The sequence below is a fragment of the Acidovorax sp. 59 genome, assembly GCF_002754175.1.
Taxonomy (GTDB): Bacteria; Pseudomonadota; Gammaproteobacteria; order Burkholderiales; family Burkholderiaceae_C; genus Acidovorax; species Acidovorax delafieldii.
On the sequence record NZ_PEET01000001.1, the window covers coordinates 3,411,695 to 3,637,050 of the forward strand.

At 62.8% G+C, this 225,356-nt stretch carries 224 protein-coding genes and 5 tRNA genes (2 of these 229 running past the window's edge); 86 read left to right on the forward strand and 143 right to left on the reverse strand.

The annotated features are described in order from the left end of the window. Both CLU87_RS15475 and gpmA read right to left on the reverse strand, forming a co-directional pair. Positions 1-1,097: the 5' portion of a S41 family peptidase gene (locus tag CLU87_RS15475; protein ID WP_056065928.1), read on the reverse strand. It extends 340 nt beyond the left edge of the window; only the first 1,097 of its 1,437 coding nucleotides appear in the window; the start codon lies at positions 1,095-1,097; its stop codon lies off the left edge, out of view. A gap of 122 nt (positions 1,098-1,219) precedes the next feature. After that, positions 1,220-1,963 carry a 2,3-diphosphoglycerate-dependent phosphoglycerate mutase gene (gene gpmA / locus CLU87_RS15480; protein WP_015015479.1) on the reverse strand — a complete coding sequence of 248 codons (744 nt, stop codon included), beginning with the start codon at positions 1,961-1,963 and terminating at the stop codon, positions 1,220-1,222. 87 nt (positions 1,964-2,050) lie between these two features. Here gpmA and CLU87_RS15485 point away from each other — a divergent pair, with 87 nt between their 5' ends. From CLU87_RS15485 to CLU87_RS15500, 4 genes are all read left to right on the forward strand, one after another. Next, on the forward strand, positions 2,051-2,458 hold the full coding sequence (locus CLU87_RS15485) for a rhodanese-like domain-containing protein (protein WP_060985050.1): 408 nt from the start codon (positions 2,051-2,053) through the stop codon (positions 2,456-2,458). A gap of 78 nt (positions 2,459-2,536) precedes the next feature. Further along, positions 2,537-2,794: a glutaredoxin 3 gene (gene grxC / locus CLU87_RS15490; RefSeq protein ID WP_015015481.1), complete on the forward strand. Its 258-nt coding sequence runs from the start codon at positions 2,537-2,539 to the stop codon at positions 2,792-2,794. Between the two features lie 108 nt (positions 2,795-2,902). Continuing rightward, positions 2,903-3,361 carry a protein-export chaperone SecB gene (gene secB, locus CLU87_RS15495; protein WP_056746795.1) on the forward strand — a complete coding sequence of 153 codons (459 nt, stop codon included), beginning with the start codon at positions 2,903-2,905 and terminating at the stop codon, positions 3,359-3,361. Positions 3,362-3,413: 52 nt separating this feature from the next. Further along, entirely contained in the window at positions 3,414-4,427 is a 1,014-nt protein-coding gene (locus tag CLU87_RS15500; RefSeq protein ID WP_056065937.1) for an NAD(P)H-dependent glycerol-3-phosphate dehydrogenase, read from the forward strand. Between the two features lie 329 nt (positions 4,428-4,756). Here CLU87_RS15500 and lysA read toward each other — a convergent pair whose 3' ends face one another. Beyond that, entirely contained in the window at positions 4,757-6,001 is a 1,245-nt protein-coding gene (gene lysA / locus CLU87_RS15505; protein WP_056065940.1) for a diaminopimelate decarboxylase, read from the reverse strand. A 113-nt stretch (positions 6,002-6,114) separates the two neighbouring features. On the opposite strand from lysA, the gene CLU87_RS15510 reads away from it, so the two are divergent. Beyond that, entirely contained in the window at positions 6,115-7,062 is a 948-nt protein-coding gene (locus CLU87_RS15510; protein WP_099731024.1) for a LysR family transcriptional regulator, read from the forward strand. A gap of 112 nt (positions 7,063-7,174) precedes the next feature. On the opposite strand, the gene coaD is transcribed toward CLU87_RS15510, so the two are convergent. From coaD to CLU87_RS15530, 4 genes are all read right to left on the reverse strand, one after another. Continuing rightward, a complete protein-coding gene (coaD, locus tag CLU87_RS15515) occupies positions 7,175-7,681 on the reverse strand; it encodes a pantetheine-phosphate adenylyltransferase (protein WP_056065946.1) in 507 nt (168 codons plus the stop codon). Positions 7,682-7,801: 120 nt separating this feature from the next. Next, positions 7,802-8,509 carry a 16S rRNA (guanine(966)-N(2))-methyltransferase RsmD gene (rsmD, locus tag CLU87_RS15520; protein ID WP_099731025.1) on the reverse strand — a complete coding sequence of 236 codons (708 nt, stop codon included), beginning with the start codon at positions 8,507-8,509 and terminating at the stop codon, positions 7,802-7,804. Further along, a complete protein-coding gene (locus CLU87_RS15525; protein ID WP_099731026.1) occupies positions 8,506-9,864 on the reverse strand; it encodes a pitrilysin family protein in 1,359 nt (452 codons plus the stop codon). Before CLU87_RS15525 ends, rsmD begins: the two co-directional genes overlap by 4 nt. A gap of 22 nt (positions 9,865-9,886) precedes the next feature. Further along, entirely contained in the window at positions 9,887-11,320 is a 1,434-nt protein-coding gene (locus CLU87_RS15530) for a pitrilysin family protein (RefSeq protein WP_099731027.1), read from the reverse strand. A 28-nt stretch (positions 11,321-11,348) separates the two neighbouring features. Between CLU87_RS15530 and ftsY the strand changes: the two genes are divergently transcribed. The 5 genes from ftsY to CLU87_RS15555 all read left to right on the forward strand — a co-directional run bounded on the left by ftsY (position 11,349) and on the right by CLU87_RS15555 (position 19,042). Further along, a complete protein-coding gene (ftsY, locus tag CLU87_RS15535) occupies positions 11,349-12,776 on the forward strand; it encodes a signal recognition particle-docking protein FtsY (protein ID WP_099731028.1) in 1,428 nt (475 codons plus the stop codon). A gap of 117 nt (positions 12,777-12,893) precedes the next feature. Then, the gene (locus CLU87_RS15540; protein WP_099731029.1) at positions 12,894-15,542 is read left to right on the forward strand and encodes an EAL domain-containing protein; all 2,649 of its coding nucleotides are present in this window, start codon (positions 12,894-12,896) and stop codon (positions 15,540-15,542) included. Between the two features lie 133 nt (positions 15,543-15,675). After that, the gene (locus tag CLU87_RS15545; RefSeq protein WP_099731030.1) at positions 15,676-16,758 is read left to right on the forward strand and encodes a hypothetical protein; all 1,083 of its coding nucleotides are present in this window, start codon (positions 15,676-15,678) and stop codon (positions 16,756-16,758) included. Positions 16,759-16,944: 186 nt separating this feature from the next. Further along, positions 16,945-17,886 carry an RNA polymerase sigma factor RpoH gene (gene rpoH / locus CLU87_RS15550; protein ID WP_099731031.1) on the forward strand — a complete coding sequence of 314 codons (942 nt, stop codon included), beginning with the start codon at positions 16,945-16,947 and terminating at the stop codon, positions 17,884-17,886. A 115-nt stretch (positions 17,887-18,001) separates the two neighbouring features. Next, positions 18,002-19,042 carry a tripartite tricarboxylate transporter substrate binding protein gene (locus CLU87_RS15555; RefSeq protein WP_099731032.1) on the forward strand — a complete coding sequence of 347 codons (1,041 nt, stop codon included), beginning with the start codon at positions 18,002-18,004 and terminating at the stop codon, positions 19,040-19,042. Between the two features lie 90 nt (positions 19,043-19,132). On the opposite strand, the gene CLU87_RS15560 is transcribed toward CLU87_RS15555, so the two are convergent. From CLU87_RS15560 to CLU87_RS15580, 5 genes are read right to left on the reverse strand one after another with little or no spacing between them, the layout of a single operon-like run. Next, entirely contained in the window at positions 19,133-19,747 is a 615-nt protein-coding gene (locus CLU87_RS15560; RefSeq protein WP_143227282.1) for an SCO family protein, read from the reverse strand. A gap of 8 nt (positions 19,748-19,755) precedes the next feature. Further along, positions 19,756-20,658, reverse strand: coding sequence for a heme o synthase (gene cyoE / locus CLU87_RS15565; protein ID WP_056746806.1), 903 nt, complete (start codon positions 20,656-20,658; stop codon positions 19,756-19,758). Beyond that, on the reverse strand, positions 20,655-21,836 hold the full coding sequence (locus CLU87_RS15570; RefSeq protein ID WP_056746807.1) for a heme A synthase: 1,182 nt from the start codon (positions 21,834-21,836) through the stop codon (positions 20,655-20,657). Before CLU87_RS15570 ends, cyoE begins: the two co-directional genes overlap by 4 nt. Continuing rightward, positions 21,833-22,576, reverse strand: a complete 744-nt coding sequence (locus CLU87_RS15575; protein ID WP_099731033.1) for a hypothetical protein — start codon at positions 22,574-22,576, stop codon at positions 21,833-21,835. Before CLU87_RS15575 ends, CLU87_RS15570 begins: the two co-directional genes overlap by 4 nt. Beyond that, the gene (locus CLU87_RS15580; RefSeq protein ID WP_099731034.1) at positions 22,518-23,306 is read right to left on the reverse strand and encodes an SURF1 family protein; all 789 of its coding nucleotides are present in this window, start codon (positions 23,304-23,306) and stop codon (positions 22,518-22,520) included. The genes CLU87_RS15575 and CLU87_RS15580 overlap by 59 nt, the downstream gene beginning before the upstream one ends. 15 nt (positions 23,307-23,321) lie before the next feature. On the opposite strand from CLU87_RS15580, the gene CLU87_RS15585 reads away from it, so the two are divergent. Further along, on the forward strand, positions 23,322-23,543 hold the full coding sequence (locus tag CLU87_RS15585; RefSeq protein ID WP_099731035.1) for a twin transmembrane helix small protein: 222 nt from the start codon (positions 23,322-23,324) through the stop codon (positions 23,541-23,543). A gap of 124 nt (positions 23,544-23,667) precedes the next feature. Here the strand turns inward: CLU87_RS15585 and CLU87_RS15590 are convergent, their stop codons facing one another. The 8 genes from CLU87_RS15590 to CLU87_RS15620 form a co-directional block, all read right to left on the reverse strand. After that, positions 23,668-24,549, reverse strand: a complete 882-nt coding sequence (locus CLU87_RS15590; protein WP_056065990.1) for a cytochrome c oxidase subunit 3 — start codon at positions 24,547-24,549, stop codon at positions 23,668-23,670. Positions 24,550-24,614: 65 nt separating this feature from the next. Then, positions 24,615-24,842, reverse strand: coding sequence for a DUF2970 domain-containing protein (locus CLU87_RS15595; RefSeq protein WP_099731036.1), 228 nt, complete (start codon positions 24,840-24,842; stop codon positions 24,615-24,617). Further along, positions 24,839-25,474 (reverse strand): cytochrome c oxidase assembly protein, encoded by a 636-nt coding sequence (locus CLU87_RS15600; protein WP_099731037.1) that lies wholly within the window; start codon positions 25,472-25,474, stop codon positions 24,839-24,841. The genes CLU87_RS15595 and CLU87_RS15600 overlap by 4 nt, the downstream gene beginning before the upstream one ends. 17 nt (positions 25,475-25,491) lie before the next feature. After that, positions 25,492-25,602: a cytochrome oxidase small assembly protein gene (locus CLU87_RS23535; protein ID WP_233193877.1), complete on the reverse strand. Its 111-nt coding sequence runs from the start codon at positions 25,600-25,602 to the stop codon at positions 25,492-25,494. Between the two features lie 11 nt (positions 25,603-25,613). After that, positions 25,614-27,245, reverse strand: coding sequence for a cytochrome c oxidase subunit I (gene ctaD, locus CLU87_RS15605; RefSeq protein WP_099731038.1), 1,632 nt, complete (start codon positions 27,243-27,245; stop codon positions 25,614-25,616). Positions 27,246-27,275: 30 nt separating this feature from the next. Further along, on the reverse strand, positions 27,276-28,445 hold the full coding sequence (gene coxB / locus CLU87_RS15610; protein ID WP_056746812.1) for a cytochrome c oxidase subunit II: 1,170 nt from the start codon (positions 28,443-28,445) through the stop codon (positions 27,276-27,278). A 59-nt stretch (positions 28,446-28,504) separates the two neighbouring features. Next, positions 28,505-28,981 (reverse strand): DUF2244 domain-containing protein, encoded by a 477-nt coding sequence (locus tag CLU87_RS15615; RefSeq protein ID WP_056066007.1) that lies wholly within the window; start codon positions 28,979-28,981, stop codon positions 28,505-28,507. 152 nt (positions 28,982-29,133) lie between these two features. Further along, entirely contained in the window at positions 29,134-30,036 is a 903-nt protein-coding gene (locus tag CLU87_RS15620) for a methyltransferase domain-containing protein (protein WP_099731039.1), read from the reverse strand. A 35-nt stretch (positions 30,037-30,071) separates the two neighbouring features. Here CLU87_RS15620 and CLU87_RS15625 point away from each other — a divergent pair, with 35 nt between their 5' ends. Both CLU87_RS15625 and CLU87_RS15630 read left to right on the forward strand, forming a co-directional pair. Beyond that, complete coding sequence (locus CLU87_RS15625; RefSeq protein ID WP_099731040.1) at positions 30,072-30,794, forward strand: ComF family protein; 723 nt, start codon at positions 30,072-30,074, stop codon at positions 30,792-30,794. Between the two features lie 116 nt (positions 30,795-30,910). Further along, positions 30,911-31,438: a tRNA (cytidine(34)-2'-O)-methyltransferase gene (locus CLU87_RS15630; protein ID WP_056066014.1), complete on the forward strand. Its 528-nt coding sequence runs from the start codon at positions 30,911-30,913 to the stop codon at positions 31,436-31,438. On the opposite strand, the gene CLU87_RS15635 is transcribed toward CLU87_RS15630, so the two are convergent. The 4 genes from CLU87_RS15635 to CLU87_RS15650 all read right to left on the reverse strand — a co-directional run bounded on the left by CLU87_RS15635 (position 31,431) and on the right by CLU87_RS15650 (position 34,351). After that, complete coding sequence (locus tag CLU87_RS15635; protein ID WP_056746814.1) at positions 31,431-32,372, reverse strand: LysR family transcriptional regulator; 942 nt, start codon at positions 32,370-32,372, stop codon at positions 31,431-31,433. The genes CLU87_RS15630 and CLU87_RS15635 overlap by 8 nt on opposite strands. Positions 32,373-32,404: 32 nt before the next feature. Next, entirely contained in the window at positions 32,405-32,869 is a 465-nt protein-coding gene (locus tag CLU87_RS15640) for a MaoC family dehydratase (protein WP_056066019.1), read from the reverse strand. A 96-nt stretch (positions 32,870-32,965) separates the two neighbouring features. Then, entirely contained in the window at positions 32,966-33,583 is a 618-nt protein-coding gene (locus CLU87_RS15645; protein WP_056066024.1) for a ParA family protein, read from the reverse strand. Positions 33,584-33,712: 129 nt separating this feature from the next. Beyond that, positions 33,713-34,351 (reverse strand): LysE family translocator, encoded by a 639-nt coding sequence (locus tag CLU87_RS15650; RefSeq protein WP_056066027.1) that lies wholly within the window; start codon positions 34,349-34,351, stop codon positions 33,713-33,715. 257 nt (positions 34,352-34,608) lie between these two features. Between CLU87_RS15650 and kefC the strand changes: the two genes are divergently transcribed. Further along, positions 34,609-36,507 (forward strand): glutathione-regulated potassium-efflux system protein KefC, encoded by a 1,899-nt coding sequence (kefC, locus tag CLU87_RS15655; protein WP_099731041.1) that lies wholly within the window; start codon positions 34,609-34,611, stop codon positions 36,505-36,507. A 180-nt stretch (positions 36,508-36,687) separates the two neighbouring features. On the opposite strand, the gene CLU87_RS15660 is transcribed toward kefC, so the two are convergent. Then, positions 36,688-37,026, reverse strand: a complete 339-nt coding sequence (locus tag CLU87_RS15660) for a hypothetical protein (RefSeq protein WP_143227283.1) — start codon at positions 37,024-37,026, stop codon at positions 36,688-36,690. Between the two features lie 300 nt (positions 37,027-37,326). On the opposite strand from CLU87_RS15660, the gene CLU87_RS15665 reads away from it, so the two are divergent. Further along, the gene (locus CLU87_RS15665) at positions 37,327-37,830 is read left to right on the forward strand and encodes a hypothetical protein (RefSeq protein ID WP_233193800.1); all 504 of its coding nucleotides are present in this window, start codon (positions 37,327-37,329) and stop codon (positions 37,828-37,830) included. Positions 37,831-37,882: 52 nt separating this feature from the next. On the opposite strand, the gene CLU87_RS23355 is transcribed toward CLU87_RS15665, so the two are convergent. Then, positions 37,883-38,056: a hypothetical protein gene (locus tag CLU87_RS23355; protein WP_165836546.1), complete on the reverse strand. Its 174-nt coding sequence runs from the start codon at positions 38,054-38,056 to the stop codon at positions 37,883-37,885. A gap of 339 nt (positions 38,057-38,395) precedes the next feature. Continuing rightward, positions 38,396-40,147 carry a GGDEF domain-containing protein gene (locus CLU87_RS15670; RefSeq protein ID WP_099731043.1) on the reverse strand — a complete coding sequence of 584 codons (1,752 nt, stop codon included), beginning with the start codon at positions 40,145-40,147 and terminating at the stop codon, positions 38,396-38,398. Positions 40,148-40,502: 355 nt separating this feature from the next. Between CLU87_RS15670 and CLU87_RS15675 the strand changes: the two genes are divergently transcribed. Beyond that, positions 40,503-40,844: an I78 family peptidase inhibitor gene (locus tag CLU87_RS15675; RefSeq protein ID WP_099731044.1), complete on the forward strand. Its 342-nt coding sequence runs from the start codon at positions 40,503-40,505 to the stop codon at positions 40,842-40,844. A gap of 44 nt (positions 40,845-40,888) precedes the next feature. Here CLU87_RS15675 and hemW read toward each other — a convergent pair whose 3' ends face one another. From hemW to CLU87_RS15700, 5 genes are all read right to left on the reverse strand, one after another. Next, the gene (gene hemW / locus CLU87_RS15680) at positions 40,889-42,136 is read right to left on the reverse strand and encodes a radical SAM family heme chaperone HemW (RefSeq protein WP_099731045.1); all 1,248 of its coding nucleotides are present in this window, start codon (positions 42,134-42,136) and stop codon (positions 40,889-40,891) included. A gap of 13 nt (positions 42,137-42,149) precedes the next feature. Continuing rightward, a complete protein-coding gene (rdgB, locus tag CLU87_RS15685; RefSeq protein ID WP_056641312.1) occupies positions 42,150-42,749 on the reverse strand; it encodes an RdgB/HAM1 family non-canonical purine NTP pyrophosphatase in 600 nt (199 codons plus the stop codon). 49 nt (positions 42,750-42,798) lie between these two features. Then, complete coding sequence (gene rph, locus CLU87_RS15690) at positions 42,799-43,533, reverse strand: ribonuclease PH (RefSeq protein ID WP_099732206.1); 735 nt, start codon at positions 43,531-43,533, stop codon at positions 42,799-42,801. 125 nt (positions 43,534-43,658) lie between these two features. Next, on the reverse strand, positions 43,659-44,561 hold the full coding sequence (locus tag CLU87_RS15695) for a PP2C family serine/threonine-protein phosphatase (RefSeq protein ID WP_056747320.1): 903 nt from the start codon (positions 44,559-44,561) through the stop codon (positions 43,659-43,661). An 82-nt stretch (positions 44,562-44,643) separates the two neighbouring features. Beyond that, positions 44,644-45,660, reverse strand: a complete 1,017-nt coding sequence (locus CLU87_RS15700) for a serine/threonine-protein kinase (RefSeq protein WP_015012787.1) — start codon at positions 45,658-45,660, stop codon at positions 44,644-44,646. A 90-nt stretch (positions 45,661-45,750) separates the two neighbouring features. On the opposite strand from CLU87_RS15700, the gene CLU87_RS15705 reads away from it, so the two are divergent. From CLU87_RS15705 to CLU87_RS15720, 4 genes are all read left to right on the forward strand, one after another. Next, positions 45,751-46,653, forward strand: coding sequence for a YicC/YloC family endoribonuclease (locus CLU87_RS15705; RefSeq protein ID WP_099731046.1), 903 nt, complete (start codon positions 45,751-45,753; stop codon positions 46,651-46,653). Between the two features lie 36 nt (positions 46,654-46,689). Further along, a complete protein-coding gene (gene gmk, locus CLU87_RS15710; protein ID WP_056060545.1) occupies positions 46,690-47,310 on the forward strand; it encodes a guanylate kinase in 621 nt (206 codons plus the stop codon). 16 nt (positions 47,311-47,326) lie between these two features. Beyond that, positions 47,327-47,530: a DNA-directed RNA polymerase subunit omega gene (gene rpoZ / locus CLU87_RS15715; RefSeq protein ID WP_005794722.1), complete on the forward strand. Its 204-nt coding sequence runs from the start codon at positions 47,327-47,329 to the stop codon at positions 47,528-47,530. Between the two features lie 97 nt (positions 47,531-47,627). Continuing rightward, positions 47,628-49,907, forward strand: a complete 2,280-nt coding sequence (locus CLU87_RS15720) for a bifunctional (p)ppGpp synthetase/guanosine-3',5'-bis(diphosphate) 3'-pyrophosphohydrolase (protein WP_056060542.1) — start codon at positions 47,628-47,630, stop codon at positions 49,905-49,907. A gap of 71 nt (positions 49,908-49,978) precedes the next feature. Here the strand turns inward: CLU87_RS15720 and greB are convergent, their stop codons facing one another. Beyond that, positions 49,979-50,545, reverse strand: a complete 567-nt coding sequence (gene greB, locus CLU87_RS15725; RefSeq protein ID WP_099731047.1) for a transcription elongation factor GreB — start codon at positions 50,543-50,545, stop codon at positions 49,979-49,981. 79 nt (positions 50,546-50,624) lie between these two features. After that, positions 50,625-50,701, reverse strand: a tRNA-Arg gene (locus CLU87_RS15730). Between the two features lie 384 nt (positions 50,702-51,085). Between CLU87_RS15730 and CLU87_RS15735 the strand changes: the two genes are divergently transcribed. The 9 genes from CLU87_RS15735 (at position 51,086) to CLU87_RS15770 (ending at position 57,441) form a co-directional block, all read left to right on the forward strand. Beyond that, positions 51,086-51,502: a helix-turn-helix transcriptional regulator gene (locus tag CLU87_RS15735; RefSeq protein ID WP_099731048.1), complete on the forward strand. Its 417-nt coding sequence runs from the start codon at positions 51,086-51,088 to the stop codon at positions 51,500-51,502. Positions 51,503-51,610: 108 nt separating this feature from the next. Continuing rightward, positions 51,611-52,402 (forward strand): helix-turn-helix transcriptional regulator, encoded by a 792-nt coding sequence (locus tag CLU87_RS15740; protein WP_099731049.1) that lies wholly within the window; start codon positions 51,611-51,613, stop codon positions 52,400-52,402. A gap of 400 nt (positions 52,403-52,802) precedes the next feature. After that, on the forward strand, positions 52,803-52,964 hold the full coding sequence (locus CLU87_RS23265; RefSeq protein WP_158236081.1) for a hypothetical protein: 162 nt from the start codon (positions 52,803-52,805) through the stop codon (positions 52,962-52,964). Between the two features lie 204 nt (positions 52,965-53,168). Continuing rightward, a complete protein-coding gene (locus CLU87_RS15745) occupies positions 53,169-54,401 on the forward strand; it encodes a phage/plasmid replication protein, II/X family (RefSeq protein ID WP_158236082.1) in 1,233 nt (410 codons plus the stop codon). A gap of 25 nt (positions 54,402-54,426) precedes the next feature. Next, the gene (locus CLU87_RS15750; protein WP_099731051.1) at positions 54,427-54,735 is read left to right on the forward strand and encodes a hypothetical protein; all 309 of its coding nucleotides are present in this window, start codon (positions 54,427-54,429) and stop codon (positions 54,733-54,735) included. A gap of 117 nt (positions 54,736-54,852) precedes the next feature. Further along, entirely contained in the window at positions 54,853-55,365 is a 513-nt protein-coding gene (locus CLU87_RS15755; protein WP_099731052.1) for a hypothetical protein, read from the forward strand. Positions 55,366-55,374: 9 nt separating this feature from the next. Continuing rightward, positions 55,375-55,599 carry a DUF4224 domain-containing protein gene (locus CLU87_RS15760; RefSeq protein ID WP_099731053.1) on the forward strand — a complete coding sequence of 75 codons (225 nt, stop codon included), beginning with the start codon at positions 55,375-55,377 and terminating at the stop codon, positions 55,597-55,599. Then, positions 55,599-56,576: a tyrosine-type recombinase/integrase gene (locus CLU87_RS23540; RefSeq protein WP_099731054.1), complete on the forward strand. Its 978-nt coding sequence runs from the start codon at positions 55,599-55,601 to the stop codon at positions 56,574-56,576. Before CLU87_RS15760 ends, CLU87_RS23540 begins: the two co-directional genes overlap by 1 nt. Before the next feature lies 1 nt (position 56,577). After that, entirely contained in the window at positions 56,578-57,441 is an 864-nt protein-coding gene (locus CLU87_RS15770; RefSeq protein ID WP_099731055.1) for a DUF4344 domain-containing metallopeptidase, read from the forward strand. Between the two features lie 84 nt (positions 57,442-57,525). Here CLU87_RS15770 and CLU87_RS15775 read toward each other — a convergent pair. Continuing rightward, a tRNA-Ile gene (locus tag CLU87_RS15775) sits at positions 57,526-57,602 on the reverse strand. A 50-nt stretch (positions 57,603-57,652) separates the two neighbouring features. Then, positions 57,653-58,657, reverse strand: a complete 1,005-nt coding sequence (gene hrcA, locus CLU87_RS15780) for a heat-inducible transcriptional repressor HrcA (RefSeq protein ID WP_056060538.1) — start codon at positions 58,655-58,657, stop codon at positions 57,653-57,655. 28 nt (positions 58,658-58,685) lie between these two features. Here hrcA and CLU87_RS15785 point away from each other — a divergent pair, with 28 nt between their 5' ends. The 3 genes from CLU87_RS15785 to rapZ are packed head-to-tail and all read left to right on the forward strand — an operon-like array spanning position 58,686 to position 62,157. Then, positions 58,686-59,582, forward strand: coding sequence for an NAD kinase (locus tag CLU87_RS15785; RefSeq protein ID WP_056060503.1), 897 nt, complete (start codon positions 58,686-58,688; stop codon positions 59,580-59,582). Between the two features lie 2 nt (positions 59,583-59,584). After that, positions 59,585-61,294 (forward strand): DNA repair protein RecN, encoded by a 1,710-nt coding sequence (recN, locus tag CLU87_RS15790; RefSeq protein WP_099732207.1) that lies wholly within the window; start codon positions 59,585-59,587, stop codon positions 61,292-61,294. After that, the gene (gene rapZ, locus CLU87_RS15795) at positions 61,294-62,157 is read left to right on the forward strand and encodes an RNase adapter RapZ (RefSeq protein WP_056060499.1); all 864 of its coding nucleotides are present in this window, start codon (positions 61,294-61,296) and stop codon (positions 62,155-62,157) included. Before recN ends, rapZ begins: the two co-directional genes overlap by 1 nt. 110 nt (positions 62,158-62,267) lie before the next feature. Here rapZ and mutY read toward each other — a convergent pair whose 3' ends face one another. From mutY to mutM, 3 genes are all read right to left on the reverse strand, one after another. Then, a complete protein-coding gene (mutY, locus tag CLU87_RS15800) occupies positions 62,268-63,338 on the reverse strand; it encodes an A/G-specific adenine glycosylase (RefSeq protein ID WP_099731056.1) in 1,071 nt (356 codons plus the stop codon). Then, positions 63,335-65,296 carry a dynamin family protein gene (locus CLU87_RS15805; protein WP_099731057.1) on the reverse strand — a complete coding sequence of 654 codons (1,962 nt, stop codon included), beginning with the start codon at positions 65,294-65,296 and terminating at the stop codon, positions 63,335-63,337. Before CLU87_RS15805 ends, mutY begins: the two co-directional genes overlap by 4 nt. Before the next feature lie 102 nt (positions 65,297-65,398). After that, the gene (gene mutM / locus CLU87_RS15810; RefSeq protein WP_099731058.1) at positions 65,399-66,214 is read right to left on the reverse strand and encodes a bifunctional DNA-formamidopyrimidine glycosylase/DNA-(apurinic or apyrimidinic site) lyase; all 816 of its coding nucleotides are present in this window, start codon (positions 66,212-66,214) and stop codon (positions 65,399-65,401) included. Between the two features lie 29 nt (positions 66,215-66,243). Here mutM and CLU87_RS15815 point away from each other — a divergent pair, with 29 nt between their 5' ends. The 7 genes from CLU87_RS15815 (at position 66,244) to pth (ending at position 72,212) form a co-directional block, all read left to right on the forward strand. After that, positions 66,244-68,022 carry a tetratricopeptide repeat protein gene (locus CLU87_RS15815; RefSeq protein ID WP_099731059.1) on the forward strand — a complete coding sequence of 593 codons (1,779 nt, stop codon included), beginning with the start codon at positions 66,244-66,246 and terminating at the stop codon, positions 68,020-68,022. A gap of 110 nt (positions 68,023-68,132) precedes the next feature. Further along, the gene (locus tag CLU87_RS15820; RefSeq protein WP_233193801.1) at positions 68,133-68,549 is read left to right on the forward strand and encodes a lipoprotein insertase outer membrane protein LolB; all 417 of its coding nucleotides are present in this window, start codon (positions 68,133-68,135) and stop codon (positions 68,547-68,549) included. Between the two features lie 70 nt (positions 68,550-68,619). After that, positions 68,620-69,477, forward strand: a complete 858-nt coding sequence (gene ispE / locus CLU87_RS15825; RefSeq protein ID WP_099731060.1) for a 4-(cytidine 5'-diphospho)-2-C-methyl-D-erythritol kinase — start codon at positions 68,620-68,622, stop codon at positions 69,475-69,477. Between the two features lie 30 nt (positions 69,478-69,507). Then, positions 69,508-69,584 (forward strand) — tRNA-Gln (locus CLU87_RS15830). 46 nt (positions 69,585-69,630) lie between these two features. Continuing rightward, positions 69,631-70,605, forward strand: a complete 975-nt coding sequence (locus CLU87_RS15835) for a ribose-phosphate pyrophosphokinase (RefSeq protein ID WP_056060480.1) — start codon at positions 69,631-69,633, stop codon at positions 70,603-70,605. Positions 70,606-70,765: 160 nt separating this feature from the next. Then, entirely contained in the window at positions 70,766-71,401 is a 636-nt protein-coding gene (locus CLU87_RS15840) for a 50S ribosomal protein L25/general stress protein Ctc (RefSeq protein ID WP_056060476.1), read from the forward strand. Between the two features lie 202 nt (positions 71,402-71,603). Continuing rightward, on the forward strand, positions 71,604-72,212 hold the full coding sequence (gene pth, locus CLU87_RS15845) for an aminoacyl-tRNA hydrolase (protein ID WP_056747313.1): 609 nt from the start codon (positions 71,604-71,606) through the stop codon (positions 72,210-72,212). A 101-nt stretch (positions 72,213-72,313) separates the two neighbouring features. On the opposite strand, the gene CLU87_RS15850 is transcribed toward pth, so the two are convergent. Then, positions 72,314-72,571, reverse strand: a complete 258-nt coding sequence (locus tag CLU87_RS15850; protein ID WP_099731061.1) for a YfhL family 4Fe-4S dicluster ferredoxin — start codon at positions 72,569-72,571, stop codon at positions 72,314-72,316. 208 nt (positions 72,572-72,779) lie between these two features. Between CLU87_RS15850 and CLU87_RS15855 the strand changes: the two genes are divergently transcribed. The 9 genes from CLU87_RS15855 (at position 72,780) to CLU87_RS15895 (ending at position 82,564) form a co-directional block, all read left to right on the forward strand. After that, positions 72,780-73,742 (forward strand): ABC transporter permease, encoded by a 963-nt coding sequence (locus tag CLU87_RS15855; RefSeq protein ID WP_056060468.1) that lies wholly within the window; start codon positions 72,780-72,782, stop codon positions 73,740-73,742. 5 nt (positions 73,743-73,747) lie between these two features. After that, positions 73,748-74,626 carry an ABC transporter permease gene (locus CLU87_RS15860; protein WP_099731062.1) on the forward strand — a complete coding sequence of 293 codons (879 nt, stop codon included), beginning with the start codon at positions 73,748-73,750 and terminating at the stop codon, positions 74,624-74,626. A gap of 33 nt (positions 74,627-74,659) precedes the next feature. Next, positions 74,660-75,697, forward strand: a complete 1,038-nt coding sequence (locus CLU87_RS15865) for an ABC transporter ATP-binding protein (RefSeq protein ID WP_099731063.1) — start codon at positions 74,660-74,662, stop codon at positions 75,695-75,697. Further along, positions 75,694-76,587 (forward strand): ATP-binding cassette domain-containing protein, encoded by an 894-nt coding sequence (locus CLU87_RS15870; RefSeq protein ID WP_099731064.1) that lies wholly within the window; start codon positions 75,694-75,696, stop codon positions 76,585-76,587. The genes CLU87_RS15865 and CLU87_RS15870 overlap by 4 nt, the downstream gene beginning before the upstream one ends. A gap of 105 nt (positions 76,588-76,692) precedes the next feature. Beyond that, the gene (locus tag CLU87_RS15875) at positions 76,693-78,183 is read left to right on the forward strand and encodes an ABC transporter substrate-binding protein (RefSeq protein WP_099731065.1); all 1,491 of its coding nucleotides are present in this window, start codon (positions 76,693-76,695) and stop codon (positions 78,181-78,183) included. A gap of 129 nt (positions 78,184-78,312) precedes the next feature. Continuing rightward, positions 78,313-79,716, forward strand: a complete 1,404-nt coding sequence (locus tag CLU87_RS15880) for an amidase (RefSeq protein WP_099731066.1) — start codon at positions 78,313-78,315, stop codon at positions 79,714-79,716. Between the two features lie 107 nt (positions 79,717-79,823). After that, complete coding sequence (locus CLU87_RS15885; RefSeq protein ID WP_099731067.1) at positions 79,824-80,432, forward strand: hypothetical protein; 609 nt, start codon at positions 79,824-79,826, stop codon at positions 80,430-80,432. Between the two features lie 23 nt (positions 80,433-80,455). After that, the gene (locus CLU87_RS15890) at positions 80,456-81,802 is read left to right on the forward strand and encodes a tetratricopeptide repeat protein (protein ID WP_099731068.1); all 1,347 of its coding nucleotides are present in this window, start codon (positions 80,456-80,458) and stop codon (positions 81,800-81,802) included. A gap of 57 nt (positions 81,803-81,859) precedes the next feature. After that, complete coding sequence (locus CLU87_RS15895; protein WP_199170840.1) at positions 81,860-82,564, forward strand: HNH endonuclease; 705 nt, start codon at positions 81,860-81,862, stop codon at positions 82,562-82,564. Here the strand turns inward: CLU87_RS15895 and CLU87_RS15900 are convergent. From CLU87_RS15900 to CLU87_RS15935, 8 genes are all read right to left on the reverse strand, one after another. Then, positions 82,561-83,232, reverse strand: a complete 672-nt coding sequence (locus tag CLU87_RS15900; protein WP_099731070.1) for a histidine phosphatase family protein — start codon at positions 83,230-83,232, stop codon at positions 82,561-82,563. The genes CLU87_RS15895 and CLU87_RS15900 overlap by 4 nt on opposite strands. A gap of 390 nt (positions 83,233-83,622) precedes the next feature. After that, positions 83,623-83,841 (reverse strand): hypothetical protein, encoded by a 219-nt coding sequence (locus CLU87_RS15905; RefSeq protein WP_099732209.1) that lies wholly within the window; start codon positions 83,839-83,841, stop codon positions 83,623-83,625. 84 nt (positions 83,842-83,925) lie between these two features. Beyond that, entirely contained in the window at positions 83,926-84,780 is an 855-nt protein-coding gene (locus CLU87_RS15910; protein ID WP_099731071.1) for a DUF429 domain-containing protein, read from the reverse strand. Then, positions 84,777-85,658, reverse strand: a complete 882-nt coding sequence (locus CLU87_RS15915; protein ID WP_056060430.1) for a DMT family transporter — start codon at positions 85,656-85,658, stop codon at positions 84,777-84,779. The genes CLU87_RS15910 and CLU87_RS15915 overlap by 4 nt, the downstream gene beginning before the upstream one ends. Before the next feature lie 206 nt (positions 85,659-85,864). Continuing rightward, positions 85,865-86,287, reverse strand: a complete 423-nt coding sequence (locus CLU87_RS15920) for a BLUF domain-containing protein (RefSeq protein WP_056060427.1) — start codon at positions 86,285-86,287, stop codon at positions 85,865-85,867. 2 nt (positions 86,288-86,289) lie between these two features. Beyond that, positions 86,290-87,015 (reverse strand): GTP cyclohydrolase I, encoded by a 726-nt coding sequence (gene folE / locus CLU87_RS15925; RefSeq protein ID WP_056060424.1) that lies wholly within the window; start codon positions 87,013-87,015, stop codon positions 86,290-86,292. Positions 87,016-87,132: 117 nt separating this feature from the next. Next, positions 87,133-88,377, reverse strand: coding sequence for a cardiolipin synthase ClsB (gene clsB, locus CLU87_RS15930; RefSeq protein ID WP_099731072.1), 1,245 nt, complete (start codon positions 88,375-88,377; stop codon positions 87,133-87,135). 37 nt (positions 88,378-88,414) lie between these two features. Continuing rightward, on the reverse strand, positions 88,415-89,152 hold the full coding sequence (locus CLU87_RS15935) for an endonuclease/exonuclease/phosphatase family protein (RefSeq protein WP_099731073.1): 738 nt from the start codon (positions 89,150-89,152) through the stop codon (positions 88,415-88,417). A 356-nt stretch (positions 89,153-89,508) separates the two neighbouring features. On the opposite strand from CLU87_RS15935, the gene CLU87_RS15940 reads away from it, so the two are divergent. Then, positions 89,509-91,275, forward strand: coding sequence for a tetratricopeptide repeat protein (locus tag CLU87_RS15940; protein ID WP_099731074.1), 1,767 nt, complete (start codon positions 89,509-89,511; stop codon positions 91,273-91,275). A 52-nt stretch (positions 91,276-91,327) separates the two neighbouring features. On the opposite strand, the gene nudB is transcribed toward CLU87_RS15940, so the two are convergent. The 14 genes from nudB to serA form a co-directional block, all read right to left on the reverse strand. Then, positions 91,328-91,804 carry a dihydroneopterin triphosphate diphosphatase gene (gene nudB, locus CLU87_RS15945; RefSeq protein WP_099731075.1) on the reverse strand — a complete coding sequence of 159 codons (477 nt, stop codon included), beginning with the start codon at positions 91,802-91,804 and terminating at the stop codon, positions 91,328-91,330. Positions 91,805-91,815: 11 nt separating this feature from the next. Then, positions 91,816-92,643, reverse strand: coding sequence for a CsgG/HfaB family protein (locus CLU87_RS15950; protein ID WP_056060409.1), 828 nt, complete (start codon positions 92,641-92,643; stop codon positions 91,816-91,818). A gap of 138 nt (positions 92,644-92,781) precedes the next feature. Next, a complete protein-coding gene (gene aspS, locus CLU87_RS15955; protein ID WP_056060406.1) occupies positions 92,782-94,599 on the reverse strand; it encodes an aspartate--tRNA ligase in 1,818 nt (605 codons plus the stop codon). 53 nt (positions 94,600-94,652) lie between these two features. Further along, a complete protein-coding gene (locus CLU87_RS15960) occupies positions 94,653-95,273 on the reverse strand; it encodes a DUF502 domain-containing protein (protein WP_056747297.1) in 621 nt (206 codons plus the stop codon). Positions 95,274-95,281: 8 nt separating this feature from the next. Then, a complete protein-coding gene (locus CLU87_RS15965; protein WP_099731076.1) occupies positions 95,282-95,632 on the reverse strand; it encodes an FmdB family zinc ribbon protein in 351 nt (116 codons plus the stop codon). 66 nt (positions 95,633-95,698) lie between these two features. Then, a complete protein-coding gene (locus CLU87_RS15970; protein WP_056060397.1) occupies positions 95,699-97,144 on the reverse strand; it encodes a sodium:solute symporter family protein in 1,446 nt (481 codons plus the stop codon). A gap of 99 nt (positions 97,145-97,243) precedes the next feature. After that, complete coding sequence (ubiB, locus tag CLU87_RS15975) at positions 97,244-98,809, reverse strand: ubiquinone biosynthesis regulatory protein kinase UbiB (protein ID WP_099731077.1); 1,566 nt, start codon at positions 98,807-98,809, stop codon at positions 97,244-97,246. Continuing rightward, entirely contained in the window at positions 98,806-99,444 is a 639-nt protein-coding gene (locus CLU87_RS15980) for a hypothetical protein (RefSeq protein WP_099731078.1), read from the reverse strand. Before CLU87_RS15980 ends, ubiB begins: the two co-directional genes overlap by 4 nt. A 61-nt stretch (positions 99,445-99,505) precedes the next feature. Further along, positions 99,506-100,543 (reverse strand): Tim44 domain-containing protein, encoded by a 1,038-nt coding sequence (locus tag CLU87_RS15985; protein ID WP_056060388.1) that lies wholly within the window; start codon positions 100,541-100,543, stop codon positions 99,506-99,508. Positions 100,544-100,579: 36 nt separating this feature from the next. Beyond that, positions 100,580-101,311, reverse strand: coding sequence for a bifunctional demethylmenaquinone methyltransferase/2-methoxy-6-polyprenyl-1,4-benzoquinol methylase UbiE (ubiE, locus tag CLU87_RS15990; RefSeq protein WP_056060384.1), 732 nt, complete (start codon positions 101,309-101,311; stop codon positions 100,580-100,582). A 214-nt stretch (positions 101,312-101,525) separates the two neighbouring features. Beyond that, entirely contained in the window at positions 101,526-101,948 is a 423-nt protein-coding gene (locus tag CLU87_RS15995) for a gamma-butyrobetaine hydroxylase-like domain-containing protein (RefSeq protein WP_099731079.1), read from the reverse strand. A gap of 79 nt (positions 101,949-102,027) precedes the next feature. Continuing rightward, complete coding sequence (locus CLU87_RS16000; RefSeq protein ID WP_099731080.1) at positions 102,028-102,459, reverse strand: HIT family protein; 432 nt, start codon at positions 102,457-102,459, stop codon at positions 102,028-102,030. Then, a complete protein-coding gene (locus tag CLU87_RS16005) occupies positions 102,459-106,373 on the reverse strand; it encodes an FAD/FMN-binding oxidoreductase (RefSeq protein WP_099731081.1) in 3,915 nt (1,304 codons plus the stop codon). Before CLU87_RS16005 ends, CLU87_RS16000 begins: the two co-directional genes overlap by 1 nt. A 99-nt stretch (positions 106,374-106,472) precedes the next feature. Then, positions 106,473-107,702 carry a phosphoglycerate dehydrogenase gene (gene serA, locus CLU87_RS16010; protein WP_099731082.1) on the reverse strand — a complete coding sequence of 410 codons (1,230 nt, stop codon included), beginning with the start codon at positions 107,700-107,702 and terminating at the stop codon, positions 106,473-106,475. Between the two features lie 300 nt (positions 107,703-108,002). On the opposite strand from serA, the gene ugpB reads away from it, so the two are divergent. The 6 genes from ugpB (at position 108,003) to ugpQ (ending at position 113,375) form a co-directional block, all read left to right on the forward strand. After that, a complete protein-coding gene (gene ugpB, locus CLU87_RS16015; protein WP_056060369.1) occupies positions 108,003-109,316 on the forward strand; it encodes a sn-glycerol-3-phosphate ABC transporter substrate-binding protein UgpB in 1,314 nt (437 codons plus the stop codon). Positions 109,317-109,436: 120 nt separating this feature from the next. Beyond that, entirely contained in the window at positions 109,437-110,318 is an 882-nt protein-coding gene (gene ugpA, locus CLU87_RS16020; protein WP_015012736.1) for a sn-glycerol-3-phosphate ABC transporter permease UgpA, read from the forward strand. A gap of 2 nt (positions 110,319-110,320) precedes the next feature. Continuing rightward, complete coding sequence (gene ugpE / locus CLU87_RS16025; RefSeq protein WP_056060366.1) at positions 110,321-111,172, forward strand: sn-glycerol-3-phosphate ABC transporter permease UgpE; 852 nt, start codon at positions 110,321-110,323, stop codon at positions 111,170-111,172. A 61-nt stretch (positions 111,173-111,233) separates the two neighbouring features. Then, the gene (locus tag CLU87_RS16030; RefSeq protein ID WP_056060362.1) at positions 111,234-112,244 is read left to right on the forward strand and encodes a sn-glycerol-3-phosphate import ATP-binding protein UgpC; all 1,011 of its coding nucleotides are present in this window, start codon (positions 111,234-111,236) and stop codon (positions 112,242-112,244) included. A 4-nt stretch (positions 112,245-112,248) separates the two neighbouring features. Then, positions 112,249-112,617 carry a VOC family protein gene (locus CLU87_RS16035; protein WP_099731083.1) on the forward strand — a complete coding sequence of 123 codons (369 nt, stop codon included), beginning with the start codon at positions 112,249-112,251 and terminating at the stop codon, positions 112,615-112,617. After that, positions 112,614-113,375: a glycerophosphodiester phosphodiesterase gene (ugpQ, locus tag CLU87_RS16040; RefSeq protein WP_099731084.1), complete on the forward strand. Its 762-nt coding sequence runs from the start codon at positions 112,614-112,616 to the stop codon at positions 113,373-113,375. The genes CLU87_RS16035 and ugpQ overlap by 4 nt, the downstream gene beginning before the upstream one ends. 109 nt (positions 113,376-113,484) lie before the next feature. On the opposite strand, the gene CLU87_RS16045 is transcribed toward ugpQ, so the two are convergent. Together CLU87_RS16045 and CLU87_RS16050 are read right to left on the reverse strand one after the other, a co-directional pair. Then, on the reverse strand, positions 113,485-114,453 hold the full coding sequence (locus tag CLU87_RS16045) for a tripartite tricarboxylate transporter substrate binding protein (protein WP_056060354.1): 969 nt from the start codon (positions 114,451-114,453) through the stop codon (positions 113,485-113,487). Between the two features lie 173 nt (positions 114,454-114,626). Beyond that, a complete protein-coding gene (locus CLU87_RS16050) occupies positions 114,627-114,905 on the reverse strand; it encodes a hypothetical protein (RefSeq protein WP_056060351.1) in 279 nt (92 codons plus the stop codon). A gap of 72 nt (positions 114,906-114,977) precedes the next feature. Between CLU87_RS16050 and hemA the strand changes: the two genes are divergently transcribed. From hemA to CLU87_RS16080, 6 genes are all read left to right on the forward strand, one after another. Further along, positions 114,978-116,309, forward strand: a complete 1,332-nt coding sequence (gene hemA / locus CLU87_RS16055) for a glutamyl-tRNA reductase (protein ID WP_099731085.1) — start codon at positions 114,978-114,980, stop codon at positions 116,307-116,309. A 113-nt stretch (positions 116,310-116,422) separates the two neighbouring features. Beyond that, positions 116,423-117,511: a peptide chain release factor 1 gene (gene prfA / locus CLU87_RS16060; RefSeq protein ID WP_099731086.1), complete on the forward strand. Its 1,089-nt coding sequence runs from the start codon at positions 116,423-116,425 to the stop codon at positions 117,509-117,511. Positions 117,512-117,583: 72 nt separating this feature from the next. Continuing rightward, complete coding sequence (gene prmC / locus CLU87_RS16065) at positions 117,584-118,429, forward strand: peptide chain release factor N(5)-glutamine methyltransferase (RefSeq protein ID WP_099731087.1); 846 nt, start codon at positions 117,584-117,586, stop codon at positions 118,427-118,429. A 60-nt stretch (positions 118,430-118,489) separates the two neighbouring features. Further along, complete coding sequence (gene grxD, locus CLU87_RS16070) at positions 118,490-118,813, forward strand: Grx4 family monothiol glutaredoxin (RefSeq protein ID WP_056060339.1); 324 nt, start codon at positions 118,490-118,492, stop codon at positions 118,811-118,813. Between the two features lie 156 nt (positions 118,814-118,969). Beyond that, a complete protein-coding gene (locus CLU87_RS16075; protein WP_099731088.1) occupies positions 118,970-119,977 on the forward strand; it encodes an AAA family ATPase in 1,008 nt (335 codons plus the stop codon). A 172-nt stretch (positions 119,978-120,149) separates the two neighbouring features. Then, positions 120,150-121,493, forward strand: coding sequence for a hemolysin family protein (locus CLU87_RS16080; RefSeq protein ID WP_099731089.1), 1,344 nt, complete (start codon positions 120,150-120,152; stop codon positions 121,491-121,493). 37 nt (positions 121,494-121,530) lie between these two features. Here CLU87_RS16080 and CLU87_RS16085 read toward each other — a convergent pair whose 3' ends face one another. Together CLU87_RS16085 and CLU87_RS16090 are read right to left on the reverse strand one after the other, a co-directional pair. Then, on the reverse strand, positions 121,531-122,238 hold the full coding sequence (locus tag CLU87_RS16085; RefSeq protein WP_099731090.1) for a lytic transglycosylase domain-containing protein: 708 nt from the start codon (positions 122,236-122,238) through the stop codon (positions 121,531-121,533). Then, positions 122,235-123,977 carry a proline--tRNA ligase gene (locus tag CLU87_RS16090; protein WP_099731091.1) on the reverse strand — a complete coding sequence of 581 codons (1,743 nt, stop codon included), beginning with the start codon at positions 123,975-123,977 and terminating at the stop codon, positions 122,235-122,237. Before CLU87_RS16090 ends, CLU87_RS16085 begins: the two co-directional genes overlap by 4 nt. Positions 123,978-124,070: 93 nt before the next feature. Here CLU87_RS16090 and CLU87_RS16095 point away from each other — a divergent pair, with 93 nt between their 5' ends. Next, positions 124,071-124,748: an RNA pyrophosphohydrolase gene (locus CLU87_RS16095; RefSeq protein ID WP_099731092.1), complete on the forward strand. Its 678-nt coding sequence runs from the start codon at positions 124,071-124,073 to the stop codon at positions 124,746-124,748. Positions 124,749-124,854: 106 nt separating this feature from the next. On the opposite strand, the gene proB is transcribed toward CLU87_RS16095, so the two are convergent. The 4 genes from proB to rplU form a co-directional block, all read right to left on the reverse strand. Beyond that, on the reverse strand, positions 124,855-125,997 hold the full coding sequence (gene proB / locus CLU87_RS16100) for a glutamate 5-kinase (RefSeq protein ID WP_056060322.1): 1,143 nt from the start codon (positions 125,995-125,997) through the stop codon (positions 124,855-124,857). Between the two features lie 90 nt (positions 125,998-126,087). Then, complete coding sequence (cgtA, locus tag CLU87_RS16105) at positions 126,088-127,158, reverse strand: Obg family GTPase CgtA (protein ID WP_056747278.1); 1,071 nt, start codon at positions 127,156-127,158, stop codon at positions 126,088-126,090. A gap of 170 nt (positions 127,159-127,328) precedes the next feature. After that, on the reverse strand, positions 127,329-127,586 hold the full coding sequence (gene rpmA / locus CLU87_RS16110; protein WP_005794180.1) for a 50S ribosomal protein L27: 258 nt from the start codon (positions 127,584-127,586) through the stop codon (positions 127,329-127,331). A 15-nt stretch (positions 127,587-127,601) separates the two neighbouring features. After that, the gene (rplU, locus tag CLU87_RS16115) at positions 127,602-127,913 is read right to left on the reverse strand and encodes a 50S ribosomal protein L21 (RefSeq protein WP_005794184.1); all 312 of its coding nucleotides are present in this window, start codon (positions 127,911-127,913) and stop codon (positions 127,602-127,604) included. Between the two features lie 235 nt (positions 127,914-128,148). Here rplU and CLU87_RS16120 point away from each other — a divergent pair, with 235 nt between their 5' ends. From CLU87_RS16120 to CLU87_RS16155, 8 genes are all read left to right on the forward strand, one after another. After that, the gene (locus tag CLU87_RS16120; protein ID WP_233193802.1) at positions 128,149-129,078 is read left to right on the forward strand and encodes a polyprenyl synthetase family protein; all 930 of its coding nucleotides are present in this window, start codon (positions 128,149-128,151) and stop codon (positions 129,076-129,078) included. A gap of 39 nt (positions 129,079-129,117) precedes the next feature. Next, positions 129,118-129,194, forward strand: a tRNA-Pro gene (locus CLU87_RS16125). 135 nt (positions 129,195-129,329) lie between these two features. Next, positions 129,330-131,069 (forward strand): type IV-A pilus assembly ATPase PilB, encoded by a 1,740-nt coding sequence (gene pilB / locus CLU87_RS16130; RefSeq protein WP_099731094.1) that lies wholly within the window; start codon positions 129,330-129,332, stop codon positions 131,067-131,069. Positions 131,070-131,089: 20 nt separating this feature from the next. Beyond that, the gene (locus tag CLU87_RS16135; RefSeq protein ID WP_099731095.1) at positions 131,090-132,310 is read left to right on the forward strand and encodes a type II secretion system F family protein; all 1,221 of its coding nucleotides are present in this window, start codon (positions 131,090-131,092) and stop codon (positions 132,308-132,310) included. After that, positions 132,310-133,182, forward strand: a complete 873-nt coding sequence (locus tag CLU87_RS16140; protein ID WP_099731096.1) for an A24 family peptidase — start codon at positions 132,310-132,312, stop codon at positions 133,180-133,182. Before CLU87_RS16135 ends, CLU87_RS16140 begins: the two co-directional genes overlap by 1 nt. A 9-nt stretch (positions 133,183-133,191) precedes the next feature. Beyond that, positions 133,192-133,812 carry a dephospho-CoA kinase gene (gene coaE, locus CLU87_RS16145; RefSeq protein WP_099731097.1) on the forward strand — a complete coding sequence of 207 codons (621 nt, stop codon included), beginning with the start codon at positions 133,192-133,194 and terminating at the stop codon, positions 133,810-133,812. An 85-nt stretch (positions 133,813-133,897) separates the two neighbouring features. Then, a complete protein-coding gene (zapD, locus tag CLU87_RS16150) occupies positions 133,898-134,653 on the forward strand; it encodes a cell division protein ZapD (RefSeq protein WP_056060302.1) in 756 nt (251 codons plus the stop codon). Between the two features lie 89 nt (positions 134,654-134,742). Continuing rightward, positions 134,743-134,961: a DNA gyrase inhibitor YacG gene (locus CLU87_RS16155; protein WP_082522383.1), complete on the forward strand. Its 219-nt coding sequence runs from the start codon at positions 134,743-134,745 to the stop codon at positions 134,959-134,961. 117 nt (positions 134,962-135,078) lie between these two features. Here CLU87_RS16155 and CLU87_RS16160 read toward each other — a convergent pair whose 3' ends face one another. The 5 genes from CLU87_RS16160 to CLU87_RS16180 form a co-directional block, all read right to left on the reverse strand. Next, positions 135,079-135,537, reverse strand: coding sequence for an NUDIX domain-containing protein (locus CLU87_RS16160; protein ID WP_099732210.1), 459 nt, complete (start codon positions 135,535-135,537; stop codon positions 135,079-135,081). Further along, the gene (locus CLU87_RS16165; protein ID WP_099731098.1) at positions 135,527-136,399 is read right to left on the reverse strand and encodes an ATP-binding protein; all 873 of its coding nucleotides are present in this window, start codon (positions 136,397-136,399) and stop codon (positions 135,527-135,529) included. The genes CLU87_RS16160 and CLU87_RS16165 overlap by 11 nt, the downstream gene beginning before the upstream one ends. Positions 136,400-136,461: 62 nt before the next feature. Next, positions 136,462-137,691, reverse strand: a complete 1,230-nt coding sequence (argJ, locus tag CLU87_RS16170; RefSeq protein WP_099731099.1) for a bifunctional glutamate N-acetyltransferase/amino-acid acetyltransferase ArgJ — start codon at positions 137,689-137,691, stop codon at positions 136,462-136,464. 96 nt (positions 137,692-137,787) lie between these two features. Further along, the gene (secA, locus tag CLU87_RS16175; RefSeq protein ID WP_056747269.1) at positions 137,788-140,544 is read right to left on the reverse strand and encodes a preprotein translocase subunit SecA; all 2,757 of its coding nucleotides are present in this window, start codon (positions 140,542-140,544) and stop codon (positions 137,788-137,790) included. A gap of 137 nt (positions 140,545-140,681) precedes the next feature. Beyond that, on the reverse strand, positions 140,682-141,665 hold the full coding sequence (locus tag CLU87_RS16180) for a M23 family metallopeptidase (protein WP_099731100.1): 984 nt from the start codon (positions 141,663-141,665) through the stop codon (positions 140,682-140,684). A 32-nt stretch (positions 141,666-141,697) separates the two neighbouring features. Here CLU87_RS16180 and CLU87_RS16185 point away from each other — a divergent pair, with 32 nt between their 5' ends. Beyond that, positions 141,698-141,997, forward strand: coding sequence for a hypothetical protein (locus CLU87_RS16185; protein ID WP_056060290.1), 300 nt, complete (start codon positions 141,698-141,700; stop codon positions 141,995-141,997). Between the two features lie 43 nt (positions 141,998-142,040). Here CLU87_RS16185 and CLU87_RS16190 read toward each other — a convergent pair. The 6 genes from CLU87_RS16190 to petA all read right to left on the reverse strand — a co-directional run bounded on the left by CLU87_RS16190 (position 142,041) and on the right by petA (position 146,276). Then, positions 142,041-142,116, reverse strand: a tRNA-Thr gene (locus CLU87_RS16190). 49 nt (positions 142,117-142,165) lie between these two features. Beyond that, positions 142,166-142,705, reverse strand: a complete 540-nt coding sequence (locus CLU87_RS16195) for a ClpXP protease specificity-enhancing factor (protein ID WP_099731101.1) — start codon at positions 142,703-142,705, stop codon at positions 142,166-142,168. A 52-nt stretch (positions 142,706-142,757) separates the two neighbouring features. Next, on the reverse strand, positions 142,758-143,369 hold the full coding sequence (locus tag CLU87_RS16200) for a glutathione S-transferase N-terminal domain-containing protein (protein ID WP_005794209.1): 612 nt from the start codon (positions 143,367-143,369) through the stop codon (positions 142,758-142,760). 101 nt (positions 143,370-143,470) lie between these two features. Beyond that, positions 143,471-144,232, reverse strand: coding sequence for a cytochrome c1 (locus CLU87_RS16205; protein ID WP_099731102.1), 762 nt, complete (start codon positions 144,230-144,232; stop codon positions 143,471-143,473). Positions 144,233-144,249: 17 nt separating this feature from the next. Further along, the gene (locus tag CLU87_RS16210; RefSeq protein ID WP_056747267.1) at positions 144,250-145,665 is read right to left on the reverse strand and encodes a cytochrome bc complex cytochrome b subunit; all 1,416 of its coding nucleotides are present in this window, start codon (positions 145,663-145,665) and stop codon (positions 144,250-144,252) included. A gap of 11 nt (positions 145,666-145,676) precedes the next feature. After that, positions 145,677-146,276, reverse strand: a complete 600-nt coding sequence (gene petA, locus CLU87_RS16215) for a ubiquinol-cytochrome c reductase iron-sulfur subunit (protein WP_056060279.1) — start codon at positions 146,274-146,276, stop codon at positions 145,677-145,679. Between the two features lie 145 nt (positions 146,277-146,421). Between petA and mscL the strand changes: the two genes are divergently transcribed. Further along, the gene (mscL, locus tag CLU87_RS16220) at positions 146,422-146,850 is read left to right on the forward strand and encodes a large conductance mechanosensitive channel protein MscL (RefSeq protein WP_056641077.1); all 429 of its coding nucleotides are present in this window, start codon (positions 146,422-146,424) and stop codon (positions 146,848-146,850) included. A gap of 184 nt (positions 146,851-147,034) precedes the next feature. Here the strand turns inward: mscL and pdxA are convergent, their stop codons facing one another. Both pdxA and CLU87_RS16230 read right to left on the reverse strand, forming a co-directional pair. Next, positions 147,035-148,063: a 4-hydroxythreonine-4-phosphate dehydrogenase PdxA gene (pdxA, locus tag CLU87_RS16225; protein ID WP_099731103.1), complete on the reverse strand. Its 1,029-nt coding sequence runs from the start codon at positions 148,061-148,063 to the stop codon at positions 147,035-147,037. A 124-nt stretch (positions 148,064-148,187) separates the two neighbouring features. After that, complete coding sequence (locus CLU87_RS16230) at positions 148,188-148,961, reverse strand: Nif3-like dinuclear metal center hexameric protein (protein ID WP_099731104.1); 774 nt, start codon at positions 148,959-148,961, stop codon at positions 148,188-148,190. A 140-nt stretch (positions 148,962-149,101) separates the two neighbouring features. On the opposite strand from CLU87_RS16230, the gene CLU87_RS16235 reads away from it, so the two are divergent. Next, positions 149,102-150,250 carry a trypsin-like peptidase domain-containing protein gene (locus tag CLU87_RS16235; protein WP_056060267.1) on the forward strand — a complete coding sequence of 383 codons (1,149 nt, stop codon included), beginning with the start codon at positions 149,102-149,104 and terminating at the stop codon, positions 150,248-150,250. A 355-nt stretch (positions 150,251-150,605) separates the two neighbouring features. Here CLU87_RS16235 and tatC read toward each other — a convergent pair whose 3' ends face one another. The 16 genes from tatC to CLU87_RS16315 form a co-directional block, all read right to left on the reverse strand. After that, positions 150,606-151,400, reverse strand: a complete 795-nt coding sequence (tatC, locus tag CLU87_RS16240) for a twin-arginine translocase subunit TatC (protein WP_056060263.1) — start codon at positions 151,398-151,400, stop codon at positions 150,606-150,608. Between the two features lie 58 nt (positions 151,401-151,458). Continuing rightward, on the reverse strand, positions 151,459-151,923 hold the full coding sequence (tatB, locus tag CLU87_RS16245) for a Sec-independent protein translocase protein TatB (protein WP_056060260.1): 465 nt from the start codon (positions 151,921-151,923) through the stop codon (positions 151,459-151,461). Between the two features lie 52 nt (positions 151,924-151,975). After that, the gene (tatA, locus tag CLU87_RS16250; protein ID WP_056060256.1) at positions 151,976-152,218 is read right to left on the reverse strand and encodes a Sec-independent protein translocase subunit TatA; all 243 of its coding nucleotides are present in this window, start codon (positions 152,216-152,218) and stop codon (positions 151,976-151,978) included. A 106-nt stretch (positions 152,219-152,324) separates the two neighbouring features. After that, on the reverse strand, positions 152,325-152,681 hold the full coding sequence (locus CLU87_RS16255; RefSeq protein WP_099731105.1) for a histidine triad nucleotide-binding protein: 357 nt from the start codon (positions 152,679-152,681) through the stop codon (positions 152,325-152,327). Positions 152,682-152,916: 235 nt separating this feature from the next. Continuing rightward, a complete protein-coding gene (locus CLU87_RS16260) occupies positions 152,917-153,954 on the reverse strand; it encodes a patatin-like phospholipase family protein (RefSeq protein ID WP_099731106.1) in 1,038 nt (345 codons plus the stop codon). Next, a complete protein-coding gene (locus CLU87_RS16265; protein ID WP_099731107.1) occupies positions 153,947-154,333 on the reverse strand; it encodes a hypothetical protein in 387 nt (128 codons plus the stop codon). Before CLU87_RS16265 ends, CLU87_RS16260 begins: the two co-directional genes overlap by 8 nt. Beyond that, entirely contained in the window at positions 154,330-154,704 is a 375-nt protein-coding gene (locus CLU87_RS16270) for a phosphoribosyl-ATP diphosphatase (protein ID WP_043566048.1), read from the reverse strand. Before CLU87_RS16270 ends, CLU87_RS16265 begins: the two co-directional genes overlap by 4 nt. A 20-nt stretch (positions 154,705-154,724) precedes the next feature. Beyond that, positions 154,725-155,114, reverse strand: a complete 390-nt coding sequence (gene hisI / locus CLU87_RS16275) for a phosphoribosyl-AMP cyclohydrolase (RefSeq protein ID WP_008905178.1) — start codon at positions 155,112-155,114, stop codon at positions 154,725-154,727. Positions 155,115-155,247: 133 nt separating this feature from the next. Next, complete coding sequence (gene hisF / locus CLU87_RS16280) at positions 155,248-156,048, reverse strand: imidazole glycerol phosphate synthase subunit HisF (protein WP_099731108.1); 801 nt, start codon at positions 156,046-156,048, stop codon at positions 155,248-155,250. A 7-nt stretch (positions 156,049-156,055) separates the two neighbouring features. Further along, on the reverse strand, positions 156,056-156,796 hold the full coding sequence (gene hisA, locus CLU87_RS16285; RefSeq protein WP_056060243.1) for a 1-(5-phosphoribosyl)-5-[(5-phosphoribosylamino)methylideneamino]imidazole-4-carboxamide isomerase: 741 nt from the start codon (positions 156,794-156,796) through the stop codon (positions 156,056-156,058). Positions 156,797-156,861: 65 nt separating this feature from the next. After that, positions 156,862-157,539, reverse strand: a complete 678-nt coding sequence (hisH, locus tag CLU87_RS16290; RefSeq protein WP_099731109.1) for an imidazole glycerol phosphate synthase subunit HisH — start codon at positions 157,537-157,539, stop codon at positions 156,862-156,864. Positions 157,540-157,590: 51 nt separating this feature from the next. Continuing rightward, complete coding sequence (gene hisB, locus CLU87_RS16295; protein WP_056747259.1) at positions 157,591-158,229, reverse strand: imidazoleglycerol-phosphate dehydratase HisB; 639 nt, start codon at positions 158,227-158,229, stop codon at positions 157,591-157,593. Continuing rightward, positions 158,226-159,347 carry a histidinol-phosphate transaminase gene (gene hisC, locus CLU87_RS16300; protein ID WP_099731110.1) on the reverse strand — a complete coding sequence of 374 codons (1,122 nt, stop codon included), beginning with the start codon at positions 159,345-159,347 and terminating at the stop codon, positions 158,226-158,228. The genes hisB and hisC overlap by 4 nt, the downstream gene beginning before the upstream one ends. After that, entirely contained in the window at positions 159,344-159,796 is a 453-nt protein-coding gene (locus CLU87_RS16305) for a PIN domain-containing protein (RefSeq protein ID WP_056060234.1), read from the reverse strand. The genes hisC and CLU87_RS16305 overlap by 4 nt, the downstream gene beginning before the upstream one ends. Positions 159,797-159,810: 14 nt before the next feature. Further along, positions 159,811-160,035, reverse strand: a complete 225-nt coding sequence (locus CLU87_RS16310) for a hypothetical protein (RefSeq protein WP_015012682.1) — start codon at positions 160,033-160,035, stop codon at positions 159,811-159,813. Positions 160,036-160,095: 60 nt separating this feature from the next. Then, on the reverse strand, positions 160,096-161,550 hold the full coding sequence (locus CLU87_RS16315; RefSeq protein ID WP_099731111.1) for a PLP-dependent aminotransferase family protein: 1,455 nt from the start codon (positions 161,548-161,550) through the stop codon (positions 160,096-160,098). 151 nt (positions 161,551-161,701) lie between these two features. On the opposite strand from CLU87_RS16315, the gene CLU87_RS16320 reads away from it, so the two are divergent. Next, positions 161,702-162,133, forward strand: a complete 432-nt coding sequence (locus tag CLU87_RS16320) for a DUF2917 domain-containing protein (RefSeq protein WP_099732211.1) — start codon at positions 161,702-161,704, stop codon at positions 162,131-162,133. Here CLU87_RS16320 and hisD read toward each other — a convergent pair. The 25 genes from hisD to CLU87_RS16440 form a co-directional block, all read right to left on the reverse strand. Further along, complete coding sequence (gene hisD / locus CLU87_RS16325) at positions 162,120-163,502, reverse strand: histidinol dehydrogenase (RefSeq protein WP_056060229.1); 1,383 nt, start codon at positions 163,500-163,502, stop codon at positions 162,120-162,122. The genes CLU87_RS16320 and hisD overlap by 14 nt on opposite strands. A gap of 22 nt (positions 163,503-163,524) precedes the next feature. Beyond that, complete coding sequence (gene hisG / locus CLU87_RS16330; RefSeq protein ID WP_056641761.1) at positions 163,525-164,172, reverse strand: ATP phosphoribosyltransferase; 648 nt, start codon at positions 164,170-164,172, stop codon at positions 163,525-163,527. Positions 164,173-164,174: 2 nt separating this feature from the next. Continuing rightward, positions 164,175-165,449 (reverse strand): UDP-N-acetylglucosamine 1-carboxyvinyltransferase, encoded by a 1,275-nt coding sequence (gene murA, locus CLU87_RS16335; protein ID WP_099731113.1) that lies wholly within the window; start codon positions 165,447-165,449, stop codon positions 164,175-164,177. Positions 165,450-165,545: 96 nt separating this feature from the next. Next, entirely contained in the window at positions 165,546-165,788 is a 243-nt protein-coding gene (locus tag CLU87_RS16340) for a BolA family protein (protein ID WP_099731114.1), read from the reverse strand. 104 nt (positions 165,789-165,892) lie between these two features. Next, positions 165,893-166,648, reverse strand: coding sequence for an ABC transporter permease (locus tag CLU87_RS16345; RefSeq protein WP_056060224.1), 756 nt, complete (start codon positions 166,646-166,648; stop codon positions 165,893-165,895). After that, positions 166,645-167,583: an ABC transporter ATP-binding protein gene (locus CLU87_RS16350; protein WP_015012675.1), complete on the reverse strand. Its 939-nt coding sequence runs from the start codon at positions 167,581-167,583 to the stop codon at positions 166,645-166,647. Before CLU87_RS16350 ends, CLU87_RS16345 begins: the two co-directional genes overlap by 4 nt. 133 nt (positions 167,584-167,716) lie before the next feature. Beyond that, a complete protein-coding gene (locus CLU87_RS16355; protein WP_099731115.1) occupies positions 167,717-167,989 on the reverse strand; it encodes an STAS domain-containing protein in 273 nt (90 codons plus the stop codon). 13 nt (positions 167,990-168,002) lie between these two features. After that, positions 168,003-168,650, reverse strand: coding sequence for a phospholipid-binding protein MlaC (locus CLU87_RS16360; protein WP_056747251.1), 648 nt, complete (start codon positions 168,648-168,650; stop codon positions 168,003-168,005). A 156-nt stretch (positions 168,651-168,806) separates the two neighbouring features. Further along, entirely contained in the window at positions 168,807-169,553 is a 747-nt protein-coding gene (locus CLU87_RS16365; RefSeq protein ID WP_056060218.1) for a VacJ family lipoprotein, read from the reverse strand. Between the two features lie 50 nt (positions 169,554-169,603). Next, complete coding sequence (mlaD, locus tag CLU87_RS16370; protein ID WP_099731117.1) at positions 169,604-170,092, reverse strand: outer membrane lipid asymmetry maintenance protein MlaD; 489 nt, start codon at positions 170,090-170,092, stop codon at positions 169,604-169,606. Between the two features lie 35 nt (positions 170,093-170,127). Continuing rightward, positions 170,128-170,910 (reverse strand): lipid asymmetry maintenance ABC transporter permease subunit MlaE, encoded by a 783-nt coding sequence (gene mlaE / locus CLU87_RS16375; protein WP_099731118.1) that lies wholly within the window; start codon positions 170,908-170,910, stop codon positions 170,128-170,130. After that, positions 170,907-171,725: an ABC transporter ATP-binding protein gene (locus CLU87_RS16380; RefSeq protein WP_056060210.1), complete on the reverse strand. Its 819-nt coding sequence runs from the start codon at positions 171,723-171,725 to the stop codon at positions 170,907-170,909. Before CLU87_RS16380 ends, mlaE begins: the two co-directional genes overlap by 4 nt. Before the next feature lie 299 nt (positions 171,726-172,024). After that, positions 172,025-173,503, reverse strand: a complete 1,479-nt coding sequence (locus tag CLU87_RS16385; RefSeq protein WP_056060207.1) for a glutamate synthase subunit beta — start codon at positions 173,501-173,503, stop codon at positions 172,025-172,027. Between the two features lie 47 nt (positions 173,504-173,550). Further along, positions 173,551-178,284, reverse strand: coding sequence for a glutamate synthase-related protein (locus CLU87_RS16390; RefSeq protein WP_099731119.1), 4,734 nt, complete (start codon positions 178,282-178,284; stop codon positions 173,551-173,553). Between the two features lie 161 nt (positions 178,285-178,445). Beyond that, entirely contained in the window at positions 178,446-179,162 is a 717-nt protein-coding gene (locus tag CLU87_RS16395; RefSeq protein ID WP_099731120.1) for a transposase, read from the reverse strand. A gap of 148 nt (positions 179,163-179,310) precedes the next feature. Then, positions 179,311-180,246 (reverse strand): SAM-dependent methyltransferase, encoded by a 936-nt coding sequence (locus CLU87_RS16400; RefSeq protein ID WP_233193803.1) that lies wholly within the window; start codon positions 180,244-180,246, stop codon positions 179,311-179,313. Then, on the reverse strand, positions 180,243-180,905 hold the full coding sequence (locus CLU87_RS16405; RefSeq protein WP_099731121.1) for a DUF1415 domain-containing protein: 663 nt from the start codon (positions 180,903-180,905) through the stop codon (positions 180,243-180,245). The genes CLU87_RS16400 and CLU87_RS16405 overlap by 4 nt, the downstream gene beginning before the upstream one ends. Before the next feature lie 272 nt (positions 180,906-181,177). Then, complete coding sequence (locus tag CLU87_RS16410; RefSeq protein WP_233193879.1) at positions 181,178-182,353, reverse strand: deoxyguanosinetriphosphate triphosphohydrolase; 1,176 nt, start codon at positions 182,351-182,353, stop codon at positions 181,178-181,180. Between the two features lie 67 nt (positions 182,354-182,420). Next, on the reverse strand, positions 182,421-183,512 hold the full coding sequence (aroB, locus tag CLU87_RS16415) for a 3-dehydroquinate synthase (RefSeq protein WP_099731122.1): 1,092 nt from the start codon (positions 183,510-183,512) through the stop codon (positions 182,421-182,423). A gap of 84 nt (positions 183,513-183,596) precedes the next feature. Beyond that, complete coding sequence (locus CLU87_RS23170) at positions 183,597-184,733, reverse strand: hypothetical protein (RefSeq protein WP_143227285.1); 1,137 nt, start codon at positions 184,731-184,733, stop codon at positions 183,597-183,599. 20 nt (positions 184,734-184,753) lie between these two features. Continuing rightward, positions 184,754-186,889 carry a type IV pilus secretin PilQ gene (gene pilQ, locus CLU87_RS16420; protein ID WP_099731123.1) on the reverse strand — a complete coding sequence of 712 codons (2,136 nt, stop codon included), beginning with the start codon at positions 186,887-186,889 and terminating at the stop codon, positions 184,754-184,756. Next, positions 186,886-187,428: a pilus assembly protein PilP gene (locus tag CLU87_RS16425; RefSeq protein ID WP_099731124.1), complete on the reverse strand. Its 543-nt coding sequence runs from the start codon at positions 187,426-187,428 to the stop codon at positions 186,886-186,888. The genes pilQ and CLU87_RS16425 overlap by 4 nt, the downstream gene beginning before the upstream one ends. Continuing rightward, entirely contained in the window at positions 187,428-188,090 is a 663-nt protein-coding gene (locus CLU87_RS16430) for a type 4a pilus biogenesis protein PilO (RefSeq protein ID WP_099731125.1), read from the reverse strand. The genes CLU87_RS16425 and CLU87_RS16430 overlap by 1 nt, the downstream gene beginning before the upstream one ends. Before the next feature lies 1 nt (position 188,091). Then, positions 188,092-188,712, reverse strand: coding sequence for a PilN domain-containing protein (locus CLU87_RS16435; RefSeq protein ID WP_099731126.1), 621 nt, complete (start codon positions 188,710-188,712; stop codon positions 188,092-188,094). Continuing rightward, positions 188,709-189,788: a pilus assembly protein PilM gene (locus CLU87_RS16440; protein WP_015012658.1), complete on the reverse strand. Its 1,080-nt coding sequence runs from the start codon at positions 189,786-189,788 to the stop codon at positions 188,709-188,711. Before CLU87_RS16440 ends, CLU87_RS16435 begins: the two co-directional genes overlap by 4 nt. A 267-nt stretch (positions 189,789-190,055) precedes the next feature. Here CLU87_RS16440 and CLU87_RS16445 point away from each other — a divergent pair, with 267 nt between their 5' ends. Further along, a complete protein-coding gene (locus CLU87_RS16445) occupies positions 190,056-192,449 on the forward strand; it encodes a penicillin-binding protein 1A (RefSeq protein WP_099731127.1) in 2,394 nt (797 codons plus the stop codon). A gap of 51 nt (positions 192,450-192,500) precedes the next feature. On the opposite strand, the gene cyaY is transcribed toward CLU87_RS16445, so the two are convergent. After that, complete coding sequence (gene cyaY, locus CLU87_RS16450) at positions 192,501-192,830, reverse strand: iron donor protein CyaY (RefSeq protein ID WP_056060182.1); 330 nt, start codon at positions 192,828-192,830, stop codon at positions 192,501-192,503. Positions 192,831-192,842: 12 nt separating this feature from the next. Here cyaY and CLU87_RS16455 point away from each other — a divergent pair, with 12 nt between their 5' ends. Then, on the forward strand, positions 192,843-193,049 hold the full coding sequence (locus tag CLU87_RS16455) for a lipoprotein (protein WP_099731128.1): 207 nt from the start codon (positions 192,843-192,845) through the stop codon (positions 193,047-193,049). Positions 193,050-193,164: 115 nt separating this feature from the next. Next, positions 193,165-193,992: an MBL fold metallo-hydrolase gene (locus CLU87_RS16460; protein WP_056062016.1), complete on the forward strand. Its 828-nt coding sequence runs from the start codon at positions 193,165-193,167 to the stop codon at positions 193,990-193,992. A gap of 71 nt (positions 193,993-194,063) precedes the next feature. Here CLU87_RS16460 and CLU87_RS16465 read toward each other — a convergent pair whose 3' ends face one another. The 5 genes from CLU87_RS16465 to CLU87_RS16485 all read right to left on the reverse strand — a co-directional run bounded on the left by CLU87_RS16465 (position 194,064) and on the right by CLU87_RS16485 (position 200,238). Further along, positions 194,064-194,714 (reverse strand): sulfite oxidase heme-binding subunit YedZ, encoded by a 651-nt coding sequence (locus CLU87_RS16465; protein WP_099731129.1) that lies wholly within the window; start codon positions 194,712-194,714, stop codon positions 194,064-194,066. A gap of 61 nt (positions 194,715-194,775) precedes the next feature. Continuing rightward, entirely contained in the window at positions 194,776-195,780 is a 1,005-nt protein-coding gene (gene msrP, locus CLU87_RS16470) for a protein-methionine-sulfoxide reductase catalytic subunit MsrP (RefSeq protein WP_099732214.1), read from the reverse strand. Positions 195,781-195,962: 182 nt separating this feature from the next. Then, positions 195,963-197,312 (reverse strand): c-type cytochrome biogenesis protein CcsB, encoded by a 1,350-nt coding sequence (gene ccsB, locus CLU87_RS16475; RefSeq protein ID WP_056060142.1) that lies wholly within the window; start codon positions 197,310-197,312, stop codon positions 195,963-195,965. Then, positions 197,309-199,462, reverse strand: a complete 2,154-nt coding sequence (locus tag CLU87_RS16480; protein ID WP_056060139.1) for a cytochrome c biogenesis protein ResB — start codon at positions 199,460-199,462, stop codon at positions 197,309-197,311. The genes ccsB and CLU87_RS16480 overlap by 4 nt, the downstream gene beginning before the upstream one ends. Positions 199,463-199,608: 146 nt before the next feature. Further along, positions 199,609-200,238 (reverse strand): cytochrome c, encoded by a 630-nt coding sequence (locus CLU87_RS16485; RefSeq protein WP_015012649.1) that lies wholly within the window; start codon positions 200,236-200,238, stop codon positions 199,609-199,611. 72 nt (positions 200,239-200,310) lie between these two features. Here CLU87_RS16485 and yihA point away from each other — a divergent pair, with 72 nt between their 5' ends. Further along, a complete protein-coding gene (yihA, locus tag CLU87_RS16490) occupies positions 200,311-201,066 on the forward strand; it encodes a ribosome biogenesis GTP-binding protein YihA/YsxC (RefSeq protein WP_099731130.1) in 756 nt (251 codons plus the stop codon). A 50-nt stretch (positions 201,067-201,116) separates the two neighbouring features. After that, entirely contained in the window at positions 201,117-202,025 is a 909-nt protein-coding gene (locus CLU87_RS16495; RefSeq protein WP_099731131.1) for an alpha/beta fold hydrolase, read from the forward strand. A 48-nt stretch (positions 202,026-202,073) separates the two neighbouring features. Here CLU87_RS16495 and CLU87_RS16500 read toward each other — a convergent pair whose 3' ends face one another. After that, complete coding sequence (locus CLU87_RS16500; RefSeq protein ID WP_056060133.1) at positions 202,074-202,955, reverse strand: lysophospholipid acyltransferase family protein; 882 nt, start codon at positions 202,953-202,955, stop codon at positions 202,074-202,076. Then, entirely contained in the window at positions 202,952-203,815 is an 864-nt protein-coding gene (locus tag CLU87_RS16505; RefSeq protein ID WP_099731132.1) for a lysophospholipid acyltransferase family protein, read from the reverse strand. The genes CLU87_RS16500 and CLU87_RS16505 overlap by 4 nt, the downstream gene beginning before the upstream one ends. Positions 203,816-203,947: 132 nt before the next feature. On the opposite strand from CLU87_RS16505, the gene metK reads away from it, so the two are divergent. From metK to CLU87_RS16520, 3 genes are all read left to right on the forward strand, one after another. Next, positions 203,948-205,129, forward strand: a complete 1,182-nt coding sequence (gene metK, locus CLU87_RS16510; RefSeq protein WP_056060126.1) for a methionine adenosyltransferase — start codon at positions 203,948-203,950, stop codon at positions 205,127-205,129. Positions 205,130-205,414: 285 nt separating this feature from the next. After that, the gene (locus CLU87_RS16515) at positions 205,415-205,600 is read left to right on the forward strand and encodes a DUF1328 domain-containing protein (protein ID WP_055399302.1); all 186 of its coding nucleotides are present in this window, start codon (positions 205,415-205,417) and stop codon (positions 205,598-205,600) included. 47 nt (positions 205,601-205,647) lie between these two features. Continuing rightward, a complete protein-coding gene (locus CLU87_RS16520) occupies positions 205,648-206,106 on the forward strand; it encodes a hemerythrin domain-containing protein (protein WP_099731133.1) in 459 nt (152 codons plus the stop codon). Between the two features lie 34 nt (positions 206,107-206,140). On the opposite strand, the gene CLU87_RS16525 is transcribed toward CLU87_RS16520, so the two are convergent. Beyond that, positions 206,141-207,382 carry a diguanylate cyclase gene (locus tag CLU87_RS16525; RefSeq protein WP_099731134.1) on the reverse strand — a complete coding sequence of 414 codons (1,242 nt, stop codon included), beginning with the start codon at positions 207,380-207,382 and terminating at the stop codon, positions 206,141-206,143. A 560-nt stretch (positions 207,383-207,942) separates the two neighbouring features. Here CLU87_RS16525 and CLU87_RS16530 point away from each other — a divergent pair. After that, a complete protein-coding gene (locus CLU87_RS16530; RefSeq protein ID WP_099731135.1) occupies positions 207,943-208,980 on the forward strand; it encodes a bifunctional nicotinamide-nucleotide adenylyltransferase/Nudix hydroxylase in 1,038 nt (345 codons plus the stop codon). Between the two features lie 79 nt (positions 208,981-209,059). On the opposite strand, the gene CLU87_RS16535 is transcribed toward CLU87_RS16530, so the two are convergent. The 6 genes from CLU87_RS16535 to CLU87_RS23270 form a co-directional block, all read right to left on the reverse strand. Continuing rightward, positions 209,060-210,316, reverse strand: a complete 1,257-nt coding sequence (locus CLU87_RS16535) for a Zn-dependent hydrolase (RefSeq protein WP_099729271.1) — start codon at positions 210,314-210,316, stop codon at positions 209,060-209,062. Positions 210,317-210,342: 26 nt separating this feature from the next. Next, positions 210,343-211,794, reverse strand: coding sequence for a dihydropyrimidinase (gene hydA, locus CLU87_RS16540; protein WP_099731136.1), 1,452 nt, complete (start codon positions 211,792-211,794; stop codon positions 210,343-210,345). A gap of 80 nt (positions 211,795-211,874) precedes the next feature. After that, positions 211,875-213,332, reverse strand: a complete 1,458-nt coding sequence (locus CLU87_RS16545) for an NCS1 family nucleobase:cation symporter-1 (protein WP_099731137.1) — start codon at positions 213,330-213,332, stop codon at positions 211,875-211,877. A gap of 221 nt (positions 213,333-213,553) precedes the next feature. Continuing rightward, complete coding sequence (gene preA, locus CLU87_RS16550; protein WP_099731138.1) at positions 213,554-214,867, reverse strand: NAD-dependent dihydropyrimidine dehydrogenase subunit PreA; 1,314 nt, start codon at positions 214,865-214,867, stop codon at positions 213,554-213,556. Between the two features lie 33 nt (positions 214,868-214,900). Further along, positions 214,901-216,250 (reverse strand): NAD(P)-dependent oxidoreductase, encoded by a 1,350-nt coding sequence (locus CLU87_RS16555; protein WP_056058527.1) that lies wholly within the window; start codon positions 216,248-216,250, stop codon positions 214,901-214,903. Then, the gene (locus CLU87_RS23270) at positions 216,250-216,399 is read right to left on the reverse strand and encodes a hypothetical protein (RefSeq protein ID WP_158236083.1); all 150 of its coding nucleotides are present in this window, start codon (positions 216,397-216,399) and stop codon (positions 216,250-216,252) included. Before CLU87_RS23270 ends, CLU87_RS16555 begins: the two co-directional genes overlap by 1 nt. A gap of 161 nt (positions 216,400-216,560) precedes the next feature. Here CLU87_RS23270 and CLU87_RS16560 point away from each other — a divergent pair, with 161 nt between their 5' ends. The 3 genes from CLU87_RS16560 to CLU87_RS16570 all read left to right on the forward strand — a co-directional run bounded on the left by CLU87_RS16560 (position 216,561) and on the right by CLU87_RS16570 (position 221,311). Continuing rightward, on the forward strand, positions 216,561-217,268 hold the full coding sequence (locus tag CLU87_RS16560) for a TetR family transcriptional regulator C-terminal domain-containing protein (protein WP_099731139.1): 708 nt from the start codon (positions 216,561-216,563) through the stop codon (positions 217,266-217,268). Positions 217,269-217,421: 153 nt separating this feature from the next. Continuing rightward, a complete protein-coding gene (locus CLU87_RS16565) occupies positions 217,422-219,443 on the forward strand; it encodes a tetratricopeptide repeat protein (RefSeq protein WP_099731140.1) in 2,022 nt (673 codons plus the stop codon). A gap of 11 nt (positions 219,444-219,454) precedes the next feature. Then, positions 219,455-221,311, forward strand: a complete 1,857-nt coding sequence (locus CLU87_RS16570) for a glycosyltransferase (RefSeq protein ID WP_099731141.1) — start codon at positions 219,455-219,457, stop codon at positions 221,309-221,311. A 218-nt stretch (positions 221,312-221,529) separates the two neighbouring features. On the opposite strand, the gene CLU87_RS16575 is transcribed toward CLU87_RS16570, so the two are convergent. The 4 genes in view from CLU87_RS16575 to asnB are tightly spaced (at most 8 nt apart) and all read right to left on the reverse strand, a layout consistent with a single transcriptional unit that may run on beyond the window. After that, entirely contained in the window at positions 221,530-222,624 is a 1,095-nt protein-coding gene (locus CLU87_RS16575) for a glycosyltransferase (protein ID WP_099731142.1), read from the reverse strand. Continuing rightward, a complete protein-coding gene (locus CLU87_RS16580; protein WP_099732215.1) occupies positions 222,621-223,784 on the reverse strand; it encodes a hypothetical protein in 1,164 nt (387 codons plus the stop codon). The genes CLU87_RS16575 and CLU87_RS16580 overlap by 4 nt, the downstream gene beginning before the upstream one ends. Before the next feature lies 1 nt (position 223,785). Continuing rightward, the gene (locus CLU87_RS16585; RefSeq protein WP_099731143.1) at positions 223,786-224,961 is read right to left on the reverse strand and encodes a glycosyltransferase; all 1,176 of its coding nucleotides are present in this window, start codon (positions 224,959-224,961) and stop codon (positions 223,786-223,788) included. Between the two features lie 8 nt (positions 224,962-224,969). Next, on the reverse strand, positions 224,970-225,356 hold the final stretch of the coding sequence (asnB, locus tag CLU87_RS16590; protein WP_099731144.1) for an asparagine synthase (glutamine-hydrolyzing). It continues 1,506 nt past the right edge of the window; only the last 387 of its 1,893 coding nucleotides appear in the window; the start codon falls outside the window, past its right edge — the gene reads right to left on this strand; its stop codon occupies positions 224,970-224,972.

Here is a 225,356-nt window from a genome sequence, read left to right on the forward strand (position 1 = left end):
TTGCCACTCGGCGTGTAATAGCGGGCGGTGGTCAGCTTGATGCCCGTGTCAGGCCCCAGCGGACGCACGGTCTGCACCGAGCCCTTGCCGAAGGTCTGGCTGCCCATGATGGTGGCGCGCTTGTGGTCCTGCAGCGCGCCAGCCACGATCTCGCTGGCGGAGGCAGAGCCTTCGTTGACCAGCACCACCAGCGGCACCGCCTTGAGGGACGCGGGAAGGCGTTTGAGCGGATCACCGCCGCCCCGGCGCTGGTAGTAGTCGGGGGCAGCCTTGTAGGTGGCCTTGCTGTCGGCCAGCTGGCCATTGGTGGTGACCACCGTCACGTTCTCGGGCAGGAAAGCCGCAGAAATTGCCACGGCTGCATCCAGCAGGCCACCGGGGTCGTTGCGCAGGTCCAGCACCAGGCCCTTGAGGTTGGGCTCCTGCTTGTAGACCTCTTCCACCTTGCGCACAAAGTCATCCACCGTGCGCTCCTGGAATTGCGACAGGCGGATCCAGGCGTAACCGGGCTCGATCACCTTGCCCTTGACGGACTGGGTCTTGATCTCTTCGCGCGTGATGGTGACAGGGAACGTGCGGTTCTCGTCCTTGCGGAAGATGGTGAGGGTGACCTTGGTACTGGGCTCGCCGCGCATGCGCTTGACGGCGTCATTCAGCGCCAGGCCCTTAACGGCGGTTTCGTCAATTTTGGTGATCAGGTCGTTGGTCTTGAGGCCGGCGCGGAAGGCCGGCGAGCCTTCGATGGGCGACACGATCTTGATCAGGCCGTCTTCCTGCGTGATCTCGATGCCCACGCCCACGAAGCGGCCGGAAGTGCCCTCGCGGAATTCCTTGAAGGACTTCTTGTCGAAGTACTGCGAGTGCGGATCCAGGCTGGACACCATGCCCGAGATGGCGTCGGTGATGAGCTTCTTGTCATCGACCGGCTCGACGTAATCGGTCTTGACCAGGCCGAACACGGCGGACAACTGCTGGATTTCTTCGAGCGGCAACGGCGTCATGGCGCCACGCGCCACCGTTTGCAGTGACACCGTGGTGAGCGCACCCGCCACCACGCCTACCGATACCCATCCTGCAATCTTGAGTTTGTGGCCCATACAACACCTTTTACCGCTTCGAAACCAATATACACCTTGGAAGGGCCAAACCCGCCGCAGTTCCGCATGGATGCTCACTTTGGCGGGGATAAGCGGGGTTTTCCCCGCTCTTTACCTGCGATTTACGCTTTGCCCTGCGATGCCACGGCGGCTGCGGCCTTGGCCGCCGCTTCGGCATCTCCCAGATAGTAGTGACGGATGGGCTTGAGGTCGGCGTCGAGCTCGTATACCAGTGGAATCCCGTTGGGAATGTTCAGACCCACGATGTCGGTCTCGGAGATGTTGTCCAGGTACTTCACCAGCGCGCGGATGGAGTTGCCATGCGCAGCCACCACCACCCGCTTGCCCGAGCGGATGGCGGGCGCCATGGCCTCGTTCCAGAACGGCAGCACGCGGGCCACGGTGTCTTTCAGGCACTCGGTCAGGGGCACATTCTCGGCAGCCACCCCAGCGTAGCGGCGGTCACCACGCTCGCTGCGGGGGTCGGTGGCTTCCAGCGCTGGCGGGGGCGTGTCATAGCTGCGGCGCCATACGAGCACCTGCTCGTCGCCATACTGCTTGGCCATGTCGGCCTTGTTCAGGCCCTGCAGGGCGCCGTAGTGGCGCTCGTTCAAGCGCCAGTCCTTGACCACGGGCAGCCAGGTGCAGTCCATTTCGTCCAGCGTGTACCAGAGGGTGTGGATGGCGCGCTTGAGCACGCTGGTGAACGCCAGATCGAACTCGTAGCCCTCGGCCTTGAGCAGCTTGCCGGCCGACATGGCCTGGGAGACACCGGTGGGCGTGAGGTCCACATCGGTCCAGCCGGTAAAGCGGTTTTCAAGGTTCCAGGTGGATTCGCCGTGGCGGATCAGAACGAGCTTGTACATGGTTTCCCCAGGAAAGGCAGGTCAAAAAAATGCGGGCCAAAACCCAGCATTCTAGAATTACGCTGTTCGCCAACCCAAGGAAGCTTCGTGAAATTCATTATTGATAACTGGTATCTGTTCCTCGTTGCACTGGCTTCGGGCAGCATGTTGCTGTGGCCGGTCCTCAAGAACGCCAGTGGCGGTTCGCTGACGCCAGCACGCGCCGTGCAGCTCATCAACCGCGAAAAAGCGGTGGTCATCGACGTGTGCGAAGCCGAGGAATTCGCCACCGGCCACGTGACTGGCGCCAAGAACGTGCCCGTGTCCCAGCTCGAAGAGCGCCTGCCCGCCGTGGTCAAGAACAAGGCCCTGCCCGTGGTGCTGGTGTGCGCGAGCGGCGCACGCGCCAACCGCGCCGTCGCCATTGCCAAAAAACTGGGCTACGACAACGCCCAGGCACTCGCTGGTGGCATGAAGGCCTGGCGCGAAGCCAGCCTGCCTGTGGAAAAAGCCTGATCCGCCCCCAGTTATTCGGTCAGCGCTAGTCTTGCGACTGGTTTTTCAGTCCCACAGGAAGAAAGAGGAAGGTTCGCCATGCAACCCGTGAAGATGTACACCACCGCCGTCTGCCCCTATTGCATCCGGGCCAAGCAGATCCTCAAGTCCAAGGGCGTGGAGCAGATCGAGGAGATCCGCATCGACACAGACCCCGCCGCGCGCAGCCACATGATGGAAATCACCGGCCGCCGCACGGTGCCGCAGATCTACATCGGCGACACCCATGTGGGTGGCCACGACGATCTGGTGGCGCTGGACAGCCGTGGCGAGCTGATGCCCTTGCTCGGCGCCTGACCCCCTGTCTGGGCGCTGCATAATGCAGCCCCATGTGCCCGCTGCGGGAGCTGCTCCCCGGCGGGTTTTGTTTTGCTAGCAATTTCGTAAGAGCAAAGAGACTTCACCATGGCCGACCAAGAAAACCCCGTGTTCCAGATCCAGCGCGTCTACCTCAAGGACCTGTCGCTGGAGCAGCCCAACTCCCCCGCCATCCTGCTCGAACAAGAGCAACCCAGCGTGGACATCCAGCTGGGCGTGGAAGCCACCCCCGTGGCCGAAGGCATCTTTGAAGTGGCTGTGACCGCCACCGTGCAGACCAAGATCAAGGACAAGACTGTGTTCCTGGTCGAAGCCAAGCAAGCCGGCATCTTCGAAATCCGCAACGTGCCCGAAGACCAGATGGGCCCCATCATGGGCATCGCCTGCCCGCAGATCGTGTACCCCTACCTGCGCGGCAATGTGGCCGACGTGATCAACCGCGCTGGCTTCCCGCCCGTGCACCTGGCCGAAATCAACTTCCAGGCCATGTACGAGCAACAGCAAGCCCAGGCCGCCGGCCAGGCATCGCCCATCATCACGCAGTAAGCATTTACAGGCATTTTTGCCTGTAGTGCTGGATGAATAAGCGCATACAGCTATGAAAATCATAGTATTGGGCGCTGGAGCCTGGGGGACAGCGGTGGCCATGAGTGCCGCCCAGCACCCCGCAGGCCATGCCGTCACCTTGTGGGCGCGCGATGCCGCCCAGGCGGCCCAGATGCAGACGCAGCGGCAGAACGCGCGTTACCTGCCCGGCATCACCCTCCCCCCCTCCCTCACGCTGGCCCATGGCGACTTTGCTGCGCTGTGGACCGGGGCCGACCTCGTCATCGTGGCCACGCCCATGGCGGCTTTGCGCGGCATGCTGCAGGCCTTGCATGGCTGCGCTGCCCCTGTGGCCTGGCTGTGCAAGGGCTTTGAGGCTGCAACCGCTGGCAATTCCACGTCTTTTGGGCTGCTGGCGCACGAAGTACAAGCCCTGGTAGCTCCTGAACTGATAGCAGGCGTGTTTAGCGGCCCCAGCTTTGCGCAAGAAGTGGCGCTGGGCCAGCCCACCGCCCTGGTGGCTGCCAGCCCCCATGCGCAGGTGCGCGATGCGCTGGTCAGCGCCTTCCACAGCCCGAGCGTGCGCGTGTATGCCAACGAGGACATCGTGGGCGTGGAGGTGGGTGGCGCGGTGAAGAACGTGTTGGCCATTGCCACCGGTCTGTGCGACGGGCTGGCGCTGGGGCTGAACGCCCGCGCCGCGCTCATCACGCGCGGCCTGGCCGAGATGACGCGGCTGGGCCTGGCGCTGGGCGCGCGGCCCGACACCTTCATGGGCCTGTCGGGCCTGGGGGACCTGGTGCTGACCGCCACGGGCGACTTGTCGCGCAACCGGCGCGTTGGCATGCTGCTGGCCGAGGGCAAAACCCTGCCGCAGGCCGTCGAGTCGCTGGGCCATGTGGCCGAGGGCGTTTACAGCGCCCGCACCGTGGCGCAGCGGGCGGCCCAGCTGGGGGTGGACATGCCCATCACCCGCGCGGTGGTGGCGCTGCTGGATGGCCAGCTCACGCCGGCCGATGCGGTCGTCACGCTGATGGGGCGCGGGCCCGCGTCCGAGTTGATGTGACCCCAATAGTGATGCCCAAAACAAAAGGCCTCTGCGGAATTCCACAGGGGTCTTTTGTTTGGTGGCGCTGATGCCATGCGCTCCGCGGGTGGATTCAAAACACCCCAAACAGCATCAGCAGCAGCACAACCGACAGCGGGACGCCAAGTAGCCAGGCAATGAGAGGCATGGGGATCTCCTTGAAAGGTGAGAAGTTCAGGTGGTTTCACTGTATTTCTCACCCCGGCTGGTGCTTGTCCGGCTTTGCACCCCAAACCCGTAGGCCCTCACCTACCCGCACCTCTTGCCGGCTCGGCCCGCGGCGCCCCTGAGCAGCGCTGCGGCCTGGCTTACAGCCCCAACTCCAGCGCCAGCAGCTCGTCCACCGTCTGGCGGCGGCGGATCAGGCGGGCCTGGCCGCCATCCACGAGCACCTCGGCAATCAAAGGCCGCGTGTTGTAGTTGGAGGACATGCTGGCGCCGTACGCCCCGGTGTCGTGGATCACCAGCAGATCACCCACCTGCGCGGCGGGCAGGTCGCGCGGCAGCACCACGCCGCCGTCGCCCTGGGTGAACACGTCGCCCGACTCGCACAGCGGGCCCGCCACCACCGTGGGGTGTTCGGCCGCCGTGGAGCCATCACGCCGCAGCACGCTCATGGCGTGGTAGCTGCCGTACATGGACGGGCGCATGAGTTCGTTGAAGCCGGTATCAACCAGCACAAAGTGGTTGTTGCCCGCGTTCTTGGTGGCGCGCACCTGGCCCAGCAGCACGCCCGATTCGGCAACCAGGAAGCGGCCGGGCTCGATCTCCAGGCCGAGCTTGTGGCCCACGATGGCCTCGGCCTGCTGGCGCGCGGCGTCCCACAGGCCGTGGTAATGCTGCGTGTCGACCACGGGGTCGCCGCTGCGGTAGGGGATGGACAGGCCACCACCGGCGGAGATGGCGTGCAGGTCATGCCCTGCCGCATGCGCCGTGCGCACCAGGTTGACCATGGCGCCACACACTTCCTGCAGGTGGCTGTAATCCACACCCGAGCCAATGTGCATGTGCAGGCCCACCAGCTTCAGGCCATGCTGCTTGATCGCATCCAGCGCCGCAGGCAGGTCGGTGTGCCAGATGCCGTGTTTGCTGTGCTCGCCACCCGTGTTCGTCTTGTTGCTGTGGCCGTGGCCAAAGCCGGGGTTGATGCGCAGCCACACCGCATGGCCGGGCGAACGCGCGCCCAGCTGGTGCAGCATGTCGATGGAGCCTGCGTTCACGGGCACGCCGTGCTCCACCACGCAGTCCAACGTGGCGGCGTCGAACAGGTCGGCGGTGAAGACGATCTCCGAAGGCTCGCCACCCGCCACATAGCCCGCCGCCAGCGCACGCAGGATCTCGCCGCGCGAAACGGCATCCACCTTCACGCCCTGCTCGCGCATGAGCTTCAGGATATGGATGTTGGAGCAGGCCTTTTGCGCAAAACGGATGGTCTCGAAATTGGACACCTGCGCAATGCGCTGGCGGATGGTGGCCGCGTCATACACCCATAGCGGGGTGCCGAACTGGTCGGCCAGGGCCCAGAGCTGGGCGGGGGAGAAAGGGTTGGACATGGGGAAGCTCCAAAGGCACAAGGCGAGAACGATGCGCGGATGATGCCGCCATCCATGTATTCAGTCGAATGCTTTGATTTACGCCATCCATTCAATATGGATATGCTCCATGCATGACCGGACCGACCGACACGCCCCTGGCCCACCGCATCACCCACCGCCACATCGAGGTCTTTCGGGCCGTGATGACCGCTGGCAGCGCCACGGGTGCGGCCGACCTGCTGCACAGCTCGCAGCCCACCGTGAGCCGCGAGCTGGCGCGGCTCGAATCGCTGCTGGGCTATGCCCTGTTCGAGCGCGTGCAGGGCCGACTGCGCCCCAACGCCCGGGCGCTGGCGCTGTGGGACGAGGTGCAGCGCTCGTGGCAGGGGCTGGAGCGTGTGGTGGACCGGGCCGTGGCCCTGGGCCGGTCGGGGGCCGTGCAACTGTCGGTGCTTTGCCTGCCCGCGCTGGCCCATGCACTGCTGCCGGGTGCGGCGGCACGGCTGATGCAGGCGCACACCGAGGCACGCTTGTCCGTCACACCGCAGGAATCGCCCCTGCTCGAAGAATGGATGAGTGCCCAGCGGTTTGATCTGGGCCTGTGCGAACAGACCACCGCCCCGCCGGGCACACGGGCCGAGGTGCTGCTGACCCTGGACGAGGTGGCTGTGCTGCCCGCCCACCACGCTTTGGCACGCAAGCCGGTGCTGCAACTCGGCGACTTTGCCGGTGAATTCTTTGTAAGCCTCTCGGCCGACGACCCCTACCGCCGCCTGATCGACGCCCGGTTTGCCGAGGCGGGCGTAGAGCGCACGCTGCGCGTGGAAACCCACAGCGCCGCTGCGGTGTGCGCCATGGTCGAGCAGGGCCTGGGCATCGCCATCGTCAACCCGGTCACCGCCCTGGCCGCCGCCAGCGAGCGGCTGGTGCTGCGGCGGCTGGCGTTTTCCATCCCGTTCAGCGTGACGGCGCTGCTGCCGCTGTACCGCCCGCCCCTGCCCGAGGTGGTGCCCATGCTGGAGGCCCTGCGCGCCCAGGCCCAGGCCATTGCAACGCGGCTGCCGCCCGCCATGGACTGATGCTACAGAATCTACAAACTATGATTTTGATAGCAGCAAAGGCATATTGCACTAACGCTATCGGCACAAAGGAGCCACAACCGGGGCTCCTTGTGCGTTCCGGACAGTGTCCTCAGCCGCCCGGCGCCGCCAGGCTGCGCACCTTGACCGCCAGCCGCTCTTCGACCGAGGGCGACACGAACTTGGTCACCTCACCACCCAGCACCGCAATCTCGCGCACAAAGGTGCTGCTGATGAACTGGTACTTGTCGCTGGGGGTCAGGAACACGGTCTCCACCTGCGGCATCAGGCTGCGGTTCATGCCCGCCAGCTGGAACTCGTAGTCAAAGTCGGTCACGGCACGCAGGCCACGCACCATGGCCTTGCCGCCGCGCGACACCACAAAGTCGCGCAGCAGGCCCGAGAAGGGCTCGACCTGCACCTGGGGATACATCTTCACGGCCTCGCGCACCATCTCGATGCGCTCTTCCAGCGAGAACAGGGTCTTCTTGTGGTGGCCCGCCGCCACGGCCACGATCACACGTTCAAACAACTGGGTGGCCCTGCGCACCACGTCTTCATGGCCCAGCGTGATGGGGTCAAAGGTTCCGGGGTACACGGCGAGCACGTTCTGGGCCATGGCTGGTTGTCTCCTGTCTGGCGATTGACGTTGGCCCCGGCCCCCGGGGCGCTCCCCGCAGGGCCCGCCGGGCCGCGTGCGCGCATTATGCAGTGCAGTGCAACATGAACCGGCGTTGGCTCATTCTGTGGTGGCTGCCACAGGGCGCAGCAGGTGCGCATGCACGGCGCCAGCCTTCAGATGCCGGTACACGGCCAGGCCGCTCCCGGCCAGTTCCTCGTCCGTCCAGGCGCGGGGCGCTTCGAGGTAAATAAAGCCCTGGGCGGCCACAGCCTTGGCTGCGGCTTGCAGAGCGGGCGCAAACAGGTCGCCGTCAAAGGGCGGATCGAGCAGCACCAGGTCCACACTGGCAGGTGCGGCCTGCTTGAGGGCGGCTACGCCGTCGCCGCGCTGCACGCGCACAGCGCTGGCCTGCAGCTTCGCTTGCAGCACCTGCAGCTGGGCCACCAGTGCAGCGTCACTCTCCACCAGTTGTACCGACGCGGCGCCGCGCGAAGCGGCTTCCAGCCCCAGCGCACCGGTGCCCGCAAAAGCGTCCAGGCAGCGCCAGCCACTCAAGTCTTGGCCCAGCCAGTTGAAGAGCGTTTCCCGCACGCGGTCGGGCGTGGGACGCAGGCCGGGGCGCTGGGCCACGGGCAGGCGGGTGCGCTTCCATTGCCCACCGATGATGCGGATTTCGCCCGCGCCCTTGGGGGCGGCAGCCGCCGCAGCTTTGTCCTTGGCGTTTTTCTTGATGGTCTTGGCGTCCACAGGGGCCACAGCGGCTGCGGCCTGGGCCTTGCGGATTTCGGCGGTGATGGCGCTGCCGCGCAGGGTCGATCGGCTCATGGCTGCTTGCCTCCCACCACCACGGTCACCATGCGGCCGGGTTGCAGCTTTTGGGCCATGACAGTGCGCACATCGGCCACCGTCAGGGCCTCGACCTTTTTGGCCCACTGGTCCAGGTAGTCCAGGGGCAGGTCGTTCCAGGCGATGTTGGCCACGTTGCCCAGCAGCTTCTTGTTGCTGTCGATGCGCAGCGCAAAGCCGCCGATGAGGTTGTCCTTGGCGGCGCGCAGCTCGGCCTCGGTGGGGCCTTCGGCCACAAAGCGGGCGATCACGTCGCGCGAGACCTGCACTGCCTGGGCGGCCTGGTCGGGGCGCGTCTGCAAGCCCACGGTGAAGGCCCCGGCGTGCAGGCCGGGGGCAAAGTAGCTGTATACGCTGTAGGAGAGGCCGCGCTTTTCGCGCACCTCGTGGGTCAGTCGCGAGACAAAGCCACCGCCGCCCAGGATGTGGTTGCCCACCAGCAGCGCGAGGAAGTCCGGGTCGCGGCGCTGGAAGCCCGGCTGGCCGATCAGCACGTGGGCCTGGGCCGAGGCAAACGGAATGGCCTTCTCGGCAGGTGCCGTCAGCGCCGCCACTTCGCCCACGGGCGGCAGCGGTGCGCAGCCCGCACTGGCAGGCAGGCGCGACAGCAGCGTAGCCACCAGCGTCTGCGCCTGGGCGCGCGATACGGCGCCCACGATGCTGACCTTGGCGCGGCAGGCGGCCACGTACTGCGCGTGAAAGGCCTGCATGTCGGCCACGCCAATGCGCGCCAACGTCTCTTCGGTGGTGCGCACGCCATAGGGGTGGCTGCCATACACCGCAGCGGCAAACGCATGGTTGGCCACGGTGGCGGGGCGCGTGTTGGCTTCTTTCAGGCTGGCGCTCCAGCGGGCGCGGTCGCGTTGCCAGACGTCGTCAGTCGTCGTGGGCTCGGCAATCTGGCGGGCTGCCAGCCGTGCAGCGCGCTCCAGCAGCGGCGGGTCGGTCAGCGAGCGCAGCACGTAGTGCAGCGTGTCGTTGTCGGCATTGGCTTCAAAGCTGGCGCCCAGATCGGCCCAGGCCTCACCCAGGCCGTTTTCGTCCAGCGCGGGCTCGGCGCTGGCGTCGCGCCCGGCCTTCACGCCCTTGCTGGCCATGGCGGCGACGGCGTTGGCCAGGCCGGACTGGCCCGCCGGGTCGCGGCGCGTGCCAGCGTCAAAGTCGATTTGCACGTCCACCATGGGGATGACCGGGCTTTCGACCAGATAGACCTTGGCGCCGCCCGGCTCCGTCCAGTGCTGAATGGGCAGCAGCGCCCAGGCCGAATTGGAGGAAAAAAGGGCGATAGCGCTAGTGCATAAAGCACGGACAGCTATGTTTTTGATAGTAATCATGGGCAGTTTCCGCAGGGCGGGTTCAGCGGATGGCAGCGCCCGGGGGCAGCTGGGGACGGGCGCGTGGGGCGTCCAGGGGCTGGGGCAGCAGCGTGGCCACGGTGAGCTGGTCGTCGCCAAAATACTTGGCAGCCACGGCCTGCACCTGCGCCGGGGTCACGGTGCGCAGCAGGGCCAGCAGGCGCTCGTTGGCGTCCAGCGGAAAGCCCTGGATCCAGTTGCCGCCCAGCTCTTGCGCCTGGCTCATCACCGAGTCGCGCTCGTACACGGTAGAGGCGATCCATTGCGTCTTGACGCGGTTCAGCTCGGCCTCACTCACCCCATCCTTGGCCACACGGGTCACCTCGGCGCGCAGCGCGTCTTCGACCTGTTGGGCGGTCTTGCCCGCAGCGGGCACGCCGCTGAGCATGAACAGACTGGGTCCGCGCCCGGTGACCATGGCGGAGCTGCTGGCGCTATCGGCCACGCGGTTGGGCCCCTGGGTCAGTGCGCGGTCCAGCCGGGCACCGTCATAGCCATTGAACACGGCCGACAGCACCATCAGCGCGAGGGCGTCGCGGTCTTCGTCGGTGAGGTTGTCCACGCGGTCCAGGCTGGGCGCGCGGAAGGCCAGGGCCACATAGGCCTGCTCTGCCGGGGCCTTGACGGCGATGCGGCGCAGGCCCTTTTGCTCGGGCTCGGTGCGCGGTTTGCGCGCGGGCAGCGCGTGCACGGGCAGGCTGCCGTAATACTTTTCGGCCAGCGCACGCACCTGGGCCACATCCACATCGCCCGCCACCACCACGGCGGCGTTGGTGGGGGTGTACCACTGGCGGTGGAAGGCGCGCACGTCATCGGGCGTCATCGCGTCCAGGTCGCTCATCCAGCCCACGATGGGGCGGCGGTAGGGCGACGCATTGAAGGTGGCGGCAAACAATTGTTCGGCCAGCACGGCCCGGGGCTGGTCTTCGGTGCGCAGCCGTCGCTCTTCCTTGACGACCTCGATCTCTTTCTTGAACTCCTCGTCGGGCCAGTGGTTGTTGGCAAACCGGTCCGATTCGAGCTTCATCACGTCCTCCAGCCGGTTGGACGGGATCTGCTGGTAGTAGCCGGTGTAGTCGCGGCTGGTGAATGCGTTCTCCCGCCCGCCCAGCGCCGCCACGCGGCGCGAGAACTCGCCCGGCGGCAGGGTCTTGGTGCCCTTGAACATCATGTGCTCCAGCGCATGGGCCACGCCCGAGGTGCCGTCCACCTCATCCATCGAGCCCACACGCACCCAGACCATGTGCACCGCCGTCGGGGCGCGGCGGTCGGGCTGCACGATGAGCTGCATGCCGTTTTTGAGCGTGAACTGCTGCGCGCCAGAGGCCGTGGCGGACGGCGTGGTGGAGGGTTGAGACACCGGGGTGGTTGCCGCAAAGGCAGCCCCGGACCAGAGGCAGGCCAGCAGGCCCAGTAGGGTGAAAGCGCGTTTCATAGAATGGGGTGATTCTAAGAACCCGCCAATGTTCAGTTTTTTCAAGAAAAAGCCCGCTCCTTCGCCTGCCCCCACCGATGTGCCCGCCCCGGCCCAGCCGGTAGGCGCACCGGCGCCCACCGTGGTTGCGCCCGTAGCGCCCCCCCTGCCCTCCACGCCGCCCGTGGCTACCCTCAACCCGCCAGCGCCCGCTACACCGGCTCCCGTGGCGGCGCCCGCCCCGGCAGGCTTTGGCTGGCTGCGCAACCCGTTTGGCAACAAAGCCCCTGAGCCCGCTGCGCCGCCCCCCGCAGCACCAGCGCCCGTCACTGTGACCCCGCCAGCGCCCGTGGCGATGCCTCCGGTGGCACCGGCCGTCACACCACCGCCCCCTGCGGCACCGGCAGCCACGGCGCCCGCCGCTGCTCCGGTGGTTGCAAGCCCTGCATTGCCCCCCGTGGCGCCCCCGATTTCCGTTGCTGCACCTGCGCCGGTTGCGCCACCCACGCCCGCTACACCACCGGCTGCGCCAGTGGCAGCATCTGCAACCTCGGCTGCGCCCCCTGCCCAGGCGCCTGAGCGCAAAGGCTGGCTGGACCGCCTCAAGGCGGGCCTGCGCAAGACCGGCAGCAGCATTGCCACCGTCTTCACCGGCACGCAGATTGACGACGCGCTGTATGAGGAGCTGGAAGAGGCCCTGCTGATGGCCGACACCGGCGTGAAAGCCACCACGCACCTGCTGACGGACCTCAAGCGCCGCGTGAAGGACAGCAAGACCACCGACCCTGCTGCAGTCAAGGGCCTGCTGGCCGACGCGCTGGCCGACCTGCTGCGCCCGCTCGAAAAAGCCCTGGTGATTGGCGAGCACACCCCCACCGTGATCATGGTGGCCGGCGTGAACGGCGCGGGCAAGACCACCTCCATCGGCAAGCTCACCAAGCACCTGGCGGGTGAAGGCGCCGCCGTGCTGTTGGCCGCCGCCGACACCTTCCGCGCCGCTGCCCGCGAGCAGCTGGGCGTGTGGGCCGACCGCAACACGGTCGAGATCGTGAGCCAGGAAGGCGGCGACCCTGCCGCCGTGAGCTTTGATGCCGTAACCGCCGGCAAGGCGCGCGGCAAGGATGTGGTGCTGGTGGACACCGCCGGCCGCCTGCCCACACAGCTGCACCTGATGGAGGAGCTGAAAAAGATCCGCCGCGTGGTCACCAAGGCCGACGCCACGGCCCCGCACGAGGTGCTGCTGGTGATCGACGGCAACACCGGCCAGAACGCACTGGCCCAGGTGCGTGCGTTTGACGATGCGCTGCAGCTCACCGGCCTGATCGTCACCAAACTGGACGGCACGGCCAAGGGCGGCGTGCTGGCCGCCATCGCGCAGGAACGACCCATCCCGGTGTATTTCATCGGTGTGGGCGAAAAGCTCGAAGACCTGGAAACCTTCAATGCCCGCGAATTTGCCCAGGCCTTGCTGAGCTGAGCCTCACGATCTGCGTTCAACCATGGTGTGAAATGGCCCCATCCGGGGCCATTTACACGTTTACGGATCGCAGCGTTTCCTCCATCATGGGTTTCCCCTTGGAAAGCACGGAGGCCCATGTTCATTGAGCTGGTCAAAGGCGTTGCGCTGCTGCTGGCGCTGTGCTTTCTGCATGGGTTCAACATCCGGGTCTGGCGCCAGCACCCGTGGGTGGGCCAGGTTTTTTCGGGGCTGATCTTCGGCGGGATCTGCGTGGTGGGCATGCTCACCCCGGTGGTGCTGATGCCGGGCGTGATCTTTGACGCGCGCTCGGTGGTGCTGAGCATGGCCGGCCTGTTTGGCGGCCCGCTGGTGGCGGGCATTGCGGCGCTGATGGCGGCCACCGGGCGCCTGTGGCTGGGGGGCGCGGGTGCCGAGGTGGGGCTGATGGTGATCGCGCTGTGCACGGCCATGGGGCTGGTGTACCGCGAGGGCCGCGCCCGGGGGCGGCTGGGGGTGGAGCCCGTCCCCCTCGCGCTGTTCGGGCTGCTGCTGCACACGGCGGTGATCGCACTGTTTCAGCTGCTGCCCGCCGAGGCCGTGCAGCGCATCAACCAGACGCTGGCCCTGCCCTATCTGCTGACCTTCACCCCAGCCACTGTGGTGCTGGGCCTGCTGCTGCACGATGTGGAGCAACGCATGGCCACCGAGCGTGCACTCACTGGCACGGCAGCCCGCCTGCATGCCATCACGCAGGCCATCCCCGATGTGCTGCTGGTGCTGGATGCCCAGGGCCGGTATGTGGAGGTACTGTCCCCCAACGACGCCACCCTGGTCGCCAGCGCCCCCGAGCTGGTAGGTAAACGGCTGCACGATGTGCTGCCCGCCGAGCAGGCAGAACGGTTCATGGCGCTCATCCAGGACACGCTGCAGTCTGGCCAGACCCACAGCGTGGAATACGAGCTGCAGACCCTGTCAGGGCTGCGCCAGTTTGAAGGGCGCACCCAGCCCCTGGGCGTGCAGGTGGGTGGCCAGGCGGCTGTGGTGTTCCTCGCCCGCGACATCACCAAGCGCAAGCAGGCTGAAAGTGCGCTGCGCGAGTCCGAGCTGCGTTTTCGCTCACTGCTGCGCAACATCCCGTCCATCTCGGTGCAAGGCTACCTGCAGGACGGCACCACCAGCTACTGGAACCAGGCGTCCGAGCAGCTGTACGGCTACACGGCCGAAGAAGCCCTGGGCGGCAACCTGCTCGACCTCATCATCCCGCCGCCCATGCGCGACGGCGTGCGAGCACACATGCAGCACATGTTCGCCACCGGCGAGGTGATCCCGGCGGGCGAGCTGCAACTGCAGCGCAAGGACGGCACGCCGGTGCATGTGTTCTCCAGCCACGCCTACATCCAGGTGCCGGGCCACCCGCCCGAGATGTTCTGCATCGACATCGACATCTCGGGCCGCAAGGCCGCCGAGGACGAGGCACGCTACCTGGCGTTCTACGACGCACTCACGCAGCTGCCCAACCGACGCCTGCTGGTGGACCGGCTGCAGCAGGTGCTGGTCAACGGTGCGCGCTCGGGCCTCACCACGGCCGTGCTGTTTGTGGACCTGGACAACTTCAAGACCCTGAACGACACCCGGGGCCATGAGGTGGGCGACCTGCTGCTCAAGGACGTTGCCCAGCGCCTGCGCAGCTGCGTGCGCGAGCAGGACACCGTGGCCCGCCTCGGAGGTGACGAGTTTGTGGTGGTGCTGCAGAACCTGAGCAGCGACGCCCCCGAGGCCGCCGCACAGGCGCGCACGCTGGGCGAGCTGATCCTGGCGCAATTGCGCCAGCCCTACGAACTGGCGGGGCACGAACACCACTTCACCGCCAGCATCGGCGTGACCCTGCTCAATCACCAGCGCGACTCGGTGGACGAGGTGCTCAAACAGGCCGACATGGCCATGTACCGTGCCAAGGACGCCGGGCGCAACACACTGCGCTTTTTTGACCCCGACATGCAGCAGGCCGTGAACCGCCGCGCCCTGCTGGAAACCGAGCTGCACAACGGCCTGCGGCGCGCGCAGTTCCTGCTGCTGTACCAGCCGCAAGTGGACAGCCAGGGGCGCGTGACCGGCGCAGAGGCCCTGGTGCGCTGGCAGCATCCGGTCCAGGGCATGGTGCCGCCGTCGGAGTTCATTCCGCTGGCGGAAGAATCGGGCCTCATCCTGCCACTGGGCCACTGGGTCATGGAAACCGCCCTGCGCCAGCAGGCCCGCTGGCAACAAGACCCGCAGTTTGCGCAGCTGAGCCTTGCCATCAACGTGAGCGCACGCCAGTTTCTGCAAGACGACTTTGTGGCCCAGGTGCTGGCGCTGGTGCAGCAGACCGGCGCCAACCCCGCACAGATCAAGCTAGAGCTGACCGAAAGCCTGCTGCTGGACAACGTGGACAGCGTGATCGCCACCATGCGCGCCCTCAAGGCCCATGGCCTGGGGTTTTCGCTGGACGACTTTGGCACGGGCTACTCGTCGCTCAGCTACCTCAAGCGCCTGCCACTGGACCAGATCAAGATCGACCAGGGCTTTGTGCGCGACGTGCTGCTGGACGCCAGCGACGCGGCCATCGCCCGCTCCATCATCGCGCTGGCTGGCAGCCTGGGCCTGTCCGTGATCGCCGAGGGGGTGGAGACCACCGCCCACTACCAGTTTCTTTTGGCCCATGGCTGCCAGGCTTTCCAGGGCTACCTGTTTGGCCGCCCACTGACGCTCGAAGACTTTGAAAGCCGGGTGCGGCAAGAGATATAGCGGGGGGCGCAGACTGCCACCACGCCAGCCATCGGGTACCCGGCAAAAAGGAAACCAGAAAAAGGGCAAGGCAACATTCAAGTTCTTTTTCCGTGGCGTCGATATCTCTGTGTGGAAGCCCTGGAGGTGTCCCATGAAGATTGAATCGTCCGCCCTGCAGATGCGGGCCCAGCACGTTGCCAGCCGCGTGCACACCCAAAACAGCCGCTTTGAAGCCTGGGTCGGCGATCGCCGCCCCACCAGTGCCCCTGGCCTTACCCGAGCGGCACCGGCCGTACAAATTTCTAGCACAGCACGCCTGGCCCGCGCCGCCCAGGAGGCCATCGACCCCACCCATGCCGCAGATGCCGCGCCCGGCAGCAGCCCCAGCGACGGCCTGACACCCCAGCTGGCCATGATCCGCGACCTGATTGCCCGCATGACGGGCGTGCAGGTGCGGGTGTACACCGGCCAGACGGAACCCGCACCCTCCCCACCCGCCACACCCGCCAGCCGCCTCGACACGACGCCGACCGCCGATGCAGGCCGTCCCCGTGCCGGGTGGGGCCTGCTGGTGGAGCAGCGCGAGGTGGTCGTAGAAACCGAAAGCACCCAGTTCGCCGCCCAGGGCACCGTGCGCACCGCCGACGGGCGGGAAGTCCGCTTCAGCCTGCAGCTGGATATGCATCGCAGCTACCGCCAGGAATCATCGTTTAGCCTGCGCCTGGGCGACGCTGTGGCGGTAGACCCGCTGGTCATCAACTTCGACGGCTCGGCCGCGCAGTTGCAGGACGTGCGCTTTGCGTTCGACCTGGACAGCGACGGCCAGACCGACAACGTGCCCCTGCTCTCAGGCAACCGGGGCTACCTGGCCCTGGACCTGAACCACAACAACCGCATCGACAACGGCCGGGAGCTGTTCGGCCCCAGCACCGGCAACGGCTTTGGCGAACTGGCCGCCTATGACAGCGACGGCAACGGCTGGATTGACGAGGCGGACCCGGTCTTTCAGCAGCTGCAGGTATGGACCCCGTCGGCGGATGGCGCCGAGGGCGCCGGCAGCCTGCGCACCTTGGCCGACGTGGGCGTGGGCGCACTCTCCACCAACGCCATCGCCACCCCTTTTGCCCTGCGCACCGCCGACAACGCCAGCCTGGGCACCGTGCGCTCCACCAGCGCCTACCTGCGGGAAAACGGCAGCGTGGGCACAGTGCAGCAGGTGGATCTGACCGTCTGACGATATTGCAGCGCCAGCCCGTTACTATAATTTTTATAGCTTCACAGGCATGAAACACTAGCGCTTGATGGCAATTTGACTCAAAAAATTCCAACGGTATCAATGAGCAACCCGACGGGAACTCCGGACTTAGCACTCAATCATAGAGAGTGCTAGTATCATGGCTTAGAGGAAAGGATTCCCGGAATGAACATTCAATCTGGAACCGCGACGATGACTCTGGCGCCCGCCAATCCCTGGGCGCTGGTGCCCCCCTTGGGCAATCTGGACGCCTACATTTCGGCCGTCAACCGCCTGCCCCTGCTCACGCACGAAGAAGAGCAGACTTACGCACGCCAGCTCAAGGACAATAACGATCTGGACGCCGCCGGCCGGCTGGTGATGTCGCACCTGCGCCTCGTGGTTTCGATTGCACGCCAGTACCTGGGCTACGGACTGCCCCATGGCGACCTGATCCAGGAAGGCAATGTGGGCCTGATGAAGGCCGTCAAGCGCTTCGACCCCGACCAGGGCGTGCGCCTGGTGAGCTACGCCATGCACTGGATCAAGGCCGAGATCCACGAATACATCCTGAAGAACTGGCGCATGGTCAAGGTGGCGACCACCAAGGCGCAGCGCAAGCTGTTCTTCAACCTGCGCTCCATGAAGCAGGGTTTCAAGGCCGATGCATCGGCCGCCGATGCCGCCACGCACCGCGACACCCTGTCGGACCATGAGATCGACGCCGTGGCCGCGCAGCTCAATGTGAAGCGCGAAGAAGTCATCGAAATGGAAACCCGCATGGCGGGTGGCGACGTATTGCTGGACCCGGCCCCCGCCGACGATGGCGAGCAGGCGTTTGGCCCCATTGCCTACCTGGCCGATGCATCGCACGAGCCCACGGCCATGATCGAGTCGCGCCAACGCGACGCCCTGGCTACCGACGGCATTGCCAACGCACTGGCCAGCCTGGACGACCGCAGCCGCCGCATCGTGGAAGAGCGCTGGCTCAAGGTCAATGACGACGGCAGCGGCGGCATGACGCTGCACGACTTGGCGGCGGTGTACGGCGTGAGCGCCGAGCGCATTCGCCAGATCGAAGTGGCTGCCATGAAGAAGATGAAAAAGGCCCTGGCCGAATACGCCTGACCGGTCCGGGCAGCGGGGTTAATATCCCCTGCTGCAGAAGTTGCCTCGCGGGGCCCCAGTTCTGGGGCCCCGCGTCGTTTGGGCCCCCGAATATTCTTCAAGGAGATTGCACCCCATGCCCTCACGTCCCGCCTTTCCTGGCCGTGTTTCCCGCCGTGCTTCGCTGTTGATCGCGCTGGCTGCCGCATCCCCCTGGGCCCTGGCGCAAAGCGCCGGCAAGGCTGCTGCCACTACGCCCGCGCCGCTGGCCTGGCCCACCAAGCCGCTGAAGATCATCGTGGGCTTTCCTGCGGGCTCGTCGCCAGACCTGACGGCACGCACGTTCTCGGAGCCCCTGTCCAAGGCCCTGGGCCAGCCCGTGATTGTGGACAACAAGGTGGGCGCAGGCGGCAACATTGGCGCCGACGCAGTGGCCAAGGCCCGTGACGATCACACCATCGGGCTGATGATCAACGGCAACATGACGATTGCCAAGCTGCTGAACCCGGCGGTTCCGTATGACCCGATCAAGGACCTGGCACCGCTGAGCCTGATCGGCACCTCACCGCTGATTCTGACTGCACCCGTCAACCAGCCCGGCGTGGCCGCCAACAGCAGTGCCCGCGACTTCTTCGTGGCAGCACGCAATGGTGGTGACAAGTGGAGCTACGGCACGCCAGGCGTGGGCACGGTGGGCCACATCGGCACCGAGCTGCTCAAGGCGCGCAGCAACATCAACCCCGTGCATGTGCCCTACCCTGGCTATCCGCAGGTGGCCAACGCGATGCTGGGCGGCCAGCTGCAGATGGCGCTGCTGCCCCCGGCGCTGGCGCAGGCCCAGGTGCGTGCGGGCAAGCTGCGCGCGATCGGCGTGACCTCCTCCGGGCGCAGCCCGCTGGCACCTGAGGTGCCGAGCCTGGCCGAGGCAGGCATCAGCAACTTCAACCTGGAGATCTGGAACGCCTTCGCAGCGCCTTCCACCATGCCCAAGCCCATCCAGGCCAAGCTGGCCGCTCTGATCAGCGAGATCGCCCGCAGCGAAGACGTGCGCAGCAAGCTATTTCAGCAGGGGTGGCAGACGGTGGGCTCGTCTCCCGAAGGCCTGGCCAACCGCATCAAGGCCGACACCAATCTGCTGGGCGGCGTGATTGCGATGCGGGGCATCAAGGCCGAATAAGGCCCAAGAGCATCAGCTCATGCGGGGCAGCACGGTGCCTCGCATAACGGCGGCCTGGCACAGGCCCCGGGTCACTCAGGGGCTGGGGGCTCAGCCCCCGGCCTCGGCCAACAACACCTTCACATCGGCCGCCAGGGCCTGTGCGCCGCTGCCATAGCGGTTGTAGACCCGCAGGCGCCCTGAGGGGTCGTATACGTAGCTACCTGCAGAGTGGTCCATGGTGTAGCTGGTGGGCGTCTTGCCATCGACTTTCTTGTAATAGATCTTGAAGTCCTTGGCGACGGCGGCCAGCTGCTCGGGTGTGCCGTACAGCGCCAGGAAGCTCGGGTCGAAGTTGGCCATGTAGGCCTTGAGCACTTCGGGCGTGTCGCGCTCCGGGTCCACCGTCACAAAAATGCCCTGCAGACGGCCTGCGTCCTTGCCCAGCATCTGCTTGACCTCGGCCAGCTCCTGCATCGACGTGGGACACACGTCGGGGCACTGTGTGTAGCCGAAGAACACCACCACCACCTTGCCGGCAAAGTCCTTGATGTGGCGTGGCTGGCCGTTGTGGTCGGTCAGTGGAATGTCGCGGGCGTACTCAGCGCCGGTGACGTCCACGCCGCGGAATTCGGCCTTTTTCTCGGAACATGCACTCAGGAGGCCTGTAGCGCATATGGATATTGCACCAGCCGCTATCAATTGAAGAGCGTTTCGTTTCTGCATGGAGATCATCACAGCACATAGTGGTCCACCAGCAGTGCAGCAAACAGCACGCTCAGGTGGATAAGGGAGAAGCGGAAGGTCTTGCGGGCCAGAGCGTCCGAATAATTGCGCCACAGCGCGAACGCGTACCCGCAGAAACCCAGACTGAGGAGCACGGCGGCAACCAGATAAATCCAGGAACTCATGCCGTAGATGAAGGGCATCATGCACCCGGCCAGCAGGATCAGCGTGTACAAGAACACCTGCAACCGCGTGAACTCGTTGCCGTGCGTGACCGGCAGCATGGGCAGGCCAGACTTGCGGTAGTCCTCCACCCGGTACAGGGCCAACGCCCAGAAATGCGGTGGCGTCCACAAAAAGATGATGAGGAAGAGGATAAGCGCCTCGGGCCCTACATCGTTGGTCATGGCCGCCCAACCCAGCACCGGCGGCATGGCCCCCGAGGCGCCGCCAATGACGATGTTCTGGGGCGTCAAGGGCTTGAGGATCACGGTGTAGACCACCGCGTAACCCACAAAGGTGGCAAAGGTGAGCCACATGGTCAGCGGGTTGATCCAGACATACAGCAGCACGGAGCCTGCGGCACAGAGTACGGCCGAGAACAGCAGGGTCTGCGCGTTGGACAGCTCGCCCTTGGCCGTGGGCCGCCAGGCGGTACGCTTCATCTTGGCGTCAATGCCTTGCTCGACGATGCAATTGAACGCGGCTGCAGCACCCGCCACCAGCCACACGCCCAGGCAGGCCAGCGCCATGTGGCCCAGTTGCGCAGCGTTGGGCAGGCCGGGCACGGCCAGCACCATGCCGATCAGCGCACAAAAGACGATGAGCTGTACCACGCGGGGCTTGGTCAGCGCATAAAACTGCTGGAACCGCGAGGGCGGCACAGCAACGGCGGAGGGGGCAACACTCATGCAGATACTCTCGATGCGCCCGTGGGCGCGGAAAACTCTCGGGGCGCGGGCGCTGCGCGGCTGGACACCAGGGCCCAGGTCAATACCACCACCAAAGCTGCGGCACCGCCGGTATGCAGCACCGCCGCCACCAGGGGCCAGTCCAGCACCACGTTGGACAAACCCGTCACCAGTTGCAGCAAGGTCAGCCCGCCGATCCACCGCGCCTGCGTGGGCAACACGCCACTGCGGTGAAAGCGCCAGGCCACCAAGCCCAGCGCCAGTAACACCACATAGGCCATCAGGCGGTGCACGTAGTGAATGGCGGTGAGCGCTGCAAAGCTGATGTGGCTGCCGTCTTGCAACAGGCCCAGCTTGCGCCAGATCTGGAAGCCCTGCGCAAAGTCCATGGCGGGCCACCAGCTGCCCTGGCAGGTGGGGAAGGTAGTGCATGCCAGCACCGCGTAGTTGGTGCTGACCCAGCCCCCCAGCACCACCTGAAGGGCGAGCAGCAGTGCCGTCAGTACCAGCCCCCCGCGCAGCGCGGGGGACAGGGTTACCGGTGAGCGCCCCTGGGCACTGTGGGTGTGTCGTACCGCCTGCACACACAACAGGGCCAGCAGCACCAGTCCACCGATCAGGTGCAGGGTGACGATGGCGGGAAAGAGCTTCATGGTCACCGTGAGCGCGCCAAACGCACCCTGCAGGCACACCCACAACAAGGTCACTGTAGGCCACCAGGGACTGAGCGGAGGCGCCTGCCCGCCATCACGCTGGGCGCGCCGCAGCTGCACCCACGAGGAGACAGTGATGACAATGATCAGCACCCCCACCCCCGTGGCGAGATACCGGTGGATCATCTCGATCCAGGCCTTGCCGTGGGTCACCGGGCCGGTGGGCATGGCCTGCTGGGCGGCTGAAATCTCGGCGCGGGCGCCCACCGGGCTGGCACTGCCATAGCAGCCGGGCCAGTCGGGACAACCGAGGCCCGAGTCGGTCAGGCGCGTGAAAGCGCCAAACAGCACCAGATCAAACGTGAGGAACAGCGTGAGCACCGTGAGCGCCTGCAGGCGCCGCACGGGAGAGCTGCGGCGGTTACGCGCCCACACCCAGACCAGCGGCCCCAGCGCGATCACCAGGCCGAGCAGCATCAGCTCGAGCACTGGGGCCAGGTCGTACAACGGTTGGGTATCGGTCATGGCTTGACCGGCCGCCCCGGCTCGTCCCACGAAGAAGAAGCGCGCAGCAGGCGCTCCAGGTCCCGCTTGGCCTTGGCGGCACCGCTGGTGTCCATGGCTGCCGGAAAACGCATCATCCAGTTGCCCATCGGGTCCACCACGTAGAGGTGGTCTGCCAACTGCTGGCCTTGGGCGGGCTCCAGCCAGGCCTTGACGGCACTGGGCTCGACCCGCAACACAGTGGCTTGCTGCAGGGCGGGCGTGAGAGCGGCGGGTGGCAGGGCGTTGTCGTTGATCAGCCAGACCCAGTCCACCCGGTCTTTTTCCTTACCCAAGCTCTCGCGCAGCTGGCGCTGCAGGTACAGGTGCTTCTGGCAGGCCGGATCGCAATCGCCTCCGGCCACGCTCACCAGCAACCATTGGCCTTTGAGGGACTCCAGCCGCTTGGCCCCGCCATCGAGCGTGGAGGCGGTGAGCGCTGGCACGGTGCGCTGGGGGTTGATCAGCTCGCCGTAAACGCGCCGCCCCTCCGGGCGGATCACGTAGTAGGTGAAGTACGAGGCGACCACCGGCGCGGCGCAGATCAGCAGCACGCCCAGCATCTTCCAGCGCCCATGGCGCGCACGCTGTGCGGTGGCGACCGCCTCCCCCGCCTCGGGCAAGGTGTGTACGGTCAACCCCAGCGGGTGCTCCGAACGCGCCTCAGGCGGCAGGCTGGCTGCGCGGGCGAATGAACCGTCGGACGATTTGGAACCAGACATAAAGGAGTGCTATCAGGCCGCAGAGCCCGAACCATTGAAATGCGTAACCGTAGTGTTTTTCGACACCTGCGCCGACAACAGGCCAGTCGCGTTGCAGGCCATCGCCCGCGTCGCCTGCCGGGCCTGTCTGCAACACCGTAAGGGGGGCGAACGCCAGACCGGTTTCGGTACGGAACGCTGCCAAGTCGAGATTTTGCCGGATGCGGGAAGACCCCTGTGCGCTATCGCCCCCTTGGAACTCATACAGCCGCGAGGGCGCCAGGGCCACGCGGCCTTGAATGCGCACCTCGGTATCAGCCGGCGTGGTTACGGAAGGCAGCTGGGTGCGGTCCTGAAAATTGCGCCCCGCCCATCCGCGCTGCACCAGCACCACCCCAGCACCCCCGGCAGAAAGCTGCAGTGGCGTGAGCACAAAAAACCCAGGGCGCCCCTGCATCTGCCGGTTGTCCAGATACACCGTGTGCTCAGGCAGCCAGCGCCCCTGCAGCACCACAGCACGGTGTATGAGGGCCTGTTGGGCCTCGGGCGCCGTATTGGCAGGGTTTGTCAGCGTGCGTCCATCAATGGCCGGCTGGCTGGCGCGCGCATCCAGCATCGCCTGCAGCGACTCTTTCTGGGCGGCTCGCGACAATTGCCAACGCCCCAAAGAGGCGGTGACCAGCATGCCCACCACGGCAGCCAGGGTAATGAGCCAAAAACGCAGGCCCGCAGGACGGCGAAGGGGTGTCACAGGATAATGCGCTCCATGAAATACCTCGTAGTGCTGGCGTTCATCGCCATTTTGGCCAGCCTGGCATCCGCGCTGTTCTTCATGATGCGCAACGGACGAGACGACAAGAGCAAGGGCAACCACATGGCCAAGGCGCTGGCGGTGCGTGTGGGGCTGTCCATCGTGCTGTTTTTGTGTATTCTGCTGGCCTGGCAGCTGGGATATATCCAGCCCACCGGCCTGCCCGCCACCCGTTGACCTGAGGGCTTGGTCCGCAGCCTGGGAGGCTTGGGCCCATCACAGGCCAACACTGGCCAGCACGCAGAGGGTGGAACAAAAAAAGCGCCGCGAGGCGCTTTTTTTGATGGCGTCAGGGTCTGACTTACATCCAGTAGACCAGCACGTACAGACCCAGCCACACCACGTCCACAAAGTGCCAGTACCAGGCCGCGCCTTCAAAGCCAAAATGCTTGTCAGCCGTGAAGTGGCCCTTTTGCAGGCGCAGCGTAATCACCAGCAGCATCAGCATGCCCAGGAACACGTGGAAGCCGTGGAACCCGGTGAGCATGAAGAACGTGGAGCCGAACACACCCGAGCTGAGCTTGAGGTTCAGGTCGGTGTACAGGTGGTAGTACTCATAACCTTGCACCAACAGGAACACGAAACCCAGCAGCACCGTGGCCCACATGAAGCCGATGGTCTTGCCACGCTGGTTTTCACGCAGGGCGTGGTGGGCAATGGTCAGCGTCACGCCCGAGGTCAGCAGCAGTGCGGTGTTGATGGTGGGCAACCAGAAGGGGCCCACGGTCTGGAAGGGCTCGATGATGCCCGCAGGCGAAGCGGTGGCGCCAGCGGCGAGGCTGGGCCAGACGGCCTTGAAATCGGGCCAGAGCAGCGCATTGTCCAGGCTGCCCAATGCAGGCACCGAGTGCGAGCGTGCCCACCACAGGGCTGTGAAGAACGCGCCGAAGAACATCACCTCGGAGAAGATGAACCAGCTCATGCTCCAGCGGTACGACAGATCGATCTTGTGACCATACAGGCCACCTTCGCTCTCACGCACCGCGTCGCCGAACCACTGGTACAGCGTGAACAGCCACCACACCAGCCCCACGGCCAGAGAATATTTACCCCAGTCGTGGCCATTGATCCACTGGCCTGCGCCGAGGATCACAAAGAACAGACCGGCCGCGGCCATCACCGGGTGGCGGGACTCGGCAGGCACATAGTAGTACGGGGTTCCGCCGTGGGTTGATGCACTCATTTCAGCTCCTGATTCTCAAAATCTTTGTTTTCAGTATTTGTTCGCACGAACCAGCCAACACACACTCACACGATCCAGTTCACCAGCCCGATCAGGCCAATGACGAGCAAGAAAACCGCGATCAATCCCACCACGATGATGTGAATCGGATTGAGCTTTTCGACATCTTGCTGGTACTCGCTGCCTTTGCGCAAGCCAATCAGCGACCATGCCACTGCGCGCACCGTGCGCAGCAACGATACCTTGCGGTGCAGGGGCTTGACGTCTGCCGACGGCTCCAGTGGCGCACTCATGACCCGGACCCTTGCAAACCTGCAGAGCCGGGCGCGGGCAACACGATCGCCGCCGTCGATTCGGGCGCTGCCGGTGTCTTGCCGCCCACCTCGAAAAAGGTGTACGACAGCGTGATGGTGGTGACGTCTTTGGACAATTTCGGATCGATCACAAACGCCACGGGCCAAGTTTTCTTTTCACCAGGCTCCAGCGTGTACTGGTTGAAGCAAAAACATTCCAGCTTGTTGAAGTGCGCTGCGGCCTGGCGGGGTGCGTAACTAGGGATGGCCTGGGCGGCCATGCGGCGGTTTTGTACGTTCTGAAACTCGTACATCACCGTCGTCAATTCCCCCGGATGCACCTGCACGGAACGCTGCGCTGGCTTGAAGTCCCACGGACCGCGCGAGTTCGCGTCAAACTCCACCGTGATGGTGCGCGACTTGTCCACCTGCGTGTTGGCGGGCACCCGCACGTCCTTGCCTGCCACGCCATTGCCTGGCACCTGCCGCTCGGACAGCGACAGGATGTTGATGCCCGTCATCTCACAGATGTGCTTGTAGATCGGGATCAGCACGTAGCCGAAGGCGAACATGCCAGCCGCAATCACGACCAGCTTGCCGACCATCTTGGCGTTTTCGCGGTGCAGGCTCATGGTGTTGGCCGGTGGCTTCAGCGGGACAGCAACACCACCTTGACCATGAACCCGACAAAGAACACCACCGCCACGGACGCCAGGATCAGCGCCAGCCGCAGGTTGCTCTTTTTTTGCTCGGTGGTCATGGACATGGTGTTCAGCCAATCACGCGGGTTGCGGTAGCGTCCAGCTTGGGAGGATTCTCAAACGTGTGGAAAGGCGCAGGGGATGGGACTTCCCACTCCAGGCCTTCGGCGCCATCCCATGGCTTGGCCGTGGCCTTTGCACCCTTGCCACGCATGGCAGGGATGATGACTGCCACAAAGAAATACACCTGCGCCAGACCGAAACCAAACGCACCCACCGACGCGATGGCGTTGAAGTCGGCGAACTGCATGGGGTAGTCGGCATAGCGACGTGGCATACCTGCCAGGCCCAGGAAGTGCATCGGGAAGAAGGTGATATTGAAGAAGATCAGCGACGACCAGAAGTGAATCTGACCACGCGTTTCGGAATACATCACCCCCGTCCACTTGGGCAGCCAGTAGTACACGCCTGCAAACATGGAGAACAGCGAACCGGCCACCAACACGTAGTGGAAGTGGGCCACCACGTAGTAGGTGTCTTGCAGCTGAATATCGATGGGGGCCATGGCCAGGATCAGGCCGGTAAAACCACCCATGGTGAACACGAAGATGAAACCCACGGCAAACAGCATGGGGGTTTCAAACGTCATGGAGCCGCGCCACATGGTGGCAATCCAGTTGAAGATCTTCACGGCCGTAGGCACGGAGATCAGCATGGTGGCATACATGAAGAACAACTGGCCGGTCACGGGCATGCCGGTCGTGAACATGTGGTGGGCCCACACGATGAACGACAGGATCGCGATGGACGAGGTGGCGTACACCATGGAGGCATAGCCAAACAGCTTCTTGCGGCTGAACGCGGGCACGATCTGGCTGATGATGCCGAAGGCCGGCAAGATCATGATGTACACCTCGGGGTGACCGAAGAACCAGAAGATGTGCTGGTACATCACCGGGTCACCGCCACCGGCGGGGTTGAAGAAGCTGGTACCGAAGTGGCGGTCCGTCAGCGTCATGGTGATCGCGCCAGCCAGCACAGGCATCACGGCGATGAGCAGGTAGGCAGTGATCAGCCAGGTCCAGGCGAACATCGGCATCTTCATCAAAGTCATGCCGGGAGCGCGCATGTTGAGGATGGTCACGATGATGTTGATCGAGCCCATGATGGACGAGGCACCCAGGATGTGCATCGCGAAGATGCCCGCATCCATGGAAGGGCCCATCTGCAGCGTCAGCGGTGCATACAGCGTCCAGCCTGCAGCGGGAGCACCGCCAGGCATGAAGAACGAACTGACCAGCATGAGTGCCGCAGGAATCATCAGCCAGAAGCTGAAGTTGTTCATGCGTGCAAAGGCCATGTCGGATGCGCCAATTTGCAGAGGGATCATCCAGTTCGCAAAACCCACGAAGGCCGGCATGATCGCGCCGAACACCATGATCAGGCCGTGCATGGTAGTGAGCTGGTTGAACAGCTCGGGGTTCACCAGTTGCAGGCCGGGCTGGAACAGCTCGGCGCGGATCAGCAGGGCCAGGATGCCGCCGACCATCAGCATGGTGAAGGAGAACAGCAGGTACAGCGTACCGATGTCTTTGTGGTTGGTGGCAAACACCCAGCGGCGCCAGCCGGTGGGGCCATGGTGGTCGTGGCCGTCGTGTGCGTGGTCGCCAGCGTGCCCGTGGTTGTCGAGTACTGCGCTCATGGTGAATTCCTCAATACGATGGGGCGATGATTACTTGCCACGCTGGGCCACAACTTCAGCTGGCTGCACCAGCTGGCCGGTCTTGTTGGACCAGTTGTTCTTGGTATAGGTGACCACGGCGGCGATGTCGGTGTCGCTCAGCTGTGCCCATGCAGGCATGGCGCCGTTGTTCTGCCCCTTGAGCAGCACCTGGATCTGCTTTGCATGATCGGCATCCAGCACCACGGCAGCGCCATCGAGTGGCTTGATGGGGCCAGCGCCCTTGCCATTGGCCTGGTGGCAGGCGGCACAGTTGGCCGCATACACCTTCTCGCCGCGCTTGAGGATGTCGTCCAGCGCCCACACCTTCGTGGGGTCGTCCAGCTTGGCTGCGGCCTTCTTCTTTTGTTCGGCCACCCAGGCGGTGTAGTCCTCGGCGGACACCACCTTCACGTGGATGGGCATGTAGGCGTGTTCTTTGCCGCACAGCTCGGCGCACTGGCCGTAGTAGTCGCCAATCTTCTCGGCGCGGAACCAGGTGTCACGCACGAAACCAGGGATCGCGTCCTGCTTGATACCGAAGGCAGGCACCATGAAGGCGTGAATCACGTCGTTGGCCGTAGTGATGATGCGGATCTTCTTATTGACCGGCACCACCATGGGGTTGTCCACCTTGAGCAGGTAGTTGGCGGGAGCGTCCTTGACATTGCCGCTGTCGGACATCACGCGGTGGCTGCTGTCCAGCGTGGAGATGAACGCCAGGCCTTCGCCTTCGCCCGTGATGTAGTCATAGCCCCACTTCCACTGGTAGCCCGTGGTCTTGATGGTGAGGTCGGCGTTGGTGGTGTCTTTTTGGGCCACCAGCACCTTGGTGGCGGGCAAGGCCATCAGGATCACGATGATGAACGGAACAATGGTCCACACCACTTCAACCGTCACCGACTCGTGGAAGTTGGCAGCCTTCGCGCCTTTGGAGCGGCGATGCTTCCAGATCGAGTAGAACATCACGGAGAACACTGCAACAAAGATCACCGTGCAGATGATCAGCATCATCCAGTGCAGAAAGTGCTGCTCTTCTGCGATCTTGGTGACGGGCGGCGCCAGGTTCAGCTGGTTGACTGCAGGGCCGCCAGGCAGGTCCTGAACGGCATGGGCTGCGGAGCCCACCCATGCACCGGCAATCAGCAGCAGAGAAGCCAGCTTGTTGGAAATGCTCTTCATAGTTCTCACTTACTTCTAAGCCTCAATTTAACCAATCCCTTTCGCGCGCCTGCGTGGGGTCAGGCAGCGCGCAAGGCCATGCGGATCTCCGATGCCAAGGCCGGTCGGAGCTCTGGGCGCACATAGCGCCCCACCTCCACCGAACGGCCCTGCGCAGACAGCGTGATCAGCGAATGGTCTCCCGTCTTGGGCTCTACGCGAACCCGGCTCCGGTCAAACTCCGCGCGCTCCAGCCTGCCTGCTGTCTCCAGCTCCACCACAAGGCGCGAGCCCTGCAATGAAATCCTCTCGCCATCCGCCGCATGGCGACCGTACATGGCGAATGCAATCCCTACTGCCACAATTTCGAGCCAGGCGAAGGGCATCACTAGGTGGGCGCCGAGCATCCAGAAGAATGTCGCGATCCCCAGGGACACCACACACAGCGACAGGTACATCCAGCCCAATTGCGTCGGCGTGACCGAACAATTGCGAACCAGACGCCAGTCAATGCGCTGACCCGACACCGTGGCAAAACGAAAAACCAAGCCCGTCACCGTGAGTGCTCACAAGACTGCCGGCTGCAGCACACGTTGCGCCTTGGGCACAACAGGCACAGCCTGCCAAATTGCGCGGGAAGATGCCCGAAATCTCAATAACCAAGAATTGTAGCGTGCCTTGTTCCAAGTCATTGACACGCCGTTACAGGTTAGTTCTCAGTGCCGCCCTTGCGCAACATGGCGCGCATGTCCTGCAGCGACACCGCACTGCTGGAACTGACGCGCACCCGAGGTGCAGGCTTGAAGGCATGGCCATAGATGATTTCAAAAGTCAGTGCCAACTGACCATCCTGGCCCGAATCGGCCAGACGCTCAGACAGCACTTCGTAGAGCTTGTCGCGCCAGCGCCGTCCGCGCAATGAGGGAAAGCGATCAGGGTGCAAATTGACACCCAGCTCGCGCAGCTCCTGAACCAGCCGCTCGGGAGTGGCAAATGTGAGCGTGATGCGCTCCATGTCCATCACCGGCTCTGCAAAACCCGCGTGCACCAGCATGTCGCCCCAGTCGTGCATGTCGGTAAAGGCATGGCCCGCAGGCGGCCAGCCCAAGGCGGCGTACACGCCATGCAGTTCGCGCAGCGTGTCCGGTCCGAGACACGAGAACATCAGATAACCGTCCACCGCCAGGGCGCGGTGCCAGCGGCCAATCAGGTCTTGCGGGTCGGCCGCCATGTGCAGCGCCATGTTGGACCACAACATCTGCACACTGGCATCGGCCGGAGGCCCCATTTGCAGGGCCCCAGCACCCCAGCGGGCGGGGTTCCACCAGGGCTTGGCCAATGCCTGCCTCGCAACGGGTTCGCAATGCGCGCTGGTTTCGTACACCTGGCAGCGCGCCTGCGGGTAGCGAGCACTCACCAGGGCATGCGCCTGCAGACCGCCACGCACTGGGTCCCAGTGGCACCAGGACTCTGGGGCCTGGCGAATCCACTGCAGTCGGTCCTCCATGCGGCGTGCCACTTCTTCGTGCAGCCAGGGGGACGCAGCCGGGGCTGCGGCATGCCAGCGGGCGGCGGCAACAGGATCAATGGTGGGGGGACGCTCGGAGGACATGGGCGGTGCAGAAGGACGCGCGAGTATATTGATTCATGCTCTTTTTGGGTTTGCCAGGGATTTCACGCCGCCTCCACGCCTGGGTGGACAAAGTGCCCAGCCAGTGCGCCGTGTGCCACGCATGGCCATCGCAGCGTGTCTGCAACGCCTGCGTGATGCGGTTCGCCCAGCCGGCCACGCGTTGCCGGCGATGTGCACTTCGGGTGCCCGCAGGGGTTGACGTTTGTGGCGCCTGCCTGCAGAACCCGCCCAGCTTCGACGCCTGCATTGCCGCCGTGGACTACGCCTACCCCTGGGCCGACGCCCTGGCGCAGTTCAAGTTTCGCGGCGATCCGGGGTGGACCAGGGCGTTGGCCACCCTCATGCGCAGCACACCCTGGATGGAGCCGGCGCTGGACGCGGCCGACCGGGTACTGGCGGTTCCCCTGTCCACCGAGCGCCTGCGCGAGCGGGGCTTCAACCAGGCGGCCCTGCTGGCGAGGCAGCTGGCTGGTGCCAAGGCAGACTGCCACACGCTGTTGCGCCTGCACGCCACCGAGGCACAAAGCGGCCTGCCCCGGGCGCAGCGGCTGCGCAACCTGCGTGGCGCCTTCGCCGTTGAACCCGCCCACGCAGCCAGCCTGCGCGGCCAGCGGGTGGTACTGATCGACGACGTGATGACCACGGGCGCCACCCTGCATGCTGCTACGTTGGCACTGCGCGAGGCGGGTGTCGCGCACGTCACAGCCGCTGTGCTGGCGCGCACGGAGCTGAACTGAAAAGCGCCAGACAGGTAGCGAACAGGAACCGAGGAGGTAGTGCACACCTATCAAAGGGATACTTTTGATTACGAGCGGTTGCTCAACTCACAGGTCCAACGATGACAATGGCGGTCATGTTCCATATCGTCCTCGTCGAACCCGAGATTCCGCCCAACACCGGCAATGTGATTCGCCTGGCGGCCAACACCGGGTGCTCGCTGCACTTGATCGAGCCCCTGGGGTTTTCGATGGAAGACCGCCAGATGCGTCGTGCAGGGCTGGACTACCACGAATACGCCAGCGTGCAGGTCCATGCAGGCTGGACGGCCTTTCTGCGAGACACCCAGCCGGACCCGACCCGCATGTTTGCGATGACCACGCATGGCTCACAACCCGTGCACTCCACGTGCTTCCTGCCCGGCGACTGGATGGTGTTTGGCGCTGAAACGCGGGGACTCCCCCCCGAGTTGCGCGAGAGCTTCCCGCCGGCGCAGCGCCTGCGCCTGCCCATGGTGCCGGGTCAGCGCAGCCTCAATTTGTCCAACGCGGTGGCGGTGACCGTGTTCGAGGCCTGGCGCCAGAACAGCTTTGCCATGCCCGACGGGCAGGTCATGGTCGAGCCCGAGGGCACGATCATCAGCGGGTTCGCGCAACTCAACTGAGCTGGCCGGACTTTTCCGCCATGGCGCGGGGCACATGTTCGGTCAGGAAGTCCAGAAACACCCGCGTGCGCGCGGGCAGCATGCGGCCCGAGGGCAGCGCCGCATAGATCGTGTAACGCGAAAAGATCCAGCCGGGCAGGATGTGGACCAGTTCGCCGCGGGCCAGGTGCTCCTCGGCCAGCAGGCGCGACGTGACAGCCACGCCCGCCCCGTCCACAGCAGCACGCATCAGCAGCTCGGTGCTGACGGACTGCAACACCGCCGGTGCGTCCACTTCTTCATCCGGCACGTCTGCCCGCAGCGACTGCAGGCGCAGCTTGCGGCCGGGCCCTGACTGCAGGCGCACGGGCGCGCTCGAATCGCGCAGGTAGTCGTGGTGAATCAGGTCTTGTGGCTCACGGGGAATGCCCCGGCGCTCCAGGTAGTCGGGGGACGCCACCACGATCGCCTCCCCCTGCACCAGGGGGCGCGCGACGATGTTGGCGTCAAAGTCCTCGCCCGCCACCATGATGGTCACATCGAACTCATCCACTCGGCTGGAGGCATAGGCGTCCATGCTGATGTCCAGCATGAGCTTGGGGTAGTAGGCATGCCACACCGCCACCATGGGTGCCAGAAAGTTGGTGGCGAGCACTGGTGCCGCCACGATGCGGATGGTGCCGCGCAGATCACGCGTGCTGGCAGCGGCAGCGGCCTCGGCATCATCGATCTCGTGCAGGATGGCGCGCACCCGCTGCAGGTACGACTCTCCCGCGTCGGTCAGCGCCAGCTTGCGGGTGGTGCGTTGCAGCAGGCGCGTGCCCAGGTGCTGCTCCAGCTCGGCCACCATGCGGGTGACCACGGGGGGTGACATGTCCATGGCGCGGGCAGCGGCGGCAAAGCCGCCCTCTTCCACCACGCGCTCGAAAATTTTCATGGCTTGCAGGCGGTCCATGGTTCAGACCTCCTGCCCGATGGCGAACCGGCTCAGGCCGGAGCGCCGAAGTTGCGCGCGAGGGATTCGGCCACGCACACCGGCTTGTCGCTGCCCTCGCGCTCCACGGTCACCAGCCAAGTCATCTGCATGCCATCGGGCGCCACGGGCTCGGCAGCCTGCAGCGTGAGGCGCGCGCGCAAGCGGCTGCCCACCGGCACCGGCGCCGTAAAGCGGACCTTGTTCAGCCCGTAGTTGACGCCCATGCGCGCACCCTCGATGGTCAGGCCCGTCTCGAAGAACTGCGGAATTAGCGACAGCGTGAGAAACCCGTGCGCAATGGGCGCGCCAAACGGCCCGGCCTTGGCACGCTCGGGGTCCACATGGATCCACTGGTGGTCGCCCGTGGCCTGGGCAAACAGGTTGACCTGTTCCTGCGTGATGGTGATCCAGTCGGTCACGGCGACCTCCTGGCCCACGCAGGCGCTGACTTCGGAATATGAGCGGAAGATTTTCATCGTTGCAATGTAGCCCTGCGCTCCGGCGCGCCTTGTCTGCCGGGTGACAGGTGTTTTCCCGGGGGATTGGATGTACGTCGTGCTTCACGCTGTCCTTCAAGAATTGAGCCACGTGCAGATCCCTTGCCACTGCTCCAGGTCGCGTGCCACGCGGCCAGGGGCCACGTCAAACAGCGTGAGGCCGTGTGCTGCCAGGTGGATGTAGTTCTGCGTGTCACGCAGATAGCCCAGCACCGGAAACCCCAGGCTGTCCACAAAATGATGCAGTTGCTCGGCCGCCTTGGTGCGCGCATCCACCCGCATGCCGACGATGCCCACGGGCACCCCGGCGGCGTGGCGGTGCTCGGCCAGCTGGTCCAGAAAGGCCCGCGTGGCAAAGATGTCGAACACGCTGGGCTGCAGCGGCACGATGACCTTGTCAGCCAGCTTGAGCACATCGTTCAGGCGCCAGCCGTGCAGGCCGGCGGGGGTATCCAGCACCGCATGCGTAGTGCCCTTGGGCGGGCGGCTGATGACGTCCGAGCTGGTGTCCCAGCTGCCGATGGGGCGCGCAGCGGGCGGGCGCAGGCCCAGCCACAGCCGGGCGGACTCCTGCCGGTCGGTGTCGCCCAGAATCACGGGATGCCCCTGGCTGGCAAAGTAGCCCGCGATGTTGGTGGACAGCGTGGACTTGCCCACTCCGCCCTTCGGGTTGGCGACAACAACTACTGGCATGACAAGCTCCTTGGAATCTGCAGGTCCATGAAAATACAAGCCAAATCAGCCTCAAGCGCAATATTCATATGCGCTAGCAGCTATCAAATCAGAAGCACCCTCTGACACCCCAGCGATGCCACAGCCGCCTCAGGCGTGCTGGCCGCCGCGCTTGACGAAGAACAGCCCCGCCCCCACCGCCATCAGCAAACCGCCAAACACGCGGTTCTGCGCCCGCACGGCCCGCGCACTGCGCATGAGGCGGCGCAGCGCGCTCGCCCCCGCAGCGTAGCCGTGCATGACCACCACGTCCACCGTCACCGTGGTGGCGGCCATCACCAGCAGTTGTGTCCACAGCGGGCGCGTGTCGGTCATGAACTGGGGCAGCACGGCCACCATGAAGATGATGCCCTTGGGGTTGGTGGCGTTGGTCAGAAAGCCGGTCAGGCAGCGTTTTTGCCAGGTGCCCGCCGACTCGGTCTCATCACCTTGTACCGGCGATTTATCACCAGCACGCCACTGGCAGAAGCCCACATAGATCAGATAGCAGGCGCCCAGCACCTTGACGATGCTGAACGCCACCTCGGACGCCAGCAGCAGCGAGCCCACGCCCGCCCCGGCAATCAGCAAAATCAGCAACAGCCCCAGCTGCAGGCCCAGGATGGTGGCGCCCGTTTTGCGCACACCGAACGACAGACCATGGCTCATCGACAACACAGCCCCCGAGCCCGGCGACACCGCAATCAGGCAAGACGCCGCAAAAAAAGCCAGCCAAGTCTGCAAATCCATGGGTCACCGTGCCTGTGTGCGAAGAAGGGCCCGCATCTTAGCAACGCGGGGCTCCATGCACCATGATCTGCATAAAAACAGGCTCAGGCGCTAGATAATCATGCCTTAATAGCTATCAAATAAATAGCACCATAGATCCAACCCACGGCACCCAACCCAACGCCTTGCAGCGGTGCCAGAATCTGCCACACCCGCCCCACTCATCGGGGGCGCGGTGTTCTGCCTCCCCACGACGACCCCCAAGCGCACGCCCATCCATGGAACACGCCCCCACCTGGCTCACCTACGGTTTCCTGTACCTCACCGCCGCCGTGCTGGCCGTGCCCATTGCCAAGGCGATGGGCCTCGGCGCCATCATTGGCTACCTGGCAGCGGGCATCGCCATCGGGCCCTGGGGCCTGGGGCTGGTGAGCAACGTGCAGGACATCCTGCACTTTGCCGAGTTTGGCGTGGTGCTCATGCTGTTCCTGGTCGGGCTGGAGCTGCAACCCAGCCGCCTGTGGGCGCTGCGCCGCCCCATTTTTGGCACAGGCACCGCCCAGGTGCTGGGCTGCGCGGCAGTGCTGTTCGCGCTGGGTGCGCTGGCCGGCCTGCCCTGGCGCGTGAGCCTGGTGGGCGCGCTGGGCCTGGCGCTGTCGTCTACCGCCATTGCGCTGCAATCGCTGGCCGAGCGCAACCTGATGCGCACACAAAGCGGCCAGGCCGGCTTCTCGATCCTGCTGTTCCAGGACGTGGCTGCCATCCCCATCCTGGCCTTGCTGCCCGTGCTGGGCGCGGCCGCCGGTGAAGGCGCAGGCCACACCCCGGGCGAGATGGTGCTGGAGGTGCTGAAGATCGTCGGCGTGATCGCCGCCATCATCCTCGGCGGGCGCCTGCTGCTGCGCCCCGTGCTGCGCTGGATCGCCAAGAGCAACACCCCCGAGATCTTCACTGCCGCCGCGCTACTGCTGGTGGTGGGCATTGCGTACCTGATGGTGCTGGTGGGCCTGTCGATGGCGCTGGGCGCCTTCCTCGCCGGCGTGCTGCTGGCCGACAGCGAATACCGCCGCGAGCTGGAGGCCGACATCGAGCCCTTCAAAGGCCTGCTGCTCGGGCTGTTCTTCATCGCCGTGGGCATGAGCATCGACTTCGGCGTGATCCTGCGCTCGCCCGGGCTCATGGCCGCCATCCTGGTCGGCTTTCTGGCGGCCAAGGCCGTGGTCATCTATGCCCTGGCCAAGGTGGTCGAGATTCCCTACCAGGAGCGCCCGGTATTCACCCTGCTGCTGGCCCAGGGCGGCGAGTTTGCGTTTGTGGTGTTCCAGGCCGCTGCGGGTGCCAGCGTGTTCCCGGCCGAGACCGCCTCGCTGCTCATCGGCGCCGTGGCACTGTCGATGCTGATCAGCCCGCTGCTGCTGGTGGTGATGGACCGTGTGCTGCTGCGCCGCTATGCCCAGCTCAAGACCGCCAAGCCCCAGGCCGAGGAAATCTCCGAGCCCCAAGAGGCGCCCATCATCATCGCGGGCTTCGGCCGCTACGGGCAGATCGTCTCGCGCGTGCTGCTGGCCCAGGGCATCCCCACCACCGTGCTGGACCACAGCGTGGACATGCTGGAGGTGGCGCGCACCTTCGGCTACCGCGTGTTCTATGGCGACGCCACGCGGCTCGACCTGCTGCGCATCGCCGGAGCCGAACACGCGCGCATCCTGGTGGTGGCCGTGGACGATGCCGAGCAGTCCCTGCAGATCGCCAAGCTGGCGCGCGAACACTTCCCGCACCTGCAGGTCGTGGCCCGCGCTCGCGATGTGACGCACTGGAACAAGCTGCGCGACCTGGGCGTGACGCTGGTGCAGCGCGAGCTGTTCGAGTCCAGCCTGCAAAGCGCCCACACCGTGCTGGAGCTGATGGGCCTGCCACCCGCGCAAGCCACCGCCATCACCCAGCGTTTTCGCACCCACAACATCGCCCTGGCCGACCGCATGTACCCGCACCACAAGGACCGCGCCAAGTTCATCGCCGTGGCGCGCGAAGGCCGCAACCAGTTTGCGGAGCAGATGGCGCGGGAGCGGCAGGAGAGTGCGGCGTTGAATGCGGCGGGAGGGGCGTACCCAGGGTATGGCGGGGCGGAGGGGGCCGAGGATGGGGAGGGGGCTACCTCTATCCAAAAAATGGATTAAAAATAGCTTCCTCCTCTCGACCATCATGACTTTTTGCTATACATTTAATAGCAAAAACCTCGCGCGGTGCGGAGGGCTCCACCTAGATGTCAAGCACCGCAAAATTTGCTTCTGCGGCATGTCGCAACTTCCGCTATGGGCCTAAAGCTGCCGTTCGCTCTTGCTCAAATCAGACACTCTTCATCCTTCAACTGCAGGACGACGCAGCAGTTGAACGAATATGGCCCAAGCCAACCCGGTCGAGGCGAAACCGAACAGGACCCCGGCTGCGTTGTAGCCTGCACCCAAGGCCATGACGGCGAACAAGGACATGAACGCCAGCTTCAGCCAGGGAAGCGTGATGAGCGTTCTCCTGAAGCCAAAGGCGGCCAGCAACGCAGACCCAAACATAGGCCCGTATGCAATAGCTCCGTAAGCCAATTCACTGGGAGTCCATAACTGCGCCGGAGCAGACACGAAACTCAGATAGAGAAAAAACGCACCCACTAGCGTGCACACTGCAGCGAATAGCTCTTTCATCCAATCCTCCAAATGGCACGCTCAAGCAACCTGGAAGTACGGAGTTCAGTGCCCGCTCCTGGCCGAATTCTGCCGGACGATTTACGCACGAAAAAGCGCAAGCCAGCTCGTAAGAATCCCTCTTCGGCTTTGGTTCGAAAACCACAGTCTCCGCCAGTTCTTGGCCAGGCGCAGCTACAACAGCGAAATGTGCGCAAAGGCCAGTACAGCAACATTTCTATTGCTGCCCCCTCCCCCAACCCGATTCACAAGAACGCATCCGCCCCCTAGACTGCGTTTTTACTGAACCTTGCCGCATCCATGGGCAGGACTGAGAAATTGGGTGTGGGCCTGCGGCCTGAAGTGACCAGCCATGTCGAGGAGAGAAAGATGTTGTCGTCCGCCCTCTACGCATCGTTCTTTTTCACGGTGGCCCTGCTGGTCACCACCGCCTATTTCTTGATGGGCGGTCTGCCGCTTCTTACGCTAAAACATGACACCCCACTGGACGCGCGGTTCGTTCGGGGGTTTTTCAACGTGTACTACCGTGCTGCGTTCTGGGCGTCGCTGGGGGCATTTGTCAGTTATGCGCTTTGGGGCAGGTACCCCTTTGCCATCGGCGTGGCGGTCAATGCCTGCATCGTCTCGCTACTGCGCAAGCACTTGTTGCAAGCCATGCAGCAGCTCGGTGCACAGATCGAGGCAAGTAGCGACGGAGCGATTCACCACTTTCGCCGCGTGCATTCGGCGGCGCTCTTCGTCAACCTGGTTCAGCTGGTGGCGATCGTTTGGGGGCTGTTGTGGTTGTCCCAGCAGCTCAAGTAGACCTCCCGGTGGGGTGCCACGCCGGGCCTGTGCCCTGCGTGTGGCCTTTCTTTCACCTCGCCAGTCCCGCTCCCTGCGGTGCGATGGGGGTCAAATCTTCAGGGCGGCACACCTCTTCGCTGTGCGCCAACCGAATCCACAGGCCGGTGCGTTTGATGATGACGTAGTCCACGCTCACCGTTCTGCCTTTGTAGAGAAATTGCGTGCCGGGTTTGTACAGAATCATTCTTGTGATGTAGCGCGCTGGGATGGCTGGGTGATGACGGCATCGCCCGTACCGCAATGGTGCCGACAGATGGACACTGGGGCTTCGCGGCTCGGCAAAAGGCCTACGGCGCAGTCGCTTTTTCACCCCCGTGTTGATGCCTTAGGGCGGGCAAAAAAAAGCCCGCATGCTGCGGGCTTAACACTTGCGCGATGCAAGCGGGAGGGATGTCGAGGGGATCGACAGACCAATGTTAGGACGGTGACCAATGTGGGCATGTAGGACAGGACCGATTCCTCCAAGCTCCGTCGATCAGCAGCAGAAAGGGATCGTGGGTTAAGCGCCCGGGCAGCCCAACGTTCACGTTCCGTAAATCCTTGCGCAGCCCCGCCCCGTGGCCTTGGCCAGGTACATCGCGGAATCGGCCTTGCGCAGGAGTTCTTCGGCCTCGGTGCCGTCACCGGGCGACAGGACAATACCGATGGACGCGCCGATTTGCAGCGCATGCGCTTCGATCTCGGTGGGCCAGCCCAGGGCTTGAACCAGGCGGTCGGCCAGGCGGTACGCACTGTCACCGTCCGATACGCCCCGCTGCAGCAACGCGAACTCATCGCCGCCCAGGCGCGCCACCACATCGTCCTCGCGCGCGGCCTGCGTCAGTTGCCGGGCCACCCACACCAGCAACTGGTCACCTACGGCGTGCCCGTGGCGGTCATTGACGGGTTTGAACCCATCCAGATCCACGTACAAGACAGCGAAGCCACGGCCCGACCGGTGCACGTCGGTGGCTGCGGCCTGCAATGCTTGCAAAAAGGCGGTGCGATTGAGCAAGCCCGTCAGGCCGTCGTGCTCTGCCACATGGCGGATCTGCTGCTCGGCCTGCTTGCGCTGGGTGACATCGGTGAAGGTGCGCAGCGCGCCGCCGCCTTTGATGGGCACGGTCTGGACCTCCAGGATGCGGCCATCGGGCCGGGGACGGTCATACACCTGGGGCTGATCGACCCCGCCATTGCTGTGTCGCAGCAGGTCCTGCACTTCCTGCGATGCGCCCTGGAATTCGCCACGAGCCCGCAGGTAGGCCAGCACATTCACCAGCGTGGGCTTGGATGCCATCAGCTCGGCCGGCAGGTCCAGCAGTTCCATGGCCCGGCGGTTGCACAGCTCGACCACCCCCGTGGCGCTGATCTTGGCCACGCCCTGGTCCATGTGCTCCAGCGTGGCTTCGAGCAGGATGGATTTCTCCCGCAATTGCGCCTCGCTGTCGCGGGCGCTGCGTTCGGCCTGCGCCAGCAAGCGCTGCTGGCGCTTGAGCTCGGTGATGTCCACATGGGCGTAGAACACCGTGCCGTCGCTGCCCTGCTTGGCGATGACGCGGCTCCAGCGGCTGCGCGGCAAGGGCACTTCAAACGGCGCCCCCGCAAAACGCATGTGCTCCTGCAAGGTCGAAAGACCGTCGTAAAACGGTGCCATGTCGCCCTCACCCCCGACGGACCATGCGTGGCGGTACACCTCGTCAAACGCCAGACCCATTGCGGCAGCGCGGTCTGGCAGGTGGTACATCTGCATGAAGGGCTGATTGACCCACTGGATGCGCTGGTCTTCAGCGCAGATCATCAGCCCATCGGGAATGCGGTCAAACAGTTCGGTGCTTTCGATCACCGGACTGCGCAGGTAGCCGGGTTCGTGGATGTCGGCGCTGGATTGCGCGGCCATGTCAATGGATGCGCTCTGAGCCGGTAGCGCCTCGGCACGCCACACACGCACCCGCCCCCCGCCATCAATGGGCAACGACGACACATGGACGCGCAGCCCCCGGTGCTCAAAGCTGTAAGGCCGGGTCTGTGCGCGGTGCCGCTCAACACCGGCCGTGATGTAGCGTTCGATGTTGGGCAGCTCCTGGGCATCCAGCCGCTGGGTGTAGAAGCGGCGCAGGTTGGCCTCGTAAGGCTCGCCTACGTACACATGCCCCGCGTGCTCTGGAAAGAACTTGAAGAAGGTACTGTTCCAGGCCAGCGTGCGGTCGCTGTCGTCAAACGCACACAGCGCAACATCCAGACCATCCAGGGTGTCGCCCAGGGCACGGATGAGGCGAAGGCGGGAATCGTCAGGCATGGTCAGAAGGTTCGGTACGGTGACGTCGACACAGGCCCGCGCATCACGCAGCCCCAGATGGCAAGGGCCCGCCGCTGCCAACACACAACGCACAACGCACAACGCACAACGGGGGACGCTCCATTGTGCGGAACCGGGCTTACGGCAACCCGTCGAGGAGTGGTGGCCCAGCGATCAGTTAGCGAGCATGTTGCCATCTCACAACACATCTTGATACAAGTCAAGAACCCGCTCCAGCGGAGACGGATGCAGGCAACAGCCCGTTACGGCTGGAAACCGGCCCATATTGCTACGAAAACCCCATGGCACCTGCATTCCGCTATGGTGGGCGTTTTGAACTCAGGAGCCCGCTGCCATGATGAAGACCCGCCCCACTTTTGCCGTCGCCTGCTGCCTGGTCCTGGGAGCGGCCGTCGCCGGTTGCGCGGGTTATGGGCAGACACCCGCGCTATCGGCGGGCTCGGCCGCCGCAGGGTCTGGATCATCCCCCGCCAGCCTGTGCAACGCCCAGCCCGCGCAGTTTGTCGTGGGGCAAAACAGCACCGCATCGGTTGTTGAATCTGCCCGTCAGCGCTCGGGCGCGCAGACGGCGCGCATCCTGCGTCCCGGGCAGATCATCACCAAGGAATACGACACCCAGCGGCTGAACCTGGAGGTGGACGGCACCGGCCGCATCCTCGCCGCTAAGTGCGGTTGAGATGATGTTGCGCTGCCGATGAGGGGTGACTGAAACCCGCGCGGTCAGTCCGCCAGAAACAGCTCCTGCAGATCGCTCAGGAAGTCAAAGCCCCGCTCGGTAGGCCGTACACGCGCCATGTGGCGCTCGATCAGGCCCTTGCGCTCGGCGGCCTCCAGGCCCTTGACGATGGTGGTCAACGGCAGGCCTGTGCGGGCCATGAAGTCCTGCAGCGCAAAGCCTTCGCGCAGGCGCAGGGCGTTGAGCATGTACTCAAACGGCAGATCGGTGCGGCGCACCTCGTCGTCCTGCGCTACGGCATGGCCTGCCAGGGCGTTGTCCATGTAGCGCGCGGGGTCCCGAAAGCGCACCTGCCGCACCACGCGGTGCGCAAAGCTCAGCTTGCTGTGCGCGCCCGCGCCGATGCCCAGATAGTCGCCAAACTGCCAGTAGTTGGTGTTGTGAAAACACTGGTGGCCCGGCTGCGCATACGCAGAAATCTCGTACCGCGCCATGCCCGCCTGTCCCGTCATCTCCGTGATGCGGTCAAGCATGGCGTAGGCCTGGTCGTCCTCGGGGATGGCCGGGGGGAACTTGGCGAAGTAGGTGTTGGGCTCGATGGTGAGGTGGTAGATGGAGATGTGAGGCGGCTTGAAGGCCAGCGCCGTTCGCAGATCCTGCTCCAGCTCTGGCAACGTCTGGCCCGGCAGGGCGTACATGATGTCGAGGTTGAAGGTGTCGAAGGACGCAGCGGCCTCCTCCACCGCCGCCATCGCCTGGGAACGGTCGTGCACGCGGCCCAGGGCCTTCAGGTGCTGGTCGTTAAAGCTCTGCACCCCCACCGACAGGCGCGTGACACCCGCCGCGCGGAAGGCGCGAAAACGGTCTTTCTCGAACGTACCGGGGTTGGCCTCCATCGTGATCTCGCAATCTGGCTCCAGCCGCAGACGGGCGCGGATGTCGCCGATCAGCCGGTCGATGGCTGCCGGCGAAAACAGGCTGGGCGTGCCCCCGCCAATGAAGATGCTGTGCACGGACCGCCCCCAGACCAGGGGCAGCGCGGCCTCGAGGTCGGCCATCAGGGCATAGATGTAGCGCTGCTCGGGCACCTCGCCGCCGGTGGCATCCGCACGAAATTCGTGCGAGTTGAAGTCGCAGTACGGGCATTTCTTGAGGCACCAGGGCAGGTGCACGTACAGTGACAGGGGCGGCAGGCTGGGTAGCTGCAGCAGGCCCGGGCGCATGTAGTGCTGGATGTCGCGCACCACGGCAGGTTCGGCCTCGGCCTGTGGCGTGATCGGAATATGAACCACGGTCAGCGCCCTTCTACAACCAGCGTTCGCGCATCAGCGCCAGCATCTGTGCGGCCGATCGGCCCCGGTGGCTGTGGGCATTTTTCACCTCCACAGGCAGCTCGGCAAAGGTCTTGCCGAACTCGGGGATGAACATCACGGGGTCGAAGCCAAAGCCGTTGCTGCCCCGGGGTTCGGTGGTGATCTCGCCCACCACGCGGCCCACGGCGATCAGCGGCTCCGGGTCCTGCGGGCTGCGCACGGCGACCAGGGTGCTGACCATGGCAGCGCGGCGGTTGGTCACGCCTTGCAGTTGCTCCAGCAGCGCGCGCACGTTGTTGTCGTCGCTTTTCTCGTAGCCGAACTGGGTGCAGTAATACGCGGTGTCCACGCCCGGCAGGCCGCCAAAAGCGTCCACACACATGCCGGCATCGTCGGCCAATGCGGGCAGGCCCGTGTGTTCGGATGCAAACCGTGCCTTGGCCAGGGCGTTTTCGACAAAGGTGCGGAACGGCTCCTCGGCCTCACCCACACCCAGGTCGGCCTGCCGCACCAGCTCCACGCCCAGGGGCGCAAACATGGCCTGCAACTCGGCCAGTTTGCCGCGGTTATTGGATGCCAGAACAATTTTCATGGTCAAAATGGCCGCAAGCGCTAGTGAAATATGCGCAAGCAGCTATCAATTAAGGAGTATTTTGCAGGGCTTCCTGCTGCAGCTGCACCAGATGGGCGATGCCCTGTTCGGCCAGCCCCAGCAGTTGGTCCATCTCGGCGCGGGTAAAGGCCACGCCCTCAGCTGTGCCCTGCACCTCCACATAGTGGCCCGCGCCCGTCATCACGACGTTCATGTCGGTGTCGCAATCCACGTCCTCCACATATTCCAGGTCCAGCAGCGGCGTGCCCTGCACGATGCCCACCGAAATGGCCGCCACGGGCTGCAGCAGCGGCGACTGGGCGATCTTGCCGCTGGCCAGCAGCTGGTTGACCGCATCCTGGGCCGCGACCCAAGCGCCGGTGATGGCAGCCGTGCGCGTGCCACCATCGGCCTGGATCACGTCGCAGTCGAGCTGGATGGTGCGCTCGCCCAGCAGCTTCAGGTCAAACACGGCGCGCAGGCTGCGGCCGATGAGGCGCTGGATCTCCTGCGTGCGGCCAGTCTGCTTGCCCCGTGCGGCCTCGCGGTCGCTGCGGGTGTGGGTGGCGCGCGGCAGCATGCCGTACTCCGCCGTGACCCAGCCCTCGCCGCTACCGCGCTTGTGCGGGGGCACACGCTCTTCCACCGAGGCGGTGCAGAGCACCTTGGTGTTGCCAAACTCAATCAGCACCGAGCCTTCGGCGTGCATGGTGTAGTGGCGCGTGATGCGCACAGGGCGCAGTTGGTTGGCGGCGCGGTTGCCGGAGCGGATGAAGGTGGTCATGTGATTCTCTATATCAAGCGAGTCGCCCACCTGCGTCATGAGGCGGGCGATGAAAGGCGAAAAAACCTGATTCCATGCATTCGCATGGAGGGAGCCTGAATGCAACCCACAGCGCCGATGGCAGTTCAGGCCTTGCGGGCAGCAGAGCGACGGATGGCTTCGTTGATTTCAGCGATCGACCGCTCGATGGCCGCATCGTCCAGGTCATCCACCAGCCCATCGAGCGGGCCCGCCTGGATGGTGGACGCAAACACGTCGTCGCTGATGCTGTCCGTGGACACCCCCTGGGTGGACTCGAACGCATCTGGCGTCTCCCACTCCAGAGCCACCACGGTCACGTTGTCACTGCTGTCCCCGGCTTTGCGAAGGGCATCTTCCACCAGCTCGGGCACAGCGTGCGACACGGTGTTGCGGCCCAGCTGCTTGGCGATGTCTTCGTCGCTGAGCGTGCCCCACAGGCCGTCTGAGCACAACAGAATGCGGTCGCCCTGCTCCAGGTACACAGGGCCGGTGATGTCGTAAATGGGCTTGGTGGGGGAACCCAGGCAGGTGAACAGCACGTTGCGGTTGATCTTGTCCAGACCAGGGGGCGGCGTGTTGCGCAGCTCCATGTACGAGTGGTCCCGCGTACGGGTCAGCAGATCGCCATCGCGCACCATGTACAGGCGCGAGTCTCCGCAATGTATCCAGGTGGCGGTACCGGCCTGCAACACCGCCGCGACCAAGGTGGTGCGCGGTGTGTCGAGCATGCCTTTCTCTGTGGCGTAGCGCAGGATCTGATGGTGTGCCGCGAGCAACGCGCCGGACAGGAACTCCTGCACATCCTTGAGCTGGGGTTTGGCCTGGCGCTGGAACAGCGCCGAGATGGTCTGCAGCGCGATCTGCGCGGCCACTTCACCTTCAGGGTGGCCACCCATGCCGTCGGCCAATACAAACAGGCCCGATTCGCGCGTGTAGCAGTAGCCCATGCGGTCTTCGTTCTTCTCGCGGCCGCCACGGCGGCTGATCTGGAATACCGAGAACTTCATAAGGACTCACGCAAACAAGGATGCACCCGGGCGCCATCCGTGGACATGTACCTCGCCCGAACCCGCATTGCGTGCGTCTGGTTCATTTGGGCTTGGCTCCGATACCGGTGGCTTCACCCACCTTCTGCACATTTTTCTTGGTGTCAGACACCAGGGTGTCCAATTGCAGCCGCATCTTCTCGGCCACCGTGAGCTTGGTGTAGCGGCGCTCACCCTCGCGGCTGAGCTCTTTTTGCAAGGCAAACACCGACTGGGGGCGGGACAGCGGGTCAAGCGCCATGCACCACTCCACCACCTCGATCAGGTTGTCGGAATACACGCCACGCAACTTGGTCAGGGCGAGCGACAGGCGGTCCTTGTCCACGCGCTGCGGCGCCTCGTTGGGCGGAAAGCCCTGCATGCAGGCGTAAATGCAGGCGCCGATGGCGTAGATGTCGGTCCACGGCCCCATCTGCGAATCGCGCCGGTACATCTCGGGCGCAGCAAAGCCGGGGGTGTACATGGGGCGGATGAAATTGCCTTCCTTGCTCAGCACTTCGCGCGCCGCGCCGAAGTCGATCATCACGGCCTTGTTGTCGTCGGTGATGAAAATGTTGGCGGGCTTGATGTCCAGGTGCAGCATCTTGTGCTGGTGCACGATGCGCAGGCCGCGCAGCACCTCGTCGAACAACGAGCGGATGGTGGACTCGCGGAACACCTTCTGTGTCTTGAGGTCGCGGGCGGTGATGATGAAGTCCTGCAGGGTCGCGCCCTCCAGGTAGTTCATCACCATGTAAACGGTTTCGTTCTCGCGGAAGAAATTGAGCACGCTCACCACGGAGGCGTGCGAGATCTGGGCCAGCGAACGGCCCTCTTCAAAAAAGCTCTTGAGCCCCAGGCGGTACAGCGAGAGCTTTTCGGGCGGCACCTTCGGAAGCAACTCACCAGGAGCGCGAGTCGCCAGGGACGAAGGAAGGTACTCCTTGATGGCCACCTGCTGGCCTTCGGCGTCGAGGGCCAGATATACCACACCAAAACCACCGGAGGACAACCGGCGCACCACACGGTAACCGCCAATTGCGGTATCGGGCGGCAAGGGGGCCGGTTTGATTTTTGACATATTTTGCGAAGATGATTCGGGGGTAAGGCGGAACCCGGATAATCGCCGGATCGCAAGCAACCATCAAAAAGTCCAATGCCAGTTTACAGCATGACCGGATACGCCAGCGCACAGCATGGCGCATCTGCCACTGGCGCTGAAACCGACGCCCGCGCCCCCCAGACGCGCCGGCTGGGACTGGAAATCCGATCCGTCAACAGCCGCTTTCTGGACCTGTCGTTTCGCCTGCCTGACGAGCTGCGCGCCATGGAGCCCACGCTGCGCAGCTTGCTCACAGCGCGCCTGAAACGCGGCAAGGTCGAAGTGCGAGCCGCCCTCGACACCGACGACAGCAACAGCCTGCAAGACCCGCCTGCACGACTGCTGCAGCGGCTCAACTCTTTGCAGGACTCCGTCAGGGCCTGGCTGCCCAGCGCAGCCCCCCTCACCGTGGCCGACGCCTTGCGCCTGTGTGCCAATGCACATTCGGGCACCGAGGACTGGAGCGAAGCCGTTCCGGCCCTCGCCGAAGAAGCATTGACCGCCCTGCTGGCCGCCCGCGAACGTGAGGGCAAGCGCCTCGCAACCATGCTGCTGGATCGCGTCAAGCAGCTGCGGGCCTTGGCCGAACAGGCGGTCCCCATGGTTCCGCTGCTGGTGGAGCAGCAACGCCTGCGCTTCATGGAGCGCTGGAAAGAGGCGATGGCCCTCGCCGACGGTTCTACCCTCCCCGAGGCTGCCCGTGACCGCGCATTGACCGAGGCCACGGCGTTTGCCATCCGCATCGACGTGGCAGAAGAGATCACGCGGCTGGATTCGCATCTGGATGAAATCGAGCGCCTGCTGAAAAAAGGCGGCGAAGTGGGCAAGCGCCTGGACTTCCTGATCCAGGAACTCCACCGCGAAGCCAACACGCTGGGCTCCAAATCTGCCGCGCTCGACCTCACCCGCATCAGCGTGGACATGAAGGTGCTGATCGAGCAGATGCGCGAGCAAGTGCAAAATATCGAATGACACTCATTTTTTGATAGCGCCTTGCGCACATCAACCATGGACTATCCAGGAAATCTCATCGTCGTGGCAGCACCCAGTGGTGCTGGCAAGTCCAGCTTGGTCAAGGCCTTGCTGGAGTTGGACTCGCATGTCCACCCCTCCATCTCGCACACCACCCGTGCGCCCCGCGGCCAGGAAAAGCATGGCCGCGAATACTTCTTCGCGTCGGAGTCCGAGTTCGATGCCATGGTGCAAGGCAACGCGTTTGTCGAATGGGCCCATGTGCACGGCAACCGCTACGGCACCTCCAAGAAAGCCATCGAAGAGCGCATTGCCCAGGGCTCAGATGTGATTCTGGAAATCGACTTCCAGGGCGCACTGCAGATCAAGCAGGCATTTGCCAATGCGGTGCTGGTTTTCATCCTCCCGCCCAGCTGGGAAGAACTGCGATCGCGCCTGGAGCGGCGGGGCGAAGACTCTGCGGATGTCATCGAGGTACGCCTCAAAAATGCTGCCATCGAGATGGCCCAGGTCAGCAAATTCGACTTCGTTATAATTAATGAGTTGTTTGAGCGCGCGCTTTTCGACCTGAAAGCCGTAGTTCACGCCCAGCGACTCAAGTACGCCGCTCAGCGCCGCGCCCGTGCTGACACCTTCCAGTCGCTCAATATCACCTGAATCCCCGGAGTAAACGATGGCACGCATCACCGTAGAAGACTGTCTGGAAAAGATCCCCAACCGCTTCCAGCTCGTACTGGCCGCCACGTACCGTGCCCGCATGCTCAGCCAAGGCCACGCTCCACGCATCGAAAGCCGCAATAAGCCCGCCGTGACTGCCCTGCGTGAAATCGCCGAAGGCAAAGTGGGTCTGGAGATGCTCAAGAAGGTTCCCGGTTGAACGTTCTGCTGGGCAATGCCCACCCAAAAGCACCGCGCCAGCGGTGCTTTTTTTTGCCCGAAAGCCCTCTGGCGCAGTCCCGCGCTACATTTAAGGCATGAACGCGGTGCTCAATTCACCTTCTGCAACGCAGCCCCGCCCGGGTGACCCATCTCCGGCAGGCAATCTATCGGCAGCCGCTGCGGCCGCCAATGCGGCTGCGGCCAGCTTCGCAGCACTGACCGATAGCCTGGACTACCTGGACGCCGTCAGCATCGAGCAGGTGCGCCAGGCGTACCGTTTTGCCGACGAAGCCCACCTGGGGCAGCTGCGCAACAGCGGTGAGCCCTACATCACCCATCCTATTGCAGTGGCCGCGCAGTGCGCGGCGTGGAAGCTCGATGCCCAGGCGCTGATGGCCGCGTTGCTGCACGACGCCATGGAAGACTGCGGCGTGACCAAGGCCGACCTGATCGACCGGTTTGGCGCCCCTGTGGCCGAACTGGTGGATGGCCTTACCAAACTGGACAAACTGCAGTTCAACACTCGCGAAGAAAATCAAGCCGAGTCGTTTCGCAAAATGCTGCTGGCCATGGCGCGTGATGTACGCGTCATCCTCATCAAGCTGGCCGACCGCACGCACAACATGCGCACGCTGTCGGACATGCCGCGCAGCAAATGGGGCCGCATCTCGTCCGAGACGCTGGAAATTTATGCCCCCATTGCCCACCGCCTGGGCCTGAATCAGACCTATCGTGAACTGCAGGACCTGGCCTTCCGACACCTGCACCCCTGGCGCTATGCGACCTTGGCCAAGGCCGTCAACAAATCCCGCAACCGCCGACGCGATCTGGTTCAGAAGGTGCAGGCCGAAGTGGATGCCGCCTTCTCCAAGATCGGCATGAAGGTGCGCCTGGCAGGCCGCGAGAAAACGCTGTATGCCATCTATCAAAAGATGGACCTCAAGCACCTGAGCTTTGCCCAGGTGACGGACATCTATGGCTTTCGAGTCATCGTGCCGACTGTGACCGATTGCTACACCGCCTTGGGTGTACTGCACCAGATGTACAAGCCGGTACCTGGAAAGTTCAAGGACCATATTGCCATTGCCAAACTCAACGGCTATCAGTCTCTGCACACCACCCTGGTGGGGCCCTCGGGCGTGAACATCGAGTTCCAGATGCGCACCGATGAGATGCACGTGATTGCCGAAGCCGGCGTGGCAGCACACTGGCTGTACAAGGCCCAGGACGGGGAAGGCACGGCAGCCGAGCGCCTTGGAACCAAGTGGCTGCAGTCCTTGCTGGACATACAGAACGAAACGCGGGATGCGGCGGAGTTCTGGGATCACGTCAAGGTGGACCTATTTCCCGATGCGGTCTACGTCTTCACACCCAAAAGTCAGATCATGGCGTTGCCGCGCGGCGCCACGGTGGTGGACTTTGCCTATGCCATTCACAGCAATGTGGGTGACCGGACGACCGCCGCCAAGATCAATAACGAGCAGGTTCCGCTGCGCACCGAACTCAAGAACGGGGATGTGGTTGAGATCATCACCGACCCCGTTTCCACACCCAACCCAGCGTGGCTTGGTTTTGTGCGCACGGGCCGGGCACGGTCCAAGATCCGCCATTACCTCAAAACCTTGGCCCAAACCGAGTCCGAAGGGCTGGGTGAAAAACTGTTGACCCAAGCCATCCGAGCGGAAGGCCTCGAACAACTGCCCCCCGTCAGCGCTGAGACCCAACCGCTGTGGGACAAGCTGCTGCGCTTCACCGGCAATCGCACGCGCAGCGAGCTGATGACCGATCTGGGCCTGGGCAAACGCATTGCCAGCATCGTCGCCAAACGGTTGATGGTGCTGATGTCGGAGCATGGCCACCGTCCGGATGCTCTGCTCATGACTCGTGAGCGCTACACATCTCACGAAACCCTGTCGCAAGGGGCCGTCACGCTGGATGGCAGCGAGAATGCCTCTGTGCAATATGCCACCTGCTGCCGCCCCGTGCCGGGCGACAGCATCGTCGGTTATCTGGGCCGCGGTGAGGGACTGGTCGTGCACAACGCACATTGCAGTGTCGCCAAACGTCTGCAGCATAAAGACAGCGAACGCTTCATTGCCGTGGACTGGTCGGACGAGCCCACCCGAATGTTCGAAACGGGCGTGGTCGTTACCGTGAACAACGGCAAGGGGGTGCTGGCACGCGTGGCAGCGGAGCTTGCCAATTCAGAGGCCGACATCACCCACGTGGACATGGACGATGAGGCAGCCTTGGACACCACGGATCTGCGATTCATCGTGGCGGTTCGCGATCAGGCCCATCTCGAGCTGGCATTGCGCAACCTGCGCCGCACACAGGCTGTGCTGCGTGCAGCCAGGATTACTCCACAACCCTGACACCTCAGCACGGCACCAAGCCCTGAGGTCGATACGACAGGCGCGCAGCTCGGCGTCTGTGTGCGAACGGCTTACGTAGCGACACTACGAGGCGGGTACTGCACCTCCACCACCTCCAAATGGCGCACTCCGCCCGGCGTGGGTAACTGCACCTCGTCCCCAACGCGCGCCTTCAGCAGCGCCCGGGCCACAGGTGAAATCCAGCTGACCTGACCCATACGGCTGTCGGCCTCGTCGATGCCCATGATGGTGATCGTGCGCTCACCATCCTCGTCGTCCGAGTAGGTGACGGTAGCCCCGAAGAAGACCTGCTCACTGCCTGCCTGCAAACTGGGATCCACCACTTCGGCAATCTCCAGCCGCTTGGTCAAAAAACGGATGCGCCGATCAATTTCGCGCAGACGCTTCTTGCCGTAGAGGTAGTCGCCGTTTTCAGACCGGTCTCCATTGCTGGCAGCCCAGTGCACCACATCCACGATCTTCGGCCGCTCGTTGTCGATGAGATCCAACAGCTCCGCCCTTAGACGCGCATACCCAGACGGGGTGATGTAGTTTTTGCCGCCCGGTGGCAAAGGAGGTAGTGCCAATCCTTCGTCATCGTCAGCACTGTCGGTTTCCTTGGTAAAAGCCTTGCTCATTGCCAGAACTCTCCAATCAGCGCAAAGCGCCTGGACAAATGAAAAAGCCTGCAATCTCACGATTGCAGGCTTTAAACATTGGTGCGGCTGGCAGGAATCGAACCCACGACCCCTTGGTTCGTAGCCAAGTACTCTATCCAGCTGAGCTACAGCCGCTAAGCTTCGAATTATAGCATGATTTCTTGGCAACCCTTGAAATTTGCTTTCTTTCTGATTGTTTTCCTGAATCAGGCTACGCAAACAGACAGTCAATTCAACGCAAGCCAAGATTGTAATGCAGGATGAAGGCTCCAAAAACAAACTGAGCGATTTGGATCACAAAACACATCGTTTGTTGATGGATTCACCCTGCGAGCTAGGGTGGTAGGGCGTGTTGGACTTGAACCAACGACCAAAGGATTATGAGTCTGCCTCCACTTCCTGCGCTGACAACCCCTTAGGCTCCCGAGCCATCTACAAATCATGCCGTTCACATCAGCTCAAAAGGCCCGTGTATCCTTTGCTGTCTGACGATTTGTAGACGTAACTTGAAGCCCCCTCATGCCCATCGACCCTGCGTATCTCTTCGACGACACGAAGGTTGCCTCCTACCTCAAGTCGGCTCGCTCCCATCACGATCTCACGCTCGAGCAGCTCAGCCGACTGACCAAAGAAATTGATCCAGCGGGAGCTGGCGTTTCCCGCGTTGCACTTTCGAGGTACGAGAACGGTGCGTCATTGCCCGGCCTGCGCGAGTTGCGACTTATCAGTTTCGCAACGCGTAGACCCTTGGCTCTTCTTTTTTATGGTGAAAGAACTGACCCGATGAGCTCCTACCGACTGGAGCTGGAAATGCGCATCACGGATGTCGTAATGGGCCAGGTTGATGCACAAGGCCTAATCAAAGAGGTGGCAGAGCAAGACCCCGAGGATGAGAGCTTCAAGTCACTGCTGGAAAGCGTCAAAGCATCTTCTTGATCGTTTTGGATACTTTTTTCTCATTTTGTGTTGACTAACTGCCGGTTTCCTTTATAGTTTTCATAACGAGATTTTTGCTCGTTATGTTTACCATCAAAGGAGCTAGCAGTGATCGACTTTTCCGAACTGGCGCTTTCCCCGAACGAGTCTCGCGCCGCTCGTAACTTTCTCGGCCTCAGCCAAGCGCAGGCCGCCGAGAAATCCAACCTCCCCGCACACAAGATCAAGCGCTTCGAGTCGGGCAACTATGTGCCCGACGCGCAGTTCCTCGAAGACCTGCGCGAGTTCTATGAGAGCGAGGGCTACAACTTCCACGACGAGGACGCACCCGGCGCCAAGGCCAAGGCGCGCGGTGATGTGTTCCCCGCTGGCGTCGTGGGTGGAACCGATGGCGGCACCGATGAAACCGATGGTTTCCCCTCGGAAAACCAAGGAAAACTGCCACGCCCGCAGAGCGTGCAACTGCAGTTCATGCGCATCACTCCGAGCCTGGAAAGTGCCCAGGTGGACCGGGTTTTCGACTGCATCGAGGACAACGAGGAAGCCATCCGGACAGGTATGACCCTGCCCATCCGCAACGGCTTTTTGTCCGAGAGCCCCTCCGCACAAACCCAAGCCCAGGCCATTGCACTGCTGCGCCGCCTGGCCGAGAACGGCCTGCTCTATGCCCGCCTGATGGGACGCGAGCTGGTCAGCATGCCACGTGCAGATGATCAGGCAGCGCCGGACAACTTTCTGCTCGGACTCAGCAGCAAGGCCAAGGCGGCGACGGTGGGCGATCTGCTGGCGCTGGCAATGGCAGACCTGCAGCGCGCCGTGGTTGACGGCGACACAGAGGCTCAGGCGCGCCGCAAGGGCCGCGCCGAGCCGGTGGAGGTGCTTCAAGCGTTGGTCGGCTGAGGCGCGGCGGCAATGCGCCACCTCATTGATCAACAGGGGGCCTGTGTGCCCCCCTGCCCTCCCCAGACGTGGCGCCACAAGGCGCCGACCGGGGCACCCGCTTGCACGCCAGTGCATGCGGGGGGGGAGGGAACCAGGTCCGCCAGGGCGGTGGATCAGGCAGACGGCGGCGGGTGGATCGCCAGGGCCACGCTACCCGATGGCCGGTGCAAGCGCTTCCGCCAGCTGCAGTACTTCGACGGCTATGTGGCCGTGTGGCGCGCTGCCGGTTTTCTCCTGACCTGGCAGGACCCACGCACGGTTTTCATCACGCGCGGTGGGCTGGATGCAGGGCCACAGCGCCCCGCTGCAGACCCGGCCAAGGTCACCCCATCAAAACACCACACAGAGGCTCTGAATCATGGTCAAGCTCGATTTGGGCATTGCCAAGCTCGATTGGTACGTGCTTTCCAACCCCTCGGCCAACACCGGCCCGTTCTCGTTCTCCATCGACCACGAGGGCGTCTTCCTGTTCCTCAAGCCCGTGCAGCTCGCGCTGCTGTGGCCCTGGGTGAAGGTATGAGCCAGAAGCCCGCACAGCCAGCCTTCGCCTGGTGGACCACCCCCACCACCCGCGCGTTGCATCGCGCGCCCACACAACCCGCCGCGGGCCTATATCGCCGTCCCTTTTCTGGCGCAAAGACCGCGCCTCAACGCCCTCTGGAGGCTCACCGTGCAACAGCACAAATTCTCCCCTTCACGGGCAGTAACACCCCGTATGAGTCTCATGAGTGAGACAACAGCCAGCGAAGCGCAGCAGCTCATGGGACTCGATACGGTACGGATCAAAAGCCCTTACATGGCCCGCAACATCGTGGACAAGGTCAAAGCCCAGGGGCAGAGCTACTGCCAGGTGCTCAACGAAACCGGCGAGCTGCTGTGGGAAGTCACCCGCACCAACCTCAAGGGCTCCTACGACTCTCGAATCATGGTCAAACCCATGTACGAGGACTGCCAGAAGTCCAAGAGCGGCAAGCCCGAATGGCACCCTAGCCCGCCCTATCTGATCGTCGAGTGCTCAGTCCCCAAGGCCATGCACGGCCAGAACGTCTATGGGGTGATCGAGGACATGCAGACGGCCTGCGAGAACGTGCGCACGCTGCTGCAGCAGCTCATGGGCATTGAACTGCCTCACACCAGCAATTGGACCGTGCAGCGTGTGGACTGGGCCGAGTCCTTCCAGTTGCCCTATCAGGCCGTGCAGGAGTTCTTCGAGGGCATCTACCACGTGGCCTTCCCGCGCCGGAAGATGCAGAAGTACGGCAACGAGTCGATCTTCGTGCCGGGCACCACCACAACGATAAAGCTGTACCACAAGGGGCCCGAGTTCCAGAAGAACGACCGCAAGCGCCTGGCCTGGGTGCTGCGCAACTTCTTTCAGGAAAACAAGCCCCGCGACGCTGCGCCAGATTGGGCCCAACGGCAGGCATATCGCAAGGTTGCGGCCATCCAGCGCCTGGCAAACAACCGCCTGCGCGCCGAGGTGGAAGTACACGCGGAAAAGCTGGACTACGACTTCGGCCACAAGCCCAAGGTGCGCGAGGTCACCACCGACTACCTGCAGGCCGTCTTCGACAAGGAAATTGCCCGCCTGCTGCGTGAGGGCAGCGAGGGTGTGAAAGTGGTGCGCTCCAGCCTGGCGGTGCGTGATCGCTTGGAGGCCCGTTTCTCCCCCGAGCTGGCCGGACTGCTGCATGGCTTCTGGCTGGGCCTTGCCACCCACGGCGAAGACGACATGAAGACACGCAGCACCCGCGCCACCTTCTACCGCCGCCGCAAACAGCTTGTCGATGCAGGTGTGTCCTGGCTCGCCACCGACATGCAACTCATTGAGCGTCAGGGGCAAATGCTGCCCGCTGATTTCTCCCCCGTTCGTGCAAACGCCAGGCGCTGTACCAGTCTGGTGCGCGAAAGACCCGCCTTCGACTACCGAAGCGGACTACTCCAACTGGCCGCCTAAGGCCATCTTCCCAAAGGAAATCATCATGAGCGAAACCGTTCTCGTATTGCGTGCCGACCGGTACGAATTCACCAGCGAAAAAACCGGCGAAATCATCAAGGGCGCCAACGTCTATTTCATCAGCGACACCCAGGTCGAGACACCCAACGCGGTGGGCGACAAGCCGATGAAGGTTGCCATCAGCGACGAGGTATTCAACGAGATCAAGCACTACGGCGCCCCGGCCATTTACGACATCACGACCAAGACCAAGCCGGGAAAGGACGGCACGGCCACGGTCGTGCTCACAAAGGCCAAGTTTCAGCAGGCATTCAAGCTGCCTGAGGCGGCATAAAAAAAGCGCTCACGTGCTGCAACACATGAGCGCCCACCGAACCACAAAAACCTATCCGTGATCGGCCCTGGCAGCTTACCCCATGTAGGCCACCAGAGGCCATGAATCGAGGCTCCTATGTTCTTCCACGCTCCACGCGATATCTACGGTCCCGAGCTGCTGCGCATGTTCATTGACGAGCTTGGCGGCCCCAAGAAGGTTTACAAGTACCTGGGCGTTTCAGAGCGCACGGTGTGGCACTGGCTCTCCGCTGGTCGCGCCCCTCGTGCCGCAGTCCTGGCTCTCTTTTGGGAATCGCGTTGGGGGCGTTCTCAGATATTCACCGAACAGGTGAACGAAATCCGCCTGTTGTACCGGCAAGTCTGCATCCTGCAGGAGCAGTACCAGAAGGCCAAAGACATCATCACCGGGCTGCGTGCCATGCATGCGGGCTCAGCCAATGAACCACTTTTTGACGAGCTTCCAGACCTCGGCCACCGCCATGCCCCATCGTTCGATGCAGACGCCTTTGCACCGCTGCCCCTCGATGCCACAGTGCCAACTCGGGATGCAGCGCCCGCGCCGGTCTCAGCTCGCGCCGCCCAGGCCATGCAGGCATTGGATCGCACGCGCGCTGCTGCTCGCCGCTGAGGGTTCGCCGTGGACTCGCCGCTCTTTCTCACCGCCGATGAGCTCAGCACGCTTACCGGGTTCAAGACCCCCAAAAGGCAAGTGGACTGGCTGCGCACCAAGGGTTGGCGCTTTGAGATAAACGGCAATAGGCAAGCCATCGTGGCCCGCAAATACGCAGAAAAAATGCTGGGTTGCGGGGTGCCCGAGGAACAGAGCTACCAGCCCAATTTCAGGGCTTTGCAGGGGGCGTAATGGGTCGGCGTAGACAGTCCAATTTCGACGACCCTCCGCGCTTCCACCGCAAGGGCAACGTCTGGTATCACGTGAGCGGTACCCTGCCCCGCGTGTGGACCAAGCTCTCCAACGACCGCGCCGAAGCCCTGCGCCTGTGGGCCCAGCGTGAAGGGGTGCGAGAGGACGAATCCACGCGGCTTTTTTCAGTGGTGGCCAGGCGTTACGTGCGCGAGGTGTTCCCCACCAAGAGCGTGCAAACCAGGCGCGACAACGACAAGGAACTCGCCAACCTGCTGCGCGTGTTCGGCCACATGCCCATGGAGGCCATCGCCCCCATGCACATCCGCCAGTACATGGACCTGCGCGGCCAGGTGGCAAAGGTGCGCGCCAACCGCGAGAAAGCCCTGTTCTCGCACATCTTCAACAAGGCCAGGGAATGGGGCTTCACCACCGCGCAGAACCCCTGCCAGGGCGTGAAGGGCTTCAAGGAAACCGGGCGCTCGCGCTATGTCACCGACGAGGAATTCGACCGCGTGCGGGCCAACGCGCATTGCACGGTGGTAGACGCCATGGACATTGCCCTGCTCACCGGCCAGCGGCCCGCCGATGTGCTAAAGATCAAGCGCACTGACATTCGGGATGGCGCCTTGTGGATCGTTCAGAACAAGACCGGGGCACGCCTGGGCATCGAGATAACGGGAGAGCTGGCGGCGGTCATCGAACGGATCAACCAGCGGCCCAGGAAGGCCATCAGCGCGTTTCTGATTCAGGACGAGAACGGCCAGCCGCTCAGCCAGGGGGCGCTGCGCTCACGCTTTGACAAGGCGCGCACGCTGGCGAAGGTGGATTTCCAGTTTCGGGACATTCGGGCGAAGGCTGCGACAGACACAGGCGACTTGGCGCACTCTCAGAAACTGCTGGCGCACAAGAACCGGGGTATGACCGAGCACTATGTGAAAGCCCGCATAGGGGACCGCGTGCAGCCCCTGCGGTAACATGGTGTTTCAATTCATTGAGGGGCAGGGAATGAAGCGATTGCTCGTTGCATTGGTGCTTGCCCTTGGCACGTGCTCCGCTTGGCCTCAGTCTGCGCCCCTGCCACTTGAGCACCTGCTCTGGTCCGGCCGGCCGATTCCCTTTTATGGCAATCCATCAAGCGAAGAATCAAGACAGCTCATCGCGCTTGTGCAGGGCGCCAATCTGGCAGAGCGAATGGCCTCCTTCACCCAGAGCCGCCTCAGACTTCGCCACAACTTGGCCATCGGCTTTCAAGACTGTGGAACTCCAAACGCCTTTTACAAGCCCGCTAACCGCGCGGTAGTGATTTGCACCGAGTTCGTCAAGCACGTGGCGGGGCTGATGACGGAGCGCAAAGAATTTTTTGCCCAGCAATCACCGCAGTTCCTCGCGCAGTGGCTCACCAGCATTCTGTGGGTCGTCTATCTCCATGAGTTGAGCCACGCCGTCATTGACATAAACCAGGTGGCAATCACCGGGCGTGAGGAAGACGTAGCAGACCAATTCGCGATCTGGGCCTCACTGAACTACATCAACGATATCGGGGTCGCCGCATTCGTTCCGGCAATTTGGTACTTCAAGGAGCTGGCATCGTCCCAGCGCCTGAACGAATTGCCACCTGAAGCGCTCTCGCACCTGTTGTCTGATGAGCACTCACTCCAGGGACAACGTGCGCTGAATTTCGCATGCTGGGTGCACGGGCTCAGCCCAGAAGCAGCAAGGGATTTGACGCGCTTCGTAGCCCTCTCTGATGCTCGCGCGCAACGATGCGGGGCAGAGTACCGAGCCATGGACAACGGCATTCGAGCCCAATTCCGCAAGGCACTGAAGCAGAACAGATGAGCGGTAAGCGCCCGAATTGTAGAAATTCAACCGCAAATGTAGAAACACCCCAGAACCCTTTCGGGCTCTGAGGCGCACCAATCCTGGTAGGGCGTGTTGGACTTGAACCAACGACCAAAGGATTATGAGTCCTCTGCTCTAACCAACTGAGCTAACGCCCCCAGCCATGCTCCAGCGCTATACAGCGGGGCAAGCGCCGTATTGTAGGGGCTTACTTGCGGTGGCTGAGCGCGTTAGACACCAGCTTGGAGGTGATGTCCACAATCTGGATCATGCGGTCGTATGGCATGCGCGTAGGACCAATCACGCCCAAAGTCCCCACCACCTTGCCATCAACCTCATAGGGGGAGCTGACGATCGAAAGCTCTTCAAAGGGCACAACCTGGCTCTCGCCACCGATGTAGATGCGCACCCCTTCCGCTTGGCTGGAGATGTCCAGAAGGCGAAGGATTTGTGTCTTCTGCTCAAACAAGTCAAATGCCCTGCGCAGGTTGCCCATGTCGCTGGAGAAATCACTGACGGACAGCAGGTTGCGCTCTCCAGAAATCACCACCTCGTCCTGCGCCTCGGACAGTGCCTCCGAGCCTACGTTGACTGCCGCCTGCATAAGCGATGCGATCTCTCCGCGCAATACATCGACCTCGGACTTCAAACGTTCTCGCACCTGCTCCATTGCGAGTCCGGCGTAGTGGGCATTCAGAAAGTTGGAGGCCTCTACCAGTTGCGACTGGGAGTGATCCACCTCGGTGAAGATCACGCGATTCTGTACGTCACCTTCCGGCGAAACGATGATGACGAGAAAGCGCTTTTCGGAAAGTCGAAGAAATTCTATGTGGCGAAATACCGAGGTACGCCGAGGTGCCATCACCACTCCAACGAACTGGGAGAGGTTGGACAACAGCTGCGCAGCGTTGGCGATGACTTTTTGTGGCTGTTCAGGTGCCAGCTGGGGCGGCATGACAGACTCCCGCTGCACCGTGAGCATCGTGTCCACAAACAATCGGTATCCACGCGCAGTGGGAATACGGCCAGCGGAGGTATGGGGACTCGCAATCAGCCCCAGCTCTTCCAGGTCCGCCATCACGTTTCGTATCGTGGCAGGCGACAAATCCAACCCGGACGCGCGGGAAAGGGTACGCGACCCTACGGGCTGCCCATCAGCGATGTAACGCTCGACCAGGGCTTTGAGCAACAACTTGGCACGGTCATCGAGCATGGAGTGATTTTAATGATGTAATTTCGCGATGACGTCCAATTTCCGCCATGTCGCACTTATAGGCAAGTACCAGACTTCAGCTGCAGGCGCCCCCGGTGATGGCTCTCGCCGGGCTTTGGAGGATATTGCGCATTTCTTAGAGCGCCAGGGATGTGAGGTGGTGCTGGAAGCGGAAACCGCCAGCAATACCGGATTGACGCACTACCCGTCCTTGAATGTAGACCAGATCGGTGCACGGTGCGATTTGGGGCTGGTGGTGGGGGGAGATGGAACGATGCTCGGCATTGGCCGACGCTTGGCGCGCTTTGGAACGCCGCTGATCGGCATCAATCAGGGCCGGCTCGGATTCATCACTGACATTCCCTTCGACACCTATCAGACCACATTGCCACCGATGCTGCGAGGTGCCTACGAAGAAGACCAGCGGCCTTTGATGCACGCAACAGTCGTTCGCGATGAACGTGTGGTGTTTGAGGCCTTGGCCATGAACGATGTGGTGGTCAACCGTGGTGCGACGTCGGGCATGGTGGAATTGCGTGTCGAAGTTGGTGGGCAGTTTGTGGCCAATCAAAGGGCCGACGGCCTCATCATTGCCTCCCCCACCGGATCGACCGCATATTCGTTGTCTGCGGGCGGGCCCATGCTTCACCCATCCATCCCGGGCTGGGTGCTGGTTCCTATAGCGCCACATACGCTGTCCAACCGCCCCATCGTGCTCTCCGATGCGACTGAGGTGGCTGTCGAAGTAGTGAGCGGGCGCGATGTCAGCGCGAACTTTGACATGCAGTCCCTTGCGTCCTTGCTGCATGGCGACCGCATCCTCGTCAAACGCTCTGAGCACCGCGTACGATTTCTACACCCTCAAGGCTGGAACTACTTCGCGACTTTGCGCAAGAAGCTGCGCTGGAACGAAGGGGGCTCATGACCATGGCACTGCGGCGGATAACCCTGCGGGATTTTGTGATCGTTCAAACGCTGGAACTTGACTTGCGCAGCGGCTTTACCGTGTTGACCGGTGAAACCGGGGCGGGCAAGTCCATCCTGATTGACGCATTGCAACTGGCACTGGGAGCACGCGCGGATGCCGGGGTAGTACGGGAAGGATGCAGCAAAACCGACATTTGCGCGGAATTCGACTGCCCTGCCCATGCCCGCCCATGGCTGGAAGAAGCCGGGTTTGAAACCGATGACTGGCTGCTACTGCGCCGTACCGTCGACACACAGGGCAAGAGCCGCGGTTGGATCAATGGGACACCAGCGACAGCTTCACAGTTACGTGCCTTGGGCGAGATGCTTCTCGACATCCATGGTCAGCACGCATGGCAAAGCCTGACCCGCCCAGAGTCGGTGCGCGGCTTGCTGGACGCTTTTGCCGGTGTGAATACCCGCGATACAGCATCGCGTTGGACGCAATGGCGCGCTGCTCTCAAGGCATTGCAGCAGGCACGCGCAGCACAGGCAACGCTTCAGCAAGAGCGCGAGCGCCTGCAGTGGCAAATCAGCGAAGTGGACAAACTCGCGCCAGGTGACCTGGAGTGGGAGGATCTTGACGCGCAACACAAGCGCCTATCGCACGCGCAGGCGTTGCTGGATGGGGCCCATGGAGCGCTTCAAGCTTTGCAAGAAGACGACGCGGGAGCCGTTTCCGCACTGACCCACGCACATTCGCTGCTTCAGGCGCAGGAACACATTGAGCCAGAGTTCGCCAATCTGGCCGATATCCTGGCGTCGAGTCTGGCGCAGACGACAGACGTGGTGCATTCTCTGCACACCTATTTACGCCATGCGGACATTGACCCCCAACGTTTGGCAGAACTGGACGAACGCATGTCCTTGTGGATGGGACTGGCTCGCAGGTACAAACGCCCTCCAGCGGAACTGCCCGCTCTGCTCAAGGACTGGAAAGCATCCATGCGCCAGCTTGATGCCGCCACCGATCTGGAAAAGCTGCAAGCCAACGAATTCGCCAGCGCTAAGGCGTACCATGCGGCGGCGCGCGCACTGTCTCTGGCTCGCGCCAAAGCAGCACCAAAACTCTCCGTGTCCATCTCTCAGGCCATGCAAGGTCTCGGGATGGAGGGCGGTAAATTCGAGGTGTCAGTGACGAAGGCGTCGGAGCCCTCTCCAGACGGGATCGATGATGTCGTGTTTTTGGTGGCAGGACACCCCGGCATGACCCCCAAGGCGGTCGGCAAAGTCGCCTCCGGCGGGGAGTTGTCCCGCATTTCGCTGGCGATCGCAGTCACAACCAGTGAATTGGGCTCAGCCCCCACACTCATTTTTGACGAGGTGGACTCCGGCGTGGGTGGCGCAGTCGCCGAAACCGTGGGACGTTTGATGCAGCAGCTGGGACGCGACCGCCAGGTGCTGGCAGTAACTCACCTGCCCCAAGTAGCAGCATGTGCGCATCACCACCTCAAGGTGGCAAAAAACAAAAGCGCTCAAGGCACAACCAGCACCGTGCTGGTTGTGCAGCAAGACGAGCGTGTGACAGAAATCGCCCGCATGCTGGGTGGGGAGCGCGCTACCGAGACCACGCTGGCGCACGCGCGTGAAATGCTGGGCACTGCGACTCCGAAGTTGGTCGCGGCGCCTACCCCACCCGCTCCCTCCTCTAACGCCGCTAGGAAACGCTGATGGCCCTTGAAATTGTTGTCATCACGGGCATGTCGGGATCTGGAAAATCCGTCGCCTTGCACGCACTGGAAGATGCTGGCTACTACTGCGTAGACAACCTGCCGCCGGAGCTACTGCCAGCCTTCGTAGCGCTCGAACACAAACACCATGGCAACCGCGTAGCCATTGCAGTGGATGTCCGCAGCGCAACGTCCTTGCATCAAGTGCCTCAAGAGTTGAGCCGTTTGCGCAGTCAGGGCGTGGCCGTGAAATCCCTTTTTCTGGATGCCACGATTGATACCCTGGTGCGGCGTTTCTCCGAGACGCGCCGCCGCCATCCCCTGTCGCACGACGACCTCCAGCAAGGACGCAGGGCCTTAGTTCAGATCATTGAGCTGGAGCGGGAGTTGCTGGCTGAACTGCGCGAACAGTCACACGTGATCGACACCAGCACCATCCGCGCCTCCCAGTTGCAAAGTTATGTCAAAGGCCTGATGTCCACTGCGCAAGGGCAATTGACCTTGGTTTTCCAGTCATTTGCGTTCAAACGCGGTATTCCCATGGATGCCGACTACGTCTTCGACGTCCGCATGCTGCCCAACCCACACTATGAGATCGCGCTCCGGGACCTCACAGGACTGGACCAGCCGGTGGCTGACTTTCTGGACCTGCAACCCGAGGTGGACCTGATGCGGGCCCACATTGAAAAATTTTTAGCACACTGGCTGGACATGCTGGATCGCAATCACCGAAGCTACGTCACTGTAGCCATCGGCTGCACCGGTGGACAACACCGCTCTGTCTATCTGGTGGAGAAACTGGCGCAAGCGTTCAGCGACCGATGGACTGCATTGAAGCGGCATCGTGAACTGGATGGGCGCTGACCATTGCCTTCACAAGCGAGCTCTTGGAGCCAACCTCTGGGGAACAAGTTGTGGAGCTTGGCGCCAACGAAGCGAGACCTCCGCGACTGAGAGAGCGCCCCCGTTTGAGTTCACCATAGCGAAGATTGCGTGGTGTCCAGCAACTTACGGATGGGCGCCGGCAACCCCACCAAGGACCACTGATCTGGCCCCAGCCACTCTCCGCCCTCCACAGGAGGCACCATTCCGTCGGTCTGTATCAACAACGGGTGAAGATGCAAGTCCCGGTGCGTGAGGACATGCACAAATGGCTGCAACTCTTGCTGCGCATACTGCCCATCGCTACCCAAAGCACTCACAAAAATACCCCGCGACTCCAGGTCAGCGAACACGGGCACGCAGTGCATTCCCGCCCAGATCCCAGTGGGTGGGCGGCGTTGCAGCCAGATGCGCCCCTCGCCATCGCGCAGGATCACCAATTGCCAGGATTCAGCCCGGCGTGACAGTTTGCGGGTTCTGACGGGATAGCGTTCAGGATCCCCCTCCTTGAAAGCTGCGCAATCGCCCATCAAAGGGCAATCGGAGCATTTTGGAGAGCGGGGTGTGCACAGGGACGCCCCCAAGTCCATCAGGCCCTGGGTGTAACGGGGCATCGCCACATCAAGATCGCGCACTGGCAACAGCGCATCGGCATGCTCCCATAGAAGGCGTTCGTTTTTGGCAGAAGCCAGATCTTGGCAAAAGCCCAGCAGGCGCGTGAGCACCCGCCGCACGTTGGCATCCAGAATGGGCACGCGCTCTGAAAAACAAAACGCGGCAATGGCGCCTGCGGTTGAACGCCCAATGCCCGGCAAAGACGCCAACAGCGACGCCGTTCGCGGGAAGGCGCCACCATGGTCAGTCATGATCTGCTGAGCGCAGCGATGGAGATTGCGTGCACGACTGTAGTAGCCCAAACCACTCCACAAGCCCAGGACCTCATCTTGAGGGGCTGACGCCAGGGCGCTCACATCAGGAAATCGGCCCAAAAAGCGGGCGTAGTAGTCCAGCACAGTGGTGACCTGGGTCTGCTGCAACATGATCTCCGACAGCCAAACCCGGTATGGATCGCGGGTCTGTTGCCAGGGCAGATGGTTGCGCCCATGTACAGCTTGCCAAGCGACTACCCGCGCGGCCACACCCTCCCGGGATTCAGCACTCATGCGGAAACCGGATGCGCGTCAGTCAATGCCGGTGCAGCCCCAGGCAGAGCCACCAACTTGGAAGTCAGCTCATGCAACTTGTTCTCCAACTGGCCGAGTTCCTCCTCGCCAGCCTCGATCTCCGAGATGCGCTCCACCAAGCCGCTGGCAGCCTGTTGTATGCGGTCTACGGCCTCCATGCGGCGAGCAAAGCTGCGACGCCGTTCTCGCAGCTGTGCGTCCAATTGCGCAGTGGCTGATTTGCTCCACAGTTCCAGATCATTGGCCGCTGACTCGTACACCGTGCGCAAACGCATGGCCAGCGCGCGCACCAGGCGCTCCGCAAACTCGGGTTGCGCCAACTTGAGAGCATTGCCCATACCCAGGTACTGCAAATGACTCTGCTCGATCTGGTGCAGGTCTTGCGCAAAGTGTTCAAGCTGCGGCGGCGTGGGCACCTGCAAAGAAAAACCGAACTCTGCATTGAGCTGCCTGAAGGTCCCGCTGAGCATGGCCTGAATCTCGGTACCAGAGGCTTGCGCCTTGTCCAAGGTGCCGCGCAGTTTGTCAAAGGTCTGGACGTATATTTTCTTCACGCCCAACTTGAGCCCCTTTTGCTGCAATGTCTGGGCCAGCTCGGCCAGCTCTGCTTTGAGCGCCTTGGCGCCCAACTGCTGAAAAACGTCACGCAGCAACTTGAGGTGAACCGCACGCACCGCCTGGATCTTGGCAGTGCTGAGATCAAACTCACGCTGCTCCTGCTCAATGCGATGGCGCATGGATTCGATTACCGATGCGTTCTTGCCCCGCAGACTGCGCAACTCGGCCATTTGGTCATCGAGGTCGCGGCGTCGGATATTGATGACCCGCGACGTTTCTGTACGCAGGCTCGCCACCCCTGCCGCTACCGCAGCGCGCAGTATGGACTGCCGTCTGCCCATGATGCCTTTGGCAAGGGCCTCTTCCAACGCTGGCAGTCCACTGGTTTCCAGCAAAACGTCGTCCGCAGTGATCTTGGCCACCAAGCCTTTTTGCGCAGACACAGGCACCACACGGTCCAGAGACACGCCGAGCATCTCGGCGGAAGTCGCGCACTGGCGCTCCATCTGCGCCTGGACCTGCTCGGCGGTGTTGAGCGTATCCCAGAGGGTGTCGATCTTGTTCAGCACCACCAAACGCGCTTCCATGCTCTCGGGCGAGATGGCCAGGTGCTCGCGCCAGATCGACAGGTCAGAGCGCGTCACGCCGGTGTCGGCACTCAGGATGAACACCACTGCATGCGCCTGGGGGATGAGGTTGACCGTCAGCTCCGGCTCTGCACCCACTGCGTTCAGGCCAGGCGTATCCAGAATCACCAAACCCTGCTTCAAGAGCGGATGGGGGATATTAATGATGGCGTGGCGCCACATGGGCACCTCTACCAAGCCCTGCGCGTCAGGCACAGGGTTTTCATCTGTCAGATCGTCATGCCAGAAACCCAGCGCACGCGCATTGTCCAGACTGACCTTGCGAACCTCAGCCACTTTTTCAAGTGCCTTGGCAATCTGGTCGGCGTTGCCAACATCCAGCGGGATATCCTGCCAACGGTCGGTTTTGACCCGCCACTCCGCCAGGCTCTGCATCTGAAGTCGAGTCTCAATGGGCAATAGCCGCAAGCTGGGTGCAACATTCGCGTCGTACCCCAGTTCGGTGGGGCACATGGTCGTGCGGCCCGCACTGGCAGGCATGATGCGGCGACCATAGTCAGCAAAAAAGATCGCGTTGATCAGTTCGGATTTTCCACGCGAAAACTCCGCCACAAACGCCACCATGACCTTGTCGCTGCGTACCTGCTCTTCCAGCCGCTGCAGGCGCTCTTGCACTGCTGCATCCATCAGGTCGTGCGTGGCCATCCAATCGGCCAGCCGCTTGAGCTGCTGGGCGAACTCCCGTCGCCAGACGCCATGCTGGTCAAACTGTTCGTTGAATGAAGGTCCCACTTTGCTCCCAGAGATCTATGGATGGCCCGCGAGGCAGGTATATACAAAATATAGCATCGACCGTCCGCCAGCTGTCACAAACCGTCCATCGGACGGCAGCATCTATGGGCGCTGGCACTGGCGGCAGAAGTAAGTGCTTCTCTGTCCCTGGCGAATCAGCTCGATGGCTGTACCGCATACATGGCAAGGCTGACCATCGCGGCCATACACGTTCGCGGCCGTCTGAAAGTGGCCAGCCATTCCTTCGGCATTCGAAAAATCGCGCAGCGTGCTACCGCCCATCTCCACAGCGCGGGCCAGCACCGAGCGAATGGCCTGATGCAGCTTATGTACTCGTGCCGGACCAATGCGTGATGCAACGGTAGTAGGACGGATGCCAGACAAAAAAAGCACCTCAGAGGCGTAGATATTCCCGACCCCCACGACCACGCGCCCCGCCAGAAGCAACTGTTTGATAGGCATCCGGCTTTTCTTGAGTCCTGCCTGAAAAGTCGGAAGTAGAAACTCCTCAGACAAGGGCTCCATACCTAAGCCGCCCAGCAATTTGGCGGCTACCGGCGAGTTCTCTGATGGCGCATAGACCACCGCGCCAAATCGTCGCGGGTCATGCAGGCGCAGCGTGCCCCGGTCGGTGACAAGGTCAAAGTGGTCATGCCCCCCCGCTTCTGGCATGTCTGAAGCAAAACGCAGGCTACCCGACATCCCCAAATGCAGAAGCAGAACGCCTTGGTTCATATCGAGCAACAGATACTTGCCCCGCCGGCGCAATCCGACCACTTGTTGGCCTCCCAGCACCTGCGGGTCACAACCCAGAGGCCACCGCAGGGGCTTGCCCATCATCACAGCCTCGATCCGGGCTCCAGCGATCGCGGTAGCAAAACTGCGCCGCGTCACTTCCACTTCAGGCAACTCAGGCATACAAACAACCGGGCAACGGCTTAACAGGCATGGATTATTATGGCCCGATGGTGTTATCCCACAGCTTTCGTACCGTCGCCTTGGTCACCGTGATTGCGGCGTCCGCCCACTCAGCTTGGGCCCAAAAGCCCGCCGGTGAAAGCCGCCCCCCGAGCGAGCCCCCACCGGTAGAGTCCAACCCCGCGTTGGACGCAGAGCTGTTCTACGAAATCTTTCTGGGCGAGATCAGTGCACGAACTGGGGACCCAGGTGCAGGCTACGCGTTCATGCTGGAGGCTGCGCGCCGAAGCGCTGACGGGCAGCTCTACCAAAGGGCTGCTGACATTGCCTTGCAATCACGATCAGGCGAATACGCCCTGGCTGCAGCCCGAGCCTGGAAGGAAGCCCTGCCCCAGTCGCGCGAGGCCAATCAGTATGTGCTGCAGATCCTGATCGCATTGAACCGCATCGCAGAAACACCAGAATTGCTGCGCCAGGAACTCGCACAAGCCGCTCCTAGGACCAAGGCGTCAACGCTGGCATCTTTGCCACAACTGTATGGACGCGCGAGTGACAAAGCGCTGGCCGCCAAGGTGGTGGAACAGGCCCTGGTCAATGAACTCACCAACCCTGCCACCGGACCCGAGGCCTGGGTGTCGCTGGGCCGATTGAGGCTTGCAGCGGGCGACAAGGCCGGTGCGCTCGACGCAGCACGTAGGGCACAGGGCCTGGACAATGCCAGCGAAAGCGCGGCCCGGCTGGCGCTGGAGCTGATGGACGAAGGCCTGCTGGACGCAGAGCCCATCGTGACGCAAACGCTGTCCAGACAACCCATCCCGGACCTGCGCATGGCGTATGCCAGGGTATTGCTGGGCCTTCAGCGCTACCCCGAGGCCAGTCGCCAATTGGAGACGGTCACCAAGGAAAAGCCTGACCTGGCAGAGGCGTGGTTGGTGGCCGCCACCTTGCAGTACCAGGACAACCGCCTGCCTGCCGCAGAGGCATCGCTGCAACGGTTCATGGAACTGGCATCTGCATCTGGTGACACCGACCTGCGGCGAAAGAGCCTCACGCAAGCGTACCTGCTGCACGCGCAGATTGCCGAGAAAAAGAAAGACTTTGCGGGCGCGGAAGCTTGGCTCGCACGGATCGACAACGCAGAGGAAGTCTTTGGTGCGCAAACGCGCCGCGCATCATTGCTGGCACGCCAGGGCAAGCTCGCCCAGGCGCGGGCCTTGTTGCGCAACCTGCCAGGCAATTCAGCAGACAGCCAACGCATGAAGCTAATGGCCGAAGTGCAGCTGTTACGCGACCAGCGCCTGTACCAGGAAGCCTACAAGGTACAAGTCGAACTGGTGGCCCTGGCCCCGGACGACGCCGAGCTGGTCTATGACCAGGCCATGCTGGCCGAAAAGGCGGGCCAGCCAGACACGATGGAGAAGCTGTTGCGTCAGGTGATCGCACGCCAGCCAGAGTACCACCACGCCTACAACGCCCTTGGCTATTCGCTCGCAGACCGCGGAGTGCGGCTGGCCGAGGCCAAACAGCTGATCCTGAAGGCATTGGAATTCGCCCCGAACGATCCCTTCATCATGGACAGCCTTGGCTGGGTGGAGTTTCGCCTGGGCAACAAGGCAGACGCCCGCAAACACCTCGAAGCAGCCTTCAAGGCACGGCCCGATGTGGAGATTGCTGCACATCTTGGCGAGGTGCTCTGGAGCATGGGCGACAGGGACGGTGCAACACGCGTCTGGAAAGAAGGTCAGCGTGCCAGCCCTGACAACGACACCCTCAAAGAGACCCTGAAACGCCTCGGGGCCTCCCTCTGATGCAAGGCCTTTTCAGCGCCACTTCAAACAGTCGGCTACGGACTCCCCCTCACCGGTGGGCATGGTGGCTGGTGTTGTGGGCGCTGTGGCTCGCAGGTTGTGCGCAGCCAATGGCCAAAGCCCCCATGGATGAAGACAGCTGGAGTGGGCGCATTGCCCTGCAGATCGACGGGCAGGCCTCGCAGTCTTTTTCTGCCATGTTCGAGCTGCGCGGCACCGCCCAGGCGGGTGGACTCGTTTTGCTCAGCCCCTTCGGCAATCGCATTGCGCAACTCGACTGGAAAGATGGTCACGCGCAGCTGCTTAGCGGTCAGGACACCCGTACCTCTGATTCCCTGGACACGCTGCTCCAGGACGTTACCGGCACTCGCATTCCCGTGACCGCCTTGTTCAGCTGGCTCAAGGGCACCCAGGCCAGTGCGACGGGGTGGCAAGCAGACCTTACCGGCATTGCAGACGGGCGGCTGACGGCACGCCGCAGCGACCCGCAGCCTACCGCCACGCTGCGCATTGCGCTGACTCCCTGACGGCCTACAAACTGCTGCGGCCAGCAGAGCCGTTCGCACAGCAAAACCTCGCTCCCCACTCTTTCGCCCCATGCAAGCCTTGTATGACGTGCCAGCCCCGGCCAAGCTCAATCTTTTCTTGCACATCACCGGACGGCGTGCTGACGGCTATCACCTGCTGCAGTCCGTGTTCATGCTTGTGGACTGGTGCGACACCTTGCACTTCGAGCGCCGAGCCGATGGGCTCATTTCGCGGGAAGACCTGTCGATGGCGCTGCCCGAAGTGGATCTCTCGGTTCGCGCTGCTCGCGCGCTGCAAGCAGCCACGGGCTGCAACCAGGGTGCACACATCAGCATCATGAAACGCGTGCCTGCACAGGCGGGCATGGGAGGAGGCTCGTCTGATGCCGCCACCACGTTGCTCGCATTGAACCGGTTATGGGGGCTCAACCTGCCAAGACACGCGTTGGCCAAGATCGGTTTGCAACTGGGTGCAGATGTTCCGTTTTTTTTATGCGGTCACAACGCTTGGGTAGAGGGAATTGGTGAGACAATCACGCCGCTTGAGAAAGCGCACCAGCTGCCGCAAGCGAGCTTTGTGATCGTGAAGCCCGCAGCAGGTTTGGAGACAAAAGAAATTTTTTCGTCACCAAGTTTGAAACGCGATTCAGATAGTGCTACAATCTTAGGCTTTGCTGCAGCACACTTTGACTTCGGTCGAAACGACTTGCAGCCAGTTGCTCAGGCTCTTTGCCCCGATGTTTTGCAAGCCATTGAATGGCTCAAAGATCGCGACCTCAAAGGCAGAATGACAGGCTCAGGCAGTGCGGTGTTTGCGCAACTATCACACGCAGTTGACTTGAGCGGAGCCCCCGAGGGCTGGCAAGTGAAGGCATGTGAAAATCTGATGGTTCATCCTCTGGCAGGCTGGGCATCAGGAGAAATTTAAGGTTGGTTGCCCTCGGCAATTGACCTGTGTAGGGGAGTCGCCAAGCTGGTTAAGGCACCGGATTTTGATTCCGGCATGCGAAGGTTCGAATCCTTCTTCCCCTGCCAAACGCTTTCCGCGTACGGGCTTTTATTTCAGACTGCTGGGACGCTCATGCAAGCCAACCACCCCGACTTCATGGTTTTCACCGGCAATGCCAATCCTGGCATGGCAGCTGAAATTGCCCAACACCTCGGCACCACCCTCGGTGCGGCTGACGTGGGTCGCTTCTCTGACGGTGAAGTCACCGTCGAAATCAAACAAAACGTGCGCGCACGTGATGTTTTCGTGGTGCAGTCCACCTGCGCACCCACCAACGAAAACCTCATGGAACTGCTGATCATGGTCGATGCGCTCAAGCGCGCGTCGGCTGAGCGCATCAGCGCCGTGATTCCTTATTTCGGTTACGCCCGCCAGGACCGCCGCCCCCGCTCTACCCGTGTGCCCATCACGGCCAAGGTGGTGGCCAACATGCTGCAAGCCGTGGGCGTGGCCCGCGTGCTGACCATGGACCTGCACGCTGACCAGATCCAGGGCTTCTTCGATATTCCCGTGGACAACATCTATGCGTCGCCGGTGCTGCTGGGCGACCTGCGCCAGAAGAACTACGAAGATCTGATCGTCGTCTCCCCCGACGTGGGCGGCGTGGTGCGCGCACGCGCCCTGGCCAAGCAACTGAACTGCGATCTGGCCATCATCGACAAGCGCCGTCCTAAGGCCAACGTGTCGGAAGTGATGCACGTGATCGGCGAGATCGAAGGCCGCAACTGCGTGATCATGGACGACATGATCGACACCGCCGGCACGCTGGTGAAGGCTGCCGAAGTGCTCAAGGAGCGCGGTGCCAAGAAGGTGTACGCCTACTGCACGCACCCCATTTTCTCGGGTCCTGCCATCGAACGCATCGCCAAGGGCACAGCCCTCGATGAAGTCGTGGTGACCAACACCATCCCGCTGAGCGACAACGCCAAGGGATGTTCCAAGATTCGCCAACTCTCCGTGGCCCCGCTGATCGCCGAAACGATCCAGCGCATTGCCAAGGGTGAGTCGGTCATGAGTCTGTTCTCGGACCAGGACAACCTGTTCTGACACGCTCCCCCGGGAGCGTTGCAGTCGGATTGCACGCAGGCCTCCTTCGGGAGGCTTGTCTGTTCGAGAGCAATGCGCAGGCCTGCCGCCATGAAGGCGTCACAGGTCTTTTTTAATCGGGGTACGACTGGTCGCGGTCTACCCTTTTCAGGAGCTAACTATGAACTTCGTCGCTTTTGAGCGCGCCAAGCAGGGTACGGGTGCGAGCCGCCGTCTGCGTAATTCGGGCAAGACGCCTGGCATCGTGTACGGTGGTGCTACCGAGCCACAACTGATCGAGGTGGACCACAACGCACTGTGGCACGCCCTCAAGAAGGAAGCGTTCCACTCCAGCGTGCTGGACATGGAAGTGGCTGGCGCCACGTCCAAGGTTGTGCTGCGTGACGTGCAATACCACCCCTACAAGCAACTGGTGCTGCACATCGACTTCCAGCGCGTGGACGACAAGACCAAGCTGCACCTGAAGGTGCCACTGCACTACAGCGGTGCAGAAGAGTCCAACGCCGTCAAGGTGGACAAGTGCATGGTCAACCCGATAGTGAACGAACTGGACGTGACCTGCATGCCTTCGGACCTGCCCGAATTCATCGCTGTGGACCTGTCCAAGCTGGAAAAGGGTGCTTCCCTGCACCTGAAGGACATCAAGCTGCCCAAGGGCGTGGTGGCCAAGGTCCGCGGTGGCCAGAACAACAACCCCGTGCTGGTGTCCGTGGTGCCTCCAGTCGTGGTCGTCGAGACCCCTGCTGAAGCCGCTCCTGCTGCCGATGCCAAGGGCAAGGGCAAGGGCAAGAAGTAATTCGCCGGTCAACGACCTCGATCACTTCACCCGGTCAACCCGCTGTGCGGTGTTGACCACGAAACGGCCCACCTTGCGTGGGCCGTTTTCATTGGTGTGGCGCACTTTGCACGCCGCACCTCTCTCTCGCCGACTGCATCCTCAGGCAGCGGTAGCAATGCTGACGGCCTTTCTCCACCCCCAGCCACCGATAATCGCGCACATGATCAAGCTGTTTGTAGGCCTGGGAAACCCCGGGCCAGACTACGAGGACACGCGGCACAACGCCGGCTTCTGGTGGATTGATGCCCTGGCGCGCGAACTCAAGACCACGCTGGTGCCCGAGCGCAGTTACCACGGCCTGGTGGCACGCACCACGGTGCACGGCCAGAACGTATGGCTGCTGGAGCCGCAGACCTTCATGAACCTCTCGGGCAAGTCCGTGGCCTCGCTGGCGCGCTTTTTCAAAATCCTGCCCGAGGAAATCCTGGTGGTGCACGACGAACTGGACATTGCACCGGGCCAGGTCAAGCTCAAGCGCGGCGGCAGCCATGCCGGACACAACGGCCTGCGTGACATCCACGGACAGCTGGGCTCGCCCGACTACTGGCGCCTGCGCATCGGCATCGGCCATCCGGGCGTCAAAAGCGAAGTCGCCAACTGGGTGCTCAAGAAGCCGTCGCCAGACCAGCGCACGCTGATCGAGGACAGCATCGCCCACTCGCTCAAGGCCTACCCCGCTCTGTTGGCGGGGGACATGGAAAAGGCCACGCTGCTCATCCACACCACCAAACCGCCCCGCCCCAAGCCCCCTCGGCCTGTGGAGGACTGAGGGGCCACCAGTCCATCCAGCCGTTGCGCTGTGGATATTGCTATTTATTCAATAGCACCCAAGGCATGACCTACTAGCGCAAGCGGTCGATTTGGCTCAAATTACGTCGGCGTGGACGCCTGCAGCCGCTGGAACTTCTGCCACAGCGTCTCGCGGTTTTCCACATGCTGCGGGTTCACGGGAATGCAGGCCACAGGGCAGACCTGCACACACTGGGGCTCGTCGAAATGCCCTACACATTCTGTGCACTTGTTCGGGTCAATTTCGTAGATCTCCTGCCCCAGGTAGATCGCCTGGTTGGGGCACTCGGGCTCGCACACATCGCAGTTGATGCACTCGTCCGTGATCATCAGCGCCATACAGCCTCCCAGTGCACGGGGCCAAAAACAGGGGCAACGGAGCGAGCGGCGCAGTTCATGCTCCGTATTATCCCGCGCCGGTGGCATGTGCCTTGCGTGCCACACTGCAACCCACCACCGCTGACGGGGACGTTTTTACCGTTATGCTGTGTATACACATTAATTTTGACGCCCCTGCGTCTGACCCACCTGCCAACGCACCCCACCCATGGGCCTGTTTTTTCTCAAGCGGTTTGTCACCCTCCTGGCCACGTTGATTGGCGCCTCCATCGTCGTGTTCCTGGTGCTGGAAATCCTGCCGGGCAATGCCGCGCAGATTCTGATGGGTCCCGATGCCTCTCCGGATGCCGTGGCGGCTCTGGCCACCAAGCTGGGTCTGGACCAGCCCGCCAGCCTGCGCTACTGGCAATGGGTGAGCGGCCTGGTGGTGGGCAACATGGGCGACAGCTACGCCTACAGCTCGCCCGTACTCGACCTGGTGCTGGAGCGCCTGGCGCTTACCGTGCCGTTGGCCCTGATGGCCATGGTGATCACCACGGTGCTGGCATTGGCCGCCGGTGTGTACGCCGCGGCGCGCCACAACAAGCTGGGTGACGTGGGCGTGATGGGCCTGGCGCAGATCGGCATTGCCATCCCCAACTTCTGGTTCGCCATCCTGCTGATCCTGCTGTTCTCGGTGAAGCTGCAGTGGTTCTCAGCCGGCGGCTTTCCGGGCTGGACGGAAGACGCTGGCGGCAGCCCGCTAGAAGCCCTCAAAGCCCTGCTGCTGCCCGCCATTGCACTGGCCGTGGTGCAGGCTGCCATCCTCGCGCGCATTACCCGCTCGGCCGTGCTGGAGGTGCTGCGTGAAGACTTTGTACGCACGGCCCGCGCCAAGGGCCTCACGCAGCGCGCAGCGCTGTGGGGCCATGTGCTGCGCAACGCGATGATCCCGGTGGTCACCGTGATGGGGCTGCAGTTTGCCAACCTGCTGGCGGGCACCATCGTGGTCGAGAACGTGTTCTATCTGCCCGGCCTCGGGCGCCTGATCTTCCAGTCCATCTCCAACCGCGACCTGATCGTGGTGCGCAACTGCGTGATGCTGCTCGCCGCCATGGTGGTGATCGTGAACTTCGTCGTGGACATCCTCTACGCCGTGATCGACCCCCGCGTGAAGGCTTCCGACATCTGATCCCCATGAGCGCCGCTGTATCCCCCCCCTCCTCTTCCACGCCCTCCGCCCCCGGCTGGCTACACCGCGCGCTGCGCCACCGCAGTTTTGTCATCGGCGCCGTGTTGTCGGCGCTGCTGATCCTTGCTGCGCTGCTCTCCTTTGTCTGGACGCCTTGGTCGCCCTACGAGATGGACCTGGCCAACAAGCTGGCGACTCCCTCCGGCACCCACTGGCTGGGCACCGATGCCTTTGGCCGTGATGTGGCCTCGCTGCTGCTGGTAGGCGCCCGCAACTCCATCCTGGTGGGCGTGATCGCGGTGGGCATCGGCCTCACCATCGGCACGGCCCTGGGCCTGCTGGCCGCCGCCAAGCGCGGCTGGGTGGAAGAGCTGATCATGCGGCTGGCAGACTTCACTTTCGCCTTCCCCGCCATCCTCTCAGCCATCATGATGACGGCGGTGTTTGGTGCAGGCATTGTGAATTCCATCATCGCCATCGGCATCTTCAACATCCCGACGTTCGCACGCGTCACGCGCGCATCGGCCAACGCCGTGTGGTCGCGCGAATACATCCTGGCCTCGCGCGCCTGCGGCAAAGGCAGCTGGCGCATCACGCTGGAACACGTGCTGCCCAACATCCTGTCGGTGCTCATCGTGCAGGCCACCATCCAGTTCGCCATCGCCATCCTGGCCGAGGCCGCCCTGTCGTACCTGGGCCTGGGCACCCAGCCGCCCCAGCCCTCCTGGGGCCGCATGCTGAGCGAGGCACAGACACTGATGTTCCAGGCCCCGCTGCTGGCGGTGTGGCCCGGCATGGCGATTGCGCTGGCCGTGCTGGGGCTGAATCTGCTGGGCGACGGGCTGCGCGATTTGCTCGACCCCCGCCTCTCCCGCAAACGCTGACAGCCCCGCCCCGAAGACCACCTGCATTCCAAGATGTCTCTGTTAGAAGTCTCCAACCTCCGCATCCGCCTGCAGACGCACCGGGGCCCCGCCGATGCCGTGCGCGGCGTGAGCTTTTCGCTGGCGCGCGGTGAAACCCTGGGCCTGATCGGTGAATCAGGCTGCGGCAAGTCCATCACCGCCATGTCGCTCATGGGCCTGCTGCCCGAGAGTGCACAGGTCACCGGCAGCATCCGCTTTGATGGGCAAGAGCTGGTGGGCCGCACCGATGCACAGATGTGCAAGATGCGCGGCAACCGCATTGGCATGGTGTTCCAAGAGCCCATGACGGCCCTGAACCCCGTGCACACCATTGGCCGCCAGGTGGCGGAGCCGCTGCGCCTGCACCGGGGCATGAATGCAGCAGCCGCACGCACCGAAGCGATTGCCTTGCTGGACCGCGTGGGCATCCCCAACGCCGCACAGCGCTTTGACGCCTACCCGCACCAGTTCTCGGGCGGGCAGCGCCAGCGCATCACCATTGCGATGGCGCTGGCCTGCGGGCCCGACCTGCTGATTGCCGACGAGCCCACCACGGCGCTCGACGTGACCATCCAGCAGCAGATCCTGGACCTCATCAGCGACCTGGTGGCCGAGCGCAACATGGCGCTGATCCTCATCTCGCACGACCTGGGGGTGATCTCGCAGAACGTGGACCGCATGATGGTGATGTACGGCGGCAGCGTGGTCGAAAGCGGCTCCACTGCCTCGGTCTTCTCGGCCATGGCCCACCCTTACACACGCGGTCTGTTCGCCGCCCGGCCCCACCTGCGTGCCGTGCACGCGCCCGGGCAACGCCCGCGCCTGTCCACCATTCCGGGCACGGTGCCCGAGCTGGTGGACCTGCCCGCAGGCTGCCCGTTTGCAGGGCGCTGCAGCTACACGGTGGATGACTGCCACCACAAGCAGCCCGAGGCCACGCTGGTGGCCACCGATGCCGACGGCGACCACCTGGTGCGCTGCCTGCGGCGCGAAGCCATTGCCGAGGCGCAGAGTGCGGACGTGGTCAACATCATCGAGGTGGCTGCATGACCCAGGCCCCCCCCACCACCGTTGCGCCAGCCACCGCGCCACTGCTCCAGGTGACCGATCTGGTGCGCGAATACACACTGCCCCGCGAGCACCTGTTTCGCCAGCCGGGCAAGGTGCATGCGCTCAACGGTGTGAACTTCTCGATTGCCGCAGGCCGCAGCCTCGGCATCGTCGGCGAATCGGGCTCGGGCAAGTCCACCCTGGCACGGCTGGTGATGGCGCTCGATGCGCCCACCTCCGGCACGGTGGAGCTGCTGGGCCGCAACCTGCACCAGTTGCCCGCCGAGCAGCTGCGCCAGGCGCGCCGCGATTTTCAGATGGTGTTTCAGGACCCGTACGGATCGCTGGACCCGCGCCAGACCGTGGAGCGCATCGTGACCGAACCGCTGCAGGCACAGGGCCAGCCCACGCGCGCCGAGCAGCGCGAGCAGGCCGCCCAGGTGCTGTCGCAAGTGGGCCTGCGCACCAACGACCTGGGCAAGTACCCGCACGAATTTTCTGGTGGCCAGCGCCAGCGCATCGCCATTGCGCGTGCCCTCATCACCCGGCCCCGCCTCATCGTGGCCGACGAGCCTGTGAGCGCACTCGACGTGTCGGTACAAGCCCAGGTGCTGAACCTGATGCAAGACCTGCAGCAGCAGTTCGGCATCACCTACATGCTCATCAGCCATGACCTCGCGGTGGTCAACCACCTGTGTGACGAGGTGGTGGTGCTGTACCAGGGGCGCATCGTGGAGCGTGGCTCGCCGGGCGAGCTGTTCCGCAACGCGCAGCACCCTTACACGCAGTCGCTGGTGGGTGCCGTGCCGCAGGTGCTGCCCGGCCGGGCACGGGCACGCCGTGCGGCTGCCGCCGCTGCAGCGACTGCGGCAACGGCAAAAACCGCATAACCACATGCAGGTGTGATGGTGTAAAAAGCTTCTTTCCTCCCCGGTAACAAATTGCACCGGGGTCTCTATGGTTGTTGTCTGGTTTTTTGTCTGGAGAGTCCGAACATGCTGAACCGCCGTACCGTCCTTGCCACTGGCGCCATCGCCGCTGTGCCCTTGACCACCTCGCTTGGCGCCCTGGCGCAAGGCCGCAAAGATGCGGTGACGCTGGCGATGACGCTGGAGCCCCCAGGCCTGGACCCCACCGCCGGTGCGGCATCTGCCATCGCCGAAATCGTTCAGTACAACATCTTCGAGACGCTCACCAAGATCAACCCCGACGGCAGCGTGTCGCCCCTGCTGGCCGAAAGCTGGGAGGTCTCGCCCGACCTCAAGACCTACACCTTCAAGCTGCGCCGTGGCGTGAAGTTCCAGAATGGCGAGCCCTTCACCGCTGCGGCCGTCAAGTTCTCGTACGACCGCGCGGGCGGCGAGAAGAGCACCAACAAGGACAAGCGCACATTTGCCGGCATCACCACCCAGGTGGTGGACGACTACACCGTGGTGCTGCTGAACAAGGAGATCGACCCCGACCTGCTGTTCGTGCTGGGCCAGGCCACCTCCATCATCGTGGAGCCCAAGAGCGCCGACACCAACGCCAACAAGCCCGTGGGCACCGGCCCCTACCAGCTGCAAGCCTGGAACAAGGGCTCGTCGGTCGTGCTGACCGCCTGGGACGGCTACCGCGACGCCAAGGCCATCAAGATCAAGCGCGCCACCTTCCGCTTCATCTCCGACCCGGCCGCCCAGGTGGCCGCCCTGCTGGCCGGTGACGTGGACGCTTTCCCGCGCGTCACACCGCGCAGCGTGGCACAGTTCAAGGCCAACCCGAAGTACCAGGTGATCGTGGCAGGCTCGCGCGCCAAGACCATTCTGGCCATCAACAACGGCAAGAAGCCGCTGGACGACGTGCGCGTGCGCCGCGCCATTGCCGCAGCCATTGACCGCAAGGCCGTGATCGAAGGCGCGGGCGACGGCTACGGCGCACCCATCGGCAGCCACTACGTGCCCGGCGCGTTTGGCTATGTGGACACCACGGGCGTGAACCCCTACGACCCCGAAAAGGCCAAGAAGCTGCTGGCCGAGGCCGGCATCAAGACGCCGCTGGAGCTGACCATGACGCTGCCCCCCACGCCTTACGCCCGCCAGGGCGGCGAGGTGGTGGCCGCCCAGCTGGCCAAGGTCGGCATCATCGCCAAGATCCAGAACGTGGAATGGGCGCAGTGGCTCAGCGGCACCTACGGCAGCAAGAACTACGACCTGACCATCATCAGCCACGTGGAGCCCTTTGACCTGGGCAACTTTGCCAAGCCCGACTACTACTGGGCCTACAACTCGCCCAAGTTCAACGACCTGTTCACCCAGATCAAGAACGCCGCCCGCCCCGCCGACCGCGCCAAGCTGCTGGGCGATGCGCAGCGCCTGCTGGCCAACGATGCGGTGCACGCCTTCCTGTACTCCAACCAGTGGATCACGGTGGCCAACAAGAACCTCAAGGGCCTGTGGAAAGACATGCCCGTGTTCGTGAACGACATCTCCGCGCTGTCCTGGTCCTGACAGCCACGCGCCGCAACGCGGCGCGTGCAGGAGCCAAGACTCCTAGAACAATAGCTGCCAGCGCTTTATCCACTAGCGCTTGCAGCCTTTTTATTGATAAACATCGCTACGGCGACCACCCACCCCGCCATGACCGAACTGCACGACCTGCCCGCCCACGACCTGATTGCCGCCTACCGCCAGCGCAAGCTGTCACCGGTCGAGGTCACGCAGTCCGTGCTGGCCCACATTGAACGGTGGGAGCCCCATATCAAAGCCACCTACCTGCTGCGCCCCGAGGCCGCCCTGGCCCAGGCCCGTGCCTCCGAGGCCCGCTGGCTGCGCGGCGAGCCCAAGGGGCTGCTCGACGGCGTGCCCAGCACCATCAAGGAAAACATTGCCACCGAAGGCGACCCCACCCCGCTGGGCACGGCCGCCGTCGAGCTGGTGCCCGCCGCATCCGATGCCCCCCCCGCCGCCCGCATGCGCGAGGCAGGTGCCGTCATCGTCGCCAAGACCACCATGCCCGACTACGGCATGTTGTCATCCGGCCTGTCCACCTTTCACCCGCTGTCGCGCAACCCCTGGGACGTGAGCAAGGGCCCGGGTGGCTCCAGCGCCGGTGGTGGCGCAGCGGCCGCTGCGGGCTACGGCCCGCTGCACATCGGCACCGACATTGGTGGCTCGCTGCGCCTGCCCGCCAGCTGGTGCGGCATCTTCAGCCTCAAACCCAGCCTGGGCCGCATCCCGATTGACCCGCCCTACACTGGCCGCGCCGCCGGCCCCATGACCCGCACCGTGGCCGACGCCGCGCTGATGATGCAGGTGCTGAGCCAGCCCGACGCACGCGACAGCATGAGCCTGCCCTACCAGGACATCGCCTGGAGCCAGTTCAACAAGGGCGCAGAACGCCTGCGCGGCCTGCGCATCGGCCTGCTGCTGGATGCAGGCTGCGGCCTGCCGGTAGACCCCGAGGTGAAGGCCGCCGTGGAGCGCGCAGCCCAACTCATGGAAGCCGCTGGCGCCACCATCGTGCCCATGGCACCTTTCATGACCCAGGCCATGCTCGACGGCATGGACCACTTCTGGCGCATGCGCTCGCACATCGACCTGCAGGCCCTGCCGGCGGCGCGGCGCGACAAGGTGCTGCCCTACATCCGCACCTGGGCCGACAGTGCCGCCGGCATGAGCGGCACCGAGGTCTTCACCGCCAGCCACCAGTTCCACCTGACGCGCGTGGCCGCCGTCAAGGCCTGCAGCGCGTTCGACTATGTGATCTCGCCCGTGGCGCCCAACGTCGCCTTCCAGGCCGAGCTGCCCTCGCCCACCAACGACCCGCTGCGCCCGCTGGAACACATCGGCTTTACCGTGCCATTCAACATGTCCGAGCAACCTGCGGCCTCGGTCAACTGCGGCTACACCCGCGCTGGTTTGCCCGTCGGCCTGCAGATTGCGGGCGCACGTTTTGACGACCTGGGCGTGCTGCAGGTGGCGCACGCGTTCGAGCTGATCCGCGAACCCCAGCGGGCATGGCCCCAGCCGCCTGCGGCATAACCCTGCATCTGTCGTGCGTTGTTGTTGGTAACCTTGGGGGGATACGCTCTGACGCTGGCACCACCGCTGGAGCCCCCCCGCCTTACCAACCACCATCCCACCACCGCATGGACATCATCATCCTGGCGATCCTCATCGCCACCGGCACCTTCATGCTCAACGCCAAAGAGCAGCGCAAGCGCATTGCGCTGCTGGGCAAACACCTGGCCAACTACCAGATCGAAAAGCTGATGGAGGCGCTGACCGACGGCTACCTGCGCGCCCTGGGTGAAAGCACCGACGAGCGCCGCAGCCAGATATGGAGCCTGCTGAGCACCACCGAGTCGCAACTGAGCGAGCAGTTCAGCCGCTTTGCCGCCGACTTTGCCAAGGTGGACGAAGCCCACGCCCGCGTCAGCCGGCTCTCCGTGCCGATCCCGTTTGCCGACAAGCTGCTGCCCGCCATGACCTTTGACGTGCGCCGTGCGCTCGCCATCCACGCGCGCGGCATTGCCCATGTGGTGCAGAACACCAGCCACCTGTCGCCCAAAGACCGCGCCTACATGATGACGGCCGAGCTGTTTCTGATGCAGCACACCTGCCACTGGTACTGCAAGTCCAAAACGGTGGCCAGCGCCCGCATGCTGGCGCGGCACCAGACGCCGCACGAACAGCTCGTCGCTTCCGTTTCAGCCGAAACCCGCAACGCCTACGTGACCTTGATCAACGGCGGCTGAGCCCAGCGACCCAACAATGCCCCATGCCATCCTCCACGCACACCCGCATGACAGACAGCCTGGGCAACGCCATCACGCTGCAGGACGAAGCCAGCGCGACAGCGCTGAATGACTTTGTAGAAGGCTTCATCGCCTGCGAAGCCCGCGCAGTGAACGTGCTGAACGCGGCGGCCGACACCAGCCCCATCGTTCAGGCCAGCTGCGCCGCGCTGCACATGTTTGCCGAGTCGGCAGACGCTCCGCGCAACGCCCGCCCCTTCATCGACCAGGCCCTGGCCCGCGCCACAGAGGCTACCGAGCGTGAACAACGCTTTGTGGCCGCCATCGCCGCCTGGGTGGATGGCGACCTGCCCCGCGCCATTGCGCTGCACGAGGAGCAAGCCCGCCTGCACCCGCGCGACCTCGCCTCCCTCAAGCTCGGCCAATACCATTTGTTCAACCGGGGCGACTCACCCGGCATGCTGCGCCTGGCGCTGCAGGCTCTGCCCGCAGCGGCCGAGGTGCCCTACCTGCACGGCATGCTGGCCTTTGGCTGGGAGCAATGCCACCGCCTGCAAGAGGCTGAAAGCGCCGCACGCCACGCCATCACCCTGTGCCGCAAAGAACCCTGGGCCCACCACGCGCTGGCCCACGTCATGCTGACACAGGGCCGCATCCGCGAAGGTACCGACTTCATGGCCAGCGTGGGCGACACCTGGACGGGCCTGAACTCCTTCATGGTCACGCACAACTGGTGGCACCAGGCGCTGTTTTTGCTGGAGCAGGACCGGCATGCCGAAGTGCTGGCGCTCTACGACAGCCAGGTCTGGGGCGTGGTCAAGGAATACACCCAGGACCAGATCAACGCCGTATCACTGCTCGCCCGGCTGGAGTTGGCAGGCGTGGATGTCGGCGACCGCTGGACCGACGTAGCCGACCACCTGGCACTGCGCCTGGCCGACCACGTACTGCCCTTCCTGGACCTGCAATACCTCTACGGCCTGGCCCGTGCCGGGCGCATGGAGGCCGCGCGCACGCTGCAAAACAACATCACCGCCCACGCCGCCACCCGCACTGAGGCGCAGGAGCGCACCGTGTGGCAGCAAGTGTGTGTGCCTGCCGCCCACGGCCTGCTGGCGCATGCGCATGGCGACTGGGCGACGGCGGTGGAGAAGCTGGGCGTGGCCCTGCCCCGGCTGGTGGAGATTGGCGGCAGCCATGCGCAGCGGGATCTGTTTCACCAGATCTGGCTGGATGCACTGCAGCGCAATGGGCAGTGGGCGGCGGTGCAGAACGTGTTGCAGCCGATAGTGAATGGGCAGCCGGAGTCGGTGAGGCTGGCGCGGCGGGTGGGAGTTGTGAATGGGGTGTTGGGGTTGCCTGCTGAGTGACCCTTAGCCCACTCCAGAAATGGCCGCTCATATCCCCAAACCTTAAGTCGACTCGCGATGAACTTCAAAGAATGGATGTTGCAACGAGGTCTCTCCGCATCTACCGCAGAGAAGTACGCTGGCGCAGTTTCGGGGCCACTTTCCGAATGGGGACTTGCAGCTGGCCTGATCGAGGGACCTCTCGTAGCGATGGAATCGCCAGCTACCTATGCCGAAGTAACTTCGAAACTGACAACTCTGCCAATTTTTATCGAACGAAACGCGCGAGGGCACAACATGTACAGCAGCGCGCTCGCGAAGTTTGCTGGCTATCTTGAAGAAGGATTCAGCGGCGAAGTCGGGGCAGATATTGAGGGCGTGCTCAGCGATGTTTCAATCAATCCAACTGAGAAACTAGAACTTGTTAAAGCCCGGATAGGACAAGGCATATTTCGTCAAAAGCTACTTTTGCACTGGGAATGCTGCGCAGTCACCGGATACGCTGAAATAAGCATGCTGGTGGCTTCCCACATTAAGCCCTGGAGTGCCTCGTCAAATACGGAGCGGCTTGACCCCTTCAATGGCTTGCTACTCGTCCCCAACATTGACCGCGCGTTTGATAGAGGGTTTGTCAGCTTTGACGAGGCGGGCACACTGATAGTTTCGCCCCTGCTACCTCATGCGAGGGATCTTGGAATCACTGCAGGCTCTCGCATAGCGCTGCGTCAAGAGCATCAGCCCTTCATGGCTTATCACAGGGCGCACGTCTTCCGCTCAAACTAACGCACCACCAACTTCGTCTGGTCGTACACCGGCTGCTCTGGCAAATCCGCGAGGTGCCGCACATCGGCCCAGTCCAGCACCTGCACCGCTTCGCCGCTGACCCGCACGCGGTTGAGCCCCGCGTTGGGGATGTCGCTCTGGCGCGGGCCATCCAGTCCTGTGCCACGCGCAGTGCGCCAGATCATGTCGAGCACGCCGCCGTGGGTGACCACCATCACGGTCTGGCCGCTGTGCTGCTGGGCGATGCGGTACACGGCATCCATCACGCGGGTGTGGAACTGGCGGGTGGTCTCGCCGCCGGGCATGCCGTAGTCGGCTTCAAAGCGCAGCCACTGGTTCCATGCGTCGGCGTGGTCCTGCTTGACGTCGTCCACGCGCTTGCCGTCCACCACACCAAAGTTTTGTTCGCGCAGGGCGCTGTCGGTGAGGGTGTCGATGCGGGCCTGGGGGAACAGCACCTGCAGGCTGGGCGCGGCGGTCTGCTGGGTACGGATGAGGTCGCTGCAGATGAGGTGGTGCACCACGGGGCGCTCTGCAGCCAGGCGCTCGGCCAGGCGGCGGGCCTGTTCGTGGCCAGTGGCGTTGAGGGGCACATCCACGTGGCCCTGGAAGCGCAGTTCGCGGTTCCAGTCGGTCTCGCCGTGGCGGATCAGAATCAATTCAGTCATAGGAGCGTGCTGTGTGCTTTTACGTGTCCACGAAAGCCGGGGAAAGGCCCGGCAACTAGGCGCAAGGCGCGCCGCAGTATGCATACTGCAAGCGGCTTGCAACAACGTTGCCGGGCCTTTCCCCGGCTTTCCCACAGGGTTGGGCCAGTAGGCCAGCGCTCGCGGCGTTGCAGACCTTGCCAAGGCCACCAGCCTTGGCAGCAGTCCGCGCCTTGCGATCACTGGCCTTCTGGCCCAACGTGGGCACGTAAAAGCACATAGCACGCTCCCGCCATTATCGAATGCATACACATGATTGCAAGCACTTTTGGCCGCTAGCGCTTATGCAATAAGCGCTGATAGCTATGTTTTTTATAACAGCCGTATGTCCACCACTCACCGAGCGGCCCGTCACCGCATGGGCACGACCAGTACCTTGCGGCGCGGCTGGCAGCCGGGGCCTTCGTAGGGGGCGCTGTCGCGCTCCCAGCCAGGGCCCGGCGAGGTTTGCGCGCACACGCGCTGGCCATCGACCAGGCTGCGCCAGTAGTACCAGGGCGCGGGGGCGGCCTGTACCAGCAGCGGGGCCAGCAAGACCAGCGCGAACAAAAGGCGGGGGGCAAAAGGCATGGGCAAACGAAGCATCCAGCGTGTCTCGCCCATCCTACGCAGCCTGCGCCGGGCAGATGCCAAGAAAAACGGTGGAATGGTTGGTCACGGATTTTCAGCCGTGACGATCCAGCCTTCCAGCGGGTCGAGCCCAGGCGGCAGGCCATAGAGCGCATCGCCCTCGGCATGGCGCTGCTCGGCCCAGGCGGCTTGCAGCAGGCACAGCACGGCGTCCAGGCTGTCGCCGCTGGCGTCCTGCACCAGCGCATCGCGCTGGGCGTGGCTGAGCTTGAGGCGCAGGCCCAGGCGGGTGTGGCCCAGCTCCAGCGCGTTGACCAGGTCTTTGCGGGCGATGAGGCGGTCGGACGTCTGCTTGGCGCGGTCGTCGCTTTTGTAGCTGCGCCGCTGCAGCACCTCGCGCGCGAGCAGACCGGGGTAGGCCTCCAGCGCCACGCGGTGGGGGTCGCCTGCGTGCAGGCCTGGCAGGTGCACACCGGCGTCCAGCAGCAGCGGCAAGCCCGCGTGCAGCATGTAGGCCACCGGCGGGTTCACCCATTTCATGGACGGGCTGGAGCCTGCGGGCCCGTCGGTGGCGCGGTGGGCAAATTTGCCCCCCACAGGGCGCGCATCGCAAAACGCCGCAAACTGCGCGCGGATCTGCTCGCGGCTGAGGTGGCGGTAGTGCTGCATGCAGGCCAGCCAGTCGGTGGGCCAGCCCAGCGACTGCACCAGCTCGCGCGGCAGGCCAAGGGGCAGATCGAACCCGCCCACCCAGTCGCCGGGCTGGGCCAGCCACTGGCCAAACGCGGCCAGGGTGTCGAACGGCTGCAGCGCGGTGATAACCACACGCGCGCCCTGGCGCTGGCCCAGCGCCAGCACGATGGGTTTGCGCCGCGTGGGGCTGCTGGAGAAGTCGCAGCCCAGCAGGTGGAATGGGGGTTGGGGTGCCATGGTGGTCATCCCAAGGCCAGGGCCGTGACACCCGCTGCAATGCACAGCGCGCCACAGATACGCGCCAGGCGGTCCCCCTCGCCCAGCAGGTGCCCGCCAATCAGCGCGGCAAACAGCATGGACACCTCGCGCGCCGGGGCCACGTGCGACAGGGGCGCCTGCTGCATGGCATAAAGCACCAGCACATAGGCCACCGGGCTCACCACCGCCACGGCCAGGGCAAAACGCCACTGCGCCAGCCACAGCGTGCGGGCCGTGGGCAGGTCGCGCAGCACCACCGGGGCCAACAGGCCCACACGCACAAAGTTGCCCATGTAGTCCACCAGAATGGGCGACATGAGCAGAAACTTGACCGCATAGCCGTCAACCACCGTGTAGCTGGCAATGAAAGCCCCCGTGAGCAAGCCGTACAACATGCCCTTGTGCACCCGCGCCCGCGCGGCAGGGTCGTGCGCGGCGCGCAGCAGGCCCGGGCCACCCGCAATCAGGAACACGCCCCCCACCACGCCCACGATGCCCAAGGCACCCAGCGCCGAGATCTGCTCGCCCAGCAGCGTGATGGCCACCAGCGACGACAACAGCGGCCCCGAGCCGCGCGCCAGCGGGTAGACCACGGTGAGGTCCGCCACACGGTAGCCGCGCAGCAGGATGACGAAGTACGCCACATGCAGCAGCCCGCTGGCGGCCACGAAGCCCCACTCCACCGCACCCCACTGCGGCACCGCGTCGCGCCCCAGGTACCAGCCCAGCGGCGCCCAGACGACCATCATGATCACCGAGGTGAAGAACGCAAACCGCGAGTCCCCCCCGGCCTTCTTGGCCACGATGTTCCAGCACGCGTGGATGAGGCCGGCGAGGATGATGAGGGCGAAGGCGGTGAAGGTCACGGGTCAGAAAGAGAGAGGGCTTGAATGCAAAAAGCCGCAGCCCCTGTGGGCTGCGGCTGCAATGACGAGTTCAGGACAACGAAGAAAAGTGGGGTGATTGGCGTAGCGAGCGGCCTCAGCCTGGGTGGAGGAACGCAGCCGCACTCCCGTGCGGCGAGTACCGCAGGCCCGGGATCAGGCCGCGCAGTAGCCAAGCGCCCCGCTTTTCAAGCTCGGCCGATGATGGAGGCGGTGGCCATCAACTCTTCAAGCAGCGCAAACGACACCTTGCCCGACACCGCATACGGATCCAGCTCGGGCTTTTCGGAGTATTTCAGCAGGATGGAGTGGTTGATCTTAGACAGGTTGACCTGCCCCATGGTCCAGCCGCCAAAGCGGCGCTCGGCGATTTCTTCGTAGTGCAGCAGCTCCACGTTCTTGTGGCGCGTGTCCTTCTGGATGTGGCCGTACAGCTCGCTCACCGCAGAGCGCCCGCCCTCGATGGCTTGCAAAAACACGCCGCCGCCGTAGCACAGCACGCCGGTGATGCCGCTGCCGGGGTTGTGCTGACGCGACTGCGTCAGGATGGCTTCAATGGCGGCGGGCGAGGTATCGACCGCGCGACTGGCGTAAAGCAGGCGTACCAGCATGGTCAGTTCTTTCCAGGGATGAGAGACAAAAATTCACGGCGCAAAGCGCTGTCCTTGAGGAACACGCCACGCATGACCGAGTTGATCATGCGGCTGTCGTTGTCGCGCACGCCGCGCCAGGACATGCAGAAGTGGCTGGCTTCCATGACGATGGCCAGGCCGTCGGGCTGGGTCTTTTCCATGATCAGGTCGGCCAGCTGCACCACGGCTTCTTCCTGGATCTGGGGGCGGCCCATGATCCAGTCCACCAGGCGCGCGTATTTGCTCAGGCCGATCACGTTGGTGTGCTCGTTGGGCATCACGCCGATCCAGATCTTGCCGATCACGGGGCAGAAGTGGTGGCTGCAGGCGCTGCGCACGGTGAGCGGGCCCACGATCATCAGCTCGTTCAAGTGCTCGGCGTTGGGGAATTCGGTGATGGGCGGCTGCGCTACGTAGCGGCCACGGAACACCTCGTTGAGGTACATCTTGGCCACGCGGCGCGCGGTGTTGTTGGTGTTGTGGTCGCCCTGGGTGTTGATCACCAGGCTGTCGAGCACGCCTTGCATCTTGACCTCGACCTCGTCGAGCAGCTTTTCCAGCTCGCCGGGCTCGATGAATTCGGCAATGTTGTCGTTGGCGTGAAAGCGCTTGCGCGCGGCGGCAAGGCGTTCTCGGATCTTGACGGAAACGGGCGTGCCTTCGTCCGGTGAGGTGGGCGTCATATCGGCGGCAGGTTGGCTGGACATGGCTGGCATCGTACCAGCGAACCCAGTTTGATCAATTACAAGGGTTTTAGGCAGCAAGCGCTAGTGGAATATGCCTTAGAAGCTATCAATAAAGTAGCAATCTCGACAAAGGCGCCCTCAATACCGCTTGCCCGTCACCCACAGCGCCAGGCGCATGAGACCAAACGCCACGCGGTCCAGCACCCGCTGGCGCAGCGGGCGGCCGGCATAGCGCGCAGGGTCCATGCGGCGGCCCGCGTGCTGCATGGCGTGCACCAGGCGCTGGCGCAGGTCGATGGCGAAGGCAGCGTCTTCCACCACCACGTTGGCCTCGCGCGCCAGCAGCAGGGAGAGCGGGTCGAGGTTGGACGAGCCCACCGTGGCCCAGGGCCGGTCGCCCTGTGCATCGATAACGGCCACCTTGGCATGCAGAAAGCTGGGGGCGTACTCGTAGATCTCGACGCCGGCCTCCAGCAGCGCGCCGTACACGGGACGGGCCGCGTGGTACTGCATGAAGTATTCGTACCGCCCCTGCAACAGCAGGCGCACCCGCACACCCCGGCGTGCGGCCATCACCAGCGCGCGGCGCAGCTTGCCGCCGGGCATGAAGTAGGCATTGGCAATGATGACCTCGTGCCGCGCTGCGCCGATGGCGCGGCGGTAGGCCTTCTCGATGCGGCTGCGGTTGCGCACGTTGTCGCGCAGCACCAGGGTGGCGCGCACAGGCGGGCCTGCGCCGGGGTCGCCGCCCTGCTCTGCGTGCCGTGCCGCGCTGGCCGCGCGCAGGGCCTGCAGGGCCTCCGGCAAGCGGCGCTGGCGCGCGTCGCGCACGGCCTGCATGCGCCACCAGAGCTGGTCCATGGTGTCGCTGGCCGATGCCACCAGGCTGCCCGTGGCCCGCACGGCAAAGTCAAAACGGGGTGCCTCCAGCGTGCCGTGGTTGGGGTCGTGAAAGTCGTCCAGCACATTGATGCCGCCGCAAAACAGCACCCGCCCATCCACCACACACAGCTTGCGGTGCAGGCGCCGCCAGCGGTGCGGCAGCAGCAGCCCCAGCGGCCCCAGCGGCGAATACACGCTGCACAGCACCCCGGCGGCCTGCAACTGATCGGCCCAGGCCTTGGGCAACGCGCCCGTGCCCACGCCATCGACCACCAGATGGGTGCGCACGCCGCGCGCTGCAGCGCGCATCAGCGCCTGGGCCACGGTGGCTCCGGCGCCGGTGAAGTCAAAGATATAGGTCTCGAACTGGATGTCCGCCATCGCAGCATCCATGGCCTCGGTGAGCGCCGGAAAGAACTCCTCGGCGCCTTGCAGCAGCCGGACCTGGTGGTCGTCGGCGGGCCAGGTGCCCGGGGCCTGCGCAAAGGACTTGCGCCTCATCCCGTCACCCCGCCACCGCGCACACCACGGCAACGCCTCACAGCCGGAACTCCGCGATCAGGGGCAGATGGTCCGACATGCGCCACCAAATACGGCCACGCGGCACCTGTAGCGACAGCGGCGTGAGCCCGCGCGCATACACATGGTCCAGCTGCGCCAGGGGCAGGCGTGCGGGGTAGGTGAAGGTGCGGGGCGCATCCCATTCATACAGGCCAAAGCCTGCCAGCATGCGCTTGAGCTGCTGCCCCCAGTCGTTGAAGTCACCGGCCACCACCAGCGGCGTACCGGGGGGCACCTCGCGCTCGATGAAGCCCTGCAGGCGCTCGACCTGGCGGATGCGGCTGCCAGGGATCAGGCCCAGGTGCACCACGATCACGTGCACGTTGCGGCCCTGCACATCCACCTCCACATGCAGCAGCCCGCGCTGTTCAAAACGGTGGTCCGAGATGTCTTCATGCTGGTGCCCGATCACCGGCCAGCGGGTGAGCAACGCGTTGCCATGTTCGCCGTGTTTGGTGACCGCATTGGTGCGGTACACCGCCTCGTAGCCTTCGGGCGCCAGGAACTCGGCCTGCGGCAGATCAGGCCAGCGCTGAAAGTAGGCCGCCTCGCGCCGGTGCAGCTTGCGCACCTCCTGCAGGCAGACGATGTCGGCGTCGAGCTGCTCCACCGCAAGGCCCAGGTTGTGAATCTCCAGCCGCCGCGCGGGCCCGATGCCTTGCACACCCTTGTGGATGTTGTAGGTGGCTACGCGCAGGATGTCGTCGTGTTGCATGGTCCTAGGAGGGGTAATTGAACGCGCTCGCCAGTGCCGCGATGGGTGCGCCAGGCAAGGCGCGAGGACGCGGCGGGCTCATGCCCGCAAGAAGGAGCAACGCCGCATGGCGCGCCCAGCGCGGTGCTGGCGAATGCGTAGCGTGCCCACTCGACAAGCGAACGTCAACGAAGCAGCGAGAGTCAGTATCCATGAGGCGCCCTTGAAAACGGCAAGCGGTCAATTGCCGCTCCTAGGACTGGAGATTGTGTCGCAAGCCGTGGTGGCAAGGGGTTTGCCCGACGCAGGCAGGGGGCGGCAGCGCTTTACACTGGAGACTCCAACATTTTGAGCACGCAGGGACGGCCCCGACCCCCATGGCTACCGAGAGCGGCCCCAATCCCGCCCCACAGACCCAGGCGCTGATCGTGGACAGCAATGCCACATCGCGCAGCATTCTGGTGGGGCAGCTGCGCGAGTACGGCGTGACCCGCATCGTGCAATGCTCCCGTGTGCAGGACGCGCGCGCCCGGCTGGAGCACACAGTGTTCGACTACGTGCTGTGCGACCAGTTTTTTGGCGAATCCAACTACTCGGGCCAGACCCTGCTGGACGACCTGCGGCGCGCACAGCTGCTGCCGTTTTCCACGGTGTTCTTCATGGTCACGGCCGAGGCGTCTTACGCCGCAGTGGCCGAGGCCGCCGAGTCGGCCCTGGACGGCTACCTGCTCAAGCCCTTCACGCCCAGTGCGCTGTTCGAGCGCCTGAGCCTGGCGCGCCTGCGCAAGATCCACCTCAAGCCCATTTTCGATGCCATCGAGGCCGAGGACTTCGAGCAGGCCGCCGCGCTGTGCGTGGAGCGTTTCGAGGCCCGCAAGCCCTATTGGCTGTACGCCGCCCGCATCGGGTCGGAGCTGCTGCTGCGCCTGGGCCGCCACGACGAGGCGCGCACCCTGTTCGAGGCCGTCATCGCGGCACGGGCCCTGCCCTGGGCCAAGCTGGGCGTGGCCCGCGCACAGATCGAATCAGGCCAGGCCGCGCGCGCCATCACCACCTTGCAAGAGCTGATTGGCGAAGACGCGTCATTCGCCGACGCCTACGACGTGCTGGGCCGCGCGCAGGTGGAGATGGGCAATTTTTCGCAGGCCATCGAGACCTACCGGACGGCCAGCACCCTCACGCCCGACTCGGTGGTGCGGCTGCAGAAGCTGGGGATGATGTCGTACTACATGGGCGACCGCGCCACCGCCACCAAGGTGCTGGCACGCGCCACAGTGCTGGGCATTGATTCCAAGCTGTTCGACTACCAGTCGCTGGTGCTGCTGACGTTCGCGTATTACGCCGAGAACGACCGCAAGGGCATCGAGCGCTGCATGGCCGACTTTGCGCGCATCCTGGAGCGCCACTACGGCAGCGCGCGCATCCGACGTTTTGCCGAGGTGGCGCGGGCGCTGCAGCTCATCCAGCAGCGGCAGTTTTCGCAAGCGGTTGAATCGGTGCGTGGCATGGCCCGCGAGATCACGTCCAGCACCTTCGACTTTGAGGCCGCCTGCAACCTGGGCAGCCTGCTGGCCGTATTGGCCGTCACATCGATCGAGCTGCCCGAGGGCGACAGCTGGGTTCTGGCACTGGGCATGCGCTATGCCAACACACGCGGCTTGACCGAGCTGATGGCCAACGCGTGCAACCTGCATGAGCCTTATAGCCAACTGGTGCGAGACTGCCTGCAACGCGTCAACAAGACGGCCGAAGTCGCCATGGCGCAAAGCCTGGGCGGTGACCCTGGCGGTGCCGTGCAAAACCTGCTGGCCGAAGCCGAACGCACCCTCAACTCCAAACTGCTCGATATGGCACAGCAAGTGCTGCTACGCCATGGCGCGCGCATGGCCGCCCCCCAACCGCTGCAAGAGAGCATCGACGCACTGCGCGCCCGCATGGGCAGCACCCCGGCGAGGGCCATCCTGGGGCAAGACAGTGAACGCCACCCCGGCGGTGTGGCGCTGAGGGTGCGGGGCAGCAGCGACAACACGCCCACGCGCACTCCGCAGCCATCGCCAGACAGCCTGGCCCTCGGCCCGTCGCTCGCAGACGATGCCGACGATCCTGCTGCTGCCCTGCGCTTGCGGCCTCCAGACGCCTCTTGAGGCGACGCCGCCCGGCCTTGCCCCCGTTGCCGCCGGGCCATTCGGAGTCCTATCACCCGAGATGCAAAAATCGGGGGAGTAACAGGCACGCCTCAGCATTGGACGCTGAAAAACACCGGTCAGCGGCCTGCTGCCAGGGCAGCCACTCATAAGCGTCGTGCTCACGCGGGCTCAGCACCACGGGCGTGCCTGCGGGCACACACAGGCCAAACACGCGCTCGCGGTTGCGCACCACGCCAGGGGCATAACGGTGCAGCCATTGGGGCCAGATGTCGTACACGTTCTCCAGCGCCCAGTCGGTCAGCAGGCAACCCGGTGCCTGGGTGTCTATCCCGGTTTCTTCGGCCACTTCACGGCGTGCGGTCTCGGCAAAAGGCTCGTCCAACGCATCCTTGCTACCGGTGACCGACTGCCAATGCCCCTCGCCCCCGGTGCGGCGGATCAGCAGCACCTCCAGCGCGGGGGTGTGGATCACCACCAGCACCGACTCTGGAAGCTTGTAAGGCCGCGGTGGCCCGGCGGCTGCCATGGCCTGTGCCTTCAGCCCCCCTTGGGGCGCTGGGCTGCCGTGGTGGTGGGCACGGGCGGGGGCAGCTCCTTGGCCTGCAACGCACGCGCCTGCACCACCAGCTGGTTGTGCGCGTCCAGAAACGCCGCAGCAATGACCTTGCCTTCGTTGGTATTGCTCCAGCCAGCGCCCGCGGCACCGCCCAGCTTGCCGAACACCAGGCCACCCACCCCGAGGTCGGTGGTGCGTGCGGAGCCCGTGGCCGCTGCTACCTGTTCGGTGGTTTCGTTGTCGGACAGCAGCAAGGCCGTCTGTGCTTCCTTGAACTTGACCTGCTCCACCAGCCCGGCCAGGCCTGCGATATCGCGCAGTACCGGGATCATGGCGATCACCCCGGCCAGGCCCCGGCCCGCATCCTGCTCGCTGAACGTGAGGCTGGGCGTGAGCGTGTACTGTGCCTCGTACCCCTTGCCCTTGGCCACGGTGGAGTTGTTCTTGCGCAGGATGCCTGCGTCCTTCAATTCCTGCTCCTGCACAGTGCCCTTCAGGCCCGCTGCCCGGTCCACCACGCGGAAACACCCGCTCTGCTGAGCCAGCAGCTTGACCAGTGGCACCGGCGACGCGGGCAGTTGGTAGCCCGAGCCCATGATGTAGCCATTGGGGTTCTCGGCCAGCGCCAGCGTGGCCACGGGCGCATCGCAACGCACCAGCTCACGGGCCGCGTTCTGCGCGCCCTGGGGCCCGGCCGAGCCCGTGACCACCGAGCCGCCCTGCCCCAGTTCGGTCTTCTTCTCGCCGCATCCGGCCAGGGCGATGCATGCGGCCGCAAGCAGCCAATGGGAGCGTGTCAACAAACGCATGGAAGTACCTCTTTCAGTCCGTGCACGGCGGCCAGTGCCCGATGCGCCGCGCATGAAAAAAGCGGCCAGGGCGCAAGGCCCGAGCCGCTTGGTGTGCGATGCATGGCTGCATGCGCGAAGGACGTGATGCGTCCGGAATCAGGCCGCAGTCTTGACCGCGTCGGGGTTGCGCAGGCGGATGTGCAGCTCGCGCAGCTGCTTTTCGTCCACGGGGCTGGGCGCCTGCGTGAGCAGACACTGGGCGCGTTGGGTCTTGGGGAAGGCGATCACGTCGCGGATCGACTCGGCACCGGTCATCAGCGTCACGATGCGGTCCAGGCCAAAGGCCAGGCCGCCGTGCGGGGGCGCGCCGTACTGCAGCGCATCCAGCAGGAAGCCGAACTTGAGCTGGGCTTCTTCGGGCGTGATGTTGAGGGCGTCAAACACCTTCTGCTGCACGTCGGCGCGGTGGATACGGACGGAGCCGCCACCCATTTCCCAGCCGTTGAGCACCATGTCGTAGCCCTTGGAGATGCACTTCTCGGGCGCAGTGACCATCCAGTCTTCGTGACCATCCTTGGGGCTGGTGAAGGGGTGGTGCACCGAGTTCCAGCGCTGGTTTTCCTCGTCGTACTCGAACATCGGGAAGTCGACCACCCACAGCGGGGCCCAGCGGTTCTCGAACAGGCCGTTCTTCTTGCCGAACTCGCTGTGGCCGATCTTGATACGCAGCGCGCCAATCGCGTCGTTGACGATCTTTTCCTTGTCGGCACCGAAGAAGATCAGGTCGCCATCCTGTGCGCCAGTGCGCTCCAGCACGGCTTGCAGGGCTGCGTCGTGGATGTTCTTCACGATGGGCGACTGCAGACCGTCACGGCCCTTGGCCAGTTCGTTGACGCGGATGTAGGCCAGGCCCTTGGCGCCGTAGATCTTGACGAACTCAGTGTAGGCGTCGATTTCGCCACGGCTGATGCCGCCGCCTTCGACCGAGCCACCGGGCACGCGCAGGCCGACCACGCGGCCATTCTTCATGTTGGCGGCGCCCGAGAACACCTTGAAGTCCACGTCCTTCATCACGTCGGTCAGCTCGGTGAATTCGAGCTTCACGCGCAGGTCGGGCTTGTCGGAGCCATACAGGCGCGCAGCGTCCTGGTAGGTCATGACGGGGAACTCGCCCAGGTCCACGCCCAGCGTGTTCTGGAACACCGTCTTGATCATGCCCTGGAACATGTCGCGGATGTCCTGCTCTTCCATGAACGATGTCTCGATATCGATCTGGGTGAATTCAGGCTGGCGGTCAGCACGCAAGTCTTCGTCGCGGAAGCACTTGGTGATCTGGTAGTAGCGGTCGAAGCCCGCCACCATCAGCAGCTGCTTGAACAGCTGAGGCGACTGGGGCAATGCGAAGAAATGGCCATCGTGCACGCGGCTGGGCACGAGGTAGTCGCGCGCGCCTTCGGGCGTGCTCTTGGTGAGCATGGGGGTTTCGATGTCGATGAAGCCATTCGCATCGAGGAACTTGCGCACTTCCATTGCCACCTTGTAGCGCAGCATCAGGTTGTTCTGCATGTACGGGCGGCGCAGGTCCAGCACGCGGTGCGTGAGGCGCGTGGTTTCCGACAGGTTTTCCTCGTCGATCTGGAACGGAGGCGTGACGGAAGGGTTGAGCACGTTCAGCTCATGGCACAGCACTTCGATCTGGCCGGTCTTGAGCTTGTCGTTGGTGGTGCCTGCGGGGCGTGCGCGCACCACACCCTTGACCTGTACGCAGAACTCGTTGCGCACGCCTTCGGCGACCTTGAACATCTCGGCGCGGTCGGGGTCGCACACCACCTGCACGTAGCCTTCGCGGTCGCGCAGGTCGATGAAGATCACGCCACCATGGTCACGGCGGCGGTTCACCCAGCCCGACAGGGTAACGGTTTGGCCCAACAGGGCTTCGGTCACAAGACCGCAATAGTGGGAACGCATGGCCATGACAAAACTTCCGGCGCCGCAGGGCGCGTTGACGTTGAAAGAGATTGCTTTTCTTACTTGGGTGGGGGCAGCGTGGGGTCCGCTGGAGCCACCACACCCATGGAGACGATGTACTTGAGGGCGCTGTCCACACTCATTTCGAGCTCGACACAGTCGCTCTTGCGAACCATCACAAAATACCCCCCCGTGGGGTTGGGGGTGGTGGGCACGTACACGCTGACGAACTCGTCGCGCAGGTACGCAGCCACTTCACCATTGGGGGCGCCGGTGACGAACGCCACAGTCCATACCCCTTCGCGGGGCCACTGCACGAGCACGGCCTTGCGAAAGGCATTGCCGCTCTCGGAGAACAGCGTGTCCGACACCTGCTTGACGCTGGAGTAGATAGAGCGCACCACCGGAATGCGGTGTACCAGCGCGTCGCCCCACTGCACAAGCTTGCGGCCCGCAAAGTTGCTGGCAATGGCGCCCACCACGAGCAAGATGGCCAGCGTGAGGACCACACCAAAGCCCGGGACATGCACTCCGAGCAGCTTGTCGGGCTGCCACGCGCCGGGCAGGATCTGCAGGGTCTGGTCGAGCGTGCTCACAATCCAGTTGAGCACCCAGGCCGTGATGACACCGGGCACGATGACCAGAAGGCCTGTCAACAGCCATTTGCGCAGGGCAGCCATGCAGGTCCTCAGCTCGAAGAGGAAGAAGTGCCACTGGTACCGGCGGTACCGGTAGCGCTGGCAGTGCTTGTGCTGGCCGCTTCCTTTTTAGGAGCATCACCGCCACTGGCAGGTGCCGCTGATTCGGTTTTGGACTCCGACTTGGCTTCGGTGGCCGGGGCGGAGTTGCCACCGTTTCCGCCACGGAAATCGGTCACGTACCAGCCCGAGCCCTTGAGCTGAAAACCTGCGGCAGTGACCTGCTTGGAGAAGGCTTCGGCGCCGCAGGCGGGGCACACGGTCAGGGGTGCGTCGGAGATTTTTTGCAGCACATCCTTGGCATGGCCACAGGAGCCGCATTTGTAGGCGTAAATAGGCATGTCAGTGTGTTGAGGGAAAGTGCAAAACCCTCAATTATAGGCGGCATGCCCCTTCACCCCCCCGCGTTACTCGACCCCAACCATCTTGTGGTGGGAGGCATGGCTGTTGCGGATGGCCTGTGGCCCGAGGGAGCCGATCAGCATGCCCGCCAGCGCGGCCAGCAAACCCGCCAGCTGCGCAGGAAAGATTGCCCCCGCCGGAGTGGACAGGAACAACAGCCAGGTCACCAGGCCCAGCACGATGGCAAAGATGGCGCCCTGCGTGGTGGCACGCTTCCAGTACAGGCCGAACACCAGCGGCACAAACGCTCCCACCAGCGGCACCTGATAGGCACCCGACACCAGCTCATAGATGGAGGTACCCTGCATGTAGATGGCATAGGCCAACACGCAGGCGCTGAAAACAAGCGTGGTGATGCGCATGGTGCGCAGGTGCTGCTTGTCCGAGCTGTGCGGACGGAACTGGCGCCAGATGTTTTCGGTGAAAGTGACGCTGGGCGCCAGCAGCGTGGCAGAGGCCGTGGACTTGAGCGCCGACAGCAGGGCCCCAAAGAACAGCACCTGCATCACAAAAGGCATCTTCTCCAGCACCAGCGTGGGCAGCACCTTTTGCGGGTCGTCCTTGAGCAGCGCAGCCGTTTCCGTGGGCATGATGATGAGCGCGCTGGCCACCAGGAACATGGGCACAAAGGCGAACAGGATGTAGCAGATGCCACCGATCACGGGACCGCGCGTGGCTGCCTGGATGTTGTTGGCCGACATCACACGCTGAAAGACGTCCTGCTGCGGGATGGAGCCGAACATCATGGTCACACCCGCGGCGATGAAGAACACCACGTCATGGAACTTGGGCTCAGGCAGGAACCGGAACAGCTCACGGCTGGACGCGAACTCGATCACCTTGTCCGCTCCCCCGGCCATGTTGCCCGCAAACACGGCAATGACGGCCAGGCCCACCACCAGGATGATCATCTGGATGAAATCGGTGACCGCCACCGACCACATGCCGCCGAACAGCGTGTACGCCAGGATGGAGACCACACCAATCGTCATGCCCACCGGAATGCTGATGGCACCGCCAGACAGCAGGTTGAACACCAGGCCCAGCGCTGTGACCTGGGCAGAAACCCAGCCCAGGTAGCTCAACATGATGATCAGCGAGCAGACGATTTCCACCGTGCGGCCATAGCGTTCGCGGTAATAGTCGCTGATGGTGAGCAGCGTCATGCGGTACAGCTTGCCGGCAAAGAACAGGCCGACCAGGATCAGGCAGAAGCCCGCGCCGAACGGGTCTTCCACCACATTGCCCAGACCGCCCTCGATGAACTTGGCAGGAATGCCCAGCACGGTCTCCGACCCAAACCAGGTGGCAAACGTGGTGGTGATGATCATGTACAGCGGCAGGTGGCGCCCGGCAATGGCAAAGTCCGCAGCGTTCTTCACACGCCGGGCTGCCAGCAAGCCGATGCCGATGGTGATCAGCAGGTAAACGATAACCAGGGTCAGCAGCACAGCGCGCTCCTCTCTCTTTTTGTCTCGGTCGGTCCAGGGTGAAGAAATCCGACCTGCACCCCGGCGCTCCCCACACCGGGGCACCGGGCATGCAGATCGTCAGAAAAGCCGGATTCTGATCAGCAGTTGGATGAGCAGCAAGCCCAGCACAAACCCGACCCCAGCAAAAATGATGCCTTGCAGCAGCCGGTTGGTGCGTTTTTGCGCTTCCAGCAGTTCACGCAGTGCAGGCTCGTGGTCTGCCGGGCGCTGGCGCAGCGCGTCGTAGATGAGTCGTGGCAGCTCGGGCAGCAGCTTGGCATAGTGCGGCGCCTCGGCCCTCAGCTCGCGCCACAGGCGCTGGGGGCCCATCTGCTCCAGCATCCACTTTTCAAGGAAGGGCTTGGCCGTGCTCCACAGGTCCAGGTCCGGGTCCAGCTCGCGGCCCAGGCCCTCGATGTTGAGCAGGGTCTTTTGCAGCAGCACCAGCTGGGGCTGGATCTCGACATGGAAGCGGCGCGAGGTCTGGAACAGCCGCATCAGCACCAGGCCCAGCGAGATTTCCTTGAGTGGGCGGTCAAAATATGGCTCGCACACGGCGCGGATGGCCGACTCGAGGTCATTGACCCGCGTTTCGGGCGGCACCCAGCCGCTTTCGATGTGCAGCTCTGCCACCCGCTTGTAGTCGCGCCGGAAGAACGCCACAAAGTTCTGCGCCAGGTATTCCTTGTCCACTTCGGTCAGCGTGCCCACGATGCCGAAGTCCAGCGAGATGTAGCGGCCGAACGTGGCAGGCTCCAGACTCACCTGGATGTTGCCCGGGTGCATATCGGCGTGAAAAAACCCGTCGCGAAACACCTGGGTGAAGAAGATGGTGACGCCGTCGCGCGCCAGCTTGGGGATGTCCACACCGGCCTCCCGCAGGCGGTCGATCTGGCTGATGGGCACACCGTTCATGCGCTGCATCACCATGACCTCGGGGTGGCAGAAGTCCCAGAAGATCTCGGGGATCAGCACCAGGTCCAGCCCGGTCATGTTGCGGCGCAGCTGCGCAGCGTTGGCAGCCTCGCGCACCAGGTCCAGTTCGTCGTGCAGGTAGTTGTCAAACTCTGCCACCACCTCACGGGGCTTCAGGCGCTTGCCATCGGCAGACAGGCTCTCCACCCACCCCGCCATCATGCGCATGAGGCTCAGGTCCTTCTCGATCACCGGCAGCATGCCAGGCCGCAGCACCTTGACGGCTACCTCGCGCTCAATGCCCTGGCGGTCGCGCAGCGTGGCGAAATGCACCTGGGCGATGGACGCGCTGGCCACCGGTGTGCGGTCGAAAGAGGTGAACACCTCGTCCACCGGACGACGGAAGGCACGCTCGATGGTGGCGATGGCGATGTCGGGGTCGAATGGCGGCACGCGGTCCTGCAGGCGGGCCAGTTCGTCGGCTATGTCGGGCGGAAGCAGGTCGCGGCGGGTGGACAGCACCTGGCCGAACTTGACGAAGATAGGTCCCAGGCTTTCCAGCGCCTCGCGCAGGCGTTGCCCACGCGGCGCATCCAGATTGCGCCCGATGGACAGGATGCGCGAGATCATGCGCAGCCAGGGCTTTTGAAAGCTGTCGAGCAGCAAGCCATCCAGGCCGAACCGGAACACCACCCACAGGATGGCCGCCCCCCGCAAGAAGCGCTTCATGCGTCGGCCCGGTCCGAACCAGCCGAAGGTGACAGCGGCGCCGCTGCCGGAGCACTGGGCGCCACCGGTACCGTCGCAACGACCACTGCAGAAGACGCCGCGCTGGCGGCTGCCATGCGCGAACCCACAAACTGGCGCAGCGCCTGCGCAGCCCGGCTGGCGAACTGCGCCAGCGTATGCGCAGGGGCATCGCCAATCACGCGGGCCAGGTCTTCCTCCACATCCCAGCGCACATGGTCCACCAGCCAGTTGATCTCGGCCGCCAGTTGTACATCGCCCTCAATGCGGATGGAGGGCTTGTCGCCCCGCAATGCAGCCTGGGCCAGGGTGATGGGGGAGGTATCGGTCACTTCCAGCCGCAGGTCTGGCGCCGCGGATTCGGGCGCCAGGTTGAACAGGCCCGCAGGGGTGATCACCAGCGACAGGGAATAGGCCCGCCACTGCACCCTGGCGATGCGGTCCTTTTGGCGCACCAGCCGGTCCGTGGCTTCTTTCTCCTGCATCAGCACATGGTTGAGAAACAGCACCAGGCGCTGCTGCACCTCGTGGACCAGCCATTGCGGGGGCTGCGGGCCGGCTGCCAGGCGCTCGAAGAGGCCGTCCAGAAAAGGAAAAGGGGACTGTGGTGTTGCCATAGTCCCCGATTATTCCCTGAACTGGAATGCCCCTGGCACGCAGGGGCCCCGTGAGCCGTGTTTACTGCAGGGCTTGCACGCCTGCCACCAGCCAGCCGGTGTTGCCCGCCTTGGGCTTGGTCATGTTCCAGACCTCACGGAAGGGGCTGGGCCCGGCCGAGGGTTCTTCGCGGATCATGCCCGAGAACTCGACGCTGGCCATGTAGCCGTCGCCCAGGTCTTCGATGCCCAGCAGCTGCGCTTCGATCATGACCACATCGGTGTGATTGGGCTGCGTACCCCGGTGGGCTTCGCGCTCGGTCAGCTGGGTGCGGATCTCATCGAGCATGTTGTCCGTCATCATGGACCGCAGGGTGGCGATGTCCGAGCGGTCCCACGCGCCCTGCAAGGTCACGAAGTTGCGCTTGGCGGCCGCCAGGAAACCCTCGGTGTCGAAATCGGCGGGCACACCCCAGTTCTGCGAACCCGACAGGCCCGAACCGATTACCACACCGGAACCCACGCCACCCTGCCCGGCACGCGAGGCATCAAATGCCATGCTGCTGCGCTCCCAGGGGCGGGCCGATGCGTCGTTGCCCACGTTGTTGGGGCTGTACTGCGGCGGCACCTGGGCAGCGGCGGGCGTTGCAGCCCCTGCGCCCTGAAAGGCGAACGGAGCACCACCTGCAGCATTGCCCGAGCCATTGCTACCGCCGTTGCGCGACCGCATGACCATCTTGAAGATGGCAAACGCCGCCAGCGCCAGCAGCGCAATCATCAGGATGTTGCCAAAGCCAGCGCCCAGGCCCAGCGAGTGCGCCAGCCAGGCCAGGCCCAGACCCGCCGCCAGGCCGCCCAACATGGCACCCCAGGGCTTCTTGGCCGGCGCGGCCGGAGCCGCTGCCGGCGTGGCGGTAGCAGGCTTGGCTGCCGCAGCCGTGTTGGTCGCGCTTTGTGCCGGTGCGCCCGGCGTGGCGGGCGGCGTGGCCGACTCGCGCTGCGTCACATTGCTGGACTGCTTGCCCACCGATTTGCCACCACCCAGTCGCCGCGCGGCGTCGGCATCGGCGTGCGCAAACGCCAGCATCGCGACCAACACCACAGACCACAGTTTCATCATGACTTCTCCGTCTCCGTTATCGACCGAGCAAACCGCTCAGCACTTGATTCCAACATGGAGGGCCACAATGCCCCCCGTCATGTTGTGATAGTCCACATGCCCAAAACCATTTTTCTGCATGAGGCTTTTGAGTTCTTCCTGCCCCGGGTGCATGCGGATGGACTCCGCCAGATACCGGTAGCTCGCGTCGTCGCCCGCTACCAGCTTACCCAGCTGGGGCAGCACCTTGAACGAGTACCAGTCGTACACCTTGGTCAGCGGCTGCGCCACTTTGGAAAACTCCAGCACCAGCAGCTTGCCGCCGGGCTTGAGCACACGGCACATTTCGGCAATGGCCTGGTCCTTGTGGGTCATGTTGCGCAAGCCAAAAGCCACGCTCACCACGTCGAAATGCGCGTCGGGGAACGGCAGCTTTTCAGCGTCGCAGACCAGCGTAGGCAGCACCACGCCCTCGTTGATGAGACGGTCACGGCCCACACGCAGCATGGCCTCGTTGATGTCGGTGTGCACCACACGGCCCGATGCCCCCACCTTCTTGGAAAACGCCAGTGCCAGGTCACCGGTGCCCCCCGCAATGTCCAGCACCTGGCTGCCTTCGCGCAGGTTGGCCACCATCACGGTGTAGGCCTTCCAGGCACGGTGCAGGCCCGCCGACATGAGGTCGTTCATCACGTCGTACTTGGATGCCACGGAATCAAACACACCGCGCACACGGCGTGCCTTTTCCTGCTCGTCCACCGACTGAAAACCGAAATGCGTGGTGCTCATAAGAATCATGCTAGGCGCGTGAACGCCAGAGGTACAGCGACAACCCCGCACTGAATTGGGGCATCTGTCGCAATTTGGAGAACGCTATTGAAACAAAAACAGCCGCTAGCGCAAGCAAATATTGCGCTGATAGCTATATTTTCAATAGCACCTTACCGCACAGGGACTTGTGCGGCTTTTGGCGGCGGGCCCCTGAACAGGCCTGCCAAGGGCGTCAGTGACTGCCGCAGGCGTGGCCCCCTGCACCACCCTTGGGCGCCATGGGCGCGTCGCGATCGGCCCCCGCCGCAGCCAGCCGCTCGGTGTACTGGGCCCACAGTGCGTCCTGCTTCTGGCCCAGCTCGTAGAGATAGTCCCAGGTGAAGATGCCGCTGTCGTGGCCGTCGGAGAACGTGGGCTTGACGGCGTAGTTGCCCACAGGCTCCAGGTTGATGAGCGCCACATTGCGCTTGCCCGTCTGCAGCACCTCCTGCCCCGGGCCGTGGCCTTGCACCTCGGCCGAGGGCGAGTACACGCGCATCAGCTCGAACGGAATGCGGAATGTGGCGCCATCCGAAAAACCCACCTCCAGCACGCGCGACTGTTCATGCACCGTCAGGGCCTGCGGCGTGGGAGCGCCCGCTTTCAAACCTGCCATGGAATCACCTTGAGAAAACTGTTGTCAGGAACGACGGCTGCCATTGTCCCACCCGCCCAGGCACACGCTACCAGCAAGGTTACCGGGCAGCCCACTGCGCCAGCTGGGACTGCAGCTGCGCTTCCAGCGCGGGCAACAAGGCCCGCACGGCGGCCTCTTGCTCGGCAGGGCTGGGCCGCTGCGCAGTCGCCCACACAGGGGCCGGGAAGTGACTGTCCCAGTCAAACCGCGCAATCACATGCCAGTGCAGGTGCGGCACCATGTTGCCCAGCGCCGCGATGTTGACCTTGGTGGGCGACAGGTGCTGGCGCAGCGCCTGCTCCACCATCGTCACAGCCTCCATGCAGTGCACGCGGTCGGCTGCAGCCAGGTCCGAGAACTCGGCCACATGCGCATTCCAGACCACGCGGTACAAGGCGGGAAACCCCGCCTCCTGCGCACGGATGACACGCAGGCGCTCGCCACGCCAGACCAATGCGCCGCCGTCTTCAGCGCACAAGGGGCAGGTCATCAGACTAGCACCCGCTCAATGCCGCCGTTGTTGGCACGGTGTACGTACTCGGGCATCCAGTTCTCGCCCAGGATCTCGCGCGCCATCTCGACCACGATGTAGTCGGCTTCGAGCAAGCCGTTGTTCAGGTCGCCTTCGTAGCGGTTCAGGCCCTGCAGGCAGCTGGGGCAGCTGGTGAGGATCTTCACGTTGTCCTGCGCGCCGACAGCACCGCTGGCACGCAGTTGGGCTTCGCCCTTCTTGATCTCTTCTTCCTTGCGGAAGCGCACCTGCGTGGACACGTCGGGCCGGGTCACACCCAGCGTGCCCGACTCGCCGCAGCAACGCTCGCTCTTCAAGACCTGCTCGCCCACCAGCGCCTTCACGGTCTTCATCGAGTCCTGCAGCTTCATGGGGTTGTGGCAGGGCTCGTGGTACAGGTAGGCGCCCTTGCCTTGCAGCTGGATGCCCTTTTCCAGCAGGTACTCGTGGATGTCGATGATGCGGCTGCCCGGGAAGATCTTGTCAAACTCGTAGCCCTGCAGCTGGTCGTAGCAGGTGCCGCAACTCACCACCACGGTCTTGATATCGAGGTAGTTGAGCGTGTTGGCCACGCGGTGGAAGAGCACGCGGTTGTCCGTGATCATCTTTTCGGCCTTGTCGAACTGGCCCGAACCGCGCTGGGGGTAGCCGCAGCACAGGTACCCAGGCGGCAGCACCGTCTGCACGCCCGCGTGCCACAGCATGGCCTGGGTCGCCAAACCGACCTGCGAGAACAAGCGCTCTGACCCGCAGCCAGGGAAGTAGAACACCGCCTCCGTCTCGGCCGTGGTGGCCTGCGGGTTGCGGATGATCGGCACGTAGTCCTTGTCCTCGATGTCGAGCAGCGCGCGCGCCGTCTTCTTGGGCAGGCCGCCTGGCAGCTTCTTGTTGATGAAATGGATCACCTGCTCCTTGATCGGAGCCGTGCCCACCGTCGCGGGCGGCTTGGCCGTTTGCTTGCGGCCCACCTTGCGCAGCAGGTCCACGGCCATGCGCTGGGCCTTGAAACCCACGTCCACCATGGCCGAGCGCATCAGCTTGATGGTGTCCGGGTTGGTGGCGTTGAGCATGGTCATGGCCAATGCGTTGCCGGGGCGGAAGGTCTTCTTGCCCATCTTGCGCAGCAGGTTGCGCATGTTCATGGTGACGTCGCCGAAGTCGATCTTCACCGGGCAAGGGCTCTCGCATTTGTGGCACACCGTGCAGTGGTCGGCCACGTCCTCAAACTCCTGCCAGTGCTTGATGCTCACGCCCCGGCGGGTCTGCTCTTCGTACAGGAACGCCTCGACCAGCAGCGACGTGGCCAGGATCTTGTTGCGTGGGCTGTACAGCAGGTTGGCGCGTGGCACGTGCGTGGAGCACACGGGCTTGCACTTGCCGCAGCGCAGGCAGTCCTTGACCGAATCGGCAATGGCGCCGATGTCGCTCTGCTGCATGATCAGCGACTCATGCCCCATCAGGCCGAAGCTGGGTGTGTAGGCGTTGGTCAAATCGGCATGCAGCGCCGGTTTTGAAGCCAAATCGGCACCAAGCGCTGGTTGAATATGCCCTAAATGCTCCTGATTTCGGAGCAACTTGCCTTTGTTGAAGCGGCCTTCCGGGTCCACCTTGCGCTTGTACTCGGCAAAGGGGCGCAGCTCTTCATCGGTCAAAAACTCCAGCTTGGTGATGCCAATGCCGTGTTCGCCCGAGATCACGCCGTTCAAGCTGCGCGCCAGCACCATGATGCGCGCCACGGCCTCGTGGGCCGTTTGCAGCATCTCGTAGTCGTCGCTGTTGACCGGGATGTTGGTGTGCACATTGCCGTCGCCTGCGTGCATGTGCAGCGCCACCCACACGCGGCCCTTGAGCACGCGCTTGTGGATGGCCACGGCCTCGTCCAGGATGGGCTTGAACGCCGCGCCAGTGAAGATGCCTTGCAGCGGCGCCCGCAGCTGGGTCTTCCAGCTGGCGCGCAGGGTGTGGTCCTGCAGTTGGGGGAACAGCGTTTCCACATCGTGCAGCCAGCCCTGCCACAGGGCGCGCACCTCTTCCACCAGGGCGATGGCCTGGGCCACGCGGTCTTGCAGCAGCTCGGGCGAAGGCACCTCGTCGTCGGCGTCGTGCTTGCCCAGGGGCAGGTTGCCACGCTCGAAGAACTCGGTCAGCGCGTCGCACAGCTTGAGCTTGTTGCGCAGGGAGAGCTCGATGTTGATGCGCTCGATGCCGTCGGTGTACTCGGCCATGCGCGGCAGCGGGATCACCACGTCTTCGTTGATCTTGAATGCGTTGGTGTGGCGGCTGATGGCCGCCGTCTTCTTGCGGTCGGCCCAGAATTTCTTGCGCGCATCGGCCGTGATGGCCACAAAGCCTTCGCCGCTGCGGGTGTTGGCCAGGCGCACCACTTCGCTGGTCACGCGGGCCACGTCGTCGGCGTTGTCACCGGCAATGTCGCCAATCAGCACCATCTTGGGCAGGCCGCCGTTGCCCTTTTTGCTCTTGGTGGCATAGCCCACAGCCTTCAGGTAGCGGTCGTCCAGGTGCTCCAGGCCCGCCAGCAGCACGCCACTGCGCTTTTGCTCGGCGAACATGAAGTCCTTGATCTCGACGATGCTGGGCACGGCGTCCTTGGCGTTGCCGAAGAACTCCAGGCACACGGTGCGCGTGTGCTCGGGCATACGGTGCACCACCCAGCGCGCGCTGGTGATGAGGCCGTCGCAGCCTTCCTTCTGGATGCCGGGCAGTCCGGCGAGGAACTTGTCCGTCACGTCCTTGCCCAGGCCTTCCTTGCGGAAAGTCTTGCCCGGAATGCTCAGGCGCTCGGTGCGCACGGGCGTCTTGCCATCGGCCTCGAAATACTGCAGCTCGAAAGTGGCCACTTCCACGTCATGGATCTTGCCCATGTTGTGGTCCAGGCGGGTCACTTCGAGCCACTGGGCGTCGGGCGTGACCATGCGCCAGCTGGCCAGGTTGTCCAGCGCCGTGCCCCAGAGCACGGCCTTCTTGCCGCCCGCGTTCATGGCGATGTTGCCGCCAATGCACGATGCCTCGGCGCTCGTCGGATCCACCGCAAACACAAAGCCCGCACGCTCGGCCGCATCGGCCACACGCTGGGTGACCACGCCGGCTTCGGTCCACACCGTGCCCACCTCGCGGTCCAGGCCCGGCAGGCGGCGCATCTCCACCTCGGTCATGGCTTCGAGCTTTTCGGTGTTGATGACCACGCTCTTCCACGTCAACGGAATGGCGCCGCCGGTGTAGCCGGTGCCGCCCCCGCGTGGGATGATGGTCAGGCCCAGTTCGATGCAGCCCTTCACCAGGCCAGCCATCTCGACCTCGGTGTCGGGGGTGAGCACGACGAACGGGTATTCGACGCGCCAGTCGGTCGCGTCGGTCACATGGCTCACGCGGGAGAGGCCGTCGAACTTAATGTTGTCCTTGGCCGTGAGGCGGCCCAGGGTTTTCTGGATCTGGCGGCGCAGTTGCGCGGCCTGCTCGAAGGTGGCGTTGAATTCGGCCACAGCGCGTCGCGCGGCGACGACCAGCTCACCGACGAGACGGTCGCGCTCGGCATCGTCTGCGGGGGTGCGGCGTTTTTCGATCTCGCCCAGGCGGTGCTGCAGGGCATCCACCAGCAGCTTGCGGCGCGAGGGGTTGTCCAGCAGGTCGTCCTGCAGGTAGGGGTTGCGCTGCACGACCCAGATATCGCCCAGCACCTCGTACAGCATGCGGGCCGAACGGCCCGTGCGGCGCTCTTTGCGCAGCTGGTCCAGCACCTCCCAGGATGAGGACCCCAGCAGCCGGATCACGATCTCCCGGTCGGAAAACGAGGTGTAGTTATAGGGAATTTCACGCAGTCGGGCAGGCTCGGCGGCCTGCGTCTGCAAGGCCGCCAACGCGATCGGTACATTCATGGGGGTCTACCTGGGGTGGGGGCGCGATTTTAAGCCACCGGCCTGCGGCTTGCCGGGCCGGGGCTGTCTGACAGAGCCGAAACCGGCCCCGCAACAGTGTCAGAACAGCACGCGGCTGCGCAGGGTGCCGCTGACCTGGGCCAGCTTGTCCAGCGCCAGGTCGGACGAGGCGGCGTCGATGTCGATGACCACGTAGCCGATCTTCTCGTTGGTCTGCAGGTATTGGGCCGAGATGTTGATCTGGTTGTCCGAGAAGATGCGGTTGATCTCTGACAGCACGCCCGGCACGTTGCGGTGGATGTGCAGCAGACGGTGCTTGCCGGGGTGGGCGGGCAGCGCCACCTCGGGAAAGTTGACCGACGAGGTGCTGGTGCCGTTGTCGCTGTATTTCACCAGCTTCTCGGCCACCTCCAGGCCAATGTTGGCCTGCGCCTCCATGGTGGAGCCGCCGATGTGGGGAGTCAGGATCACGTTGTCCAGCCCGCGCAGGGGCGATACAAACTCATCCTTGTTGGTGCGCGGCTCGACCGGGAACACGTCGATGGCGGCGCCCAGCAGCTTCTTGGCCTGGAGCGCTGCAGCCAGCGCTTCAATATCCACCACCGTGCCCCGCGCGGCGTTGATGAGGATTCCGCCCGGCTTCATGGCCGCGATTTCGGCAGCGCCGATCATGCCCTCGGTGGACGGCAGCTCGGGCACGTGCAGGCTCACGATGTCGCTCTGGCCCAGCAGATCGTGCAGGTGCTGCACCTGGCGGGCATTGCCCAGGGGCAGCTTGTTGACCACATCAAAGAAGGCCACGTGCATGCCCATGGCCTCGGCCAGTACCGACAGCTGGGTGCCGATGGAGCCGTAGCCCACGATGCCCAGGGTCTTGCCACGGATCTCATACGCGTTGTCGGCGCTCTTGAGCCAGCCGCCCCGGTGGGCCACCGCGTTTTTCTCGGGCACGCCACGCAGCAGCAGGATGGCTTCGGCCAGCACCAGTTCGGCCACAGAGCGGGTGTTGGAGTACGGCGCGTTGAACACCGCAATGCCGCGCTCGCGCGCCGCGTTCAGGTCCACTTGGTTGGTGCCAATACAAAAGCAGCCCACGGCCACCAGCTTGTGGGCCTGGGCAAACACCTCTTGGGTCAGCTGCGTGCGCGAGCGGATGCCCACAAAGTGCACATCGGCGATCTTGCGCTTCAGTTCCTCGTCGGGCAGTGCGCCGGACACCGTCTCGATCTGCGTATAGCCCGCCGCCCGGATCACATCCACCGCGGAGGAGTGAATGCCTTCGAGCAGCAGAAACTTGATCTTGTTCTTGTCGAGCGAATTGGTGGCCATGGCGATGAAGGGGAAGGAGTGAAGAAAGGGGAAGTCCGGCGCGCGACGGCGCGAACGAACCGGGGCTGCACACGCATGTGAACAGTCACCAGCATGGTGCATTGCACAAAACCTTGCAAGCCTCGGCAAATGCGCCACACCTTGTCACAAAAAGGTCACAATCGCACCCCTCACGGGTACCCCAAGGGGTTTCCCCGGTTGTTGCAGGGCGCGGGCTCATGCGACAACGACATATCAATGTCACAGAGGCTGCATAGCATCCGGCCCTTGTGCTTTTCGTCATCCTCGGAGGAAATATTCATGAAAACGAAGCTTCTGGCGGTCTGCGCTGCTGTTGCCATGTCGGTCTGCGCACCTGCGCAAGCACAGGCACCCATTGAGATCCAATGGTGGCACTCGATGAGTGCAGCGCTGGGCGACTGGGTCAATGACCTGGCCAAGCAATACAACGCCAGCCAATCCCAGTACAAGGTCGTGCCCACGTACAAGGGCCAGTATGACGAATCGATGACCGGCGCCATTGCCGCCTTCCGCGCTGGCAATGCCCCCCACATCCTGCAAGTGTTCGAAGTGGGCACCGCCACCATGATGGCCAGCAAGGGCGCCATCGTGCCTGCGGCCAAGGTGCTGAACGACGCGGGCTTCAAGTTTGAACCCACCGAGTATGTGTCCGCAGTGGCCGGCTACTACACCGCCCCCAACGGCCAGATGCTGAGCTACCCGCTCAACAGCTCGACCACGATCTTCTATTACAACAAGGACGCCTTCAAGAAGGCTGGTCTGGACGCCGACAAGCCGCCCAAGACCTGGCCCGAAGTGTTTGCCGCCGCCTCCAAGCTCAAGGCCAGCGGCCACAGCTGCCCGTTCACCACCAGCTGGGTGAGCTGGACGCAGCTGGAGAGCTTCTCGCTGTGGCACAACACCCTGTTCGCCTCCAAGAACAACGGCTTTGACGGCAACGACGCGCAACTGCAGATCAACACCCCGCTGCACGTTCGCCACTTCGAGAACCTGGCCAAGGCATCCAAGGAAGGCAGCTTTGTCTACAAGGGCCGCAACAATACGGCCGATGCGTCCTTCCCCTCTGGTGAATGCGCCATGATCACCGGCTCGTCGGGCCTGTACGCCCGCGTGGCCAAGGAAGCCAAGTTTGCCTACGGCATCTCCACCCTGCCTTACTACCCTGACGTGAAGGGCGCTCCCCAGAACACCGCCATCGGTGGTGCCAGCCTGTGGGTGATGGCCGGCAAGAAGCCCGAGGAATACAAGGGCGTGGCCAGCTTCCTGAACTTCCTGAACGACACCAAGGTGCAGGCCGCCAGCCACCAGCGCACGGGTTACCTGCCGGTGACCATGGGCGCCTACAAGCTCACCGAAGCGTCTGGCTTCTATGACAAGAATCCCGGCACCGACGTGGCCGTGACGCAGATGATCCGCAAGGCCACGGACAAGTCGCGCGGCATCCGCCTGGGCAACTTCGTGCAGATCCGCTCGATCATCGACGAGGAAACCGAACAGATCTGGTCGGGCAAGAAGTCGCCCAAGGAAGCCCTGGACACCGCCGTGACCCGTGGCAACGAGCAGCTGGCCCGCTTCGCACGCGCCAACAAGTAAGCACGGTCCCCCATCTGTCGATGCCACCTGGCCACCCGGCTGGGCGGCATCGAAAGCCCGCCGCCCCGTCAACCCACTTGGTTCACGGGGCGGCGGGGTTTTCTTTTTGAGAGTTTCGTCATGGAAAAACGCGTACTTTTCCGCTCTGCATGGCTGCCCTGGGTGCTTCTGGCCCCCCAGCTGGTCATCATCAGCGTGTTCTTCTTCTGGCCCGCAGGCCAGGCCCTGGTGCAGTCGTTCCAGATGCAGGACAGCTTTGGCATGTCCACCGAATGGGTGGGGCTGGACAACTTCAAGGCCCTGTTTGAAGACCCGGGCTATCTCGCCTCGTTCAAGACCACGGCCTTCTTCTCGATCCTGGTGGCGGTGGTGGGCATCGGCCTGTCACTGATCCTCGCGATCTTCGCCGACCGCATCATCAAGGGCGCCATCGTCTACAAGACCGCCCTGCTGCTGCCCTACGCCGTCGCCCCCGCGGTGGCAGGTGTGCTTTGGATGTTCATGTTCTCGCCCTCGCTGGGTGTGGTGGCCTACATGCTGCGCCAGTCGGGCTTTGACTGGAACCACATGCTCAACTCCGACCACGCGATGACGCTGATCGTGATTGCAGCGGTGTGGAAGCAGATCTCCTACAACTTCCTGTTTTTCCTCGCAGGTTTGCAGTCCATCCCCAAGTCGCTGATCGAAGCCGCCGCCATCGACGGTGCGGGCCCCTGGCGCCGGTTCTGGAGCATTCAGTTCCCGCTGCTGTCGCCCACCACGTTCTTCCTGCTGGTGATCAATGTCGTGTACGCGTTCTTCGACACCTTTGCCATCGTGGACTCGACCACCCAGGGCGGTCCCGGGCGCGATACCTCCATCCTGGTCTACAAGGTCTACCACGATGGTTTCAAGGCCATGGACATGGGCGGCTCGGCCGCGCAATCGGTGGTGCTGATGGCCATCGTGGTGGTGCTCACCGTCATTCAGTTCCGCTACGTTGAGAAAAAGGTTCAATACTAAAAATGGTCGAACGCAGCCCCTATCTCACAGCGTTCTCGCACCTCATCATGGTGCTGGGCGTGATCATCGTCGGCTTCCCGCTGTACCTGGCCTTCGTGGCCTCCACCCATACCGCACAGGACATCGTTCAGGTGCCCATGCCCATGGTGCCCGGCAGCAACTTCTGGCAGACCTACCACGACGCGCTGTTTGGCGGCGGCGCGGGTGCGGGCTCCACCGCGCCTGTGGCCCGCATGATGTGGGTGAGTTTTGTCACCGCCATGGTCATCACGGTGGGCAAGATCGCCATCTCGCTGCTGTCGGCGTTTGCCATCGTGTACTTCCGCTTCCCCTTCAAGGGCATCTGCTTCTGGCTGATCTTCATCACGCTGATGCTGCCCGTGGAAGTGCGCATCGGGCCTACCTACCAGGTCGTATCCAACCTGGGCATGCTCAACACCTACGCGGGCCTCACGGTGCCACTGATCGCCTCGGCCACCGCCACCTTCCTGTTCCGCCAGTTCTTCCTGACGGTGCCCGATGAGCTGGTGGAGGCCGCACGAGTGGACGGCGCCGGTCCGATGCGCTTTTTCAAGGACATCCTGGTGCCGCTGTCGCGCACTTCGGTTGCCGCACTGTTCGTGATCCAGTTCATCTACGGCTGGAACCAGTACCTGTGGCCGCTCTTGGTGACCACGTCCGAAGACATGTACCCGGTGGTCATCGGCATCAAGCGCATGCTGGCCGGTGGCGACGCAGGCAACGAATGGAACATCGTGATGGCCACGGCCCTCCTGGCCATGCTGCCGCCTGCCTTTGTGGTGGTGGTCATGCAACGCTGGTTCGTCAAGGGCCTGGTGGACACCGAAAAATAAGACAAAACTCCTGCAAGCGCTTGTTAAATAAGCCCCTGTAGCTATCAAATTCATTGCACATATGGCATCCCTCTCTCTTCGCAACATCGTCAAGCGCTACGGCGTGGGCCCCAAGGCCAACCAGGTCATCCACGGCGTGAACGCCGAGGTCAAGGACGGCGAGTTCGTCGTCATCGTTGGCCCCTCGGGCTGCGGCAAGTCCACCCTGCTGCGCATGGTCGCGGGCCTGGAAGAAATCTCCGGCGGCGAACTGCGTATTGGCGACCGTGTGGTCAACGACCTGGAACCCGCCCAGCGCGACATCGCGATGGTGTTCCAGAACTACGCGCTGTACCCGCACATGACGAACTTCGAGAACATGGCCTATGGCCTGAAGATCGCCAAGGTACCCAAGGAAGAGATCAAGGCGCGCGTCGACAAGGCTGCCAAGATCCTCGAACTGGGCCACCTGCTGGAGCGCAAGCCGCGCGAGCTGTCGGGCGGCCAGCGCCAGCGCGTGGCCATGGGCCGCGCCATCGTGCGCCAGCCCCAGGTGTTCCTGTTTGACGAGCCGCTGTCCAACCTGGACGCCAAGCTGCGCGCCCAGACCCGCCTCGAAATCCAGAAGCTGCACCGCGAACTGGGCATCACCAGCCTGTTCGTGACACACGACCAGGTCGAGGCCATGACGCTGGCCCAGCGCATGATCGTGATGAACGCGGGCAACATGGAGCAGTTCGGCACGCCCGAAGAGGTCTACCACACGCCCGCCTCCACCTTCGTGGCCAGTTTCATCGGCTCGCCGCCGATGAACCTGCTCAAAAACGCACCAGGCGCCAAACCGGGCACCATTTTGGGCATCCGCCCGGAGCATCTGGATGTGCGCAGCGAGGGTTGGGCCGTTACCGTCGAAACTGTGGAGTTGCTGGGTGCCGAGCGCCTGATCTACGGCCGCATCAACGGCGAACAGATCATCGTGCGGGTAGAAGAAGGCACCCACGCGCCGCAGCCGGATGCGGTGATCCACGTCGTGCCCCGTCCCGACCGCCTGCACGCTTTCGATGCCACCACCGGTAAACGCATCCCCGACTGAGCCCGTGCAGCCGCCTGAAGCCGCCGGCGCCGGGCGCGGGGTTCTGGCCACCGTGCCGGTGCTGGCCTCGCTACACCTGGCGGAGACCTTGCAGTTCTACGTCGAGCGGCTGGGTTTCACCGCACTGCTGGAGATGGACAACTACCTGATCCTGCAGCGCGATGGCTGCGAGCTGCACTTCTGGCCCTGCACCGAGCGCCACATTGCAGAAAACACTTCATGCTACGTGCGTGCAGACACCGGATTGCTGCACGCGGATTTCACGGCACGCGGCCTGCAACTGGCACCTCCCACTGTCCAGCCCTGGGGCATGAAGGAGATGTATGTCATCGACCCCCATGGCAACCTGCTGAAATTTGGTGAACCCGCATGAGCGCACCCTCGTCTACCCTCGCCCCCTGGCCCTACCCCCGCTGGATCGCCCACCGCGGCGCGGGCAAGCTGGCCCCTGAGAACACCTTGGCCGCCTTCCGGCTGGGTGCCCAATACGGCTACCGCATGTTCGAGTGCGACGCCAAGCTCAGCGGCGACGGCGTGCCTTTTTTGATGCACGACGCCACGCTGGAGCGCACGACCAACGGCCACGGCACCGGCGGCGACCGGCCCTGGACCCAGCTTGCCCAGCTGGATGCAGGAGGCTGGCATTCCCGCAGCTACGCTGGCGAGCCCCTTCCCACACTGGAGAACCTGGCGCGCTACTGCATTGCCAACGGGTTTTTCCTGAACATCGAGATCAAGCCCACACCAGGCCAGGAAGAAGTTACCGGCCGCGTGGTGGGCGAATACGCCGCACGGCTGTGGCAAGGCCAGGCCGTGCCGCCCTTGTTCTCGTCGTTCAAGCCCGAGGCGCTGGCGGGCGCCATGGCCACCGCGCCCCACCTGCCCCGCGCGCTGCTCATCGACGCGCTGTGGGACGGATGCTTTGACAAGGCGCAGGCGCTCGGCTGTGTGGCCATCGTGTGCAACCACGCGCTGTGGGACCCGGCCCTGGTGGCGCAAGTCCACGGCATGGGCATGCGCACGCTGAGCTACACGGTGAACGACGACTGGGCGGCGCAGCGCCTCATCGCGCTGGGCACGGACGGCATCATCACCGACCGCGTCGACTTCTTCTCGCCCGCCACGCCGTAGGGCGCACCTTCCAACCAACCCCGCCCCAAGCCAGCGCCACCGGGGACCGGGTTTGCCGGGCCACCGGTGGAGTCCCCTGCAGGGGGAAGGCGCACAGCGCCTCAGGGGGTCAATCGAGTTTCGCGCCAGACTTCTTGACGGCGTCGGCCCAGCGGGGCATCTCCGAGGCCAGGAATTTGGCAAAGTCGTCCGCGCCTAGAAACGCCGGATCCGCCCCCTGGCTCACCATGCGATTGCGCACATCGGGCATCTGCAACACCTGGCCAAAGGCGTCACTGAGCTTGTTGACCACGTCCTTGGGCGTGCCTGCAGGGGCCAGAAAGCCATAGAAGCCCACCACCTCAAAGCCCTTGATGCCGCTCTCGATCACCGTGGGCACTTCGGGCAGTGCGGGGTTGCGCTCCTTGCTGGTCACGGCCAGGGCACGTACCTTGCCCTGCTTGTGGTACGACGCGGCCTGCGGAATGCTCTCGGCCATGAACTGCACCTGCCCGCCCATGAGGTCGGTGAATGCCGGCGCGCTGCCCCGGTAGGGGATGTGCACCATGAACAGGCCCGTGGCGGTCTTGAACATCTCGGGCACCAGGTGGCTGATGCCGCCATTGCCCGCAGAGCCAAAGTTGACCTGACCAGGCCGCGACTTGGCATAGGCCATGAACTCCTGCAGATTCTTGGCGGGCACGCTGGTGTTGACCAGCAAGGCCAGCGGCTGCATGGCCGTGCGCGCCACGGGCACAAAGTCCTTGAGGGTGGCATAGGGCAGGCGGCTGTACAGCGCGGGGTTGATGACCATCACCCCCGTGTTGGCCAGCATGATGGTGTGGCCGTCAGGGGGCGCTTTCATCACCTCCTGCGCGCCCACGGTGCCACCGGCTCCGGCCTTGTAGTCCATCACCACCGGCTGGCCCAGCACGGTCTGCAGCTTGTCGGACAGCAGGCGCGCATGCTGGTCCAGCGGCCCGCCGGCGGGGAAGCCCACCACGATACGGATGGGCTTGGACGGAAACGCCTGCGCATGCACGGCGGCAGCAAAGGCCAGGCCTGCGGCCAGAGTGATGCAGGTACGCAGCAGCTTCATGGGGTTGTCTCCAGCATTGGTTGTGGGTGTACGGGGGTGTTCGCTAGTTCCGTCAGAGCGGGCCATGGCAACCGTCCTGGAAGGTGTAAAGAGGCTATCAGACACCAGGGCGCGACAGCCCTCCAGATCACCTCTCGCAAACCCTCAAAACACGTGACGGCTTGCTGAAAGCTTCAAGCCTTCCAGCCCCGCACCAGCACCCACTGGCAAGTGGCGCAGGCCACCACCAGCGCGGCATAGGTGAGCATCTTGCCATCACGTCCCCACAGCACCAGCCCTGCCGCGAGCACCGCCACCCCCACGGCAAACAGAATCGCCCACCGCAGCCACACAGACATTGCAGAGGCACTGCGCGAGCCCACCAGACGGCCCGAAAGGACCAACACCAGCGCCATGGCGGCAGCGGGTGCGACAAAGTTGAGGAGGTGGTTGACGATATCCAGCGGACCCATGGAATTGACCCAAATCAAGGCTTGAACAAGCAAGGCCGCCTGTTCGGGCCAACAATTTTATAATTGCGGCTTATGGCAGTCTGGGCCCTCGGCATCAACCACACCACCGCGCCGCTCGATCTGCGCGGCCGGTTTGCGTTTGCGCTCGATCAGATCGCCCCCACGCTGCACGGTTTGCGCCAGTCGCTGGGCAACTCTGGCGGAGCTGCCAGCCGCCACCCCGGGGTGGAAACCGCCATCATCTCCACCTGCAATCGCACCGAAATTTACTGTGCCGGCGACCAGCCCGCATTGGACCACACGCTGGGCTGGCTGGCCCATAGCGGCGGCGTGAGCCCCGCGCTGCTGCGCTCGCACTCCTACACGCTGGAAGACAGCCTCGTCGCACGCCACGCCTTCCGCGTGGCCAGCGGGCTCGATTCCATGGTGCTGGGCGAGGCCCAGATCCTGGGCCAGATGAAAGACGCTGTGCGCGCTGCGGAAACAGCTGGCGCTTTGGGCACCACGCTCAACCAGCTGTTCCAGCGCAGCTTTGCCGTGGCCAAGGAGGTGCGCACCAGCACCGAGATCGGCGCACACAGCATCAGCATGGCAGCCGCCGCCGTGCGCCTGGCCAGCCAGCTGTTTGAAGACCTCTCCAAGATCCGCGTGCTGTTCGTCGGCGCGGGCGAGATGATCGAGCTGTGCGCCACGCACTTCGCCGCCAAGAACCCCAAGCAGATCGCCATTGCCAACCGCACGCTGGAACGCGGCGAAAAGCTGGCCACCCGCTTTGGCGGCGAGGTAATGCGCCTGGCCGACCTGCCCGAGCGCCTGCACGAGTTCGACGCCGTCATCAGCTGCACCGCCAGCAGCCTGCCCATCATCGGCCTGGGTGCCGTGGAGCGCGCCCTCAAGAAGCGCCGCCACCGCCCCATGTTCATGGTCGATCTTGCCGTGCCGCGCGACATCGAGCCCGAGGTCAAGGCCCTGGGCGACGTGTACCTCTACACCGTGGACGACCTGGCCACCGTGGTGCAAACCGCGCAGGCCAACCGCCAGGCCGCCGTGGCGCAGGCCGAGGCCATCATCGACGCGGGCGTGCAAAGCTTCATGCACTGGATGGAGCTGCGCAGCCCCGCAGCCGCCGAGGGTGGCGTGGTGCCGCTGATCCAGCAGCTCAACGCCCAGACGGACGAATGGCGCGCGCTGGAAATCGCCCGCGCCAAGAAGCTGCTGGCCAAGGGCGAGGACGTGGACGCCGTGCTCGAAGCCCTGTCGCGCGGCCTCACACAGAAAATGCTGCACGGCACCCTGGCCGAGCTGCGCGCGGGCGACGCCGAGATGCGAGCCCAGACGGCCCAGACCGTCTCGCGCCTGTTCCTGCGCTCGCAAAGCAAGACCCCCCACAACAACGGCCTGTAGCGGCGCTCGCCCGCTCCACAGCCGTTCCGATTTGAGCCAAATCGGCCTCAGGCGCATGATTTACATGCGCCACCAGCTACCCAATCTGTAGCAAATCATTTTTCCAGAATTCCATGAAACCCTTTCTCCGAAGCCAGCTGGAGCGCTACGCACAGCGCCTGGGCGAACTCGACTTCCTGCTCTCGCGCGAAGACATCATGAGCGACATGGCGCAGTACCGGCGCATCTCCGTCGAGCATGCCGAGGTCACGCAGGTCGCCGGCCGCTACGCCCGCTACCAGCAGCGCGAGGCCGACCTGGCGGGTGCGCGCGAGATGCTGGCCGACCCCGACATGGCCGAGATGGCACAGGAAGAAATCACCAGTGCCGAGGCCGAGCTGCTGCAACTGGAAGACGAACTGCAGCGCCTGCTTTTACCGAAGGACCCCGACGACGCGCGCAACGCGTTTGTGGAAATCCGTGCGGGCACGGGTGGTGACGAATCCGCCCTGTTCGCAGGCGACCTCACCCGCATGTACACCCGCTACGCCGCCAACGTGGGCTGGAAGGTGGAGGTGGTGAGCGAGAACGCGGCCGAGCTCGGCGGCTACAAGGAAATCGTGCTGCGCATAGAGGGTGACCATGTTTACGGAGCTCTCAAGTTCGAATCCGGTGGCCACCGCGTGCAGCGCGTGCCCGCCACCGAAACCCAGGGCCGCATCCACACCAGCGCCTGCACCGTGGCCGTGATGCCCGAGCCCGACGAGCACGAGGCCATCAAGCTCAACCCGGCAGACCTGCGCATCGACACCTTTCGCGCCAGCGGCGCGGGCGGTCAGCACATCAACAAGACCGACTCTGCCGTGCGCGTGGTGCACTTGCCCACCGGCATCGTGGCCGAATGCCAGGACGGCCGCAGCCAGCACAGCAACAAGGCCAAGGCGCTGCAGGTACTGCAGGCGCGCATCCAGGAGAAAGAGCGCAGCGAACGCGCCGCCAAGGAGGCCGCGCTGCGCAAGGGCCTGATCGGCAGCGGCGACCGCAGCGACCGCATCCGCACCTACAACTTCCCGCAGGGGCGCCTGACTGACCACCGCATCAACCTCACGCTGTACAAGCTGCTGGCCGTGATGGAAGGCGACCTGGGCGATGTGCTGCAGGCCCTGCAGCATGCCCGCGAGGCCGAGCAGCTGGAAGAGCTGGAGATGGGCGCCACCGGGTGAGCCAGGCAAGAATTTGAGACAAATTGGCTGGTAGCGCTAGATTCATATGCCTGAACAGCTATCAAAACAATAGTGAACCACACCACCTCTCCCACCCTCGCCCAGGCTTTGGCGCAAGCCCACACCCTGGGCCTGGCGCGTATCGACGCGCAACTGCTGCTGCTGCACGCCTTGGGTCGGCCTGATGCAGGCCGCGCCTGGCTGCTGGCGCACGATACCGACGCACTGGACGAGACCACACACACCCAGTTCATTGCCCTGTGCCAGCGCCGCGTGGCGGGCGAGCCCGTGGCCTACCTCACCGGCCGCAAGGAGTTCTACGGCCTGCCGCTGCAGGTGGACGCGCGCGTGCTGGACCCGCGCCCCGACACCGAAACCCTGGTGGACTGGGCGCTGGAGGTGATCGCCCCGCTGGCATCGCCCCGCGTGGTGGACCTGGGCACCGGCAGCGGTGCCATTGCCCTGGCGCTGCAAAGTCAGCGCACCGACGCCCAGGTGCTGGCGGTAGATGCCAGTGCCGATGCCCTGGCTGTAGCGCAGGCCAACGCTGAGCGACTGGGCCTGCCCGTGCAGTTTCAGCAGGCCAACTGGCTGATGGGAGTGGAGGGGCCATTCGACGCCATCGTCTCCAACCCGCCCTACATCGCCAGCGCCGACCCGCACCTGGCCGCGCTGACGCACGAGCCCCTGCAAGCCCTGGCCAGCGGCGCGGACGGCCTCGAAGACATCCGCGCCATCGTCTCCCAGGCGCCCGCCCACCTGCGGCCGGGCGGCTGGCTGCTGCTGGAGCATGGCTACGACCAGGCAGACGCCGTGCAGGCGCTGCTTGCCGCCCAGGGCTTTGTGCGAGTACAAAGCCGCAATGACCTTGCCGACATCGCACGCTGCACAGGCGGGCAATGGCCGACAGTGAAATAATCCCTCCATCGCGGGCCCTCAGCATCCATTCGCCCGCAGCCTCTTTCAAGGAGTTTTCCCATGAGCGACACCCAACAACGCATCGACGGCCTCGTCAAATCCAGCGACATCCTGCTGTTCATGAAGGGCAGCGCCAGCTTCCCCATGTGTGGTTTCTCCGGCCGCGCCATCCAGATCCTCAAGGCCTGTGGCGTGGACCCGAAGAGCGTGGTCACCGTCAACGTGCTCGAAGACGACGAAATTCGCCAGGGCATCAAGGAATACAGCAACTGGCCCACGATCCCGCAGCTGTATGTGAAGGGCGAGTTCATCGGCGGCTCGGACATCATGATGGAGATGTATGAGTCGGGCGAACTCAAGCAAGTGCTGGGCACCGAGGGCTGATCGAAGCGACCATTGCCTCACCCGCCATCAGGCCGCCTTCGGGCGGCCTTTTTGTTTGCCCGCAACAGAGGCACCAATCAGGGGCTTTTCCGATGGAGCAGCGGGCATGTTGTGTGCTTGAATGATTGCGTGACGTAACCCTCACAGGAGCATGCAATGACCAGCCATAGCCTTGTTCCCCAGCCACCTGCCCTGCGCCTGCCGGTGGCCCAGATGCGCAATGTGTTCCACCCGGGCGATGTAGAGCGCAAGCTCGCTCGCCTGCAGGAGTCCGGCAACCAGAGGGAATACGAAACCCTGCGCACCGTGTACGAACGCATGCTGGAGCGCGGCCCGGAGCGTTTTCAGGTCAAGCCCTCGGGCATCCCCGACATGGCCAGCCTGTACGAGCAGTTGCCCAACTTCACCGAAGTGCTGGACGACGTGAAGCGCCACGTGGCGCTGGCGCAGGACAGCAGCGATGGCCTGGAGGTCACACCCATGCTGCTGCTGGGCCCGCCCGGCATCGGCAAGACCCACTTCGCACGCCACCTGGCCGAGCTGCTGGGTACGGGCATGAACCTGCTGCCCATGAGTTCCATGACCGCAGGCTGGCTGCTGTCGGGCTCGTCGGCGCAGTGGAAGGGCGCGCGCCCTGGCAAGGTGTTCGAGGCGCTGGTGGAGGGCGAATATGCCAATCCCGTCATCGTGGTGGACGAGATCGACAAGGCCAGCAGCGATGCGCAGTACGACCCGCTGGGTGCGCTGTACAGCTTGCTGGAGTACGACACCGCCCAGAGCTTTACCGATGAGTTTGCCGAGGTGGCCATCGACGCGAGCCAGGTCATCTGGATTACCACCGCGAACGACACACGCGGCATTCCCGATCCCATCCTGAACCGCATGAACGTGTTTGAGGTGGAGGCGCCCACGCTGGAGCAGGCCCGCACCATTGCGCGCAACCTGTACCAGGGCATCCGCGCGGGGCACGACTGGGGCCGCCTGCTGGACCCGGAGCCGACGGACGACGTGCTGGACCACCTGGCACAGATGCCCCCGCGCGAAATGCGGCGGGCGCTGATGACGGGTTTTGGCAATGCGCGGCTGGACCGCCGGTCCACGGTGGAGATCACCGACCTGCCGAAGGCCGCCACGGGGCGCAGCCGGATTGGCTTTGTGCAGTAGATAGCGCGACGCGGTCGCCCGCACGCGCCACCCTTCCCCCTGCCACACCATGCAGTGGCATGGGGCGGCAGGCGGCATGCGTCACAAGGCGCGCCGGCGGGCCCGCTTGCAAGGTGCCCAGATACACTTGGTGGCCCGGTGTACCGCTGTACTCCGGTTCCGCCTTCGTCCCATGACCCTGTCCCAAAGCCTCTTCGTGATCGGGCTGCTGATTGCAGCCAGCGCCTTTTTCTCCATGGCCGAGATTTCGCTCGCGGCCGCCCGCCGCCTGCGCCTGCGCCAGATGGCCGATGAAGGCGACGCGCGTGCGGACCGGGTGCTGCGCATGCAGGAGCAGCCGGGCGACTACTTCACGGTGGTGCAGGTAGGGCAGAACGCCGTGGCCATCCTGGGCGGTATCGTGGGCGAAGGTGCGCTGAGCCCGCATTTCAGCGAACTGTTTGCGCTGTGGATGTCGGGGCCCACGGCCGAGCGGGCGGGGTTCCTGGCGTCTTTCCTCATCATCACCTCGCTGTTCATCCTGTTTGCCGATCTGTTCCCCAAACGCCTGGGCATGGCAGAGCCCGAGCGGCTGGTGGTGCGGCTGGCACAGCCCATGGCCTGGTGCATGACGCTGTTGCGGCCGCTGGTGTGGTTCTACAGCCGGGGGGCCGACGCGCTGTTCCGCCTGTTGGGGTTGTCATCGCTGCGCGATGACCGCATCACGTCAGACGATATCCTGGCCATGATGGAGGCAGGCGCGCGTGCCGGGGTGCTGGCGGCGCGCGAGCAGCAGGTCATCACCAACGTGTTTGAGTTGGACACGCGCACGGTGTCCAGCGCCATGTCGCCGCGCGACCGCATTGCATTTTTTCTGCGCGACGAGCCCGACTCCGTCATCCGCCTGCGCATCGCTGCCGAGCCGTTTTCAACCTACCCGGTGTGCGAAGGCGACATCGACCACGTGGTGGGCTATGTGGATGCCAAGGACCTGTTCCAGCGCGTGCTGAACAACCAGCCGATTTCGCTGGCCGACGACAGCCTGGTGCGCAAGGTGCTGATCGTGCCCGACCGGCTGACCCTGTCGGAGGTGCTGGAGCAGTTCCGCCAAGTCCACGAGGACTTTGCCGTCATCGTGAACGAGTACAGCCTGGTGGTCGGTGTGGTCACGCTCAACGATGTCATGAGCACCGTGATGGGTGACTTGGTGGGCCCGGCGGACGAGGAGCAGATCGTGCGACGGGATGAGAACTCCTGGCTCATCGATGGGGTCACCCCCATTGAGGATGTGCTGCACGCCCTGTCGCTGGACGAGCTGCCGCACACCGGCGAGTACGAAACCCTGGCGGGCTTCCTGATGGTGATGCTGCGCCGCGTGCCACGCCGTACTGACAGCGTGAGCTGGGGCGGCTACAAGTTTGAGGTGCTGGACGTGGACAGCTACCGCATCGATCAGGTCATGGTCTCCAGGCTGGGCGGTGCCCCTGGTGCATCGGCCCCGAGCCCGTCAGCACCCACGGGACCCGCTGTGGAGTGACCAAGGCGCGGCCCGTGTCACCGCCGCGCTGATCGCTCTATGCGGCCGGCGAATGCGGCCGATCGGCAAACAGCCACTTGCGCTGCGCTCCAAAGACGGCATCGGGGTAAGGCGACCGGCCTCGGCTGCCGTTGTAGCGGCCAAGCGCCATGAACAAATCGCCCTGCTCCCGGTCAATGTAGTGGCGCAGAATGACGCAGCCAAAACGCAGGTTGGTCTGCATGTGAAACAGCTTGCCCGGGTCGCCGTCGCCAATCACGCGCGTCCAGAAGGGCATGACCTGCATATAGCCCCGCGCTCCAACGCTGGACACGGCAAATTTGCGGAACCCACTTTCTACCTGGATCAGCCCCAGGACCAGGGACACGTCCAGCCCGGCGCGCTTGGATTCGTACCAGACCGTCTGCAAAAAGTCGCGGCGTACTTCCAGGTCCGGTTTGCGCGGCCGCAGGCGATCACTCTGCGTACCCAGCCACCGCAGGTAGTGCAGGCGCGCTTCGGTGGTAAAAAACTCCGGCTCGGGCGGCGCCTGGTTGGCAATGGCAGAGCTGAGTGCGGTGCGCACCGAGTCCATCAGGGGCTCCTCCAGCTGCCCGCCGGCGTGCGCCACCTGCGGAGCACCCAGCCAGGCAGCGGGCGCTGCCAGCGAAGCCAGCGACACCAGACAGCCGCGGCGCGACATCCCCACGGGGCCGCCAGAAGTCGCAGCCCACGGAGCGCTCAGAGTGACGCCGCTCTTGCTCATACAGCCATACGACCCTTCACATGGGCCAGGATGTCGGCCACGGCCACCTTGGTGGCTGCGGCGTCCCGGCGGTGCTGGTACTCGACAACACCCTCTTTCAGGCTCTTGTCGCCAATGGTCACGCGGTGTGGCACGCCGATCAATTCCCAGTCGGCAAACATCGCGCCGGGGCGCTCGCCACGGTCGTCCAGGATCACGTCCACGCCCGCAGCCAGCAGGTCGGCATACAGTTGCTCGGCAGTGGCCTTGACGGCCTCGCTGCGGTCCATACCCACGGGGCAGACCACCACGGTGAACGGCGCAATCGCGTCCGGCCAGATGATGCCGCGCTCGTCATGGTTTTGTTCAATGGCGGCGGCAGGCAGGCGTGTCACGCCAATGCCATAGCAACCCATTTCGAAGAACGCGGGCTTGCCGTCGTCGCCCAGGAAGGTCGCGTTCATACCCTTGCTGTACTTGGTACCCAGGTAGAACACATGGCCCACTTCAATGCCGCGCTCGATCGCCAGCTCGCCCTTGCCGTCGGGGGAGCGGTCGCCCGCCACCACGTTGCGCAGGTCGGCCACCATGTCGGGCTCGAGCAGATCGCGGCCCCAGTTGACGCCGGTGATGTGAAAGTCCACCTCGTTGGCGCCGCAGATCCAGTCGGCCATCACAGCGACTTCGCGGTCTGCCACGATCTTCAAAGGCCTCTTCAGGCCGATGGGGCCCAGGTAACCCGGCTTGCAGCCAAAGTGGTCCTCAATTTCGCCCAGCGTCGCGAAGCGGAAGCCCGCCAGTCCGGGCACCTTGCCAACCTTGATCTCGTTCATGTCGTGGTCGCCGCGCAGCAGCAGCAGCCACACCTGGCTCTTGACGATCTCACCCGCTTCGTTGGTTTCGTCCGTGGCCAGCACCAGTGACTTGACCGTGGTGTTCAGCGGAACACCCAGCAGTTCTGCCACATCGGCACAGGTGCTCTTGCCTGGGGTGGCTGTTTTGGTCAGCGCCTGGGTGGCTGCGCCGCGTGGTCCGGTGGGGGCCAGCGCCTCCGCCTTTTCCATATTAGCGGCGTAGTCGCTCTGCGGGCAGTAGACGATGGCGTCTTCGCCCGTGGCGGCAATCACCTGGAATTCTTCCGACAGGTCCCCCCCGATGGCGCCGCTGTCAGCGGCCACGGCACGGTAGGTCAGGCCGAAGCGATCGAAAATCCGCCGGTAGGCTGCGGCCATCACTTGGTAGCTGGCCTTGGCGGCCACTTGGTCGCGGTCAAAGCTGTAGGCATCCTTCATGATGAACTCACGTCCGCGCATGAGGCCAAAACGGGGGCGGCGCTCGTCGCGGAACTTGGTCTGGATCTGGTAAAAGTTCTTCGGCAGCTGCTTGTAACTCTTGAGTTCTTGACGGGCGATGTCAGTGATCACTTCTTCGCTGGTCGGCTGCACCACGAAGTCGCGACCATGGCGATCCTGGATGCGCAGCAGCTCGGGGCCCATTTTCTCAAAGCGCCCGGTTTCCTGCCAGAGCTCAGCGGGCTGCACCACGGGCATGGTCAGCTCGACAGCACCCGCGCGATTCATCTCTTCGCGCACGATGGCTTCCACCTTGCGGATCACGCGCAGGCCCAGAGGCATGTAGTTGTAGATGCCAGCGCCCAGCTTCTTGATCAGCCCGGCCCGCGTCATGAGTTTGTGACTGACCACTTCGGCGTCCGCCGGAGCTTCCTTGAGGGTGGAAATGAAGAATTGGGAGGCTTTCATCGGGAATCGATTGCAGGCAGAACGGGGCCGTCCACTTGCTGCGCGCTAGGCGCCGTGCATAATGGACACAGTTTAAAAATTTGGGGTTTGATTATGCTTGACCGGGACGGCTTTCGGCCGAACGTCGGCATCATCCTGCTCAACCAGAAAAACCAGGTGTTTTGGGGCAAGCGCATACGCACCCACAGCTGGCAGTTCCCGCAGGGTGGCATTGACCGGGGCGAGACCCCCGAGCAAGCCATGTTCCGCGAGCTGCATGAGGAGGTGGGATTATTGCCCAACCACGTTCGCGTGGTGGCCCGCACCCGGGACTGGTTGCGCTATGAGGTGCCTGACCGGTACATCCGCCGCGATGCGCGCGGCCACTACAAGGGCCAGAAGCAGATCTGGTACCTGTTGCAATTGATGGGGCACGACTGGGATCTGAACCTGCGTGCGACCAATCACCCGGAGTTTGACGCTTGGCGGTGGAACGACTACTGGGTTCCGCTGGATGTGGTGGTCGAGTTCAAACGCGGTGTTTATGAGATGGCGCTCACCGAACTGGCCCGCTATCTGCCGCGACACGAGCAGCGCAACCGCTATTTGCGCAGCGGTTTACGCACCCGCGAGGGTGAACATGCGGGCGTCGCCAACATGTTTCGCACAGGCTCCATGCTGGTCAACCCTGGCATGGAACTCCCCCCAGGTGCCAGTTTTGATCCCGATCCTCAAAACAGCATGCCGGGAGAACTCGACGGTATGCAATCGGTATCAGACACACCGCGCTGACTCTGGCATCGAACCATGAAAAACGCCTGCAGATGCAGGTGTTTTGTTTTGATGGGCGAATCCGCTCAGTCCTGAGTCGGCAAGGATCAATGCGCGCAGCCAGTCCCTATGCGCCCTGCGCCAACACGAGATTGTCGCGGTGCACCATTTCCGGCTCAGCCATGTAGCCCAGCAGTTTCTCAAACTCCGTCGACGGCTTGCGGCACAGAAGGCGGGCTTCCGCCGCTGCATAGTTGGCCAAGCCACGTGCAATCTCTGCACCAGACCCGTCGCGCACGGCAATCACGTCGCCGCGCGAAAAGTCCCCCTCCACTGCCGTCATGCCGATGGGCAGCAGGCTTTTGCCTTCGTCGCGCACCTTGGCTGCAGCCCCAGCGTCCACCACCACAGAGCCACGCAGTTGCAAGTGGTCCGCCATCCACTGCTTGCGGGCCTGCTTTTTCTGTGTCTGGGCAACCAGCAAAGTACCCAACGCCTCACCACTCACCAAACGGACCAATACGTCGGATTCGCGTCCCCAGGCGATCACTGTCGATGCACCGGAGCCTGCAGCGCGCTTGGCCGCCAGAATCTTGGTGATCATGCCGCCTTTGCCAATGCTTGAGCCTGCACCGCCCGCCATCGCTTCCAGAGCAAGATCACCCGCTTTGGCCTCATGCACAAACTGCGCAGACGGATCACGGCGTGGGTCGGCGGTGTAGAGCCCCTTCTGGTCTGTGAGGATGATCAGGGCATCGGCTTCCACGAGGTTGGCCACCAGCGCACCCAGCGTGTCGTTGTCGCCAAACTTGATCTCATCATTGACCACCGTGTCGTTTTCGTTGATCACCGGCACAACACCCAAACGCAGCAGCGTGAGCAAGGTGGAGCGCGCATTGAGATAGCGCTCACGGTCCGCGAGATCGGCATGGGTGAGCAGCACCTGCGCGCTGCCCATCCCCTGCTCGCGCAGCTTGGTTTCGTACATCTGCGCCAGCCCCATCTGCCCCACCGCTGCAGCAGCCTGCAGTTCGTGGATTTCCTGGGGTCTTGTGGTCCAGCCCAGGCGCTTCATGCCTTCGGCAATGGCACCGCTGGACACCATCACCACCTCGCGTGGGGCACCCCCAACACCGCGCACCAGCGCGGCCAGTTGGCGACTCCACTCACCGATGGCGGTTTCATCCAGTCCACGCCCTTCGTTGGTCACAAGGCTGGAGCCCACCTTCACCACGATGCGGCGGGCATCTCTCAATACGCTGGAAACCATTTTGATGTCTTTGATGCCGATAGCGCTACTGCTTCATGCCTGAGTAGCTATTAAAAATGTAGCAATTCCTATCCTCTGAGCGCCGACGCGTCAGGCTGGCGCATCGCCGGCGAAACGGGGATCCACCTCCACCGGCTCGTTCTCCGTGCGCTGCTCGGACTGCACATGGCGGAAGATGGCGTGAATCAGCGGCTCGCAGCCCTCACGCGTGAGGGCCGATATCTCAAACACCGGCCCCTTCCATTTGAAGCGCTTCACAAAATCCTTCACGCGCGCCTCACGCTCATCAGCGGGAACCATGTCCAGCTTGTTCAGCACCAGCCAACGCGGCTTGTTGTAAAGCTGCTGGTCGTATTTCTTGAGCTCGTTCACGATGGCCTTGGCCTGCGCCACCGGGTCCACAGCATCGTCAAACGGCGCCAAGTCCACGATGTGCAACAGCAAACGCGTGCGTTGCAGATGGCGCAGGAACTGGTGGCCCAAGCCAGCGCCCTCAGAAGCTCCCTCGATCAGACCGGGGATGTCGGCTACAACAAAGCTCTGCTCAGGCCCCACCCGCACGACGCCCAGGTTGGGGTGCAGCGTGGTGAACGGGTAATCCGCAATCTTTGGTCGCGCATTGGACACGGCCGTGATGAAGGTGGACTTGCCGGCGTTGGGCATGCCCAGCAGCCCTACATCGGCCAGCACCTTCAGCTCCAGCTTCAAATTCTTTTTCTCGCCCGGCCAGCCCGGCGTTTTTTGACGCGGGGCCCGGTTGATCGCGCTCTTGAAACGCATGTTGCCAAAGCCGCCATCACCGCCTTTGGCGATGGTGATGACCTCGCCCGGGGTCAGCAGCTCATACAGAACTTCACCCGTCTCGGCGTCGGTGATGATGGTCCCGACCGGCATCTTGAGTGTGATGTCCGTACCCGCTGCGCCGAACATATCGGAGCCCATGCCATGCTCACCCCGTTTGGCCTCATGACGGCGCGAGTAGCGATAGTCCACCAGGGTATTCAGGTTGGGATCGGCCACAGCAAACACATGCCCCCCGCGCCCACCGTCACCACCATTGGGACCGCCGAACTCCTTGTATTTTTCGTGCCGGAACGACACGCAGCCATTGCCACCATCACCTGCGGCAATGTCAATAAAGGCTTCGTCGACGAACTTCATGGGGTATCCAGTTTACAAAAGAGGCCGTACTGTCGGCTGCTGACCAATTGTGGCGGAACAGCGGGGGCCATTCCAGGCGCCACAGGCCAAAGGCGCACCAGCGACGCGTGCAGACCAAACAACAAAGCCCCGACAAAGCGGGGCTTCGATGGTTGCCGGAGGAGTAATCCTCAGGCGGGAGTCACATTGACCGTGGACTTGGACAATGCGCCCTTGGTACCGAACGACACATGGCCGTCCACCAGGGCAAACAAGGTGTGATCCTTGCCAACGCCGACATTGGTGCCGGGGTGGAAACGTGTGCCACGCTGGCGCACGATGATCGAACCAGCGCTGATCAGTTCACCACCGAAGGCCTTGACACCCAGCATCTTTGGCTTGGAGTCACGCCCGTTTCGCGTAGAGCCGCCGCCTTTTTTCTGTGCCATGACTAGCTCCTTCGATTAAGCAGCAATCGCACCAATTTGCAGCTCAGTGAACTGCTGGCGATGGCCTTGGCGTTTTTGATAGTGCTTACGACGGCGCATCTTGAAGATGTGCACTTTGTCGTGCTTGCCGTGGGCCACGACAGTGGCTTTCACGGTTGCGCCGGACACCAGGGGCGTACCAACCTTCAGTTCAGCGCCGTTGCCGACAGCCAGAACCTGGTCGATCACAATTTCCTGGCCTACGTCCGCAGCAATCTGTTCTACTTTAATTTTTTCGCCGGAAGCAACGCGATACTGCTTGCCGCCGGTTTTTATGACCGCGTACATGTTGACCTCTTGATATGAGTTCTGCAGACGAATTTCTGCAGAGCCGGCGAGTATAGCGCATCTGGCATCACCCCGCCAACCCCACGCGCATCAGTCAATTCGGCGTGACCAGCACGCCACCGTCCTCGTCAGCCACGTAGCGGGCCTTCCTATAATTCGGGCACTTTCTGTGACCACCATCTTGACTGACCATACCGCCCCCGCAGTTTCCCCCCTCACGCTCGTTGCACAAGACATGCTCGATGTCGACAAGGTCATCGGTCAGCGCCTGACATCCAGCGTCCCCCTGGTGGGCCAGATTTCGCAGTACATCATCGCTGCGGGCGGCAAGCGCCTGCGCCCCGCCCTGTTACTGATGGTATGCGGAGCCTTAGGTTACCGTGGCACACATCGGCACAGCCTTGCGGCAGTGGTCGAGTTGATTCACACCGCAACACTGCTGCATGACGATGTGGTGGATGCATCCACCCTGCGCCGCGGCCGCCCCACAGCCAACGAAACCTTTGGCAACCCTGCCAGCGTTCTGGTGGGCGACTTTCTGCACACCCGGTCATTTCAGATGATGGTCGAGGCTGGAAGCATGCGCATCATGGAAATCCTCTCCGAGGCTACGAACGTGATTGCAGAAGGCGAAGTGCTCCAGCTGATGAACATGCACGACGCCTCACTGGATGAAGCGGGCTATCTGCGTGTCATCCGCTCCAAAACAGCCAAACTTTTTGAAGCCAGCGCCCGCCTCGGCGCCGTTCTGGCCAACAGCCCCCCCGATGTGGAAGAGGCATGCGCAACTTATGGACAGGCACTGGGTACCGCATTCCAGATCATTGACGATGTGCTGGACTACGACGGCGACACCGCAGAGATGGGCAAAAATCTGGGTGACGACTTGAGAGAAGGCAAATCCACCCTCCCCCTGATCGCCGCCATGGAACGAGGCACCCCCAGCCAGGCGGAAATCGTTCGCCAAGCCATCGAACAAGGTTCGACCGAACGATTAGAAGAAGTCGTGGGCATCGTCCGCTCGACAGGCGCCCTGGACGTTACCCGCGCCGCAGCCTTCGCTGAAGCGCACCGCGCCATGGCTGCCGCCCGACGATTACCCGCAAATGCCTACTCGGAGGGTTTGCTAGAATTGGCAGCCCAATTGCTGGGGCGGCGAAATTAAAAGAGGCACCAGATCACTCGCGGGTGCTTTTACAAGCTGCGGGGTGTAGCTTAGCCTGGTAGAGCGCTACGTTCGGGACGTAGAGGCCGGAGGTTCGAATCCTCTCACCCCGACCATATATCGCAGTATGGTCACCTACCAAAATCCCACCCGTTTGTGGCGCCGTTGCCAATATGCGCTGCTGTACAGCCCATGGTTGATCGGTGATGATAGGATGGTTTCTTTTCCACACCTAACACATTCTCGGTTACATGGCCGCTGTTGATACTGCCCTCAAAGAAGCCTCTGCAGTAGCCCTGCCCGGGCTCGGCCGCGCCCTGATGTCTGCGGGCAAGCTGACCCAAAAGTCAGCAGAAGACATTTACAAAAAATCACAAATAAGCCGGACCAGTTTCATTGCCGAGCTGACGGGCTCTGGAGCTGTTTCTGCAGCGGATCTGGCGCACACGGTATCTGCAGTTTTTGGTGCACCACTGCTCGACTTGGACGCCATTGATCCTTTGCGCTTGCCAAAGGAGCTTCTGGATAACAAGATATGCCAAGCATATCGCGTGGTGGTCCTGAGCAAGCGCAACAACCGGTTGATCGTCGCAACGGCTGATCCGACCGACCAAGAAGCTGCAGAGAAAATTAAATTCACCACCCAAATGGGTGTGGATTGGATTATTGCGGAATATGACAAACTCAGCCGACTCGTAGAAGCCACCACCAAATCTACAAGCGAATCCATGGATACGCTAATCAGTGGAGGAGGAGACTTTGCTTTTGACGATGTTGCTATTGAAGATGCGCCTGAAGAAGCGGATACAGGAACAACGGAAGTTGAAGATGCGCCTATCGTCAAGTTCCTGCACAAAATGCTGCTCGACGCCTTCAATATGCGCGCCTCCGATTTGCATTTTGAGCCTTACGAACACCAATACCGAGTCCGTTTCCGCATTGACGGAGAACTGCGCGAAATAGCATCCCCACCGATCGCTATCAAAGACAAGCTCGCGTCCCGTATCAAGGTGATTTCGCGCCTGGATATTTCCGAGAAGCGCGTTCCCCAAGATGGCCGCATGAAGCTCAAGGTGGGGCCGGATCGCGTGATCGATTTTCGGGTAAGCACCTTGCCCACCCTGTTTGGCGAAAAAATCGTGATCCGTATTTTGGATCCGAGCAGCGCCAAGCTCGGGATCGATGCGCTCGGCTATGAACCCGTGGAGAAAGAACGATTGCTCCAGGCGATTGGTCGTCCTTACGGAATGATTCTGGTCACCGGCCCTACGGGCTCTGGCAAGACAGTGTCTTTGTACACCTGTCTGAATCTGCTGAACAAGCCGGGGGTCAATATCGCAACCGCCGAAGACCCTTCTGAAATCAATTTGCCTGGCGTCAATCAGGTGAACGTGAATGAAAAAGCCGGTATGACCTTTGCCGTGGCACTGAAGTCGTTTCTGCGCCAGGATCCCGACATCATCATGGTGGGTGAAATCCGGGATCTGGAAACTGCAGATATTTCCATCAAGGCGGCGCAGACAGGTCACTTGGTGCTTTCCACGCTGCACACGAACGACGCGCCCACGACGCTCACGCGGATGCGCAACATGGGTATAGCGCCGTTCAACATCGCTTCCAGCGTGATTTTGATCACGGCGCAACGTTTGGCGCGTCGATTGTGTCCGGTGTGCAAGGTTCCCGCCGATATCCCCCATGAGACTTTGGTGGAGGCCGGATACGAGGAACACGACATTGACGGTTCCTGGGTGACCTATCGACCTGTGGGTTGCTCGGCCTGCAATAACGGCTACAAGGGCCGACTCGGCATCTATCAAGTGATGCCTATTTCCGAGGAGATCCAGCGCATCATTTTGCGCGACGGGAGCGCACTGGAGATTGCAGAGCAGGCACGCGCCGAGGGTGTTCGTTCGCTGCGCGAATCCGGGCTCTACAAAGCCAAATTGGGTCTGACTTCCCTTGAGGAAGTTCTGGCCGTCACCAACGAATAGCATCCACGGACGAGAGCACCATGGCGACCGCAGCATCAACCAAAGATATCAAGGATTTTGTCTTCGAGTGGGAGGGCAAGGACCGTAACGGAAAGATAGTTCGTGGCGAAATCCGCGCGGTCGGAGAAAACCAGGTGCAGGCGACGCTACGTCGCCAAGGGGTTTTCCCCACCAAAATCAAGAAGCGCCGTATGCGTTCGGGCAAAAAAATTAAGCCCAAGGATATTGCGCTGTTTACCCGTCAGCTAGCAACCATGATGAAGGCTGGCGTACCTCTGTTGCAGTCCTTCGACATTGTGGGTCGAGGCAATACCAATGCCAGCGTTACCAAGCTGCTCAACGACATCCGGTCCGATATCGAGACAGGGACATCGCTCAACGGCGCTTTCAGAAAGTACCCGATGTACTTTGACAGTCTCTACTGCAACTTGGTAGAGGCGGGCGAGGCTGCGGGTATTTTGGAAGCCCTGCTGGATCGGCTGGCTACGTACATGGAGAAAACCGAGGCGATCAAATCGAAGATCAAGTCGGCCCTGATGTACCCCATTTCCGTGGTGATTGTGGCTTTCGTGGTGGTGACGGTCATCATGATCTTCGTGATTCCAGCGTTCAAGGAGGTCTTCACGTCTTTCGGAGCTGACCTCCCAGCACCTACGTTGTTTGTGATGGCCATCAGCGAGGTATTTGTCAAATGGTGGTGGCTGATTTTCGGTGTCATCGGTGGTGGCTTCTACTTTTTCATGCAGGCATGGCGCCGCAGTGAAAAGGTACAGATGTTCATGGATCGGCTTCTGTTGCGGCTTCCTGTGTTTGGTGCCTTGATCGACAAATCCTGTGTCGCGCGCTGGACCCGGACGTTGTCCACCATGTTCGCTGCGGGCGTGCCGCTGGTGGAGGCGCTTGACTCGGTGGGTGGAGCCGCTGGCAATTCTGTGTATTCCTTAGCCACGGACAAGATCCAGCAGGAAGTCTCCACAGGCACCAGCCTCACGGCAGCCATGGGCAATGCCAATATTTTCCCTTCCATGGTGCTGCAGATGTGCGCGATTGGCGAAGAATCCGGCTCTATCGACCACATGCTTGGCAAGGCTGCCGACTTCTATGAAGCCGAGGTGGATGACATGGTGGCTGGCCTGTCCAGCCTGATGGAGCCCATCATCATCGTATTTCTGGGTACGCTCATCGGCGGTATCGTGGTATCCATGTACCTTCCCATCTTCAAGCTCGGTCAGGTCGTGTAATGGTGTTGGACGCGTGGTGGGACGCCGTTTTCGGCGGCGTGATTGGGTTGCTTTTCGGCAGTTTTCTGAATGTGGTGATTTACCGCCTTCCCAAAATGATGGAGAGGCAATGGGCGGCAGACCTGGCGCAAGTCGAGGCATCCAACCAAGGCAAAGAGCTGCCCGAGGACACGCAGCCCACCTTTAACCTCATGACACCTCGGTCCCGCTGCCCAGCTTGCGGGCATGTAGTGCGGTGGCATGAAAACATTCCTGTCTTAAGTTATCTGCTTTTGCGCGGACGGTGCTCGTCCTGCACAACACGCATCAGCCCTCGCTACCCGATGGTCGAACTGGCAACGGGAGTGCTGTTCTTTTTCTGTATCCACCGCTGGGGCGCGACGCCTGCGGGGTTGGCATGGTGCGGCTTTTCGGCGGCCCTGATTGCTCTGGCGTTCATTGACTGGGACACCACGCTTTTGCCTGATGACATCACCTTGCCTTTGCTCTGGGCGGGGTTGCTGGCGTCGGCCCTGCAATGGACGAACGTACCGTTGTTTGCTTCCGTCATGGGCGCTGCGGCAGGATACCTGTCGCTCTGGCTGGTCTACTGGGGCTTCAAATTGGCGACAGGCAAAGAAGGCATGGGCTACGGCGACTTCAAGCTGTTTGCCGCATTGGGCGCATGGTTTGGCTGGCAGGCGCTGGTGCCGATCATTTTGATGTCTTCGGTGATTGGCGCCATCGTCGGGATCGCAATGAAAATTTTCAGCAGCTTGCGTGAGGGTGGCTACATTCCGTTCGGCCCCTTCCTGGTGGGTGCAGGGCTCACCGCGATGGTGTTCGGCCCCAACGCCATTTTGGGTACAGTGCTCAGTCTTCTGGGGCTCTGACGAACTCTCATGGCAACCCACCGACAGCCCTTGCGCCTGGGTCTGACCGGCGGCATCGGTAGCGGCAAGAGCACCGTAGGCCAGATGATGGTGTCCTTGGGTGCAAGCCTCATCGATGCCGACCAGATCTCCAGGGAGGTGACTGGGCCGGGCGGTGCGGCCATGCCTGCCATTCGAACTACCTTTGGTGAAGCATATGTTGATGCATCGGGTGCGCTGGATCGTGCGCGCATGAGGCAACTGGCCTTCAGCCAACCGCAGGCGCGCAGCCAGCTGGAGGCCATCGTGCACCCCTTGGTGGCCTTGCAAAGCCAGCAACGGATTCAACAGGCTCTACAGTCTGGCTGCCGATGGATCGTGCACGACATCCCGCTGCTGACGGAGTCCGGGCGGTGGGCTCGCCAGCTCGACGCCGTGGTCGTGGTGGACTGCACAGAGCAGACCCAGATCGCGCGAGTCATGCAGCGCAGCGGTCTGTCTGCCGAAGCCGTGCAAGGCATCATTGCCTCACAAGCTACGCGCCAAGCGCGCAGGGCGGTGGCCGATGTGGTGATTGCCAACGAAGCACATTGCTCACTGGAGCAGTTACAGGCTGAGGTGAGGCAAGTGGCCACACTGTTCGGGCTATGATGCGTACGAAACCGTTTGTGCTTTCACCCCATGCCGTGCGCCACCGGCGTCAGAATACTCCCTGAGCCTCCAGGAACCCGCCAGCGTGATCCTTTACGAATACCCCTTTAACGAGCGTCTCAGAACCTATCTGCGGCTGGAGCAGCTGTTCCGCCGCTTGGGGGAATTGATCCCCCGGCCTCACGCGCTGGACCACCATTTCGCCTTGGTGACGATTTTCGAGATCATGGATGTGGCCGCCCGGGCCGATTTGAAGTCGGATGTGCTCAAGGACATCGAAAAGCACAAGCACCAGCTCGACACGTACCGAGGCAATCCCTCCATTTCTGAAGCCGCACTGGACGCGGTGATCAGCCAGTTGGACCGGTGCTTCGTGGCACTCAACACCCAAAGCGGCAAGTCGGGCCATGCGCTGACGGAAAACGACTGGCTGATGAGCATCCGCAGCCGCATCGGCATTCCGGGTGGGACCTGTGGCTTTGACCTGCCAGCCTATTACGCGTGGCAACACCACCCCCCGGCGGTGCGTCAGCAGGCCCTGGAGGAATGGGCCTCCACGTTGGCGCCCCTCGCCGAGTCGATCTATGTGCTGCTCAAGCTGCTGCGCGATTCAGGCGTGCCCCAAAAGGTCGCGGCAGAACGCGGACAGTTTCAGCAGAACCTGCCCCAGGGCCGCACCTTCCAGCTGCTGCGGCTTCGCATCGACCCAGCGCTGAACCTGATACCGGAAATCAGTGGCAACCGTCTGATTGTCTCGGTGCGGCTCATGCGGCTGGAAGGCGATGGACGCCTGCACGCCTGCAACGAAGATGCGGCGTTTGAACTGACCCTGTGCGCGTAGGCCGTAGCCAGCCCTAGCCCAGAGACTGAATCGCGCCAAAGCCCGCTAAAGATCGGGCGGGCCGACTTGAGCAAGAGGATCACCCCAGGATGCCCCACTCACCAGCCCCTTCCTCGCAGGCGCGCATCGTCACCTGCCCCAGCTGCGGCGGAGATAGCGTGTACAGCGCCGCGAATGTGTACCGTCCGTTTTGCAGCGAGCGTTGCAAGCAGATAGACCTTGGCGCGTGGGCCAGCGAAAGCTTTCGCATGCCCACCGAAGCGCCGCCAGACGACGCCCCCCATGGCGACCCGCGCCAGCAGCATTGACCAAGGTCATAGGCGCCATTCAAGAGCGATTTCGCCAAAAACCAGCGGTAGCGCTAGTGCTGCATGCCTGAGGAGCTACTAATTCAATAGCAAATCAGTCCCACACAGGCGGGAGTCTCACTCCACCGCGGACTGCAGACCCCGCTCCTCAGCCAGCCATTGCAACACCGGATAGGCACCGGGCAGCACCGGGGACACCGTGATCGGCATTTGCTGCCAGGCCATGGCCTGGCCTTCACGCATCTCGAATTCGCCAGTCCACTCCCAGACCTTGCACCAGTGCAGCCGCACCAGTGCGTGGGGGTAATCGTGTTCGGTCACTTTCCAGACGCTGGCCGGGCCGATGGTCACGCCCAGCTCCTCGATCAGTTCGCGGCGCAGCGCCTGCTCCACGGTCTCGCCCGCCTCCAGCTTGCCACCCGGAAACTCCCAGTACCCCGCGTAGGGCTTGCCCGGCGGGCGGGTGGATAGCAGCATCGCGCCGTCTGCGCGCAGCAGGATGCCCACGGCCACTTCGGTGTGTTTGCGTTCGGCAGTGGCCGGGACGCTGTCTGGAGCGAGATGTTCAGCCGCCATGTCGCCCCGCATAGTCACGCGCAAACTGGTACGCCACACGGCCGCTGCGCGAGCCACGCTCCAGCGCCCAGACCAGGGCCTCAGGCCGCGCCTCCTCAATGGCCTGTGTGGGCACACCGAACGACGACAACCACTGCGCCACGATGGTCAGATACTCCTGCTGGCTGAACGGGTAGAAGCTGACCCACAGGCCAAAACGCTCCGACAGCGAAATCTTCTCCTCCACCACCTCGCCCGGGTGCACCTCGCCGTCTTCGGTGTGGGTGTACGTGAGGTTGTCGGCCATGTACTCCGGCAGCAGGTGGCGCCGGTTGCTGGTGGCGTAGATCAGCACGTTCGGCGTGGCGGCCGCCACCGAGCCGTCCAGGATCGACTTGAGCGCCTTGTAGCCTGGCTCGCCGTCCTCAAAACTCAGGTCATCGCAGAAGACGATGAATTTCTCGGGCCGGTCAGACACTACGTCCACGATGTCCGGCAGGTCGGTCAGGTCGGCCTTGTCCACCTCTATCAGGCGCAGGCCTTCGGCTGCGTAAGCGTTCAAGCAGGCCTTGATCAGCGACGACTTGCCGGTACCACGCGCACCGGTCAGCAGCACGTTGTTGGCGGGCTTGCCCTGCACAAACTGCTGCGTATTGCGTTCGATCTTTTCTTTTTGCGGATCGATTTCCTTGAGGTCTGCCAGCCGCATCGCCCCCACGTGGCGCACGGGTTCCAGCGTGCCATGCCCACTGCTGCGCTTGCGGTAGCGCCAGGCAATGGAGGCGGACCAGTCAGGCGCTCCCAGCGGCTGGGGCAGCACCGACTCGATGCGGGCGATGAGCTGCTCGGCACGTTCGACCAAGCGTTCAAATTTTTCGTTCATTGTGGCGACATGCGCTAGTGGAATATGCCTCAACAGCTATCATAAAGATAGCAAAACCCAACTCACGAGCGGTAGTCGGCGTTGATGGTCACGTACTCGTGGCTGAAGTCGCAGGTCCACACCGTGTCCGCTGCGGTACCGCGCCCCAGTAGCACCCTCACCGTGATCTCGCTCTGCTTCATCACCCGCTGGCCGTCTTCTTCGCGATAGGCAGGATTGCGCCCCCCTTGCAGCGCCACATGCACATCGTCCAGGTACAGGTCGATGCCGGTCTGGTCCAGGTCGTCAATGCCGGCATAGCCCACGGCCGCCAGGATGCGGCCCAGGTTGGGGTCGCTGGCAAAAAAGGCCGTCTTGACCAACGGCGAATGGGCAATGGCGTACGCCACCTTGCGGCACTCGTCGCCAGTCTTGCCGCCTTCGACCCGCACTGTGATGAACTTGGTCGCCCCCTCGCCGTCCCGCACGATCGCCTGCGCCAGCTTTTGTGACACCGAGAGCATCGCAGCCTTGAGGGCCTGGCCGTCCGCGCTGTCGAGCGAGGTCACGGGCGCATGCGCTGCTTTGTTGGTGGCAACGACCACGAACGAATCGTTGGTCGATGTGTCACCGTCAATGGTGACGCGATTGAAAGAGCCGTCAGCCAGATCACGCGCCAGTTGCTGCATGACGGCGGGCGCCACGCAAGCGTCCGTGGCCAGGAAGCCCAGCATGGTGGCCATGTTGGGGCGGATCATGCCCGCGCCCTTGCTGATGCCCGTGATGGACACTGTGGCGCCACCGATCTGCACCTGCGCAGAGAACGCCTTGGGCAGTGTGTCGGTGGTCATGATGCCCTCGGCGGCACGGGCCCAATGGCCGGGCTGCGCATCGGCGATGGCGGTGGGCAGTCCCGCTTCGATGCGGTCGTTGGGCAGCGGCTCCATGATCACGCCGGTCGAGAACGGCAGGATCTGCTCGGGCGCCACGCTCAGCTGACGAGCGAGCGCAATGCAGGTGGCGCGCGCACGCGCCAGGCCGTCAGCCCCGGTACCTGCATTGGCGTTGCCCGTGTTGATGACCATGGCGCGAATGGGCTGGCCGCTGCTCAAGTGCTCGCGGCTGATCTGCACCGGCGCTGCGCAAAAGCGGTTCTGCGTGAACACGCCAGCCACGCTGGCGCCCTCGTCCAGCAGGAACACGGTGAGGTCCTTGCGGTGGGCCTTGCGGACACCAGCTTCGGCAACACCGATGCGCACACCGGCGATGGGGTGCAGATCGGCAGCAACGGGAGCGACTAGATTGACGGGCATGAAGGTCTTTCTCAAAAAACTGCGGCCGATTATCCGGAAAACCGTGGCGCGCCAATGAAAACACGGGCCGAAGCCCGTGTTGTCTGGATCAGGAAATCAAGCCAGCTTGCCGTGGCACTGCTTGTATTTCTTGCCGCTGCCACAGGGACAGGGGTCGTTACGGCCCACACGCATACCTTCGGGCAGCGCTTGCTGGGCCACGGTCTGTGCATCCACCGTGGTTTCCACCTCGCCGGTTTCGGTGGGTGCGGTGTAGGTCACGTTGGCAATGCTTTCGGCGCGCTGCTCCATGTCCTGCGCAGCCTGATCGAGTTGCGCCTGCGACTGCACCTGCACGGTCATGAGGATCTTGGTGACCTCGTTCTTGACCTGGTCGATGAGCTGGCGGAACAGCTCGAAGGCCTCGCGCTTGTACTCCTGCTTGGGCTGCTTTTGCGCATAGCCGCGCAAGTGGATGCCCTGGCGCAGGTAATCGAGTGCGCTCAGGTGATCGCGCCAATTGGAGTCAAAGTTCTGCAGCAGCACCACACGCTCAAACTGCGTGAAGTTTTCGCGGCCCACCTGCTCGACCTTGGCATTGAAGGCAGCGTGCGCGGCCTGCAAGACCTTGTCCAGGATCTCGTCGTCGGTGATCGCATTGGCGCCCTGCACTTCCTGCTGCAGCGCGATTGGCACCTGCCATTCTTCTGCGAGCGCCTTTTCCAGCGCGGCCAGATCCCACTGCTCTTCCACCGATTCGGCAGGCACGTACTGGCGCACCAGATCGGTCATGCAGTCTTCGCGCATGGCCGCAATCACATCCGACAGGTCAGACGCGTCCAGGATGTCGTTGCGCTGCTGGTAGATCACCTTGCGCTGATCGTTGGCCACATCGTCGTACTCCAGCAACTGCTTGCGGATGTCGAAGTTGCGGGCCTCCACCTTGCGCTGGGCCGATTCGATGCTGCGCGTCACGATGCCCGCTTCAATGGCTTCGCCATCGGGCATCTTCAGGCGGTCCATGATCGCCTTCACGCGGTCGCCCGCGAAGATGCGCATGAGCGAATCGTCCAGGCTCAGATAGAAACGCGACGAACCTGGGTCGCCCTGGCGGCCCGAACGGCCACGCAGCTGGTTGTCGATGCGGCGCGACTCATGGCGCTCGGTGGCGATGATGCGCAGGCCGCCCAGCGCCTTGACCTTCTCGTGGTCCACCTTCCACTGCTCACGCAGCGCGGCCACCTTGGCGGCACGGTCGGACTCGGACAGGGATTCGTCGGCTTCGATGGCCGCCACATCCTTCTCGATATTGCCGCCCAGCACGATGTCGGTACCACGGCCAGCCATGTTGGTGGCGATGGTGATCATGCCCTCGCGACCGGCCTGGGCCACGATGTCGGCCTCACGGGCGTGCTGCTTGGCATTGAGCACCTGGTGGGGCAGGCCTTCCTTGTTCAGCAGCTGGTCGATGATTTCGGAGTTCTCGATCGACGTCGTGCCCACCAGCACAGGCTGGCCGCGCTCATGGCATTCGCGAATGTCCTTGATGGCGGCTTCGTACTTCTCGCGCGTGGTCTTGTAGACGCGGTCCAGCTGGTCGTCGCGCTTGCTGGGCCGGTTGGGTGGGATGACCGTGGTTTCCAGGCCATAGATTTCCTGGAACTCGTAGGCTTCGGTATCGGCCGTACCCGTCATGCCGGCGAGCTTGTTGTACAGGCGGAAATAGTTCTGGAACGTGATGGAGGCCAGTGTCTGGTTCTCGGCCTGGATGTTCACGCCTTCCTTGGCTTCCACGGCCTGGTGCAAACCTTCACTCCAGCGGCGGCCCGACATCAGGCGGCCGGTGAACTCGTCCACGATCACGATCTCACCGTTTTGCACCACGTAGTGCTGATCGCGGTGGTACAAGTGATTGGCCCGCAGCGCTGCGTACAGGTGGTGCATCAGCGTGATGTTGGCCGGGTCGTACACCGAGGCGCCTTCGGCGATCAGGCCGTGGGACGCCAGAATGCGTTCGGCAGTTTCGTGGCCTTGCTCGGTCAGAAACACCTGGTGGGTTTTTTCGTCCAGCGTGAAGTCGCCGGGCTTGGTCACACCCTCGCCTGTGCGGGGGTCCGCCTCGCCTTCCTGACGCACCAGCAAGGGCACCACCTTGTTCATGGCGATGTACATCGCCGTGTGGTCTTCGGCCTGACCGCTGATGATGAGCGGCGTGCGGGCTTCGTCGATCAGGATCGAGTCCACCTCGTCCACGATGGCAAAGTTCAGGCCCTGCTGCACGCGGTCCTGCGCTTCATAGACCATGTTGTCGCGCAGGTAGTCAAAGCCGTATTCGTTGTTGGTGCCGTAGGTGATGTCGGCACGGTACGCGGCCTGCTTTTCTTCACGGGGCATGTTGGGCAGGTTGATACCCACCGTGAGGCCCAGGAAGTTGTACAGGCGCCCCATCCACTGCGCATCGCGGTTGGCGAGGTAGTCATTCACCGTCACCACGTGCACGCCCTTGCCCGAGAGGGCATTGAGGTACACCGGCAGCGTGGCCGTCAGGGTCTTGCCCTCGCCAGTGCGCATTTCGGCGATCTTGCCGAAATGCAGCGCCATGCCACCGAGCAGCTGCACATCAAAGTGCCGCATCTTCATGATGCGCTTGGAGCCCTCGCGCACCACGGCAAAGGCTTCGGGGAGGATGCTGTCCAGCGACTCGCCCTTGGCCACGCGGTCCTTGAACTCCTGCGTCTTGGCCCGGAGCTGCTCGTCCGACAGCTTCTCGTAATCGGGCTCCATCGCATTGATGCGGGTCACCGTCTTGCGGTACTGCTTGAGGAGCCGGTCATTGCGGCTGCCGAATATTTTGGTGAGGAAGTTGGTGGCCATGCGAACAGGACCGCCTGCCCCGCTGCAATCAGCGCGCCAAGCGACCGAAATCCCTAAGATGAATTGAGTTCAGATGGGTCCTGCGACCGATATTGCAAGCATTGCAACTGCGGGCAGAGAACGCCGGACCCGCGATTTTACCTGCCCGGTGCCGGCGCGGCCGGCTGTCCTGCCAACGTGGAGGGCTGAATGGCGGCTACCTGTGCGCCAGTGGCCGTACCGCCCGCATTCAGGAACTTCTGTGGGTCCTGGAAAACCCCCTGCACCAGCACCTCAAAGTGCAGATGCGGCCCCGTCGAGCGGCCGGTGGTACCGATCTCCGCAATCTTTTGCCCGCGGCGCACGATGTCGCCCTGCTTGATCAAGACGCGCGAGGCATGGGCATAGCGCGTCACCAGCTGGTTGCCATGGTCTACCTCGATCATGTTGCCGTAGGCGGGGTGGTACTCCTGGGTAACAACCACGCCTCCGGCGGCCGCCAGGATGGGTGTACCGGTGTCGGCCTGGAAATCCAGCCCGGTGTGCAAGGCCGACTGCCCCGTAATGGGATCGACCCGCCAGCCAAAACCCGACCCTGCGACACGCCCCGTGACGGGCGCATGGGTCGGAATCATCTTCTTGCGGATGTGCTGGTCAAACAGACGGGACTCCAGCACCGTCATCAGGTCTACACGCTGGTTGGTCAGGCGCTCCAGATCATCCAGGGTGGTTTGCAGCTCTTCCATGGACAGATTGCGCGCGCTCACGAGGGCGCCGCCGCGGGCATCCGCTTTCTGAATGTCAGCAGGTGCCATGCCCGCAAGGCCCAGCACACGATCCCCCAGGGACTCCAGCTGCACCATGCGCGCTTGCATTTCACCCACACGCCGGGCCATGGCATCGAGATTGACGCGCATGAATCGGTCACGCTCGGCAAACTCATCCTTGACCACAAGGCGCACCAGCGAGCCCACGATGGGCCACCCTTCACGTGCCCCTTTCAGAAAAACCCAGTGGTAGAGCCCTGCAGCCACCACCATCAGGCACAGCGACACAGCAAGCCCCGCCAGGACCAATCGCGTGCCAGACAAATGAATGGCCCGGCTGCGCGCCAGTCTGGCGTCCGTGATAATCAAATGCACTGCCAATACTCCACGCCCGAAGACGCCACACCATGAATCGCCGCCACTACGCCGTCACCCTGCAGCAAGCCAGCGAGGAATCCCCCACGCTGGCAAAGCTTACAGCGCTGACACGCGACTCCAGTGATCGGCTCAAGGCCATTGAATTGCTGATTCCCGCCGCGTTGCGCCCAGCGGTTCAGGCAGGCCCCATTGACGGGGACAGCTGGTGCCTGCTGGTCAAGAGCAATGCTGCGGCGGCAAAAATACGCCAACTGCTGCCTGCTTTGCAGGCGCATCTGCGCAGTCGGGGGTGGGAGGTTAACGCGATTCGCCTGAAAGTTCAAACCTGACGGCCAGGGCGTCAGTGCCAGGGAATGCAAAAAGCAAGAGAAATGGTGCCGGTTGTCGGAATCGAACTGACGACCTACCGCTTACAAGGCGGGTGCTCTACCAACTGAGCTAAACCGGCGAAGGCAGTATTTTATCCTGTAAAAACCGCCCGAAATTTGAAACTGCAGCTATTTGATGCGCTTCAGCGAGGGGCGTGCTCCACCTTGAGCAGGCGGCGGCCGAGGAGCGTCGCCCCCATCATCCTTGCGGCCATCTTCCACACCCACCAGCTGAACGACACGGTCTTCGGCAGGCACGGCAGCAGTCGCCTCTTCCGTTTGCATCGGCGCGGGGGACGCAGCAGCAGACAGTGCAGAGGGAGCCCCCTCCGCAGAAGTCAACAGATCCACCGGTGGCGGGAACGCCATACCTTGACCGTTCTCACGGGCATAGATGGCGATCACACGGCCGACCGGCACCAGGATTTCGCGGGGCTTGCCACCAAAACGCGCCTTGAACTCAATGAATTCATTGCCCAGCTGCAACGCGCTGGTGGCATCAAAGCTGATGTTCAGAACGATTTCACCATCCTTCACATACTCGCGTGGCACCTGCACGGAATCATCCACACGCACCGCCACGTAAGGCGTGAGCCCGTTGTCGGTACACCATTCGTACAGGGCGCGAATGAGATAGGGGCGCGTGGAGGTCGATTCCTGTGCGGTCATGGATGGCGGTACTACAGCTGCTATGGAAAGAGGGAAGTCTGCAGGCCGCTGCTTACTTGCGCATGACCTTTTCGGACGGCGTCAGCGCTTCAATGTAAGCCGGGCGCGAGAAGATGCGCTCAGCGTACTTGAGCAGCGGGGCAGCATTCTTGGACAGATCAATGCCGTAGTAGTCGAGGCGCCACAGCAGCGGCGCGATGGCCACGTCCAGCATCGAGAAGTTGTCGCCCAGCATGTACTTGTTCTTGAGGAACACCGGGGCCAGCTGCGTCAGGCGGTCACGGATGTGCGCGCGCGCCTTTTCCAACGCTTTCTCATTGCCCTTGGTCGCACGCGATTCGAGCGTGTTCACATGCACGAACAATTCCTTCTCGAAGTTGAGCAGGAACAGGCGCACGCGGGCGCGGTCCACCGGGTCACCAGGCATCAGTTGCGGGTGAGGAAAACGCTCATCGATGTACTCATTGATGATGTTCGACTCGTACAGGATCAGGTCGCGCTCGACCAGGATCGGCACCTGGCCGTACGGGTTCATCACGCTGATGTCTTCGGGCTTGTTGTACAGGTCCACATCGCGGATTTCAAAGTCCATGCCTTTTTCAAACAGGACAAAACGGCAGCGGTGGGAGAAGGGACAGGTCGTACCCGAGTAAAGCACCATCATGGTGGGAGGCTCCTAAAAATCAAAAGAGTGGGACGCCAAAAGCGCCCACTCTGTAATAAATCCGACGGCACCCCGCAGGGTGCTAGCGATGGATCTGGCGTTTACTTGACGTCCTTCCAGAACGCAGCGTTCAAGCGCCAAGCAATGATCGTGAACACGCCCAGGAACATCAGCACCCAGACGCCCACGCGCCAACGGGTGTTCTGCGCGGGCTCGCCCATCCACTGCAGATAGTTCACCAGATCACCAATATTCTGATCGAATTGCAAAGGCGTCATCGTGCCAGGCGTGATCTGCTCCCAGCCCTTGAAGACATGGGTCTTGTGGCCGTGGCTCTCGTGTTCTTCAAACACGGGACGACGTTCGCCCTGCAACTGCCACAGAACATGGGGCATACCGACGCTGGGGAAAGCCAGGTTGTTCCAGCCGGTGGCCTTGGTGTCGTCGCGATAGAAGGTGCGCAGGAAGGTGTACAGATAGTCAGCCCCCGTGCCGCCGTGGCCTGCACGTGAGCGCGCAATCACGGTGAGGTCGGGCGGATTGGCACCAAACCATTCCTTGGCCTGCTTGGGATCGATCGACGCCTTCATGGTTTCACCCACCTTGTCGGTGGTGAACAGCAGGTTGTCCTTGATCTGCTGCTCGGTCAGGCCGATGTCGCGCAGGCGATTGAACCGCATGTAGGCCGCCGAGTGGCAGCTCAGGCAGTAGTTCACGAACACCTTGGCACCGTTTTGCAGCGAGGCCAGGTCGTTGGTCTTGTTGGGCGCCTTGTCCCAGGCAATGGTGTCGCCACCCGCCGCATGGGCAGCACCGGCGACCAGACCCACAGCGGCGATCAACGTGAGGATGATTTTCTTCATTGTTGTTATCTCCAGGCTCAGTGCGCCACAAAGGTCACGCGGTCGGGCACGGGCTTGGCTTCGCCAATGCGGCTCCACCAGGGCATCAGCAGGAAGAAGCCGAAATAGAACAGCGTTCCCACTTGCGACACCCGCTCGCCGATCGGCGATGGTGGCTGCACACCCAGGTAGCCCAGGATCAGGAAGATGATCACGAACACGCCGTACAAATACTTGTGCCAGTCAGGACGGTAGCGGATCGACTTGACAGGGCTGTGATCCAGCCAGGGCAGGAAGAACAGGATGATCACAGCGCCACCCATCACCACCACGCCCCAGAACTTGGCATCGATGGACAGCATCATGGCGATAACCACCACGGCCGCACCGGCGATACCCGCCTTCACGAAGCTGGGCAGCTTGGCCTTGAGCACGCCAAAACCGGCGCCAGCGACCACGCACAGCACGAGCACGTACATCATCTCAGTGGTGATGGCACGCAGCATCGAGTAGAACGGCGTGAAGTACCAGACCGGAGCAATGTGTGCAGGGGTCTTGAGCGGATCCGCAGGGATGAAGTTGTTGTATTCGAGGAAATAGCCACCGAACTCGGGAGCAAAGAACACCACGGCCGTGAATGCCATCAGGAACATGCTCAGCGCGAAGATGTCATGCACCGTGTAGTAGGGGTGGAAGGGCACGCCATCGAGCGGCTTGCCATTGGCGTCCTTGGGAGCCTTGGGGCCCTTGATTTCCACACCATCGGGGTTGTTGGAGCCCACGTCGTGCAGCGCCAGCAAGTGCGCCACCACAAGGCCCAGCAGCACCAGGGGCACGGCAATCACGTGGAAGCTGAAGAAGCGATTCAGCGTCGCATCGCCCACCACATAGTCGCCACGGATCAGCAGGGCCAGATCAGGACCAATGAAGGGGATGGCAGCGAACAGGTTCACGATCACCTGGGCGCCCCAGTAGGACATCTGTCCCCAGGGCAGCAGGTAACCCATGAAGGCTTCGGCCATCAGGCACAGGAAGATCGCGCAACCGAAGATCCAGACCAGCTCGCGCGGCTTGCGGTAGCTACCGTAGATGAGGCCACGGAACATGTGCAGGTACACCACCACAAAGAACGCCGAAGCGCCCGTGGAGTGCATGTAGCGGATCAGCCAGCCCCAGGGCACATCGCGCATGATGTACTCGACCGACGCGAACGCGAGGTTGGCGTCCGGCTTGTAGTGCATGACCAGGAAGATGCCGGTCACGATCTGGATCACCAGCACGACCAGCGCCAGCGAGCCGAAGATGTACCAGAAGTTGAAGTTCTTCGGAGCGTAGTACTCCGACATGTGCACCTTGTAGGCGTCAAAGGCCGTCGGGAACCGGTTCTCGAACCAGTTGGTGACCTTGGCGCCTGCAGAGGCGTTCGGCGAGATTTCTTTGAATTCGTGGGCCATGTCGTTCTCCGTCAAGCCTTCTTGTCTTCACCGATCAGCAGGCGCGTATCGGACAGGTACATGTGCGGAGGCACCTCAAGGTTGTCGGGTGCTGGCTTGTTCTTGAAGACGCGGCCCGCCATGTCGAACGTGGAGCCGTGGCAAGGACACAGGAAGCCACCCTTCCAGTCGTCGGGCAGCGAAGGTTGTGCACCGGTCTGGAACTTGTCCGACGGCGAGCAACCCAAGTGCGAGCAAATGCCCACACCCACAAAAATTTCCGGCTTGATGGAGCGCGCCTCGTTGCGGGCGTACTCAGGCGTGAGTTCAGAGGGCTTGCGCTCCGACTTGGGATCGGCGAGCTGGCCGTCGAGCTTGGGCAGCTCTGCCAGTTGCTCCGGCGTGCGCTTGATGATCCAGACGGGCTTGCCGCGCCACTCCACAGTGACCTTTTCTCCAGGTTTGAGGGCGGAGATATCCACCTCGACAGCAGCACCAGCGGCTTTGGCACGCTCTGAGGGCTGGAAAGTACTCACGAAAGGAACGGCGGTTGCCACGCCGCCCACCGCACCAGCACATGCTGACGTGATGATCCACGTCCGCTTGCTGGAGTCGATTGGAGTGTCACTCATGGGGATCCTCGATGAACATCGCTAGATTGGGGTCAACCGCGAATTGTAGCGGAGTGAAAATGGTTATTTCCAAGTGGTTTGCTGGCTTGACAGGGGTGCGAACCGGGCAATACTCCCCCATCACCGTTTTACAAGGAGCAACAACATGGGGATGATGCAAGAGTTCAGGGAGTTCGCGGTCAAGGGCAATGTGATTGACCTCGCGGTGGGCGTCATCATTGGCGGCGCCTTTGGCAAGATCGTGGATTCGGTGGTAGCAGACCTGATCATGCCGGTGGTGGGGCTGGTCTTTGGCAAGCTCGATTTCTCCAACCTGTTCATCGTGCTGGGCAACGTGCCTCCAGGCACGGGCACCACGCTCGACGCCCTCAAAAAAGCCGGTGTGCCAGTGTTTGCCTATGGCAACTTCCTGACCGTGGCGGTCAACTTTGTGATCCTGGCTTTCATCATCTTCATGATGATCAAGCAGATCAACCGCCTCAAGCGCGAAGCCCCTGCCGCCCCCGCCGCGCCGGTGGCCCCTCCCGAAGACATTGTGTTGCTGCGCGAAATTCGCGACAGCCTGAAGAAGTAAACCCTTGGGCCAGCGGCCTTAGTGGCCGCATAAAACGCCACCGCTGCGCTGCCTCCACCAGCCACCGGTGGCGTTGGCTTTTGGGGATCGCGCCGTCCGTGCGCTCGCGTCCGGGCTGGCGCAATTTTTCAGCGGTTCGTTTGATATCGATCAGCGCTAGGCCCCAAGGCTTCGGCGGCTGACGTCATCCACACAGCGCCCGCGCCATGCGCACCGCCTCGATCAGGCTGGAGGCATCTGCAACGCCCTGCCCTGCAATATCAAACGCCGTGCCATGGTCTGGGCTGGTGCGCACCAGGGGCAGGCCCAGGGTCACGTTCACGCCCTTTTCCACCCCCAGGTACTTCACCGGGATCAGGCCCTGGTCGTGGTACATGGCAACGACCACATCGAACTCGCCCGCGCGCTGCGGGGTGCTGCGCGCGCGCATGAACACCGTGTCAGGCGCAAACGGGCCGTGCACATCGAGCCCCTGCGCGCGCGCGGCCGCGATGGCCGGGGCGATCACCTCCAGCTCCTCGCGGCCGAACAATCCGCCCTCGCCCGCATGGGGGTTCAACCCTGCCACACCCACGCGGGGCACACGGCCCAGGCTGCGCTGCAAGGCGGTGTGGGTGATTTGCAGCGTCTGCAGCAAGTTGTCCTGCGTCACCGCCGCAATCGCGTCGCGCAGCGACACATGGATGCTGACGAGCACGGTGCGCAGCTCGTCATTGGCCAGCATCATGCGCACGGGCATCCGCGCCAGTGGCACCCCCTGGTGCGCAGCAGCCTCTGCCTGCAAGAGCTCCGTATGCCCCGGGAAGTCCACCCCTGAGGCCGACAAGGCCTCCTTGTGCAAAGGGGCTGTCACCAACGCTGCCACCTCCCCACGCAATGCGGCACGCGCCGCCCAGACCACGCTGTCCGCTGCGGCACGGCCGGCGGCGGCGCTGATCTCGCCCCAAGGCTGGGGCCCCGGGATCCCGGGCAGTTGGAGAACGGGGATGCAGCGGGGCGGAGCGTCCGCCGCTTCGCCCGGTGACCCGATCTGCGCCACAGGCACACCGGGCACACCGGGGCGCGTGATGGCGTCCGCAGCGCGTCGCACGGTGGCCAGGTCACCGACGACAAAGCAGTGGCGCAGCGCATCGGGCGCGTCGCGAAAGGCCTTGGCCACGATCTCGGGGCCGATGCCGGCGGGATCTCCCTGGGTGATGGCGATGGGTTGCATGGGTTTGGAGCCAAAAGTGCTTGTAGCGCTAGTTATTCATGCGCTATCAGCTATGAATAAATGAGCAAAATGGACCGGACATCCGCACGATGTGATTGCTTGCCGTGCGGTGTCTTGCCATGGGCTAGGCGGGGTTGTCGATCTCGATGAACTGGTGGCTCAGCCCGCACTGGGCTGCCACATGCGCCGCCACGGCGGGGGCGCCATAGCGCTCCGTGGCATGGTGCCCGGCGGCAATAAAGCCCACCCCCGTCTCGCGCGCCAGGTGCGCCTGGGGCTCGGAGATTTCGCCGGTGATGAAAACATCCGCCCCTGCAGCGATGGCCGACTCGAAATACCCTTGCGCGCCGCCCGTGCACCAAGCCACGCGGCGCACAGGGCGCGGCGCAGCGGCACTACCGCCCCACTCGCCCGGAGACGCCAGGGTCACAGGGCGTCCGAGCGCCTGGGCTACATGGTCGGCCACGGCTTGGACATTGTCGAACGCCGCTGGCGCTGCAAAGCCCAGGTCCTGCTCGCCAAACCGCGCATCGGCGGCAAAACCCAGCACCCGGCCCAGCTGTGCGTTGTTGCCCAGTTCGGCATGGGCATCGAGCGGCAGGTGGTACGCAAACAGGTTGATGTCGTGCGCCAGCAGCAGCTGCAGCCGCTGCTTCATCCAGCCCGTGATGCGGCCATCCTGCCCGCGCCAGAACAGGCCGTGGTGCACAAAAATAGCATCGGCCTGCGCGGCAATGGCGGCTTCGATCAGTGCACGGCTGGCAGTGACGCCACTGACCACTCGCCGGATCTCGGCCTTGCCCTCGACCTGCAGGCCGTTGGGGCCGTAGTCCTTGAAGCGCTCGGGTTGCAGCAGGCTGTCAAACGCCTGCAAAAGTTGACTGCGGTGAATGCTCATGCCGCTATTGTGGCGCGCCGTTCGCGCCCCCACATTCGGAGACAATCCTGTGTGAGAGGGAGCGCCCAGGCCGCCACGGCGAACCTGCAGCGTCCACCTCCATCGCCCACACCCTGTACTACCACCGGCAAGCACCTTTCATGAAGCGACTCTGGCTGTTGTTTTCCCAGTCCGTGACGGTCCTCGTTGCGGCCTACTTTGTTGTCGCCACGCTCCAACCCGACTGGCTGGGCCGGGGCACCACGCGCTCCGGGGCGGGTATTGCACTGCTGGAGGCCCCTGCCACGCCGCCTTCGCAGCCCGCGGCGGGCAGCTTCAGCGGTGCGGCGCGCAAGGCGGCACCGGCCGTGGTCAGCATCAACACCAGCAAGGAAGTGCGCCACCCGCGCAGCAACGACCCCTGGTTCCAGTTTTTCTTTGGTGACCAAGGCAGCCAGGCGCAGGCCGGCCTGGGCAGCGGCGTGATCGTGAGCCCCGAGGGCTACATCCTCACCAACAACCATGTGGTGGAAGGTGCTGACGAGATCGAGGTGACCCTCACCGACAGCCGCCGCGCCCGTGCGCGCGTGATTGGCACCGACCCCGACACCGACCTGGCCATCCTCAAGATCGAACTGGACAAGCTGCCCGTGATCGTGCTGGGCAACTCCGACGCCCTGGATGTGGGCGACCAGGTGCTGGCCATCGGCAACCCCTTCGGCGTGGGGCAGACCGTGACCAGCGGCATCGTGAGCGCGCTGGGCCGCAGCCAGCTGGGCATCAACACGTTTGAAAACTTCATCCAGACCGACGCGGCCATCAACCCCGGCAATTCGGGCGGTGCGCTGGTCGATGTGAACGGCAACCTCATGGGCATCAACACCGCGATCTACTCGCGCTCCGGCGGCAGCATGGGCATCGGGTTTGCCATTCCGGTGTCCACAGCCCGCATGGTGCTCGATGGCATCGTGAAGGACGGCCAGGTCACACGCGGCTGGATTGGCGTGGAGCCCAACGAGCTGTCGCCCGAACTGGCAGAAACCTTTGGCGTCAAAAAGGCCACCGAGGGCGTGATCATCACCGGCGTGCTGCAGGACGGCCCCGCTGCCCAGGCTGGCATGCGCCCGGGAGATGTGATCGTGAGCGTGGACGGCAAGAGCGTGGGCAATGTGTCGCAGCTGCTGACCGCCGTGGCGGCACTCAAGCCGGGCCAGGCTGCGGCGTTTGATGTGCAACGGGCCGATAAGCGCGTGGAGCTGAGCATCAACCCAGGCGTGCGCCCCCGGCCACAGCGCAATGTGAGGCGCTGAGCACCTTCAGCGAACCCGGCCCTGCCCGGTCATCGCCGGGCGGGTACAAGCCATCACCATTGCCGATCGAGGGCGAAGCAGGCGAAGGTCGTCGGCTTTGGGGCCCCTCTGGCAGGGCCAAACCGGGGTGAAGAACAGGCAACCGGAAGGGTCCAGATGCGGGTGAGGAGTGTCCCTTCCTCTGAAGGGCTGCAGTCCTCACAGCACTATAAAAAACATAGCTGCCAGCGCATATCACACTAGCGCTTGCAGCTATTTCTATTGTTTTTTCTGTCTCATCGCCCAGGTGGAGGCCCACGGACGCGATCTTTGCATCACCCCCAACGCAACCCCACCAGCCTGCGGGGCTGGCAGGTCAGGATGCGGAAGCGGATTCCCCGGGCTCTTCGGGCGCCTGGGTGTGCTTGATGAAGATCTGCGCGGCCCAGATGCCCACCTCGTACAGCAGGCACATGGGCACGGCCAGCGACAGCTGCGACACCACATCGGGAGGTGTCACGACGGCGGCCACCACAAAGGCCAGCACGATGAAGTAGCCGCGAAACTCGCGCAGCTTTTGCACGCTCACGATGCCCATGCGGGCCAGCACCACCACGGCAATCGGCACTTCAAACGCCATGCCGAACGCCAGGAACATGGACAGCACAAAACTCAGGTAGGCCTCGATGTCGGGGGCGGCCGTGATGCTCTTGGGGGCAAAGCTCTGAATGAACGCGAACACCTGGCCAAACACCAGGTAGTAGCAAAACGCCACCCCGATGAAGAACAACAGCGTGCTGGACACCACCAGCGGCAGCACCAGCTTTTTCTCGTGCGAATACAGGCCGGGCGCCACAAAAGCCCAAATCTGCCACAGCACAAAAGGCAGCGCGAGCAGGAACGCCGACATCAGCAAGATCTTGAGCGGCACCATGAACGGCGAAATCACCGAAGTGGCGATCAGCGTGGCCCCCTTGGGCAGGTGGGCTACCAGAGGGGCGGCCAGAAAGTCATACAACGCGCCGGGACCCGGGAAGAAGAACAGGATCGCTGCCGCAATGGCGATGGCGATCATGGCCTTGACCAGCCGGTCGCGCAGCTCCATGAGGTGCTGTACGAACGGCTGCTCAGTGCCGGCCAGTTCGTCTTCTTTGGTGGGGGTTTCGGACATGGTGGTTTTCGTGGGCGTCAGGGCCGCCCATGCAGCGCACGGGGCGCCGCAGGCTGCGTCAGTGGAATTTTTGGGGGCGGTAACGTGCTACGCGGGCTGCGCCAGACTGTGCCTTGGTGCGCACACCACTGCGGGCCTTGTACCACTGGGGCACCGCACCACGCTTGAGGCGCCAGTTCTTGCCGGGGTGCTTGTAGGCAGGCACCACGGCCGCCTGCTCCCGCAGGTCGGCGTTGTTGCTGGAATCGATGGCATCGGTCCAGTCTTTCTCGAACTCGCTGGCGCTGGTCTGGATGGTGTTGTGCACGTCGCGCGCGGCGTTCTCCACCGTGTCCTTCATCTTCTTGAGCTCATCGAGCTCCATGGACCGGTTGACCTCCGCTTTCACATCGGACACGTAACGCTGCGCCTTGCCGAGCAAGGTGCCAACGGTACGGGCCACACGGGGCAGCTTCTCGGGGCCGATGACGATCAACGCCACGGCGCCAATCAGCGCCATTTTGGACAGGCCAATATCAATCATGGATCAGGCGCCAGCGCAATGCAGGCCAAGGCAGCGGGTCAGCAGCACCAGCTCAGCTCTTTTGCTTGGCTTCGACATCGATGGTGGTCTTGTCGGCGGCCTGGCTGTTGGCCACCTGGCCAGCGGGGGGCGTGGCAGCAGCAGGTGCGTCAGACGAGCCATCCTTCATGCCGTCCTTGAAGCCCTTGACGGCGCCGCCCAGGTCAGAGCCCATGTTCTTGAGCTTCTTGGTACCGAACACCATCACAACGATCAACAGCACGATCAGCCAGTGCCAGATGGAAAAAGAGCCCATGAAATATCTCCTAACGAATTGCAATCATTTTAGACGGGGGGCGTGACAGGAGTTCAGTGCCGGGGCAAGCCGACACCTCTCAACATGGCACGATCGTCAGCCTGGTTCAGCCTTTGAGCCACGGACGGGGGCCGCCCATGACATGGACATGCAGGTGGTGGATTTCCTGCCCACCTTCAAGCCCCGTGTTTACCACGACGCGAAAGCCACCATCCGGGTACGGGTTGCAGCCCTGCTCCAGTGCCAGCTTTGGCGCCAGCGTCATCATGCGCCCCAACACCCCGGCATGCTCCGGGGTGACCTGTGCCATGGAAGGGATATGCAGCTTGGGCACCATCAAGAAATGCACTGGCGCCCACGGGTGAATGTCGTGGAAGGCGAAGATTTCTTCGTCCTCATAAACCTTCTTGGAAGGGATCTGGCCCGCGATGATTTTGCAGAAAAGGCAGTTCGGATCGTGCATGGGAGGGATCGGAGCAAAGGGGATCAGGGGTACAGGCGCGGATCAACCCTGAGGGCGCCTCGCGCGCAAGCGAGGGATGTCCTGCATAACCCTCGCGAGTCGGTGGTAGGCGGATCGGGATGGGCCACAAGGCGTCTTTTTGCAGCCAATAGCTGTGCTATTGGCCAAAAAAGCAACGCAGCGGACCGCCCGAGACCGCGCTATCACAGACCGCAGGGAGTTATGCAGGACATCCCTAGGCATTGTCAGCGATCTTGATGCTGGGGCGCACGCCCACGTCCTTGCGGTGCGCGTGCAGCCACTCCTGCCCCGCTGTGCGGCCCAGCGCAAACAGCTTGCGCACAAAGGCCATGTCCGCACGCAGCTTGCTGTCGGCCCCGAAGGGCGCCAGCACCGATCCACCATCGATGCGGTGCATGCGCACGCTCTTGTAGCGGCGGGCGTCGAGCTTGCCCTCGGCGAGCAGGCGGCGAACGAATTCGATGGCGCGCAGCTCGGCCAGCAGGCTGGCGTTGAAGGTGACTTCGTTCATGCGTTCCATGATCTCGGAGGCGCTGCTGGGCACGTCCAGATGCTCCACGGGGTTGATCTGCACCAGCAGGATGTCCGAGGTATCGGTCTGGTAGATCAGCGGGTGCAGCGCGGGGTTGCCGGAATAGCCGCCGTCCCAGTACGCCTCACCCTCGATCTCGACCGCCTTGAACAGCATGGGCAGGCAGGCCGACGCCATCACCGCATCCGCGCTGAGCCGGGGCCCAAAAAAAATCTCGCCCCGGCCGGTGCGCACGTTGGTGGCACACACAAACACCTTGGGGCCGACGACGCCGGTGCGGGCGGAGCACAGCAGGCTGAAATCCACCTCACGCTCCAGCAGCTTGCGCAGGGGGTTGATCCCCAGCGGATTGGTCTGGTAGGGCGAGAACCACTGCGACATCATGCCCACCAGCGGATTGGCGGCAGACAACGGCGTTCCCCAGGTCAGGCTGCCCAGCGCGCCCACCCCTTCCCACAGGCGGGTGAGCGATTCGCGGGCCAGGGTGCAGCCTGCGAGGTGGGCGTCTTCAGGGTCCTTGTGCTGCTGCGCGGCCTGCGCAAACCCATGCGCCAGGGCCACTGCGTTCATGGCGCCTGCACTGGTGCCACTGACACCGTCGAACTGCCACTGGCCGTCCTCCAGCAGCGCATCCAGCACGCCCCAGGTGAGCGCGCCGTGCGAGCCGCCGCCCTGCAGCGCCAGGTTCAGACGCGGGCGGGGACGGGCTGCTTCATGCATCCACGGCCTGGCTCTTGTTCATGGCGACCATGCCGCGCACGATGCGGTACAGGAACCAGATGGAGATCAGGCCCCAGGCGATCCAGCCGGGCAGGAAGAACAGCAGCCACAGCGGCGCGGTGACGATGTAGAGCACGCCGGCCCAGATCACCGTGCGGATGCGCCACGAGAAATGGTTGGCCTGCCAGGTGCCTTCGGCATCGCCTTTTTTCACCAGGTCGATCACCAGCGCCACGATCAGCAGCGCTGCGCCGGGCTGCGCGCCCGGGATGACCGCCCCCAGCGCCACGATCAGGTGCAGCACATAGCTGACCCAGCCGACGGCCTTGAGGTCCTCGGCCTTCTGGTCGTTGGTCTGCACGTCGATGATGTCGCTCACGGTGTGCCTTCTTCGGCAGCGCGTTCCGCCACCTTGCGCAGGGCCTTTTCCTCGATGCCGCTGGTGCCTTCGCGGCGCTCCAGCTCGGCCACCACATCGGCAGGCGTGAGCCCGTAATGGGCCAGCGCCACCATGGTGTGAAACCACAGGTCGGCCACTTCATAGACGATCTTGGACTTGTCGGCGCCGTGGTCGACATCCTTGGCGGCCATGACCACCTCGGTGGCTTCTTCGCCGATCTTCTTCAGGAAGGCATCGGGCCCCTTGTGCAGCAGGCGTGACACGTAGCTGGTGGCCGGGTCGCCGCCGTTGGCGGGCTTGCGGCTTTCGATGACGGCGGCCAGGCGCGCCAGGGAATCGTGGGAACTCATGCTCTTGTCGTCCATTGCCATTACTTGTAGATGGATTCGGGGTCTTTCAAGACCGGATCGACAGCGTGCCAGGCACCGTCCTTGAGCACGCTGAAAAAGCAGCTGTGGCGGCCCGTGTGGCAGGCGATGCCGGGCTCGTGGCCCTGCTGGGTGACCTTGAGCAGCACCACGTCGTTGTCGCAGTCCAGGCGGATCTCGTGCACCGTCTGCACGTGGCCGGACTCTTCGCCCTTGAACCACAGCTTTTTGCGCGAGCGGCTGAAGTACACGGCGCGGCCCAGTTCAGCGGTTTTCGCCAGGGCCTCGCGGTTCATCCACGCAAACATCAGCACGTCGCCCGTGCCCTGCTCTTGCGCAATCACAGGCACCAGGCCCTGCGCATCCCATTTCACTTCGTTGAGCCAGTTCATGGGGCCATTGTCGGTGATCCGTGTGGCGCGCCAGTGCCAACCAGAGCGCGCACCTGCACTTTTCAAGTGCTTTTTGACCACAAGCGCAGGTATTACATGCGCTTGAAGCCATCAAATCAGGAGCAAATGCCGATCACATCCGCACGGGAATACCGCGCTCTGCCATGCGCTGCTTGGCCTGGCCCACGGTGTATTCGCCGTAGTGGAAGATGCTGGCGGCCAGCACCGCGTCGGCGCCACCGGTCTGGATGCCGTCGGCCAGGTGGTCAAGGTTGCCCACGCCGCCCGAGGCGATCACGGGCACACTGACCGCGTCACTCACCGCGCGGGTCAGTTCCAGGTCAAAACCCGCCTTGGTGCCGTCGCGGTCCATGCTGGTCAGCAGGATCTCGCCCGCACCGCGCTGCGCCATCTCGGTGGCCCAGGCAATGGCGTCCAGGCCGGTGTTCTTGCGCCCACCGTGGCTGTACACGTCCCAGCCCGCACCCACGGGCTGGCCGTTGGCGGCCAGGCGCAAGGCGTCCTCGGCCGAGCGGCGCTTGGCGTCGATGGCCACCACGATGCACTGCGCGCCGTACTTGGCAGACACGGCGTTGATGACGTCAGGGTTGGCAATGGCGGCCGAGTTGAAGCTGGTCTTGTCCGCGCCGGCATTGAGCAGGCGGCGCACATCGTCCACGGTGCGCACGCCACCACCCACGGTGAGCGGAATGAACACCTGGCTGGCCACGGCCTCGATGATGTGCAGGATGAGGTCACGGCCATCGCTGGTGGCGGTGATATCGAGGAAGGTGAGCTCGTCAGCGCCCTGCGCGTTGTAGCGCGCAGCAATTTCGACCGGGTCGCCTGCGTCGCGCAGCTCGACGAAATTGACACCCTTGACCACACGGCCTCCGGTGACGTCCAGGCAAGGGATGATGCGTTTGGCGAGCATGCGGTCCTTAGCCGTTCAGTTCGTCGGCACGTGCTTGTGCCGCCGCAAAGTCCAGGTCGCCGCTGTAGATGGCGCGGCCGCAGATCACGCCCTCCACGCCCTCGTCTTCGACGGCGCACAGCTGCTCGATGTCGGCCATGTTGGACAGGCCGCCCGAGGCGATCACAGGGATGCTCAAAGCCTGGGCCAGCTTCACCGTGGCGTCGATGTTGATGCCCGACAGCATGCCGTCGCGGCCGATGTCGGTGTAGATGATGGATTCGACGCCCCAGTCCTCGAACTTCTTGGCCAGGTCCACGACCTCGTGGCCGGTGAGCTTGCTCCAGCCGTCGGTAGCCACCTTGCCGTCCTTGGCGTCGAGCCCCACGATGATGTGGCCGCCGAACGCGCTGCAGGCGTCTTTGAGGAAGCCGGGGTTCTTCACGGCCGCCGTACCGATGATCACGTAGCGCAGGCCGCCGTCGATGTATTTCTCGATGGTGTCCAGGTCGCGGATGCCGCCGCCCAGCTGCACGGGGATGTCGTCACCCACCTCTTTCAGGATGGACTTGATGGCGCTGTAGTTCTTGGGCACGCCCGCAAACGCACCGTTCAGGTCCACCAGGTGCAGGCGGCGTGCGCCGGCATCCACCCATTTGCGCGCCATGGCGGCAGGGTCTTCACCAAAGGTGGTGGATTGGTCCATATCGCCTTGCTTGAGGCGTACGCAGTGGCCGTCTTTGAGGTCGATGGCGGGGATGAGCAGCATGGTGGTGAAGTTCGGGTGAAAAAGGGCGAGACGCAGCTCGGCCCGAACGGGTGGGGGTTAAGGGATCAGGGATTCCAGTGCAGAAAATTGCGGTACAGGGCCAGGCCGTGCTCCGCGCTCTTCTCCGGGTGAAACTGAGTGGCAAAAATATTATCGCGTGCAACCGCGGCAGCAAACAAACCGCCGTAGTCGGCCTGCCCGGCGCAATGGGCAGGATTTTGCGGCACAGCGTAGAAACTGTGCACGAAGTAGAAGTAACTGTTGTCGGGCACACCAGCCCACACCGGGTGCACGCCGCCGCCGTGGTGGGCGTGGGGCATCTGCCGCACCTGGTTCCAGCCCATCTGGGGCACCTTGAAACGGCTGCCATCGGGCTGTGTGCGGCCTGCCAGGTCAAACTTGAGCACATCGCCAGGGATCAGGCCCAGGCCAGGCGTGTTGCCTTCGGCGCTGTGGTCCAGCAGCATCTGCATGCCCACGCACACGCCAAACATCGGCTTGGTGGCAGCGGCTTCGAGCACCGATTCCTGCAGGCCGGACTCGCGCAGCTCGCGCATGCAATCGGGCATGGCGCCCTGCCCTGGCAGCACGATGCGCTGGGCGGCGCGCACGTCGTCGGGGCGCTGGGTGACGACCACGGTCCAGCCCGTGCCCTCGGCGGCGGCCTGCACGGCCTGCGACACCGAGCGCAGATTGCCCATGCCGTAGTCCACGACCGCCACTGTTTTTGCTTCCATATTCATAGCTGCTAGCGCATACACATCAAGCGCTTGCGCCTGATTTGACTGAAAAATTCACAGAGAACCCTTGGTGGAGGGGATGACACCGGCCGAGCGCGGATCACGCTCCAGCGCCGCACGCAGCGTGCGCCCGAACGCCTTGAAGATGGTCTCGCACTGGTGGTGTGCGTTGACGCCCTTGAGGTTGTCGATGTGCAGCGTCACGCCCGCGTGGTTCACAAAGCCCTGGAAGAACTCGAACACCAGTTGCGTGTCGAGCTGGCCGATGCTCCCGGCCGTGAACTTCACGTCCATGTGCAGCCCGGGGCGGCCCGAAAAATCGACCACCACGCGCGACAGCGCTTCATCCAGCGGCACGTAGGCGTGGCCGTAGCGGCGGATGCCTTTCTTGTCGCCCACGGCGCGTGCAAAGGCCTGGCCCAGGGTAATGCCCACGTCTTCCACCGTGTGGTGGCCGTCGATGTGCAGGTCGCCTTCGCAGTCGATGTCGAGGTCGATCAGCCCATGGCGGGCGATCTGGTCGAGCATGTGGTCAAAGAAACCGATGCCGGTGTGCAGCTTGGCCTGGCCGGTGCCGTCGAGGTTGATGCGCACACGGATGCGCGTCTCGGCGGTGTTGCGGCTGACCTCGGCAATGCGGTCGGCCATCGGGTCGGCCGATGGAGCGGAAGGTACGAGTGCGGAGGAAGTCATAGGGAGGCTTGGAGTGCGGCCAGCATCTGCGCGTTGTCTTCGGCATTGCCTACCGTCAGGCGCAGGCAGTTGGCCAGCAATGGGTGCATTGTAGAAACGTTCTTGACGAGCACCTTGCGGTTTTTCATGCCCTCGTAGGCCTTGGCGGAATCCGCCACACGGATCAGCACCATGTTGGCCTCGCTGTCCCAGCACTTTTCGACCCCCGGCATCTGGCGCAGCGCGGCGATGAGCGTGGTGCGTTCGGCACGGATTTCCGCCGCCTGGGCGGCGAAAACCTCGGCGTGTTCCAGCGCAAACAGAGCGGCTTCGCAGTTGAGCACGCTCACGTTGTAGGGCGGGCGCACCTTGTCGATCTCGCTCACGAACGCCGAGGGCCCGATGAGGTAGCCCAGGCGCACGCCTGCGAGGCCAAACTTGCTGAGCGTGCGCATGAGCAGCACGTGCGCATTGCGCGCAGGCTCGGCACGCATGCGGTCGATCCAGGTGCGGCTGGCAAAGGGCTGGTAGGCCTCGTCCATGACCACGATGCCGCCCTGCGCGCCCGCAGCGTCGATGATGCGCTGCACCGCGCCCTCGTCCCACAGCGTGGCCGTGGGGTTGTTGGGGTAGGCGATGTAGGTGATGGCCGGGCGGTGCTGTTCGATGGCGGCCAGCATGGCAGGCTCGTCCAGCTCAAAATCAGGCGTGAGCGGCACGCCGACAAAGTCCAGGCCCTGCAGCTGCGCCGACAGCGGGTACATCACAAAACCGGGCATGGGTGCCAGCATCGTGGCGCGCTGACCCGTGCCGGGCTGTGCGCAGGCCAGGGCCAGCAGGGTGATGAGCTCGTCCGACCCGTTGCCCAACACGATGCCATAGCCCTCGGGCATGCCCGCGTACTGCGCCAGGGCCGCCTTCAGGTCGGCAATGCGGTCGCCGGGGTAGCGGTTGAGTGCCACCGAACCCAGGCGCTGGCCCAGCGCGGCCTGCAAATGCGCGGGCAGGCGGAAGGGGTTCTCCATCGCGTCCATCTTGAGCATGCCGATGGACGGCTGCACGACATAGGAATGCATCGCGCGCACGTCAGGGCGGATGCGGGCCAGGGCCTGGAGGGGAGACGACGCGGGAGTAGTCATTCGGTGGTGTCCAGTTCGTTGGGGGTGACAAGGAAAGGGTTGATGGGGCGCACGGCGTCCATCGGCTGATCGTGCGGCAGTGCCTCGGTCAGCAGGTAGCGGCAGCCCTGCTGATGGGCGGACGAGAGGATGAGCGCATCCCAGTAGCCCAGGCGGTAGCGGTCCTGCAGGTCCCAGGCGCCGTCCACGGTGTAGGAGTCCAGGTGCGGCGGCAGCCAGACCCGCAGGCGGCGCACCTGGGCGCGCACCTGCTGCAGCACGTGGGGGCCATCAAAACGCTGGATGGCCTGGTTGTACAGCTCGTTGAGCACCTGCGAGCTGATGCGGCCGCTGCGCGTCTGCCAGCAAAAGCTGATCCATTCGCGCGCCCGCGCCTGGCGCTCGGCATCGCGGTCATCCACGCTGGCGAGCAGGATTTCGGTATCGACAAAGATGGGGACGGTGGCCATGTGTTCTGCCCCGTTCAGCGCAGAAACAGGGTTTCGCGGGGCACGTACGGTCCGCTGGACGCGCCCCAGGATTCAAACCCCAGCGCCTCGCGCATGGCCTGGGCGTAGGCGTCTTCCTGGCGCATCTTTTCGGCCAGCCATTCACCGAGCAGGCGGGACACGCTGCTGCCGCGCTTGGCGGCTTCCACGCGCACCCATTCGGCAACGGTGTCGTCCATGGTCACGGTGATGTTTTTCATGGGTTAAATATTACACGAACTTCGTGCACCACGAACTTCGTGTTGATTAAAACACCACAATCAAGCTGCCTTGCGGGGTGCCCCGCTTTGCAGCATCTGGCACGCCATGTCACCCACGGTGCGCAGCGCCTCCAGGTGGGCGGGCGTCCAGTCGCCTCCCACGCCGATGCGCAGGCAGTTGCGAAACCGTCCGCTGGCGCTGAACACCGTGCCGGGTGCGATCAGGATCTGCCGGGCCAGGCAGGCTTCGTGCAGTTGCACGGAATCGAGCGCGCGCGGCAGCTCCAGCCACAGCAGCAGGCCGCCGGGCGGGTCACTCACGCGGGTACCCTGCGGGAAGTGCGCGGCAATCACATGGCGCACCTCGTCCATGCGCGCCGCCACGGCCGCGCGCAGCTGGCGCATGGCGGCGGCGTGGCCCGCCTGGGTGATGAGATCGGCCAGGGCCAGTTCTAGCACGGCGGACTGGCCGCCCGCCTGCAGGTCCTTGATGGCGCGCAGCTTGTCGGCCCAGCGGCCAGCCTCCAGCCAGCCCAGACGCAGGCCCGGCGCCAGCGTCTTGGAGAACGAGTCGCACAGCATCACATGGCCGGTGGTGTCGTACGACTTGACGGTGCGGCGCATCTCGTCCACCTCGACCAGGTCGTTGTAGATCGCGTCCTCGATGACCGCCATGTCGTACCGCGCCGCCATCTGCACAAGGCGCTTGCGCTCGGCCTGGGGCATGCAGCTGCCCAGCGGGTTGCTGAGCGTGGGCACCACCATCACCGCCTTGACGGGCTGGGTGTCCAACGCCAGTTGCAGCGCATCCAGCGAGAGGCCGTTGCGCGGGTGGGTGGGAATCTCCAGCGCCTTGAGGTGCAGGCCCTGCAGCACCTCCAGAAACGAAAAATGCGTGGGAGACTCCAGCGCCACCACGTCGCCCGGCTGCGTCACCGCGCGCAGGCACAGCGCAATGCTGTCCATGCAGCCGCCGGTGATCACGATGTTCTCGGGGTCCAGGCTGCAGCCCAGGCTGACGGCATAGCGCGCCAGGGCGCGGCGCGCGTCCTCATGGCCCGACGAACCGGGGTAGGTGCACAGCAGGTTGCGGTGGCGCTGCGCGGCGCGCACCACGGCGCGGCGCACGCGGTCGGGGTTGAACAGCTCGGGGCCGGGCGTGCCGCTGCTGTACGAAATAATGTCCACCGGCTGGTTGCGCCCCAGGATGCGCTGGCCCAGCCAATCCACCGACACCTCGCGGGGGCGGCGCATCGGGCGCGGCGTGCTGGGCTCGGGCAGGCTCACCGGCCGCGCCGCCACAAAAAAGCCGGAGCGCGGGCGCGCGGTGATCAGGCGCGCATCTTCGAGCCAGTGATAGGCCTGCACCACCGTGGTCTGCGCCACGCCGTGCTGGCGCGCCAGCTCACGCACCGAGGGCAGCTTTTCGCCGCGCGCCAGGGTGCCGTTGCGGATCAGCTGCGCAAGCTGTTCGGCGATTTGAAGGTACAGCGGGGGTGCGTCATCGGTGGCCATGCTGCATTCTGTACTGGCACCTTGGCCGGCAGACAGTACAGAGACTGCCCAGTGCGTACAGTACAGATGGGCCGGTTCGCTGTTCTGTACTGGGCCAGATCGCACGCGCCTGTGGCTGGTGGCCCACGGCAGCTGGCCGCACAGTGAAGGCATGAACACGCTGCACACCCCCACCCCACCGTCGCCCACGCTGCCCACCCAGCCTGCGGTGCCCCTCACCCTGCAATGGAAGCGCCAGCCCCTGCCGCCGCTGCAGGCCGTCCAGGTGCTGGACTTCCGCGCGGGCGAGATCGCCCTGCTCGAAGTCGAACAGGGCCGCGTCTGGGTGACCTGTGATGGTCTGCTGGAGGATTATTTTCTGGAGGCCGGACAGCGCCTGTCGTTCGCCGGACCGGTGCGGCTGCGCGTCAGCGCCGAAGGCCACCGGCCAGCACGGCTCAACTGGGCGCAGCACCGGGCAGTGGAAGGCGCCGCGTATCCGCCAGCGCCCTCTACAACCGCAGCGCCGGCCGCACCCCCTCAGCCCAGGACAGCAGCCCCCACGCAGGGCGCCCTGCCCCGGGGTGCCATCAGCGCGGCTTGACGGGCGTGGTCAGCCGCATCTCTGCGGCTTGTGCGTGGGCCTGCAGGCCCTCGCCATAGGCCAGCTCGGCGGCAATGGTACCCAGCACCTGGGCACCGGCCTCGCTCACCTCGATGAGGCTGCTGCGTTTCTGGAAGTCGTACACGCCCAGGGGCGACGAGAAGCGCGCCGTGCCGCTGGTGGGCAGCACGTGGTTGGGGCCTGCGCAGTAGTCGCCCAGGCTTTCGGAGGTGTAGGCCCCCAGGAAGATCGCGCCCGCGTGGCGCAGCAGCGGCTCCCAGCGGTGTGGGTCGGTGCTGCTCACTTCCAGGTGTTCCGGTGCGATGCGGTTGCTGATCGCGCAGGCTTCTTCCATGTCCTTCGTCAGGATCAGCGCGCCCCGGCCGGTGAGGCTCTTGGCGATGATCTCAGCGCGCGGCATGGTGGGCAGCAGGCGGTCGATCTCGCGCTGCACGGCGTCGAGGTAGGCGGCGTCAGGGCACAGCAGGATGCTCTGGGCCAGCTCGTCGTGTTCGGCCTGGCTGAAGAGATCCATCGCCACCCAGTCGGGCGGCGTGGTGCCGTCGGCCAGCACCAGGATTTCGCTCGGGCCCGCGATCATGTCGATGCCCACGGTGCCGAACACGCGCTTCTTGGCGCTGGCCACATAGGCGTTGCCGGGGCCGGTGATCTTGTCCACCTTGGGCACGGTCTCAGTTCCATACGCCAGCGCGGCCACGGCCTGGGCGCCGCCGATGGTGAAGGCGCGGGTCACACCAGCCACGTAGGCGGCTGCCAGCACCAACTCGTTGCGCTCGCCCTTCGTCGAGGTGCCCTCGCCCGTTCCACCGGTCGCCACGCTGCCGCGTACGGGCGTGGGCACCACCATGATGATTTCCTGCACGCCCGCCACATGGGCCGGGATGGCGTTCATCAGCAGGCTGGACGGGTAGGCGGCCTTGCCGCCGGGCACATAGATGCCCACGCGGTCCAGCGGTGTGACCTTCTGGCCCAGCAGCGTGCCATCTTCGTCGCGGTAGCTCCAGCTCTCGCCAGAGGCCTTCTTCTGCGCCTCGTGGTAGCTGCGCACGCGCTTAGCGGCGGCCTGCAGCGCGTCGCGCTGGGCCTGCGGGATGGCGTCGAACGCGGCCTTGAAGTCGGCCTGGGTCAGCTCCAGCGCGGCCATGTTGGGGGCACTGAGGCCGTCGAAGCGGGCGGTGTACTCCAGCACCGCCGCGTCGCCGCGCTTTTGCACGTCGGCCAGGATGTCGGCCACGCGCTGCTCAATGGCCGCGTCGGTGTCGGCAGACCAATGCAGGCGGGCTGCAAAATCAGCCTCAAAAGTGGCCGCAGCGGTGGACAGACGGGCGGGAGCAGCTACCAAAGTCATAGTGTCAGTCGTTGGGTGGAGGTCAGTTCTTTTCGGCCGGTATGGCCGAAGCAAACGCATCGATGATGCGGCGCAGTGGCGCCTGCTTGAGCTTGAGCGCGGCCTGGTTCACGACCAGGTAGGAGCTGATGTCCATGATGCGCTCCACTTCGATGAGGTTGTTGGCCTTGAGGGTGTTGCCGGTGGAGACCAGGTCCACGATGGCATCGGCCAGGCCCGTGAGCGGCGCCAGTTCCATGCTGCCGTAGAGCTTGACCATGTCCACGTGCACTCCCTTGCTGGCAAAGAAGTCGCGCGCAATGCCGGTGTACTTGGTGGCGACCTTGAGGCGCGAGCCCTGCTTGACCGCCTGGGCGTAGTCGAAGTCGTTGCGCACGGCCACGCTCACGCGGCACTTGGCAATGCGCAGGTCCAGCGGCTGGTACAGGCCCTGGCCGCCGTGCTCGATGAGCGTGTCCTTGCCAGTCACGCCGATGTCGGCGCCGCCGTATTCCACATAGGTGGGAACGTCGGTGGCGCGCACCAGCACCACGCGCACATTGGGCTGGTTGGTGGGCAGGATGAGCTTGCGCGATTTTTCGGGGTCTTCCAGCACCTCGATGCCTGCGGCGGCCAAAAGCGGCAGGGTTTCGTCAAAGATGCGGCCCTTGGAAAGAGCCAGGGTGATCATCGTCATGCTTTCACTCTTTCAATGTCGGCGCCAATGCCGCGCAGTTTGGATTCCATGCAGTCGTAGCCACGGTCCAGGTGGTAGATGCGGTCCACCACGGTTTCGCCATCAGCCACCAGGCCGGCAATGACGAGGCTGGCCGATGCACGCAGGTCGGTGGCCATCACGGTGGCGCCGGACAGGCGGGGCACGCCTTCGATGACAGCCACCTTGCCATCGGTCTGGATCTTGGCACCCAGCCGCACCAGCTCATTGACATGCATGAAGCGGTTTTCAAAAATTGTCTCGGTCACCGTGGCCGTGCCCTGCGCAATGCAGTTGAGCGCCATGAACTGGGCCTGCATGTCGGTGGGGAAACCGGGGTACTCGGTGGTGCGAAAGCCCTGGGCCTTGAGCGTGGCGCCGCCCGCGCTTTGCACGCGGATACCGCCCTCGACCGCTTGCACGGTGGCACCGGCTTCACGCAGCTTTTCGATCACCGCATCCAGGTGGTCGGCGCGGCCATGGCGCAGCATCACATCACCGCCCGTGGCGGCCACAGCGCAGAGGAAGGTGCCGGCCTCAATGCGGTCGGCCACCACGCGGTGGGTGCAGCCGTGCAGCTGGTCCACGCCCTGGATGCGGATGCGGCTGGTGCCGTGGCCTTCGATCTTCGCGCCCATGGCGATCAGCATCTCGGCCAGGTCCGAAATCTCGGGCTCTTGCGCGGCGTTTTCCAGCACCGTCTCGCCCTCGGCCAGCGCAGCGGCCATGAGGAAGTTCTCGGTGCCCGTCACCGTGACCATGTCGGTGGTGATGCGCGCGCCCTTCAGGCGCTTCCAGCCCGCGGGCAGCTTGGCGATCATGTAGCCGTGTTCGACCACGATCTCGGCGCCCATGGCGGCCAGGCCCTTGATGTGCTGGTCCACCGGGCGCGAACCGATGGCGCATCCGCCGGGCAGCGACACCGTGGCCTCGCCAAAGCGCGCCAGCAGCGGGCCCAGGGCCAGCACAGAGGCGCGCATGGTCTTGACCAGTTCGTACGGGGCTTCGGGCGTGCTCAGCGCGCTGGCGTTGATATGCACGGTGCCGTCGTCGGCCCGCTCCACCGCCACGCCCATGTTGCGGATGAGCTTGAGCATGGTGCTCACGTCCTGCAGCTGGGGCACGTTGAGCAGGGTCACAGGCTCGGCTGTGAGCAGGGCGGCACACAACTCCGGCAAGGCGGCGTTCTTGGCGCCGGAGACCAGCACCTCGCCTTGCAAGCTGCGTCCGCCGCGGATCAGGAGTTTGTCCATCTCAAATCACCAAAATAGAGGTCAAAAGTGCCACTTGCGTTAGTGGAATATGCGCTAGCAGCTATCAAAAAGTGAGAGCCAATGGGTGTGCAGGCGCTATGGCGCCTGGGCGGCCCATTCGGCCGGGGTAAAGGTTTTCATCGACAGCGCGTGCACTTCGTCGGTGTGCATTTTCGCGCCCAGCGTGGCGTACACGCGCTGGTGGCGCTGGATGGCGCGCTTGCCTTCGAACTCGGCCGAGACGATGGTGGCATACCAGTGACGGCCATCGCCTTCGAGCGTGATGTGTTCGCAGGCCAGGCCGGTAGCGATGATGTCTTTGAGTTGGTCAGCGGTCATGGTGGGTCGCTCGGGGTCAGTGAGAACTGACGCAAATCGGGATGCAACATCCGCCTCGCCCTGGAGGGAAGCGCATGCCTGAACCTTGTTTTGCGTCAGTCATGTCAGTTTCTAATTTTGTAGCCCGTGCGCAGCAGGTGCACAGCCAGCGCGCTCACGGCCAGCCAGGCGATGCCCACGATGCCCAGGCTGAGCCAGGGCGAGGTGTCGCTCTGGCCGAAGAAGCCGTAGCGAAAGCCATCGATCATGTAGAAAAACGGGTTGAGGTGGCTCACGGCCTGCCAGAACGGCGGCAGCGACTGGATCGAATAGAACACGCCCGACAGGAAGGTCATGGGCACGATGATGAAGTTCTGGAACGCGGCCATCTGGTCGAATTTGTCGGCCCAGAGCCCCGCAATCAGCCCCAGCGTGGCCAGCAATGCCGCGCCCAGCAAGGCGAACGCCAGAATCCACAGCGGCGCAGCAAATTCGGGCCGCGCAAACGCCAGCGTGACGATGAACACACCCAGGCCCACCACCAGCCCGCGCACGATGGACGAACCCACGTAGGCGCAGAACCAAGCCCAGTGCGACAGCGGCGTGAGCAACACAAACACCAGGCTGCCCATGATCTTGCTCTGGATGATGCTGGACGAGCTGTTGGCAAAGGCGTTCTGCAGCACGCTCATCATCACGAGGCCCGGCACAAGGAAGGCCGTGTAGCTGATGCGGTCGTAGACCTTCACATGGTCTTCGAGCACATGGCCGAAGATCAACAGGTACAGCACGGCAGTGAGCACGGGAGCCGCGACGGTCTGGAAGCTGACCTTCCAGAAGCGCAACACCTCTTTGTAGAACAGAGTCTGCCAGCCGGTCATAGCGCAACGCCCTCCAGTGGGATGTTGGAAGCCGACGTGCCGGACATCACCTGCAGGAACACATCCTCCAGATCGGGTCGGCGAATCTCCATGTCCTGCACCTCGACCCCGGCCACGCGCAACGCAGCCAGGTGGTTTTCGATCTCTGCCGCGTCGTGCGCGGGTAATTGCACAATGCGACCGGTGACCCGCGCCACGGCGGCCAGTGCGGGCGGCAGGGCCGTGTCGGTCTTGAACTGCAGCACGCTGCCCGAGGCGGCCTTGAGCAACTCGCTGGTGCGGTTGAGCGCCACCACCTGCCCCGCCTTGAGCATGGCGATGCGGCCGCACAGGGCCTCGGCTTCTTCGAGGTAGTGGGTGGTGAGCAGCACGGTGTGCCCCTCTTTGTTCAGGCGGGCGATGAAGTGCCACAGCGTCTGGCGCAGTTCTACATCGACACCGGCCGTGGGTTCATCCAGAACGATGATGGGCGGCTTGTGCACCAGCGCCTGTGCGACCAGTACGCGGCGCTTCATGCCGCCCGACAGCTGGCGCATGTTGGCGTTGGCCTTGTCAGCCAGACCCAGGTTTTCGAGCAGCTCGTCGATCCAGGCGTCGTTGTTCTTCACGCCGAAGTAGCCCGACTGGATGCGCAGCGCCTCGCGCACGTTGAAAAAGGGGTCGAACACCAGCTCTTGCGGCACGATGCCCAGCTTGCGGCGGGCGTCGGCGTACTGGGCCTGCACGTCGCTGCCCTGCACCAGCACGCGGCCGCTGGTGGCACGCGCCAGGCCTGCGAGGATGCTGATCAGGGTGGTCTTGCCGGCACCATTGGGGCCCAGGAGCCCGAAGAACTCGCCCTCCTCAATGTCCAGATTGACCTGGTTCAGTGCCTGAAAAGGGCCTTTGGGCGTGGCAAAGGTCTTGGAGATGGCTTGGAAGGAGACTGCGGGCATGAAGCCTTCGATTTTAAGGCCTCAGCCCTGTGCGGGCGGGGCGGCCGCTTCAATGGCCCCTGGCGGGCGCTGTGGGCCCTCAGCTTCATGGCTTGGGGGCAGAGCCACCCGGGACCATCAAAGCTATTTCATATCAAGGTGCGGCGACCAGCAGCGCATCCACCCCATACAACCCTGCCATGCCCGCCAGACCAGCGGGCATGCCTTGCACGGCAAACTGCTTGCCTTCGGACAGGGCTTCACGCCGGCATTCGAGCAGCACGGCGAGGGCCGATGTGTCGAACACCGTCAGCCCATGGGCATCCACCACCACCGCGTTGTCGCGGTGTACCCGCAACCCCTGCTTGAGCATGTGCAGGCAGGCAGTAGCCTGGCGGTGGGTGAGTTCGGGGGGCAGCACCAGCATGGCGAGGGGGCTGTCAGCCCTTGGCAGTGCCCGCATTGGTCTTGTTGCGGGCGGCCAGTGTCTCGATCAGGCCGTCGATGCCCTTGGCATTGATCTCCTGCGCGAACTGGCCCCGGTAGGTTTCCACCAGCCAGACACCCAGCACATTCAGGTTGTAGATCTTCCAGCCTGCGCCATCACCAGGAGTCTTTTCGAGGCGGTAGTCGAGCTGGATGGGGTCGCCCCGGCCCACGATTTCGGTGCGCACCAGCACATCCTTGTCTTCGGCCGCCGCGCGCAGGGGCTTGACCTGGATGCTCTGGTCATTGACCTGGGCCAGCGCGCCGGCATAGGTGCGCACCAGCAAAATCTTGAACTCGTCCTGCAGGCGTTTTTGCTGCTCGGGCGTGGCCTGGCGCCAGCCGGGGCCGACGGCTGCGGCGGTCATGCGGCGGAAGTTGACGTTGGGCATCACCGTTTTATCGACCAGGGCGATCACCTTGCTCAGGTCCCCGGCCTGGATGGCCTTGTCGGACTTCACCGTGTTGAGCACATCGGCGGACAGCCGCTTGATCAGCGCGTCGGGCGCCTCGTCGGCCGCGAGGGCAGACAATGGCAGGCTCAGCACGGCACTGGCTGCAATGCAAAGGGCGGCACGGCCCAAGGAACGTCGGTTCATCATCTTCTCGGCTTTCATCGGTGCGGGCTTGTGCCCGTCAAATCATTGTGGAGGTGCGGGCCCACTGGCATGCGTCGCAGCGGTTGCGGATTGCAAGCAAGTGCAACAGGGCCAGACCCAGTGCGGCGAATCGGTGCATGTGCCCCGCACGGCATGCCATCAGCGCGCAGGAGGTTCCTCGGGCAGCACGCCATTGCTGGCGCCGCCGTCGTCCTTGCCGTCCGCATTCTGTACCTCACCTGCATGGCTGCGCACTTGCAGGTAGACATCACGCGTAAAGCTGTATTTGTCGAGCGCGGCGCTGTCGAGCACCGAGCTGGCGCGCAACAGGTTGGCCCGCGTGTCCACCACGCGCAGGGCATACAACGAGTTGCGGGCGGAGACCGGGTCCACATAGCTCACCACGTTGCCCTTCATGTCCACCGGCAGCGCGAATGTGTCGCGCACAGTGGAAGGCCCCAGGATGGGCAGCACCAGATAGGGGCCAGTACCCACGCCCCAGCGCCCCAGGGTCAGGCCGAAGTCCTGCTTGTAGCGGTCGATGCCCAGCTCGCTGGCGATGTCCAGCAAACCACCCAGGCCCATGAACGTGTTCACATTGACCCGCATGAAGCTGGACGCAGCGGCTTCACCGCGCAGCTGCAGCACGTTGTTCACAAACGACCAGACGTCGCCCAGGTTCCCGAAGAAATTGCTGACCCCCGTGCGTACCGGTGCGGGCGTGACCTCCTTGTAGGCCGTCGCCACGGGCTTGAGCACCATGGCATCGACCTGTTCATTGAAGTTGGTCATGCTGCGGTTGTAAGACTCCAGCGGGTCGCGGGGATCAGGGTTGGCCACCGTGGCGCACCCGGTGAGCAGCACAGCCCCCAGCAACAAGGCCAGGCTGGCTGCAAGGCGGGACATCGACAACCTGCCGTCATCAATGCGGGCACGGAGTGTATGGAGTGAATGCATCATTTTTTTCCACCTGTCCCTGCAGGTTTTGCGCCGTCTTCGGCTTTGCTGTAAAGAAATTGTCCGATAAGGTTCTCAAGCACCACCGCCGACTGGGTGGACGTGATCGTGTCGCCCGCCGCCAGATTTTTTTCGTCGGCACCTGCCTCGATCCCGATGTACTGCTCACCCAGCAGGCCGCTGGTCAGGATCTTGAGGGAGCTGTCCTTGGGAAAGGCATAGCGGTCTTCCATGGCCAGCGTGACCCGCGCCTGGAAGGTCTTGTCGTCAAAGGTGATGGACTCCACACGCCCCACCACCACCCCCGCGCTGCGCACCGCCGCCTGGGGCTTGAGACCGCCGATGTTGTCGAACTTGGCGGTGACACGGTAGCCCGAATGAAGTTGAAGGCTCAGCAGGTTGGCCGACTGCAGCGCCAGAAACACCAGTGCCACCGCGCCCAGCATCACGAAGAGCCCTACCCACAGATCGTTTTTGGAGCGTTGCATATGTTTGATTCCTAGAACTGCCAGCACCGCCAGCGTCAGATACTGAACATCAGTGCGGTGAGCACGAAGTCCAGTGCCAGCACCGCCAAAGACGCCATGACCACGGTGCGCGTGGTGGCGCGCGACACACCCTCAGGGGTGGGTTTGGCTGCATAGCCCTGCAGCAACGCCACAAAAGTTACCGTGAAGCCAAAGACCACACTCTTGAGCACGCCGTTGCCCAGGTCTTTCCAGACATCCACCCCGCCCTGCATCTGGCTCCAGAACGCCCCGGGGTCAATGCCGATCATGAGCACCCCGACGATCCAGCCGCCGATGATGCCCACCGCACTGAACACCGCCGCCAGCAGCGGCATGGTGATCACCCCTGCCCAGAAGCGAGGCGCCAGGATGCGCTGGACCGGGTCCACCGCCATCATCTCCATGGCGCTGAGTTGCTCCCCCGCGCGCATGAGGCCAATTTCTGCTGTAAGCGACGTGCCTGCGCGGCCCGCAAACAGCAGCGCCGTGACCACCGGGCCCAGCTCGCGCACAAGACTCAATGCCACCAGCAGGCCCAAGGCCTCTGACGAGCCATAGCGCTGCAGCGTGTAGTAGCCCTGCAAGCCCAGCACAAACCCAACGAACAGGCCCGACACGGCAATGATGGCCAGCGAATAGTTGCCCAGAAAATGCACCTGGTCGCGCACCAGCGAGGGCCGCATCAAGGTCGCACCCAGGAGCCGCACCAGCCGGCCAAACAACCGCGCGCCCATGCCGATGTCAGCCAGCTTGTGGCGCACAGCAAAGCCGACGTCGGAGGGCTTGTACCAACTCACAGCGCACGTCCTCCGGCAGGTCCGAAATCCTCGGCAACGGCCGGGCCGGGGTAATGGAACGGCACCGGGCCAGTCGGCAGAGCGTTGACAAACTGGTGCACCAGCGGGTCACGGCTGGCAAGGACCTCCTCAGGCGTGCCCTGCGCCGCCACAACGCCTTCGCCCAGGATGATCACATGGTCCGCAAGGCGGAAAGTCTCCTCCAGGTCATGCGACACCACGATGCTGGTGAGGCCCATGGCGTCGTTGAGCTGACGGATCAACTGCGCAGCTGTGCCCAACGAGATGGGGTCCAGGCCCGCAAAGGGTTCGTCGTACATGACCAGTTCCGGGTCCAGCACGATCGCTCGGGCCAGCGCCACGCGGCGCGCCATGCCACCCGATATCTGGCTGGGCATCAGGTCGCGTGCACCACGCAGGCCCACCGCATGCAGCTTCATCAGCACCACATCGCGGATCAGTTCCTCGGACAAATCGGTGTGCTCACGCAGCGGAAAGGCCACGTTCTCAAACACGCTCAGGTCGGTGAACAGCGCCCCGAACTGGAACAACATGCCCATGCGCCGGCGCGCGGCATACAAAGCCTGCACGTCCATGCGCCCCACGTCCTGACCGTTGACCAACACCTGGCCACTCTGGGCCCTGTGCTGCCCCCCAAGCAGACGCAGCACCGTGGTCTTGCCCCCGCCCGATGCGCCCATCAGCGCCGTGACCTTGCCGCGCGGCACCGCCAGGGTCACGTCGCGCAGGATCACGCGGTCGCCGTACGAAAACGTGACGTTGCGCAACTCGGCAAGAAATGTGGACTCGGCCATGCAAGAAATGGATGTCTGATCTGAGGCCTGCCAAAACGACATCCGCCCCCGGAAAATGGAGCGCAGATGGTAGCCGAAGACACAAACATACATTCATGCATGTTTGTAAAGAAAAAGCACAACCGCCAGCGATCCCGACCGAGCGAGACCGAGGCAAGCCCGGATTGACAGAGCCCCTGATTGTGCCAACAAAGCGTCCAGAAGGCTGACGCCCGGCCATTGCCCCACCGTCAAAGGCCTCATCAACACAAACGGCGCCCGAAGGCGCCGTTGCTTGGAGGGTGCGAGAAACCGCAGGATCAGCGGGGCAGGTCCGAATATCCCATCAGGAATTCGTCCACCGCACGCGCGGCCTGGCGGCCTTCACGGATGGCCCAAACCACCAGTGACTGACCCCGGCGGATATCGCCCGCCGCAAACACCTTGGGCACGTTGGTGGCATAACCGCCGTCAAAGTCCGTGGTGGCGCGGGCATTGCCTCGGGCATCCTTCTCGACACCGAAGGCCTCCAGCACCGGCGCGACCGGGCTCACAAAACCCATGGCCAGCAACACCAGATCGGCCTGGTAGTGTTTTTCGGTGCCAGGAATCTCGACCAGCTTACCGTCCTTGAACTCGACCTGCACCGTAGTCAGGCTTTTGACCTTGCCCTTTTCGCCCGTGAACTCCTTGGTGGAGATCGCGAACTCGCGCACGCAACCTTCTTCGTGGCTGGAGCTGGTGCGCAGCTTGAGCGGCCAGTAAGGCCACGTCAGGGGGCGGTTTTCCACTTCAGGGGGCTGGGGCATCACCTCGAACTGGGTGACGCTGGCTGCACCATGGCGATTGCTGGTACCCACGCAGTCGCTGCCGGTGTCGCCGCCGCCGATCACGATGACATGTTTGCCCGTCGCCATGATCTGGCCCTTGAGCTTGTCGCCCGCGTTGACCTTGTTCTGCTGGGGCAGGAATTCCATGGCGAAGTGAATGCCGTCAAGTTCACGGCCTGGCACAGGCAGGTCGCGCGACTGCTCGGCGCCACCGGTGAGCAGCACGGCGTCAAACTCCTTGTTCAGCTGTTCGGGCGTGACGGTTTCCTTGGCCCAGTTGGTGACTTTGGAATCCTTGCCCAGGCCGTCCTTCGCGGCGCCCACGAATACGCCGGTGCGAATCACCACACCTTCGGCTTCGAGCTGCTTCACGCGGCGGTCGATGTGCGACTTCTCCATCTTGAAGTCGGGGATGCCGTAGCGCAGCAGGCCGCCCACACGGTCGTTTTTCTCAAACAGCGTGACGCTGTGGCCAGCGCGGGCCAGTTGCTGCGCAGCCGCCAGACCTGCGGGGCCGGAGCCCACCACAGCCACCTTCTTGCCCGTCTGGTGCTTGGCGGGGCGCGGCTGCACCCAGCCTTCGGCCCAGGCACGGTCGATGATCGCGTGCTCAATGCTCTTGATGCCCACAGCGTCGTCGTTCACGTTGAGCACACAGGCAGCCTCGCAAGGCGCGGGGCAGATACGGCCGGTGAACTCAGGGAAGTTGTTGGTGCTGTGCAGCACCTCGATCGCGCTCTTCCAGTCCGCGTGGTACACGAGGTCGTTGAAGTCGGGAATGATGTTGTTCACCGGGCAGCCGTTGTTGCAGAACGGTGTGCCGCAGTCCATGCAGCGCGCGCCTTGCACCTTGGCCTGGCTCTCATCGAGCCCGACGACAAATTCCTTGTAATGCTTCAGGCGCTCGGGCACGGGCTTGTAGCCCTCTTCGATGCGCTCGTATTCCATGAAGCCAGTAGTTTTTCCCATGACGATGTCCTTGTCTATGAATGCTGTGCGAAGGGTGTGGCGACGCCTTACTTGGCGGGGGCCACTTCTTTTTTGGTAGCAGCTACCGCTGGTGTAGCGGACTCCTCCAGCACTTTTCGTTCATAAATTTCAGCCAACGCACGCTTGTACTCGGTCGGGAAGACCTTGACGAACTTGCTGCGCGATGCGGCCCAGTTGTCCAGCAGCTCGCGCGCGCGCTTGCTGCCCGTCCAGCGGTTGTGGTCTTCCAGCAGCTTCTTGAGCTGGGCCTCGTCCGTCTGGCCGTTGTGCCAGATCGAGCGGGGGACCGTAGCTTCCTGCTCGGTGGCGGGCAGGATGCGCTCCAGCGTCACCATCGACAGGTTGCAGCGTGTGTCGAACTGTCCGTCTTCGTCGTACACATACGCTACGCCGCCGCTCATGCCTGCTGCAAAGTTGCGGCCGGTCTTGCCGAGCACCACCACCGTACCGCCAGTCATGTACTCGCAGCCATGGTCGCCCGTACCTTCGACGACGGCCGTGGCACCCGACAGACGCACCGCAAAGCGTTCACCGGCAACGCCGCTGAAGAAAGCCTCACCGGTGGTAGCGCCGTACATCACGGTGTTGCCCACAATGGTGTTGCGCACCGCCTCGCCCCGGAAGTCGATGCTGGGGCGCACGATGACACGGCCACCCGACAGGCCCTTGCCCGTGTAGTCGTTGGCGTCGCCGATCAGGTACAGCGTGATACCGCGGGTGAGGAACGCGCCGAACGACTGGCCGCCAGTGCCTTCCAGCTGGATGCGGATGGTGTCGTCAGGCAAGCCTTCGGGGTGCACACGGGTGACCGCCCCGGACAGCATCGCACCGACCGAACGGTTCACGTTGCGCGCCACCTCGATGAACTGCACGCGCTCACCCTTTTCGATGGCAGGCTTGCTGCGCTCGATGAGCTTGCGGTCCAGTGTGTGCTCGATGTTGTGATCCTGCACGTCCACGTGGAAGCGGGGCACATCGGCGGGCACGTTCGGCTGGGCAAACAGGCGGCTGAAGTCCAGGCCGCGTGCCTTCCAGTGTTCCAGGCCCTGGCGCATATCGAGCAGGTCGGTGCGGCCGATCAGGTCGTCAAACTTGCGGATGCCCAGCTGGGCCATGATCTGACGCACTTCTTCGGCGATGAAGAAGAAGTAGTTCACCACATGCTCTGGCTTGCCAGAGAACTTCTTGCGCAGCTCCGGGTCCTGCGTGGCCACGCCCACGGGGCAGGTGTTCAGGTGGCACTTGCGCATCATGATGCAGCCTTCCACCACCAGCGGTGCCGTGGCAAAGCCGAACTCGTCAGCACCCAGCAATGCGCCGATGGCGACGTCGCGGCCGGTCTTCATCTGGCCGTCGGCCTGCACACGGATGCGGCCGCGCAGGCGGTTCAACACCAGCGTCTGCTGGGTTTCGGCCAGGCCGATTTCCCACGGACCGCCCGCGTGCTTGATGGACGACCAGGGCGAAGCGCCCGTGCCGCCGTCATGCCCTGCGATCACCACGTGGTCGCTCTTGCACTTGGCCACGCCTGCGGCGATGGTGCCCACGCCCACTTCGGAGACCAGCTTGACGCTGATGCCTGCGTGCGGTGCGACATTCTTCAGATCGTGGATCAGCTGGGCCAAGTCCTCGATGGAGTAGATGTCGTGGTGCGGCGGGGGCGAAATCAGGCCCACACCCGGCACGCTGTGGCGCAGCTTGCCGATGTAGTTGGACACCTTTCCGCCAGGCAGTTGACCGCCCTCGCCGGGCTTGGCCCCCTGGGCCATCTTGATCTGGATCTGATCGGCGGACGACAGGTACTCCGCCGTCACGCCGAAGCGGCCCGACGCCACCTGCTTGATGCGGCTGCGCAGCGAATCGCCGTCCTGCAGGGGCAGATCGACCTCGACGTTCTCGGCGCCGATCACGCTCTTCAGGGTGTCGCCCTTCTTGATCGGGATGCCCTTGAGTTCGTTGCGGTAGCGTGCCGCGTCCTCGCCACCTTCACCGGTGTTGCTCTTGCCGCCAATGCGGTTCATGGCCACCGCCAGTGTGGCGTGCGCCTCGGTGGAGATGGAGCCCAGCGACATGGCGCCCGTGGCGAAACGCTTGACGATTTCCTTGGCAGGTTCGACCTCATCAATCGAGATCGCCTTGGACGGATCGATCTTGAACTCGAACAGGCCGCGCAGCGTCATGTGGCGCTTGCTCTGGTCGTTGATGATCTGGGCGTATTCCTTGTACGTGTTCCAGTTGTTGGCGCGCGTGCTGTGCTGCAGCTTGGCAATCGCGTCAGGTGTCCACATGTGGTCTTCACCACGGGCGCGCCAGGCGTACTCGCCACCGGCGTCCAGCATGGTTTCGAGCACGGGGTCGTCGCCAAACGCGGCCTTGTGCATGCGGATGGCTTCTTCGGCGATCTCGAACACGCCGATGCCTTCCACACGGCTGGCGGTGCCGGTGAAGTACTTGCCCACGGTTTCCGTGTTCAGGCCGATGGCCTCGAACAGCTGGGCGCCGCAGTAGCTCATGTAGGTGCTCACGCCCATCTTGGACATGATCTTGGACAGGCCCTTGCCGATGGCCTTGACGTAGTTGTAGATGGCCTTGTCGACCGACAGGTCGCCGCCCAGGTCCTTGTGCATTTCGGCCAGGGTTTCCATGGCCAGGTAGGGGTGCACAGCCTCGGCGCCGTAGCCCGCCAGCACGGCGAAGTGGTGCACCTCGCGCGCGGTACCCGTTTCGACCACTAGGCCGGCCGTGGTGCGCAGACCTGCGCCCACCAGGTGCTGATGGATGGCCGACAGCGCCAGCAGCGCGGGGATGGCCACCTGCGTGGCGCTCACGGCGCGGTCGCTGATGATGAGGATGTTGGCACCGCCCTTGATGGCATCCACGGCCTGCGCGCACAGCGAGGCCAGCTTGGCTTCCACGCCCTCACGGCCCCAGCTCAACGGGTAGGTGATGTCGATGGTCGCGCTCTTGAACTTGCCTTGCGTGTACTTCTCGATGTCGCGCAGCTTGGCCATGTCGGCAAAGTCGAGCACTGGCTGGCTCACTTCGAGCCGCATCGGTGGGTTGACCTGGTTGATGTCCAGCAGGTTGGGCTTGGGGCCGATGAAGCTGTTCAGCGACATCACGATGGCCTCGCGGATCGGGTCGATCGGCGGGTTGGTCACCTGGGCGAACAGCTGCTTGAAGTAGTTGTACAGCGGCTTGTTCTTGCCCGACAGCACGGCCAGCGGGCTGTCGTTGCCCATGGAGCCGATGCCTTCTTCGCCGTTTTTGGCCATGGGCGCCATCAGGAACTTGATGTCTTCCTGGGTGTAACCAAAGGCCTGCTGGCGATCCAGCAACGGCAGGCCGGCAGCTGCAGGGACCGCGGCGGCTTCGCCCGTCTCGATGCTGTCCAGCTTGATCCGCAGGTTTTCGATCCACTGCTTGTAGGGCTTGGTGTTGACGATGTTGGCCTTGAGCTCGTCGTCGTCGATCATGCGGCCTTGTTCCAGGTCGATCAGGAACATCTTGCCGGGCTGCAGGCGCCACTTGCGCACGATCTTGTTCTCGGGCACAGGCAGCACGCCTGACTCGGAGCCCATGATGACCAGATCGTCGTCGGTGATGCAGTAACGCGAGGGGCGCAGGCCGTTGCGGTCCAGCGTGGCGCCGATCTGGCGGCCGTCTGTGAACACGATGGAGGCCGGACCGTCCCAGGGCTCCAGCATGGCGGCGTGGTATTCATAGAAGGCGCGGCGGCGCTCGTCCATGGTGGTGTGCTGCTCCCAGGGCTCGGGGATCATCATCATCACGGCCTGGCTGATGGGGTAGCCCGCCATGGTCAGCAGTTCCAGGCAGTTGTCGAACGTAGCGGTGTCGGACTGGTCGGCAAAGCTGATGGGGTAGAGCTTTTGCAGGTCAGCAGCCAGCACGGGCGAGGCCATCACGCCTTCGCGGGCCTTCATCCAGTTGTAGTTGCCCTTGACGGTGTTGATTTCACCGTTGTGCGCCACGTAGCGGTATGGGTGGGCCAGCGGCCACTCGGGGAAGGTGTTGGTGGAGAAACGCTGGTGCACCAGGCCGATGGCCGAGATGCAGCGCTCGTCCGACAGGTCCTTGTAGTACACGCCCACCTGGTCGGCCAGCAGCAGGCCCTTGTAGACCACGGTGCGACTGGACATGCTGGGCACGTAATACTCTTTGCTGTGCTTGAGTTTGAGGGCCTGGATGTTGGCGCTGGCCGTCTTGCGGATCACGTACAGCTTGCGCTCCAGCGCGTCCTGCACGATCACGTCGTTGCCACGGCCGATGAACACCTGACGCAGGATGGGCTCCTTCTTGCGCACGGTGGGGGACATGGGCATGTCCACATTCACCGGCACATCGCGCCAGCCCAGTAGTACCTGGCCTTCGGCCTTGATGGCGCGCTCCATCTCCTGCTCGCAAGCCAGACGCGAGGCATGCTCCTTGGGCAGGAAGATCATGCCCACACCGTATTCTCCAGCCGCGGGCAAGGTCACGCCTTGCTTGGCCATTTCTTCGCGGTACAGCGCGTCAGGGATCTGGATCAGGATGCCGGCGCCGTCGCCCATCAGCGGGTCAGCACCCACCGCGCCACGGTGGTCAATGTTTTCCAGAATCTTCAGAGCCTGCGTCACGATGTCGTGGCGCTTGATGCCCTTGATGTGGGCCACAAACCCGAGGCCGCAGGCGTCGTGTTCGTTACCCGATGAATACAAACCGTGTTGTTGCAGATGCTGGATCTCGGCAGCCGTGGTCATGGCGCACTCCTATATTTTTCGCAGGGGAGCCGAGGTTAGTGCATTGCAGCATATTTTGGCAAGCAGTTTAATTAGGGTCAGATTCCTATTAAGCAAACCACAAATCAGATAAGCATATTATTGGGGACATATTAAAATCAATAGCAATGAGGCCAATGATTTCAAGCGCCCTCGTCGGTTTTCGCATGATTTTTTGCCATTCGAGGCCTGCCAGGCATTCCCCGAGTCACGCGGCGCGGGGTCTGCTGTTGCAGGCCCGCAAGAAACTCGGTGTCGCCCAAAGCCCACCCGCTGAGTGCCGAGTCGGTCAACGCCGTTTGCACCGACGCCCCCAGGCCCGCCTGCACCAGTGCGGCATAGGCGGCCTCGCGCGCAAACGGGGTGTTGCCCAAAGCCCAATACAGCGCATGGGGCGTCAACCACCGGTCGTTGCGCAAGCCCAACCAGTGTGCATGGCTGGACCAGGCGTAGTCAGCGGGCTGCTGCACCAATCCGGCCCGTACGGGGTTGAGGTCCAGGTACACCATGCACGCCAGCAAATACCGTTCCGGCTGCAATACCGTGGAACGGTAGCGCCCCTCCCACAAAGTACCAGTGCGGGCATGTCGGCGGTTGAAGTACTGCACATACCGGCGCCCCACCGCCTGCATCATCTGGGGCAGTCCGTCTTGTGAGGCTGGCGTAACCAGCAGGTGAAAGTGGTTGTCCATCAGCACATAGGCATGGACGGCCACGGCATATTTCTGCGCGTTGTCCATCAACAGCGCCAGCAGCGCGTCGAAATCTTCCACTCCGTGGAAGATCGGCTGGCGGTTGTTGCCCCGCAGGATGACGTGGTGCAAATGACCCGGCAGGGTCAGGCGTGGCAAACGGGCCATGGGTCTTGATCAGGAATATGGGAGTCACAATCATAGACCTGTCCCCTATTTCTCATCGATGCAAGCTGGCAACGCCCATCATCCGCCACGAAGATAGCGAGGCGCGTGCTTGATTCTGGCCTGCCCTTGCGCGCCTTTTGGGCACGCGTCAATGCGTAGCCAAGTTCTCCACTTGGTCTGCCACCACACCGATGCCAAACCGCGCCCCCATGGCGTGCTCCAGGCCAAATTCGCCGAGAAGCGCCCGCAACCGCTCGGCCGCGCTGCGTTTTTTCTGTCCGGTGTAGCGCGCGATGATGAGTTCGTTCTTCATGCTGTGCTCCCATCCCACCAGCTCGGTCACAGTGACCTGGTAGCCATTGGCCTCTAGGTACAGGCAGCGCAGCACATTGGTCACCTGGCTGCCGAGTTCGCGGGTGTGCAAGGGGTGACGCCACAGTTCCGCCAGGGGCGTGCGCGCCAACTGCAAGGCCTTGCCTTGGCGCAGGCAGGCTGCCATCTCCGCTTGGCAACAGGGCACCAGAACCATGGCCCGGGCCTTTTTTTGCAGCCCGAAGGCAATCGCGTCGTCAGTGGCGGTGTCGCAAGCATGCAAGGCGGTGACCACATCGATCTGGTCGGGCAACTCACGGGCATCCGCAGACTCGGCCACGGATAGATTGAGAAACGACATCCGCTCAAAATGAAGCCGCTGCGCGAGCGCCCGCGACTTCTCTACCAGTTCCGCCCGGGTCTCCACCCCGTAGATATGCCCGCGGCCCAGCGCCTTGAAATACAGGTCGTACAGGATGAAACCCAGATAGGACTTGCCCGCGCCGTGGTCCGCCAACGTGGGCCCACTGCCTTGGGCGGACAGTTCCGTGAGCAGGGGCTCGATGAAGTTGAACAGGTGGTACACCTGCTTGAGCTTGCGGCGTGAGTCCTGATTGAGACGGCCATCCCGGGTGAGGATGTGCAGCTCCTTGAGCAGCTCTACCGATTGGCCAGGGCGCAGTTCCTGCAGCTCAGCACTCTCGTTCTTGGATTTTCCCGCATCGCGAATTCGCTTGTCGGTCGTCACTGCAGATGGGTTCTTTTTATTCATAAACCGGGGCCTTGTGCTAGCGGATTGTCATCGCTGGCGGCAGTGGCGGCCATGTTCGCACCGCCTTTGTCATGAGGGCCCACGTCCAGCGCCAGCCAACGGGCCATGCCCATCTCTTCAAGTACTTCCATGTTGCGCTCAAAGATGGTTTCCGCCTCGGGAAAGACCGACACCGCCCGATCGATGCTGGCCTCGCGCAACAAATGCAGCGTGGGGTATGGAGCGCGATTGGTGCAATTGGTCACGTCGTCCGCGTCGGTGCCGGCGAACTGAAACTGCGGGTGAAAGCTTGCGACCTGCAGCGTGCCCTCCAACCCGAGAACGTGCACCATGTCCTCCACGTCACCAAGAAAGTCATTGAAATCCAGGAAATCCTGCTGGCAATGCGGCATCACCAGCAAGGTGGTGTCCCTGACTTCTGCGGGTGTGTTTGCGAGCGCCTGGAGTTCTTCGCGCAACACCCCCAGCACATCCTCCCCGGTCGTGGCCAAGCTCACCACGTAGTGAATTTGCCCTTTGACATGCACCGACTTAGCAAATGGACAGAGATTCAATCCAATGACGGCCCGCTCCAACCACCGGACAGTGTCCTGGACGTAGGTATCAGTGGATACAAAATGGGGGAGCGCCTTAGCGGCGTTGGTGGAGGAAGATGTCATGGGTGCGCGCAGAAGCGCAGGGATAGGGGTGGGATTTTATCGGTGTGAGTTGTTGGCAGATCTAGCGATAGCGGCGGTCCAATCTGGAAGCCTCATGGACTCCCCAGTGCACGCTCACATCGGCAGGAGGGCAGCGGAGAAAAAGAATAGATGCGCAAGCACACACAGCAAACATGCTTCAGGCGGCCACACCTACCTCAGCCTGAAGTCGCGCTACACAGCGACGAGCCACCCCAAAAGCAACGCATCTCGCCACGCCCCGGAACCGGGCGCTATTCCTGCAGCAGTCGGCGCCCTGTAAGGCGCTCATGCTCCCGCACCGCAAAGCGGTCCGTCATCCCAGCAATAAAGTCAGCAACCGTCCGCGCTCGTTCATGCCTATCACCCTCCAAGGCCCGCGCGGCAAACGCTGCTTTCATTTCTTGAGGCTGAGCCATGTATGCCTCGAACAACTCTCGTACGATTTCCTGAGCGTGGCCCGTAGTCTCCATGACCCGGGGATGCCGGTACAGATGCTTGAAGAGGAACCGCTTGAGTACGGTAGAGCGCTCGCGCATCTCACCACTGAAGCTCACCAGAACTGGGAGCTTCCGCACCTCATCGGGATGGGCTGGTGCATGCTCGTGCAGCGCGGCTTTTGTGGTGTCAATGACGTCGTACACCTGCGCACTGAGCATCCTCCGTATCGCCTCGTACAACAAGCGGCGCTGCATTGATGGGGTGGAGAGGTCGGGATGCTCCATCTGAGCTGCCGAACGGTACGCATCAAACAAGGGCACTTCTTGCAGCTGCGATAGGGTAATCAACCCCGAGCGCACGCCGTCATCGATATCGTGCGCGTTGTACGCAATCTCATCAGCCAAGTTGCACAACTGCGCCTCCAGGCTCGGCCGCTGATTGCGCAGGAAGCGGGCACCGACACCATTGGGCTCCTCACTCTCCAACTGCAAAGCATGAGTACGCGAGCAGTGTTTAAGAATCCCCTCTCGGGTCTCGAATGTGAGATTGAGTCCGTCATACAACGGGTATCGTTCTTCCAGCTTGTCCACCACTCGCAAGCTCTGCAAGTTGTGTTCAAAGCCTCCAAAGTCGGCCATGCAGCCATTCAAGGCGTCCTGCCCTGCATGCCCGAACGGGGTATGTCCCAAGTCGTGGGCTAACGAGATGGCCTCAACCAAGTCTTCGTTAATCTGTAGCGACCGTGCGATGGATCGCCCGAGTTGCGCGACTTCTAACGAATGAGTTAGCCGGGTACGAAATAGATCCCCCTCGTGGTTGAGGAAGACTTGTGTCTTGTAGACAAGCCGTCGGAATGCCGTGGAATGGACGATTCGGTCGCGGTCGCGCTGGTATTCGGTTCGGGTAGGCGGAGGCGCCTCTGAGTGACGCCGTCCTCGGCTATGAACTGGATAGGACGCACATGACAACAGTTCGCCCCCCTTACTCACGACCGGGCTCACGTGTCGGGTGGTGCAAGCGCCACGGCACCAGGAGCATTGAATCTGCGACGGACATTTATTTGCAGCAAGCGTCGATGACCTCACGCACTAGAGTGTCTGGCGCAACTCGCACTGTCGCCTTACCAAGGCCGTCAATCAACACAAAACGGATCTCTCCTGACTCGGCCTTTTTATCCAACCGCATCAATTCTAAGTAGCGGCCCGCATTGTCATTCGCGTCGATAACAGCCCCTTTGATCGGCAACCCAGCACGTCGAATCAGCTTAGTCAATCGCTGGACAAAATCAGCATCTATCAAGCCCAATCGTCTAGAAAGCTCGGCCGCCATCACCATACCTGCCGCAACACCCTCGCCGTGCAGCCACTTCCCGTATCCCATGCCGGCCTCGATGGCATGACCAAAGGTGTGACCGAAATTCAAGATAGCGCGCAGGCCTGACTCTTTCTCATCCTGGCTTACCACCCACGCTTTGATTTCACAGCTCCGCTCTACCACATAAGCGAGCGCACTAGGCTCTTTCGACAGAACCGAATCCAAGTTGCACTCCAACCACTCCATGAACCCGGCATCTGCAATAGGGCCATATTTGATCACCTCAGCGAGACCAGCACTGAGCTCCCGAGCGGGCAAGGTGCTCAACGTATTCAAATCGCAGACGACCAATTGCGGCTGATAGAAAGCCCCAATCATATTTTTTCCCAATGGGTGATTGATGGCGGTCTTCCCTCCCACTGAAGAATCAACCTGAGCGAGCAAGGTCGTTGGAAGTTGAACAAAGGGCACACCACGCATATAAGTCGCTGCAGCAAAACCTGTCAAGTCACCAATCACACCGCCACCCAAAGCAAACATTATGGTCTTTCGATCACACTCCCATAATAAAAGTGAGTCGAATATTTTGTTGAGTGAATCCCAGTTTTTAAATGATTCACCATCGGGCAACTCAATAACGTGAACCTTATTAAATACTTCACTCAATACCGCGACCACCCGATCTAGATGCAACTTAGCGACAATCACATTTGTAACAACAACTGCTACTCTAGCGCATATATTGGCAGAAGCAAGAGACTGCACTATATCAACATCATTACCAATTTCAATCTGATATGCCCTATCACCTAAATCTATTTTTACAAGACTCATTTGCAAAATATGTCGAATAATTTAAAACTTCCAATGAAAAAGGCCAATTAGAAATTGGCCTTTTTAGTTTGGCACCTTACCTCGTTATGGGCATACCACAGCACCGCCATCCTTGATGGTCACGGAAACAGTCTGTTTGACAAGTTTCGAATCATAAATGTCGATTGGAATAACCTTGTCAGCAGCAACGCATCTTGGCCCAGTCGTTGAATCAGGAAGCGTAGCGGTGAGAGTGGAGTTCGCAATCGAAAGCACTGTGAAATAATCCCTGTCCGCTGGACTTACCAGCGGAGTGTAGGGAGGAGTACCACCCGCAATCAAATACGTCAAAGTGGTGGAAGTTGCGCTCTTTTCATCCACTATCTGGCTCGCCGGCGAAACTTGTAATGCATCACTGGTAACCGTGACGGAAACCAGCAAAGAAGTATTTGCAGCATCCGTGATTTTTATAGATGAAGCTCCCTGAGAGACCAGCGCTACATTAACAGATGAGCCAGACAGTGTTGCCGTAGCCACAGTAGTATTCGTAGAGCTGACGGTGTAAGGAGCTACACCACCGCTGATTGCTACTACGTTTGCAGTACCCGCGGGGCCCGTTATGGATGCAGGAGATGCATTCAACGATCCAATCTGAACGGTAGCCGTCACACTTAAAGTAGCACCAAGCGCGTCAGTGACTAGAATAATCGCAGAGCCGGATTTTGGCATGCCCAGCAGAGTCACAGTGGAGCCTGAAATGGACGAGCTGACCACACTGGTGTCCGAGCTATTTACAGAATATGGTGCAACACCACCCCGAACGTTGAACTGAACAGACTGGTTTGGCTGCAATGTAATCGAGGAGCCAACGTTACTAACTAAGGGAACTGCTTTTGCAGTCACAGTAATCTTCACCTGTTGAACAGGCAGGCTCTCGTCGTACACGGTTAGTGTAGAAGTGCCATCTCTATTTCCAGAGATGAACAAGACCCCATCTGCAGACAACATGGCACTCACAGAAGCATCGGAGCTGATAACACCATAAGGCCCTTTGCCTCCACGCACTTCAATACCAGTAGACCCGCTTGCGCCCACGGGCAGACTAATCGTGTCTACAGGAGGATAAACCCTCAAAGTTGCAGAAGGTCCGTTTGGGGTCCCACCGCCACCACCACCGCCACCGCACGCGACAACCAGTGTGATTGCAGCTACTATCAGTAAAGTCTTTAAAATATTTTTCATATTAATCAAAGAGTTATAAACTATTTCCTAGGCCCATTATCAGAAATCACCTTTGGCGTAATAAAAACCAGCATCTCGCGTTTTGTAGACTCTTTTGTTCTGCTTTTAAAAAGATTTCCAACAACAGGGACATCACCCAAAACGGGTATCTTATTTTCTTGATTGGTTTCTTCCATTTCAAAAATGCCACCAATTACAACGGTCCCGCCATTCTCAATTAAAATCTGAGTTTTTACGTGTTTGGTATCAATCGCCACGCCTTGCGTAGTAGTCTCACCTCGACTGTCTTTATTCACATCCAGATCTAGAATAATATTTCCTTCTGGAGTGATCTGAGGGGTAACCTCCAGCTTAAGTACAGCCTTCTTGAAAGCAAGAGTGGTGGCCCCATTGGGTGCAGTCACAGCATAGGGATATTCGGTACCTTGCTCAATCAATGCCTTTGTTTGATCTGCAGTAATAATACGAGGGCTTGAAACAATACGACCTTTTCCATCTGCTTCCATGGCAGACAGTTCCAAGGTTAAAAATCGATTTGCTGCCGAATTAAAAATTGAAAGTGCAAAACTACCAACACTAGTCACACTGGATAAGCTAGCTGGCAAATTAACGAAATTACCGCTGGTGTTGGTAGTTCCACCAGCACCACTAGATGCAACAGCATTATTATAGGACGTACCGAAAGCAACGCGATTATCACCACCGAGTCCGTAACCACCGTCACCACCGCGATTGGCGCGCAAGTCGGTTGCCCCCAGGCGAACCCCGAGGGAGCGGCCAAAGGTATCTCTTGCTTCAACAATCCGCGCTTCGATAAGCACCTGACGCACGGCAACATCTAAACTCGCCAGCAATAAGCGAACCTCCTCCAATTTGCTAGGAGTGTCAGTGACAAACAGCTGGTTGGTTCTGGGCTCAGAGATGGCACTTCCTCGCTCCGAGAGAAATCGAGTATTAACCCCACCCGATGAACTAGCACTGGTCGTTAGCTGCGCAAGGATATCTGCAGCTTTAGCATAGTTAAGTTGATAGGCCTGAGTTTTCAAGGGCTCTAGCTTCTGGATAGCCTGGGCGGCTTCGAAGTCCTTTTTGGTCCGAGCATCAATCTCATCTTTCGGAGCAATCCAAAGCACAGAACCTGTCTTGCGCATGCCAAGGCCCTTGGCATCCATGATAATCTGGAGAGCCTGGTCCCAAGGAACATCCTTAAGTCGTAAAGTCAAAGCACCCGTTACCGTATCAGAAGTAACTATATTAAAATTAGTGAAATCCGCAATGACTTGCAATAAGGATCGGACTTCAATATTTTGGAAATTTAAAGACAATTTTTCACCAGAGTATCCCGGACCTTGGGTTAACTTGCTAAGATCGACTTTCTTCTGGCGTATTTCTATCACAAATTGATTATCCGTCTGATAAGCGCTATGCTCCCAATCACCATTGGACTCAATCAACATACGTACCCGCTCACCAGACTGCATTGTAGTTACTGTCTGCACTGGCGTACCGAAATCCGTAACGTCCAGTCGGCGGCGTAATCCTTCTGGCAAAGAAGACCGCATGAACTCGACAACAATGCCCTTAGCCTGCTGTTGCAGATCAACGCCTACTTGATTGCTTGTTAAATTAACAATCACTCTCCCCGAACCATCGGAACCACGGCGGAAATCAACGTCCTTCAGCGGTAGCACATCTCTGTTTTGACCTTCAGAAAAGGCGACTGCAGAATTCGGAGCAGCCGATGACATGCCCGCCCCGGGCTCCAACGATAGAAAGAGTGATTTACCTTGGAGCTCTGTTCTGTAACCCGCAGGGGATTTTAAATTTAAAACGACTCGAGCCCGCTCACCCGCCTGAACGACGTTAACAGATTTCAGATTACCAAGATTAACTTCGAAAACTGATTTCCCCGAAGCATTGCCAACACCCTGAAAATCCAAAGCAATTCTGGCAGGAGACTGTGTCGCAAAGCCCGTCGGAATGTTTGCAACCGGCTCCGTAAAATCAATTTTTAATGTCTCAGCCCCCGCTTGAACGCTTGCAGAGATTGAACTGATAGCTCCTTGCGCAACCGCCCCAAGAGATATAAAAATAGCTGAAACACCAACTGCAGCGCTACGGCAGTAATAAAAAAAATTGCCACTATTTTGTTTCATTTTTTACCCTCTTGCAGATCAAGCGAAGCTGAACGCTCTATCCAATCACCAGTTGCGTCCTGCGCTATTTCACGCAGCTGAATGGAACTCTCAGTAATCCGAGTTACTTTTCCATAATTTTGACCAAGATAATTTCCAATTTTTATTTGGTAAATTAAATTATCAACTTTAACCAGCGCTGTGGGGGCACCAGATTTGTTTAAGCTCCCAACCATTGCCATCGAATCTAATGGGAAAGCCTCCAATGGCTCTTTGCGACGGGCCATTTCCGGCGCAATTAGAGCAACATTTGACGCCACTTGATTTGAATCGCGCTTCAAAGCCTGCGTCAGTTTGATTTGATTGAATGGTTCTACCGCACCGTCTTGAGTGTAAGATTCTGGAATAAATTTTTTCGGCTCAGTCAAAGGCTGAACACTCGGCTTTGTGCTCGCCCGTTGCTCAGCTATCCATACCCTTAACTCATCCTCACCCGATGGAGTGCAGCCGGCAAGAATCAAGGCGCCACCAACAAGAAATAGCCCAGCATAAGTTCTCATTACTTAGCCCCCCCGGCTTTCTTCTGCGCCTGGATCTCCTCTGGATCTAAATATCTAAAAGTGCGTGCAGTCGCGTCCATAGTTAAACCATCACGAGCTCCAGGAGTAATGGTCATGTTATTCAGCGTGACAATACGAGACAAGTGCGCAACATCTGAAGCGAATGCGCCGATATCATGATATTTCCCCGTCACACGAATGGAAATGGGCAATTCAGCATAGTAATCTTTAGCAACCACTTGACCTGGCCGAAAAAGCTCAAACTGTAGACTGCGTCCCAAACCAGATTGATTGATATCCGATAGCAGTGCAGCCATCTCAGCCTTACTGGGGAGTTGCTTTTCCAACTGTAGAACGTACTGCTGAATCTGTTCACGCTGCTTCTTTAACGCATCCAGACTGACGGCTTTCACCAGCTTCTTTTGGTAATCTGTTCGAAGCGCAAGTTCTTTGTTCCGCTCGCTGTCCAACTGCACCTCATAATCCTGCAAAAATGCAAACCACAACCCTGCAGCGACGGCGCCTGCAATAAAGACGCAGAGAATTGCCTTCGGCAGAACTGGCCAAACTGACGGATCTCTGGAATCCAAGTTCCTGAACTGCCGCTGAACGGACTCAGTCCATTCAGCGAAATTTATCTTTTTTTCTTTTGTTTTCGCCATGTCACTTACCTCCAGGCGAAGAAGCTGCAACATTCGCTGCCGCTATCGATTTTTGGGCGTCGCTAGCGCGCACCAATTGGAACCTCAAGTTGAAGGAAGAAACTCGGCGTTGATCTCGCGAGGTTAGCGCTACAGTGCTTGCAGTAATTTCCACCAATTCTGGCTTCGCCAACCACGGCGTATTGCTTGCTAAATTACGCAATAACTCAGAAACGCGTTCGTTGGATTGAGCCATCCCTTGCATCGTAATCGTTTGCCCAGCTTGCCTAATTGCCGTGACATACACCCCGTCAGGGAGCTGCTTGACCAACTCGGTAAGCAAGTGAACGGGAAGGTTTCTGTCAGACTGTAGATCTTCTACGGCCTTCTGGCGCGCACGCAGAGAAGCAATTTCATCTTCAATGGATGCTATTTCTTTGATCTGCCCCTCCAAGACCTTAATCTCCTGCTGGAGAAAGGCATTCTTGTTCTGCTGATCCGTGATCATAATCTGGAACCACCAATAAATGGCCCCAGCAATCGCAAGACCCAGCAGGAAAGACGCAAACATCGTCGCTTGGAATGCCTCCTTGCGACGCTTGCGCGCTTCCTCACGGTGAGGTAACAAATTGATAAGAATCACTGCAGAAACCTCCGCATAGCGAGACCGCAAGAGGTCAGGTAAGACGGCGCTTCACGCACCATTTTTTTCAGTCGCACGGAACTTCCGATTTCCATGCCATCAAAAGGATTGACAGCACTGCACGCAAAACCGGTCTGCTGGGTGACCGCCTCGGTAAGCCCTGGTAATGGGGCCGAGCCGCCAGCCAGCATGATGTGGTCCACACGGTTGTGGGGCGTGCTGGTGAAGAAGAATTGGAGGGCTCGGCCAATCTCTTGGGCCATGCTGTCGACAAAAGGACGAAGGACCGCTGATTGATAGTCTTCCGGCAAATCACCGCTGCGCTTTTTACTCTCGGCTTCTTCCACAGAGAAACCATATTGCCTAACAATCAGTTGGGTCAGCTGGGCGCCGCCGAAGGCTTGGTCGCGGTCGTACAGAACCTCTTCGTTCCGAATCACCTGCATACTGGTCGTCAAGGCTCCAACCTCGAAAAGCGCCACCATCGCATCAACGCCTTTATTCGGCAGCGCTTCAATGAGACGCCCTGCAGCCAGTCGTGATGCATGGGATTCAATATCGACCACCACGGGCTTCAACCCAGCAGCCTCCGCCAAGCCCTGTCGGTCCTGGACTTTTTCGCGCCGGGAGGCAGCAATCAGAACGTCAACGTCCCCGGGCGCGTTTTTACTCGGACCAATAACGCAAAAATCCAAGCTCACCTCGTCGAGCGAAAACGGGATGTACTGGTTGGCTTCGGATTCGACCTGAACCTCAAGCTCCTGCTCCGTCATTCCACCCGGCAGCGTAATCTTCTTGGTGATCACAGCGGAGGGGGGCAATGCCAGTGCCACGTTTTTGGTTCGAGTGCCGCTCTTCTTGACCAATCGACGCAATGCGTCGGCCACTTCGTCAAATTTTTCGATGTTGCCATCGGTGATCCAGCCTCGCTCCAGCGGCTCGATCGCGCAACGCTCTAGGACCAGACTACCTGCCTTATCGCGCCCTAACTCCACCAGCTTGACACTGGAGGAGCTGATGTCGATTCCCAGCAGCGGAGCAGACTGGCGATTGAACAAAGACCCCATTGAGATCAAGATTGGTCCCCTGTAACTTGCCAAAATGAGGCAACAAAACTTAACACTTCACATGAATGCTATCAGTAAGATAGTTCTCCGGCAAAGATTTTTCCCCCTGTAACGCCCGAAGAGCGTTGCCAAAAGCAGACGAAATTTCAGAGCACTGCAATACCGCTTGGCTACTACGGGAAGCCTTTCAGCGACACCTTGCCAAGTACGAAATCGGATTTCCAGCCCCAGCGGTGGACATTTTTATAATGGGTGGTCTTACCCCATCGGAGCGATATGCCGCCCTCCCCCTCGAAGTCCTCCGACAAGTCGGACTCCTCTCCTGCTCGCACCCGTCCCAGTTGGCTTCGCTGGTTGGTTCGCATCGCTCTGTGGATCACTGGACTGGCGGCGGCTGCGGCCGTGGGCCTGGCGCTCACAATCGCTGTGGCTCTGTCGGTGGCCTACCCCAACCTGCCGGACATCTCTGACTTGGCGGACTACCGCCCCAAATTGCCGCTGCGGGTGTACTCTGCGGAAGGGGCCTTACTGGGCGAGTTTGGAGAAGAGCGTCGCAACCTCACGCCCATCGACGAGATTCCGCAGGTCATGAAAGACGCAGTGCTGGCGATCGAAGACTCTCGCTTCTTCCAGCACGGTGGTGTGGACTACAAAGGCGTGCTGCGTGCGGGCCTCGCCAATCTGGGCCGTGTGAAAAGCCAGGGCGCCTCGACGATCACCATGCAGGTTGCGCGAAATGTTTATCTGTCCTCAGAAAAAACATTTACTCGCAAAATTTACGAAATCTTACTAACTTTCAAATTGGAGCATTTGCTGACCAAGGATCAGATTCTTGAGATTTACATGAATCAGATTTTCCTTGGCAATCGTGCGTATGGATTTGCGGCAGCCTCCGAGGCTTATTTTGGAAAACCGCTGAAATCCGTTTCCATTGCAGAAGCAGCAATGCTTGCGGGCTTGCCCAAGGCACCATCTGCCTACAACCCCATCAGCAATCCCAAACGTGCCCGCGCTCGACAGCAGTACATCATCGAACGGATGGAAGAGAACGGCTTCATCACTGCGCAACAAGCAGAGCAAGCCAAGAAGGAAGAGTTGAAAATCCGTACGGGGCCCGACAACACGCGCATCCACGCGGAATACGTTGCCGAAATGACCCGCCAGCTAATCTTCGCCCAGTACGGCAACGAGGCCTACACACGCGGCCTCAACGTGTACACCACCCTCAATGCAGCGGAGCAAGAGGCCGCCTATGTGGCCCTGCGGCGCGGGATCATGGACTACGAGCGGCGCCAGCAGTATCGGGGACCAGAGAAGTTCGTCGCGTTGCCCACAGCAGCCCAGGAAGTGGAGGACGCCATTGATGACGCCCTTGCCAACCACCCAGACAACGGAGACGTACTCTCCGCTGTGGTGCTGGAAGCATCCACCAAACGCATCCTGGCCGCACGAGCCAATGGGGACTCACTGGAGATCACCGGCGATGGACTCAAACCAGCGCAGTCGGGGCTCAGCGACAAGGCGCCGCCCAATATCAAGATCCGGCGCGGCGCTGTCATCCGAGTGGTCAAGACACCAAAGGGCGCATGGGAGATTACACAGCTGCCCGAAGTGGAGGGGGCTTTTGTAGCCCTTGACCCCCGCAATGGCTCCATCCGGGCATTGGTGGGTGGATTCGACTTTGACAAGAACAAGTTCAACCATGCAGCGCAGGCATGGCGCCAGCCTGGTTCGAGCTTCAAGCCGTTCATCTATTCAGCAGCGCTTGAAAAGGGCTTCACGCCTGCCACCGTTATCAACGATGCTCCGCTGTTCTTTGATGCGGGTATCACCGGCGGTCAGCCTTGGGAACCCAAGAACTACGACGGCAAGTACGACGGCCCCATGAGTATGCGCACGGGCTTGGCGAAGTCCAAAAACATGATCTCCATCCGGATCCTGCAAGCCGTAGGACCCAAAACCGCGCAGGAATGGGTGGGACGATTTGGATTCGACCCAGAAAAGCACCCGGCCTACCTGACCATGGCGCTTGGCGCGGGCTCGGTCACGCCCCTGCAAATGGCATCCGCTTATTCCGTGTTTGCCAACGGGGGCTACCGCGTCAATCCTTGGCTGATTGCCAAGGTGACTGACCACAAGGGGCGAGTGATTTCAGAAATCACGCCACCAGCGCTCAACGAGCAGCCCCGGGCCATCGACGCACGCAATGCCTTTGTGATGAGCAGTCTGTTGCAGGAGGTGACCCGCACCGGCACTGCAGCGCGGGCCCAGGCCACTCTCAAGCGCCCCGATCTTTATGGCAAAACCGGCACTACCAACGATTCGGTGGACGCGTGGTTCGCAGGGTTCCAGCCCACCATTGCGGCTGTCACTTGGATTGGATATGACACGCCACGCAATCTGGGCAGCCGGGAAACCGGTGGCGGGCTCAGCCTGCCCGTGTGGATCAGCTTCATGGAGCGTGCGCTGAAGGGCGTGCCAGTGATGGAGCCTACAGTGCCACCCGGTGTCGTGAATGTGGGCGGTGAGTGGTTCTACGAGGAGTACGCACGCAATGCGGGTGTTTCGAGCGTGGGGGTGGACGACCGGTCCGCGTCTCCCGCAGTAACGCCCCAAGCACCTCCGCCTTCTGAAGAGCGCAGCCGCATCCTGGACTTGTTCCGAAACTGAGCGCCGCATAATCCGCAGCGCCCCTCCTCAACTGGGTGGGCGCGGAGTAAGTTACGGGGCAAACTGCAGCGACATCCCGGACTGTTGCGAGGCATCGCGCGTGAGGCATGCAAAAAATTCTCCGGCGCCCTTGGTGTCCTGCCAATGGCTGCCATCAAAACGATAGTGATAGCCGCCAGAACGGGCGGCCATCCACACCTCGTGCAGCGGTTTTTGCAGGTTGATCACGATCTGGCTGCGGTTGGGAAAGGTCAAGGTCACCATGCCCCCCGAGCGCTGGCTGTCCACATCGGCATCCGAGGTGTCATTGATGCGATCACAACTGCGTTCGACGGCAAGCAGCAGTTGTTCGGCGTGGTCCATGAATTCGAGGTCGGTCATTACAATTTGCGCATGTTGAAAGCTCCCCAAATTCTAGTCAGGACGCTTGTCCTTGCTGCCAGTGCGGCAGCCCTCTTCGGCTGCGGTCAGCGGGGGCCGTTGTATCTGCCCACCGGCCCTGCGGCAAGCCAGCGTGCCACGCTACCGCAAACACTCACCCCGGGCAACGACGCCAGCGGTGCGCCAACGCCCGCTGCCTCCGCCTCCCAGCCACGCTGACGCACGCAGCCGCCTGCGCAGGATCGCCAGGCAATGCGGTTTCGCTTGATTTCCATCAAGCACAAAGCTTAGGGGTACTCGTACAGTCTGCGCTTTATTGCACCGCAGGATGGCCATGGCCCTGGAACTCTACCGCGACAAAAATCATGCTTGCCTGATGTTCACCGACCTCATTGAGGAAGATGGACAGGCCGTGCAGGCCAATCAGTTCCTGATCGTGGACGACGACACCGGCGCCATCATCGACCCGGGCGGCAACCTCGCTTTCAACGAGCTGTTCATGGGGATGACCAAACATTTCCCGCCGCACAAGCTGTCGTACCTGATCGCCTCGCACGCAGACCCGGACATCATTGCCTCGCTGGACCGCTGGATGACCAGCACCAAGGCCAACCTGGTGATCTCGCGTGTCTGGGAGCGCTTTGCACCGCACTTCACCAAGGTGGGCAAAACCGAAAACCGCGTGATCGGTGTGCCAGACGGTGGCGGCCACCTGCCCCTGGGACGCCATGAACTGGTGCTGCTGCCTGCGCACTTCATGCACTCCGAGGGCAATTTCCACTTCTACGACCCGGTCAGCCGCATCCTGTTCACAGGCGACCTGGGCGTGTCGATGATGTCGGGGGCCGAGGCCCGTGTGCCGGTGACTGACCTCAAGGCGCACATTCCGCGCATGGAGGGGTTCCACCGCCGCTATATGGTGTCCAACAAAATCCTGCGCCTGTGGGCACGCATGGCCCGGCAGCTCGACATTGCCATGCTGGTGCCGCAGCACGGCGCTCCCATCATGGGCAAGGAAGCCATCAACGACTTCTTTGAATGGATCGAGAACCTGATGTGTGGCATTGACCTGTTCGATGACCGCGCCTACCAGATTCCCACCGGGTACATCGACCCAGTGACCCGGCAAATGCGCCCAGCGCTGCGGGCAGTCAACGGGTAAAAATCAGCCAAATCGGGTGCTAGCGCTTTGAAAATATGCGCTTACAGCTATCAATTTGGTAGTAATCAACCTCAAGACGGTCCTGCGGCTGTCCGTCTTGCCGCAGCACCTGCCGGTGTGGTCGACCGCTTGTGCAGTCGTTGCCAGAACCGCCAGCCCAGCAGCGCGCCGAGGATGCCGGCGTAGACCGCCACTTCGCCAAAGTTGTTCTTGCCAGCACGCATCCAGAAAAAATGCAGCACCGCCAACCCGGCCACCGCATAGACGGTGCGGTGCAGCGCCTGCCAGCGCTTGCCGCCCAGGGCCTTGATCGCGCGGTTGAACGACGTCGCAGCCAACAGGGCCAGCAACACCAGGGCCAATGTGCCCACCAGGATGAATGGCCGCTTGGCTATGTCGTGCAGGATGTCCGGGATGTCGAAACCCATGTCGAACCAGCTGTAGCTCAGCAGGTGCAGCACGCCGTAAAAGAACACAAACAAACCCAGCATGCGCCGAAACCGCGCCAGTTGCGGGGTGGCGGTGATGACGCGCAGTGGAGTGATCGCCAGCACCAGGCAAAGCGCCCGCAGCGTCCAGTCACCAGTGGCGCGGATCAACGCCTCTGCAGGGTTGGCGCCCAGCTGGTTCGCCACCGTGGCATAGACCAGCCACGCCAGCGGCAACAGGCACAACACAAACACCACCGGCTTGGCGGCGGGGTGGAGCAATAGTTTTCGCATTGCGATTCAAGAACCACCGTGGCCTCGCACACCGCCCAAGACGGTAGCGAGGCCCAGGCGGTCAGTAGAACTTCTTGAGGTCCATGCCCGCGTAGAGTTGGCCAACCTGGGCTTCGTAGCCGTTGAACATCAACGTCTTGCGCTTCTTGGCAAACAAGCCGTCTTCACCAATACGCCGCTCGGTCGCCTGGCTCCAGCGGGGATGGTCCACATTGGGGTTCACGTTGGAATAGAACCCGTACTCCTGCTGGGCCGCCTTGTTCCACGCAGTGCCTGGTTCCTTTTCGACAAAGCGGATCTTCACAATGCTCTTGGCGCTCTTGAAGCCGTACTTCCATGGCACCACCAGACGCACCGGTGCACCGTTCTGGTTGGGCAGCACCTCGCCGTACATGCCAAAGGCCAGCAAGGTCAGAGGGTGCATGGCTTCGTCCATGCGCAGGCCTTCCACGTAAGGCCAGTCCAGCACGCGCGAGCCGACGAATGGCATCGTGGCCTTGTCGGCCAGGGTCACGAACTCGACGTACTTGGCGCTGCCCTGGGGCTCCACCCGCTTGATCAGCTCGGCCAGCGAGTACCCCACCCACGGGATGACCATGGACCAGCCTTCCACACATCGCAAGCGGTAGATGCGTTCTTCCTGCGCGCTGAGCCTGATCAGGTCTTCAATGCCGTATTTGCCGGGCTTCTTGACCAGGCCCTCGACCTCCACCGTCCACGGACTGGTCTTGAGGGTGTGCGCATTGCGGGCGGGGTCGGCCTTGTCGGTGCCAAATTCGTAGAAGTTGTTGTAGGTGCTCGCGTCCTTGTAGTCCGTGAGCTTCTCCATGGAAACCGCACCTGCCACCGCCGACTTGGCGCCCGCCAGAGGCGCCAGCTTGCCGGGACGCGTGACCGCCACCTGCTGCGCCAGGGCCTCACGGCCCGCCCAGGCCGCCATTGCCGCACCTGCGGCGCCACCCGCCATCAGCTTGAGCATCTGGCGGCGGTCTTCATAGACCGAGCGGGGGGTGATTTCAGAGGAGTGTGGGTGGTGAAAACCCGAATCGCGCGAGGGGATCAGCATGGTGGCTCCGGTCATGTGGGGTGAGACAGCTGCAGCGGTAGAGCAGAACAACTGTTAGTTCGTTCCCTGGACCGCTCAGGTTACACCGAAGACGCAATAGTTGTTGCGCGCCACCGAATGCCCGACATGCCTGCCGCGCCTGCCAACAATCTCGCGGGGAGTCGTTAGCAGGCCTTGAATCATCACAGCGTGCCGTAGCTGTGCAGGCCGCTCAGGAACATATTGACGCCCAGGAACGCGAACGTTGTCACCGCCAGGCCAACCAGCGCCCACCAGGCGGACACGGTACCGCGCAAGCCCTTCATGAGCCGCATGTGCAGCCACGCGGCGTAGTTGAGCCAGACGATCAGGGCCCAGGTTTCCTTGGGGTCCCAGCTCCAGTAGCCGCCCCAGGCCTCGGCGGCCCACAGCGCACCCAGCACCGTAGCGATGGTGAAGAACGCAAAGCCCACCGCAATGGACTTGTACATCACGTCATCCAGAATCTCGAACGAAGGCAGACGCGCCGCGATGCGCTTGCGCCCCAGCAGGATGCCCGCAACGATCAGCGCAGAAATGCCGAAGTACACCATCCAGTAGCTGCCGCCATTCTCCGTCGCCCCCTGGCGGAACACGATGGGCTCGAAACACAGCACCACGCCCAGCAGCCACAGCGGCGCCAGCTTGTACCAACGGGTTTCGGTAGCCTGCTGCTTGATCAGGTAGGCAAACGCCACCATGGCCGACAGCGCAAACGTGCCGTAACCGATGAAGTTGGCGGGCACATGCAGCTTCATCCACCAGCTCTTGAGCGCAGGGACCAGCGGCTGGATCTCATGCGCTTCGCGCACCACGGTGTACCAGAGCAGGAAGCCCACCGCCGCGCTCACCACCAGCATCACGAAGCCGCCCAGGGCGCGCGTGTCGTACTGCTGCTCGTAGTACAGATAGAACGCGGCCGTCATCCAGCAGAACAGCACGAACACTTCGTAGAGGTTACTCACCGGGATGTGGCCGATGTCCGGGCCGATCAGGTAACTTTCGTACCAGCGCACCAGGGTGCCAATGAGCGCCATGGCCACCGCCACCCACGCAATGCGCGAGCCCAGCATGCTCATGGTCTTGCCTTCGCCACGTGCAAACATCCCCACCCAGTAAAACGCCGTGCTGATGAAAAACAGCATGCTCATCCACAGGATGGCCGACTGGCTGGACAGGAAATACTTGAGGCCGAACACCGTGTCGGCCCGCGCCAGGCTGCCTGCCCCATCTTGCTGGTACAGGCCAATGGCCATGAGCGCCACGGCCGCCACCACCAGCATCAGAACGCGCAGCGGGCGCCAGAACCAGCCCAGCCAGATGGTGCTCGGAATGGCGCCCAGCAAAATGCCTTTTTCGTAGACATCCATGAAGGCCCCGTAGCGCTGCAGCGCATACAACGCCCCCACGGCCACGATGGCGGCAAACAGCCAGTCAAACCAGTTGCGGCGAGCGAAGAACCCCTCGTTCAGGGTGATCGTGGTGACGGTCGAGGAAGAAGTCGCGGTGTTCATGCGGTGCCTTCGCGGGGCGATGCCCCGATCAGTTTCTGTGCGAGCTGGACAAACTCCTGGTCGCCATCCATGGTCTTGCGGTTGGTGGACAGGGCCATGGTGGCGTGGGTGCGGCCATCCTGCGGCGCCACCCAGACCCACACGCGCCGCTCGCGCACGTAGAGCATGGCAAAAACGCCCAGGATCAGCAAGGCGCAGCCCAGATAGACAACATTCTTGCCAGGGGCTCGCGCCACCTGGAACACGCTGGCCTGGACCTGGGTGAAGTCCTTGAGTTCAAACGCCAGGGGTGCAGGGTAGATCTGCGCATCGCTGAGCGAGAGCACGGCCTGTGTCATGAAACCCCGGGTCTGCTCGTCCTGCGGCAATGGCGGAAGCCCCTCGCGCTGGCGCGACAGCTGGGCCAGCTCGAACAACGTGCCATTCAGAATGCGCACCAGGACCTCGCCTGCGCGCGCGCGCTCGGCCTCGGGCACATTGGCTTCCATGAAGTCCGACACGGCCTGCAGCCCGCCCGTGGGCTTGCCATCGACCATGCCCCGCCCCGCAAAAAGCGCCAGCGCACGCACGGCCGACTGCTGCAATTGCTCGGCCAGCTCCGGGCGCGAGGCATCCATGGCCTGAGACACATAGCGGCGCACCGCCTGCTCCCGGGCTTGCGGATCGGCCAGGGCAGCTTTCATGCGCATGAAGCCATCCATGCTGCCCTTGTCGTCGGCTGGCACACGCAGGTAGCGGAAGGGCTCTGCAGGAGACTCGCGCACACCGAGCAGGAACACCGGCACGCCGTCGCCCGTGTCCACCGGCAGCATGTAGTTATGGAACTCGCGGGCCTGGCCAGCCGCATCACGCAGCTTGTAGCTCACGCTGGGGCCCACATTGCGCAGTTCTTTTTTGGTGACGGTCTTGTTGGCGGCCCCCAGGCGCGACTCCACCGATTCGCGCAGGTCCACCTTGCGCACGTCTGCACCGCTGGCGCCAGGGCCAGCCCCACCAAAATTCTCGACGTTGATGGTGCGCAGCGCCGTGAACTCCAGCGTCAGCGTGTCGCTACCGGAGCCGCCGCCCTTGTTGGTGAGCTGGGTGGAGTTGCCCACCACACCCTCGACGTCGAATGCCTTGGCGCCCGCCACCATGGGCACGGCACGCAGCTTGAGGTGCGAGCCGCCGTCGTCAAAACTCGACTGGTAAATCTCGATGCCCTTGTAGCTGGCCGGGTGGTTCACCTCGACGCGCGCGGGTGTCTTCTCGCCCGTGGCCTTGTCGTGGATGATGATCTCGCTGGCGAACAGCTTGGGCATGCCGGTGGAGTAGTGCTCCACGATGAACTTCTTGAGCTCGATCGCAAACGGCAGGTCCTGCAGCAACACGCCGTCGGACTGGCTCAGGATGGCGGTGCTCGACTGTGTGCCCTCGGCCACGAGCAGGTTGCCCCGGAAGGTGGGGTTGCGCTCGGACAGTCGGTGCTCGGGCTTCACATCGGCGATCAGCCCGCCCCCGGTGTAGACCGACTTGCCGCCCAGCAGCATCTGCGCACGCACGATGAGGTCGCCATCCAGCAGGCCGCCCACACACACCAGCACGATGGCGCTGTGCGCTGCGATGTAGCCAATCTTGTTGGCGGCGCCCGCCTTGGCCGCCACCATCCAGCCGGTGCCTGGACCTGCGGCTGTGTCGCGCTGCTGCAGGCGCACCTTCCACCCGCCACCTGCCAGAAGTGTGCCAATGCGGCGTGCCTCGGCCTCGGCCGATTCGGGCAGATCGGCCTGTGCCTTGTGGTGGAACGCCTTGAGGCTCTGCTCGCGGATGTTTTCCTTGTAGGCCTTGAGGTCCACCAGGATCTTGGGCGTGTTGCGGGCAATGCACAGCGAGGTGCTGATCACCAGGAACGCCAGGATCAGCAGAAACCACCAGGCGCTGTACACCGCGTTGAGCTGGATGGCGCCGAACAACTCGGCCCAGAACGGACCGAACTGGTTGACGTAGTTGGCCGCCGGTTCGTGCTGCTTGAGCACCGTGCCGATGACCGAGGCGATGCAGATCACCGTCAGCAGCGAGATGGCAAAGCGCATGGAAGACAGCAGCTCGACCCCGGCGCGCAGGGCCTGGGAGCCGGACTTCATGCGAAGGCCCTGGGTGTTGTCGGACATGGGTGGGAGCGGTGTCTGCGAAGCGCGAAAGAAAAAGGGCGGGACCATCGCTGCGATGGACCCGCCCTTTTTGGGGTTGTTATTGGCGGTAGGTTCCGTGCCGCCCGGTCAATCAGGCCGGGTCATGACAAATATCAAGCAATCAATCAGCGCAGGCCGGCGATGTAGTCCGCCACGGCCTTGATTTCCTTGTCATTGAGCTTGGCAGCCACCTGGGTCATCTGGATGCTGTTGGCACGCGAGCCGTCGCGGAACATGTTCAGCTGCGACACCGTGTAGTCTGCGTGCTGGCCCGACAGGCGGGGGTACTGCGCAGGGATGCCAGCGCCATTGGGGCTGTGGCAGCCAGCGCAAGCGGCGATCTGGCGGTCGGCAATGCCGCCACGGTAGATGCGTTCACCCATGGCCACCAGGTCCTTGTCCTTGGCAAAGCCGGCCTTGGCGGGCTTGGACGTGAGCCAGTAGGCGATGTTGCGCATGTCGTCATCCGACAGGGCCGTGGCAAAACCCTTCATGATGGCGTTGTTGCGCTTGCCGGACTTGAATTCCTGCAGTTGCTTGACCAGGTATTCGGGGTGTTGCTGCGACAGCTTGGGGTTGGCCGCAATGGCCGAGTTGCCGTCTGCGCCGTGGCAGGCCGCACACACCGCAGTGAAGCTGGCCTCGCCCTTGACGAGATCCGGCTTGGCCGCTTTGGGTGCATCACCCGCTGCAAAGGCCGAAAAAACAGGTGCTGCCAGTGCGGCAGCCGTCAGCAATGAGGCGAGCAACTTCATATCGAGGGTGTGTGTTTATGTGCGCAAAACCTCGCGATTCTACAATGATGGTTCTTTCTCTCCCAACTCCCCATGACGACACCCCCCTCTGCGCCAGTTGCTGGCTCTCTCCCGCCCGCACCTGACGCCAAAATCGCCATGGGCTGGATGCACACCGCCAGGTTCCTGACCACCGCGGCGCAACTGCACCACCTGCCGCCCATCGACGTGCCCGAAATCGCTTTCGTGGGCCGTTCCAACGCGGGCAAATCCACCTGCATCAACACCCTCACCCAGCAAAAGCAGCTGGCATTTGCCTCCAAGAAGCCGGGGCGTACCCAGCACATCAATTTGTTCTCGCTGGGCAAACAAGGGGTGATGGACGCCGTGCTGGCCGACCTGCCCGGCTATGGGTATGCCGCCGTATCGCGCTCGGACAAGGTGCGCTGGCAGCAGGTGATGGTGAATTACCTGGTCAGCCGCCCCGGCCTCACGGGCATCGTGCTGTTGTGCGACCCCCGCCTGGGCCTGACCGAGCTGGACGAGGCGCTGCTCGAAGTGGTGCGCCCCCGGGTCGAGGAAGGCCTCAAGTTCCTCATCGTGCTGACCAAGGCCGACAAGCTCACGCGCGCCGAACAGGCCAAGGTGCTGTCGATTACGCGACTGCACGCGGGTGGCGGCGAGGTGAAGATGTTCTCGGCCCTCAAAAAGCAAGGGGTGGAGGAAGTGGCCCAGCTGCTGTGGCAGTGGGCGCACCCGGTGAAGCCCCTCGCCGAAGAGCCCCCTGCGGCTGCTGACAGCGTCAGCCCCACCCAGCCGTCATCCACCGGCGAATCCGAGTCCAACTAGCTGCAAGCGCAATGGTTTCATGCGCTGGCAGCTACAGAATGCATAGCACCATGATCCAAGATTGCCTTGTTGACCTCCCCCACGGAATCACCCTGCACTGCCGAGTGAGCGGCATCCCCGGGCGCCCGGTGCTGCTGTTCCTGCACGGGTTCCCTGAGGGGGCCTTCATCTGGGACGAACTCCTGCTGCACTTTGCCCGCCCCGAAAACGGCGGCTACCGCTGCGTGGCGCCCTACCTGCGGGGGTTTGGCCCGTCCAGCAGCCCTCAGGCGGTGGACGCGTACCGCGCCAAGCACCTGGTGCAGGACCTGGTGGCACTGATCGCCCACGAATGCCCCGGCAGCGCGCTGGAATGCCTGATTGCGCATGACTGGGGCGGAGCCGTGGCGTGGAACCTGGCCAACCAGCAGCCCCAGCTGATGAAGCGCCTGGCCATCATCAACTCGCCCCACCCCGGCGCATTTGTGCGCGAGCTGTCGCACAACGCTGCGCAGCAGGCGGGCAGCCAGTACATGCATTTCTTATGCAGGCCTGATGCCGAGGCCCTGCTGGCCGAAGACGACTTCCGCCGCCTGTTTGCCTTTTTCAACGCCCCGGACGGCGGCGCCCCCGCATGGCTGACCGACGAGGTGCGCGCCCAGTACCGGGCCTTGTGGCAGCAGGGCCTGCAGGGTGCCTGCAACTACTACCGGGCCAGCCCCATCCGCCCGCCGCGCGAGGGCGACCCCGGCGCCCAGGCCATCACCCTGCCCGAGTCGATGTTGACGGTGGACGTGCCCACGCTGGTGCTCTGGGGCATGGACGACCCGGCCCTGCTGCCTGGCCTGCTCGACGGCCTGCCCGGCTGGATTCCCCGGCTGCAGGTGCAGCAGGTGGAGCAGGCATCGCACTGGGTCGTGCACGAGCACCCCGAGCGCGTGGCCATGGAACTGCAGCGTTTTTTGCTATCTGAAAAATAGCTATCAGCGCATGATGCACTAGCGCTTCAAGCCATTTTTGCTGATATTTCAGCGTGAATACACCGAGGGCTCGCCCTCCGGGCGGGTCTTGAAGCGCTTGTGCACCCAGTAGTACTGCTCGGGCATGGTGTCGATCACGGCCTGCAGCTCGCGGTTCATACGGGCCGTGTCGGCCTCAGCGTCGTCGGTGGGGTAGTTGGCCCAAGCGGGCGAAACCTCGGCCACGTACCCGGTGGGCGTCATGCGCGAATACACCCCCACCACCTTGGCGCGACCCAGTCGCGCAAACCGCGACAGCGACGGAATGGTGGCTGCCGTCACGCCATAGAACGGCACAAACACCGAATCATTGCGGCCGTAGTCCATGTCGGGCAGCAGGTACAGCAAGCCACCCTTGCGCAGGTTGGCGATGATGGGTTTGACGCCGTCCGAACGGTTGAGCATGCGCACATCGCCAAAACGCTGGCGCCCGGCCATGAACCAGGCATCCACCGCCGGATCAGGGTGGGTGGCAAAGATGGACGTGAACGCACGGCCACTGCGCAGAGGCAAGGCCAGGCCACCCGCGTCCATGCCGTAGAAATGCGGCGCAAACAAGATGGTGGGCGTGTCGCCCTCCAGCTCGTGCACCGCTCCGGTCAAACGCACACGCTGCTCCACCACCGAACGCGGCGCGGCCCACAGCCAACTGCGGTCCAGCCAGGTCTGGCAGAACGCGACAAAGCTGGCCCGCGCCACGGCGCGGCGGCGCGCTTCGGTCCAGTCAGGAAAACACAGCGCCAGATTGCGCAACGCCACCCTGCGGCGGGGCGCCACCAGCACAAAGGCCGCCTGCCCCAGCAGCCAGCCCATGCCGCGCAACACCGGCAGCGGCAGCAGCGCCAGCACCCGCATGAACCACACACCCAAACGCCCCGTGAGGCCCTTCATGCGGCGCCTCCCGCGGCAGGTTCTGCCGGAGCCGCCTCGCCACGCGGCTGCTTGTAGCGGCCATAGCCCCACAGATATTGCTCGGGGCATTGGCGAATGAGGTGTTCCATGGCTTGGTTGATTTGCAGCACGGCCTGGTCCATCTGGTCGGACAGCGGCTGGGGCAAGGGTTCGAAATGCGTGACATATCCACGGCCCCATGGCAGACGCTCGCAACGCGCCAGCACCACGGTCGCGCCGGTCTGTTGCGCCAGGCGCACGGCCAGGGTCATGGTGTAAGCGTCGCGCCCAAAAAAAGGTGCCCACTGGCCCTGCCCCTCGGGCGGCACCTGGTCAGGCAGCAGGCCCACGGCCTCGCCCCGGCGCAGGGCCTTGATCATCTGGCGAACACCCGCCAGCGTGGTGGGCACGGCCAGCATGCCGGGGCGGTTGCGTGCGGTCTCCATCACCTTGGCCAGCCAGGCCTGGCGTGCCGGGCGGTACAACACCGTGATGGGGCCACGCTCCGCGCTCCAGCGGCGTGCAGCGGCCTGTGCCGACAGTTCAAAACACCCCTGGTGCGGGGTCAGAAAAACAATACCGCGACCGGCTGCATAGGCCTGCTCCACACAGGCTTCGCCCGTGAGTGCGCAGGGCATGGTCGCGCCCATCCAAAGGCGTGGCAGCTCGGCCACCATGCGGCCCGCATGGGCCACGGCGGCGCGCACATCGCCAAACGCATAGCCCGCCAGCGCCGAGTTGGAGATAAACCGGCGCCGGTAGGTGGGAGACGCCACAAACGCCACCCAGCCCATGGCCGCGCCCATGATGTGCAGCAACCACAGTGGAAATACGGAAAAGAATCGGAAGACGACTGGCATTAAAATGGGTGGGTCGCTGAGTTAAATGAGCAACTTGCAGGGCGACGTTAAAAAAATCTGCTAAAGCGTTCGCCAGATCTCCTTCGGGGTGAGGGCAACGCCCCAAATGCCGGAACACAGGAGTTTATTCAAATGGCGAACGACTTTCTCTTTACCTCGGAATCCGTCTCCGAAGGCCACCCCGATAAGGTGGCCGACCAGATCTCGGACGCGATTCTCGATGCAATCTTCAAGCAAGACCCCCGCAGCCGCGTCGCCGCTGAAACGCTGACCAACACGGGCCTCGTGGTGCTGGCGGGCGAGATCACCACCAACGCGCATGTGGACTACATCCAGGTGGCGCGCGACACCATCAAACGCATCGGCTACGACAACACCGACTACGGCATCGACTACAAGGGTTGCGCCGTGCTCGTGGCGTACGACAAGCAGTCCAACGACATCGCCCAGGGCGTGGACCACGCGTCCGACGACCACCTGAACACCGGCGCTGGCGACCAGGGCCTGATGTTCGGCTACGCTTGCGACGAAACGCCCGAGCTGATGCCCGCGCCCATCTACTACGCGCACCGCCTCGTCGAGCGCCAGGCCCAGCTGCGCAAGGACGGTCGCCTGCCCTTCCTGCGCCCTGACGCCAAGTCGCAAGTGACGATGCGCTATGTGGACGGCAAGCCCCACAGCATCGACACCGTGGTGCTCTCCACCCAGCACCACCCCGACCAGAGCGAAACGCAAACCAAGATGAAGGCCTCGTTCACCGAAGCCATCATTGAAGAGATCATCAAGCCTGTGCTGCCCAAGGAATGGCTGCAGAACACCCGCTACCTGATCAACCCCACCGGCCGCTTCGTCATCGGCGGCCCGCAAGGCGACTGCGGCCTGACGGGCCGCAAGATCATCGTGGACACCTACGGTGGTGCCTGCCCCCACGGCGGCGGCGCATTCAGCGGCAAGGATCCAACGAAGGTGGACCGCTCGGCCGCCTACGCCGCCCGCTACGTGGCCAAGAACATCGTGGCCGCCGGCCTGGCGCGCCAGTGCCAGATCCAGGTGGCCTACGCCATTGGCGTGGCCGAGCCCATGAACATCACGGTGTACACGGAAGGCACGGGCGTGGTGTCGGACGAGCGTCTTGCAGCGCTGGTGCGTGAGCATTTCGACCTGCGCCCGAAGGGCATCATCCAGATGCTGGACCTGCTGCGCCCGATCTATGAGAAGACCGCAGCCTACGGCCACTTCGGCCGCGAAGAACCCGAGTTCAGCTGGGAGAAGACCGATAAAGCTGCTGCGCTGCGCGCTGCAGCCGGGCTGTAAAGCCCGCCGCGCGATAGCGCGGTTTTCGGTCTTCGGGCGCAGTTCATATCGCGGCAGCGATGTGAACGGAGACCAAAAGAATAGCTGTGCAGTCACAAGGCCCAAGCCGCAACGCTCCGCGTTGCGGCTTTTCTTTTGACGCTTCACCACTGCCCGCCAGCGGCCCTCTCCTACACCCACCGCCCGCCCGCACTGACGGCGCTGCCGACGGCCCCTCGGTATCGTTCCTGCACACCCTTTCGCAGCCCCGCGCTGCCTGAACATCCACTGCAAGGAGCGACCACCATGCTGAAGTACGCCATCATTTTTGCCCTGATCTCCCTGGTCGCCGGTGCCCTGGGATTCAGCGGAGTCGCCGCAGGCGCGGCGGGCATCGCCAAGGTGCTGTTTGTGCTGTTCCTGGTGATTGCCGTGGTGTTTGTGGTGCTGGCCGTCATCGGCGTGGGTGCCGCGCGCAAGGTACTCAAGTAGCCCACCGCACCTTTGTCACAGCTCCACATTCCCCACACAGCCGCACCATGACCGACACCACCAATATCTTTGAAGCCCTGCGCGAGAGCCACGAACGCCAACGAGCGCTGTACACCGCACTCACCGACACCAGCGGAGACACCCCCGAGCGGCGCGAGCTGTTTGACCAGCTTAAGCAGGAACTGACGGCCCATGAACGGGCTGAGGAACGGCATTTTTATATTCCGCTGATGGCGCACGACGCGGGCATCGACCTGTCCCGCCACGCCATTTCAGAGCACCACCAGCTCGATGAACTACTGGAGTCGCTGGAAGAGGCCGACCCGGCGAGCCCAAGCTGGCTGCCGCTGGCCAAGAAACTGGCGGAGAAGGTGGAGCACCACCTCAAGGAAGAAGAACACCGCTTCTTCCAGATGGCCGGCAAGCTGCTGACGGAGAAGCAAAAAACCGCGCTGGCGGCGGACTACCGGGCTGACTATGAGGAGGCCAAGGCCGCCATGGCCTGAGCGTGCCGGGCTCTGCCCGGAGACACGCAAGGGGTCATACGGACTCTTCGGCCTGCACCACGCAATTGCGACCGCTGGACTTGGCCTTGTACAGCGCCGTGTCCGCGCGCTTGATCAGGGCGTGGCTGTCTTCCTTGTGGTCCCACGTGGCCACGCCAAAACTGGCGCTGACATGGCCCACCGCGTCGAAAGGCACGCCTGCAATGCGCGCGCGCACCGCTTCGGCCATGGCCATGGCGGCATCCACCGGGGTTTCCTTGAGCAGGATGATGAACTCCTCGCCCCCGAAACGCGCAGCGCAGTCGGACGACCGCAGAAGTTCGCGCACGCGCAGCGCCGTGCTCTTGAGCACCACATCGCCCGAGTCATGCCCAAAGGTATCGTTGATGCGTTTGAAAAAGTCGATGTCAAACATCACCACCGACAGACTGCCCTTCTTGATGCGGGTGTCGGCCATCTCGGTCTCCAGCCTCTCAAAGAAGCGGCGGCGGTTGACCAGGTCCGTCAGGAAGTCCTTGGTGGCCAGGTCTTCCAGCTTGCGGTTGAGCCGCGCCATGGGCTCGATCACCAGCGACGACAGCGACAGGTTGAGCCCGACGAAAAGCAGCACAAAACTACCCACCAGCGCCGCCATCACCGTGTTGAAGGTCTGACGCGCCTTCTCCAGCGGGAAGTACATCGGCACCTTCACCACCTGGATGCCCACCGTCTCGTTCATGCCCCAGCCAAAGCCGTTCTTGTCGCCATAGACCTTGAGCATGGTGGGCGGCGCCACGGCCGGTGTGCTGTGACAGGCCATGCATTGCGCCTGCTTGATGGTGATGGGGCGGGCCACGTACATGGCGCGGTGCATGCCCTCGCCCACCTCGCCGGTGACCTCTTTCTTGAGGTCGGCCCGGCCTTCGCGAAAGTCGCTGATGATGCGCTCCTCCCACTCGTTGGCACGGTCGCGCAGGTTGGTGGGGTTGAGCACCGCCTCCTTGTACTCATAGCCCGGAAACCGGTTCTGCAGGCGGCGCAGGGTTTCGGTGGCCGCATATGCAGGCACCGTCTGCGGCAGGAATTTCTCGGCCAGCGTCACGTCCAGGTGGGGCTTGACCAGCTCGGTGGTGTAGTCGCGGATGGCCATGGCGGCGTGCATCATGATCTGCGAGTTGTGCTGCACCTCCTCGATGGCAGACTGCTGCAGGAAGCGGTGCACGTAGGCGCCCGCGCCCAGCACCGCCAGCAGCAGCACGCCCGCCAGCACCAGATTGAATTTGAGCCGCAACGACATGGATCTCCCTCGGTGGCCCGCGCACGGCGGGCCTGTTATTGGAGGTGCGGACACGCCATATCGGGCGCAGTCCCCCAGGTTCACACAGGTGGGCTTGCACGCCGCATCACGGGACCACGGCACGAAAAGGACGGATTCGCGCTACAGAAACTTTGCGCGCAGCGTGCAAGCGGCGCATTGTCGCCACGTTTGTGCGGCCCGGTCCATCTCTTTTTTGCCACGCTGCCCTGCGCCCCCGCCCCATGCCCGGCATGAACCGCCGGGTCGCACAATAGCAACTTCAGAGGCGGGGGGCAGCGCCGCCTATCTGCCGCCGCCAGGGCGCCCTGCCACGGTCACCCCCCACCCACGACACTGGCTGGCGGTAAAATCACTACAAAAAAGATAGCTGCCAGCATATATACATCCAGCGCATACAGCCCCATTGCTCGCTCGACCTGCTCCAACGCCGCCCTAATGCCCCGGTCAGCCCCTGGCATGCGACGGCCACTGCGAGGACAGGGGCGGCCCCCAAGCCAGCAACGCGAAGGGCCCTGAAGCGCACCACCAGCCGGAGACACATGGTCGACACCGCCATCTACATCGGACGTTTTGAGCCCGTCCACAGCGGCCACATGGCGCTATTGCAACGTGCACTGGACAGCGCCCCGCAGGTCATCGTGGTGATCGGCTCGGCGTGGCAGGCGCGCTCGCCCAAGAACCCTTTCACTTGGCAAGAGCGCGAAGCCATGCTGCGCGCTGCCCTGGCCCCCGCCGACAGCGCCCGGGTGCAGGTGCTGCCCATGCGCGACTACTACAACGAAGCCGTGTGGGTGCAGGCGGTGCGCAGGGCCGTGGCGCGCCTCACCGCCCCGGGCGCAAGCATCGGCCTGGTGGGCCACTTCAAGGATGCGACCAGCGGCTACCTCAGCGCCTTTCCAGGCTGGCAGCTCATTCACATAGAACGCCAGGGCCGCATCGACGCCACCGCCATCCGGGACGCGTACTTTGGCGCCACACCCGCCACCGCGCGCGCCGCCGTGGCGCCGCTGGCCGCAGAGATTCCCGAGAGCACCATCGCCACGCTGGAGCACTTTGCGCAGACCCCACACTACCCCGCGCTGCAGGAGGAGTGGCGCATGCTGCGTGGCTACCGCCAGGCCTGGTCTGCCGCGCCCTACCCGCCGGTGTTCGTCACCGTGGACGCGGTGCTGCGCTGCCAAGACCATGTGCTGCTGATCCGCCGCGCACACGCACCCGGCAAGGGCCAGCTGGCCGTGCCCGGCGGCTTCATCGAGCAGCGAGAAACCGTGTGGCAGTCCTGCCTGCGCGAGCTGGTGGAAGAAACCCACTGCGACCTGCCCGAGGCCCGCATGCGCGCCGCACTGCAGTCAGTGGCAGTGTTCGACCACCCCGACCGCAGCCAGCGCGGTCGCACCATCACGCATGCACACTACTTTGACCTGGGCGATGCGCCCTTCCCGGTGGTGCAGGCCGATGACGATGCAGCGCTGGTGCAGTGGAGCCGCATCGACCAGCTGGCAGGCCTGGAAGAGGAATTCTTCGAAGACCACTTCCACATGCTGGACCACTTTCTGGGGCTGACGAAGCTGGACTGATCCGTTCCACCCGCTTTTTGCATCCAAACGGGTGCAAGCGCTACGGAATCATGCCTCTGCCGCTATATTTTATATAGCATTAGGTACCAGCCCGCTCCAGCATGGCATGCAGCAGCACGTTGCACCCGGCCTCGATGTGCTCGGGTTTCGCATCCTCGATCTCGTTGTGGCTGATGCCGTCCTTGCAGGGGATGAAGATCATGCCGCTGGGTGCGAGCTTGGCCATGTACACGGCATCGTGCCCCGCGCCGGAGACGGCAGGCATGTTGCTGTAGCCCAGCTTGGCGGCGGCGCGGCCCACGGCCTGCACGCATTCGGGCTGGAAGAGCTGTGCGGGGTAGCTGGACACCATTTCGATGTGGACCTGCACACCGTGTTCTTGGGCCACCTGGTCGGCAAAGGCCTTGACCTCTGCGGCCATGGCGTCCACCAGCGCGTCGGTGCTGTTGCGCAGGTCGATGCTGAACTTGACCCGGCCGGGGATGACGTTGCGGCTGTTGGGGAAGACTTGCACCATGCCCACGGTGCCGCGCCCGTGCGGCGGGTGGCGGTGGGCGGCGGCGACTACGTCTTGCATGATGCGTGTGGCGGCCAGCATCGCGTCCTTGCGCAGGGCCATGGGGGTGGGGCCTGCGTGGGCTTCCATGCCGGTGACGGTGCAGTCGAACCAGCGGATGCCCAGCACGCCGCTGACCACGCCGATGGTCTTGTCGTTGTCTTCCAGCACGGGGCCTTGTTCGATGTGGGTTTCGAAGTAGGCGCCGATGGGGTGGTCGCCGGGTTCCTGGTCGCCGATGTAGCCGATGCGCTCCAGCTCGCCCTTCACCGTTTTGCCTTCGGTGTCGGTGGCGGCATAGGCGTGTTCCAGCGTGAAGGCTTTGGCGAACACGCCGGAGCCCATCATCACGGGCACGAAGCGCGATCCTTCTTCGTTGGTCCAGAAGGCGACTTCGATGGGGGCCTCGGTTTCGATGCCATGGTCGTTGAGCGTGCGCACCACTTCGATGCCTGCCAGCACGCCGTAGTTGCCGTCGAACTTGCCGCCGGTGGGCTGGGTGTCGATGTGGCTGCCGGTCATGATGGGCGGCAGGTTGTTGTTGCGCCCGGGGCGGCGCATGAAGCCGTTGCCGATCTTGTCGATGGTGACCGTCATGCCCGCCTCGCGTGCCCAGCGGGTCACCAAGTCACGGCCCTGTTTGTCCAGGTCGGTGAGGGTCAAGCGGCACACGCCGCCCTTGGGTGTGGCGCCGATCTGCGCCAGCTCCATGAGTGACGCCCACAGGCGTTCGCCGTTGATGCGCAGGTTCTCAATGTCGGGTTTGACTTTCGTGTCCATGGGGTTCTCCAGATGCATTGCAGCGCTTAGCGCGCCACCGCCGAGGGGGCCAGGTCCTGCGCACGCTTTTGCACGGCCTGGAAGTTGGCGCCAAACGCGGGGCGCTTGATGTAGCGGCCCTTGCCCTGCTCGGCCCGCAGGTCGCCATTGGCAAACACCACGCGGCCCTGGCTCACGGTGTGGCTGGGGATGCCGCGCACGGTGTGGCCTTCAAAGATGTTGAAGTCGCCCTTGCTGAACTGGGTCTTGGCGGAGAAGGTCTTGGTGCCTTGCGGGTCCCACAGCACCAGGTCGGCATCGGCGCCTTCGCCGATGTAGCCCTTGCGCGGGTAGATGTTGAACAGCTTGGCCGCGTTGGCCGAGGTGATGGCCACGAACTCGGATGGGGTGAGGCGCCCCGTGTTCACGCCGCCATCCCACAGCGCAGCCATGCGCTCTTCCACGCCGCCCGTGCCGTTGGGGATCTTGGCGAAGTTCTCCTTGCCCATGGCCTTTTGCGCGGCGCAGAAGGTGCAGTGGTCCGTGGCCGTGGTGTGCAGCTGGCCCGACTGCAGGCCGCGCCACAGCGCCTCCTGGTGGCCCTGGGGGCGAAAGGGCGGGCTCATCACATAGGCGGCGGCCTTGGCAAAGTCAGGATCACGGTACACGCTGTCGTCCACCAGCAGGTGGCCTGCCAGCACCTCGCCGTACACACGCTGGCCGCGCGCACGGGCGCGGGCAATCGCGTCGGCCGATTCCATGCAGCTCACGTGCACCACGTAGATCGGCACGCCCAGCACATCGGCAATGGCGATGGCGCGGTTGGCGGCTTCGGCCTCCACCATCGGCGGGCGCGACAGCGGGTGGCCCTCGGGGCCGGTGATGCCCATCTTGGCGACCTCTTGCTGCAGCAGGTACACCAGTTCCCCATTTTCGGCGTGCACCGTGGGCATGGCGCCCAGCTCCAGCGCGCGCTTGAAGCTGTTCACCAGGGTTTCGTCGTCGCACATGATGGCGTTCTTGTAGGCCATGAAGTGCTTGAAGCTGTTCACCCCCTCCTGCTGCACCAGCGTGCCCATGTCGGCGCGCACCTGCTCGCTCCACCAGGTGATGGCGACGTGGAAGGAATAGTCCGCCGCAGACTTCTCGGCCCAGCCCCGCCACTTGCGATAGGCGTCCAGGATGGGCTCCTGCGGGTCGGGGATCACGAAGTCGATGATGCTCGTGGTGCCGCCAGCCAATGCGGCTGCCGTGCCGGTGAAGAAGTCGTCCATGGTGACGGTGCCCATGAACGGAAGCTGCATGTGGGTGTGCGGGTCGATGCCGCCGGGCAGCACGTACTGGCCGCTGGCGTCCAGCGTCTGCGCACCTGCGGGGGCCTGGGCCGCAGCGTCGTCCCCCACGGCCACGATGCGGCCATCGACACACAACACATCGGCGCGCTGTTCACGGTCGGCGTTGACCACGGTGCCACCGCGGATCACAAGGGCTTGGCTCATGGGGGTCTCCTTCAGGGGTACGGATCAATTCAAAAAAAGGGACCCTGCGCTGGCACCAGGCCCAGGCAGGGTCCAGGGCGTCACTTCTTCTTGGCGGTCACGTAGTAGTAGGTGCCAGCCACCGCCAGGCTGAAGAACCAGCCCGCATCGAACAGCGACAACCAGATGGCGGGCATGCCTGCCTTGTCCACCACGCCCGATACCGCCAGGTAGCCCGGCAGGCAGGGCAGCACGCCCAGCGCGAAGGCGATCAGGGCTTGCAGGTTCCAGCCGTTGCTGTACTCGTATTCGCCGCCACGGCGGTACAGGTCGTCCACCTTCAGTTCGCTCTTGCGCACCAGGTAGTAGTCCACCAGCAAAATGCCCGCAATCGCGCCCAGCAGCGTGCCGTAGCCGCCCAGCCAGGTGAACAGGTAGCCGCCCGAGGTGGCCAGCAGCTTCCAGGGCATGAACAGCAGACCGATGCCTGCAGCGATCAGGCCGCCCATGCGGAAGCTGATCTTGGACGGCGCGCACTGGCTGAAGTCATACGACGGCGAAACCAGGTTGGCGGCCACGTTGGTGGTGAGGTTGGCGAGCAAGATCACCAGCAGACCCAGGCCTGCAGCCACACTGCCCATCTGCGTGAGCAGACCATCGGGGAACAGCTGGGCCTTGCCGTACAGGATGGCCGAGGCAGAGAAGCCGATCACGCCCACCATGGAGAACAGCGCCATGGGAATTGGCAGGCCGATGGCCTGGCCCACCACCTGATCCTTCTGCGATTTGGCAAAGCGGGTGAAGTCCGGAATGTTGAGTGCCAGCGTGGCCCAGAAGCCGACCAGGCCGGTGAGCGCCGCCCAGGTCTTGGGGCCGCCCTCGACCACCTTGGCGGGCAGGTTGAAGAGCTGGCCCGAGGGCACCTTCATCATCAGCACCACAACCAGTGCGATGGACGCAATGATCATCAGCGGCGCCGCAATCACCTCCAGCATGCGGATGGATTCAGGCCCCTTCCAGATGAACCAGATGTGCACCGCCCAGAACGCCAGGAAGCACATGAACTGCGAGGTGCTGATGGTCTCTCCATCTGCCGGACCTGCGAGCCCCATGCCCAGGATGTTCAAGAAGCCATGCAGCGCCAGCGCGCCAAAGTAGCAGTTGATGGAGAACCAGCCACACGCCACCAGGCCACGCAACACGGCGGGCAGGTTGGCGCCTTTGACGCCAAACGATGCACGCGCCAGCACCGGGAACGGGACGCCGTACTTGGGCCCCACGCGCCCGATGAGCACCATGGGCACCAGCACGATGCAGTTGGCCAGGAACACCAGCCACACGGCCATCTGCCACGTGAAGCCCTGGTCCAGCATGGAGCTGGCCATGGTGTAGGTGGGTACACACACGACCATGCCCACCCAGAGCGCGGCAAAGTCTTTCCACGTCCAGTGTCGCTGCGCGGCGGTGGTGGGGAGCAGATCTTCATTGGCGAGCGTGTTGGATGCATCGCCGGGCATCAGCCCCGCCACATGGGCCGCGCTGCCGGTACTGTTGGTCATGCCTGTACTCCTGTCAAAGACGTCGTTGGGGTTGCACACAACCCACCGTCTGGTCCGGCGCCCTCACGCTGGCAGATGGCGGGCAAAGGGAAGCGAGCGATGCTAGAGATCACGCAAGAACTGCACCAGATGCAGTGCAACATGCGTTGCAAATCGGCACCACAAAGGGTGCTGTCACAACGCCTTGCACGGTCTGTGGCAAACGCACGCAGGGGCGCATATCAAGCTGCGGCAGACACGCGCTGCGGGTTGTTGGGGTGCGTGGTCCAGTTGGCGTATTCGCCCGTCACCGTCTTGCCCGTGCGCACATCGACTTCACCCGGCTCCAGCGCGCGCATGGTGATGCACTCGGGCACGGGGCAGATCGACACGCACAGGTTGCAGCCCACGCATTCGGCCTCGTTGATCTCGAACTTGCGCACGCCGCCCTCCTTGGTGAAGGTGATGGCCTGGTGCGAGGTGTCTTCGCACACCACATGGCAGCGGCCGCACTGGATGCAGGCATCCTGGTTGATGACAGCCTTTTCGATGTGGTTGAGGTTGAGGTTCTTCCAGTCCTTCACCGTGGGCACGGCCTGGCCCTTGAAGTCGTCGAGCGTGGCGTAGCCGTGCTCGTCCATGAAGTTGGACAGCCCATCGCACATGTCCTGCACGATCTTGAAGCCGTACACCATGGCGGCCGTGCACACCTGCACTGTGCCGCAGCCGAGCGCAATGTACTCGGCCGCATCGCGCCAAGTGGTGATGCCGCCGATGCCGCTGATGGGCAGGCCTGCGGTCTGGGCGTCGCGTGCGATCTCGGCCACCATGTTCAGCGCAATGGGCTTGACAGCCGGGCCGCAGTAGCCGCCGTGCGAGCCCCAGCCGTCCGTGCTCGGGCTCATCACCATGCGGTCCAGGTCCACGCCCATGATGGAGTTGATGGTGTTGATGAGCGACACGGCATCGGCCCCGCCCGCCTTGGCCGCACGCGCGGGGTGGCGCACATCGGTGATGTTGGGCGTGAGCTTCACGATCACGGGCAGCTTGCTGTAGTGCTTGCACCAGGCCGTGACCATCTGGATGTATTCAGGCACCTGGCCCACGGCCGCGCCCATGCCGCGCTCGCTCATGCCGTGGGGGCAGCCGAAGTTGAGTTCAATGCCGTCGGCGCCGGTGTCTTCCACGAGCGGCAGGATGTTCTTCCAGCTCTCTTCCACGCAGGGCACCATCAGCGATACGATCATGGCGCGGTCGGGCCAGTTGCGCTTGACGCGTTTGATCTCTTCGAGGTTGGTCTGCAAAGGCCGGTCGGTGATCAGCTCGATGTTGTTCAGGCCAATCACGCGGCGGTCTTGCGACATCAGCGTGGAGTAGCGCGGGCCGTTGACGTTGACCACGGCCGGGTCTTCGCCCAGCGTCTTCCACACCACACCGCCCCAACCCGCCTCAAAGGCGCGGGTGACGTTGATCTCTTTGTCGGTGGGCGGTGCGGAGGCGAGCCAGAAGGGGTTGGGGCTTTGGATGCCCAGGAAATTGCTGCGAATGTCTGCCATGGGGTGCTCCCGTGAAAACTGGGGGGAAGGGGTTCAAGCCATCAGTGCGGCGTGGATGGAAACAGCGGCGACCTTGCCGTGCTCCACAGCCTCCACCGTGAGGTCGCGGCCGCCCACGCGGCAGTCGCCACCGGCCCACACACGCGCCAGGCTGGTCTGGCCTTCGGCATCGGTGGCGATGCGCCCGCCCTCCAATGCAATGCGGTTGCCCACGGGCTCGGCCACAAAGGTCTGGCCGATGGCCTTGAGCACCATGTCGGCATCGAGCGTGAAGGTCTCACCAGTTTCCACCAGCTTGCCGCTGCTCAGTGCCGTGGCTGCGAAGCGCACGCCCTTCACCGCGCCGTTTTCGCTCAGCACCTCTTTCGGTGCTGCCCAGTGGCGAATGGTCACGCCATTCGTCTGCGCCCATTGCTGCTCCACGGCCGATGCCGACATGGCCTCTGCGCCCCGGCGGTAGACGATGGTCACTTCTTCCGCGCCCAGCTTGCGCGACTGCACAGCGGCGTCCACCGCCGTCATGCCGCCGCCAATCACCACCACGCGGCGGCCTACGGGCAGGGTGGAGAGGTCGGTGCTCTGGCGCAGCTCGGCAATGAAGTCCACCGCATTGCGCAGGCCAGTGGCCGTGGGCTCAGCCACGCCCAGCGCGTTCACACCCTGCAGGCCCAGGCCCAGGAACACAGCGTCGTAAGCGCCCAGCAGACTGTCGAGCGTGATGTCACGGCCCAGTTGCTGGCCCGTGCGCACCTCGATACCGCCGATGGACAGCAGCCACTCCACTTCCTTCTGCGCAAAGTTGTGGGCGGTCTTGTAGCTGGCCAGGCCATATTCGTTGAGGCCGCCGAGCTTGGGGCGCGCCTCGAACAGCACCACGTCATGCCCGCGCACGGCCAGGCCATGCGCACAGGCCAGGCCCGCAGGCCCTGCGCCCACCACGGCCACGCGCTTGCCGGTGACGGCTGCGCGCTGGAACAGCGGTGCACCGGGCTGGGCAAAGAAGGCGTCGGTGGCGTAGCGCTGCAGTGAGCCGATCTCCACCGGCTTGTCTTCGTTGGTGTTGCGCACGCAGGCCTGCTCGCACAGCACCTCGGTGGGGCACACCCGAGCGCACATGCCACCCAGCGGGTTCGCCTCCAGGATGGCGCGGGCCGCGCCCCGGTTGTTGTCCTGCGCAATGCGGTGGATGAACGACGGGATGTCGATGCCCGTGGGGCAGGCCGTGGCGCAGGGGGCGTCGTGGCAGTAATAGCAGCGCTCGGCCTCGATCAGCGCCTGCGGGCGGGTGAGCGGCGGGTGTGCGTCGCTGAAGTTGACGGCGTAGTCGGCCAGGTTCAGGCGTGCGGCATGAATGCCGCAGGCACGGCTTGCGGGTGTGTCCATCAGGTTTCCTCCGAGAGGGTCAGGGTGGGGGTCTGGGCGCCCATGGGGCGTGCAAGCGCACGCCGCGCAGCGTTGGAGCGCCAGCCAGTGGCGCCAACCAATGCGGCACTAGCGTGAATGCTGGTATCCGCAAACTTCGGAGGTTTCATCGTGGTCCTCGCTGTGGGGTGCAGGTGCCCGCTGCTTTGGTGCGGCGGTGCCCTGCGTTGTGGGTCAATTTACCAACCCGTAAAAATTTACCAATTGGTAAAATCCCTACAGCAAACGCTGTGCCAGCTTTGAACAGCGGCGCTTGTTCCACAATGGTGCGATGACAGCCGCACGCCCCCTCTATCCATCCAAGGCCCACCAAAGCACCGCCGCAGCCCAGCCCCCCATCCACCCAGCTGCGCCAGAAGCCCCGGCGCGCGCACCCAAGCCCTCGCGCTTGCTGAAAGAGCGTGGCATCCTCCAAGAGGCCCAGAGCCACTTTGCCCAGTTTGGGTTTGAGGGTGCATCCCTTGAAAACATTGCCGCTGCGGCGGGCGTGAGCCGCCACAACCTGCTGTACTACTTTCCCAGCAAGGAGGCGCTGTACCAGCGCGTGCTGGATAATGTGCTCAACCAGTGGCTGGCGGGCATGGACCACATGTCGCACAGCCACGACCCCGAAGCCGCCCTGCGCCAATATATCCAAGCCAAACTGCGCTATTCCCGCGAGCACCCTGCCGGTGCCAAGGTGTTCACCAAAGAGATGATTGCCGGTGCACCACGTTACGGCAAAGCCATCACCGAACGCGTTGGCCCCCACCTCAAAGCCGAGGTACGCACCTTTGAGCGCTGGGCCAAGGAAGGGCGCATCGCCCGCGTCAACTTCACACATCTCATGTTCATCATCTGGTCTGTCACCCAGGCGTATGCCGACCAGGAAGCACAGTTCGCACTGTTGCTGGGTAAGCCTGCGCTTACGGACAAGGATTTTGAGAATGCGGAAGAGTTGATCTGCAGGCTGGTGCTGGCGGGGTTGGCGCTACCGTGATCTGCACTCCAGCGCCCCATGGTCCAGCCGCAGGCAAAAGACCGAATTCTTCGGAGAGCAAACACCCCGGCATCGCGTAGACTCGCCACGACCCTTTTTACCCAAGGGCTTTACACAGCCTTGGAATGGACGCACTCTTCTGAACACTGTCCTATGGCCACTTCGCGCAAAGCCACCTACCTGTTTGCCATTGTCATCGTATTGGCTGTGCTGGGTATTTACCTGCCTGGCCTCCGCAACGAACTGCTGTTTGATGATTTACGGCTCAGCGATGGCACCATTTTTGGTGAATACGGAAGCTTGCTCCGGCTGAAGCAACGCATGCTGTCATATGGTAGCTTTGTGTGGATGCAGGGCTTGTTTGGCGAGGGATGGTGGAAACAACGTCTGATTAACATTGCGCTGCATCTGGGCTCTGTAGGGGCGCTGTACGCACTTCTGAAAACGCTGCTGGAGCAGGCCCGCTTTCCGGAGGAATTTGAAGCGCAAAAGCACTTCACGAACTCTCGCACCGCAGCCCTGCAGATTGGTGTGGCGTTGTTTGCACTGAACCCTGTCGCAGTGTATGCAGTGGGCTATCTTGTACAGCGCTCCATTGTCATGGCAACGCTGTTTGCCATCTTGTCATGGTGGTCGTTTGTGAGGGGGTTACAGACTGGACGTCTGGCGTGGCATGTGGCAGCGCTTGGTAGCTATGTACTCGCCGTGCTATCCAAAGAGTATGCGGTTATGGCCGTCGCCATGACAGTTCCTTTATACGTTTACATCCGGCGCCCACATTGGAAATCTGCCGCAATATGCATCGTGGGGGCCATGCTGGCGCTCGTCTTGGCCTACACAGGTTTTGTGAGCATTTACGGCAACGGGGTCATTGGCCAGGTTTTTGACCCACGTTCAGTCGCACTGGTTCAGCAACTCGAAACCCTGCGGCCGGGGGTTTCTGCACACGTTTATCCGCTGAGTGTTTTGAACGAAGCTGCGCTCTTTTTTGCGTATGGACTGCTTTGGGCTATTCCGAATATCCAATGGATGTCCATTGACCTGCGACCTGCTTTTCCGTTGGGATTCGACTCTTGGATGCATATGGTCGGTGCATTCGGATACGCCGCATTGCTGGCCGCCGCTATCTGGGCAGTGCTTCGCCGCAAAGACGCTTTGGGCCTTGCTGGGCTGTATCTGCTTTTCCCCCTGCTCTGCTTTGTCACGGAGTTCGCTACGGTATGGGTGCAAGATCCGTTCGTGCTGTATCGCAGTTACTTTTGGGGCATTGGAATTTCGGGGCTGGTTGCCATTGCGCTGACGGGCTTTAGACCCCGCACAATCTACACATTGGGCGCAGTGATTGCCATAGCCTTCAGTGGCCTTGCAATTGAGCGGATTCTGTCGCTGAGGGATGAAGGCACTGCCTGGGCAGATGCCGCCGAAAAAATCGATCTGAAAGCAGCACCCAATGCAGTGGGGCGGAGTCGTCCATTCCTGAATCTCGGCTCTTATCAAATTGACAAAGGCTACTATTCGCTGGCCGAAAGATCGCTGCTGACAGCGGATGCCCTCGGCGACCTGGGCGGGAACGCACGCTTCAACCTGGGGGTGGTTCTGCAGCAACAGAAGAGGCATGAAGAAGCGCTGAAAGCATTCAGCGCTGCCAAGGACAAAGGCTTTAGTGGTCAATCGCTGGACTACCACCGGGGCGAGTCTGCCTTTGCATTGGGTCAGTACCCGTTGGCGTTTGAGAGCTACACCGCAGCCCTTCAGCAATCTGCAGAGTCTGACGATGCCGACAAGAAGATGCGAAACCTACTGCTCTTGCGCAGGGCAGACGCAGCCATGGCAACTCAACAATACGACGTCTCTATCGGTGACTTTCGCACACTTTTGCAAGAAAGCCCCCAATCCCCACGGGCTTTGCTGGGCCTCGGCATGGCGCTGGTCGGTAAAGGTGATGCTCAAAAGGCTCTGCCGCTTTTTGAGCAATTGATTGCATCGACCCCCAGCGCACCTGCCCACTATGGGCGAGGTGTTGCTCTTTACCGCATGGGCAAGATGGAGGAAGGCCTGAAAGAGCTGGACACCGCCATCAAACTGGACCCACGCAACCCCCAATACCCGCAGGTGCGCAATATGCTACAAGAAAGCAAGACTGGGCGAGCGGGTATGCCCAAGTCCAAGCCCTAACCTTGTCAAACATGGGATTAAGGGTACTCCACATTGGCAAGTTCTTTCCGCCCTACATGGGCGGGATGGAGGTGTTTCTCTCGGATCTGATCCACGCTCAACGCGCTCAAGGCATCGAAGCGTTTGCACTGGTGCATGGCACACCATCCGCTGCCGATCCCGAATGGCTGATACGCGTGCCCGTCCAATTCAACTTGGTCTATGCACCCATTGCCGCTGGCTTTCGCTCCGCCCTGGGAAAAGCGATCAGGAATTTTCAGCCGGACATCCTGCACCTGCACCTGCCCAACAACTCGGCACTGTGGGCCCTGACGTTGCCTGTGGCGCGCAAGGTTCCGTGTGTAGTGCACTGGCACTCCGATGTGGTGATTTCGGACATCAAGTGGTCGGTCGCTCTGGCTTATTTTCTGTACCGCCCGTTTGAATATGCGGTACTCGACCGCTCACACAAGATTTTTGCCACATCCCCGCCCTATCTGGCGACGAGTCCTCCTCTGCAGTTATGGAAAGACAAGTGCAGTGTGGTGCCCCTCGGCACAGCTATACCCATCCTTTCTGTTGAACACAAATTACCACCGGACCTTCAGTGGAATGAAGGCACAGAGTTCAAGTTGCTCTCGATTGGCAGACTCACTTACTACAAGGGTTTTGAGACGCTAATCCGTGCAGTGCAGACGATGCCAGGCGTTGAACTACTGATCGCGGGTAGCGGAGAACTGCAAGCCTCGCTGGAAGCCATCATTCGCGAAACAACCCCTTCCGGGCTTGCCCCACGAGTAAGACTGATTGGCTCGGTGAAAGAGTCCGACAAACACGCGCTACTGCAAGCGTGCGACACATTCTGTCTGGCATCCCGAGAGCGGACGGAAGCATTCGGCATCGTGTTACTCGAAGCCATGATGCATCAGAAGCCGTGCATCGTGACCGACCTGCCCGGCTCTGGCATGCCCTGGGTGGTCGCACACGCGCGGGCAGGATTGCACGTTCCCCTGGAAGATCTTGATGGGTGGCGCAGTGCCATAGCGCGCCTGCAGCACGACCATGCTCTTAGACTCCAACTCGGGGCCAGTGGACACCGTGCTCTGCTGGAAAAATTTGACATCCGCCAGTGCGAACGCCTGATCGCCAGTCACTATCTCCAGCTCAGCCCTCTCCCTCCCCAGAAAGTCATCCCGGGTTCCTTACTGGTCGTATTGTCAACACACAACCACGCACAGCACATCCAGGCTGTGGTGGCCAAAGTGCGCGCACAGACCGGTGGAGATGTCCTGGTCGTAGACAGCAACAGCACTGATGCGACCCGCGTCCTCGCAGAAAAGGCAGGAGCCCAGATCATTGCCCCACTGATACACCTCACGGCTTGGGGACGCTTGCAAACCGGCATACGCCATGCATTGGCGCGAGGTTACGAACATGTGCTGACCATCGATACAGAGGGGCAATATGCGGTGGAGGAGTTGCCTGCATTGCTGGCGCAAAGACAATCTGCGGATGTGGTGGTAGCCCACTTTGCAACCCGCCACAGTTTTGTGCGCCGTGCGGCTTGGCAATGGTTCCGCTGGATCACCGGACTGTCGGTCGGGGATGTGGTCTCCAGCTGCCGCCTGTACAACCGCGCGGCCATGGAGGTTGCGGCTTCTGCAGAAGCCACATTGCTGGACTACCAGGACATTGGCACCCTCTTGCTGCTGGAGCGTCGTGGGCTCACATTTGTTGAGGTGCCGTTGCATGCCTCTGAATCCAGGGTGGACCAATCCGGTATTTTCAGATCTTGGGCCAAGGCCATCCGCTATGTGGCTGCATCGACTTTGCTGGGTATTGCGGGCAGGCGCGCGCGCACTCAGAGACGCCACCCCACCCACATATAGGGCATAGACAGAGGAGCCACTGCGCGCTCTAGGAGTCTGCGCGGCAGAAGGCATCGAAGCGAAATGCGCGAAAACTGAGGATCGCGTGGTGCTGCCGACAAGCCCAGGGCGGGCCCCTGGGCGCAGGAGGTAGTACCGCGCGAGACCGGTTTATCGCGCGTTGCAGCCGATGTTCCTTCTGCTGCGCAGACTCCTAGCGCACCCTCACTCTGGTTGCATCATGCTAAAAGCCTGCGCATGTTCTGAATGAAGATGGCTTCGGAAAACTGCTCCGCTCTTGCACGACACGCCTGCGATAACTCATCCCCCGGTTGCCGAGCCCAGGCATCCACGGTGGTGACAGCGTTTTCAACGTCAGTCTCGGAAGGAGGAGTGGGCAACAGGACTCCCGTCTGACCGGGCACGATGGTCTCCAGCAATCCCCCCTCCTGGACACCAATGACGGGCTTGCCTGCAGCCATGGCCTCTACGGGCGACATGCCGAAGTCCTCATCCACAGGCAGGTAAATCACGGCGCGCGCCCCACCAACCCAGCGGCGCAGCGCCTCGTCTGACTGCCAGCCGGTAAACACGATATTGGAGGCACCGCGTGCCATGTCTTTCAAGCGCTCATACTCAGGCCCGCCCGATGCCACCACCAGCTTTTGGTGCGGCATCCTCAAAAATGCCCGCACAACCACATCCACCCGCTTATTGGCTACCAGTCGGGCTGTGGAGAGGTAATACCCCGAGTCTCCAAGGTTCTCGAACCCATCTACATCCACAGGTGGATAAATCACCTCTGCATCGATACCGGTGTAGTGCTTGAGCCGCTGGCGAATGTTCTCGGAATTCACGATCACCCGGTGCATCTGTCGAATCGCCGATTCGTACTGCCACCGAAACCAACGTGCAAAGATGGCATACACCGGCCTCAAAGCCCACGGCAGCTGGCTCAAGGTGTTTTCATACAAATCGTAGACAAATCGTGGAACGGTGTGGCAGTAATAAAGCCTGCGCCCAACAAGCTGACGGTGTAATGCCAACGGGGCATAAAAGCCGCTGTAGAGCACCGTATCCGCCTGCGCCAAACGCTGCGACCTCATTCGAAAACACCACATGCTCTCCAGAATGCGAGGCAGCAGGACCGACCAACCACCGCAAAGCTGCGTAATGTCCACCGGCATGGAGTCAATGAGCGGCTTCGCCTCCTCATAGCAGCGGCTCACCAGCGTACGGTAATCAGGAAATGCACGCGCCAAGGTCAGGGTGACGCGCTCAGCCCCGCCAGCAACCTGCATGAAGTCGTAGAGGAGAAACTTGTGATGACTCATGGATTCTTCAGGGCCGCCAATCGCTCAAACATCTGCTGCGCACGCGACTGCCAACTGTGCTCTCTGGCAAACGCCTCCACATCGCTTCGTGAACGTCTTTCACCCTGCAGTGCTGCGTTGCGCACTGCCTGCGCAAAACCGTCTGCGCCATTTCCATAGCAAGCGTAGTCCCCCATGCCCTGGCGCAATGCCCCCCAGTCGGTACTCGCCACACCGAGACCCGACGCGACATATTCGTAAAACTTCATGGGACGTTCTACGAACTGCATACGCCCCTGATCGTCCTGGAATGGAATCAAACCCACGGCATAGCCTTGCAGCATCTGAGGCACCGCCTCCCTGTCAATCACGCCTCGCCAGCGAAGATTTGCAGGGCAACCTGAGGGAGAGCGCCACCCGGGCCCATAAAAATCAAACGTCCAATCCGGCATCTTGAGGGCCACCTGAATCAGCAACGCCCAGTCCACCCAGCTCGTCATGCCTCCCAGATAGACCGCACGGTTTGACCTAAAGCGCTGCGGGCCGGTACCGCCTCGCTCTTCATGACTTTGCGGGGGGGGCACCATCACATCCACCCCATTGGGCAAATACGCTGTGGCTTGCGATGTGTTGAGGTTGCGACAGTAGCGCTCCAAAGGGCGGGAAACCGCCCAAACCTCATCAAAGAATGGCCGCCTCAGATACTCCTCCATCGCTTGTATGACCACGGGCTGGAGATCACTCCCGAACCCCCAGGGCCAGTCATTCAATCGGCAGATCTTGATACCTGCCCTCACACGAGGGAGCAACAACATGTTGGGTGCGACGTCGGCAATCAACACATCAAAGCATGAGTCAGTCAGTGCTCTGGGCAACAGGCATCCATAAGCATGCAGTTGCCATGCATGCCGCAAAAACCAGCGATGGGCAGGATAGGGACTGCGCAGCGACCATTCGCTCAGCCCAGCCATCCCCTGCACCGGCAGCACACATGGGGGGCGCGCCCAAGCGCGTTTCAGCCTTGCATGCCGCCCACCGCCAATCAAGTCCAGGGGAGATGACAAGGTAGGGACATAGTCCACTTCCCAGCCGGCCATTGCCATGGTCTCAGCAAGGTATTGCCCTCCAACTTTGGTACCGCCATCAAGAAAGGACTGGGTGCCCAGAAAAAGCGCACGCATTTCAGTCCTGTGGCCGTGCAGGAGGCACATGCAGAACGGAGGTGGAAGCCAACAGCTCAGACACCTGCGCCATAAACGCAGCAGACGTTGCACTCGCGTTGAAGTGCTGGGCCGCCGTGTCTGAGGCGCGCTTCATTCGGTCGATATCTGCGGCCTCCAATCTATTCAGCGTGCGTGCCAAGTCGTCCACCTGAAAGCTGGAGCTAACCACGCCACAGCCATGCGCCTCCACCAATGCACGCATCTCCGGTGAGGGGCCTATGGCAATGGCCAGACGAGCCTGCATGAACTCGAAAAACTTGTTGGGCAATGCGTGCAGATAATTGAAGTTGGTAGGAGGCAGAAGAAAAAGGCCCATGTCGTATGCGTTGGTTCGGCGGGCAATCTCCTGCATGGGAACCGGCTCCACAAAACGCACCCGAGGCTGGTCGGCGGCCCGTTTGCGCAAAGCATTCATGTAGGCCGCATCCTGCGAGAGCAGCATCAAGTCCAACTGAAAGCGCTCGTCCAGGTGGTCCATCAAATCGATCATCAGCTCGATCCGCCGTGATGGGATAGCAGCACCGTGATGTATCAGCCGGATCACACCCGGTTGCGTCGGCTGCACCGGCAACGCGACTTCGTCTGAACAGTTGGGCAAGACCTGAACCCGTACCCCATACTGCGCAGAATATTCATTTGCCAACCCTTGGCATACCGTGCTGACTGCAGCGGTCTGTGAAAGATACCTGGCGCAGACATCGTGAAAGAAGGGGCCGAGCAATGTGCGCCACGCCCAGCGGTCCTCAAACTCGCGGGGGGCATATTCATGTGCATCCAGCCACACGGGTGTACCTTGAGCCCACTTCAACACAGCAGGCAGCAAAAACACATCGTTGGCCACCACCAGATCAAAGTCATTACCAGCCTTTGCCAAGGCCTTCTCCAGCGCCTGAATTTGCGGATGGCGGGCGTAATAGCTTGCATAACGCCGCAACGCCAAACGCCCAGCGTTGCGCACAGCGCTGAAGATCGTCGGTTGCACCGCATCAATGGCCGTGAAATGCGGCATTGTGGGGTCAGGTGCACCGAAACCCAGCACATGCACCTCATGCTCAGAGCTCAAGGCCCTGTACTGCCGCATCACACGCGGATCGGAAACCACTGACGACAACGACACCAGAGCAACGCGGGCCATGAACTACCTCAGACAGCGAACTGTCGCGCATACCAGCGCGTGAAGTTGATCCAGCGCCACACCTGCCAGCTGAACGGACGCCGCCCAGCGACCACCTCATCGAAGGCTTTCAACACTTCATCCTGACGGAAAAAAGGCAAACCCAACGGATACCGCAGCCATTCGCGCACCTGTGGAGCCATCTGCATGAGCCACGCTTGCTCAGGCGTTGCAAAACCGATCTTGTCCCGCCGATCGAGTATTTCGTCTGGCACCAACCCCCGCATGGCCTTGCGGAGCAAATGTTTGGTCTCGCCCAAAGGTGAAACCAGATACTCCTCAGGCAAGGTCAACATAAAGTCTGCAAGGGTCGTCGTCAGAAACGGCACCCGACTTTCCACCGAAAAACGCATGGA

Bases quoted from the DNA above. Each gene is read 5' to 3' on its own strand.
- gpmA (WP_015015479.1), bottom strand. From the start codon at position 1,963: ATGTACAAGCTCGTTCTGATCCGCCACGGCGAATCCACCTGGAACCTT.
- grxC (WP_015015481.1), top strand. From the start codon at position 2,537: ATGCAACCCGTGAAGATGTACACCACCGCCGTCTGCCCCTATTGCATC.
- secB (WP_056746795.1), top strand. From the start codon at position 2,903: ATGGCCGACCAAGAAAACCCCGTGTTCCAGATCCAGCGCGTCTACCTC.
- CLU87_RS15500 (WP_056065937.1), top strand. From the start codon at position 3,414: ATGAAAATCATAGTATTGGGCGCTGGAGCCTGGGGGACAGCGGTGGCC.
- lysA (WP_056065940.1), bottom strand. From the start codon at position 6,001: ATGTCCAACCCTTTCTCCCCCGCCCAGCTCTGGGCCCTGGCCGACCAG.
- CLU87_RS15510 (WP_099731024.1), top strand. From the start codon at position 6,115: ATGACCGGACCGACCGACACGCCCCTGGCCCACCGCATCACCCACCGC.
- coaD (WP_056065946.1), bottom strand. From the start codon at position 7,681: ATGGCCCAGAACGTGCTCGCCGTGTACCCCGGAACCTTTGACCCCATC.
- rsmD (WP_099731025.1), bottom strand. From the start codon at position 8,509: ATGAGCCGATCGACCCTGCGCGGCAGCGCCATCACCGCCGAAATCCGC.
- CLU87_RS15525 (WP_099731026.1), bottom strand. From the start codon at position 9,864: ATGATTACTATCAAAAACATAGCTGTCCGTGCTTTATGCACTAGCGCT.
- CLU87_RS15530 (WP_099731027.1), bottom strand. From the start codon at position 11,320: ATGAAACGCGCTTTCACCCTACTGGGCCTGCTGGCCTGCCTCTGGTCC.
- ftsY (WP_099731028.1), top strand. From the start codon at position 11,349: ATGTTCAGTTTTTTCAAGAAAAAGCCCGCTCCTTCGCCTGCCCCCACC.
- CLU87_RS15540 (WP_099731029.1), top strand. From the start codon at position 12,894: ATGTTCATTGAGCTGGTCAAAGGCGTTGCGCTGCTGCTGGCGCTGTGC.
- CLU87_RS15545 (WP_099731030.1), top strand. From the start codon at position 15,676: ATGAAGATTGAATCGTCCGCCCTGCAGATGCGGGCCCAGCACGTTGCC.
- rpoH (WP_099731031.1), top strand. From the start codon at position 16,945: ATGAACATTCAATCTGGAACCGCGACGATGACTCTGGCGCCCGCCAAT.
- CLU87_RS15555 (WP_099731032.1), top strand. From the start codon at position 18,002: ATGCCCTCACGTCCCGCCTTTCCTGGCCGTGTTTCCCGCCGTGCTTCG.
- CLU87_RS15560 (WP_143227282.1), bottom strand. From the start codon at position 19,747: ATGCAGAAACGAAACGCTCTTCAATTGATAGCGGCTGGTGCAATATCC.
- cyoE (WP_056746806.1), bottom strand. From the start codon at position 20,658: ATGAGTGTTGCCCCCTCCGCCGTTGCTGTGCCGCCCTCGCGGTTCCAG.
- CLU87_RS15570 (WP_056746807.1), bottom strand. From the start codon at position 21,836: ATGACCGATACCCAACCGTTGTACGACCTGGCCCCAGTGCTCGAGCTG.
- CLU87_RS15575 (WP_099731033.1), bottom strand. From the start codon at position 22,576: ATGTCTGGTTCCAAATCGTCCGACGGTTCATTCGCCCGCGCAGCCAGC.
- CLU87_RS15585 (WP_099731035.1), top strand. From the start codon at position 23,322: ATGAAATACCTCGTAGTGCTGGCGTTCATCGCCATTTTGGCCAGCCTG.
- CLU87_RS15590 (WP_056065990.1), bottom strand. From the start codon at position 24,549: ATGAGTGCATCAACCCACGGCGGAACCCCGTACTACTATGTGCCTGCC.
- CLU87_RS15595 (WP_099731036.1), bottom strand. From the start codon at position 24,842: ATGAGTGCGCCACTGGAGCCGTCGGCAGACGTCAAGCCCCTGCACCGC.
- CLU87_RS15600 (WP_099731037.1), bottom strand. From the start codon at position 25,474: ATGAGCCTGCACCGCGAAAACGCCAAGATGGTCGGCAAGCTGGTCGTG.
- CLU87_RS23535 (WP_233193877.1), bottom strand. From the start codon at position 25,602: ATGACCACCGAGCAAAAAAAGAGCAACCTGCGGCTGGCGCTGATCCTG.
- ctaD (WP_099731038.1), bottom strand. From the start codon at position 27,245: ATGAGCGCAGTACTCGACAACCACGGGCACGCTGGCGACCACGCACAC.
- coxB (WP_056746812.1), bottom strand. From the start codon at position 28,445: ATGAAGAGCATTTCCAACAAGCTGGCTTCTCTGCTGCTGATTGCCGGT.
- CLU87_RS15620 (WP_099731039.1), bottom strand. From the start codon at position 30,036: ATGTCCTCCGAGCGTCCCCCCACCATTGATCCTGTTGCCGCCGCCCGC.
- CLU87_RS15625 (WP_099731040.1), top strand. From the start codon at position 30,072: ATGCTCTTTTTGGGTTTGCCAGGGATTTCACGCCGCCTCCACGCCTGG.
- CLU87_RS15630 (WP_056066014.1), top strand. From the start codon at position 30,911: ATGTTCCATATCGTCCTCGTCGAACCCGAGATTCCGCCCAACACCGGC.
- CLU87_RS15635 (WP_056746814.1), bottom strand. From the start codon at position 32,372: ATGGACCGCCTGCAAGCCATGAAAATTTTCGAGCGCGTGGTGGAAGAG.
- CLU87_RS15640 (WP_056066019.1), bottom strand. From the start codon at position 32,869: ATGAAAATCTTCCGCTCATATTCCGAAGTCAGCGCCTGCGTGGGCCAG.
- CLU87_RS15645 (WP_056066024.1), bottom strand. From the start codon at position 33,583: ATGCCAGTAGTTGTTGTCGCCAACCCGAAGGGCGGAGTGGGCAAGTCC.
- CLU87_RS15650 (WP_056066027.1), bottom strand. From the start codon at position 34,351: ATGGATTTGCAGACTTGGCTGGCTTTTTTTGCGGCGTCTTGCCTGATT.
- kefC (WP_099731041.1), top strand. From the start codon at position 34,609: ATGGAACACGCCCCCACCTGGCTCACCTACGGTTTCCTGTACCTCACC.
- CLU87_RS15660 (WP_143227283.1), bottom strand. From the start codon at position 37,026: ATGAAAGAGCTATTCGCTGCAGTGTGCACGCTAGTGGGTGCGTTTTTT.
- CLU87_RS15665 (WP_233193800.1), top strand. From the start codon at position 37,327: ATGGGCAGGACTGAGAAATTGGGTGTGGGCCTGCGGCCTGAAGTGACC.
- CLU87_RS23355 (WP_165836546.1), bottom strand. From the start codon at position 38,056: ATGATTCTGTACAAACCCGGCACGCAATTTCTCTACAAAGGCAGAACG.
- CLU87_RS15670 (WP_099731043.1), bottom strand. From the start codon at position 40,147: ATGCCTGACGATTCCCGCCTTCGCCTCATCCGTGCCCTGGGCGACACC.
- CLU87_RS15675 (WP_099731044.1), top strand. From the start codon at position 40,503: ATGATGAAGACCCGCCCCACTTTTGCCGTCGCCTGCTGCCTGGTCCTG.
- rdgB (WP_056641312.1), bottom strand. From the start codon at position 42,749: ATGAAAATTGTTCTGGCATCCAATAACCGCGGCAAACTGGCCGAGTTG.
- rph (WP_099732206.1), bottom strand. From the start codon at position 43,533: ATGACCACCTTCATCCGCTCCGGCAACCGCGCCGCCAACCAACTGCGC.
- CLU87_RS15695 (WP_056747320.1), bottom strand. From the start codon at position 44,561: ATGAAGTTCTCGGTATTCCAGATCAGCCGCCGTGGCGGCCGCGAGAAG.
- CLU87_RS15700 (WP_015012787.1), bottom strand. From the start codon at position 45,660: ATGTCAAAAATCAAACCGGCCCCCTTGCCGCCCGATACCGCAATTGGC.
- CLU87_RS15705 (WP_099731046.1), top strand. From the start codon at position 45,751: ATGACCGGATACGCCAGCGCACAGCATGGCGCATCTGCCACTGGCGCT.
- gmk (WP_056060545.1), top strand. From the start codon at position 46,690: ATGGACTATCCAGGAAATCTCATCGTCGTGGCAGCACCCAGTGGTGCT.
- rpoZ (WP_005794722.1), top strand. From the start codon at position 47,327: ATGGCACGCATCACCGTAGAAGACTGTCTGGAAAAGATCCCCAACCGC.
- CLU87_RS15720 (WP_056060542.1), top strand. From the start codon at position 47,628: ATGAACGCGGTGCTCAATTCACCTTCTGCAACGCAGCCCCGCCCGGGT.
- greB (WP_099731047.1), bottom strand. From the start codon at position 50,545: ATGAGCAAGGCTTTTACCAAGGAAACCGACAGTGCTGACGATGACGAA.
- CLU87_RS15735 (WP_099731048.1), top strand. From the start codon at position 51,086: ATGCCCATCGACCCTGCGTATCTCTTCGACGACACGAAGGTTGCCTCC.
- CLU87_RS23265 (WP_158236081.1), top strand. From the start codon at position 52,803: ATGGTCAAGCTCGATTTGGGCATTGCCAAGCTCGATTGGTACGTGCTT.
- CLU87_RS15745 (WP_158236082.1), top strand. From the start codon at position 53,169: ATGAGTGAGACAACAGCCAGCGAAGCGCAGCAGCTCATGGGACTCGAT.
- CLU87_RS15750 (WP_099731051.1), top strand. From the start codon at position 54,427: ATGAGCGAAACCGTTCTCGTATTGCGTGCCGACCGGTACGAATTCACC.
- CLU87_RS15755 (WP_099731052.1), top strand. From the start codon at position 54,853: ATGTTCTTCCACGCTCCACGCGATATCTACGGTCCCGAGCTGCTGCGC.
- CLU87_RS23540 (WP_099731054.1), top strand. From the start codon at position 55,599: ATGGGTCGGCGTAGACAGTCCAATTTCGACGACCCTCCGCGCTTCCAC.
- CLU87_RS15770 (WP_099731055.1), top strand. From the start codon at position 56,578: ATGGTGTTTCAATTCATTGAGGGGCAGGGAATGAAGCGATTGCTCGTT.
- hrcA (WP_056060538.1), bottom strand. From the start codon at position 58,657: ATGCTCGATGACCGTGCCAAGTTGTTGCTCAAAGCCCTGGTCGAGCGT.
- CLU87_RS15785 (WP_056060503.1), top strand. From the start codon at position 58,686: ATGACGTCCAATTTCCGCCATGTCGCACTTATAGGCAAGTACCAGACT.
- recN (WP_099732207.1), top strand. From the start codon at position 59,585: ATGGCACTGCGGCGGATAACCCTGCGGGATTTTGTGATCGTTCAAACG.
- rapZ (WP_056060499.1), top strand. From the start codon at position 61,294: ATGGCCCTTGAAATTGTTGTCATCACGGGCATGTCGGGATCTGGAAAA.
- mutY (WP_099731056.1), bottom strand. From the start codon at position 63,338: ATGAGTGCTGAATCCCGGGAGGGTGTGGCCGCGCGGGTAGTCGCTTGG.
- mutM (WP_099731058.1), bottom strand. From the start codon at position 66,214: ATGCCTGAGTTGCCTGAAGTGGAAGTGACGCGGCGCAGTTTTGCTACC.
- CLU87_RS15815 (WP_099731059.1), top strand. From the start codon at position 66,244: ATGGATTATTATGGCCCGATGGTGTTATCCCACAGCTTTCGTACCGTC.
- CLU87_RS15820 (WP_233193801.1), top strand. From the start codon at position 68,133: ATGGCCAAAGCCCCCATGGATGAAGACAGCTGGAGTGGGCGCATTGCC.
- ispE (WP_099731060.1), top strand. From the start codon at position 68,620: ATGCAAGCCTTGTATGACGTGCCAGCCCCGGCCAAGCTCAATCTTTTC.
- CLU87_RS15835 (WP_056060480.1), top strand. From the start codon at position 69,631: ATGCAAGCCAACCACCCCGACTTCATGGTTTTCACCGGCAATGCCAAT.
- CLU87_RS15840 (WP_056060476.1), top strand. From the start codon at position 70,766: ATGAACTTCGTCGCTTTTGAGCGCGCCAAGCAGGGTACGGGTGCGAGC.
- pth (WP_056747313.1), top strand. From the start codon at position 71,604: ATGATCAAGCTGTTTGTAGGCCTGGGAAACCCCGGGCCAGACTACGAG.
- CLU87_RS15850 (WP_099731061.1), bottom strand. From the start codon at position 72,571: ATGGCGCTGATGATCACGGACGAGTGCATCAACTGCGATGTGTGCGAG.
- CLU87_RS15855 (WP_056060468.1), top strand. From the start codon at position 72,780: ATGGGCCTGTTTTTTCTCAAGCGGTTTGTCACCCTCCTGGCCACGTTG.
- CLU87_RS15860 (WP_099731062.1), top strand. From the start codon at position 73,748: ATGAGCGCCGCTGTATCCCCCCCCTCCTCTTCCACGCCCTCCGCCCCC.
- CLU87_RS15865 (WP_099731063.1), top strand. From the start codon at position 74,660: ATGTCTCTGTTAGAAGTCTCCAACCTCCGCATCCGCCTGCAGACGCAC.
- CLU87_RS15870 (WP_099731064.1), top strand. From the start codon at position 75,694: ATGACCCAGGCCCCCCCCACCACCGTTGCGCCAGCCACCGCGCCACTG.
- CLU87_RS15875 (WP_099731065.1), top strand. From the start codon at position 76,693: ATGCTGAACCGCCGTACCGTCCTTGCCACTGGCGCCATCGCCGCTGTG.
- CLU87_RS15880 (WP_099731066.1), top strand. From the start codon at position 78,313: ATGACCGAACTGCACGACCTGCCCGCCCACGACCTGATTGCCGCCTAC.
- CLU87_RS15885 (WP_099731067.1), top strand. From the start codon at position 79,824: ATGGACATCATCATCCTGGCGATCCTCATCGCCACCGGCACCTTCATG.
- CLU87_RS15890 (WP_099731068.1), top strand. From the start codon at position 80,456: ATGCCATCCTCCACGCACACCCGCATGACAGACAGCCTGGGCAACGCC.
- CLU87_RS15895 (WP_199170840.1), top strand. From the start codon at position 81,860: ATGAACTTCAAAGAATGGATGTTGCAACGAGGTCTCTCCGCATCTACC.
- CLU87_RS15900 (WP_099731070.1), bottom strand. From the start codon at position 83,232: ATGACTGAATTGATTCTGATCCGCCACGGCGAGACCGACTGGAACCGC.
- CLU87_RS15905 (WP_099732209.1), bottom strand. From the start codon at position 83,841: ATGCCTTTTGCCCCCCGCCTTTTGTTCGCGCTGGTCTTGCTGGCCCCG.
- CLU87_RS15910 (WP_099731071.1), bottom strand. From the start codon at position 84,780: ATGACCACCATGGCACCCCAACCCCCATTCCACCTGCTGGGCTGCGAC.
- CLU87_RS15920 (WP_056060427.1), bottom strand. From the start codon at position 86,287: ATGCTGGTACGCCTGCTTTACGCCAGTCGCGCGGTCGATACCTCGCCC.
- folE (WP_056060424.1), bottom strand. From the start codon at position 87,015: ATGTCCAGCCAACCTGCCGCCGATATGACGCCCACCTCACCGGACGAA.
- clsB (WP_099731072.1), bottom strand. From the start codon at position 88,377: ATGAGGCGCAAGTCCTTTGCGCAGGCCCCGGGCACCTGGCCCGCCGAC.
- CLU87_RS15935 (WP_099731073.1), bottom strand. From the start codon at position 89,152: ATGCAACACGACGACATCCTGCGCGTAGCCACCTACAACATCCACAAG.
- CLU87_RS15940 (WP_099731074.1), top strand. From the start codon at position 89,509: ATGGCTACCGAGAGCGGCCCCAATCCCGCCCCACAGACCCAGGCGCTG.
- nudB (WP_099731075.1), bottom strand. From the start codon at position 91,804: ATGGCAGCCGCCGGGCCACCGCGGCCTTACAAGCTTCCAGAGTCGGTG.
- CLU87_RS15950 (WP_056060409.1), bottom strand. From the start codon at position 92,643: ATGCGTTTGTTGACACGCTCCCATTGGCTGCTTGCGGCCGCATGCATC.
- aspS (WP_056060406.1), bottom strand. From the start codon at position 94,599: ATGGCCATGCGTTCCCACTATTGCGGTCTTGTGACCGAAGCCCTGTTG.
- CLU87_RS15960 (WP_056747297.1), bottom strand. From the start codon at position 95,273: ATGGCTGCCCTGCGCAAATGGCTGTTGACAGGCCTTCTGGTCATCGTG.
- CLU87_RS15965 (WP_099731076.1), bottom strand. From the start codon at position 95,632: ATGCCTATTTACGCCTACAAATGCGGCTCCTGTGGCCATGCCAAGGAT.
- ubiB (WP_099731077.1), bottom strand. From the start codon at position 98,809: ATGAAGCGCTTCTTGCGGGGGGCGGCCATCCTGTGGGTGGTGTTCCGG.
- CLU87_RS15980 (WP_099731078.1), bottom strand. From the start codon at position 99,444: ATGGCAACACCACAGTCCCCTTTTCCTTTTCTGGACGGCCTCTTCGAG.
- CLU87_RS15985 (WP_056060388.1), bottom strand. From the start codon at position 100,543: ATGATGAAACTGTGGTCTGTGGTGTTGGTCGCGATGCTGGCGTTTGCG.
- ubiE (WP_056060384.1), bottom strand. From the start codon at position 101,311: ATGAGCACCACGCATTTCGGTTTTCAGTCGGTGGACGAGCAGGAAAAG.
- CLU87_RS15995 (WP_099731079.1), bottom strand. From the start codon at position 101,948: ATGGCAGGTTTGAAAGCGGGCGCTCCCACGCCGCAGGCCCTGACGGTG.
- CLU87_RS16000 (WP_099731080.1), bottom strand. From the start codon at position 102,459: ATGACCTGCCCCTTGTGCGCTGAAGACGGCGGCGCATTGGTCTGGCGT.
- CLU87_RS16005 (WP_099731081.1), bottom strand. From the start codon at position 106,373: ATGAATGTACCGATCGCGTTGGCGGCCTTGCAGACGCAGGCCGCCGAG.
- serA (WP_099731082.1), bottom strand. From the start codon at position 107,702: ATGGCCACCAATTCGCTCGACAAGAACAAGATCAAGTTTCTGCTGCTC.
- ugpB (WP_056060369.1), top strand. From the start codon at position 108,003: ATGAAAACGAAGCTTCTGGCGGTCTGCGCTGCTGTTGCCATGTCGGTC.
- ugpA (WP_015012736.1), top strand. From the start codon at position 109,437: ATGGAAAAACGCGTACTTTTCCGCTCTGCATGGCTGCCCTGGGTGCTT.
- ugpE (WP_056060366.1), top strand. From the start codon at position 110,321: ATGGTCGAACGCAGCCCCTATCTCACAGCGTTCTCGCACCTCATCATG.
- CLU87_RS16030 (WP_056060362.1), top strand. From the start codon at position 111,234: ATGGCATCCCTCTCTCTTCGCAACATCGTCAAGCGCTACGGCGTGGGC.
- ugpQ (WP_099731084.1), top strand. From the start codon at position 112,614: ATGAGCGCACCCTCGTCTACCCTCGCCCCCTGGCCCTACCCCCGCTGG.
- CLU87_RS16045 (WP_056060354.1), bottom strand. From the start codon at position 114,453: ATGAAGCTGCTGCGTACCTGCATCACTCTGGCCGCAGGCCTGGCCTTT.
- CLU87_RS16050 (WP_056060351.1), bottom strand. From the start codon at position 114,905: ATGGGTCCGCTGGATATCGTCAACCACCTCCTCAACTTTGTCGCACCC.
- hemA (WP_099731085.1), top strand. From the start codon at position 114,978: ATGGCAGTCTGGGCCCTCGGCATCAACCACACCACCGCGCCGCTCGAT.
- prfA (WP_099731086.1), top strand. From the start codon at position 116,423: ATGAAACCCTTTCTCCGAAGCCAGCTGGAGCGCTACGCACAGCGCCTG.
- grxD (WP_056060339.1), top strand. From the start codon at position 118,490: ATGAGCGACACCCAACAACGCATCGACGGCCTCGTCAAATCCAGCGAC.
- CLU87_RS16075 (WP_099731088.1), top strand. From the start codon at position 118,970: ATGACCAGCCATAGCCTTGTTCCCCAGCCACCTGCCCTGCGCCTGCCG.
- CLU87_RS16080 (WP_099731089.1), top strand. From the start codon at position 120,150: ATGACCCTGTCCCAAAGCCTCTTCGTGATCGGGCTGCTGATTGCAGCC.
- CLU87_RS16085 (WP_099731090.1), bottom strand. From the start codon at position 122,238: ATGAGCAAGAGCGGCGTCACTCTGAGCGCTCCGTGGGCTGCGACTTCT.
- CLU87_RS16090 (WP_099731091.1), bottom strand. From the start codon at position 123,977: ATGAAAGCCTCCCAATTCTTCATTTCCACCCTCAAGGAAGCTCCGGCG.
- CLU87_RS16095 (WP_099731092.1), top strand. From the start codon at position 124,071: ATGCTTGACCGGGACGGCTTTCGGCCGAACGTCGGCATCATCCTGCTC.
- proB (WP_056060322.1), bottom strand. From the start codon at position 125,997: ATGGTTTCCAGCGTATTGAGAGATGCCCGCCGCATCGTGGTGAAGGTG.
- cgtA (WP_056747278.1), bottom strand. From the start codon at position 127,158: ATGAAGTTCGTCGACGAAGCCTTTATTGACATTGCCGCAGGTGATGGT.
- rpmA (WP_005794180.1), bottom strand. From the start codon at position 127,586: ATGGCACAGAAAAAAGGCGGCGGCTCTACGCGAAACGGGCGTGACTCC.
- rplU (WP_005794184.1), bottom strand. From the start codon at position 127,913: ATGTACGCGGTCATAAAAACCGGCGGCAAGCAGTATCGCGTTGCTTCC.
- CLU87_RS16120 (WP_233193802.1), top strand. From the start codon at position 128,149: ATGCTCGATGTCGACAAGGTCATCGGTCAGCGCCTGACATCCAGCGTC.
- pilB (WP_099731094.1), top strand. From the start codon at position 129,330: ATGGCCGCTGTTGATACTGCCCTCAAAGAAGCCTCTGCAGTAGCCCTG.
- CLU87_RS16135 (WP_099731095.1), top strand. From the start codon at position 131,090: ATGGCGACCGCAGCATCAACCAAAGATATCAAGGATTTTGTCTTCGAG.
- CLU87_RS16140 (WP_099731096.1), top strand. From the start codon at position 132,310: ATGGTGTTGGACGCGTGGTGGGACGCCGTTTTCGGCGGCGTGATTGGG.
- coaE (WP_099731097.1), top strand. From the start codon at position 133,192: ATGGCAACCCACCGACAGCCCTTGCGCCTGGGTCTGACCGGCGGCATC.
- CLU87_RS16155 (WP_082522383.1), top strand. From the start codon at position 134,743: ATGCCCCACTCACCAGCCCCTTCCTCGCAGGCGCGCATCGTCACCTGC.
- CLU87_RS16160 (WP_099732210.1), bottom strand. From the start codon at position 135,537: ATGGCGGCTGAACATCTCGCTCCAGACAGCGTCCCGGCCACTGCCGAA.
- CLU87_RS16165 (WP_099731098.1), bottom strand. From the start codon at position 136,399: ATGAACGAAAAATTTGAACGCTTGGTCGAACGTGCCGAGCAGCTCATC.
- argJ (WP_099731099.1), bottom strand. From the start codon at position 137,691: ATGCCCGTCAATCTAGTCGCTCCCGTTGCTGCCGATCTGCACCCCATC.
- secA (WP_056747269.1), bottom strand. From the start codon at position 140,544: ATGGCCACCAACTTCCTCACCAAAATATTCGGCAGCCGCAATGACCGG.
- CLU87_RS16185 (WP_056060290.1), top strand. From the start codon at position 141,698: ATGAATCGCCGCCACTACGCCGTCACCCTGCAGCAAGCCAGCGAGGAA.
- CLU87_RS16195 (WP_099731101.1), bottom strand. From the start codon at position 142,705: ATGACCGCACAGGAATCGACCTCCACGCGCCCCTATCTCATTCGCGCC.
- CLU87_RS16200 (WP_005794209.1), bottom strand. From the start codon at position 143,369: ATGATGGTGCTTTACTCGGGTACGACCTGTCCCTTCTCCCACCGCTGC.
- CLU87_RS16205 (WP_099731102.1), bottom strand. From the start codon at position 144,232: ATGAAGAAAATCATCCTCACGTTGATCGCCGCTGTGGGTCTGGTCGCC.
- CLU87_RS16210 (WP_056747267.1), bottom strand. From the start codon at position 145,665: ATGGCCCACGAATTCAAAGAAATCTCGCCGAACGCCTCTGCAGGCGCC.
- petA (WP_056060279.1), bottom strand. From the start codon at position 146,276: ATGAGTGACACTCCAATCGACTCCAGCAAGCGGACGTGGATCATCACG.
- mscL (WP_056641077.1), top strand. From the start codon at position 146,422: ATGGGGATGATGCAAGAGTTCAGGGAGTTCGCGGTCAAGGGCAATGTG.
- pdxA (WP_099731103.1), bottom strand. From the start codon at position 148,063: ATGCAACCCATCGCCATCACCCAGGGAGATCCCGCCGGCATCGGCCCC.
- CLU87_RS16230 (WP_099731104.1), bottom strand. From the start codon at position 148,961: ATGAGCATTCACCGCAGTCAACTTTTGCAGGCGTTTGACAGCCTGCTG.
- CLU87_RS16235 (WP_056060267.1), top strand. From the start codon at position 149,102: ATGAAGCGACTCTGGCTGTTGTTTTCCCAGTCCGTGACGGTCCTCGTT.
- tatC (WP_056060263.1), bottom strand. From the start codon at position 151,400: ATGTCCGAAACCCCCACCAAAGAAGACGAACTGGCCGGCACTGAGCAG.
- tatB (WP_056060260.1), bottom strand. From the start codon at position 151,923: ATGATTGATATTGGCCTGTCCAAAATGGCGCTGATTGGCGCCGTGGCG.
- tatA (WP_056060256.1), bottom strand. From the start codon at position 152,218: ATGGGCTCTTTTTCCATCTGGCACTGGCTGATCGTGCTGTTGATCGTT.
- CLU87_RS16255 (WP_099731105.1), bottom strand. From the start codon at position 152,681: ATGCACGATCCGAACTGCCTTTTCTGCAAAATCATCGCGGGCCAGATC.
- CLU87_RS16260 (WP_099731106.1), bottom strand. From the start codon at position 153,954: ATGCATGAAGCAGCCCGTCCCCGCCCGCGTCTGAACCTGGCGCTGCAG.
- CLU87_RS16270 (WP_043566048.1), bottom strand. From the start codon at position 154,704: ATGAGTTCCCACGATTCCCTGGCGCGCCTGGCCGCCGTCATCGAAAGC.
- hisI (WP_008905178.1), bottom strand. From the start codon at position 155,114: ATGAACTGGCTCAACGAAGTGAAATGGGATGCGCAGGGCCTGGTGCCT.
- hisF (WP_099731108.1), bottom strand. From the start codon at position 156,048: ATGCTCGCCAAACGCATCATCCCTTGCCTGGACGTCACCGGAGGCCGT.
- hisA (WP_056060243.1), bottom strand. From the start codon at position 156,796: ATGCTGCTCATCCCCGCCATCGACCTCAAAGACGGCCACTGCGTACGC.
- hisH (WP_099731109.1), bottom strand. From the start codon at position 157,539: ATGAATATGGAAGCAAAAACAGTGGCGGTCGTGGACTACGGCATGGGC.
- hisB (WP_056747259.1), bottom strand. From the start codon at position 158,229: ATGACTTCCTCCGCACTCGTACCTTCCGCTCCATCGGCCGACCCGATG.
- hisC (WP_099731110.1), bottom strand. From the start codon at position 159,347: ATGACTACTCCCGCGTCGTCTCCCCTCCAGGCCCTGGCCCGCATCCGC.
- CLU87_RS16305 (WP_056060234.1), bottom strand. From the start codon at position 159,796: ATGGCCACCGTCCCCATCTTTGTCGATACCGAAATCCTGCTCGCCAGC.
- CLU87_RS16310 (WP_015012682.1), bottom strand. From the start codon at position 160,035: ATGAAAAACATCACCGTGACCATGGACGACACCGTTGCCGAATGGGTG.
- CLU87_RS16315 (WP_099731111.1), bottom strand. From the start codon at position 161,550: ATGGCCACCGATGACGCACCCCCGCTGTACCTTCAAATCGCCGAACAG.
- CLU87_RS16320 (WP_099732211.1), top strand. From the start codon at position 161,702: ATGAACACGCTGCACACCCCCACCCCACCGTCGCCCACGCTGCCCACC.
- hisD (WP_056060229.1), bottom strand. From the start codon at position 163,502: ATGACTTTGGTAGCTGCTCCCGCCCGTCTGTCCACCGCTGCGGCCACT.
- hisG (WP_056641761.1), bottom strand. From the start codon at position 164,172: ATGATCACCCTGGCTCTTTCCAAGGGCCGCATCTTTGACGAAACCCTG.
- murA (WP_099731113.1), bottom strand. From the start codon at position 165,449: ATGGACAAACTCCTGATCCGCGGCGGACGCAGCTTGCAAGGCGAGGTG.
- CLU87_RS16340 (WP_099731114.1), bottom strand. From the start codon at position 165,788: ATGACCGCTGACCAACTCAAAGACATCATCGCTACCGGCCTGGCCTGC.
- CLU87_RS16345 (WP_056060224.1), bottom strand. From the start codon at position 166,648: ATGACCGGCTGGCAGACTCTGTTCTACAAAGAGGTGTTGCGCTTCTGG.
- CLU87_RS16350 (WP_015012675.1), bottom strand. From the start codon at position 167,583: ATGCCCGCAGTCTCCTTCCAAGCCATCTCCAAGACCTTTGCCACGCCC.
- CLU87_RS16355 (WP_099731115.1), bottom strand. From the start codon at position 167,989: ATGCTGGTGCTGCCCCCCGAACTCACCCACCGCCAGGCTACTGCCTGC.
- CLU87_RS16360 (WP_056747251.1), bottom strand. From the start codon at position 168,650: ATGATGAACCGACGTTCCTTGGGCCGTGCCGCCCTTTGCATTGCAGCC.
- CLU87_RS16365 (WP_056060218.1), bottom strand. From the start codon at position 169,553: ATGTCCCGCCTTGCAGCCAGCCTGGCCTTGTTGCTGGGGGCTGTGCTG.
- mlaD (WP_099731117.1), bottom strand. From the start codon at position 170,092: ATGCAACGCTCCAAAAACGATCTGTGGGTAGGGCTCTTCGTGATGCTG.
- CLU87_RS16380 (WP_056060210.1), bottom strand. From the start codon at position 171,725: ATGGCCGAGTCCACATTTCTTGCCGAGTTGCGCAACGTCACGTTTTCG.
- CLU87_RS16385 (WP_056060207.1), bottom strand. From the start codon at position 173,503: ATGGGAAAAACTACTGGCTTCATGGAATACGAGCGCATCGAAGAGGGC.
- CLU87_RS16390 (WP_099731119.1), bottom strand. From the start codon at position 178,284: ATGACCACGGCTGCCGAGATCCAGCATCTGCAACAACACGGTTTGTAT.
- CLU87_RS16395 (WP_099731120.1), bottom strand. From the start codon at position 179,162: ATGGCCCGTTTGCCACGCCTGACCCTGCCGGGTCATTTGCACCACGTC.
- CLU87_RS16400 (WP_233193803.1), bottom strand. From the start codon at position 180,246: ATGAATAAAAAGAACCCATCTGCAGTGACGACCGACAAGCGAATTCGC.
- CLU87_RS16405 (WP_099731121.1), bottom strand. From the start codon at position 180,905: ATGACATCTTCCTCCACCAACGCCGCTAAGGCGCTCCCCCATTTTGTA.
- aroB (WP_099731122.1), bottom strand. From the start codon at position 183,512: ATGAGTCTTGTAAAAATAGATTTAGGTGATAGGGCATATCAGATTGAA.
- CLU87_RS23170 (WP_143227285.1), bottom strand. From the start codon at position 184,733: ATGAAAAATATTTTAAAGACTTTACTGATAGTAGCTGCAATCACACTG.
- pilQ (WP_099731123.1), bottom strand. From the start codon at position 186,889: ATGAAACAAAATAGTGGCAATTTTTTTTATTACTGCCGTAGCGCTGCA.
- CLU87_RS16425 (WP_099731124.1), bottom strand. From the start codon at position 187,428: ATGAGAACTTATGCTGGGCTATTTCTTGTTGGTGGCGCCTTGATTCTT.
- CLU87_RS16430 (WP_099731125.1), bottom strand. From the start codon at position 188,090: ATGGCGAAAACAAAAGAAAAAAAGATAAATTTCGCTGAATGGACTGAG.
- CLU87_RS16445 (WP_099731127.1), top strand. From the start codon at position 190,056: ATGCCGCCCTCCCCCTCGAAGTCCTCCGACAAGTCGGACTCCTCTCCT.
- cyaY (WP_056060182.1), bottom strand. From the start codon at position 192,830: ATGACCGACCTCGAATTCATGGACCACGCCGAACAACTGCTGCTTGCC.
- CLU87_RS16455 (WP_099731128.1), top strand. From the start codon at position 192,843: ATGTTGAAAGCTCCCCAAATTCTAGTCAGGACGCTTGTCCTTGCTGCC.
- CLU87_RS16460 (WP_056062016.1), top strand. From the start codon at position 193,165: ATGGCCCTGGAACTCTACCGCGACAAAAATCATGCTTGCCTGATGTTC.
- CLU87_RS16465 (WP_099731129.1), bottom strand. From the start codon at position 194,714: ATGCGAAAACTATTGCTCCACCCCGCCGCCAAGCCGGTGGTGTTTGTG.
- msrP (WP_099732214.1), bottom strand. From the start codon at position 195,780: ATGCTGATCCCCTCGCGCGATTCGGGTTTTCACCACCCACACTCCTCT.
- ccsB (WP_056060142.1), bottom strand. From the start codon at position 197,312: ATGAACACCGCGACTTCTTCCTCGACCGTCACCACGATCACCCTGAAC.
- CLU87_RS16480 (WP_056060139.1), bottom strand. From the start codon at position 199,462: ATGTCCGACAACACCCAGGGCCTTCGCATGAAGTCCGGCTCCCAGGCC.
- CLU87_RS16485 (WP_015012649.1), bottom strand. From the start codon at position 200,238: ATGAAGTTGCTCGCCTCATTGCTGACGGCTGCCGCACTGGCAGCACCT.
- yihA (WP_099731130.1), top strand. From the start codon at position 200,311: ATGACGACACCCCCCTCTGCGCCAGTTGCTGGCTCTCTCCCGCCCGCA.
- CLU87_RS16495 (WP_099731131.1), top strand. From the start codon at position 201,117: ATGATCCAAGATTGCCTTGTTGACCTCCCCCACGGAATCACCCTGCAC.
- CLU87_RS16500 (WP_056060133.1), bottom strand. From the start codon at position 202,955: ATGAAGGGCCTCACGGGGCGTTTGGGTGTGTGGTTCATGCGGGTGCTG.
- CLU87_RS16505 (WP_099731132.1), bottom strand. From the start codon at position 203,815: ATGCCAGTCGTCTTCCGATTCTTTTCCGTATTTCCACTGTGGTTGCTG.
- metK (WP_056060126.1), top strand. From the start codon at position 203,948: ATGGCGAACGACTTTCTCTTTACCTCGGAATCCGTCTCCGAAGGCCAC.
- CLU87_RS16515 (WP_055399302.1), top strand. From the start codon at position 205,415: ATGCTGAAGTACGCCATCATTTTTGCCCTGATCTCCCTGGTCGCCGGT.
- CLU87_RS16520 (WP_099731133.1), top strand. From the start codon at position 205,648: ATGACCGACACCACCAATATCTTTGAAGCCCTGCGCGAGAGCCACGAA.
- CLU87_RS16525 (WP_099731134.1), bottom strand. From the start codon at position 207,382: ATGTCGTTGCGGCTCAAATTCAATCTGGTGCTGGCGGGCGTGCTGCTG.
- CLU87_RS16530 (WP_099731135.1), top strand. From the start codon at position 207,943: ATGGTCGACACCGCCATCTACATCGGACGTTTTGAGCCCGTCCACAGC.
- CLU87_RS16535 (WP_099729271.1), bottom strand. From the start codon at position 210,316: ATGGACACGAAAGTCAAACCCGACATTGAGAACCTGCGCATCAACGGC.
- hydA (WP_099731136.1), bottom strand. From the start codon at position 211,794: ATGAGCCAAGCCCTTGTGATCCGCGGTGGCACCGTGGTCAACGCCGAC.
- CLU87_RS16545 (WP_099731137.1), bottom strand. From the start codon at position 213,332: ATGACCAACAGTACCGGCAGCGCGGCCCATGTGGCGGGGCTGATGCCC.
- preA (WP_099731138.1), bottom strand. From the start codon at position 214,867: ATGGCAGACATTCGCAGCAATTTCCTGGGCATCCAAAGCCCCAACCCC.
- CLU87_RS16555 (WP_056058527.1), bottom strand. From the start codon at position 216,250: ATGGACACACCCGCAAGCCGTGCCTGCGGCATTCATGCCGCACGCCTG.
- CLU87_RS23270 (WP_158236083.1), bottom strand. From the start codon at position 216,399: ATGAAACCTCCGAAGTTTGCGGATACCAGCATTCACGCTAGTGCCGCA.
- CLU87_RS16560 (WP_099731139.1), top strand. From the start codon at position 216,561: ATGACAGCCGCACGCCCCCTCTATCCATCCAAGGCCCACCAAAGCACC.
- CLU87_RS16565 (WP_099731140.1), top strand. From the start codon at position 217,422: ATGGCCACTTCGCGCAAAGCCACCTACCTGTTTGCCATTGTCATCGTA.
- CLU87_RS16570 (WP_099731141.1), top strand. From the start codon at position 219,455: ATGGGATTAAGGGTACTCCACATTGGCAAGTTCTTTCCGCCCTACATG.
- CLU87_RS16575 (WP_099731142.1), bottom strand. From the start codon at position 222,624: ATGAGTCATCACAAGTTTCTCCTCTACGACTTCATGCAGGTTGCTGGC.
- CLU87_RS16580 (WP_099732215.1), bottom strand. From the start codon at position 223,784: ATGCGTGCGCTTTTTCTGGGCACCCAGTCCTTTCTTGATGGCGGTACC.
- CLU87_RS16585 (WP_099731143.1), bottom strand. From the start codon at position 224,961: ATGGCCCGCGTTGCTCTGGTGTCGTTGTCGTCAGTGGTTTCCGATCCG.